183 protein-coding genes and 4 pseudogenes are annotated in these 197,045 nt (G+C 60.5%); 103 read left to right on the top strand and 84 right to left on the bottom strand.

All coding sequences use genetic code 11. The features are described from left to right. The first annotated feature begins 131 nt into the window (after positions 1-131). Together KGA96_RS15025 and KGA96_RS15020 are read left to right on the top strand one after the other, a co-directional pair. Complete coding sequence (locus KGA96_RS15025) at positions 132-1,478, top strand: hypothetical protein (RefSeq protein WP_223513423.1); 1,347 nt, start codon at positions 132-134, stop codon at positions 1,476-1,478. A 35-nt stretch (positions 1,479-1,513) separates the two neighbouring features. After that, positions 1,514-3,763: an Ig-like domain-containing protein gene (locus KGA96_RS15020; RefSeq protein ID WP_223513420.1), complete on the top strand. Its 2,250-nt coding sequence runs from the start codon at positions 1,514-1,516 to the stop codon at positions 3,761-3,763. A 760-nt stretch (positions 3,764-4,523) separates the two neighbouring features. On the opposite strand, the gene KGA96_RS15015 is transcribed toward KGA96_RS15020, so the two are convergent. Together KGA96_RS15015 and KGA96_RS15010 are read right to left on the bottom strand one after the other, a co-directional pair. Beyond that, entirely contained in the window at positions 4,524-5,930 is a 1,407-nt protein-coding gene (locus KGA96_RS15015; RefSeq protein ID WP_223513416.1) for an FAD/NAD(P)-binding protein, read from the bottom strand. Positions 5,931-5,944: 14 nt separating this feature from the next. Continuing rightward, entirely contained in the window at positions 5,945-6,508 is a 564-nt protein-coding gene (locus tag KGA96_RS15010) for a helix-turn-helix domain-containing protein (RefSeq protein WP_223513413.1), read from the bottom strand. A gap of 84 nt (positions 6,509-6,592) precedes the next feature. Between KGA96_RS15010 and KGA96_RS15005 the strand changes: the two genes are divergently transcribed. The 7 genes from KGA96_RS15005 to KGA96_RS14975 all read left to right on the top strand — a co-directional run bounded on the left by KGA96_RS15005 (position 6,593) and on the right by KGA96_RS14975 (position 13,873). Continuing rightward, positions 6,593-7,537 carry a DMT family transporter gene (locus KGA96_RS15005; protein WP_223513411.1) on the top strand — a complete coding sequence of 315 codons (945 nt, stop codon included), beginning with the start codon at positions 6,593-6,595 and terminating at the stop codon, positions 7,535-7,537. Positions 7,538-7,809: 272 nt separating this feature from the next. Next, positions 7,810-10,728 (top strand): monovalent cation/H+ antiporter subunit A, encoded by a 2,919-nt coding sequence (locus KGA96_RS15000; RefSeq protein ID WP_046043638.1) that lies wholly within the window; start codon positions 7,810-7,812, stop codon positions 10,726-10,728. Next, on the top strand, positions 10,728-11,072 hold the full coding sequence (locus KGA96_RS14995; RefSeq protein WP_007986256.1) for a Na+/H+ antiporter subunit C: 345 nt from the start codon (positions 10,728-10,730) through the stop codon (positions 11,070-11,072). The genes KGA96_RS15000 and KGA96_RS14995 overlap by 1 nt, the downstream gene beginning before the upstream one ends. Next, positions 11,069-12,754: a monovalent cation/H+ antiporter subunit D gene (locus tag KGA96_RS14990; protein ID WP_223513408.1), complete on the top strand. Its 1,686-nt coding sequence runs from the start codon at positions 11,069-11,071 to the stop codon at positions 12,752-12,754. The genes KGA96_RS14995 and KGA96_RS14990 overlap by 4 nt, the downstream gene beginning before the upstream one ends. Then, on the top strand, positions 12,751-13,239 hold the full coding sequence (locus tag KGA96_RS14985; RefSeq protein WP_046043634.1) for a Na+/H+ antiporter subunit E: 489 nt from the start codon (positions 12,751-12,753) through the stop codon (positions 13,237-13,239). Before KGA96_RS14990 ends, KGA96_RS14985 begins: the two co-directional genes overlap by 4 nt. Continuing rightward, positions 13,236-13,514, top strand: a complete 279-nt coding sequence (locus KGA96_RS14980) for a K+/H+ antiporter subunit F (protein ID WP_007986253.1) — start codon at positions 13,236-13,238, stop codon at positions 13,512-13,514. Before KGA96_RS14985 ends, KGA96_RS14980 begins: the two co-directional genes overlap by 4 nt. Further along, the gene (locus KGA96_RS14975) at positions 13,511-13,873 is read left to right on the top strand and encodes a Na+/H+ antiporter subunit G (RefSeq protein ID WP_046043633.1); all 363 of its coding nucleotides are present in this window, start codon (positions 13,511-13,513) and stop codon (positions 13,871-13,873) included. Before KGA96_RS14980 ends, KGA96_RS14975 begins: the two co-directional genes overlap by 4 nt. A gap of 33 nt (positions 13,874-13,906) precedes the next feature. Here KGA96_RS14975 and KGA96_RS14970 read toward each other — a convergent pair whose 3' ends face one another. From KGA96_RS14970 to KGA96_RS14955, 4 genes are all read right to left on the bottom strand, one after another. Beyond that, the gene (locus tag KGA96_RS14970) at positions 13,907-14,344 is read right to left on the bottom strand and encodes a DUF3995 domain-containing protein (RefSeq protein WP_046043631.1); all 438 of its coding nucleotides are present in this window, start codon (positions 14,342-14,344) and stop codon (positions 13,907-13,909) included. 101 nt (positions 14,345-14,445) lie between these two features. Next, complete coding sequence (locus tag KGA96_RS14965) at positions 14,446-15,459, bottom strand: ABC transporter substrate-binding protein (protein ID WP_046043629.1); 1,014 nt, start codon at positions 15,457-15,459, stop codon at positions 14,446-14,448. Positions 15,460-15,577: 118 nt separating this feature from the next. Next, positions 15,578-15,781 (bottom strand): hypothetical protein, encoded by a 204-nt coding sequence (locus KGA96_RS14960; protein ID WP_046043628.1) that lies wholly within the window; start codon positions 15,779-15,781, stop codon positions 15,578-15,580. Further along, positions 15,781-16,251: a hypothetical protein gene (locus KGA96_RS14955; protein ID WP_007986246.1), complete on the bottom strand. Its 471-nt coding sequence runs from the start codon at positions 16,249-16,251 to the stop codon at positions 15,781-15,783. The genes KGA96_RS14960 and KGA96_RS14955 overlap by 1 nt, the downstream gene beginning before the upstream one ends. Positions 16,252-16,664: 413 nt before the next feature. On the opposite strand from KGA96_RS14955, the gene KGA96_RS14950 reads away from it, so the two are divergent. The 3 genes from KGA96_RS14950 (at position 16,665) to KGA96_RS14940 (ending at position 17,668) form a co-directional block, all read left to right on the top strand. After that, positions 16,665-16,913: a hypothetical protein gene (locus KGA96_RS14950; protein WP_080925406.1), complete on the top strand. Its 249-nt coding sequence runs from the start codon at positions 16,665-16,667 to the stop codon at positions 16,911-16,913. 158 nt (positions 16,914-17,071) lie between these two features. Next, complete coding sequence (locus tag KGA96_RS14945) at positions 17,072-17,302, top strand: hypothetical protein (protein ID WP_008052572.1); 231 nt, start codon at positions 17,072-17,074, stop codon at positions 17,300-17,302. A 129-nt stretch (positions 17,303-17,431) separates the two neighbouring features. Then, positions 17,432-17,668, top strand: coding sequence for a DUF2789 domain-containing protein (locus KGA96_RS14940; protein WP_015094504.1), 237 nt, complete (start codon positions 17,432-17,434; stop codon positions 17,666-17,668). 5 nt (positions 17,669-17,673) lie between these two features. On the opposite strand, the gene KGA96_RS14935 is transcribed toward KGA96_RS14940, so the two are convergent. The 3 genes from KGA96_RS14935 to KGA96_RS14925 all read right to left on the bottom strand — a co-directional run bounded on the left by KGA96_RS14935 (position 17,674) and on the right by KGA96_RS14925 (position 20,254). Beyond that, complete coding sequence (locus tag KGA96_RS14935; RefSeq protein WP_046043627.1) at positions 17,674-17,877, bottom strand: hypothetical protein; 204 nt, start codon at positions 17,875-17,877, stop codon at positions 17,674-17,676. 129 nt (positions 17,878-18,006) lie between these two features. After that, positions 18,007-19,230: a methyl-accepting chemotaxis protein gene (locus KGA96_RS14930; RefSeq protein WP_404942376.1), complete on the bottom strand. Its 1,224-nt coding sequence runs from the start codon at positions 19,228-19,230 to the stop codon at positions 18,007-18,009. 619 nt (positions 19,231-19,849) lie between these two features. Further along, positions 19,850-20,254: a TraR/DksA family transcriptional regulator gene (locus tag KGA96_RS14925; RefSeq protein ID WP_007907888.1), complete on the bottom strand. Its 405-nt coding sequence runs from the start codon at positions 20,252-20,254 to the stop codon at positions 19,850-19,852. 370 nt (positions 20,255-20,624) lie between these two features. Between KGA96_RS14925 and KGA96_RS14920 the strand changes: the two genes are divergently transcribed. Continuing rightward, positions 20,625-21,230 carry a glutathione S-transferase gene (locus KGA96_RS14920; protein ID WP_046043626.1) on the top strand — a complete coding sequence of 202 codons (606 nt, stop codon included), beginning with the start codon at positions 20,625-20,627 and terminating at the stop codon, positions 21,228-21,230. 28 nt (positions 21,231-21,258) lie between these two features. Here KGA96_RS14920 and KGA96_RS14915 read toward each other — a convergent pair whose 3' ends face one another. Beyond that, positions 21,259-21,567, bottom strand: a complete 309-nt coding sequence (locus tag KGA96_RS14915) for a hypothetical protein (RefSeq protein ID WP_080925405.1) — start codon at positions 21,565-21,567, stop codon at positions 21,259-21,261. Between the two features lie 175 nt (positions 21,568-21,742). Here KGA96_RS14915 and KGA96_RS14910 point away from each other — a divergent pair, with 175 nt between their 5' ends. Beyond that, the gene (locus tag KGA96_RS14910) at positions 21,743-22,426 is read left to right on the top strand and encodes a response regulator transcription factor (RefSeq protein WP_046043625.1); all 684 of its coding nucleotides are present in this window, start codon (positions 21,743-21,745) and stop codon (positions 22,424-22,426) included. Beyond that, positions 22,404-23,807, top strand: coding sequence for a sensor histidine kinase (locus KGA96_RS14905; protein WP_046043624.1), 1,404 nt, complete (start codon positions 22,404-22,406; stop codon positions 23,805-23,807). Before KGA96_RS14910 ends, KGA96_RS14905 begins: the two co-directional genes overlap by 23 nt. Positions 23,808-23,871: 64 nt before the next feature. Here KGA96_RS14905 and KGA96_RS14900 read toward each other — a convergent pair whose 3' ends face one another. The 4 genes from KGA96_RS14900 to KGA96_RS14885 all read right to left on the bottom strand — a co-directional run bounded on the left by KGA96_RS14900 (position 23,872) and on the right by KGA96_RS14885 (position 27,182). Further along, positions 23,872-24,282 carry an SRPBCC family protein gene (locus KGA96_RS14900; RefSeq protein ID WP_046043622.1) on the bottom strand — a complete coding sequence of 137 codons (411 nt, stop codon included), beginning with the start codon at positions 24,280-24,282 and terminating at the stop codon, positions 23,872-23,874. Between the two features lie 29 nt (positions 24,283-24,311). Beyond that, a complete protein-coding gene (locus KGA96_RS14895) occupies positions 24,312-25,109 on the bottom strand; it encodes an SDR family NAD(P)-dependent oxidoreductase (RefSeq protein WP_046043620.1) in 798 nt (265 codons plus the stop codon). Positions 25,110-25,403: 294 nt separating this feature from the next. Further along, positions 25,404-26,000, bottom strand: a complete 597-nt coding sequence (locus KGA96_RS14890) for a DinB family protein (RefSeq protein WP_046043619.1) — start codon at positions 25,998-26,000, stop codon at positions 25,404-25,406. Positions 26,001-26,072: 72 nt separating this feature from the next. After that, positions 26,073-27,182 (bottom strand): NAD(P)/FAD-dependent oxidoreductase, encoded by a 1,110-nt coding sequence (locus tag KGA96_RS14885; protein ID WP_223513405.1) that lies wholly within the window; start codon positions 27,180-27,182, stop codon positions 26,073-26,075. Positions 27,183-27,300: 118 nt separating this feature from the next. Here KGA96_RS14885 and KGA96_RS14880 point away from each other — a divergent pair, with 118 nt between their 5' ends. Continuing rightward, the gene (locus KGA96_RS14880; RefSeq protein ID WP_046043617.1) at positions 27,301-27,621 is read left to right on the top strand and encodes a DUF2388 domain-containing protein; all 321 of its coding nucleotides are present in this window, start codon (positions 27,301-27,303) and stop codon (positions 27,619-27,621) included. A gap of 53 nt (positions 27,622-27,674) precedes the next feature. On the opposite strand, the gene KGA96_RS14875 is transcribed toward KGA96_RS14880, so the two are convergent. Together KGA96_RS14875 and KGA96_RS14870 are read right to left on the bottom strand one after the other, a co-directional pair. Then, positions 27,675-28,607 (bottom strand): pyridoxal-phosphate dependent enzyme, encoded by a 933-nt coding sequence (locus KGA96_RS14875; RefSeq protein WP_046043616.1) that lies wholly within the window; start codon positions 28,605-28,607, stop codon positions 27,675-27,677. 104 nt (positions 28,608-28,711) lie between these two features. Next, positions 28,712-29,503: an SDR family NAD(P)-dependent oxidoreductase gene (locus tag KGA96_RS14870; RefSeq protein ID WP_046043615.1), complete on the bottom strand. Its 792-nt coding sequence runs from the start codon at positions 29,501-29,503 to the stop codon at positions 28,712-28,714. Between the two features lie 124 nt (positions 29,504-29,627). Between KGA96_RS14870 and KGA96_RS14865 the strand changes: the two genes are divergently transcribed. Both KGA96_RS14865 and KGA96_RS14860 read left to right on the top strand, forming a co-directional pair. Beyond that, on the top strand, positions 29,628-30,572 hold the full coding sequence (locus KGA96_RS14865; RefSeq protein ID WP_046043614.1) for a GlxA family transcriptional regulator: 945 nt from the start codon (positions 29,628-29,630) through the stop codon (positions 30,570-30,572). A 72-nt stretch (positions 30,573-30,644) separates the two neighbouring features. Next, positions 30,645-31,304: a methyltransferase family protein gene (locus KGA96_RS14860; protein ID WP_046043613.1), complete on the top strand. Its 660-nt coding sequence runs from the start codon at positions 30,645-30,647 to the stop codon at positions 31,302-31,304. A 19-nt stretch (positions 31,305-31,323) separates the two neighbouring features. On the opposite strand, the gene KGA96_RS14855 is transcribed toward KGA96_RS14860, so the two are convergent. The 5 genes from KGA96_RS14855 to KGA96_RS14835 form a co-directional block, all read right to left on the bottom strand. Beyond that, positions 31,324-31,986 (bottom strand): HAD-IA family hydrolase, encoded by a 663-nt coding sequence (locus tag KGA96_RS14855; RefSeq protein WP_080925404.1) that lies wholly within the window; start codon positions 31,984-31,986, stop codon positions 31,324-31,326. Positions 31,987-32,046: 60 nt separating this feature from the next. Further along, on the bottom strand, positions 32,047-32,454 hold the full coding sequence (locus KGA96_RS14850) for a response regulator (protein ID WP_046043612.1): 408 nt from the start codon (positions 32,452-32,454) through the stop codon (positions 32,047-32,049). 263 nt (positions 32,455-32,717) lie between these two features. Beyond that, positions 32,718-33,002 carry a pentapeptide MXKDX repeat protein gene (locus KGA96_RS14845; RefSeq protein WP_223464466.1) on the bottom strand — a complete coding sequence of 95 codons (285 nt, stop codon included), beginning with the start codon at positions 33,000-33,002 and terminating at the stop codon, positions 32,718-32,720. A gap of 53 nt (positions 33,003-33,055) precedes the next feature. Next, complete coding sequence (locus KGA96_RS14840; protein ID WP_046043956.1) at positions 33,056-33,841, bottom strand: molybdopterin-dependent oxidoreductase; 786 nt, start codon at positions 33,839-33,841, stop codon at positions 33,056-33,058. Beyond that, positions 33,838-34,455 (bottom strand): cytochrome b/b6 domain-containing protein, encoded by a 618-nt coding sequence (locus KGA96_RS14835; protein ID WP_046043958.1) that lies wholly within the window; start codon positions 34,453-34,455, stop codon positions 33,838-33,840. The genes KGA96_RS14840 and KGA96_RS14835 overlap by 4 nt, the downstream gene beginning before the upstream one ends. A gap of 279 nt (positions 34,456-34,734) precedes the next feature. Between KGA96_RS14835 and KGA96_RS14830 the strand changes: the two genes are divergently transcribed. Beyond that, a complete protein-coding gene (locus KGA96_RS14830) occupies positions 34,735-35,676 on the top strand; it encodes a class I SAM-dependent methyltransferase (protein WP_046043960.1) in 942 nt (313 codons plus the stop codon). Positions 35,677-35,760: 84 nt separating this feature from the next. Here the strand turns inward: KGA96_RS14830 and KGA96_RS14825 are convergent, their stop codons facing one another. After that, on the bottom strand, positions 35,761-36,534 hold the full coding sequence (locus KGA96_RS14825; RefSeq protein ID WP_046043961.1) for a helix-turn-helix transcriptional regulator: 774 nt from the start codon (positions 36,532-36,534) through the stop codon (positions 35,761-35,763). Between the two features lie 110 nt (positions 36,535-36,644). Between KGA96_RS14825 and KGA96_RS14820 the strand changes: the two genes are divergently transcribed. Together KGA96_RS14820 and KGA96_RS14815 are read left to right on the top strand one after the other, a co-directional pair. Continuing rightward, complete coding sequence (locus KGA96_RS14820; protein WP_046043962.1) at positions 36,645-37,748, top strand: extracellular solute-binding protein; 1,104 nt, start codon at positions 36,645-36,647, stop codon at positions 37,746-37,748. A gap of 178 nt (positions 37,749-37,926) precedes the next feature. After that, entirely contained in the window at positions 37,927-39,057 is a 1,131-nt protein-coding gene (locus KGA96_RS14815; RefSeq protein ID WP_223464469.1) for a P1 family peptidase, read from the top strand. 240 nt (positions 39,058-39,297) lie between these two features. Here KGA96_RS14815 and KGA96_RS14810 read toward each other — a convergent pair whose 3' ends face one another. After that, positions 39,298-40,020 carry a GNAT family N-acetyltransferase gene (locus KGA96_RS14810; RefSeq protein WP_223464470.1) on the bottom strand — a complete coding sequence of 241 codons (723 nt, stop codon included), beginning with the start codon at positions 40,018-40,020 and terminating at the stop codon, positions 39,298-39,300. A gap of 266 nt (positions 40,021-40,286) precedes the next feature. Here KGA96_RS14810 and KGA96_RS14805 point away from each other — a divergent pair, with 266 nt between their 5' ends. Then, on the top strand, positions 40,287-43,679 hold the full coding sequence (locus KGA96_RS14805; protein WP_223513402.1) for an Ig-like domain-containing protein: 3,393 nt from the start codon (positions 40,287-40,289) through the stop codon (positions 43,677-43,679). 121 nt (positions 43,680-43,800) lie between these two features. Here the strand turns inward: KGA96_RS14805 and KGA96_RS14800 are convergent, their stop codons facing one another. From KGA96_RS14800 to KGA96_RS14790, 3 genes are all read right to left on the bottom strand, one after another. Then, on the bottom strand, positions 43,801-44,370 hold the full coding sequence (locus KGA96_RS14800) for a YceI family protein (protein WP_046044008.1): 570 nt from the start codon (positions 44,368-44,370) through the stop codon (positions 43,801-43,803). Positions 44,371-44,507: 137 nt separating this feature from the next. Beyond that, entirely contained in the window at positions 44,508-45,179 is a 672-nt protein-coding gene (locus KGA96_RS14795; protein WP_046044009.1) for a phosphoribosyltransferase, read from the bottom strand. 85 nt (positions 45,180-45,264) lie between these two features. Then, positions 45,265-46,623 (bottom strand): MATE family efflux transporter, encoded by a 1,359-nt coding sequence (locus KGA96_RS14790; protein ID WP_046044010.1) that lies wholly within the window; start codon positions 46,621-46,623, stop codon positions 45,265-45,267. A 440-nt stretch (positions 46,624-47,063) separates the two neighbouring features. On the opposite strand from KGA96_RS14790, the gene KGA96_RS14785 reads away from it, so the two are divergent. The 3 genes from KGA96_RS14785 to msrA all read left to right on the top strand — a co-directional run bounded on the left by KGA96_RS14785 (position 47,064) and on the right by msrA (position 48,713). Continuing rightward, positions 47,064-47,336 (top strand): hypothetical protein, encoded by a 273-nt coding sequence (locus tag KGA96_RS14785; protein ID WP_046044012.1) that lies wholly within the window; start codon positions 47,064-47,066, stop codon positions 47,334-47,336. Between the two features lie 185 nt (positions 47,337-47,521). After that, positions 47,522-47,857 carry a hypothetical protein gene (locus KGA96_RS14780; RefSeq protein ID WP_223464474.1) on the top strand — a complete coding sequence of 112 codons (336 nt, stop codon included), beginning with the start codon at positions 47,522-47,524 and terminating at the stop codon, positions 47,855-47,857. 349 nt (positions 47,858-48,206) lie between these two features. Beyond that, the gene (gene msrA, locus KGA96_RS14775; protein ID WP_223464476.1) at positions 48,207-48,713 is read left to right on the top strand and encodes a peptide-methionine (S)-S-oxide reductase MsrA; all 507 of its coding nucleotides are present in this window, start codon (positions 48,207-48,209) and stop codon (positions 48,711-48,713) included. 271 nt (positions 48,714-48,984) lie between these two features. Here msrA and KGA96_RS14770 read toward each other — a convergent pair whose 3' ends face one another. Further along, on the bottom strand, positions 48,985-49,197 hold the full coding sequence (locus KGA96_RS14770; RefSeq protein WP_008001113.1) for a DUF1059 domain-containing protein: 213 nt from the start codon (positions 49,195-49,197) through the stop codon (positions 48,985-48,987). Positions 49,198-49,766: 569 nt separating this feature from the next. Between KGA96_RS14770 and KGA96_RS14765 the strand changes: the two genes are divergently transcribed. Further along, the gene (locus KGA96_RS14765) at positions 49,767-53,087 is read left to right on the top strand and encodes an Ig-like domain-containing protein (RefSeq protein ID WP_223513398.1); all 3,321 of its coding nucleotides are present in this window, start codon (positions 49,767-49,769) and stop codon (positions 53,085-53,087) included. Between the two features lie 565 nt (positions 53,088-53,652). Here the strand turns inward: KGA96_RS14765 and KGA96_RS14760 are convergent. Both KGA96_RS14760 and KGA96_RS14755 read right to left on the bottom strand, forming a co-directional pair. Further along, on the bottom strand, positions 53,653-53,925 hold the full coding sequence (locus tag KGA96_RS14760; protein WP_046037973.1) for a hypothetical protein: 273 nt from the start codon (positions 53,923-53,925) through the stop codon (positions 53,653-53,655). Continuing rightward, positions 53,925-55,694 (bottom strand): S-type pyocin domain-containing protein, encoded by a 1,770-nt coding sequence (locus KGA96_RS14755; protein ID WP_223513397.1) that lies wholly within the window; start codon positions 55,692-55,694, stop codon positions 53,925-53,927. Before KGA96_RS14755 ends, KGA96_RS14760 begins: the two co-directional genes overlap by 1 nt. An 881-nt stretch (positions 55,695-56,575) precedes the next feature. On the opposite strand from KGA96_RS14755, the gene KGA96_RS14750 reads away from it, so the two are divergent. Together KGA96_RS14750 and KGA96_RS14745 are read left to right on the top strand one after the other, a co-directional pair. Further along, the gene (locus KGA96_RS14750) at positions 56,576-57,445 is read left to right on the top strand and encodes a GyrI-like domain-containing protein (RefSeq protein WP_046037971.1); all 870 of its coding nucleotides are present in this window, start codon (positions 56,576-56,578) and stop codon (positions 57,443-57,445) included. Positions 57,446-57,487: 42 nt separating this feature from the next. After that, positions 57,488-57,637: pseudogene (locus KGA96_RS14745) on the top strand (efflux RND transporter periplasmic adaptor subunit); the annotation flags it as partial. Between the two features lie 60 nt (positions 57,638-57,697). On the opposite strand, the gene KGA96_RS14740 reads toward KGA96_RS14745, so the two are convergent. From KGA96_RS14740 to KGA96_RS14725, 4 genes are read right to left on the bottom strand one after another with little or no spacing between them, the layout of a single operon-like run. Beyond that, positions 57,698-58,462 carry an ABC transporter ATP-binding protein gene (locus tag KGA96_RS14740; protein ID WP_223513395.1) on the bottom strand — a complete coding sequence of 255 codons (765 nt, stop codon included), beginning with the start codon at positions 58,460-58,462 and terminating at the stop codon, positions 57,698-57,700. Between the two features lie 16 nt (positions 58,463-58,478). Further along, positions 58,479-59,189, bottom strand: a complete 711-nt coding sequence (locus KGA96_RS14735; protein ID WP_223513393.1) for an ABC transporter permease — start codon at positions 59,187-59,189, stop codon at positions 58,479-58,481. Next, the gene (locus KGA96_RS14730) at positions 59,186-59,914 is read right to left on the bottom strand and encodes an ABC transporter permease (RefSeq protein WP_046037968.1); all 729 of its coding nucleotides are present in this window, start codon (positions 59,912-59,914) and stop codon (positions 59,186-59,188) included. The genes KGA96_RS14735 and KGA96_RS14730 overlap by 4 nt, the downstream gene beginning before the upstream one ends. A gap of 55 nt (positions 59,915-59,969) precedes the next feature. Continuing rightward, positions 59,970-60,752, bottom strand: a complete 783-nt coding sequence (locus KGA96_RS14725; protein WP_223513391.1) for a transporter substrate-binding domain-containing protein — start codon at positions 60,750-60,752, stop codon at positions 59,970-59,972. 474 nt (positions 60,753-61,226) lie between these two features. Here KGA96_RS14725 and KGA96_RS29655 point away from each other — a divergent pair, with 474 nt between their 5' ends. From KGA96_RS29655 to KGA96_RS14650, 16 genes and pseudogenes are all read left to right on the top strand, one after another. Further along, positions 61,227-61,361, top strand: a complete 135-nt coding sequence (locus tag KGA96_RS29655) for a hypothetical protein (protein WP_008017234.1) — start codon at positions 61,227-61,229, stop codon at positions 61,359-61,361. Positions 61,362-61,745: 384 nt separating this feature from the next. Then, positions 61,746-63,242, top strand: coding sequence for a methyl-accepting chemotaxis protein (locus KGA96_RS29745; protein ID WP_223464483.1), 1,497 nt, complete (start codon positions 61,746-61,748; stop codon positions 63,240-63,242). Between the two features lie 578 nt (positions 63,243-63,820). Beyond that, positions 63,821-64,027 (top strand): co-regulatory protein PtrA N-terminal domain-containing protein, encoded by a 207-nt coding sequence (locus tag KGA96_RS14715; protein WP_046037962.1) that lies wholly within the window; start codon positions 63,821-63,823, stop codon positions 64,025-64,027. 265 nt (positions 64,028-64,292) lie between these two features. Further along, positions 64,293-65,882: an ArnT family glycosyltransferase gene (locus KGA96_RS14710; RefSeq protein ID WP_046037961.1), complete on the top strand. Its 1,590-nt coding sequence runs from the start codon at positions 64,293-64,295 to the stop codon at positions 65,880-65,882. Between the two features lie 147 nt (positions 65,883-66,029). Further along, positions 66,030-66,434 (top strand): antitoxin Xre-like helix-turn-helix domain-containing protein, encoded by a 405-nt coding sequence (locus KGA96_RS14705; protein ID WP_223513389.1) that lies wholly within the window; start codon positions 66,030-66,032, stop codon positions 66,432-66,434. Further along, positions 66,428-67,120, top strand: a complete 693-nt coding sequence (locus KGA96_RS14700; RefSeq protein WP_223513387.1) for an RES family NAD+ phosphorylase — start codon at positions 66,428-66,430, stop codon at positions 67,118-67,120. Before KGA96_RS14705 ends, KGA96_RS14700 begins: the two co-directional genes overlap by 7 nt. Positions 67,121-67,294: 174 nt before the next feature. Further along, complete coding sequence (locus tag KGA96_RS14695; RefSeq protein ID WP_223513386.1) at positions 67,295-67,618, top strand: hypothetical protein; 324 nt, start codon at positions 67,295-67,297, stop codon at positions 67,616-67,618. 78 nt (positions 67,619-67,696) lie between these two features. Next, positions 67,697-68,730, top strand: a pseudogene (locus KGA96_RS14690) (winged helix-turn-helix domain-containing protein). 173 nt (positions 68,731-68,903) lie between these two features. Then, positions 68,904-70,277 (top strand): glutamine synthetase family protein, encoded by a 1,374-nt coding sequence (locus tag KGA96_RS14685; protein WP_223513384.1) that lies wholly within the window; start codon positions 68,904-68,906, stop codon positions 70,275-70,277. Between the two features lie 7 nt (positions 70,278-70,284). Next, positions 70,285-71,676, top strand: coding sequence for an aldehyde dehydrogenase family protein (locus tag KGA96_RS14680; protein ID WP_223513382.1), 1,392 nt, complete (start codon positions 70,285-70,287; stop codon positions 71,674-71,676). 3 nt (positions 71,677-71,679) lie between these two features. Further along, the gene (locus KGA96_RS14675) at positions 71,680-72,840 is read left to right on the top strand and encodes an iron-containing alcohol dehydrogenase (protein WP_046037953.1); all 1,161 of its coding nucleotides are present in this window, start codon (positions 71,680-71,682) and stop codon (positions 72,838-72,840) included. Between the two features lie 134 nt (positions 72,841-72,974). After that, a complete protein-coding gene (locus KGA96_RS14670; protein WP_223513380.1) occupies positions 72,975-74,528 on the top strand; it encodes an amino acid permease in 1,554 nt (517 codons plus the stop codon). Positions 74,529-74,778: 250 nt separating this feature from the next. Further along, positions 74,779-75,069, top strand: coding sequence for a hypothetical protein (locus KGA96_RS14665; RefSeq protein ID WP_046037951.1), 291 nt, complete (start codon positions 74,779-74,781; stop codon positions 75,067-75,069). Positions 75,070-75,150: 81 nt separating this feature from the next. Beyond that, positions 75,151-75,723 carry a chorismate mutase gene (locus tag KGA96_RS14660; protein WP_046037950.1) on the top strand — a complete coding sequence of 191 codons (573 nt, stop codon included), beginning with the start codon at positions 75,151-75,153 and terminating at the stop codon, positions 75,721-75,723. Positions 75,724-75,729: 6 nt separating this feature from the next. Beyond that, positions 75,730-76,464: an SGNH/GDSL hydrolase family protein gene (locus KGA96_RS14655; protein WP_223513377.1), complete on the top strand. Its 735-nt coding sequence runs from the start codon at positions 75,730-75,732 to the stop codon at positions 76,462-76,464. 2 nt (positions 76,465-76,466) lie between these two features. Then, positions 76,467-76,895 (top strand): nuclear transport factor 2 family protein, encoded by a 429-nt coding sequence (locus KGA96_RS14650; protein ID WP_046037947.1) that lies wholly within the window; start codon positions 76,467-76,469, stop codon positions 76,893-76,895. Between the two features lie 137 nt (positions 76,896-77,032). Here the strand turns inward: KGA96_RS14650 and KGA96_RS14645 are convergent, their stop codons facing one another. Genes KGA96_RS14645 through KGA96_RS14630 form a run of 4 tightly spaced genes read right to left on the bottom strand, consistent with a single transcriptional unit; the run spans position 77,033 to position 81,273 of the window. After that, a complete protein-coding gene (locus KGA96_RS14645; RefSeq protein WP_223513373.1) occupies positions 77,033-78,157 on the bottom strand; it encodes an agmatine/peptidylarginine deiminase in 1,125 nt (374 codons plus the stop codon). Positions 78,158-78,205: 48 nt separating this feature from the next. After that, positions 78,206-79,306, bottom strand: coding sequence for an extracellular solute-binding protein (locus tag KGA96_RS14640; protein ID WP_223513364.1), 1,101 nt, complete (start codon positions 79,304-79,306; stop codon positions 78,206-78,208). A 1-nt stretch (position 79,307) separates the two neighbouring features. After that, positions 79,308-80,216, bottom strand: a complete 909-nt coding sequence (aguB, locus tag KGA96_RS14635; protein WP_046037935.1) for an N-carbamoylputrescine amidase — start codon at positions 80,214-80,216, stop codon at positions 79,308-79,310. A gap of 4 nt (positions 80,217-80,220) precedes the next feature. Next, a complete protein-coding gene (locus KGA96_RS14630) occupies positions 80,221-81,273 on the bottom strand; it encodes an agmatine/peptidylarginine deiminase (RefSeq protein WP_223513360.1) in 1,053 nt (350 codons plus the stop codon). A gap of 134 nt (positions 81,274-81,407) precedes the next feature. Here KGA96_RS14630 and KGA96_RS14625 point away from each other — a divergent pair, with 134 nt between their 5' ends. Then, on the top strand, positions 81,408-82,283 hold the full coding sequence (locus KGA96_RS14625; protein ID WP_223513357.1) for a LysR substrate-binding domain-containing protein: 876 nt from the start codon (positions 81,408-81,410) through the stop codon (positions 82,281-82,283). Here KGA96_RS14625 and KGA96_RS14620 read toward each other — a convergent pair whose 3' ends face one another. The 4 genes from KGA96_RS14620 to KGA96_RS14605 all read right to left on the bottom strand — a co-directional run bounded on the left by KGA96_RS14620 (position 82,284) and on the right by KGA96_RS14605 (position 84,620). Then, positions 82,284-82,673, bottom strand: a complete 390-nt coding sequence (locus tag KGA96_RS14620; RefSeq protein ID WP_223513355.1) for a c-type cytochrome — start codon at positions 82,671-82,673, stop codon at positions 82,284-82,286. 206 nt (positions 82,674-82,879) lie between these two features. Beyond that, positions 82,880-83,281 (bottom strand): DUF1801 domain-containing protein, encoded by a 402-nt coding sequence (locus KGA96_RS14615; protein WP_223513353.1) that lies wholly within the window; start codon positions 83,279-83,281, stop codon positions 82,880-82,882. Positions 83,282-83,554: 273 nt separating this feature from the next. After that, positions 83,555-83,893 carry a hypothetical protein gene (locus tag KGA96_RS14610; RefSeq protein WP_223464504.1) on the bottom strand — a complete coding sequence of 113 codons (339 nt, stop codon included), beginning with the start codon at positions 83,891-83,893 and terminating at the stop codon, positions 83,555-83,557. A 67-nt stretch (positions 83,894-83,960) separates the two neighbouring features. Beyond that, a complete protein-coding gene (locus KGA96_RS14605) occupies positions 83,961-84,620 on the bottom strand; it encodes a hypothetical protein (protein WP_046037922.1) in 660 nt (219 codons plus the stop codon). Positions 84,621-84,850: 230 nt separating this feature from the next. Here KGA96_RS14605 and KGA96_RS14600 point away from each other — a divergent pair, with 230 nt between their 5' ends. Continuing rightward, positions 84,851-85,156, top strand: coding sequence for an NIPSNAP family protein (locus tag KGA96_RS14600; protein WP_046037921.1), 306 nt, complete (start codon positions 84,851-84,853; stop codon positions 85,154-85,156). A gap of 13 nt (positions 85,157-85,169) precedes the next feature. Here KGA96_RS14600 and KGA96_RS14595 read toward each other — a convergent pair whose 3' ends face one another. From KGA96_RS14595 to speB, 5 genes are all read right to left on the bottom strand, one after another. Continuing rightward, positions 85,170-85,628, bottom strand: a complete 459-nt coding sequence (locus KGA96_RS14595) for a GNAT family N-acetyltransferase (protein WP_046037920.1) — start codon at positions 85,626-85,628, stop codon at positions 85,170-85,172. A gap of 199 nt (positions 85,629-85,827) precedes the next feature. Further along, positions 85,828-87,516 (bottom strand): choline dehydrogenase, encoded by a 1,689-nt coding sequence (gene betA, locus KGA96_RS14590; RefSeq protein WP_046037980.1) that lies wholly within the window; start codon positions 87,514-87,516, stop codon positions 85,828-85,830. A 17-nt stretch (positions 87,517-87,533) separates the two neighbouring features. Continuing rightward, positions 87,534-89,108 (bottom strand): purine-cytosine permease family protein, encoded by a 1,575-nt coding sequence (locus tag KGA96_RS14585; RefSeq protein WP_223513351.1) that lies wholly within the window; start codon positions 89,106-89,108, stop codon positions 87,534-87,536. Between the two features lie 185 nt (positions 89,109-89,293). Further along, positions 89,294-90,805 (bottom strand): aldehyde dehydrogenase family protein, encoded by a 1,512-nt coding sequence (locus KGA96_RS14580; RefSeq protein WP_223464508.1) that lies wholly within the window; start codon positions 90,803-90,805, stop codon positions 89,294-89,296. 53 nt (positions 90,806-90,858) lie between these two features. Further along, positions 90,859-91,860: an agmatinase gene (gene speB, locus KGA96_RS14575; RefSeq protein ID WP_046037917.1), complete on the bottom strand. Its 1,002-nt coding sequence runs from the start codon at positions 91,858-91,860 to the stop codon at positions 90,859-90,861. A gap of 151 nt (positions 91,861-92,011) precedes the next feature. On the opposite strand from speB, the gene KGA96_RS14570 reads away from it, so the two are divergent. The 7 genes from KGA96_RS14570 to KGA96_RS14540 all read left to right on the top strand — a co-directional run bounded on the left by KGA96_RS14570 (position 92,012) and on the right by KGA96_RS14540 (position 99,194). After that, entirely contained in the window at positions 92,012-92,926 is a 915-nt protein-coding gene (locus KGA96_RS14570) for a LysR family transcriptional regulator (RefSeq protein ID WP_046037916.1), read from the top strand. 69 nt (positions 92,927-92,995) lie between these two features. Further along, positions 92,996-94,504: a sigma-54-dependent transcriptional regulator gene (locus KGA96_RS14565; protein WP_046037915.1), complete on the top strand. Its 1,509-nt coding sequence runs from the start codon at positions 92,996-92,998 to the stop codon at positions 94,502-94,504. A 372-nt stretch (positions 94,505-94,876) separates the two neighbouring features. After that, entirely contained in the window at positions 94,877-95,260 is a 384-nt protein-coding gene (gene gcvH / locus KGA96_RS14560) for a glycine cleavage system protein GcvH (RefSeq protein WP_223513349.1), read from the top strand. 41 nt (positions 95,261-95,301) lie between these two features. Continuing rightward, on the top strand, positions 95,302-96,558 hold the full coding sequence (gene glyA, locus KGA96_RS14555; RefSeq protein ID WP_046037911.1) for a serine hydroxymethyltransferase: 1,257 nt from the start codon (positions 95,302-95,304) through the stop codon (positions 96,556-96,558). A 141-nt stretch (positions 96,559-96,699) separates the two neighbouring features. Further along, entirely contained in the window at positions 96,700-97,689 is a 990-nt protein-coding gene (gene lipA, locus KGA96_RS14550) for a lipoyl synthase (RefSeq protein WP_223454025.1), read from the top strand. Positions 97,690-97,722: 33 nt separating this feature from the next. Then, positions 97,723-98,481 (top strand): M15 family metallopeptidase, encoded by a 759-nt coding sequence (locus tag KGA96_RS14545; RefSeq protein WP_223513347.1) that lies wholly within the window; start codon positions 97,723-97,725, stop codon positions 98,479-98,481. After that, the gene (locus KGA96_RS14540) at positions 98,478-99,194 is read left to right on the top strand and encodes a L,D-transpeptidase (RefSeq protein WP_223513345.1); all 717 of its coding nucleotides are present in this window, start codon (positions 98,478-98,480) and stop codon (positions 99,192-99,194) included. Before KGA96_RS14545 ends, KGA96_RS14540 begins: the two co-directional genes overlap by 4 nt. Positions 99,195-99,344: 150 nt before the next feature. On the opposite strand, the gene KGA96_RS14535 is transcribed toward KGA96_RS14540, so the two are convergent. From KGA96_RS14535 to KGA96_RS14505, 7 genes are all read right to left on the bottom strand, one after another. Continuing rightward, entirely contained in the window at positions 99,345-100,733 is a 1,389-nt protein-coding gene (locus KGA96_RS14535) for a purine-cytosine permease family protein (protein WP_223513329.1), read from the bottom strand. 45 nt (positions 100,734-100,778) lie between these two features. Next, a complete protein-coding gene (locus KGA96_RS14530) occupies positions 100,779-101,519 on the bottom strand; it encodes a TorF family putative porin (protein WP_223464518.1) in 741 nt (246 codons plus the stop codon). 108 nt (positions 101,520-101,627) lie between these two features. Beyond that, complete coding sequence (locus KGA96_RS14525) at positions 101,628-103,367, bottom strand: amidohydrolase (RefSeq protein ID WP_046037900.1); 1,740 nt, start codon at positions 103,365-103,367, stop codon at positions 101,628-101,630. An 18-nt stretch (positions 103,368-103,385) separates the two neighbouring features. Further along, a complete protein-coding gene (locus KGA96_RS14520) occupies positions 103,386-105,182 on the bottom strand; it encodes an amidohydrolase (RefSeq protein WP_223464568.1) in 1,797 nt (598 codons plus the stop codon). Positions 105,183-105,383: 201 nt separating this feature from the next. Beyond that, positions 105,384-106,406 (bottom strand): helix-turn-helix transcriptional regulator, encoded by a 1,023-nt coding sequence (locus KGA96_RS14515; RefSeq protein ID WP_223464569.1) that lies wholly within the window; start codon positions 106,404-106,406, stop codon positions 105,384-105,386. A gap of 87 nt (positions 106,407-106,493) precedes the next feature. Continuing rightward, entirely contained in the window at positions 106,494-107,336 is an 843-nt protein-coding gene (locus KGA96_RS14510; protein ID WP_223513325.1) for a nitrilase family protein, read from the bottom strand. Beyond that, a complete protein-coding gene (locus KGA96_RS14505; RefSeq protein ID WP_223513322.1) occupies positions 107,333-108,832 on the bottom strand; it encodes a purine-cytosine permease family protein in 1,500 nt (499 codons plus the stop codon). Before KGA96_RS14505 ends, KGA96_RS14510 begins: the two co-directional genes overlap by 4 nt. Positions 108,833-109,031: 199 nt before the next feature. Between KGA96_RS14505 and KGA96_RS14500 the strand changes: the two genes are divergently transcribed. Beyond that, a complete protein-coding gene (locus KGA96_RS14500) occupies positions 109,032-109,934 on the top strand; it encodes a LysR family transcriptional regulator (protein ID WP_223464520.1) in 903 nt (300 codons plus the stop codon). A 176-nt stretch (positions 109,935-110,110) separates the two neighbouring features. On the opposite strand, the gene KGA96_RS14495 is transcribed toward KGA96_RS14500, so the two are convergent. Both KGA96_RS14495 and KGA96_RS14490 read right to left on the bottom strand, forming a co-directional pair. Beyond that, entirely contained in the window at positions 110,111-110,644 is a 534-nt protein-coding gene (locus KGA96_RS14495; RefSeq protein WP_223513319.1) for a cysteine hydrolase family protein, read from the bottom strand. A 69-nt stretch (positions 110,645-110,713) separates the two neighbouring features. Then, positions 110,714-110,992: pseudogene (locus KGA96_RS14490) on the bottom strand (gamma-glutamyltransferase); the annotation flags it as partial. Between the two features lie 159 nt (positions 110,993-111,151). Here KGA96_RS14490 and KGA96_RS14485 point away from each other — a divergent pair. Continuing rightward, the gene (locus KGA96_RS14485) at positions 111,152-111,667 is read left to right on the top strand and encodes a methylated-DNA--[protein]-cysteine S-methyltransferase (protein WP_046037887.1); all 516 of its coding nucleotides are present in this window, start codon (positions 111,152-111,154) and stop codon (positions 111,665-111,667) included. Here the strand turns inward: KGA96_RS14485 and KGA96_RS14480 are convergent. Then, a complete protein-coding gene (locus KGA96_RS14480) occupies positions 111,664-112,269 on the bottom strand; it encodes an NUDIX domain-containing protein (RefSeq protein ID WP_046037885.1) in 606 nt (201 codons plus the stop codon). The two genes, KGA96_RS14485 and KGA96_RS14480, sit on opposite strands and share 4 nt — an antisense overlap. A gap of 169 nt (positions 112,270-112,438) precedes the next feature. Between KGA96_RS14480 and KGA96_RS14475 the strand changes: the two genes are divergently transcribed. Continuing rightward, entirely contained in the window at positions 112,439-112,864 is a 426-nt protein-coding gene (locus tag KGA96_RS14475) for a GNAT family N-acetyltransferase (protein WP_223513313.1), read from the top strand. Between the two features lie 129 nt (positions 112,865-112,993). On the opposite strand, the gene KGA96_RS14470 is transcribed toward KGA96_RS14475, so the two are convergent. Further along, a complete protein-coding gene (locus tag KGA96_RS14470) occupies positions 112,994-113,344 on the bottom strand; it encodes a hypothetical protein (RefSeq protein WP_223464528.1) in 351 nt (116 codons plus the stop codon). Positions 113,345-113,492: 148 nt separating this feature from the next. Between KGA96_RS14470 and KGA96_RS14465 the strand changes: the two genes are divergently transcribed. The 9 genes from KGA96_RS14465 to KGA96_RS14425 all read left to right on the top strand — a co-directional run bounded on the left by KGA96_RS14465 (position 113,493) and on the right by KGA96_RS14425 (position 118,506). Next, on the top strand, positions 113,493-113,741 hold the full coding sequence (locus KGA96_RS14465; protein WP_008015571.1) for a hypothetical protein: 249 nt from the start codon (positions 113,493-113,495) through the stop codon (positions 113,739-113,741). 20 nt (positions 113,742-113,761) lie between these two features. Next, a complete protein-coding gene (locus tag KGA96_RS14460; RefSeq protein WP_223513310.1) occupies positions 113,762-114,091 on the top strand; it encodes a DUF6388 family protein in 330 nt (109 codons plus the stop codon). 25 nt (positions 114,092-114,116) lie between these two features. Continuing rightward, positions 114,117-114,821: a YoaK family protein gene (locus tag KGA96_RS14455; protein ID WP_046037877.1), complete on the top strand. Its 705-nt coding sequence runs from the start codon at positions 114,117-114,119 to the stop codon at positions 114,819-114,821. Positions 114,822-115,033: 212 nt separating this feature from the next. Beyond that, positions 115,034-115,426, top strand: coding sequence for a sulfurtransferase complex subunit TusD (gene tusD / locus KGA96_RS14450; protein ID WP_223513307.1), 393 nt, complete (start codon positions 115,034-115,036; stop codon positions 115,424-115,426). A 1-nt stretch (position 115,427) separates the two neighbouring features. Then, positions 115,428-115,790 carry a sulfurtransferase complex subunit TusC gene (gene tusC, locus KGA96_RS14445; RefSeq protein ID WP_046037876.1) on the top strand — a complete coding sequence of 121 codons (363 nt, stop codon included), beginning with the start codon at positions 115,428-115,430 and terminating at the stop codon, positions 115,788-115,790. Continuing rightward, positions 115,790-116,083, top strand: coding sequence for a sulfurtransferase complex subunit TusB (tusB, locus tag KGA96_RS14440; RefSeq protein ID WP_046037875.1), 294 nt, complete (start codon positions 115,790-115,792; stop codon positions 116,081-116,083). Before tusC ends, tusB begins: the two co-directional genes overlap by 1 nt. Next, a complete protein-coding gene (locus KGA96_RS14435; RefSeq protein WP_046037873.1) occupies positions 116,080-116,415 on the top strand; it encodes a TusE/DsrC/DsvC family sulfur relay protein in 336 nt (111 codons plus the stop codon). The genes tusB and KGA96_RS14435 overlap by 4 nt, the downstream gene beginning before the upstream one ends. Beyond that, entirely contained in the window at positions 116,412-117,413 is a 1,002-nt protein-coding gene (locus KGA96_RS14430) for a glycosyl transferase family protein (RefSeq protein ID WP_046037871.1), read from the top strand. Before KGA96_RS14435 ends, KGA96_RS14430 begins: the two co-directional genes overlap by 4 nt. A gap of 91 nt (positions 117,414-117,504) precedes the next feature. After that, the gene (locus tag KGA96_RS14425) at positions 117,505-118,506 is read left to right on the top strand and encodes a glutathione S-transferase family protein (protein ID WP_223513304.1); all 1,002 of its coding nucleotides are present in this window, start codon (positions 117,505-117,507) and stop codon (positions 118,504-118,506) included. Positions 118,507-118,623: 117 nt separating this feature from the next. On the opposite strand, the gene cysG is transcribed toward KGA96_RS14425, so the two are convergent. From cysG to KGA96_RS14395, 6 genes are all read right to left on the bottom strand, one after another. Continuing rightward, complete coding sequence (cysG, locus tag KGA96_RS14420; RefSeq protein ID WP_046037869.1) at positions 118,624-120,018, bottom strand: siroheme synthase CysG; 1,395 nt, start codon at positions 120,016-120,018, stop codon at positions 118,624-118,626. Further along, entirely contained in the window at positions 120,019-121,299 is a 1,281-nt protein-coding gene (gene serS / locus KGA96_RS14415) for a serine--tRNA ligase (RefSeq protein ID WP_046037868.1), read from the bottom strand. A 16-nt stretch (positions 121,300-121,315) separates the two neighbouring features. Next, positions 121,316-121,690, bottom strand: a complete 375-nt coding sequence (gene crcB / locus KGA96_RS14410; protein ID WP_008049383.1) for a fluoride efflux transporter CrcB — start codon at positions 121,688-121,690, stop codon at positions 121,316-121,318. Then, entirely contained in the window at positions 121,690-123,012 is a 1,323-nt protein-coding gene (locus KGA96_RS14405; RefSeq protein WP_046037867.1) for a replication-associated recombination protein A, read from the bottom strand. Before KGA96_RS14405 ends, crcB begins: the two co-directional genes overlap by 1 nt. A 111-nt stretch (positions 123,013-123,123) precedes the next feature. Beyond that, complete coding sequence (lolA, locus tag KGA96_RS14400) at positions 123,124-123,747, bottom strand: outer membrane lipoprotein chaperone LolA (protein ID WP_008049385.1); 624 nt, start codon at positions 123,745-123,747, stop codon at positions 123,124-123,126. A 66-nt stretch (positions 123,748-123,813) separates the two neighbouring features. Next, complete coding sequence (locus KGA96_RS14395) at positions 123,814-126,225, bottom strand: DNA translocase FtsK (RefSeq protein WP_046037865.1); 2,412 nt, start codon at positions 126,223-126,225, stop codon at positions 123,814-123,816. Between the two features lie 306 nt (positions 126,226-126,531). On the opposite strand from KGA96_RS14395, the gene trxB reads away from it, so the two are divergent. From trxB to infA, 4 genes are all read left to right on the top strand, one after another. Continuing rightward, positions 126,532-127,491, top strand: a complete 960-nt coding sequence (trxB, locus tag KGA96_RS14390; RefSeq protein WP_223513301.1) for a thioredoxin-disulfide reductase — start codon at positions 126,532-126,534, stop codon at positions 127,489-127,491. A 62-nt stretch (positions 127,492-127,553) separates the two neighbouring features. Beyond that, on the top strand, positions 127,554-128,234 hold the full coding sequence (gene aat / locus KGA96_RS14385; RefSeq protein ID WP_223513299.1) for a leucyl/phenylalanyl-tRNA--protein transferase: 681 nt from the start codon (positions 127,554-127,556) through the stop codon (positions 128,232-128,234). A 57-nt stretch (positions 128,235-128,291) separates the two neighbouring features. Next, positions 128,292-128,999 carry an arginyltransferase gene (locus KGA96_RS14380; protein WP_046037862.1) on the top strand — a complete coding sequence of 236 codons (708 nt, stop codon included), beginning with the start codon at positions 128,292-128,294 and terminating at the stop codon, positions 128,997-128,999. A gap of 111 nt (positions 129,000-129,110) precedes the next feature. Next, the gene (gene infA / locus KGA96_RS14375) at positions 129,111-129,329 is read left to right on the top strand and encodes a translation initiation factor IF-1 (protein WP_002553999.1); all 219 of its coding nucleotides are present in this window, start codon (positions 129,111-129,113) and stop codon (positions 129,327-129,329) included. Between the two features lie 227 nt (positions 129,330-129,556). On the opposite strand, the gene clpA is transcribed toward infA, so the two are convergent. Next, a complete protein-coding gene (gene clpA / locus KGA96_RS14370) occupies positions 129,557-131,827 on the bottom strand; it encodes an ATP-dependent Clp protease ATP-binding subunit ClpA (RefSeq protein WP_056723817.1) in 2,271 nt (756 codons plus the stop codon). Between the two features lie 30 nt (positions 131,828-131,857). After that, entirely contained in the window at positions 131,858-132,220 is a 363-nt protein-coding gene (gene clpS, locus KGA96_RS14365) for an ATP-dependent Clp protease adapter ClpS (RefSeq protein WP_046032480.1), read from the bottom strand. A 224-nt stretch (positions 132,221-132,444) separates the two neighbouring features. Here clpS and cspD point away from each other — a divergent pair, with 224 nt between their 5' ends. Further along, complete coding sequence (gene cspD, locus KGA96_RS14360; RefSeq protein WP_223513297.1) at positions 132,445-132,711, top strand: cold shock domain-containing protein CspD; 267 nt, start codon at positions 132,445-132,447, stop codon at positions 132,709-132,711. A gap of 80 nt (positions 132,712-132,791) precedes the next feature. Here the strand turns inward: cspD and icd are convergent, their stop codons facing one another. Then, positions 132,792-134,048, bottom strand: a complete 1,257-nt coding sequence (icd, locus tag KGA96_RS14355) for an NADP-dependent isocitrate dehydrogenase (RefSeq protein WP_046037857.1) — start codon at positions 134,046-134,048, stop codon at positions 132,792-132,794. Here icd and KGA96_RS14350 point away from each other — a divergent pair. From KGA96_RS14350 to nuoN, 23 genes are all read left to right on the top strand, one after another. Next, positions 134,047-134,214 (top strand): hypothetical protein, encoded by a 168-nt coding sequence (locus KGA96_RS14350; protein ID WP_185754733.1) that lies wholly within the window; start codon positions 134,047-134,049, stop codon positions 134,212-134,214. The two genes, icd and KGA96_RS14350, sit on opposite strands and share 2 nt — an antisense overlap. A gap of 326 nt (positions 134,215-134,540) precedes the next feature. Further along, complete coding sequence (locus KGA96_RS14345; RefSeq protein WP_046037854.1) at positions 134,541-136,766, top strand: NADP-dependent isocitrate dehydrogenase; 2,226 nt, start codon at positions 134,541-134,543, stop codon at positions 136,764-136,766. 198 nt (positions 136,767-136,964) lie between these two features. Further along, positions 136,965-137,411, top strand: a complete 447-nt coding sequence (locus KGA96_RS14340) for an NUDIX hydrolase (RefSeq protein ID WP_046037853.1) — start codon at positions 136,965-136,967, stop codon at positions 137,409-137,411. A gap of 59 nt (positions 137,412-137,470) precedes the next feature. Beyond that, positions 137,471-138,604 (top strand): tRNA 2-thiouridine(34) synthase MnmA, encoded by a 1,134-nt coding sequence (gene mnmA / locus KGA96_RS14335; RefSeq protein ID WP_046037851.1) that lies wholly within the window; start codon positions 137,471-137,473, stop codon positions 138,602-138,604. Continuing rightward, positions 138,601-139,224 (top strand): high frequency lysogenization protein HflD, encoded by a 624-nt coding sequence (gene hflD / locus KGA96_RS14330; RefSeq protein WP_046037849.1) that lies wholly within the window; start codon positions 138,601-138,603, stop codon positions 139,222-139,224. The genes mnmA and hflD overlap by 4 nt, the downstream gene beginning before the upstream one ends. Before the next feature lie 124 nt (positions 139,225-139,348). Continuing rightward, the gene (gene purB / locus KGA96_RS14325) at positions 139,349-140,719 is read left to right on the top strand and encodes an adenylosuccinate lyase (RefSeq protein WP_046037847.1); all 1,371 of its coding nucleotides are present in this window, start codon (positions 139,349-139,351) and stop codon (positions 140,717-140,719) included. An 86-nt stretch (positions 140,720-140,805) separates the two neighbouring features. Further along, positions 140,806-141,975, top strand: a complete 1,170-nt coding sequence (locus tag KGA96_RS14320) for a cupin domain-containing protein (protein WP_223464545.1) — start codon at positions 140,806-140,808, stop codon at positions 141,973-141,975. After that, a complete protein-coding gene (locus KGA96_RS14315) occupies positions 141,968-142,393 on the top strand; it encodes a GNAT family N-acetyltransferase (protein WP_032829897.1) in 426 nt (141 codons plus the stop codon). The genes KGA96_RS14320 and KGA96_RS14315 overlap by 8 nt, the downstream gene beginning before the upstream one ends. A gap of 236 nt (positions 142,394-142,629) precedes the next feature. Then, positions 142,630-143,391 (top strand): secretin N-terminal domain-containing protein, encoded by a 762-nt coding sequence (locus KGA96_RS14310; protein WP_046037845.1) that lies wholly within the window; start codon positions 142,630-142,632, stop codon positions 143,389-143,391. A gap of 474 nt (positions 143,392-143,865) precedes the next feature. Beyond that, on the top strand, positions 143,866-145,191 hold the full coding sequence (gene aceA / locus KGA96_RS14305; protein WP_007970439.1) for an isocitrate lyase: 1,326 nt from the start codon (positions 143,866-143,868) through the stop codon (positions 145,189-145,191). Between the two features lie 641 nt (positions 145,192-145,832). After that, the gene (locus KGA96_RS14300; RefSeq protein WP_003223812.1) at positions 145,833-146,246 is read left to right on the top strand and encodes an NADH-quinone oxidoreductase subunit A; all 414 of its coding nucleotides are present in this window, start codon (positions 145,833-145,835) and stop codon (positions 146,244-146,246) included. A gap of 10 nt (positions 146,247-146,256) precedes the next feature. Then, positions 146,257-146,931 (top strand): NuoB/complex I 20 kDa subunit family protein, encoded by a 675-nt coding sequence (locus KGA96_RS14295; protein ID WP_046037844.1) that lies wholly within the window; start codon positions 146,257-146,259, stop codon positions 146,929-146,931. Positions 146,932-147,004: 73 nt separating this feature from the next. After that, positions 147,005-148,789, top strand: coding sequence for an NADH-quinone oxidoreductase subunit C/D (nuoC, locus tag KGA96_RS14290; protein WP_007981273.1), 1,785 nt, complete (start codon positions 147,005-147,007; stop codon positions 148,787-148,789). A gap of 2 nt (positions 148,790-148,791) precedes the next feature. Next, on the top strand, positions 148,792-149,289 hold the full coding sequence (nuoE, locus tag KGA96_RS14285) for an NADH-quinone oxidoreductase subunit NuoE (RefSeq protein WP_046037843.1): 498 nt from the start codon (positions 148,792-148,794) through the stop codon (positions 149,287-149,289). Then, positions 149,286-150,641, top strand: coding sequence for an NADH-quinone oxidoreductase subunit NuoF (gene nuoF / locus KGA96_RS14280; RefSeq protein ID WP_046037841.1), 1,356 nt, complete (start codon positions 149,286-149,288; stop codon positions 150,639-150,641). The genes nuoE and nuoF overlap by 4 nt, the downstream gene beginning before the upstream one ends. 137 nt (positions 150,642-150,778) lie before the next feature. Continuing rightward, on the top strand, positions 150,779-153,493 hold the full coding sequence (gene nuoG, locus KGA96_RS14275; protein WP_046037840.1) for an NADH-quinone oxidoreductase subunit NuoG: 2,715 nt from the start codon (positions 150,779-150,781) through the stop codon (positions 153,491-153,493). Next, positions 153,490-154,497: an NADH-quinone oxidoreductase subunit NuoH gene (gene nuoH, locus KGA96_RS14270; protein ID WP_046037838.1), complete on the top strand. Its 1,008-nt coding sequence runs from the start codon at positions 153,490-153,492 to the stop codon at positions 154,495-154,497. Before nuoG ends, nuoH begins: the two co-directional genes overlap by 4 nt. Positions 154,498-154,509: 12 nt before the next feature. Continuing rightward, positions 154,510-155,055 (top strand): NADH-quinone oxidoreductase subunit NuoI, encoded by a 546-nt coding sequence (gene nuoI, locus KGA96_RS14265; protein WP_185754732.1) that lies wholly within the window; start codon positions 154,510-154,512, stop codon positions 155,053-155,055. Between the two features lie 9 nt (positions 155,056-155,064). Then, complete coding sequence (gene nuoJ, locus KGA96_RS14260) at positions 155,065-155,568, top strand: NADH-quinone oxidoreductase subunit J (RefSeq protein WP_046037836.1); 504 nt, start codon at positions 155,065-155,067, stop codon at positions 155,566-155,568. A gap of 2 nt (positions 155,569-155,570) precedes the next feature. Then, positions 155,571-155,879 carry an NADH-quinone oxidoreductase subunit NuoK gene (gene nuoK, locus KGA96_RS14255; RefSeq protein ID WP_007946416.1) on the top strand — a complete coding sequence of 103 codons (309 nt, stop codon included), beginning with the start codon at positions 155,571-155,573 and terminating at the stop codon, positions 155,877-155,879. Continuing rightward, positions 155,876-157,729: an NADH-quinone oxidoreductase subunit L gene (gene nuoL, locus KGA96_RS14250; protein WP_046037835.1), complete on the top strand. Its 1,854-nt coding sequence runs from the start codon at positions 155,876-155,878 to the stop codon at positions 157,727-157,729. Before nuoK ends, nuoL begins: the two co-directional genes overlap by 4 nt. 39 nt (positions 157,730-157,768) lie before the next feature. After that, positions 157,769-159,301, top strand: coding sequence for an NADH-quinone oxidoreductase subunit M (nuoM, locus tag KGA96_RS14245; protein ID WP_046037834.1), 1,533 nt, complete (start codon positions 157,769-157,771; stop codon positions 159,299-159,301). A 7-nt stretch (positions 159,302-159,308) separates the two neighbouring features. Next, positions 159,309-160,772, top strand: coding sequence for an NADH-quinone oxidoreductase subunit NuoN (nuoN, locus tag KGA96_RS14240; protein ID WP_046037832.1), 1,464 nt, complete (start codon positions 159,309-159,311; stop codon positions 160,770-160,772). A gap of 183 nt (positions 160,773-160,955) precedes the next feature. Here nuoN and KGA96_RS29740 read toward each other — a convergent pair. Then, a pseudogene (locus tag KGA96_RS29740) lies at positions 160,956-161,136 on the bottom strand (carbohydrate ABC transporter substrate-binding protein); the annotation flags it as partial. Between the two features lie 255 nt (positions 161,137-161,391). On the opposite strand from KGA96_RS29740, the gene KGA96_RS14235 reads away from it, so the two are divergent. From KGA96_RS14235 to KGA96_RS14225, 3 genes are all read left to right on the top strand, one after another. Further along, positions 161,392-162,090, top strand: coding sequence for a glutamine amidotransferase (locus tag KGA96_RS14235; protein WP_046037831.1), 699 nt, complete (start codon positions 161,392-161,394; stop codon positions 162,088-162,090). A 35-nt stretch (positions 162,091-162,125) separates the two neighbouring features. After that, positions 162,126-163,037 (top strand): diiron oxygenase, encoded by a 912-nt coding sequence (locus tag KGA96_RS14230; protein ID WP_046037830.1) that lies wholly within the window; start codon positions 162,126-162,128, stop codon positions 163,035-163,037. 77 nt (positions 163,038-163,114) lie between these two features. Then, positions 163,115-164,149: a 2Fe-2S iron-sulfur cluster-binding protein gene (locus KGA96_RS14225; protein WP_223464546.1), complete on the top strand. Its 1,035-nt coding sequence runs from the start codon at positions 163,115-163,117 to the stop codon at positions 164,147-164,149. 113 nt (positions 164,150-164,262) lie between these two features. Here KGA96_RS14225 and ltrA read toward each other — a convergent pair whose 3' ends face one another. The 7 genes from ltrA to KGA96_RS14190 all read right to left on the bottom strand — a co-directional run bounded on the left by ltrA (position 164,263) and on the right by KGA96_RS14190 (position 172,113). Continuing rightward, entirely contained in the window at positions 164,263-165,546 is a 1,284-nt protein-coding gene (gene ltrA, locus KGA96_RS14220) for a group II intron reverse transcriptase/maturase (RefSeq protein WP_223464547.1), read from the bottom strand. 612 nt (positions 165,547-166,158) lie between these two features. Further along, entirely contained in the window at positions 166,159-167,901 is a 1,743-nt protein-coding gene (locus tag KGA96_RS14215; protein WP_046037829.1) for an ABC transporter substrate-binding protein, read from the bottom strand. A 47-nt stretch (positions 167,902-167,948) separates the two neighbouring features. Further along, positions 167,949-168,221: a DUF2160 domain-containing protein gene (locus KGA96_RS14210; RefSeq protein ID WP_032829366.1), complete on the bottom strand. Its 273-nt coding sequence runs from the start codon at positions 168,219-168,221 to the stop codon at positions 167,949-167,951. 10 nt (positions 168,222-168,231) lie between these two features. Then, on the bottom strand, positions 168,232-169,032 hold the full coding sequence (locus KGA96_RS14205; RefSeq protein ID WP_046037828.1) for a carbohydrate ABC transporter permease: 801 nt from the start codon (positions 169,030-169,032) through the stop codon (positions 168,232-168,234). A gap of 8 nt (positions 169,033-169,040) precedes the next feature. Next, the gene (locus KGA96_RS14200) at positions 169,041-169,907 is read right to left on the bottom strand and encodes a carbohydrate ABC transporter permease (protein ID WP_223464554.1); all 867 of its coding nucleotides are present in this window, start codon (positions 169,905-169,907) and stop codon (positions 169,041-169,043) included. Further along, a complete protein-coding gene (locus KGA96_RS14195; protein WP_223513294.1) occupies positions 169,904-171,019 on the bottom strand; it encodes an ABC transporter ATP-binding protein in 1,116 nt (371 codons plus the stop codon). The genes KGA96_RS14200 and KGA96_RS14195 overlap by 4 nt, the downstream gene beginning before the upstream one ends. Continuing rightward, positions 171,019-172,113, bottom strand: coding sequence for an ABC transporter ATP-binding protein (locus KGA96_RS14190; protein ID WP_223464564.1), 1,095 nt, complete (start codon positions 172,111-172,113; stop codon positions 171,019-171,021). The genes KGA96_RS14195 and KGA96_RS14190 overlap by 1 nt, the downstream gene beginning before the upstream one ends. 287 nt (positions 172,114-172,400) lie before the next feature. On the opposite strand from KGA96_RS14190, the gene KGA96_RS14185 reads away from it, so the two are divergent. Then, positions 172,401-174,233, top strand: coding sequence for a sigma-54-dependent Fis family transcriptional regulator (locus KGA96_RS14185; RefSeq protein WP_223513291.1), 1,833 nt, complete (start codon positions 172,401-172,403; stop codon positions 174,231-174,233). Positions 174,234-174,449: 216 nt separating this feature from the next. Here the strand turns inward: KGA96_RS14185 and cysS are convergent, their stop codons facing one another. Then, entirely contained in the window at positions 174,450-175,832 is a 1,383-nt protein-coding gene (gene cysS, locus KGA96_RS14180) for a cysteine--tRNA ligase (protein ID WP_223513288.1), read from the bottom strand. Positions 175,833-175,852: 20 nt separating this feature from the next. Beyond that, positions 175,853-177,550: a glutamine--tRNA ligase/YqeY domain fusion protein gene (locus KGA96_RS14175; protein WP_046037822.1), complete on the bottom strand. Its 1,698-nt coding sequence runs from the start codon at positions 177,548-177,550 to the stop codon at positions 175,853-175,855. Positions 177,551-177,816: 266 nt separating this feature from the next. Here KGA96_RS14175 and KGA96_RS14170 point away from each other — a divergent pair, with 266 nt between their 5' ends. Next, complete coding sequence (locus KGA96_RS14170) at positions 177,817-178,320, top strand: peptidylprolyl isomerase (RefSeq protein WP_046037821.1); 504 nt, start codon at positions 177,817-177,819, stop codon at positions 178,318-178,320. Further along, positions 178,317-179,069: a UDP-2,3-diacylglucosamine diphosphatase gene (gene lpxH / locus KGA96_RS14165; protein WP_046037819.1), complete on the top strand. Its 753-nt coding sequence runs from the start codon at positions 178,317-178,319 to the stop codon at positions 179,067-179,069. The genes KGA96_RS14170 and lpxH overlap by 4 nt, the downstream gene beginning before the upstream one ends. Before the next feature lie 123 nt (positions 179,070-179,192). Here the strand turns inward: lpxH and KGA96_RS14160 are convergent, their stop codons facing one another. The 7 genes from KGA96_RS14160 to KGA96_RS14130 form a co-directional block, all read right to left on the bottom strand. Beyond that, complete coding sequence (locus KGA96_RS14160; RefSeq protein WP_223513286.1) at positions 179,193-180,725, bottom strand: DHA2 family efflux MFS transporter permease subunit; 1,533 nt, start codon at positions 180,723-180,725, stop codon at positions 179,193-179,195. 64 nt (positions 180,726-180,789) lie between these two features. Beyond that, complete coding sequence (locus tag KGA96_RS14155; protein WP_046037817.1) at positions 180,790-181,992, bottom strand: efflux RND transporter periplasmic adaptor subunit; 1,203 nt, start codon at positions 181,990-181,992, stop codon at positions 180,790-180,792. Between the two features lie 15 nt (positions 181,993-182,007). Beyond that, complete coding sequence (locus tag KGA96_RS14150; protein WP_223513283.1) at positions 182,008-183,477, bottom strand: efflux transporter outer membrane subunit; 1,470 nt, start codon at positions 183,475-183,477, stop codon at positions 182,008-182,010. After that, positions 183,474-183,947: a MarR family winged helix-turn-helix transcriptional regulator gene (locus KGA96_RS14145; protein WP_046037815.1), complete on the bottom strand. Its 474-nt coding sequence runs from the start codon at positions 183,945-183,947 to the stop codon at positions 183,474-183,476. Before KGA96_RS14145 ends, KGA96_RS14150 begins: the two co-directional genes overlap by 4 nt. A gap of 994 nt (positions 183,948-184,941) precedes the next feature. Beyond that, entirely contained in the window at positions 184,942-188,613 is a 3,672-nt protein-coding gene (locus tag KGA96_RS14140) for a translocation/assembly module TamB domain-containing protein (protein ID WP_223513280.1), read from the bottom strand. Next, a complete protein-coding gene (locus KGA96_RS14135) occupies positions 188,610-190,337 on the bottom strand; it encodes an autotransporter assembly complex protein TamA (RefSeq protein ID WP_046037813.1) in 1,728 nt (575 codons plus the stop codon). Before KGA96_RS14135 ends, KGA96_RS14140 begins: the two co-directional genes overlap by 4 nt. Before the next feature lie 65 nt (positions 190,338-190,402). Next, a complete protein-coding gene (locus KGA96_RS14130; RefSeq protein WP_046037811.1) occupies positions 190,403-191,053 on the bottom strand; it encodes a GNAT family N-acetyltransferase in 651 nt (216 codons plus the stop codon). A 315-nt stretch (positions 191,054-191,368) separates the two neighbouring features. Between KGA96_RS14130 and xthA the strand changes: the two genes are divergently transcribed. After that, positions 191,369-192,181, top strand: a complete 813-nt coding sequence (xthA, locus tag KGA96_RS14125) for an exodeoxyribonuclease III (protein WP_046037809.1) — start codon at positions 191,369-191,371, stop codon at positions 192,179-192,181. Between the two features lie 197 nt (positions 192,182-192,378). Further along, the gene (locus KGA96_RS14120) at positions 192,379-193,719 is read left to right on the top strand and encodes a substrate-binding domain-containing protein (protein ID WP_223513277.1); all 1,341 of its coding nucleotides are present in this window, start codon (positions 192,379-192,381) and stop codon (positions 193,717-193,719) included. Positions 193,720-193,913: 194 nt separating this feature from the next. On the opposite strand, the gene KGA96_RS14115 is transcribed toward KGA96_RS14120, so the two are convergent. Beyond that, positions 193,914-195,143 carry an acyl-CoA dehydrogenase gene (locus KGA96_RS14115; protein WP_046037806.1) on the bottom strand — a complete coding sequence of 410 codons (1,230 nt, stop codon included), beginning with the start codon at positions 195,141-195,143 and terminating at the stop codon, positions 193,914-193,916. Between the two features lie 164 nt (positions 195,144-195,307). Here KGA96_RS14115 and KGA96_RS14110 point away from each other — a divergent pair, with 164 nt between their 5' ends. Both KGA96_RS14110 and KGA96_RS14105 read left to right on the top strand, forming a co-directional pair. Further along, complete coding sequence (locus KGA96_RS14110) at positions 195,308-196,237, top strand: LysR family transcriptional regulator (RefSeq protein WP_046037805.1); 930 nt, start codon at positions 195,308-195,310, stop codon at positions 196,235-196,237. Between the two features lie 207 nt (positions 196,238-196,444). Continuing rightward, positions 196,445-196,846: a MerR family transcriptional regulator gene (locus KGA96_RS14105; protein ID WP_085725920.1), complete on the top strand. Its 402-nt coding sequence runs from the start codon at positions 196,445-196,447 to the stop codon at positions 196,844-196,846. The last annotated feature ends 199 nt before the right edge of the window (positions 196,847-197,045 follow it).

The following is a 197,045-nucleotide window of genomic DNA, read 5'->3' as shown; positions in this document are numbered from 1 at the left end:
GCCAACGATTGCGCCAAGGCCTTTACTGCGGGCTTCTTACGGGCGTTTTCGCCGATTGGTATGGAAGTTGCCAAACACCCATGCCAACTGGCCCACCCCAAGGGGCAGGTACTTCGACAGAGGGAATACTCATGCACCCGTTACTGTGCAAAACCGCGACTGCCCTGGTTATGACCGCTCTAGCCCAAGGCATTGCCCAGGCAGCGCTGTTTGCCGTAGATCCCGGACCCTACCTGCCAGCCAATGGCAACTTCGCCTCCTGGTATCAAGACAGCCATGGCCGAACCCTTGACCTGTGTTTATCAAAGGCTGTCAGTTCCAGGGTTGCCAGCGCACCAGGCGCCCCGACTTACATGTGCTCGCTGATCCCTAATCCCGGCATTTTCGATGACACCCAACCGTTGGTCTTCCCGACCAATTTCCCCGACGAAGCGTTCTGGGCCACTGGCGAAACGACCATTGTCGATGCCGCCCGAGGCATTGACCTGACTTATGTCTCGGCGCTCGAAGCAGCCTTCAGTGGTGGGGATCCACTGGACGGTGACCAGATCAGCTTCGCCCGTATTCGTGTTCGCATCGACGTGCCCACCGCCGGCACTTACGTCATCACCCACCCCTACGGCGTCGAAGTGTTCAACGTCGACACTCCCGGCCGGCGGGCGATCAACATGACCCGGGACATCGGTATCGGTGCGCCAAAAACCTACAATGGCGCGCTCAAGGGCGAAGTCGGGCCGTTCCTGCGCAGCGTCAATGGACCCTACGCCGAGACCAACCCGAGCACTGGCCAGGCCGAACAGTTCGTTGGCGATCCGAACCTCACCGAAGCCGTCACCGGCAGCCCGTTCAACACCAACTACGTGCGCATCGAAGGCCCCAATGGTCTGGACTTGCGCACCAACCTCTTCGCCGTATCGGGCAAGTTGTCGAAGGTAGTCCGGCCGACCCCGGTAATCGCCGAGCGCAGCACCTACTCGCGACAAGCTGGCACCAGCGCCCCGGTGGCCCAGCAGGACGTGTTCGTGATGGCCCCGCCGCCACCGGCCACCGTGACCCTGGACAGCAACAATCCGGTGTTGAACTTCACCGAAGCGAACACCACCGGCCACTGGTATGCGCAGTCGCCGAACAATCCGACGCTGCCGAGCACCTTGCAGGTGACCGCCGACAACCACCTGGCCATCGCCAGCAGTACGCCGACAACCCTGCCCATGCCGCTGACCGACCTGGTGACGATCTCACGCGCCGAGTACAGCCTGAGCACCGGGCAAATCACCATCGTGGCCTCCACAAGTGATGAAACGTCGCCACCGGTGCTCACCGCTACCTCCGGCACCGGCATCGCCATCGGCGCCCTGAGTGGTGACGGCGCAGTGAAAAGCCTGGCCACCGGCATCTCGCCGATTCCGCCAGCCCAGGTTCGTGTGTCGTCCTCCAATGGCGGCAGCGATACCGAAGAAGTGGTCATCGTGCAATGAACGCCCACATGCCCAGATCCTCATCAGGAGGCATCATGAACAAACGGCCACGCCTGGCGCTCAACGCCCTGGGACTGACTCTATCGCTCACCGGCAGTGCTTTCGCGCAACTCGCCGCCGTCGATCCCGGCCCTTACACCTTTGCCACCGGGAAATTCCCGATCTGGTACCAGGACAAGAATCTGCTGTCGATGGAGCTGTGCCAGTCACGCGCCGCCAGTTCGCGGGTGGGAGCCAGCGTGCCACCGGCCTACATGTGCACCCTGCTGCCGACGCCGGGCATTTTCGACGACACCCTGCCGATGGTGTTCCCGGATAACTGGCCAGACGAAGCCTTCTGGTTCCTTGCCGAGACCAGCATCCCCAACAACACCGCCGGCTACGGTATGGACGCCTATGTCGCCGGGATCGAGGCTGCATTTGCCGGCGGCAACCCGCTCGATGGCGACCAGATCAGCTTCGCGCGGATTCGTCTGCGGGTGAACATTCCCATTGCCGGGACCTACACCATTACCCATCCCTATGGCGTGGAAACGGTCAACGTCACCACCCCCGGCCGCCGGGCGATCAACATCACCAGGGACGTCGGCATCGGTGCGCCGGGGGTTTTCAGCGGTGCGGTCAACGGTGCGATCGGGCCGTTCCTGCGCAGCGTCAACGGCCCCTACACCGAGGTGAACCCGGACACCGGCGCTGTCGAAACCTTCGTCGGCGACCCCAACCTCACCGAAGCCGTGACCGGCAGCCCCAACAACACCAACTTCGTGCGCATCCAGGGTCCGGCCGGGACCCTCCAGACCAACCTCTTCACCCTGTCCGGCAAGGTGCTCGACAACCGCGCGCAAACCGCGGTGGACATGACCCGTGCCACCTACCGCCGCATAGCCGGCACCGGCGGCAACAACACCCGGGTCGAAGTGTTTGCCAAAGCCGCCAACGGTTCGACCCTGTGCTTTCGCGAAAGCATCGCCCTGGTCCCCGGCCCGCCTGTGTCGCCTTGCCAGACCAACATGGTGAGCGACAACAACGGCGTGTTCTTCGCCCAGCATCTGCTGGCCAACGGAACGGTGCCGCCGGTCGTGGTAGTCACCGCCACCAACCCCGCCGGGACCACCCGCCCGACCGCGGTGTCGAGCAAGCTCTCGGACGTGGTGAAAATCCAGACCGCCCGTTACAGCTGGAGCAACCACAGCCTGCTGATCGAGGCCACCTCCACGGACGAAGTGGTGGTACCGGACATGGTCGCCCAAGGTTACGGGCGGCTGTCGAAAACCGGAATCCTGCAACGCCTGACGGTGGCTGACCTGACCCAACCCCCTGCAACCGTTACGGTCAAATCCGCCGCCGGCGGCAGTGACACCGAGCCCGTTGTCGTCGTGGGCACGGCGCCGGACACCGGTGCGAACCAGGCACCGATCTCCGTCGCCGATACCGGCGGCACCAGCTTCGGCGTGCCGATCACCCTCAACCTGCTGGCCAACGACAGGGACCCGGACGGCAATACGCCGCTAAGCATTACCGCGCTGACCCAACCGGCCACCGACCAGGGCTCCGTGGCATTGAGCGGCACTACGGCGGTGGTCTACACCCCTCCCGCTGTCGTCAACGCGCCACTGACCACGACCTTCACCTACAAGGCCCAGGACGTCAAAGGCCTGGCCTCGACGACAGCGGCAACCGTGACCATTACCGTGGCGCCTAACCGGCCTCCGGTGGCAGTCGCCGATGCCGTCACGACACTGGGTGTGGCGATTCCAATCAACGTGCTGGCCAACGACACCGACCCAGAAGGCAATGTGCCACTCGCGGTCGCCAGCTTCACTCAGCCACCGGCAAATCGCGGCACCGTCAGCAGTAACGGCACGGTGCTCACCTATACCCCACCGGCCACCTTCACCACGGCCTTCACCACAACCTTCACCTACATCGCCCGGGACAGTTTCGGCGCCCAGTCGACGTCGCCGGCCACGGTCACGGTGCAGGTCTCGCCACGGCCTGCAGCGGAAACCTTCGCAGTGACCACCGCAACGGTGAGCGCCCGCTCCAATAACCGCTTCACCTGGAACTTTGCCGGCACCTCATCGGTGACCACCGGCAACACCATCACCATCAAGGTCACCACGCCGACCGGGCTGGTCACCCTGGGCACCACCACCGTACCGGTGAACGGTCGCTGGCGGTTGACGGTGAACAACACCACCACGGTCGTTCCGTCGGCGAACCCGACCGCCACGATCACCTCGTCCCAAGGCTCCGTGCGGACGGTGCCGGTGATCGCCAACTAAGCCTGCGCCCCATTAGCCACGTTGGTTGATGGGGCAGGCTTGAACCCTATGGATAACTGCGGCCTCGGGTGGGGGCCGCGGTTTTTTTACCGAGTGCATTGATGGAAGCAACCCAGCGGTGGTCTGGCTACCATCACTGGAGCAGTGCCCAACCAAGCTCAATCCAATGGGCTGGGACAACTGCAAGTGAATGGTTGGCTCGTATGCCGCCATCGTCGGAACGCCGCCCGGACCAAGCTCGCTCCCACAGGTACTCAGTACATCTGAAAGATTTCGATCGGCTGGCAGGCCGCCATCGCGAGCAGGCTCGCTCCTACAGAAAACAAAGGCAGAGCGGCGTACACCAATGCTCTTCACCACTCATCAGGCCGAGCGTTAGCTCGCCTGCAGCTTTTGATCTTGATCCACCCGCCCCCTCGGAAGGCTGAGTGGAGGCGTTCATCCGGGGGTAGGCGCGCAGCGCCGTTCGGCGAAGCCGAACACATCGAGAGGAGGTCGAGCGAAGCCGACCGGAGGCGATGCCCCCGGATGAATGCCGGAGCGAAGGAACCCCGAGCCCAAGCGAGGGGCCGTACGTTCGGGGCGAGACCTTTTGGTTCCTTTTGGGGCGTCTGCCAAAAGGGACTCGCCGTAAGGGCGAAACCATAAGCCGCCGTTACTAAGGAAACGGATATGCACTCAGACCCACAACCTGATCGACGAGTCCCGTCAGTGGCACACTGGCAAGAGGCGCTGACTGCGCGGTGTGTTAAAGGGACGACTAGCCCACCAGCCGCTCGGCCAACGCCTTGGCCTGGCTCGCCACATCGGTGACGGCGGTACTTTCCCACCACATTCCGCGCAACGGCGGGCCCATGGCAAACAGGCGACTGGCGGGCTGGCCCTCGGCGTTCAGGACCGCGCCATCGACCTCTGCGGCGATGCCCAGAGCCAACGGCCCCGGTCGGACCAGGCCACGGGCGAGCAGTTGCCGGGGCAACGGCCGCGCGACCCGGCGCCAGTCGTATTCGATACCGCTAGAGTTGATCAGGGCTGCACCACTGACCACGCAGGTCTGCGCCTCGCCGCGCCGTCGAAGGCGAATACTCACCTCGCCATTCAGCGATGGCTCAAGGCCCTGGTAAGAGGCTGCGTGAATACGCAACCGCCCTTCTTTATACAAGCGCTCCACCAGTTCGGCGCTCAAGGGTGGCGAGCGGTGGTGATGGCTTTCCCACCACGGCCGCACATGCCGCACGAACTGCCGGCGCTGCACATCCGTCGCCTGATGCCACAAGCGGCCGATGTGTGCCCGCACCGTGTCCAGTGGCGCCTGCCAGTCGATGCCCTGGGCGATGGCGTCCCGGCAGTGCCGACGCAGTTCGCGCATTAACTGGCGGGGTGTGCGGATGCTCTGATCCTCGGCGAGAAAGTCCACCCAGGCCGGTGGCTGGCGACGCACATGGGGCAGCAGGCCATGACGGGAAAACACTTCGATCGGGCCACGATGCCCGGCCTGTTCCAGGGACACCACGGCGTCGACCATGGTCAGGCCCGAGCCGATGATCATGACTGTCGATTGCGGATCGAGCCGTTGCATGGCCGCCACGTCCCACGGATCGAGGGCCGCCGCATTCAAGCCGCTGGACCGGGTTTGTGGCGTGCGCGCGGCGGGAAACATCCCGGTGGCCAGTACTGCAAAAGCGCCCTGCACGCATCGGCTGTCGCTCAAGGTCAACCGCACGGCGTCGGCATCGGCTTGCAAATCGACCACTTCGGCCTGCACATGCTCGACCGTCGAACCGTTCAAGGCGCCCACCGCCTGCGCTTGTGCCAGGCGCTGCCGGGCGTACAGGCCGAAAATCCCCCGTGGCGGAAACAGCTCGCTGATCGGCACGTGTTGCTGATCCGACTCCGGCCAGCCGCCCGCCTCGATGTACTCGGTCAACCATTGGGTCAGGTCGTCGGCGTTGTCCGGGTCGACACTCATCCGCGCCGCATTGCCGTTAAGGGTATGGCCCAGTTCCACCGCGCTGTAGGCTTCGCCCCGGCCCAACTCGGCCCGGGGCTCGATCACCAGCACCCGGCGCCGGCCCGGCAAACGCATCAACTGCGCCGCCAGCATCGCGCCACTGAGGCCGCCGCCGACAATCAGGATGTCGGCGTCATTGATCAAGCTCTGGCCCATCGTGCACTCCCTGTTCAGATCACCACATTACGCACAAACTTCGCCGCCACCGCCCCGTCGTTGCGATAACAGTGCGGTTGGTTGCTGGCGAACATGAAGAATTCACCCGCCGCGATATTCTGCGCCTGGTCGCCGAGCATAACGGTCAGGCAACCTTCGAAGACATAAATCTGCTCGCTCCAGCCATCGGCATCCGGCTCCGACGGATACACCTCGCCCGGTTGCAGGCACCATTCCCACTGCTCGACTTCACGGCTGGCGTGGGCCTTGGAGAGCAACACCGCTCTGCTGCCGGGGATGGTGCCGGTCCAGGCCAGCTCGTTGATACGGCTGGTATCGCGGGCGTCGGGGGCCTGGATCAAATCACTGAAGGCGACGTCGAGGGCTTCGGCGACGCGATCGAGGGTGGTCAGGCTGACGTTCTTTTCCCCCGCCTCGATCGCCACCAGCATGCGACGGCTGACACCGGACTTTTCCGCCAGCGCCGTCTGGCTCAGGTCGGCGGCATGGCGCAAACGACGGACATTTTGACTGACGTGCTGGAGGACCGATGCCCGTTGGGTAGAATCTTTGTGCACTATATTGCTCACTGAGTGGGGTTGGGCAGTATACTGCGCAACATACGACGCATTGTGCGTCCCCCTCCAGTAGCGTGCAAGGTCATGACGTCGGCGAACTCCCCAAAGGCTTCCTCCCGTTTTACAAGGTTCAGCAAGGCCGAATGCGTGCTGGTGCTGATCACGATGGTCTGGGGCGGTACCTTCCTGCTGGTACAGCATGCGATGACTGTCAGCGGCCCGATGTTTTTCGTCGGCCTGCGCTTTGCCGCCGCCGCGAGCATCGTCGCCCTGTTTTCCTGGCGTCACCTGCGCGACCTGACCCTGTTCGAACTCAAGGCCGGGACGTTTATCGGCGTGGCGATCATGCTCGGCTACGGCTTGCAGACGGTCGGGTTGCAGAGCATTCCCAGCAGCCAATCGGCATTCATTACCGCGCTGTACGTCCCGTTTGTGCCGTTGCTGCAATGGCTGGTGCTGGGGCGGCGTCCGGGGTTGATGCCGAGCATCGGCATCATGCTGGCTTTTACCGGGTTGATGCTGCTGTCCGGGCCGTCCGGTGCGTCGTTCAATTTCAGCCCCGGTGAAATCGCCACCTTGATCAGCGCCGTGGCCATTGCGGCGGAGATCATCCTGATCAGCACCTATGCCGGCCAAGTCGATGTGCGCCGGGTGACGGTGGTGCAATTGGCGGTCACTTCAGCGCTGTCGTTCCTGATGGTGGTGCCGACCAACGAGGCGATTCCGGACTTCTCCTGGTTGCTGCTGTGCAGCGCGCTGGGACTTGGGGCAGCAAGTGCGGCGATTCAGGTGGCAATGAACTGGGCACAGAAAAGCGTGTCACCGACCCGCGCCACGCTGATCTATGCCGGCGAGCCGGTATGGGCCGGGATTGTCGGGCGCATTGCCGGGGAACGCTTGCCGGCCATTGCCCTGGTCGGGGCCGGGTTGATTGTAGTGGCAGTGATTGTCAGTGAATTGAAGACCAAGGGTAAGGCGGCTGAGCAGGAACTGGAGCAGGAGCAGGAGCAGGAGCAGGAAACACAGTGATAAACCGCAAACTCTGCATTGCCAGATAGACCGCCATCGCGAGCAAGCCCGCTCCCACAGGTTCAGAGTTGTTCACATAATTTGTGAACGACGCGGACACTGTGGGAGCGGGCTTGCTCGCGAAAGCGTCGGCACAGGCGAACCCCTCAACCAGAAACAATGTGAATCAGGGCATTTCCGTCTACCGTGTAGGATTCTGCGACAGCTTGGCGTTTGTTGATCCGGGAGCTGGCACGTATAATGCTTCACAAACTTCCGCAGATTAGAAGCCTATGTCCCTGATAGTTCTACTGCTTCTGCCTTTCATAGGCAGCTGTTTGGCGGCCGTGTTGCCGCACAATGCACGTAACGCCGAATCCCTGCTGGCTGGCCTGATCGCCCTGATTGGTACTCTTCAGGTCGCCTTCCTGTACCCGCAGATCGCCGATGGCGGCGTCATTCGCGAAGAGTTTTCATGGCTGCCCAGCCTGGGCCTGAACTTCGTCCTGCGCATGGACGGTTTCGCCTGGCTGTTCTCCATGCTGGTGCTGGGCATCGGCACCCTGGTTTCGCTGTACGCCCGCTACTACATGTCGCCGAACGATCCGGTGCCGCGATTCTTCGCGTTTTTCCTGGCCTTCATGGGCGCCATGCTCGGGCTGGTGATTTCCGGCAACCTGATCCAGATCGTGTTTTTCTGGGAGCTGACCAGCCTCTTCTCGTTCCTGTTGATCGGCTACTGGCACCATCGCGCCGATGCCCGGCGCGGTGCCTACATGGCGCTGATGGTGACCGGTGCAGGCGGTTTGTGCCTGCTGGCGGGGGTCATGCTGCTCGGCCATGTGGTCGGCAGCTATGACCTGGACAAGGTCCTGGCCGCCGGCAACCTGATTCGCGCCCATGCCCTCTACCCGATCCTGTTGCCCCTGATCCTGATCGGCGCCCTGAGCAAAAGTGCGCAGTTTCCCTTTCACTTCTGGCTGCCCCACGCCATGGCCGCGCCGACGCCCGTGTCGGCGTATTTGCACTCGGCGACCATGGTCAAGGCCGGGGTCTTCCTGCTCGCGCGGCTATGGCCGTCGCTGTCGGGCAGTGAAGAGTGGTTCTACATCGTCAGCGGCGCCGGCGCCTGCACCCTGTTGCTCGGGGCGTATTGCGCGATGTTCCAGAACGACCTCAAGGGATTGCTGGCCTACTCGACCATCAGCCACCTGGGCCTGATCACCCTGTTGCTCGGCTTGAACAGCCCCCTGGCCGCCGTCGCCGCAGTGTTCCACATCCTCAACCACGCGACGTTCAAGGCCTCGTTGTTCATGGCCGCCGGCATCATCGACCACGAAAGTGGCACCCGCGATATCCGCAAACTCAGCGGCCTATACAAGTTGATGCCGTTTACCGCCACCCTGGCCATGGTCGCCAGCGCCTCGATGGCCGGCGTGCCGTTGCTCAACGGTTTCCTGTCCAAAGAGATGTTCTTCGCCGAAACCGTGTTCATCAATGCCACGCGCTGGGTCGAACTGAGCTTGCCGATCGTGGCAACCATTGCCGGTACCTTCAGCGTCGCCTACTCCCTGCGTTTCACCGTGGATGTGTTCTTCGGTCCGCCCGCGACCGACCTGCCCCACACGCCCCACGAGCCACCGCGCTGGATGCGCGCACCGGTGGAATTGCTGGTATTCACTTGCCTGCTGGTGGGGATCTTCCCGGCCCAGATAGTCGGCCCGCTGCTCGCGGCGGCGGCGCAACCGGTGGTTGGCGGCACGCTGCCCGAGTACAGCCTGGCCATCTGGCACGGCCTGAACGCGCCGATGATCATGAGCCTGATCGCCTTGTCCTGCGGCTCCGTGCTTTATCTGCTGCTGCGCAATCAATTCAAGCGCGGGCGCTTCGACCGTCTGCCCGTCATCGGTCGCCTGGACGGCAAGCACCTGTTCGAATACGCGCTGGTCGCCATCATCCGCCTGGCCCGTCGCCTGGAGCCCAGGATTGGCACCCGGCGCCTGCAAATGCAGTTGTTCCTGGTGGTGTTCGCCGCCGTACTGGCCGGGTTGATCCCCATGCTGCACAGCAGCCTTCACTGGGGTGACCGGCCGAAAATTCCCGGGTCGATCGTGTTCGTCACCTTGTGGTTGCTGGCCATCGCCTGCGCCCTCGGCGCGGCCTATCAGGCCAAGTACCACCGGCTCGCGGCCCTGACCATGGTCAGCGTCTGCGGCCTGATGACCTGCGTCACCTTCGTCTGGTTTTCCGCGCCGGACCTGGCCCTGACCCAACTGGCGGTCGAAGTGGTGACCACGGTGCTGATCCTGCTTGGCCTGCGCTGGCTGCCACGGCGGATCGAAGAAGTCTCGCCGTTACCGGGCAGTCTGCGTCGAGCGCGGGTGCGGCGTATCCGCGACTTGCTGCTGTCGACCTCGGTCGGTGTCGGCATGGCGCTGCTGGCCTACGCCATGCTGACGCGCCAGACCCCCAACGACATTTCCTCGTTCTACCTGAGTCGCGCCTTGCCCGAAGGCGGTGGCAGCAACGTGGTCAACGTGATGCTGGTGGATTTCCGTGGTTTCGACACCCTCGGTGAAATCACCGTGCTGGTGGCCGTGGCCCTGACCGTGTATGCCCTGCTACGCCGTTTCCGCCCACCGAAAGAAAGCCTTCAACTACCGGCCCAGCAACGCCTGCTCGCCCCGGACGTGGTCACCGACCTGGTCAACCCGCGCCACGCCAGCGACACCGCCCTCGGCTTCATGATGGTGCCGGCGGTGCTGGTGCGCCTGCTGTTGCCGGTGGCGCTGGTGGTGTCGTTCTACCTGTTCATGCGCGGGCACAATCAACCGGGCGGCGGCTTTGTCGCCGGGCTGGTGATGTCGGTGGCGTTCATCCTGCAATACATGGTCGCCGGCACGCAGTGGGTCGAGGCGCAAATGAGCCTGCGGCCACTGCGCTGGATGGGTACGGGACTGATGATTGCCACGGCCACCGGGCTGGGGGCGATGCTGGTCGGCTATCCGTTCCTGACCACCCACACCTGGCATTTTTCGTTGCCGCTGCTGGGTGACATTCACCTGGCCAGCGCGCTGTTCTTCGACATCGGCGTGTACGGCGTGGTGGTCGGTTCGACCCTGTTGATCCTCACCGCCCTTGCCCACCAATCGGTGCGCGGCCACAAAACCGCCGCCCAGCCCAGATCCGTTGCCGCCAAAGGAGCCGTCTGATGGAAGAAGTCATCGCAATCGCCATCGGCGTACTGGCCGCGTCCGGCGTCTGGCTGATCCTGCGCCCACGGACGTTCCAGGTGGTCATGGGCCTGTGCCTGCTGTCCTACGGCGTCAATCTGTTCATCTTCAGCATGGGCAGCCTGTTCATCGGCAAGGAACCGATCATCAAAGACGGCGTGCCGCAGGATCTGTTGCACTACACCGACCCGCTGCCGCAGGCACTGGTACTCACGGCGATCGTCATCAGCTTCGCCATGACCGCGTTGTTCCTGGTGGTGCTGCTGGCCTCCCGGGGCCTGACCGGCACTGACCATGTGGATGGCCGGGAGCCCAAGGAATGATGGCGATGACTCACCTGATCGTCGCACCCATTCTGCTGCCGCTGCTGACCGCCGCGATCATGCTGATGCTCGGCGAGAAGCACCGGCCGCTCAAGGCGAAGATCAATCTGTTCTCCAGCCTGCTCGGGCTGGGCATTGCCCTGGCATTGTTGCAATGGACACAGACCACCGGCGTGCCCGGTTCCATCGGTGTGTACCTGCCGAGCAACTGGCAAGTGCCGTTCGGCCTGGTGCTGGTGGTCGATCGCCTGTCGGCGCTGATGCTGGTGCTGACCGGCATCATCGGCGTCAGTGCCCTGCTGTTTGCCATGGCACGCTGGGACAGCGCAGGCTCGAGTTTTCACGCGCTGTTCCAGATCCAGTTGATGGGCCTTTACGGCGCGTTCCTCACCGCTGACCTGTTCAACCTGTTCGTGTTCTTCGAGGTGTTGCTGGCCGCGTCCTACGGGTTGATGCTCCACGGCTCGGGCCGGGCGCGGGTGTCGTCGGGGCTGCATTACATCTCGATCAACCTGCTGGCCTCGTCGCTGTTCCTGATTGGCGCGGCGCTGATCTATGGGGTCACCGGCACGCTGAACATGGCCGACCTGGCGGTGAAAATCCCGCTGGTGTCCGAAGCTGATCGCGGCTTGCTTCACGCCGGCGCGGGGATCCTGGCCATCGCGTTCCTGGCCAAGGCCGGCATGTGGCCGCTGAACTTCTGGCTGGTGCCGGCCTATTCCTCGGCCAGCGCCCCGGTGGCGGCGATGTTCGCGATCATGACCAAGGTCGGCGTCTACACCTTGCTGCGCCTGTGGACGCTGCTGTTCTCCGCCAAGGCCGGGACTTCGGCTTTCTTTGGCGGCGACTGGCTGATCTACGGCGGCATGGCGACCATCGTCTGCGCCGCCATTGCGACCCTCGCCGCACAACGCCTGGAGCGCATGGCCAGCCTGAGCATCCTGGTGTCAGCGGGCATCCTGTTGTCGACCATCGGTTTCTCCCAGCCGAACCTGGTCGGCGCGGCGCTGTTCTATCTGTTCAGTTCCACCCTGGCGTTGAGCGCCCTGTTCCTGCTGGCCGAACTGATCGAGCGCTCGCGCTCGGCCAACGAAATCCTGCTCGAAGATGAAGCCGAACTGCTGCCCCGGCCACTGGAATCCCTGCACCCACCCAAAGGCACCAACCTCGACGACGACCAGAAAGCCGTGGTCGGCCAGGTGATTCCCTGGACCATGGCGTTTCTCGGCCTGAGCTTCATCGCCTGCGCCTTGTTGATCATCGGCATGCCGCCGCTCTCGGGCTTTATCGGAAAACTCGGTTTGATCGGTGCCCTGCTCAATCCCTTGGGCTTGGGCAACAGCGGCGATGCACCGATTTCCAACGCCGCGTGGGGCCTGCTAGTGCTGTTGATCGTGTCCGGGCTGGCATCGCTGATCGCGTTCTCGCGCCTGGGTATCCAGCGCTTCTGGACGCCAGCGGAACGGCCATCGCCCCTGCTGCGACGCTTGGAATGCGTACCGATCTTCGCCCTGCTGGGCTTGAGCATTGCGCTGACCTTCAAGGCCGATCCGCTGCTGCGCTACACCCAGGCCGCCGCCGATGCCTTGTACAACCCGCAGCAATACGTGATGGCAGTGCTCGACACGCGCGTCGTACCGAACCCATCGGCCGTAGCGGCCCCGCAGGAGGTGCAACCATGACGCGCCTGTTTCCGGCACCGCTGCTGTCGCTGGCCCTGTGGCTGCTGTGGCTCCTGCTGAACCTGTCTATCAGTCCCGGCAACCTGCTGCTGGGTGCTGCGCTGGGGTTCTGTGCGCCATTGATGATGCGCAGACTGCGTCCGTTGCCGGTGCGCATCCGTCGTCCCTGGGTAATCCTGCGCCTGGTCCTGCTGGTCGGGCGCGATGTGCTGGTGTCCAACCTCGCCGTGGCCTGGAGCGTGCTCAATGCCGGTCGCCGCCCGCCCCGCTCGCAATTCATCAAGGTGCCGCTGGACTTGCGTGACGCCAACGGCCTGGCTGCGCTGTCGATGATCACCACGGTGGTGCCCGGTACGGTCTGGTCGGAGCTGGCGCTGGACCGCAGCATTCTGCTGTTGCACGTCTTCGACCTGGACGACGAGGCGCTGTTCATCCAGCACTTCAAGACGACCTACGAACGTCCGTTGATGGAGATCTTCGAATGAGCCCGTTGCTGTCGAACGCGATCCTGCTGAGCCTGTTCTTCTTTTCCCTGGCGATGATCCTGACCCTGATCCGCCTGTTCAAGGGGCCATCGGCCCAGGACCGGGTTCTGGCGCTGGACTACCTGTACATCGTCGCGATGCTGATGATGCTGGCGTTGGGTATTCGCTATGCCAGTGACACCTACTTCGAGGCGGCGCTGCTGATCGCCCTGTTCGGTTTCGTCGGCTCCTTCGCCCTGGCGAAATTCCTGCTGCGTGGTGAGGTGATCGAATGAATACGCCATTGTCGTTGTGGGTGGAGATCCCGGTGGCGATCCTGCTGGTGCTCGGCAGCCTGTTTGCATTGATCGGCGCCACGGGCCTGCTGCGCATGAAGGACTACTTCCAGCGCATGCACCCACCGGCCCTGGCCTCGACGCTCGGGACCTGGTGCGTGGCGCTGGCTTCGATCATCTACTTTTCGACGCTCAAGTCCGCGCCGGTATTGCACGCCTGGCTGATTCCGATCCTGCTGGCGATTACCGTGCCGGTGACGACCTTGCTGCTGGCCCGGGCGGCCCTGTTTCGCAAACGCATGGCCGGGGATGATGTGCCGGCCGAAGTGAGCAGCCGGCGGACGGAGAGCGGTAGTTAGACCAAGGATTAGTATTGACTGGACCGGCCTGTCTCAGACCCAGGCCACCGCCAACAACCCTGCCCCCAGCACCACACACAACGGCGAGTAAACCCAGGTGTCGAGCCGGGCGAACTTCGAGCCTTTGACCTCTTTGAAAAAACCCACCAGGTCCGAATCGCCAATGGCCCGGGCAAACAGCAAAATCGCAATCGCGCTGATCACCCACTGCAACGACCAGTGATGCAAGGGTGGCAGGCACCAACCCACCCGCAAGCACACCAGCACGGCAATCAACAGCAATAGCCCGGCCACCACCAGCGTGATCCAGCCTCTTGGCTTGAACGCCGGCCTCAGTTGCGCAGTACCCTCCTGTGGTACCTGCGGGACCGCCGCCACCGCCGCCCACTCGCCACCCAACGCCCAATACACATGCACCAGACTGATCACGGCGAAGATCGTCACCAGCGACTGAGCCAACAACAGGGTCATGGTTCAGAGATCCTTGAAAGGGATATGAACAGAACAGGCTAGTCGGCTTTTCCTGAAGTGCGCGGCCGAGTGCAAGACCAATTACTCATACCGGCGCCAGCTCACATTCCGGCGGAGACTTTATCCGCCACGTCCTTGGACAGCCAGGCCCGCCAGACGTCCGGATGGGCCTTCATGAACGCCTCGGCCGCCTGGCGCGGCGGTGTATGTTTCTCGCTCATCTCGGCCAGCGCCTTGTTTAGCGGATCGATCGGAAACTCGACCTTGGCAAAGAACTCGGCTATCTGCGGATATTGCTTCTGGAAGGGAGTGGACACACCGATCGACAACTTGGAGGCCAGGGAACGGGTCGGCCGTGGATCGGGGTTGTCGGCGTCGGTCAAGGTCTTCCAGGCTTCGGCGTCGAACGGTGGCTCTTCGAGTTGAATCAGCTTGAAGCGGCCGAGCAACGGCGTGGGCGACCAGTAGTAAAACAGCACCGGCTTGCCACGATGAATTGACGAACTGATCTCGGCATCCAGTGCCGCGCCCGAACCGCTGCGGAAGTTCACGTAGCTGTCGTCCAGCCCATATGCCTTGAGCTTCTGCTTGTTGACCACTTCCGAGGTCCAGCCGATAGGGCTGTTGAGGAAACGTCCCTTGGTCGGGGCTTCCGGATCCTTGAACACGTCTTTGTATTTCGGCAGGTCGCTGACACTGCGCAGGTCCGGCGCCAGCGGCTTGATGCCCTTGGCCGGATCGCCCTTGATCACATACTCCGGCACCCACCAACCTTCGGTAGCACCCTTGACCGTGTCGCCGAGGCTGACGACCTTGCCTTCGGCTTCCGCCTTGACCCACACCGGGCTGCGACCGGCCCACTCTTCGCCGATGACCTGGATGTCATTGTTGGCCAGCGCGGTTTCCAGGGTGATGGTGGTGCCCGGCAAGGTGTCGGTCGACAGCCCGTAGCCCTTCTCGACAATGATGCGCAGGACATCGGTAATCAGGCTACCGCTTTCCCAGTTCAGGTCGGCGAAGTGGATCGGCGCCTGGGCGGCAGACACCGGGACAGGTGTCGCCAGCACACCGAAAGTGGCCAGGACAGCGGCCAGCAACCGTCGAAATCCGTTCATGCTTTTGCACCTCGTGCTGTTCTCAGCAATAGCAGGATGGCCTGGCAGTAGACCGCAAAGCCTCTGAATACTCAGTCCACTGACTGTAGTAGAGGTTGCTGCTTTCGAGGTGCGTGGATCAGTTTTCGCAAGTTTCCTGCAAACGCATCAGCTCTCGTCTGACCATGCTGGCGTATGGCGCCGGTTGCAGTTGGTAAAGCTGTGACGCCACCCAGTTCAGCCAGGTTCCCTGCAGAATGGTCTTCTGCCCGAACAGCCGCCGCGCTTCGTCTTGAGCGCTGGCCAGGTTCTGTTCGTGGAAGTCGGCGCGGGTCAGGGACATCACTCGCTGGCCTTGAAGGTCACCAGCTCGCCCTTGCGCCACTTGGCCGCCTTGGCGGTCACGGCCTTGAGGGTCTTGGTCAGGCCTTCCTGCAACTGTTGATGGGCAGCGAACACCATCACCACGCTGTGACCTTCCTTGAACACGATCCCCTGGCCGTCGGCCGTGGTCACGAAGGCGTAGTCGCCAATTCCGTAAACCGTCAGCTTGATGTCGCGGAACTTGATGTCCAGCTTGCCGCCTTCGCGACTGGGCAGCACGGACGCGCTGAAATGGTCGCCGACCTTGAGCTTGAGTCCGGGCTTGTCGTCCACCACCAGGGCTGATTCGGTGTCGATTTCGGCAATATAAATGCCTTCAGCGTTCTGTTCGGTGATGTAAACGAAACGTGACTGAAACTGCTTGACCAGCTTTGCGCGCAAATCACCCAGCACAAACAAAGCATGCATATCGAGATTACTTACTGCCAAGGAAACATCCCCACATCTGAATAATGGTGCCGTGCGCGAAAAATGAACGCACAGCCAAAAAAGCGGCAATGCCGAAGGTGTAGCCAAAGAACCCGGGTTGAAGCCCTGAATGAGCAGTGCACTCATTCATCACGAAGATTGAGAAGACTACTGGAACGTCACTCGCGTCGTCCTGACTGGTGTTCGTCACAGGCTGAAGGAAAACACCCTTCCTGCTGCCAGAAAATTATGGACTATCAACTTCGGGGAAAAATCTCATCAAGAAAAAAACTTTTCCTACATATCGTCCGCAAAAAATTGCTTTAGATAAACATCATTCACCCACCAGTGAGGGTGATTCTAGAGCAGCGATGCTCTTGGCGACTAGCCAAAACGACGTACATACGTCGGTAAAACAATGAAAAGGACTTCATATGTGCACGCTGACACACTTTGCCTATCCCCTGGTGCCTGACTCGAAACCAGCACCGACCCCGCACCCGACACGGTTCTGCCTTCATGAACCGGCTCCCGATGCCCCGCCCCGCCCGCGATTTCAGGTGGTAATGGCGGGGATCGCCTTCTTTCACATCAAGGATATTTCTACAGGCTGTGTAAGAGGTTTCCGAGCTAATCATAACGAAGCCTGTGCCCTCGCCCGGTTTCTTGAATCACACGGTTGACATCCCACCGCGCTCGCTTCTATCGACGTTTCGTCTGCCCGCCGACTTATCTCAGCCGTCGACGGGCAACTGCTGCCATACTGCCCGCCCAATAAAACGGATCCGCAAAAAAATCGGGTTGCGTTGACAACAATGTATTTCCAAGGGAAGTCTGCAACGTGACGGAATTTGATATCGGCGAGTTTTTTATCCGGGGTGAAGCCAGAGAAGTCGAGGGTGAATTCCAGGCCGTGATTGTCATGCGCGCCAAACCACCGCTCAAGACCGTGACCTATCACCAGGTCGAAAAGGATCGCTGGTTCAAAACCCCGGATGTCGCCGCCATTGCGGCCCAGGAATCGGCCCGGGAACTGAAGGCCGCGGTCGATGCGGGTGCATTGAACGCCTGATGGTCGGGTTGGCGGTCTATGCTCATTGTTGCACTTGAACATCGTGATCGAACCCTACCGGTGCGGCGCCCTCGAATCCACGGTGCGCCTCGTCCCTCGACCCGACTGATGACCTGCAAGGAGATGAAGATGGAATCACCGACCCACGACTTGAAAGGCCTGTTCGACCAACTCGGCCTGGACTCCAGCCAGAAAGCGATCGACGACTTCATTGCCGGCCATTTCCTGCCTGACGACAAGAAACTCATCGACGCCGAGTTCTGGTCACCGCAACAGGCCGGCTTCCTCAAGGAACAACTTCGCGAAGACGCCGACTGGGCGCGGGTGGTCGACGACCTGAACCTGCGCATGCACCAGACCCACTGACAACCTCAATGCAGGCTGCCGGGCGTTTCGGCGCTCAATTGCGCCAGCCAGGCGGCCTTGCACTCTTGCGCTTCGTCGCGACTGGAGAACGCCGTGCCCCGGCGTTCGCCATTGAGCAGCACGACCCAGCAAACCTTGCGTCCCATGGAGCGAAGATTGGCAGGTACCCCGCTGCCGATCATGACCGCGACATCAACTTTGCCTTGCATGCTGACCTCCCGAACTTCATTAGCAACCTAATTAGTAGGCATGTTAATTAGTTTTTCGGCGAGGAAACAGCAATACCCTGCACAGGTTAATTGCAGAATTTGCAACAATCACCTGGTAGCACGGCGTTTCTAGCGCGGCTTTTCCGGTTTGTAGCCCAGGCGCAAACCACCCCAATGCCGGCCCTTGAGCATGATCGGCACCGAAAGATCGTGCATCAACTCGCCGGTATCACGGGTATAGGTTTGCAGCAGCACGGCCTTCTGATGGCTGCCGCAGCGGATCCCGGTGCGGTCAGCGAACTTGCGTTTTGTCCGGTTCTGCAAGGCATCGACCTGCGCATCTCCCGTCAAAGGCTGGCTGAACACCTTGTTATGGGTCGGCACATAACCCTGTTGGGTGCAGGCGATGGCGAACACCAATCCTTCGTGACGCGGTAACAACGGCTCTTGAATCGCTGGCAAAACCTGATCGGTGTAGCGATCGAAACGCGTCTGGTACTTGGCGGGGCTGGTATTGGGGATGACCTGATAATTGCGGTCGAACAGATCGTCGAGACTGACTCGACCGGCATCGATATCCGCTTCGAAACGCGCTGCAATCTGGCTCGCGGCGTCCCGGGCCAGGTCATAGATGCGCTGGTGATAGTCATCCAGCCCCACTTCGGCAAGACGCTCGCTGATGGTTTCGGCTTGCCCTTCCATTTGCGCCGCAGCCTGGGCCAGGCGCTGAGTCTGCTGGTCGCTGACCACCAGATCGCTGCGCATCTGTTCGATGGCGTGAAACAGGCTGTCGAGTTGCTCACGGTTGATGTCTGCCCCTTGGGCGATTTCTCCGACCTGGGACTCGACGCTAGCCGCCAGTCGGGCAATGTTCTCCAGGTGCTGCCCCGTGCGTTCTACCTGGTCGACACCGGAGTCCAGGTCGCTGGACAGTTGGCGGATCTGCTCCACCACCTGCGCCGTGCGATGCTGGATGTCGGCCACCATTTCGCCCACCTCCCCCGTAGCGGTCGCCGTGCGTGCGGCGAGCCCGCGAACCTCGTCGGCCACCACGGCAAACCCGCGACCGTGCTCCCCCGCCCGCGCCGCTTCTATCGCTGCGTTCAACGCCAACAAATTTGTCTGGCTGGCGATGGATTGAATCACCAGGGTTACCCGCTGGATATCATCGCTGCGCAGGCTCAAGGCTTCGATCAGTTCACGGCTGTTGCTGGCGCGCTGGCTGAGCTGATGCATGCGCGCAATGGACTCGATCAATTCCGTACGCCCGACCACTCCGCTTTGATGGGCCTCGCTGGCGGCACTGAGCGCCTGGCGACTGAGCGTCGAGGTGGCCTGTTCCGTGGCGATCATGACCTCGGCATTGCTGACGATCTGTGCCGCCGCCTTGAGCTGCGATTGCAGTTTGTCCGCCAGTTGCCGAACCGAAAACGCCACACCGGCGGCTGACAGTGCGTTATGGCTGGTGGTGCAGGAAAGATCGCGAGTCAACTCGCCGATGGCATCGGGGTTGGCGGGGGCAGCAGCCTCAGGGGACGCGCGCGAGCGCAGGCGAGGCAGCCAGACAATCAATACGGCCAGGGGCAGGCCAAGGTAGAGCGGCCACTTGCCCAGCGTCATGCCACTTAACAACAGCATCAGGGCGATGCTTTGCAGCGTTGGCGTCAGCCAGCGGTTTTTCGGCAACAGCATGGGTGCGGGCACTGCCGCAACCAGAGACCCGTCTCTCGTCATCATCGTCACCCCGTAAAGCTTCTAATTGTTGTCTTCGCATTAAACGCCACCATAAAGCCATTATCCATGAGCCTTTAGTCGCGAACGTTGCAGCAGATCAATAGAAGAACCGGGAAATCGAAGACGGCAGAAAACAAAGATCGCAGCCTGCGCCAGCACCCTACTTCAATTGCGTAGGAGCTGGCGCAGGCTGCGATCTTTTCAAAGACAGCCCATATTGATGGACTGCCTCGCAGAATCAGGCCTGACGCTGGTGCTTGTCGATTTGCTCGTGACGTTCCTGAGCTTCGATGCAGTACTTGGTGGTCGGGCTGATCAGCAGGCGCTTGAGGCCAATCGCCTCGCCGCTGTCGTCGCACCAGCCGAAGCTGTCTTCCTTGATGCGTTCCAGCGCTTGTTCCAACTGAGGCAGCATGCGCTGGTCGCGATCGATCGCGTTCACCAGCCAGGTGCGCTCTTCTTCGACCGAAGCCGCGTCTGCCGGATCGGCCGGGGTGTCCAGGCTTTCGATGGCAATGCGGTTCTGTTCGATGCGCTCATGGGTTTCGACTTTCATGTTCTGCAACAGCTCGGAGAAAAAAGCGTGTTGCTCGGCATTCATGTAGTCATCCGCCGGCATGGCCAGCAACTTGTCCTTGGTCATTGATATCTCTATAAAAAAACGTGCATTAAGGCGAATAAGGGAGCGTTCCGGCAGACCTGGTCAGGCCATCGGAAAGGCGCCGTTTGTTCCAAGCGCCACCCGGCACTCAATTTACGAGGGGCGGCAGTCTACGGCCGACTTGAGGCCTCAGCAACTGAAAAGACTGCGAATTTGTCCGACAAAGCCCTGAAAATGCTCTAAGGCAGGCTTTGAGGCGGTAATCGGAGTGCGTTTATAGCAAGAAATTCAATCGAGCGGCTGTATATAGAAGACAAACGGCTGGCATCGGGCACTATTCACGGTCATTTGCAGGGCCGCGAACCTCAGCTAAGGTTGTCCCTCCCGAAATGGCCATATAAAGGAAAGGACCATGAAGCTGATCGGTATGTTGGACTCGCCCTATGTCAGGCGCACCGCCATTTCTGCCAAATGCCTGGGAATCGCGCTGGAACATCGATCGGTCTCGGTGTTTCGCCACTTTGAACAATTCCAGCAGATCAACCCGGTGGTCAAGGCGCCCACCCTGGTGCTCGACGACGGTGAGGTGTTGATGGACTCGACACTGATCATCGACTACCTGGAAACCCTGGCCGGCAACAGCCTGTTGCCCGTCGAGCCGAGTCAGCGCCTGCGCGCGTTGCGCCTGATCGGCCTGGCCCTGGCCGCCAGCGAAAAATCCGTGCAGCTTTACTACGAGCGCAACCTGCGGCCCGAGGAGATTCAATTCGAGCCTTGGGTGCAGCGGGTCGAAGGACAGCTGAGGGGAGCCTATTCGGCGCTGGAGCGGGAGCTGGAAAAACAGCCGCTGAAGACTGAGGGTTCGATTGATCAGGACGGCATCACGTTGGCAGTGGCCTGGAGCTTCACCAACCTGGTGGTGCCGGACCAGGTGAGTGCGGCGCAGTTTCCGCGAATCGCAGCGTTCACGAAGTATGCCGAGGGGCTTGAGGTGTTTGCCAGTACGCCGATTGACTGACAGAGTCATTTCGCCTGATCTGCATTGTTTATTTGCGTTTATAGCTTTTATTGCCACTGGGGGTCAGGCAATAAACGCCGCCTCTGGGCCCGGTACAAAACGAACCGGTGCCACAGGAACAACCCTGCGTGTCCTGGAACAACGTTTGCGGTCGCGCCTGGCTTTTACCGCCAAACATTGCCGAGCAACTTTTCTTCGAGCCACTGATGGAGCCGTCATTACACAGGAACAGATCGCCGTCGCATCGATCGATTCCACCTTTCTTCCCGGAACAGGGTGTATTGCCAGCCCAGGCAGGCGAACTGAAAACACTGAACAGCAACAGACAAATCGGCATCCAGCCACAGCGGATCGAGTTACGCACGATGCAGCACCCTATTGAAGTTATGGCCCAATGATATCAATGTTGCGAACTACGACCCCGGCTAGATGAAAGTTAATTTATTAAGTCGCGGGCAATTCTTGGCAAAATGCTCGCAACTTCGTAATGAACTGCTTATCAGGCCAGCCCTATGACCCGCATCTTGACCATCGAAGACGACGCCGTGACCGCCCGGGAGATTGTCGCCGAACTGAGTAGCCACGGCCTCGACGTCGACTGGGTCGACAATGGCCGCGAAGGGCTGGAGCGGGCGGTCAACGGCAACTATGACCTGATCACCCTCGACCGCATGTTGCCCGAACTCGATGGCCTGGCGATCGTCACCACCCTGCGGACCATGGGCGTGGCCACGCCGATCCTGATGATCAGCGCCCTGTCCGACGTCGATGAGCGCGTGCGCGGCCTGCGTGCCGGCGGCGACGACTACCTGACCAAACCCTTCGCCACCGATGAAATGGCCGCCCGGGTCGAAGTCCTGCTGCGCCGGCAGAACACCGTGACCGCCCAGGCCACCACGCTGCGGGTGGCGGATCTGGAGCTGAACCTGATCAGCCACGAAGCCAGCCGCGACGGTCAACTGCTGACGCTGTTGCCCACCGAATACAAACTGCTGGAATTCCTGATGCGCAATACCGGGCAAATCCTCTCGCGGATGATGATTTTCGAAGAGGTCTGGGGTTACCACTTCGACCCCGGCACCAACCTGATCGACGTACACATCGGCCGTCTGCGCAAGAAGATCGACCCACCTGGCAATGCCCCACTGATTCGGACCGTGCGAGGCTCGGGTTATGTCATTGCCGAACCCGTCTAAAGGCTGGCGCTCTTCCAGCAGCCGTCTGCTGGCGCTCTACAGTTCGCTGTTCGTGATCTGGAGCGGGATCCTCATGGGAGTCATGTACTACGAGGTTTCCGCTTACCTGGACAACCTGGCCAAGCATTCGCTGATGCAACGCCAGCACCTGTTTTCGCGCTTCTTTGGCGAGCAACTGGTGGACGCCCTCGCCGTCAGCATGACCTTCGACATCCGCGGCATCGACGCCTACGGCCTGTTCGATGCCCAACACCGTTACCTCAGCGGCGCCCTGCGCTACATTCCGGACGGTTTGCCGCTCGATGGCAAAATCTACATGCTGCGCGATTGCGACGCCTCCGACGACAGCGACGAGCAGACGCTGCCCGCCGACAGCTGCGACGCCGTGGCGACCCGCACCCTCGACGGCCGCTGGCTGGTGCTGGTGCGCGACAACGGATCATTGTTCGCCGTGACCCGAATCATTCTTCACGCCTTGTTCTGGGGGGTGACCCTGACCATCGTGCCGGGCATTGTCGGCTGGTATTTGCTGCGCCGCCGCCCGTTGCGGCGCATTCGCGGGATTCAGGCCAGTGCCGAAGCCATCGTCGCCGGCGACCTGAGCCGGCGCTTGCCACTGTCCAATCGGCGTGACGAACTGGACATGCTCGCCGCCATCGTCAACGCCATGCTCGAACGCATCGAGCGCTTGATGAACGAGGTCAAGGGTGTGTGCGACAACATCGCCCATGACCTTCGCACGCCCCTGACCCGCCTGCGCGCGCAGCTATACCGCATGCAACAGCAAGCCGGCGAAGGCTCGCCGCAGGCCATGCAACTGGACTTGGTGCTGGCCGAGGCCGATACGCTGATGGCGCGTTTCCGTGGCTTGCTGCGGATCTCCGAACTGGAAGACCGCCAGCGTCGCTCCGGCTTCGTGCAAGTCGACCCGGTGGCGTTGCTGCAAGAGTTGCATGAGTTCTACCTGCCACTGGCAGAAGACGACGGCTTGGTGTTCCAGCTGCACCTGCCCGCGTCATTGCCGTCCCTCAATGGCGACCGTGCGTTGATGTTCGAAGCGGTGGCGAACCTGCTCAGCAACTCGATCAAATTCACCCCGCCCGGCGGCGCGGTGATCTTGCGCGGGGTCAATGATGGCGGGCACACGCGTATCGAAGTGCTCGATTCCGGCCCGGGCATTCCCGAGGCGGAACGTGAAGCGGTGTTCCAGCGCTTCTATCGCGCCGAGGCGGGCAATCATAAAAGCGGCTTCGGGCTGGGGCTGTCCATCGTCGCGGCGATTGTCAGCCTGCACGGTTTTACCCTGGAAGTGGCCAGCAGCGAACTGGGTGGCGCGCGGCTGGTGCTGGACTGCCAGGAAGGCTTGATTACCCAGGCCTGACACAAAACCTGTGGCGAGGGGGGCTTGTCGGATCGCCACAGTTACCATTCACATGACAAATGCTTCAGCCCGGATAACGCGCCCGCAGCGCTTCAATTCCCCCCTGATACACACCCGCAAACAACGCTTCCACTTCCCCATCACTCACGCCAACCGGTTCAAACCGGCCCGACCAGGTCACCCGCGCACGCTCGCCAAGCGCTTCAACCTTGATCGTCGCCAAATAATCAGTCACCGGAAATGGCGAATGCACAAACGAGTAACTGTAGGTTTTCGCCGCGTTGTCGAACACTTGCAAACGCTCGACCACCACCGTGCCATCGCTGGTTTCCAGCCGGCGTACCCGCCCGCCTTCGCTCAGTTCGCTTTTGGGAATGAACGGAATCCAGTCCGGCAGCGAGTTGAATCCGCCAATCAATTGCCAGACCTGATCGGCCGAGGCCGGGACTTCGATCGTTGCTGATGCAGTTGCCATATCGGGTGCTCTCTCAAAATTTTTTGGGTTCAGATGGCCAGGCTGTCGACGACACCGCCGTCGACCCGCAAGGCAGCTCCGGTAGTGGCCGAGGATAACGGCGAAGCGATGTAGGCCACCAGATTGGCGACTTCCTCGACATCCGCCACGCGCTGGATGATCGACGTTGGCCGGGCCTTGCGCACGAACGCATCGGCTTCGTCCCGGGCGCTGCGTCCGGATTCGGCCGTGGCGTCCTTGAGCATGTCTTCCAGGCCATCGGTAAAGGTCGGGCCGGGCAGGATCGCATTGACCGTCACGCCGGTGCCGGCCAGGCGTTTGGCCAGGCCATGGGACACGGCCAGGTTGGCGCTTTTGGTCACGCCATAGTTGATCATGTCCGCCGGGGTCGCCACGCCGGACTCCGAAGACAGGAAGATCACCCGCCCCCAACCCTGCTTGACCATGTCCGGCGTGTAATGCCGGGACAGGCGCACGCCGGAGATCACGTTGACCTCGTAGAAGCGTGTCCACTCACTGTCCGGGGCGTCGAAGAAATCCACCGTGTTGAAGATCCCTAGGTTGTTCACCAGGATGTCTGCCCGTGGTTCGGCGGCGAACAGTTTTTCGGCGCCCTCAACGGTGCCAAGGTCTGCGGTCACGCCGCGCAACTGCGCACCGGGCACGCTTTGACGAATGCTCGCCATTGCCTGCTCGACCTTGGCCGTGTCGCGGCCGATCACCACCACCGTGGCGCCTGCCTCGGCCAGTGCCTTGCTGATGCCCAAGCCGATGCCGGCGGTGCTGCCGCTGACAATTGCGAGTTTTCCGCTCAAATCGATTTTCATGCTCAAGCTCCAATGAGGGGATAACGGAGTGCGCTCGGACGCCGCGCAAAAGGATCGGGAAGAGTGTAGCGGCCGCCCGGGTCAAGGGGCTGCTCACTCGTTTTGAAGGGATTGTTCAGCGGATGCCAGTGTTACTTCATGAAAGCTGCAGACCTTACTGCGGAGAGGAACTTGCGCCCTCGCCAGATGTATCCAAGTGTGGCCTACCTGTCAGCTCTCGAGATACAGGGTGCGATCCGGCGTTCCACCTTTCGATACAGTGCTGTTGGCCCCGTCGATAGCCTGAACCGGAGTTCAACGATATCGATTCGGCAAAACACTCGTCGCACTGGAAAACTGCACCGCACAGGGCGGCGCCACTATCGGGGCATTGATCGACTGCAGGAGCACCGGTTCGGACTCGCGCAGGTACACCGGCATGTCGGTCACCGGTGGCATGGCCGGAATCTCGAAGTACATCTGCACCACCCAGCCACGGTGATAGCTGGCGTGGTTGACCACGTGCATCAGCATCGCACCGGCGCTCATGGTGCCGCTTTCGCCCGAGACAAAGGTGAATTCCAGGAGCTTGTCCAGGGAGGCGTCGGTTTGCCGGGCACTCCAGTCGCAGTACCAGCGATCGATGGCTTTTTGCGCCATGCGCAGTTCGGACAGGTCGGCGTGCAGCAGGTCGTGTGAGGTCTTGAAGCCATGCCCCCGGCCTTCAAGGTGCGCTTGCCAGATGCAATCGACCACGTAGACATGATTGAGGGTGCCGATCATGTTTTTGAACACCGACACCCGTTCTTTTTTGACTTCGCCCGGAGGGAGCGCCGCGAGGCTGTCAAAGAGGCGCTGATTGGCCCAGCGTTTGTAATCGGCCAGCAGGCAGGCAGTGCGTACGGTGATCATCAGAGTTCTCCGATGGCGGTAAGCGCACTCCCTAGCATAGACCCGATGGCCGCACAGCAGCGCCAGCCCTGATCATCGGTCGTCCAGGCGTTGCACCACGAGTTCGGCGAGGGCCAGGCAACTGGTCAGCCCCGGTGATTCGATGCCGAACAGATTGACCAGCCCCGGTACGCCATGTTCGGCACGAGCGCTGATGAGAAAGTCGGCAGCCGGCTCAGTCGGCCCGCTGATTTTCGGGCGAATGCCGCTGTAGGCCGGTTGCAGGCTGTTGTCCGGCAAACCCGGCCAATAGCGGCGGATCGCCTGATAGAACCCCTCGGCCCGGTGGGGCTCGACGCGGTAATCGATGTGCTCGACCCATTCGACATCCGGCCCGAAGCGCGCCTGCCCGCCCAGGTCCAGCGTCATGTGCACACCCAGTCCCGCGCTCTCCGGGGCCGGATACACCAGGTGGCAAAACGGTGCCCGGACGCTGAGACTGAAATAACTGCCCTTGCACAGATACGCCCAAGGAATGAATTGCCCCGGCAGTCCGACGATGCTGCTCGCCACCTCGGGAGCGGACAACCCAGCGCAATTGATCAATTCGCGGCAGCACAATGTCATGGGTTGACTGCCGACCATGTGCAGCTCGAAACCCTGCTCGATGCAACGGGCCGATAGCAGCGGCGTGTGCAAGGCCAGCGTCGCGCCAAACCTTTGGGCATCACCCTGAAGCGCCAGCATCAACCCGTGGGAGTCGACAATGCCGGTAGACGGCGACCACAGCGCCGCGACGCAGGACAACGCCGGTTCTAGCTCCCGGGCCTGCGGGCCATCCAGCCATTGCAGGTCATCGACACCATTGACACGCCCCTGCTGCAACAGGCGCTGCAAAGCCGAGCACTGCTGCTCATCGGTGGCCACGATCAGCTTGCCCACACGCCGGTAGTCGACACCGTGCTCATCGCAGTAAGCGTAGAGACGCTGCTTGCCGTCCACGCACAACCGCGCCTTGAGGCTGCCGTCCGGGTAATAGATGCCGGCGTGAATCACTTCCGAGTTACGCGAACTGATGCCCGTGCCGATGCCCCCGCCGGCCTCGACCACCAGCACTTCCCGCCCGCTCATGGCCAGGGCCCTGGCCACCGCCAGCCCGACCACGCCAGCCCCGATCACCACGCTTTGAATATCGACGTTCAACGACCTTGCCTCCCTCTCACCCCGCTCCTCGCTAATGCCAGGGAACTCTCGGTGACCGCCACGCATCCTAAACTATGTGGTACTTCCCTTATGCTTCATGCTGTCGGAGGACACCGTCATGCGCCGCATATTTATCATTTCTTCCTTGGTACTTTGTTTGCCCTTCGGCTCGGCCTTTGCCAAAGTGGATGCCGAAGATGTCGCCACCTCAGCCGGGGTTTCCGCCTCGCTGTACTCAACGTTCAAAGACCACAAACTCATGATTCCCGCCCGGGATGACGCATCCAGTTTCGTCGCCAGTGGCGGTGCGATTCGTGGTGCTTACCTGGAGGCGGTGTTGAAAAAGATCCGTCAGGACAATCCCGCCCTCAACAACGCAAGCGACGAAGACCTGGCCCGCGCCATTCTCGTCCAGGAAGGCGTTGCCGCCGATCACTGAAGATCGTCATCGCCAGCGGTGGGGCTTGTGACACCGGGATAGCGTTTCCGGCCCTACCTGGCGTGCGTGCCGGTGGACAAACGTGACCATCCGGCCACGAGTTGCGCGTTGATACTCACCCCGCCGCACACCACGATCACCACGTCACGGGCGTCGGCAATCGCCGGGTGATCCAGGTAGGCAATCGCCAATGAAACACCGCACGCCGGTTCGACCAGCTGCCGCAAATCATTGGCGTAACGCACCACGCCCATGATCGCCTCATCATCACTGAGCACCACGCACTCATAGGGGAAATCGCTGATGTGTCTGACCGGCCAGGCGGCCACTTGCGCGGCGCCCAGGGACGTGGCGACGGTGTCGATTTTCGCCAGTTTGACCGGGTACCCGGCCGCCATCGCCGCGGCGAACGACGCCGCGCCTTCGGTTTCGCAGGCTACGATGCGGCAATCGGTGTGCCGATGACGAATCAGTCCGGTGAGCAGCCCCGCCAGCAAGCCACCGCCGCCCACCGATGTCACCAGCACATCTACTGGCGGGCAGTCTTCAAGGATTTCATCGACCATGGTGCTGTGCCCTTCCCACAACAGCGGGTGGTCGAAGGCCGGCACAAATTCACTGCGTGGGTCCTGGGCGAGTTCCCGTGCCCATTGATTGGCTTCGTCCCAGACCTTGCCGTGCACGATCACCTCGGCTCCGGTATTGCTGATCCGCGCCCGGGTACTTTGCGGGGTGGTGTGCGGCACCACGATGCATGCCTTGAGCCCCAGGCACGCAGCGGCCATGGCCGTGGCCAGTCCCGCGTTCCCGGCAGAGGGGCAGACCACCTTGCGCTTGCCCTGCTGCACCGCCCGGCTGCACAGCAAACCCATGCCGCGCAACTTGAACGAGCCGCTGGGTTGCAGGTTTTCCAGTTTCAGCCAGATTCGGCGGGTCGGGGTCGAGAGGCCAGGGTGCAGGATCAAAGGCGTTCGGATGTGAAGCATGTCGGTTCCTGTTACACGCCACCGGCTCGCCGAACAGGTCAACGAGCCAGCGGTGAACGGTCCTCTCATGCAAGTTTAGTTCACCCGGCCTCGGGGCGACCGTCTCAGCGATAACGCGGCGCCGCCACGCAATTGCCAAACAACCCGGACAACGTCTTGCGCTGGGCTTCGTAACGGTCCCACTGACTGCCATCGTGCAGCCCTGGAATGGTCACCACTTCGCCAGCCGCCAGGCCAACGAGCGCGGCATCGACCATGTCTTCGGCGGACATCACGATTTCCTTCGGCAGGTTTTCCACCGGGTTGCCGGCCTCGCTCCAGAAATCGGTGGCGGTCGCCCCCGGCAACACCGCCTGGATGCGTAGGCCTTTGTCTGCCAGTTCATGCTGCATCGACTGGCTCAGGCTCAAGACGAACGCCTTGGTCCCACCGTACACGCCGTTGAGGATTTGCGGAGCGATGGCGACGATGGAGGCGATGTTGATCACGGTGCCGGTACCCCGGGCGACGAAGCCCGGTACGGCGGCATAGGCCAGGCGCATCAACGCCGTCACGTTGAGGTTGATCATCGCTTCCATGTCATCCACGGGACTGGCGAGCAGCGGCATGACGGCACCGACCCCGGCGTTGTTGACCAACAGGGTGATGCTGGCGTCGTTATGCAGGATCTGTTCGACCCGCAGCGAATCCGCCTTGATCGTCAGGTCGGCGGCCACCACCTCCACGGTGCGCCCGGTTTCGTCGCTCAAACGGTTGGCCAGGGCATTGAGCTTGCCCTGGCTGCGGGCCACCAGAATCAGGTCGTAACCCTGTCGGGCCAGGCGGTCGGCATACACCGCGCCGATGCCCGAAGAAGCGCCGGTGATCAGTGCAGTGCCTTTGGATGAAAGCGCCATGGTGCAATTCCTCTACGGTGAGGCGAGAGATTCGCCGGGTGCTGACCGTTATAAAGGGACTTACGAATGTCTCAAATGACGTTTAAAGTACGTTTTTCGGACATAACCGTTTGAGGACAGGCCGATGATCAACGTGGCGTTCGTGGTTTTCGAGGGTTTCCAGTCCATGGCGCTGGCCGCCATGCCGGTATTCGAGTACGCCAATTTCAGTGCCGCCGAGGCGCTGTATGACGTGCGCGTGCTGTCCGAAAACGGTCACAACCTGCGCGCCTCCGGCGGCTTGAGCGTTGGCACCGAAGCATTTGACGGGCGCGTGTTCGACACGGTAATCGTGGTCGGTGGCGACTCCATCGTCGAACAGGCCCCCGAGGCCGTGCTGGATTACCTGCGGGCCAGCATCAACACTGCACGCCGTACGGCGTCGATCTGTTCCGGGGCGTTCGTCATGGCCCAGGCCGGCTTGCTCGACGGACGGCGGGCCACCACCCACTGGGCCTACGCCCGGGAACTGCAGGCGCGGTTTCCGGCGATCAAGGTCGAGGCCGATCGCATCTACGTGATCGATGGCTCGATCTGGACCTCCGCCGGCATGACGGCGGGTATCGACCTCGCCCTGGCCATGGTGGAAAAGGACCACGGCGCCGAGTTGGCACGGGCCGTGGCGCAGAAACTGGTGATGTACCACCGCCGCGCCGGCGGCCAGTCGCAGCACTCGGCGTTGCTGGAGCTGGAGCCGAAATCCGATCGTATTCAAACCGTGCTCGGCTACGCCCGGGAACACCTGGCCCAGCCCCTTTCGGTGGAGCAACTGGCACAGGTGGCCAACCTCAGCCCCCGGCAATTCAGCCGGGCGTTTCGCGCCGAAACCGGGCAATCGCCGGCCAAGGCCATCGAAAATCTGCGCCTGGAAGCGGCGCGACAGATGCTCGAACGCGGGCGCCTGACCCTCGACCAGATCGCCCTGGAAACCGGGTTCACTGACCGCCGACGCATGCGCGAAACCTTCCTGCGGGTGTTCGGGCAACCGCCGCAGGTGATTCGGCGCAATGCAAGAGCAGAGGTAGCTTGATCGCGCCCTCGCCCGACTTGGGAACCCTCGGTATCTACACTGAACCTGACGGAGGTTACTTTTGGAGGCACCATGAAAATCTCGGCCAAACTGGCGTTTTTCGCCGTCGTCAGCACCCTCGCCTACCTCGCCCTGGCGATCTGGGGGCTGGGTGGTTTCGCAGCCTACTTCAGCCACGGTTCACTGGTCGTCGTTGCCCTGGCCACCCTGATCATGGCTGTCGCTTCTCTGTTCACCGAGGTCAACCTGAGTTCGGGGGAACGCGAAGACCGGGCCAACCGCTGGGTCATCCCGGCCTTCGGCGTGATCGGGTTGCTGAGCGGGTTTCTGCCGGCCTATACCGACCGCATCGATTTCTGGACTTTTGGCGGTGAGGGCGTGCGCTGGTTCGGCGCGCTGTTGTTCATCGTCGGCGGCGCGCCGCGGTTGTGGCCGGTGTTTGTGCTGGGCAAGCGCTTCAGTGGGCTGGTGGCCATTCAGCCGGGGCATCGACTGGTCACTGATGGGATCTACCGCAACCTGCGCAACCCCAGTTATCTGGGGATGATGGTCATCGGCATGGGTTGGGCACTGGCTTTTCGTTCTGGTGTCGGGCTGATATTGGTAGCGCTGACGCTGATCCCGCTGATCGCGCGCATTCACTCGGAAGAAGCCTTGCTGAGGGCGCAGTTCGGCAGCGAATACGAGGCCTATTGCGCCCGCAGCTGGCGGCTGATCCCAGGACTTTACTGACAGAAACACTGATCCAACATTAGACGGCGTGCAGGCGCAGACCTTCGGCATCCACCAGAACTTGCACCGATTCATAACTTGCCAACGTCGCATGCGGCGTCTCAACAGGCTGCTCATGAGTCGCCGTGACAATCATCAAGTCCGCCCCCGCCGCCTCGGCCGCCAGAATCCCCACCGTGGCGTCTTCAAAAACCAGGCACTGCCCAGGCTCGACACCCAGGCGCCGGGCCGCGAGGCGGTAACCCGCGGGGTCCGGTTTGCCGGCAGTCACATCCTCTGCGGTGATCATGATGGCAGGTTCGGGAATCCCCGCTGCCGCCATCCGCCGCAATGCCAGTTCCCGCGGGGCGGAAGTGACGATGGCCCACTGACGGGCTGGCAAAGACCGCAAGAATTTCGACGCGCCAGCCACTTCCAATACCCCATCGACATCGACGATTTCCGCTTCGGTAATCCACGCGGCTTCGGCCTCGGCATCCACCCCGGGCAAGCCCAGACGCCTGATGGTGTCGATGGCGCGGGCACCGTGAATGGTCGGCAGGAAGGTCTCGACATCGACGCCATGGCGCACGGCCCAGGTGGTCCAGACCCGCTCGGCGGCAGCAATGGACGTCAGGACGGTGCCGTCCATGTCGAACAGAAAGGCACGGTAGGTCGAGTTGAATACAGAGTGATCGGACAAGGAAAAGAACCTCGCGGGTACCGGACGGATTTGCCCGGCAATGTAGCATCTGCGCGCAGTTCAGTTGAGTCGTTTGGACTTGAACGTCTGGCCCACGCAATCGAGCAGCCCGCCAATCATCCAGGGTTTCTTGATGAAGGAGACCGCGTGCCGCACGCCTGCGCTTTCAGGGGTTTCGAAACCGGACATGATCATGATCGGCTTGTCCGGCCAGCGATCGCCGAACTGGTTGGCCAGGTCCGCGCCGTTGAGCATGCCGGGCATGGTGATGTCTGTCAGCAGCATGTGCACCTGCGGCGCATGCTGTTCCAGATAGATCGCTGCCGCGTCCGCACTGATTTGCGGCTCGACGACAAAACCTTCCTCCTGAAGAATCTCACAGAGAAACTCCAGGATCATCGGGTCGTCCTCAACCACCAGAATCAACCCGCCAGGGAGATCTCCACCCGCCGTCGGTACTCGACTCATGACTGTGCCGCTCCCTGATTGCCTCAATGATTTCGCGGGTTCTGATCCGCCACCTAAAAGGTATGAGCAGCGGACTCGGCGGAAATTCATTTTTGATGCAGTCAGGCGACCGGTCTCAAGCGTCCTGATCAATCTTGCGCATCTGGCGGCACGTTATCCCTGAAGCCCTGCGGAAAAAACCTGTGGGAGCGAGCCTGTGTGGCGAGGGGGCTTGCCCCCTCGCCACACAGGCTCGCTCCCACAGGGGATTGCGGCGGTTGGACTTACTGCGACATTTCGCTTTTCTTCATCGCATCCTTGGACATGGCGTCTTTTTTCATGCCGTCCTTGCTCATGGAGTCCTTGGACATTGCATCCTTGGACATGGCGTCCTTGGACATCGAATCGGTCTTCTTCATCGCGTCTTTCTTCATCGCATCCTTGGACATGGCGTCCTTGGACATCGAATCCTTGCTCATGCTGTCGTTGCTCATAGTGTCGGCGGCAAAAACACTGGCAGCACCAACGGCCAGGCACATGGACAGAACAACGGTGGTCAACTTTTTCATGATGAATCTCCTTGGAGCATGGGTTTGCGGACGGTGAATGTCTCGGCCGTTCATCAGCTGCCACCGAACCAGTTGTAGCCCTGGTCTTCCCAGTAGCCGCCCGGATAGGTGTTGGTGACGAACATCGCCTGAATGTGTTTGGGGTTCTTGTAGCCAAGCTTGGTGGGCATGCGCAGCTTCATCGGGAAGCCGTATTCGCGCGGCAGCACCGCGCCGTCATACGTCAGCGTCAGCAGGGTCTGCGCATGCAGCGCGGTGGCCATGTCGATGCTGGTGTAGTAGTCGTCGGCGCATTTGAACCCGACGTACTTGGCATCGGTGTCGGCGCCGATGCGCTTGAGGAAATCGCTGAAGCGCACGCCGCCCCAACGCCCGATCGCGCTCCAGCCTTCTACGCAAATGTGCCGGGTGATCTGCTCGGTCTGGGCCATGGCGCGCAGCTCTTCAAGACGCCAGCTGCGTTTGTCGGCGACCAGCCCGGTGACTTCCAGGCGATAGCCCTCCTCCTCCACCGTCGGTGCCTCGTCGATGCCGTAGAAGGCATTGAAGGGAAACGGCCGGGTGATCATCGATTCGGGATAGGTCGGCGCCATCGCATTGGGGTTGAACAGCCAGCCCTGCACCCGGTCGTTGAAGCGCGACATGGACGACAGTGCGGTGTCGACGCTTTCGTTGTCGGTGATGTTGCAACCGGACAGCATTGCCACGCCGCCGAGGGTCAGGCCACGCAGCAGGAACGAGCGGCGCGAGCGGTCTTCGATCTGCGGGGCGAGGATCTTGCGGGCGTCGGTCAGGATCGACGCCTCGTCCAGCCCGGGTACCTGAATGCGCTTTTTCATACCTGCTCCTTGCGGCCGACGATCATGGCCAACAGCGTTTTCGGAACCAGTGCGACCATCACCAGATGCACCGCCACGAAGGCCACCAGCAGCGCCATGGCGAAGAAGTGCACGCGGCGTGCGCCCTCGTAGCCGAACAGCAACTCACGCAGCAGCGGGAACTGCACCGACTTCCACAACACCAGCCCGGAGAGCACCAGCAGCGTGATGTCGACCATCACGAACAGGTACGCCACCCGTTGCACCTGGTTGTAATGACTGAGGTCGGCGTGTCCGAGCTTTCCGCGTAGTGCGTCCCACAGGTCATGCAGCACGCCTTTGGGCGACACCGGGAAGAAACGCCGCTTCAGGCGTCCGCTGAACAGGTTGAAGGCCAGGTAGATCAGGCCGTTGATCGCCAGGAACCACATCGCCGCGAAATGCCATTGCAGCGCGCCACCCAGCCAGCCGCCGAGGGTGATCGACTTGGGAAACCTGAAATCGTAGATCGGCGAGGCGTTGTAGATGCGCCAGCCGCTGGTGACCATCACCAGCACCGCCAGGGCGTTGAGCCAATGGGTCAGGCGTAGCCAGCGTGGATGACTGGACTTGGGTGAAGCAGTGTTCTGCGACATGTCCGGCTCCCGGTTGTTGTTCGTTGGAGCCGATTATGGGAGCCGGAAGATCGCCAAATCCTCACGTAAAGTTAAATTAAACGTGATAACTGCTCATTCACTGCCGACCAAAACCCTGTAGGAGTGAGCCTGCTCGCGATGACGGGCCATCAGTCGACATCAATGTTGAATGACAGACTGCTATCGCGAGCAGGCTCGCTCCTACAGGGTTCTGTGGTGGTCCGCCGGTTGTGCAATTATGGTTAAATGCCGCCCCCCGCAAATTGCCGACCCAGACCAATGAACGCAGATGCCCTCTCCACCCTTCACGACCACCTGCTGACCGCCCTGGCGGTCGCCCCCGCCGAAACCCGCCGCCTGTTCCACGGCCGTGGCCGTTGCTGGCCGGGGCTGGAGCAAGTGACCGTGGACTGGTTGCAAGGCGTAGTGCTGGTGGCGCTGTTCAAGGAGCCGGAAGCGGCGCAACTGGAAGACCTGAAGCAGGTGCTGATGGCGATCACCCAGTCTGAGCAATGGGCCCAGTCCGGCGCCCATACCCTGTTGCTGCAACACCGCTACCTGCTGCAAAGCACCACAGAGTGGCTGCTCGGGGACGTCATCGAGGAAATGACCATCACCGAAGGCGGGTTGAAGTACCGGGTGGACCTGGGCCGCAAGCAGAACACCGGGCTATTCCTCGACATGCGCTACGGCCGCGATTGGGTGCGGGCCAATGCAGAGGGCAAACGGGTGCTGAACCTGTTCGCCTACACCTGCGGCTTCTCGGTGGCGGCCATCGAAGGCGGTGCGAGCCACGTGGTCAACCTCGACATGTCGAGCCCTGCCTTGAACCGTGGTCGCGACAACCACCGGCTCAACGGCCACGACATGAGCAAGGTCGGTTTCCTCGGCCACGACCTGTTCAAATCCTGGGGCAAGGTGATCGGCAAGGGCCCGTACGACCTGGTGATCATCGACCCGCCTTCGTTCCAGAAAGGCAGCTTCCTGCTGACCAAGGACTACCAGCGCGTGCTGCGCCGGTTACCGGAATTGCTCAGCCCTCAAGGTACCGTGCTGGCGTGCATGAACGACCCAGCCTTTGGTGCCGACTTCTTGATCGAGGGTGTGACCCGCGAGGCGCCAAGCCTGCGGTTCGAACAGCGGCTGGAAAATCCGCCGGAGTTCCCGGATGCGGATGTGGAATGTGGGTTGAAGGCGTTGGTGTTCAAGCTGCAGAGCTGAAAGATCGCAGCCTGCGCCAGCTCCTACGGACCTGTGCATACGCCTGTAGGAGCTGGCGAAGCCTGCGATTTTTTGACTTGGATCTCAACGCGGCCGCAACACCAGCGCAAACAACTCGCCATGCCCGTTCACGTTGAGCTTGTGATAGAGATTGCGCCGATGCACTTTCACCGTCTCCGGGGAGATGCCCATTTGCTGGGCGATGGCCTTGCTGGAGAAGCCCTGGAGAATCAGGCGCGCGGTTTCGATTTCCCGCAGGGTCAGGCGTGCGTCGAAGCGATCGAGCAAGGTTGCCAGGTCACCCGCCACAGCCTCGGCGACCGGCCCTTCCGGTGGCAGCAAATCCAGGTGTCGGCGCATCGCCGCCAGCACCCAGTCACGCACGCACAGCAGGCGGCCCTGCTCCTCGAGGCTGAAGCGAGTCGCACGCCCCAGGGACAGGCCGAGCACGGCGCCATCGACGTTGACCATGAACTGCAACTCATCCCCACCGACCACGGTGCTGAAGTAACTCAAGTAGTACTCGCTGTGCTGGAACTGATCGGGGGCCACCGATTCGAGGCTGTGCAAACCATCGGCAATGCCCGCGCAGGCGGCCTGGTAGAACGGATCGAGCAGGTACATGCCGGCGCGGTAGTCCGCAAGTTCTTCCTGTTCATCACTGTTGCCCTTGGCATCGAAGTCAATCAGCAGGCGCGGCACATGGCCCGGGCGCATCAGCGCCACCAGCGCGTTGTCCAGCGGCACCAGCAAGCGCAAGGTATCGACCAGCGCACGCCAGAAACCGTCCTGCCCCACCGCCGTGAAGACCCGCGCCAGCCCCTGGTGCACCGGCAACTCTTTCAACAACGCGTCCACGCACTACCCCTTTTGAGTAACCCATGATGGGAATGGGTGAAGGCCACCCCGGTCGATACGCTGCAAACTCCTGATTACCACCGGCCGCAACAGGCCAGGAGTGCCGCATCATGAGTCGTCACCGCTTGTATTTCAATCTGGGGTTTGGCGCCTGTCTGGCGGTTTCGCTGTCGGCTTTTGCGGTCGAAGCCCCGACGGTGCACGTGTACAACTGGTACGACTACATCGGCCCCACCACCTTGCAGGACTTCAAGCGTGACACCGGGATTGCGCCGGTCTACGACACCTTCGACAGCGCCGAAGTGCTGGAAGGCAAGTTGCTTACCAGCCGCAGCGGCTACGACGTGGTGGTGGCCAGCAACTTCAGTCTGCCCACGCTGATCAAGGCCGGCGCCCTCGCCCCCTTGCCCCGTGCGCAGATGCCTGACTTCAAGAACATGGACACTGATCTGCTGGCGAAACTCGCCAACAACGATCCCGGCAACCAGTACGCCGTGCCCTACCTGTGGGGCACCAACGGCATCGGCTACAACATCGACAAAGTCCGCGCAGCGCTGGGTGACAAGGCGCCGGTGGATTCCTGGGACCTGGTGTTCAAGGAAGAGAACCTGGCCAAACTCGGCCAATGCGGCGTGGCCATGCTCGACTCGCCGTCGGAGATGCTGCCGGTCGCCCTGCATTACCTCGGCCTGCCACCCAACAGCACCAACCCAGAGGACTACAAGAAGGCCGAAGCGCTGCTGCTCAAACTGCGCCCGCACATCGCCTACTTCAACTCGTCGAAGTTCATCAGCGACCTGTCCAACGGCAACATTTGCGTGGCGGTGGGCTGGTCCGGCGCGATGCTTGAAGCCAAGAGCACCGCCGAGCAGGCCGGCAACGGCGTGAAGATCGCCTACAGCTTGCCCAAGGAAGGCGCGCCGGTGTGGTTCGACACGCTGGTGCTGCTCAAGGATGCCCCACACCCGGAACAAGGCATGGCCTTCATCGACTACCTGATGCGCGCCGAAGTCATCGCCCCGGTCAGCGACCACCTCAACTACCCCAACGGCAACCGCAGCGCGACCACGCTGGTGGCCGAAGCGACCCGCAACAACCCGGCCGTCTATCCGCCGGCTGAAGCCATGGCGACCTTGTTCACTCTCCAGCCCTTGCCGCCGGCTACCGAACGCGTGCGCACGCGGATCTGGAGCAAGGTCAAGAACGGTCAATGAATCCAGCTCTGTTCTGTGGCGAGGGAGCTTGCTCCCGCTTGAGTGCGCAGCACTCACAAAATCGACGTGTTAACCGAGATCTTGGGGCTGCTGCGCAGCCCAGCGGGAGCAAGCTCCCTCGCCACAAGATCGAGTTGGCCTGCAAATTTTCTGGAATGAATTAACGATGAGAAAACCCATGAAACCACGCGCCCGTGACCTGAACATCCCGATTGGCCAACTGCAACCCGGCCCGCTCAATGCCATCACCGACGTCCCCGGCGTACGGGTCGGCCACAGCGATGTGCGAGGCCGCACCGCCAATGGCCGCGACATCCTCACCGGCGTCACCGTCATCGAACCGCGCGCCGGTTCCACCAGCCAGCAACCCTGCTTTGCCGGCGTGCATGTGCTCAACGGCAACGGCGATGCCACGGGGCTGGAGTGGATTCGCGAGGCCGGCTTGCTGACCAGCCCCATCGCCTTCACCAACACCCACAGCCTGGGCGTGGTGCGCGACGCGCTGATCGTGCTCGACCGCGAGCAGCAGCCGGATGACGGGCGCCTCTACTGGAACATGCCGGTGGTGCTGGAAACCTTCGACGGCTTGCTCAACGACATCAACGGCTTTCACGTGAAGCCTGAACACGTGGCCCAGGCCGTGCGTTCGGCGACGGGTGGTCCGGTGGCCGAAGGCAATATCGGCGGTGGCAGCGGCATGATCTGCCACGAATTCAAGGGCGGCATCGGCACTGCGTCGCGCCGTTTGAGCAGTGTCCAGGGTGGCTGGACGGTGGGGGCGATCGTCCAGGCCAACCACGGCATTCGCAATGAATTGCGCGTCGATGGCTACCCGGTCGGGCGCTACATGGAACAGGTCGATTCGCCGTTCCTCAAGGCCTCGTTACCCCATCCTGGCATGGGTTCGATCGTGGTCTGCCTGGCCACCGATGCGCCGCTACTGCCACACCAGTGCACCCGCCTGGCCCAGCGCGCCAGCCTCGGCCTGGCCCGCACCGGCGGCGGCAATGAAGACCACAGCGGCGACATCTTCATCGCCTTCGCCACCGGTAACGATCACGTGCCACCGGCTGCCTACGAGAGCAAGAAAGCGCCGACCACCGACAACCTGAGCATGGTCAACAACGACCACATCAGCGAGCTGTTCCTGGCCGCCACCGAAGCCGTGGAAGAAGCCATCATCAATGCCCTGCTTGCCGCCGAAACGGCCGAAGGCAACGGGCATGGGGTGCAGGGGCTGGATGCCGAAACCCTGCTCAAGGCGTTGCGCCGCGCCGGCTGGCCGGGGGATACGACTAGCGGTACTTGAGTAAAACACTAGGTCTTTTTAGGATGAACTTACGCAGCCGCTTGTTTGTGCAAGCCGCCGCGTAGGTGGTGAGTGAACTGAACCACTACCAAGCTCACCGCTTGTTTCACGCGCATCTTGAGCCTCACGGCTCCACTTCCTCCCCATCAAGAGCTTTGAGGCTCTTTTTTTTACCTCCGAAAACCATCTACCTATCAATACATCTCCAATGTGGGAGTTGTGATGTTTAGGAGAGTGCGATCAGACCAGGCGCAACCGAGGGCCGGCGGCTGGCACCGCATCGTCACCCAACCGCCCCCGCACAAACTCCTGAGCCTTGCGCGTCAACTGGTCCAGATGCCGGTCGCGCTGTTTTTCCGCGTCGGTCATGGCCCGTTTGCCATGCTTTTGCAGCAGGTAGGTATGAATCTGCCGCACTTCCAGCGAGCTGTAGATCGACGCCACATCCAGCAGCGCCATCAAGCCATCGGTGGCGTGGTCACGGGTGTTCATCAACACCTGGGTCGCGCGCACACCCAGCACCTGAAAGCCCATCGCCTCGAAATACGGCACCTTGGCCACCGCGCAGGTCAGTTCGGCATGGGGATAGCGGCCGACCACTTCCCGCAGCATCCGCCGGGCCACGCCCTGGCGCCGATACTCGGCCTGCACCGCCATGTACGCCACGCCGCACGCCTCGGGGTCGTCCTGCACCGGCAGGTACAGCACAAAGCCAGTCACCTTTTGCGGGTCGTCTTCGTCCGTGGCGACAATCAACTCCACGGCAATGCCTTTTTCACCGTTCAGCGCCTCCAGATACAGGTGCACCTCATAGCCGATCGCGTATTGATAGAGGTTGTACAGCAGGTTGCTGGGCGGGATCGCGACCATGCTGATGTCGGTCAGGTTGTCGACCACCATCTGCAGGATCTGGCTATTGATGTGCTCGGGGCACGGGTTCTTGAAGTGGCTGATCAGGGGCATTGCGGTGACAGGCTCCGGGAGGCAAGGGCCGCCTATCATAGCGCGCCTGGCAATTATCACAGCGGTCCGTGGTGTGAGTGGGGGGGAATGGGTGGGTGAAGGCCCCCAACTCTGAGGATTCCCACCCACTGTGCCACTACGACTAAAGTCCAATTAGCCAGCTTATTGATATCAAACAAGTTTTCGCCCCCTCCTCGATTGGCGCACCTCTTGCACCGAGCGAATGACGAACGTCAGCCACGCCGGCGCGCCCCGAGGGGAACAACATGAAAAAAATGCCAGACCTCAAATCGCACGGTTTTTTCAGCAAACCGGGCATCGCCGCTGTGATGCTGATCAACGTCAGCCTCGGCACCGTCAACGCTGCACCGCTTGACGATGTCAGCCCGCCGCCGCCAACAGATCCTTCGGCGTATAGCAACCCGCCGACCGACTTCAAGGCCGCGCTGGATGCCGTAAAGGCCATGCCGCCCGCCAACCAGGGCTCCGTCGCTTTGCCCAATGGCGTGTTTGGCACCCGCACTACGCCAACGACCGACAACGTGCTGCCGCCCAGCCTGCAGACATCCTTCAAAATCCCTACCAATGGCAAGCCCAGCCCGTTGTTCGGGGCCCAGCCGTACACTCAGCAATTGCTGCTGTTCGAAGAATTCGGCACGGAGAAACTCGACCCGACACTGCCGCCGCCCCCCCTGACCTTCCCGGTTCCGATCGTCGGCCCGGCGCCCACGCAGGACCCGAACAACATCGCCCGCAGTGGTCCTTCGGCCGCGGCGCTGGAAGCCTTCATGCGCCAGCCGGGGCTGTACCCGTTTCCGTCGCAGTATTCCAACGTGCTGGACCGCAACCCGTGGAAAGCGCAGATCGAAGCCTTCCTCAACCGCCATCCGGTCGGCTCGCCGGCCGAGGGGCGTCCACCAGGAAAAGGCTGGTCGCACCAGCGCTGGAACGAGTTCTACCCGCAGGTCGCCTTCAAGACCACTCAAGCGGGTGCCAAGCTCAACGGCGGCATGCGCGACCGCCGGCAAATGCACAACTACGCCGTCGGTGAGTTCGGACCAGGCGGTCTCTACAACCAGACCTCGGACGCTCCAGTCATTGCGGGCACCACCAAAGGCATCGACACCCGTTTCCATCCCAACTTTCCAATCCAGAACCACAAGGCGCTGTGGACCTTCGACGGCACCTTTCCGCCAAAACTGCTGATGGTGCGGTACGGCCAACCCGTGCTGATGCGCCACTACAACGCCCTGCCGATCGATCCGTCGGCCAACATGGGTTTTGGCCTGCACACCCTCAGCACCCACGAACACAACGGCCACTCCCCGGCCGAAAGCGACGGCTTTTCCAATGCGTTTTTCTTTCCGGGGCAGTACTACGACTATCGCTGGCCGATCCAGTTGGCCGGTTACGACACCATCAACACCAGCGCTCAGGATCCGCGTGCAGCGTTCCCTTGCGCCCCGGGCGAAACCCTGTTCGTCAACGATGCCACGCCGGGTCTCAAGACGTGCAACAACGGCAGCATCAAGATCCGTGGCGACTGGCGCGAAACCATGAGCACCCACTGGTTCCACGACCACATGCTCGATTTCACCGCGCAGAACGTCTACAAGGGCAACGCGGTGATGATGAATTACTACAGCGCCCTGGATCGTGGCAACGAAGCACTGGAAGACGGCGTCAACCTGCGCCTGCCCAGCGGTTCGGCGTTGCCCTGGGGCAACCGCGACTATGACGTCAACCTGATGCTGGCCGACAAGGCCTGGGACGCCAATGGCCAGTTGTGGTTCAACCCGTTCAACACCGATGGTTTTCTCGGCGATCAGCTGCTGGTCAACTGGCAGTACCAGCCGCGCCTGAACGTGCGGGCACGCAGCTATCGCTTCCGCATTCTCAATGGCTCGGTGTCGCGCTACTTCAGGATCGCACTGGTGCGTGAAGTCGTCGGCACCGGTGGTGAATACCCTGGCCCGGCAGGTTCCGGCCTGTCCTATACCCGCGTGCCGTTCCACTTGATCGCCAACGACGGCAACCTCATGGAACACGCCGTGCCGTTCGACGGCAGCATGGACCTGGACGCCGACGGCGACCTCCAGAACCACAACGCCATCCTGCCCACCATGGGCATCGCCGAGCGTTACGACATCATCGTCAACTTCGCGAAAAACGGGATCAGCACCGGCGACAAGCTGTACTTCGTCAACCTGATGGAGCACCAGACCGGCAAGGGGCCGGAGTCTGCACCGCTGAGCCTGGCCGATGTTCTGTCCGGCAAGTACAAGGCGGTGCTCAAGCTCGGTAGCAACGGGCTGCAATGGGACGCTGGCGACCCGGTGGTGGGCAAGTTCCTGCAGATGGTGGTCCAGCCTTACGCCGGCCAGGACGTGAGCATGAACCCCGCCGACTACGAACCCGCCAAGCCGGGCAAGGCGATGGGTAAAACCATGCTTCCGCTGACCCTCGACCGTGACGACCCGACAGTGCAGGCCAGACTGAAACTGGCGCGCCATCGCGAGTTCATCTTTGGCCGCTCCGACGGCACCGACGAAGCACCCTGGACGATCAAGACCGACGGCGGTTTAGGCTTCCAGATGGACCCTCGAGTCATCAGTGCCGCTCCACAACTGGCCAATGGCCCGACCCCTGCCGGGTTCTCCGGCGACGGCACCCTGGAAGTATGGAAAATCAAGAACGGCGGCAACGGCTGGAACCACCCGGTGCACGTGCACTTCGAAGAGGGGATCATCCTCCACCGCGACGGCAAGGCCCCACCGGAATGGGAAAAATGGGCACGCAAGGACGTCTATCGCATCGGCGCGGGCATCGACAGCTCAGTGGATGTGGAAATGGCGATCCGCTTCCGCGAGTTCGCCGGGACCTACATGGAGCACTGCCACAACACCCAGCATGAGGACACGTCCATGCTGCTGCGCTGGGATGTCGAGAACCCTGGTCAGTTCCAGTTGATGCCAACGCCCCTGCCCGGCTGGGACGGCGTCAACTACGTCAACTCCGCCGCGCTGCCAACCTTCCGCACTGGCGATACCCGTAACAATAACGACGGCGATAACCAAAAACCGATCGCCAACCCCGACAGCGCCATCAGCAATACTAGCCAACCGGTGATCATCAACGTCCTGGCCAACGACACCGACCCTGACGGTAACGTGCCACTTAAAGTGGTGGGGCTGGAGCAACCGGACTCCGGCAAGGGCACGGTCAGCACCGATGGTGTGCGCGTGACCTACACACCACCGGCCACGATCCCCGCGCCGTTCACCGCGACCTTTACCTATAAGGCCAGCGATGCCAAGGACGCGGAGTCGGAACCGGCGACGGTGTCCGTAGCGGTCTCGACAGCGGCCGTCGAAAGCCTGATCGTCACCAGCGCTACCGTCACCGCCCGCAGCAACAGCCGCTGGTATTGGGTCCTGTCCGGCACCACCTCCCGTGGCACGGGCAATACCATAACGGCGACTGCCACGACCACCACCGGTACGGTGAACCTTGGCACCGCCACCCTGACGACTACGGCTACAGGCGCACGCTGGAATATAGCGGTGACGACCGTCGGCAGTGGCCCGTCGCCTAGCCCGACGGCGACCATCAAATCAGCCTTCGGCAAAACCGTGACAGTGCCGATAAAAGCGAACTAGAGCGGATTGATCGACGCTCGGTCCATGCAATGTGGATCGGGCGTTTTTCTTTTGTGCGGCGTGCGGCGGGACCGAGGTTGGGTTAGTTGACTGTCGGTTCTATCGGCAAAGTGCCTGGCAGTCACCGCTGCGGCGCCACCATCCGGAAGCGGATATTGATCTCGTTGGACACCACACTGTCCGCCCACTCGCCCTCGCCGATCTTGAAGTCGTCACGCTTGAGCACCAGCTCGCCATCGAAGATGCCGATGGCGCTCTCCGATTTGAGCAGCACCGGCACACTCACCTCCCGAGTAAGCCCGCGCAGGGAAAGCTTGCCGGTGATGGTGTAGCGGTTATTGCCCAAGGCCTTGATGGACGTCGATTCGAAGGTCGCCACCGGATAAGTCGCGGTGTCGAACCAGGCCGGTTTTTGCAGCTCGGTATTGGCATCGCTGCTGCCGGCGTCGATGCTGATCAGGTCGATGGTCAGCGCGGCATGGGCGGCACCAGGGTTATCGGTGTCGAAGTCGAGCCTGGCCTTGAACTTGCCAAAAGTGCCGTAGGCTCTCGACCCCATCTGCTCATAGGTGAAACTCAAGGTGCTGGCCCTGGCGTTCACTTCCTTGTATTCCACGGCTTGCGCGAACGGCACCAGGCCGAACACCAACGTGCCAGCCAGAGCGACGCAACGCGCGGATCGAAGGTTCATGGCACTCTCCGGGAGGGCTCCCGTCTTGAGTTGGCGTGCCGCTCAAGTCGGGTGGCACCAGATGGACTTAAGCAAACAACCGGCGTTAATTCCACCTCGCGCGTTGATTTGCGACCACCTGCCGCTGGCCGCCAGCGCTACCCGCACTCCCCGCGTTGCCACGCCCGCTGCAACAGCTCGATCACCTCGGCATCCGAGGTCTGGGAAAAGTCCATGTACCAATGGCCAATCGAGGTGAACCACTCGGGCATCAGCGGGCAGATCAACTCATCCACCTCACTGCGCAGCGCCTCCACCGTTTCAATCGGCGCCACCGGCACCGCCACCACGATGCGCGATGGCGCCTGCACCCGTAGCGCCTGAATCGCCGCCCTCATCGATGCGCCGGTGGCAAGGCCGTCGTCGATCAGGATCACCACCTGATCCTTGAGCTGCGCCGCCGGCCGCGTGCCGCGGTAGACCTTCTCGCGGCGCAGCAGCTCGCGGCTTTCCTGTTCGACCACGGCGTCGAATGCTGCCTTGGCAATCGGATGCACCCGCAGCGCCTCTTCATTACGAATCTGGATACCACCGCTGGCAATCGCGCCCATGGCGTACTCCGGGTGGGACGGCACGCCGAGCTTGCGCACCAGCATCAGGTCCAGGCGAACCTTCAGCGCCGTGGCCACCTCATAAGCCACCGGCACACCGCCACGGGGCAAGGCCAGAACGATGACATCGGGGCGATTGGCGTAAGGCAGCAACGGCTCGATCAAACGCCGCCCGGCTGCCGGCCGGTCTTGCAGGATGGAATGGGACAAGGGGCTCATTTGAAACCTCCCCAGGCGATGGCGCCTGTCGGCTCACAGCCCCCAAATTGTCGACCTCATGCAGGCCGACATCAAGCGCAATGGCCTACACCAACCGCTCAATCTTCTGATGCTGCCACACCAGCTTGTAATACAGCGTCTGCAACACCAGCATCCCCAGATACGCCACCGGAAACGCCATCCACACCCCTTGCAGCCCGAACTTCGCATCCAGCAGATACGCCGCCGGCAACTGAATCCCCACCACGCACACTATGGAAATCGCCACCGGCACCATCACCGTGCCGCTGGCGCGCATGATGCCGCCGATGATCGCCTGGAAGCCAAACACCAACAGGCTCCAGAGCATGATGTGCAACAAGTGCTGGGCCATGTTAAGCGTCGCCTCTTCAGTGAGGAACGACGCCAGCAACCAGCTCGACAACAAGTACCCGAGCACCACCAGGCCACCGGTCAAACACACGTTGATCATCAGCCCGGTCCTCAGGATCGGCCCGATACGCTCGATGCGCCCCGCCCCGATCGCCTGCGCCCCAAGGATCGACGCAGTAATCGCAATCGACAACGCCGGGAACTGCACGTAATTGACGATCTGCGTCACCGCGCCATACGCCGCCGTCGCCTGGGAACCGTGCTGGTTCACCAGCGCCAGAATCACCAGCTCCGACAACGACAACACCACCATCTGCAACCCGGTGGGCAAACCGATGCGCAGCACCTTGCCGAGGATCGCCATGTCCAGCTTCATCGCCGCAAAGAACTCACGGTCCGGCGCCAGCGGATGGCCCTTGCCAATCAACCGCCACGCCAGCAACCCCATCGCCACCAGGTTGCCCACCAGCCCGGCTATCGCCGCACTCTGAATCCCCATCGGCGCAAAACCCAACCACCCGCGAATCAACGCCGGCGTCAGCGCCAGCCCGACACAGGTCGACACCACCAGCGCCAACAACGGCGACAAGGTATCGCTGACTCCGCGCAGCAACTGCGTGAACAACACAAACACCAACAGCGACGGCATGATCCACAACATCACATGGGCATACGCCACCGCATCGTCCAGCACATCCGCAGGCGTCCCCAACCCCATCAACGCCGACCGCGCAAACACACTCCCCACCACCGCCGCCACCAACCCGATCAACACCCCCAACAATAACGTCGCTCCGGCAATCGCCTTCACCAGATGCGTCTCCCGCGCCCCCCAAGCCTGCCCGATCAACACCCCCGCGCCTGCACCAAGGCCGATCACCAGGGCGATGAAGAAAAACACAATGGGGAACATCCCCGACACCGCCGCCAGCGCCTGGGTGCCGAGCATCTGGCCGATGTAGATGCTGTTGACCGTGCCGGACATGGATTGCAGGAAATTCGACAGGACCATCGGAGCGAGGAAAAACAGGTAGGTTTTCCAGAGGGGGCGTTGGGGATTCGGTGTTTGCATTCGGGAAGGTCCATCTCGACGGCGTGAGCGATGAGCAAGGATAGCGTGGGTGGCTGAATCCAAGGGGCCGTGAACATCTCAGGTCTGTGTTTATATTTCCAGCGGCCTGAGGTGAAAGGTCTGAAGTTTCATCATCACGGATCTTACGTCAGCCTCGGAATTCCTCACCTTGCCCATGACCTTGATGAAGCTTATAGTCCGCCCCGTCGCCCAAATGGCGACCAGGTTTGGCGACCTGTTCGATCGGATGCAAAAGCACTGTGCTTTTTTGCAGATGCTGTTGCACCTTCGCAAAGCTGTCTTTATGGCAGCTGTGCGTGGGAGACCTTCGGGTCTGCCGGTTTTCCGATCCCGGTTCGCCAACCTGCGTACAGCTGTCACCCATTCGTTTGGCGACGAGTGAGGGACAGTCAACCTTTGCACTGATCGGAGTTTCATCTATGGAAAGATACATGCCTCTTACCGGAATCGACCTGAAACCGGCTTCCCTGCTCATCGACACCCAAGCCCCACTCGACGTCTTGCAAGCCATGGCCGACTACCGTATCCGGACAGTCACGCAGGTGCTGGAAAACATCGCCTATCGCTCCGAACTCGGTTGCGACACGGTAGTGCTGGAGGACTTTTCCAAGTTGCTGGTCATTCCGTTGCGCGATGGCTGCGATTTGATGGATGTGATCGGCCGACGCTTGCGAGCACAAGCAGCGAAATAAACAAAAACGGGTGCCTAATCAGGCGCCCGCTTTGTTTGCGTTGCATGCAGCCGGTTTAGTCACTCACAACACATTCCCCAAGTGCCAAACGACCCTCAGACCCAATGATAGAATCCTGTTTTGAAAAAGGAGTTTCATCTGTGGAGGCTGGAAAAAAGAGTTGCCCCTATTGCGCGGAAGTCATCATGGCTGAAGCCATCTTATGCAAACACTGCCAATCTGACCTCAGGCAAAAAAAACGAATCCCACCTGGGTGGCCACTACCGTCAGAAAAGAGAATGGGCCTGAACAGCAAGATCGTCGTCGGAATCATTATCGCCATCACCTTGTACCTGGCTTTCGGCTTTTATGTCAGCAACACATCGGAAGACAAGGAAAGAACGCAGGCCCGTGAGGCCGCCGAACGATGCCACGAGGAAGTAAACAGCTACTCCGGCCCGGCAGTCGGGAAAAACGTTATCGCAGACGTTTGTCGAAAGCTGGAGGTCGAATTCCGCAAGAATTTGGGCCACCTGCCATAGGAAAAGCCGAATACGAAGCCCGCCATTGAGCGTAATGCTGTTCACTTAAGGACGAACACTGTATCTGTGGCGAGGGAGCTGGCTCCCGCTGGGGCGCGAAGCGGCCCTAAAATGGGACTGCTGCGCAGTCCAGCGGGAGCAAGCTCCCTCGCCACAGGTTACTTATTGCTCGCTCTATCTCTTAAATGAACGGTATTGCGCCATCGAGCGGGCTTTTTTTGCCCTTGGCATCAGGCAGCAATCGGCCAGGAGCGGTCATTCCAGTTCTGTTTGCGCGAAACCTTGGAATCGGCCAACACGCCCTCATAACAGTGGCTATACACAACGTTCCCGTGAGGAAGGACAGACCATGACCAGACAAACCGAAACTGCCATTCTCGCCGGCGGCTGCTTCTGGGGCATGCAGGATCTTCTGCGGCGCTATCCCGGTGTGCTGCACACGCGGGTCGGTTATACCGGCGGCGATGTGCCGAATGCCACCTATCGCAACCATGGCAACCACGCCGAAGCCATCGAGATCGTCTTCGACCCTGCCGTGATCAGCTACCGGCAGATCCTTGAGTTCTTCTTCCAGATACACGACCCCTGCACGCCCAACCGTCAGGGTAATGACCTGGGCCCCAGCTATCGTTCGGCGATCTACTACCTCAACGAACAGCAACGCGACATTGCCGAGGACACCGCTGCCGATGTCGATGCTTCACACCTGTGGCCAGGCCGAGTAGTCACCGAAATCGAACCGGCGGGGCCTTTTTGGGAAGCGGAACCAGAGCACCAGGATTACCTCGAACGTATACCGAATGGCTACACATGCCACTTCATTCGCCCGAACTGGAAGCTCCCCAAGCGCGCCTGAAAGTCGAGTGTGTGAGACGCAGAGGTGAGCGCTTCTGATCGATAGCAGTCTGTCGAATCAGCTTGAGCTTAGCTTGAATGAACACGCAGCCACATTAAACAAGCCCTCCAAAGCCCCCCCCAAGGAGCAGCCATCGGCAGCTCCTCGGGGATCTACTTCGTCATTCAAATTGTGCCAGGCATAAAAAACCACCTTCAGGCCTGCGGAACTCATCGAAATGAGCCTCGTAGGTGCTTATCGATGACAATCACTCCTCTGAAACCCCTGGGTGCTAAGCAGGACGCGGTGCTTCAACAGGCGGGGTTCCGTCGTGAAACATCGTCTTCAGTTGAGCTCGCAGTTCTGGTGAGTCGGTGTGTTTGTGAACACTGACCGCATGCTGCGCGGCGGCCTCGAGCAGTTCGTTTTCAGAGTCTGCGGACAGTGCGATTGAGCAGTGGGAATCGCTCGGAAACTCGCGGCAGTCGATGTATTTACGCGCCATGAATGTTTTCCTCCCTACGACGAAGGCAGGCCGTGGCCTGCGTGAACGATCGCTCGACGCGTCCCCCATACATCAAACACGACTGCATGCCACATCGAGTGTGCCGATCGTTAAAGTATAGGCCCACCGATGTCAGGGAAGTTGTGCCAGACATAGAAATCGGCCGCGCGGAAACAGGGAACAGATCACGACGGCTCGGTATTTACCTGAAATCGTGGTCTGTCCCTTTTTATGCTTTTTATGGGGCCGCTACCATCCCCGCAAACGGGGCACTACACCCACCCATCCGGGCGTTTACCACCTAACTTGAGGAATGTTCCCCACTCCCCCCCTGCCCCAATTTGAAACATCAAGAAACAATTCGCTAATTAAATTGAACTTTTTCTTCGCCCCAGGGTAATGGCTCATTAGTTGCACACCCCAAGTACCCGCAACAGCTGTCGTCCCGGACATCATGAAGACGGCGGGGCTTGCCAGATTCGGCATGACGCGAGGGGTGAAAAATGATACGCGCGACACTACCATGCAGCTCCATCGCCTTGCTGCGCAGGTCATGCCTGCCCTGTGCGATGCTCCTTACCGTGACTACCGCCAACGCCGTACCACTGGATGATTTCGGCCCGCCACCACCGACGGACCCCTCGGCGTATACCAATCCTGCGCCCGACCCCAAGGCTGCACTGGATTCCATACTGACCATGCCACCCGCCAACCAGGGCGCCATCGCCCTGCCCAATGGTGTGTACGGCACCCGCACCACGCCAACGACCGACAACGTGCTGCCGCCAGCCCTGCAGACATCATTCAAAATCCCCACCAATGGCAAGCCCAGCCCGTTGTTCGGGGCCCAGCCGTACACGCAGCAATTGCTGCTGTTCGAAGAATTCGGCACGGAGAAACTCGACCCGACACTGCCGGCACCGCCCCTGACCTTCCCGGTTCCGATCGTCGGCCCGGCGCCCACGCAGGACCCGAACAACATCGCCCGCAGCGGTCCTTCCGCCGCGGCGCTGGAAGCCTTCATGCGCCAGCCGGGGTTGTACCCGTTTCCGTCGCAGTACTCCAACGTGCTGGACCGTAACCCGTGGAAAGCGCAGATCGAAGCCTTCCTCAACCGTCACCCGGTCGGCTCGCCGGCCGAAGGTCGTCCGCCTGGAAAAGGCTGGTCGCACCAGCGCTGGAACGAGTTCTACCCACAGGTCGCCTTCAAAACCGTGCAAGCGGGCGCCAAGCTCAATGGCGGCATGCGCGACCGCCGGCAAATGCACAACTATGCTGTCGGTGAGTTCGGGCCTGGTGGGCTGTACTACCAGACCTCGGACATCCCGACCACGACCGGCACCACCAAAGGCATCGACACCCGTTTTCACCCCAACATGCCGATCCAGAATCACAAGGCGCTGTGGACCTTCGACGGCACCTTTCCAGTAAAACTGCTGATGGTGCGTTACGGCCAACCGGTGCTGATGCGTCACTACAACGCCCTGCCGATCGATCCGTCGGCCAACATGGGTTTTGGCCTGCACACCATTACAACCCACGAACACAACGGGCACTCTCCGGCCGAAAGCGACGGCTATGCCAACGCGTTTTTCTTTCCGGGGCAGTACTACGACTATCGCTGGCCGATGCAACTGGCCGGATACGACACCATCAACACCAACGCCCAGGATCCGCGCGCGGCGTTCCCCTGCGCCCCGGGCGAAACCCTGTATGTCAACGATGCCACTCCGGGCCTCAAGACGTGCAACAACGGCAGCATCAAGATCCGTGGCGACTGGCACGAAACCATGAGCACCCACTGGTTCCATGACCACATGTTCGATTTCACCGCGCAGAACGTCTACAAGGGCAACGCGGTGATGATGAATTACTACAGCGCTATGGACCGCGGTAACGAAGCCTTCGAAGACGGCGTCAACCTGCGCCTGCCCAGCGGTTCGGCGTTGCCTTGGGGTAACCGCGACTACGATGTGAACCTGCTGGTGGCCGACAAGGCCTGGGATCAGAACGGCCAACTGTGGTTCAACCCGTTCAACAGCGGTGGCTTCCTGGGCGATCAGATCCTGGTCAACTGGCAATACCAGCCGCGCCTGAATGTACGGGCGCGCAGCTATCGCTTCCGCATCCTCAATGGCTCGGTGTCGCGCTACTTGAGGATCGCGCTGGTGCGTGAAGTCGTCGGCACCGGCGGCGAATTCCCCGGCCCGACAGGTTCCGGCCTGTCTTATACCCGCGTACCGTTCCACTTGATCGCCAACGACGGCAACCTCATGGAACACACCGTGCCGTTCGACGGCAGCATGGACCTGGACGGTGACGGCGACCTGCAAAACCACAACGCCATCCTGCCGACCATGGGTATCGCAGAGCGTTACGACATCATCGTCAACTTCGCGAAAAACGGGATCAGCACCGGCGACAAGCTGTACTTCGTCAACCTGATGGAGCACCAAACCGGCAAGGGACCGGAGATTACACCGCTGAGCCTGGCCGATGTCCTGTCCGGCAAGTACAAAGCGGTGCTCAAGTCGGGCAGCAACGGTCTGCAATGGGACAACGGCGACCCGGCAGTGGGCAAGTTCCTGCAACTGGTGGTCAAGCCTTATGCCGGCCAGGACGTGAGCATGAACCCTGCCGACTACGAACCCGCCAAACCGGGTAAACCGGCCGGCAAGACCATGATCCCGTTGACCCTCAACCGCGACGATCCGGTGGTGCAGGCCAAGCTCAAAGTGGCGCGGCATCGCGAGTTCATCTTCGGCCGCTCCGACGGCACCGATGAAGAACCCTGGACCATCAAGACCGACGGCGGTTTCGGCTACCGCATGGACCCACGCCGGATCAGCGCCGCTCCGCAACTGGCCAATGGCCCGACCCCTGCCGGGTTCTCCGGCGACGGCACTCTTGAGGTGTGGAAAATCAAGACCGGCGGCACCGGCTGGACCCACCCAGTGCACGTGCATTTCGAAGAGGGGATCATCCTCCACCGCGACGGCAAGGCCCCACCGGAATGGGAAAAATGGGCACGCAAGGACGTCTATCGCATCGGCGAGGGCATCGACAGCTCAGTGGATGTGGAAATGGCGATCCACTTCCGTGAATTCGCCGGGACCTACATGGAGCACTGCCACAACACCCAGCACGAGGACACGTCCATGTTGTTGCGCTGGGATATCGAGCACCCCGGTCAGTTCCAGTTGATGCCAACGCCCCTGCCCGGCTGGGACGGCGTGACCTACGTCAACTCCGCCGCGCTGCCGACCTTCCGCACTGGCGATACCCGTGTCAACGATGGCGATAACAAAAACCCGATCGCCAACCCCGACAGCGCCATCAGCAACAACGGCCAACCGCTTATCATCAACGTGCTGGCTAACGACAGCGACCCTGACGGTAACGTGCCACTTAAAGTGGTGGGTCTGGCGCAACCGGACTCCGGCAAGGGCACGGTCAGCACCGATGGTCTGCGCGTGACCTACACACCACCGGCCACGGTCCCCGCGCCGTTCACCGCGACCTTTACCTATAAGGCCGCCGATGCCAAGGGTGCGGAGTCGCCACCGGCGACGGTGTCCGTAGCGGTCTCGACAGCGGCCGTCGAAAGCCTGATCGTCACCAGCGCTACCGTCACCGCCCGCATCAACAGCCGCTGGTATTGGGTCCTGTCCGGCACCACCTCCCGTGGCACGGGCAATACCATCACGGCGACTGCCACGGTTACAACCGGTACGGTGAACCTTGGCACCGCCACCCTGACGCCTACGGCTACAGGCGCACGCTGGAATATAGCGGTGACAACCGTCGGCAGCGGCCCGTCGCCCAGCCCGACGGCGACCATCAAATCAGCCTTCGGCAAAACCGTGACGGTGCCAATAGTGGTGAACTAGAGCGGTTTGATCGACGCCCGGTCCATGCAATGTGGGTCGGGCGTTTTTCTTTTGTACGGCGTGCGGTGGGACCGAGGTAGGGGTTGTTGACTGTCGGTTCTGTTCGCAAAGTACCTGATTGATCCCTGCCTTTGCATTGACTGTTACCCCGCCATCGCGGGAAAGCCCGCTCCCACAGGGGATCTGTGTCGAGCATAAATTATTTGCTCGCTGAAGATCCTTGTGGGAGCAACTGTCTTTACCATACCACTCGTCACCGCCATTCGGTGCCGTCCCCCAACATGGCATTCAGCCTAATCAGTAAGACCCGCATGCAGGCGATGAGCGCGACTTTCGCGCTCATCGCCTCGCTCCCGAAGGTCGCCACCGGATGATTCGAGGCCACGAAAAACCAATCAGGCGAAGATACTCAATATACCCGTAACAAAGAGAAGAGCCGCTGCGACAGCGGCTCAACCTGGGAAACCTTCGATGATTTAAACGACTGGACAAGGGAACCGGACGACTACGAAATAATGGCTACTGTCACCGTTCTCTGGCACCTGCGTTCAGGCACTTGGTGCTGTCAGTCAAAGGTATATTTGCCTTCTAGCATGAATGCCGGCTCTCTCCAGTTGGGCCCTCTCACAACTCCGCCCCCACTATATTTGATAAAACCGGCATCACACATTTTATGGACAAGGTTCAATAACCCTATGTTGTTCTCCACATGCGCCCAGTTAGCCCGATTATAAAGGCCATCAAGTTGAGGAAAGGAGATACCTAATTGATTTTTGGTTACAAATAGAATTACCTCTTCAGGTTTCTCGTTAAGTACGATGGCTGCAATGACACTCATTATTTTATTCCTCCAAGTTCCTTATACTCTCGTTCCCTTTGCTTTTCATCCGCTTCTAAAGCATCAGGTGTATAGAGCAATTCAAAAGCATCCTTGACTTTGTAGTCCTCCAGCGTCGCGGCGTGAGTGTTATTCCAAATAACACCGTCATCCGAGTTTACACCGTCAGCTACACCTAATGCTCTGAAACGTTCGAGTTCTCTGATTTCATGAGTATAGAAGCGTTTGTCTACCTCTGTGATTACCAATTCACCCAGCAGAATTTTTTTCAAGCGATCAATCATGATGGCATTGGCATCCGAAGACCTGAAACGTCCCGTATGTAATTTGACTAGATCAATACCCGCTTGGGTCACGGTAGCACTTGTCCAATCGAGATCGAGGATTGGGCCTCCGGCTTTGGCGGGATTGAAAAATCGACCGCTGTGTTTTCCCCTTGTGGTTGCTCCTTCATAAGGACTATTAAAAACAACGTAGATTGGCGGCAGACCGCTTTCAATCGGAAAGCAGTAAATGCAATCCCTGAAATCAGGCAATTCGAACGCGGGTAAGGTTTCAGGCTGCACAAGCAATGGCGACAGCGTAACGCCAGTGTAAGTCGGTACTTGCGCAGGTCGGGCGGGCGAAGTTGTCGAGCCGTTTCCCAAGTGAATAATGGGAAAACTGAGGATATTGGGCGGTGTATCGTTTGACGTGAAACTGTAGCTGCTGGTCGTTGGATCGAATGCCAATGCTCGCACTGGCACTTTTTCCGAGACACTCCCTCCAGCCGGGGTTGCAACAAGTGTGTATTGGTTAAGGTCGCCAACAATCCGATAAGGAAGGTCAATGGTTCCTTCGGTAGCAGCGATTTCATTCAGGTTTGACGGCAGCTTCGGCAAAAAAGTGCTACCGGGCAGTGTGAGAACTGTTTGAGGAAAGCGTTCGCCGTTAGCAAGAGCAGGTGAATAGAACAAGGCCCCGATCCCAACAGCAGTGGCCCGACTGAGAAGTGCTTCTCCCAACCCTGCCAACAGCTGAATGCCTTCATGGATCACTGCCCTGAAGGTCCAACCGTCGGCGACATGGATGGCAATGGCACCCGCCACAGTCCCTGCTTCTGCGCCATTACCAATGGGTAACCTGTAGGTGTAAGCAACTTCGCCCCTTGCCAAGGCGTGATGGATTTCAGCGTCTGCAGTTGCAGAAGCGTCCTCCAGAATGGGGATGGCTTCGACCAGGATTCGTTTAACGTAGGCGGCAGTTAGCGATAATAGGAACTCTTCATAAATGCTTAGTCGCACTGCCATATCTTCTTCGACATCCACATCCGTTGCAAATACCGCGGCACTCATTTTTCTGTCTAGCGACAATGCGTCTAAACCATTATATAGTATTGCCTCGTGCCAACTCCTATGGATTCTGGCCCTTTGCAGAAGCTCTACGATGATCGCTTTCTTTTTTAAGGCAGCTTCCAACGCATTGAGTTCCTGCCCATCAATGGCTGCGACTATGCGTTTTTCTAGATAATCTCGAACATTCGGTGCACCCCCCGAAAAACTACTCTTTATCTGATCGCGCACCGAAAGCCCTATCGCCACCAACTTTTGGTATGCGTCGCTGGTGTCTTTGACACCCTCAATACTATGGGGCGTAGTAACCGTCGGGACAGTCCCATCCCAAAACAAAATACTATCGAAGCTTGAAGGAAAAACCGGGCTTTCCTTAGTTTTAACTTGCCGAGACTCAGGCGATATTAAAGGTGAATAATGTGTAATTGGTTCTTGCATATAGCGCTCCATGCAACAATATGAATTCCATATAGCAGACAGCACAAAAGTTATGCCACAACAACGTAGCAATTTCAATACTTCAATATTTACTGCATACGTCGCGCGCGAAAGATGATATTAGACCCAAACAACCTCTGCGGCTTCCAGCAAAATCCTCACAGCAAAAGCGCCGAATTCAATCTTCTATATACGGACTACTAAAACAAAGGAACTGATTTATTTTTACGATACTCTTTAATCAATGGCGAATGTCGTGTTCGGGCGGTTGCGCAGGTGCTGGAGAGCATTGCCTACCGATCCGGGATCGGTTGCGGCACGGTGTGCTGTCGGTTTTTTCCAAACTGCTGGTCATTCCGTTGCACGATGGTTGTGACTTGATAGATGTGATTGGACGGCGGTTGCGGGCGCAGGCTGCGGAGTAAATGAAAACGGGCATCAAAGGTGACCGTTTAGCTACTTTACGATGCTATCCCCTCTAGCCGACACGCCTCAATTCGCTAGTTGCAATTTCAATAACTGGCTTATTGACGGGGTTCCAGCTCAAGAAATGGAGGCTAAATACATGCTGGCGGGAGGAAGCTCAGAGACGCTCTACGATGAAACCACCTATTTGAATGCATTGAGGAAGCGCGGTTCACCGCTCCTGAAGAACCTCGATTTAGGTTGACTGACTTCCTCAGGGCGTGAAGTTTTCGGTCGTACAGGATTTACAATCGCAGGCTCAGCTGAACTGCCCGGTAGCCTTCAAGCACGGTGCATCCAAGGCGGCCCCACGTCGAACAGGCAACTCAATCGCGACCTGAGCAAACACGGCTAGGCGCGGGCACGCCGATATAGTCGACTCTATTGCCTACCGTATTTCCCGGAGCCTCCATCCAGTGTCTGACTTGCTGAGCAACGCCGCCTACACAAAACGGTTCGACCTGGTACTAGCCTACATCGACGCCAATCTCGAAGGTGACTTGTCCGTGAAGACGTTGAGCCAAGTCGCGAACTTTTCGGCGTTTCACTTCCATCGACAATTCACCGCGTTCGTGGGCGTGCCTGTTTCACGTTATGTACAACTGATGCGACTACGGCGCGCGGCGCATTGCTTATCTTCCCTCGCGGATTACTCGGTGCTGGACGCCGCTTTCGGTGCGGGTTTCGAAAGCCCCGAATCATTTTCCAGGGCGTTCAGGCGGGCGTTCGGTATGACGCCGAGTGCATTCAGGAAGCAACCGAATTGGCAGGTCTGGAGTGCGGTGTTCACCATCCCTCATTTTTCCAGGAGCATCATCATGCAGATACGATTTGTGGAGTTTCGCGAAGTCAGGGTTGCAGCATTAGAGCATTGCGGAGCGCCCGGGCTCGTTAATGAGAGCGTGCGTAAATTTATCGAGTGGCGCATGCAGAGCGGCCAGTCGCCGGTGGCATCAAGTCGCAGCTTTGGTATTCCTTTCGGCAACCCCGATACGACCCCGGCCGAAGAGTTCCGGTTTGCAATCTGCGGCGAGATTCACGAGGCAGTAGCAGCGAATGAGTTCGGTGTAACCGAGAGGGTTATCCCTGGCGGGCGCTGCGTCGTGGTGCGTCACGTGGGCTCGACGGATCACATCGGCGAATCGATCTATCCGATCTATCGCGACTGGCTCCCCACCAGCGGCGAGGAGCTTCGAGACCAGCCGCTGTTCTTCGATTATCTAAGCATTTCCCCCGAGACACCGCAGGATCAATGGCAGACCGATATTTATGTGCCTTTGCAATAGCGGACAGGTCGCTGCTGGTTTGAAATGATCGTCGTTGAGTTCATGGTAGATATCCTGGTTCCAGAGTGGGTGTCTGCTCAGACAGCGTTCCTTGTTTTGAAGCGAAGCAGACCGATCTGTTGGCCGCGGCTCGTCAGCGGCTACGGCATCACAGAGGTGCCGGCAACACTGATTGCTCAGGTTGAACGTGGGCGTTTTGAGGGTTGAGCCAGCGTCTTCGAGCGACCCTGAGGTCGCTCAAAGGCGCTCTTGTTACTTCAGGTTGCCGCTGAGGAATTGCTGCAGGCGCTCGCTTTTGGGGTTGCCCAATACGTCCTCGGGCGTACCCTGCTCTTCGACCCGCCCCTGGTGCAGGAAAAGCACCTGGTTCGACACTTTTCGCGCAAAGCTCATTTCGTGGGTCACCATGATCATGGTGCGGCCTTCTTCGGCCAGTCCCTGGATCACCTTGAGCACTTCTCCCACCAGCTCCGGGTCCAGGGCCGAAGTCGGCTCGTCGAACAGCATGATCTCCGGTTCCATGCTCAGGGCACGGGCAATGGCGACCCGTTGCTGCTGACCACCCGAGAGAAACGCCGGGTATTGATCTGCAACCCGCGCCGGCAATCCGACCTTGTCCAGGTAGCGCCGGGCGCGATCCTCTGCGTCCTTCTTGCTGACGCCCAGCACCCGGCGTGGGGCCATGGTGATGTTGTCGAGCACGGTCATGTGGCTCCACAGGTTGAAGTGCTGGAACACCATCGCCAGGCGAGTACGGATGCGTTGCAGTTCATTGGCGTCGGCCACGCGCATGCCGTGGTGGTCATGGACCATTTGAATCGGCTGGTTGTCCAGGCTCATGGCGCCGTCGTTGGGCGTTTCCAGAAAGTTGATGCAACGCAGAAAGGTGCTCTTGCCCGAACCACTGGCGCCAATCAGGCTGATCACATCGCCGGTCTTGGCGTTTAGCGAAACGCCCTTGAGGACTTCATGATTGCCATAACTTTTGTGCAGGTTTTCAACGGTCAGTTTGTACATGAACAAGCTTCCTGAATTAGTGAGCCGGGCCGAGGAAAGACAGCCAGCGGCGTTCAGCCAGGCGGAACAGGCCGACCAGGGAGAAAGTGACTGCCAGGTAGATCAACGCGGCGATGCCGAACGACTGGAAAGTCAGGAAGGTCGCCGAATTGGCGTCCCGTGCGACTTTCAGGATGTCCGGGATGGTCGCGGTGAAGGCCACGGTGGTCGAGTGCAGCATCAGAATCACTTCGTTGCTGTAGTAAGGCAGCGAGCGACGCAGGGCGGACGGCATGATCACGTAGGTGTACAGCTTCCAGCCGGTCAGTCCGTAGGACTTGGCCGCTTCGACTTCACCGTGGTTCATGCTGCGAATGGCCCCGGCGAAGATCTCCGTGGTGTAGGCGCAGGTGTTCAGGGCGAAGGCCAGGATGGTGCAGTTCATCGCATCGCGAAAGAACGCATCCAGTACTGGCTGAGCACGCACCGCGGCCAGGCTGTAAATGCCGGTGTAACAAATCAGCAGCTGAATATAGAGAGGCGTACCGCGGAACAGGTAGGTGTAGAACTGCACCGGCCAGCGCACCCAGACATTGGTCGAGACCCGGGCAATCGACAGCGGGATCGACATCACGAAGCCGAAGAAGATCGAGGCACTGAGCAGCCAGAGGGTCATGGCCAGCCCGGTGATGTGATTGCCGTCCTGGAACAGGAAAGGTTTCCAGTATTCCTGCAGTAGCTCGATCATCGCACGGCCTCCCGGGTGCCTGCGGCGTAGAAGATTTCCATCCGGCGCAAGACGTAGTTCGAAACGGTGGTGATCACCAGATAGATCAAGGCGGCCAGAATCAGGAAGAAGAACAGCTGATAGGAGCTCTTGCCCGCGTCCTGGGCCACCTTGACCAGATCGGCCAGGCCAATGATCGACACCAGAGCGGTGGCCTTGAGGATCACCATCCAGTTATTACCGATGCCGGGCAGGGCAAAACGCATCATTTGCGGGAACACCACCAAGCGAAAGCGCTGAGCGCGGGTCAGGCCGTAGGCGGTAGCCGCTTCCATCTGCCCTCGCGGTACGGCAAGGATGGCGCCACGGAAGGTTTCGGTGAAATAAGCCCCGTAGATGAAGCCCAGGGTAATGACCCCGGCGCTAAAGGGGTTGATTTCGATGTATTCCCATTCCATGAAATCGGTAAACGAGGTCAGCCAGGTTTGCAGGCTGTAGAAGATCAACAGCATCAGCACCAGGTCCGGCACCCCACGGATCAGCGTGGTGTAGGCCTGTGCAGGTACACGCAGCAGTGCCGATTTCGAAAGCTTGGCGCTGGCGCCGATCAGGCCCAGGCCGACGCTCACCAGCAAGCACAGAAAGGATAATTTGACAGTCATCCAGGAGCCTTGCAGCAACAGCGGGCCGAAACCCTTAAGGCTAAAGCCTGACAGCCCAAGAATCTGCAATAGGTTTTCTAGCATTGAGCAGCCCTACGTCAATCAAAAAAGTGCCCATCCGCAAATGGGCGCAGGGTCATTATTTGCCGCTGTAGAGATTCAGATCGCCAAAGTGCTTCTGCTGGACGGCCGCATAGGTGCCATTGTCGTGCAGTGCCTGGATACCTTTGTTCAGCAAGGCCTGGAGCTCGGCGTTGCCTTTGGTCAGACCCACGGCGGTTTTGGCTGGCAGCAGGGGGCTTTCGACCGGCTCGCTGACCTGGAAGTCGGCGCCTGGTGGCGACTTCAGGAAGCCCAGTTCGGCTTGCAGCATGTCCTGGATCGAGGCATCGAGGCGTCCGGAGATCAGGTCAGCGTACACCTGGTCCTGGTTGGCATAGGCCTGGGTCTCTACCCCTGCCTTGTCCAGCACGGCCTTGGCGTAGGCTTCCTGGATGGTGCCTTGCTCGTAGCCGACTTTCTTGCCCTTGAGGGAGGCCGGATCGGTGCCGATGGCCACGCCTTTCTTGAATACCAGCGCGGTCGGGCCAGAGAACAGCTCGTTTGAGAAATCGATAACTTTCTCACGCGCTGGCGTGGCGGTCATGGAAGAGATCACGCCGTCGAACTTGTTGGCCTTGAGGCCGGGAATCATGCCGTCGAAGTCACTTTCGACCCATTTGCACTTGACCTTCAGCTCAGCGCAGATTGCGTTACCCAGATCGATATCGAAGCCCACCAGGCTGCCATCAGCGGCCTTGGATTCGAACGGCGCATAAGAGGGGTCGACGCCAAAGCGCAACTCCTTGTACTCCTTGGCCAGCACAGAACCGGCAGCTATGCACAAAGCCAATGCAGAAAGGGTGAGAAATGCTTTTTTCATTATTTTATTCCCAAGGACCATCGAAAGCGCTTGTGACGCAAGAGCACGTGTACTGCGTGGCGGAATGTCTTATGCACACGCAGATACTTGTACAGACAAGCATATGCAATCACCCGGCCAATTCGCGGATTGGGCGTTTGAAAAGGCGCGTACAGCGCTCTGGGATGGGCTTGGCAGGCAAGTGAGCGCAAGGAGGGAGGCAGCCGAACAGGCTGTTACCAAAGCAGGTTTTTACGCCCGGCTGGGGTATGCGGTAACAAAGTGTGAAATTAAGGGCGCCGACTTTCCTGGCTCAATCCTGCCGAAGTTGTAGGCAACATCCGAGAATCGCGTAAGGGGGTCTATCAACGGGGCCGAAAAAGAAAAGCCAATCGCTCACAACACCTTCCCCAAGTGCCCCCCCTGACCACAGTCGATTAGCTAAACTTCATGAGTAAACCACCTCGCGAAATCCTGTAAGTCAGGAGGTGAACAATGAGCAAGCAACCTCAACCCCAAAGCCGCTCCAACCCCCAGCCCAGATCCCGTCCGCTAGTGCCGAACCTGCCGAGCAAAACCGGCAACAAGTCCGGTGGCTTGCGCGGTAACTATCCGTCGAAGAAGTCGTAATGACCTCGGGAGTACGACAGGCTTTGCAACGGAGTCTGTCGTACTCCCCGTCACTTCGGCATTACTTGCCTCTATATCGGACATTGTTTTCCACGAGCGACGTCCTACCCGCCCGGAATGATGGCCAAGGGCTACGCTCCCCACGGCTTCTCAAATACACCTCGACCATGGCGGCAATCGATTTGCCTCAATGGCTCAAGCGATAAAGGACCTGTGGCGAGGGAGCTTGCTCCCGTTGGACTGCACAGCAGTCCCATTTTTTTGGGGCCGCTTCGCAGCCCAGCGGGAGCAAGCTCCCTCGCCACAGTGTCAGTGTCAGGCTTGTCTTTTGGTATTAGTCCTACCCCAGCTTCTTCCCGGTTCGAATACATGGAGTAAGCGTACATGCCCTTCCCCCCTCGTTTCCTCGACCACTACCGCAAAGCCGACCGCATCATGCTGGGCCTGATCTGGCTGATGTTCGCTTTCGCTATCGGCCTGGCGTTCTGGCACGACACCTTCAAGCAGGCGCTGTTGGTGGGCGGTGGCACCAGCGTGTTATTGACGCTGTTGTATCGCGCCATCGGCGGGTCGCGGTTGATGCGTTGTTTGCTGGGCGTGGGTTTGATGGTGATGGCGGCGTTGCATATCAATCAGGCCGAGGGGGTCATTGAGTCGCACTTCGGGATTTTTGCGTTGTTGGCGGTGTTGACGTTTTATCGGGACTGGCTGCCGATTCTGGTGGCGGCGGTGACGATTGCGCTGCATCACGTGGTGTTTCATGCGCTGCAGCATCAGGGTTTTCCGGTGTTTGTGATGGCCCATCACGGGGGTTGGACGATGGTGTTCGTTCACGCCTTTTATGTGGTGATGGAGACGGTCGCGCTGCTCTATCTGGCGGTGCACAGCCAGGCCGATGCGGTGGAGAGCCAGGACATGCTGGACAAGATGCTCGCCACCACGTCGCAGTTCACCGTCGGTACCGGCCAGGGTGACAAGGCGCGGGTACATGTGTCGCTGGCGCAGCGCTTCGATCAGTTCCTGGGGCAGATCACTGACTTGGTGGACGGTGTGGTACGTGACTCTCAGGGCTTGGGGCAGTTGGGCCAGGAGTTGGCCAAGGCCAGTAACACGCTGGAGAAAGGCGCGAAGCATCAGTTGACGGAAATCGCGCAGATGACCGGGTCGATGCAGCGCATGGGCGATGCGATGGAGCACATCGTGGTGCATGTCGAGCATGCCGTTGAACATGCCGGCCAAGCCAGTGTGCAGATCACCCGTGGGCAGGAAAGCGTGAACCGTGCGCGGCAGGAAATCACTCAACTGGCCTCGCGCCTGGAGGGCACCAACCAGACTGTGCAGGTGCTCGCGGGGCAGGCGCAGCAGATCAGTACGGTGCTGGAGGTGATCAGCAGCATTGCCGACCAGACCAACTTGCTGGCGCTCAACGCGGCGATTGAAGCGGCGCGTGCCGGCGAGCAAGGCCGGGGCTTTGCGGTGGTGGCCGATGAAGTGCGCAGCCTGGCGCAACGCACGGCGGTGTCCACCAAGGAAATCCGGACCATCATCGAGGCCTTGCAGCAAGGCAGCCGCAAAGCCGTGGAGGCCATGCAGGACAGTCGCGAAGGTGTGGAGCGCTGTGTCGAGGACAGTCAGTTGGCGGTGGCGATGTTGCAGGCCGTCGGCAGCGACATCTTGCACATCGATGAGCTCAATGGGCGGATTGTCACGACGACCCGCGAACAGTCCTCGGCGAGTTTCGAGATTGTCGGGCGCTTGCAGTCGGTGCAGAGCATTGCGCAGAACACGGCGGATGATGTGGAGACGCTGGCACTGAGCAGTCGGCGTTTGCCGCCGATTGCGACTCGGCTGGATGCGTTGGGGCGGACGTTTCACCAATGATGCAGCCCGGATTTTCCTCGAGGTTTTTTAAAAAAAGACGAAAAAATCCGCGGGCGTTTCATCTGCCTTCCGACTCGCCGCAAAGCCAGTCATGGTGCTGGCTGCGCTATCCAGACGGGCAAAAAATGACTGGCCAAGAGACTGCCGTTGGTCAGCGAATCTGATCAAAAAATGAACGAAAACGGGTTTCCCCGTTCAGAATACGCAACAGGTGACGCGGGCTCTGTTCCCCACCTGCCCCCAGAAGTGGAAGCTAAACCTCATAGGCACTCAGTGCGAATGAGGTTTTTTGTTACCTGCAAATTTAGCTAATCGAATGATTGGAAGTTCATTCGATTAGCTTGCTTTTATCCTGGCTGTGTAATGCCGCGGGTTAATTAATGTAAATGGCTGGACCTTGATGACAGCCAGCAACAGCAAACTTCAATCAAGTCGCACTGGGCGTCATGTTGATTGACTCTTTGAACAAAGAAGCACCGTGAAACCTGGTGTGCCTTCTTAGTCAGCCGCGGAATATCGGCTTTAGCAAATAGATTCCACTGTCAGCTTTTAATTAAATATCACTTGAGGATACCCAAATGAAATCCATGAAAGTTCTCTTCGTAGTTGCCGCTCTGACCGCCTCTTCTCTGGCGATGGCCACAGGTGGCGGTGATAAGACCTTCGCACGCATGGAGTCGGCCCGGAAAGTCTCGATGGAAGCCTTCCAGGTTGCACAAAAACAGCAGGCTGAACCCGCTGTAGCTGAAAGCAAAGCCAAGGCCGCCGATCGCGTCAAAGGCTGATCAGCTGGTATTGAGCAGTCGTCGACCAGCGCCTGTTGCCACGCAACTGGATGGGTTGGGGCGTACGTTTGATCGATAATGGGGCCGTGGTTTGCATGAACAATTTTTCATCATGCAGATCACGGCCTTACTTCACTTGATGCAGCAACCACGCTTCAATCCGAAGCAACGGTTTATTCGCAATCTACTGACAATCCCATCACATTTCGCCCGATAGCCTTGCTACTCCAGCGTCGCCACGGCGAGCGCAACATGCGAAACAGTGATGAAAAATTCTTTAGTTCGTTTTCTGAAAAGTGACCAGGGTGCGCTGATCCTTCTGCTTGGCGTATCGGCGTTTCTATTGCTGTTCGGGTTGGGCGCAAGGGAGCTTTGGGGCGCGGAAACGCGCTGGGCGAACATTGCGTTGCAGATGCTGCAAACCGGCGATTATTTCGACCCTTACCTCAAGGGCATGCCCTATTACGACAAGCCGCTGCCGTCCTATTGGCTGATCACGGCCACTGCCCATTTGATGGGCGGTCTCGGGCACTGGTCGCTGCGCTTGCCTTCGGTTCTGGCGGCCTGGCTGAGTGTCTGGCTGGTCTATCTGATCGGTGAACGGCTCTATAGCAAAGGCACCGGCCTGATTGCCGGGTGGTTTCTGGCGACGACGTTCTTTTTCGTGTTCTGGGCCCGGGTCGCCACGGCGGACGTGCTGACGGTTTGCGGTGTGTTGGCGGCAGTCTGGTGGTATTGGCGCGGCCCGGACGACACGCGCCTGAGTCGGTACTGCGTGTTTTTCCTGATGCTGGCGCTGACCTCACTGCTCAAGGGCTTGATTGGGTTCATCCTGCCGGGGCTGATGCTGTTGCCGCATCTGCTCAGTGAAGGACGCTGGAAAAACCATCTCAATCCACGCCTGTTTCTGGCGATGCTGGTGGGTGGCGTGGTCTACATGCTGCCGTTCATGTTGTCGCACCGTTATGGCACGCCGACTTTTGGGCCGAGCGGGCTGGGCCTGGTGTTTCAGGAGAACGTGGTTCGGTTTTTCAAGCCGTTCGACAACATCGGCCCGATCTATACCTACCTGCTGTATCTGCCGCTCTACACCCTGCCCTGGGCACCCTGCTGGATGCTCGGCCTGTGGGTGGCCGTGCGCGGCTGGAAGCACACCGAACCCAACGTTCGCTGGCTGATTTTGGGCCTGGGGTTGCTGTTCCTGTTCTTCACCGCCAGTGGCAGCCGGCGCAGCTACTACGTCTTGCCGCTGGTGCCGTTCGCGCAATTGCTGGCGGCCTGGTGGGTCACCCGGCGCATGGCGGCGCGTCAGGCTGCCGGTAAATCCGGCGGGCCCGGTTGGACCAAGGGTATTGCCGGGGCGGCCGGGTTCCTGTTCTTGGTCCTTGGTGTTGTCTATCCCTGGACCAACGGCGGTGCGGGCGGCGTCATGCAGTTCACCCAGGAGGTGCGCGCCGAAGCCATCAAGACGGCACCGTGGAGCGAATGGCGCATGGTGCTGGTGGATGTCGACAACAAGCTGCCGATGTACCTGCAAAACCAGGGCGCCCCGTTCTACTACGTGCTCCCGGATTCGGACATTCCACAAACCGGCGACAGCGCCGCATTGATGGCATGGCTGGAAAAGCAAAGTGGCGAGACCTGGAATCCACAGCGCACGATCATCGTGGAGCAGTACAAGGACATCAAACGACTGCCGCTGGATTATCTGTCGGCCGACCATCAATTGATCACCACCAAGCCCAACAACGGCGCACGGCTGTTTCATGCGCATGAGAATGGCAGTGCGGCGTTTGTTCCCGATGGGAAAACGGCGGTGACCAGGCAAGCGGTAACGCAGGCTTTGGATCAATGATGTATTGAAGTGAGCTATCAATAAAAACGGGCGTCTGCGGGGCGCCCGTTTTGTTTATATGCGCAAGCCCACTGGTCGCGGCAATATTGCTCTATAGATTCAATAAAACTACATTTGAATCTACAGACTCAGATAGAGCACACGAAAATGGCCGTCCCCATCCAAGCCCAATCCTTCACAAAAAACCAATGCGTCACCGGCCTGCGCGCCGCCGTGAGCATTCTGGAAAAGTGGAAAGCCACCAGCGACCAGGCCTGTCGCATCCTGCGTATTTCCCGCAGCACCTACACCCGCGCCCGGCAGCGTGACCCGGATTGGGCGGTGGCGCTGGATGCGGACCAGATGCAGCGCATCAGCTTCGTGCTGAACATGCATGCGACGTTGCGGCTGGTGTTCGATAACCCGAACAACGTGTACGGCTTTGCTTCGATGGCCAACGACAACGAGTTCTTCAACGGGCGTTCGCCGCTGGAGATCATGGCCCAGGGCGACATGATTTCGCTGTACGAAACCTTCCGCCGCATCGACATGCTGCGGGGTGCGCAATGGTGATGGCGAGCGAGCTGGCGGTGTTTGCCGGTCAGTCGTTGCAGGCTTATCGCCTGGTCAATTCGAAGTTTCCGCCCATTGCGTTGTTTGATGATGTGGCGGACGCAGATGAGTTCGAGGTGTTGTTCGAGATTCAGGCGCTGACCAATCCTCGGTTGAAGAATGAGCTGGGTCAGCTGGAGTTGATTGCGCGCAGCGAGATCCCGTTTGGCATTGCGGGTTGCTCCTACGCCATTGCGCCGTTTACCCACGTCAACCCGGCGGGTTCGCGTTTCAGTGACGGGCTTTTTGGGGTGTTGTACCTGGCGGATTCGATGGACGCGGCGCTGGCCGAGGTGCGACATCACCAGGCGCTGTATTGGTCGAAGGTGCCGAGCCTGAACTATGAGCGGTTTGTGTTTCGGGGGTTGGCCTGTGCTTTTGGCGATGGTGGGATGAAGGACGCCGCGGCCCTGCCAATGAGTGATCCGGTGTACGCGCCGGACGACTACAGCCATTCCCGTGTGCTGGGGCGGGCGGTGCGGGATGCCGGTTGTCCCGGGTTGCGTTATCACTCGGTGCGGATGCCGGGCAGTCATTGCTGGGCGCTGATGACGCCGAGGCCGGTTTCGTCGATTGTGCAGACGGCGCATTACGAGATGATCTGGAATGGGCAGATCACCAGTGTCAGCCAGATCAGCGAAGCCTGAACCTCATTGATCGGCGAATGAAACCCCTCGCCACAAAAAGCGGTGTTTGCACGTGTGGTGTTCGATCCATTGACCGCATCGATAGTCACCATCATTTCAATGAAGTTCTCTTAAAAAATCCCCGGCGTAACATCTGCTCCATACCAACCCATAAGCCCCCCGGAGCACACCATCATGAAACGCCAGACCCTCCTCAGCATCGCTTTCTCGGTTTTCGCAGTTAACGCTTTCGCCGCAACGTCTGCTCAACCTGTGGTCGCTGAAGGCGGCTCGGATCGTCTGATTGAAAGCCGTGTGGCCGAGGGTGGCTCCGATCGCCTGATCGAGAATCGCGTGGCCGAAGGTGGTTCCGATCGCCTGCTGGAAAAACGTGTTGCCGAAGGCGGTTCGGACAAGCTCCTGGAAAATCGCGTCGCCGAAGGCGGTTCCGACAAACTGCTGCAAAACCGCGTCACCGAAGGTGGCTCCGACCGTCTGATCGAAAGCCGCGCTGTCTGAATGCAGTGCTTGACCGCAGGACTCAACGAAAAGCCCGGCCTCAACAGCCGGGCTTTTTCGTGGTTCACGGTTTGATAACTGACCCTGCGCGGACAAGTCGTGTCCGTCGGACCGCAGGTCTTCGACTTGTTGCTGCTGTTCGTCAACAATCCCGATCGCGTCGTCAGCAAGGACGAATTGCTCAAGGCGGTGTGGGGCGACCGGATCGTTTCGGAATCGACGATCACAAGCCACATCAATGCCGTGCGCAAGGCCATCGGCGATACCGGTGAGGAGCAGCGCCTCGTACGCACCGTCGCCCGCAAAGGCTACCGCTTCGTTGGCCGGATCAACGGCAACATGGCCGAGGAAGCGCGACAGCCCGATAGCGATGAACGCCCGAGCGCTGCCCCGATACCAATCCCCTCCCCTGCGCTCGTCCTGCCGGAAAAACCCTCGATCACCGTCCTGCCCTTCCAGAACCTGAGCGGCGATCCGGAGCAGGAGTATTTCGCCGATGGCGTGGTGGAGGACATCATCGCCGCCCTGTCGCGTATCCGCTGGCTGTTCGTCATCGCTCGCAACTCAAGCTTCACCTACAAGGGCCAGACCGTGGACGCCCGGGGTGTCGGCCAGGCGTTGGGTGTGCGCTACGTGCTCGAAGGCAGCGTACGCAAGTGCGGCAACAGGCTGCGCATTACCGGGCAACTGATCGATGCGACGAGCGGGACGCACATCTGGGCGGTATCCTGAGGGCGCTGCACGGCGAAACAGACGCCGCCATCGAGAATTTGAACCATGCCGTTCGCTTGAGTCCGCTGGATCCGGAAATGTTCAGGATGCAGGTCGGGATGGCGCTCGCGCATTTCTTCGCCGGGCACTTCGATGCCGCTGCGGGCTGGGCGGAAAAGGCACTGGGAAACCTGCCCAGTCTGCTGATCGCGGCGGCGCTGGTGGCGGCCAGTCATGCGCTCGGCGGTCGAGTGGATAAAGCGGATTTGGCGATGCAACGCCTGCGAGAGCTGGATCCCTCTTTGCGCCTGTGCACCCTCAAGGACTGGCTGCCCATTCAACGGCCTGAGGATTTCGCGCGGTTCGTCGATGGACTGCGGTTGGCGGGGTTGCCGGAGTGATGGGGCGCTGAACACGACTTTCACCTGGCAAAACTTGCACTTTGCAAGGGTAGGCTAAGCTTTGATCAACTCGTTGCTCACGATGCTCGGTTCTGCAGGTTTTGGGTTTTTCTGGAGAGCGTCTGCAACAGCTATCCCAGACTGGCCCAAACCTTTCACGCAGGATTGCCGTGATGACAGAGCCCCTCCTCAGCTTTGATGCACTCAAGCACGCCGCGTCTGCCGGCGAAATCGATACCGTTCTGGTCTGCATGGTCGACATGCAGGGACGCCTGGTCGGCAAGCGCTTCCAGGTCGAGTTTTTCATCGACAGCGGCCATGAAGAAACCCACTGCTGCAACTACCTGCTGGCCGATGACATCGACATGGAGCCAGTGCCGGGTTACGCCGCGGCCAGTTGGAGCAAGGGTTATGGCGATTTCGTGCTCAAGCCCGACATGTCCACCCTGCGGCGCGTGCCCTGGCTTGAATGTACGGCGCTGGTGCTGTGCGACGTGCTCGATCATCACCATCGCCAGGACCTGCCCCACAGCCCACGGGCGATTCTGAAAAAACAGGTCGAGCGCCTGCGTGAGCGCGGCTATACCGGTATGTTTGCCTCGGAACTCGAGTTCTATCTGTTCGATGAGAGCTACGAGGCGATCCACAAGCGCAACTATCACAAACCGAAAACCGCCGGCCATTACATCGAGGACTACAACATCCTCCAGACCACCCGCGAAGAGCCGGTGCTGCGGGCGATCCGCAAGCACTTGCAGGCCTCGGGCATTCCCGTGGAAAACTCCAAGGGTGAATGGGGCCCAGGGCAGGAAGAGATCAACATCCGCTACGCCGACGCCATGACCATGGCCGACCACCACGTCATCATCAAGCATGCCTGCAAAGAGATCGCGCAGTTGCAGGGCAAGGCGATCACCTTCATGGCCAAGTGGCGCTACGACGCCGCCGGTTCCAGCAGTCACATCCATAATTCGCTGTGGGACAAGAACGCCAAGAAGCCGCTGTTCTACGACGCGAAAGCCGAGTTCGGCATGTCGAAACTGATGCGCGCCTGGGTCGCCGGGCAGCTCAAGTACGCCAACGACATCACCTGTTTTCTCGCGCCCTACATCAACTCCTACAAGCGTTTCCAGGCTGGCACTTTTGCGCCGACGCGGGCGGTCTGGAGCCGCGACAATCGCACCGCCGGCTTTCGCCTGTGTGCCGAAGGCAGCAAGGCCATCCGCATCGAATGCCGCATCGGCGGTGCCGATCTCAACCCCTATCTGGCCTTCGCCGCGCTGATCGCAGCAGGATTGAAGGGTATCGACGAGAAGCTCGTTCTTGCGCCGCCGTTCGAAGGCGACGCCTACCTCGATGAGCATTTGCCGGAAGTGTCCAAGACTCTGCGCGAGGCAAGCGCCGCCCTCAAGAGCTCAAGCATGTTGCGCGAGGCTTTTGGCGACGAGGTTGTCGACCATTACGTGCACACCGCCGAGTGGGAGCAGAAAGAGTACGACCGGCGAATCACCGACTGGGAATTGCAGCGCGGCTTCGAGCGCTACTGAGAACATCATGACTGAGAAGGTGCAACTGATCTCCCCGGTCGATGGCCGGGTGTACGTCGAACGCGATCTTGCCGATGCGGCGCAGGTCGAGCAGGCGCTGACGGCGGCTGCCAGCGCACAGGCGTCATGGCAACGCCGATCACTGAGCGAACGCGCGGCTTATTGCAGCGCCGCAGTGGACGCGATGCTGTCGATGCAGGCCGACATCGTGCCGGAACTGGCCTGGCAGATGGGCCGCCCGGTGCGTTACGGCGCCGGCGAACTGCGCGGTTTTGCCGAACGCGCCCGGCACATGATCGCTATCGCACCGCAGGCCCTGGCCGCTATAGAGCCGGAGCCCAAGGCGGGTTTTCGGCGTTTTATCAAACGCGAGCCGCTGGGCACGGTGCTGGTGGTCGCTCCGTGGAATTACCCCTATCTGACGGCGGTGAACACGATCATCCCGGCGCTGATGGCCGGCAACAGCGTAATCCTCAAACATGCATCGCAAACCCTGCTGGTGGGCGAGCGTTTCGCCGAGGCCATGCGTCGCGCAAAACTGCCCGAGGGGTTGTTCCAGAACCTGCTGCTCGACCATGTGTCGACCGGGGCGATCATCGCTTCCGGACGCGCGCAGCAAGTGAACTTCACCGGTTCCGTGGAGGCTGGCAAAGTCATGGAAAGCGCCGCCAGCGGACAATTTCTCGGCATGGGCCTGGAGCTCGGCGGAAAAGACCCGGCGTACGTTCGGGCAGACGCCAACCTTGAACACGCGGTGGAAAATCTGGTGGACGGCAGTTTCTTCAATTCCGGGCAGAGTTGCTGCGCCGTGGAACGCATCTACGTCGATCAGAAAATCTACCCGGTGTTTGTCGAGCGCTTCGCCGAACTGACCCGCCAGTATGTGCTGGGCAACCCGCTGGACGAAGCCACCACCCTCGGTCCGCTGGTGACACCGGGCGCCGCATTCTTCGTTCGTGGCCAGATCGCCGAAGCGTTGGCCCAGGGTGCGACGGCGCTGATCGATCCGCAGGCATTTCCCGCCGACGTGCCGGGCAGTGCCTACCTCGCGCCGCAGGTGCTGGTGGACGTGACCCATCAAATGTCGGTCATGCGCGACGAAAGCTTTGGCCCGGTGGTCGGCATCATGCCGGTGGCCAGCGATGAAGAAGCCATCGCCTTGATGAACGACAGTGAGTTCGGGCTCAGCGCGTCCATCTGGACCCAGGACCTCGCCGCGGCCGAACGCCTGGGCAACGAGATCGCCACCGGCACCGTGTTCATGAACCGCTGCGATTACCTGGACCCGGCACTGGCCTGGACCGGCGTGAAGAACAGCGGGCGCGGCATCACCCTGTCGCCACTGGGCTACGAGCACCTGACCCGGGCCAAATCCTTTCATCTGCGTCACAAGGTGTAGACCATGAACCTGACAGGAAACTGGAACTACCCCACGAGCGTTCGTTTCGGTGTCGGGCGCATCGCCGAACTGGCCGAGGTCTGTCGCAGCCAGGGTATCCAGCGACCCTTGCTGGTGACCGACAGCGGCCTGGCGCGCGCGCCGATCACCACGGCGGCACTCGACGCATTGCGCGCCGCCGGTCTTGGCGTGGCGCTGTTTTGTGACCTCAAGCCCAATCCGGTGGAGGCCAACCTGGCCGGCGGGCTCGACGCCTGGCGTGCCGGCCAGCACGATGGCGTGATCGCTTTCGGCGGCGGCAGTGGCCTGGACATGGGCAAGCTGATTGCCTTCATGAGCGGCCAGACCCGCCCGGTCTGGGACTTCGAAGACATCGGCGACTACTGGACCCGCGCCGACGAAAGCCGCATCGCCCCGGTCATTGCCGTGCCGACCACGGCGGGAACCGGTTCCGAAGTCGGCCGTGCGGCGGTGATCATCGACGAGCGCACCCACACCAAACGCATCATTTTCCACCCGAAAATGATGCCGCGCGTGGTGATCAGCGACCCGGCCCTCACCGTCGGCATGCCGGCGAAAATCACCGCTGGCACCGGCATGGACGCGTTGTCCCATTGCCTGGAAGCGTACTGCGCCCCCGGTTTCCACCCCCTGGCCGATGGCATTGCCGTGGAAGGCATGCGCCTGGTGGCCAACTCACTGGTGAAGGCGGTACACACGCCATCGGACCTCGAGGCCCGCGCGCAAATGCTCGCGGCAGCGGCGATGGGCGCCACGGCATTCCAGAAAGGCCTGGGCGGGATGCATGCGCTCTCCCATCCGGTGGGTGCGCTGTACGACACCCATCACGGCATGACCAATGCCACCTTCATGCCCTATGTCCTGCAGTTCAATCGCTCGGCCATCGAGGAGCGCATCACCCGCCTGGCGGCGTACCTGCGCCTGCCCTCCCCGGGGTTCGACAGTTTCCTGGCCTTCGTCCTCAAGCTACGCAAGGACATCGGTGTGCCCCATACCCTGTTTGAACTGGGCGTGGATGACCGGCAGGCCGACCTGATCGCCGACATGGCGATTGTCGACCCCTCTGCCGGCGGCAACCCGCTGCCATTGACCCGGGACGGCGTGGCAAAGATTTTCGACGCGGCGTTTCACGGCCGTCTGTAGAGCAGTCGCCTGGCCGGCACTGCGCATGGACAGGTGTGATCCGATAGCGACAGGAGCAGTACGACAAGGGGTTGAAAGCCAGCCCATCCGGCCAGCCGGATGGTTGCGTATGAACACCTGAAGGGGCACACATCATGAACCCAGCAAGCCAGCCGGGCACCGAAACGCACGACGATGACGTCAAGGTGCTGCACAGCATGGGCTATGCCCAGCAACTCTCACGACGAATGGGGGTTTTCTCCAACTTCGCCATTTCCTTTTCGATCATCTGCATCCTCTCGGGTGGCATCAACTCCCTGGCCCAGGGCACCTCGGGTGCGGGTGGGATATCCATCGGCATCGGCTGGCCGATCGGCTGCCTGATCTCCGGGGTATTCGCCATGGCCATGGCGCAGATTTCCTCGGCCTACCCCACCGCCGGCGGCCTGTATCACTGGGGCTCGATCCTCGGTAACCGCTTCACTGGCTGGCTGACCGCGTGGTTCAACCTGCTGGGGCTGGTCACGGTGCTGGGCGCGATCAACGTCGGCACCTATTACTTCTTTTTCGGTGCCTTCGGACCGGCGCTGGGCATGGAGGACACGACCACGGTCCGGGTGATTTTCCTGGCGATCCTCACCGGCCTGCAGGCCTTGTGTAACCACTTGGGCATCGGCCTGACCGCCAAGCTCACTGACTTCTCCGGCTACCTGATCTTCGCCACGGCGCTGGCACTGACCATCGTCTGCCTGATGTCGGCACCCAGCTACGAATTCGCGCGGCTGTGGACCTTCAGCAACTATTCCGGCGAGGTGGGCGGCAGCGTCTGGCCACAGGTCTCCAACGGCTGGGTGTTCATGCTCGGCCTGCTGTTGCCGATCTACACCATCACCGGCTATGACGCCTCTGCGCATACCTCCGAGGAAACCCGCAATGCGGCCATGTCGGTGCCGCGCGGCATGGTCATGTCGGTGGTCTGGTCGTTGCTGTTCGGCTGGCTGATGCTCAGCGCGTTCGTGCTGATGCTGCCGAACATGGACGAGGCGGCCAAGCAAGGCTGGAACGTGTTTTTCTGGGCCATGAACACCCAGGTCAACCCGACCTTGAAGCTGGTGCTCTACGTGGCGATTTTCATCTCGCAGATACTCTGCGGACTGGCCACCGTCACCTCGGTTTCACGGATGATCTTCGCCTTCTCCCGGGACGGTGGCCTGCCTTGCTCAAAAGCGTTGTCCTCGGTCTCATCGACCCATCGCAGCCCGGTCGCGGCGATCTGGACCGGTGCCACCCTCGCGGTGTTGTTCGACTGGGGATCGTCGGTGATCTCGATCGGGGCAACGCCGGTCTATACGATCGTGGTGTCCTGCACGGTGATCTTCCTGTTTTTCTCCTTCGCCATTCCCATCGTGCTCGGCCTGTTTACCTTCGGGACGTCGAAGTGGCCGACCATGGGGCCGTGGAACATGGGCCGCTTCTGGTACTCGGTGTTCGCCATTCTCTCGGTCCTGTCGATGATCATCATTTTCGTCATCGGCATCCAGCCACCGAACGATTGGGCGCTGTACATCACCATCGGCTTCCTGGTGCTGACGGCCATCGTCTGGTTCGGCTTTGAAGCCCGGCGCTTCCAAGGGCCGCCGGTGGGCGACATGATCGTCAAGCGCCAGGCTGAAATTGCTGCGGCGGAGGAGGCGTTGAACCGCAAATAGAGCGAGCAATGAGTAACCTGTGGCGAGGGAGCTTGTCGGATCGCCGCACCGTCCCGCTTGAGTGCGCAGCACTCACAAAAATCGGCGTTGTTGCGGACATTTTTGGGGCCGCTACGCAGCCCAGCGGGAGCAAGCTCCCTCGCCACAAGTACCGTGCAGTGCCAAGGGAACAAAATGGGGCTCGGTTCGCCGGGCTTTTTTTTATGGCGATGATTTATCCTGTGCCTCCGATTTCACCCCGGAGACACCTGTGCCCGCCCTCACCGCCCGCGAGGTTTACCAGCCGTTGCGCGATGCCGCCCAGGGCATTTGCACTTTCCAGCGAGTCGACAACGCCTGCGAGTCCGGCCATGTTCGGGTCGACATCGACGGCTGGCGACTCACACTGGAGGTCGACGCCGGCCACTTGCGCCGCTGCCTGCACGGCCAAAGCCCCGATGGCCGTGAATATGTGTTCGACAACGGGCAACGCTTCGGCACCGACCCGGTGAGTCTGCTCAGCACCTGGGAGCTGGCGCAGATTGAACGGTTGCTGGCCTGAATCCTTCGCAACCTGTCGTTCCCTGGCCGCACTTGTGATAAACAAGCCGGAGTGATTTTCGCGTCCAAGGAGGTTCTGCCCATGCCCCGTTCCCCTCGCCTGCCGCACTGGTTGGCCTGCACCCTGCTCGGCTTGTTCGCTGGCGGCGTGCAAGCGGACACGTCGCCCCCAGCGCCCGATGCCTTGCAACCCTTGCTGGCGACGATGAATGAGCGGTTGTACATCAGCGAGCTGGTGGCGCTGACCAAATGGGACAGCGGCAAACCGGTCCAGGACAACGCCCGGGAAGCGCAAGTCATCGCCAACGCGAGGAAGCAGGCGGCCCAGCACCAGATAGACCCCGACGATGTCGCCGACCTGATCGCCGCCCAGATCGAAGCCAGTAAACTGGTGCAATACGGCCGAATCGCACAATGGCAAGCGGCGCACAAGGCACCGGACACGCCACGGCCAGACCTCAACAAAGACATCCGGCCCAAGCTCGACACCCTGCAAAACCAGCTGCTCACGCAGTACGCCGCGTTCCTGCCCTACCGTAATGACCCGAACTGCCCGCAATGGCTGGCCACCGAACGCTCCGCGCTGATCAAGGATTACCTGCATGGCCAGGCGATGATTCGTGCAACCGGGGAGCTGTGTATTGCGGGGCGATAACGTCAAATGAGCCACACTGAAACCCTCGCCAAAATCCTGCTCGGCCCGGTGTTGCTGGCGCAAGGTCTCTACACCAGGCGCGTGACGCCCAAGTTGCCGGAGGCCGAAGGCGAACGTCAGGGCGATGCCGGCAGCGGCGACGTTCTGCGCTTGTTGATTGTCGGCGACAGCGCCGCTGCAGGCGTGGGTGCGGCGACTCAAGGTGAAGCCCTCAGCGGTCGGCTGGTGGAGCGCTTGGCCGATGATTACCAGGTGTCGTGGAAACTCTGGGCGCGCACGGGTCTGGATTCCCAAGGGTTGCTGGAGCTGCTCGAACAGCACGCCCCCGAGCCGTTCGATGTGGCGCTGTTGTCGATTGGCGTCAACGATGTCACCAGTTCACTCACCCTGGATCAGTGGCTCGCTCGGCAACAGCGTTTGATGGCGCTGTTGTGCGACAAGTTTGCGGTGAGGCAGATCGTGGTGTCGCCGCTTCCGCCGATGCATTTGTTCCCCGCGCTGCCGCAACCCTTGCGCTGGTTCCTGGGTTTCAGGGCGCGGCGTTTCAACGCACATCTGGCGGATCTGGCCGCACGCCTGGATCAATGTACGATGCTGACTACCCCACTGGCGCCCGAACCGGGCTTGATGGCCAGCGATGGTTTTCATCCGGGGCCGATGCTCTACCGCCAGTGGGCCGACGATGCCGCCAGGGTTATCGACCAACGCTTTCGCACCACAACAATAAAAAACAGGAGTTGAAGATGTCCGAGCTGAACCTGAACCACAACGTCGCAGCGGCCCTGAAGCAGTGGCACGGGATGATCGGCAACCGCGACTTGAGCGGCTTGCCCGAACTGCTCGATCCGCAGGCGGTGTTCCGTTCGCCGATGGCGCACACGCCGTATCCGGGGGCGCCGGTGGTGTCGATGATCCTCAACACGGTCATGAACGTGTTCGAGGATTTGGCCTATCACCGCGAGTTGGCGACGGCGGATGGCTTGAACGTGATTCTCGAATTCAGCGCCAGGGTCGGCGGGAAAGAGCTGAAGGGCATCGACATGATCCGCTTCAACGAACAGGGCAAGATTGTCGAGTTTGAAGTGATGGTGCGGCCGCTGAGTGGCTTGCAGGCGTTGGGTGAGGAAATGGGGCGGCGGTTGGGGGCTTATCTGAAGGCCAGCAAGGCCTGACTTATCCGACTCACCAAAAATCCCTGTGGGAGTGAGCCTGCTCGCGATGGCGGAGTGTCAGTCAATATGTTGTTCACTGACCCACCGCTATCGCGAGCAGGCTCGCTCCTACAGGTTTTGTGTACAGCCTGAAAACTTCACACCATCGGCTGGTGACTGGTCACGCAGTGAATCCCGCCACCGCCCGCGGAGATCGCGTCGATGTCGAGTTGCACCACCTTGCGCTGCGGGTAGAGCTCGGACAGCAGGTCGAAGGCTTTGGCATCGGCTTCTTCGTCGCCGAATTGCGCAGCGATGATCGCGCCGTTGATCACGAAGTAGTTGATGTAGCCGGCGGCGAAGTCCTGATTGTCTTTGCTGAACTGGCTGCTGCGCGGGTTGAGCGGCGGCGACACGGTATGCACCTGCAACTTGCGGCCATCGGCATCCGTGGCGTTTTCCAGGATGTCCAGGTGGGCGCGCGTGACCTTGTAGTCATAGGACTCGGGGTCGTTGTCGAGGTTGGCGATGACCACGCCGGGCTTGACGAAGCGCGCATAGAAGTCGACGTGGGCGTCGGTGATGTCCTTGCCCTTGATGCCCGGCAGCCAGATGATTTTGCGCAGACCCAGGCGTTCTTTCAGTTCTGCCTCGACGTCGGCCTTGCTCCAGTCGGGATTGCGATTGCGGTTGATCCAGCTGCTTTCGGTCATGATCCCGGTGCCGTGGCCGTCCACTTCGATGCCACCGCCCTCGCCCACCAGTTCGCTGCGCAGGTAATCGGCCTTGGCGTTTTCGGCGACCAGGGCGGCCAGTTGCGCATCGTCCTCATGCTGCTGTTTGTTGCCCCAGCCGTTGAAGTTGAAGTCCACGGCGCCGAGGTTGCCATTGCCGTCGACGACAAAATTGGCGCCGATGTCGCGCATCCAGATGTCGTCCAGTTCGGTGATCACGAAGGTGGTGTTGTGGCTGCCGCATTTGACTTCGGCCAGGCGCCGTTCGCTCTGGCGACAGAACACGGTGACCGGCTCGAATTCGGCAATGCTGCGGGCGATCCGGCCAAGGGCGTCTTGCACGTGGGGCGTGAAGTCCTCCCAGATCGCGGCCTGTGCGCCGAAGGCGATGAAAGCCCGTTGGTGTTTGTCTCCTTCATCGGGCATGTACCACTTGCCCTTGCCGGCCGCTCGCACCGGCAGGCCGGCAAAGCCCAATCCCATGGACACCACCGCGCCCAGCCCGGCGGCGACCGATACCTGCTTGATGAATGTTCGACGTGTCGGCATGTGTTTTCCTGAAATCGAGGTTTGGCCGGCCCTCGGGCCGGCCGGTAATCATTTGACTGTAGCGGTCTTGAACTTGGTCCAGGTGCGCATGCGTGCCCGCATGTCGGCCTGGGGAATGTCCTTGCCGGGAATCAGCCGTGCGTAGGTGGCTTCATCAAGATAGATGTCCGGATTGTTGCGCATCGCGGCATCGACATCCGGGCGAGCCTTGGCGTTGAAGGTCGGGTAGCCGGTGAAGTTGCTGATGGCCGCCATGTTCTGCGGGCGCATCACGAAATTGATGAATGCGTAGGCGTACTCCGGGTGCCGGGCGTCGACGGGAATGGCCATGGTGTCCATCCACACCGTGGTGCCTTCGAGGGGAATGCGGTAGTGGAAGGTGGTTTTCTTGCCGGCGCTGTCCGACGCGCGCTGCGCCTGGGTCATGTCGCCGCTGTAGCCCAGGGACACGCACAGGTTGCCGTTGACCAGGTCGGTCACCGGTTGCGACTGGAACTTGCGAATGTACGGCCGCAGCTTCATCAGCAAGTCACTGGCCGCCGCCAGGTCCGCCGGTTTGGCGCTGCGCGGGTCGCGGCCGAGGTAGTTGAGCACCACCGCCAGCACTTCGTCCGGCGAGTCGATCATCGAGATGCCGCAGTCGGCGAACTTCGCCGCCAGTTCCGGCTTGAACAGCATGTCCAGGCTATTGACTGGCGCGTCCGGCGCACGCTGGGCGATCTGCTCGGCGTTGTAGGTCAGGCCGATAGTGCCCCAGGTGTACGGGACCGTAGCCTGGCTCGAATGCTCATAGTGCGAGCGCAATTTCTGCAACCCCGGCTCGACGTCGCTCAGGGCGGTGATTCTGGACTGATCCAGCGGTTGCAGGCTGCCGGCGCGCATCAGGCGTTCGGCCACGGTGTCGCCGGGGAAGATCAGGTCGTAGCCGCTGCCACCGGCGAGCATTTTCGCCTCCAGGGTTTCACTGCCGTCCATGACGTCGTAGATCACCTTGATCCCGGTTTCGGCGGTGAACTTGCTCAGGGTGTCCTCGGCGAAATAATCGGCCCAGTTGTACAGCCGCAGGGTTTTCTCCTCGGCGTGCAGCGCAGGCACCGCACAGCCCAGCGCCAGCCCCATGGCCAGGCACAGCTTGTTGATCGTGTTCATGTCACACCCCTTGGGTTGCCCAGCGTGAGTGAATCTGACGACCGTCCTGGGTCAACAAGGCGCCGTACATGTCCGGACGGCGATCGCGGTAGATGCCCCAGGTCAGGCGGTCTTCGCGCATGGCCGCTAGGTCCAGGCTGTGGACCAGCACGCCGGTAGTGTCACGGTCGGCTTCGGCGAACAATTTGCCCTTGTGGTTGCAGATGAACGACGAGCCGTAGAAGTTCATTTGCAGGGTCGGGTCGGTGGTCGCCGCTTCCCGGCCGACACGGTTGGCCGCCACCACCGGCAGCAGGTTGGCGGCAGCGTGACCGCGCATGGTCATCTGCCAGTGATCCCGGGAATCGAGGGTGGCACAGCCCGGTTCGGAGCCGATGGCAGTCGGGAACAGCAGCACTTCGGCGCCCATCAAGGCCAGGCAGCGGGCGGTTTCCGGGAACCACTGGTCCCAGCAGATGCCCAGGCCGATGCGCCCGAACGCGGTGTCCCAAACCCGGAACCCACTGTCGCCGGGGCTGAAGTATTCCTTCTCCTGATAGCCGATGGCGTTGGGGATGTGGGTCTTGCGGTACACCCCCAGCAGGCGCCCGTCGGCGTCGGCCACGCTCAGTGAATTGAAGTAGGCGTTGCCGGCCTTCTCGTACCAGCTCAGCGGCAGCACCACGCCCAACTCTTTCGCCAATGCGGCGAAGCGCTGGAGCACGTGGCTGTCGCGATACTCCTCGGCCAGCGCCAGGTGTTTGTGGTGTTGCTCGATGCAGAAGTACGGCGTGGCGAACAGCTCCTGCAACAGGATCACTTGCGCGCCCTTGGCCGCAGCTTCGCGAACCAGTTGCTCGGCCTGGTCTAGGTTGTGTTTCAGGTCCCAGGTGCAGGGCATCTGGGTGGTAGCGATGGTCAGCAGTGTCATGGCATCAACCCCGCACCGGCCAGGCCGGCTGTTGCTGGGTGATGCAATGCACACCGCCGCCGCCATGGGCCAGATGGTTGATCCGCACCGGCACCACTTCGCGTCCGGGGAATGCCTGCGCCAGCACTTGGGCAGCGACCTTGTCGGCATCGATGCCGTAGGCCGGCATGATGATCGCGCCGTTGGCGATGTAGAAGTTGGTGTAGGAGGCGCAAAACACTTCGGCCTCGGTGTCCACTGCATCGGAAGCTTCATAGAGTTCGATCAGTTCGAACTTGCGGCCCTGGGCATCGGTGGCCAGTTCAAGAGCGCGACGGTTTTCCCGTGCGACTGCGGCGTACACAGAGCTTTGGTCATGGGTGGCGTCCACCAGCAACACGCCGGGACGGGCAAAGGCGCACACGCCGTCGACGTGGCCGTCGGTCATATCGCCGGTCACGTAGTCCGGATCGCCCGGCAGCCAGATGGTTTTCTTCACGCCCAGCAGGCGGGTGAAAATCTCTTCGATCTCGGCCTTGCTCACGCCCGGGTTGCGGTTGGGGTTGAGCAATACCGATTCAGTGGTGATCAGCGTGCCCTCGCCGTCCACGTGAATCGCGCCGCCCTCGTTGCTCAGTGCCGTGCCGAAACACTCCAGCCCCAGATGGTTGAGCGCACGGCGGGCCAGGCTTTCGTCCAGATCGTGGGCCGACTTGCCGCCCCACGCATTGAAGCGCCAGCTAACACCGGCCAGACCTTGCTGCGGGTGGCAGACGAAGCTCGGACCGGAGTCGCGGCACCAGCTGTCGTTGACCGCCAGTTCGATCAACTCGATGTTCGGCCCGCACAAGGCCTTGGCGCTGGCGACGGCGGAAGGATCGACCACCAGTTTCACCGGCTCGAAGCGGGCGATGGCGTTGGCCACCCGGGCGAAGTCTTCTTGAACCTGTGGCAGTGTCACCCGCCAGCCTGACTCCCACAGGGTCTTGTTGTGCGGCCAGACCATCCAGGTGGCGGCGTGGTTGACCCACTCGGCCGGCATCGTCCATCCGCTGTTTTGAATTACGTTCTGCTGCATGACAAGCACCTCTGAGTTAAGTCATTGTGTTCAATGAAAACGGCCTTGGCGGTCTTTGCATGCATGCTACGGCTGGTAAAACGGGCAAACAAACGATGGATTTTGCCGACAACTGATTAGAGGAACTTATCGATATGCTCAAACACTGGCCACCCCTGAGCACCCTGCGCGGCTTCGAAGCCGCCGCCCGGCTGGGCAGCTTTCACAAGGCCGCCGATGAGTTGCACCTCACCCAATCGGCGATCAGCCAGCAGATCCGCAGCCTTGAGGCCTACCTGGAACAGCCGCTGTTCCATCGCAGCGGGCGCAGCGTCAGCCTGACCGATGCCGGGCACGATCTGCTGAGCACCACCCAGGCGTTGTTACAGCAATTGGCGGTGGGCATTCGCCGGTTGGGGCAATATCAGAAACCCAATCAACTGGTGCTCAACACCACCCCGGCGTTTGCCCGGCACTGGTTGTTGCCGCGCCTGGGGGATTTCCGTCGCCAGCATCCGCAGGTCGATCTGTGGATTTTCAGCACCGATGAAGTGCCGGACATGGCCAGCCAGACCATCGACCTGGCGGTGCGCGACGACATCGGTTCCCAGGCCGAATGCAGTTTCAGGGTACTGCACGCCGACCGCCTCTACCCGGCCTGCCACCCGAGCCTGCTGGCAGTGCCCGTGGAACAGCGCACCACTTTGCATGGCGAACGGGAAATGGACTGGAGCCACTGGGCGGTGGAATCGGGCATTGATGTGGGGCAGATGGATCAGGGGCTGAATTTTTCCGATCCGGGTTTGCTGCTGGACGCGGCCTGCACCGGGCTGGGCATTGCGCTGGTGAGCCAGTTGCTGAGTCGGCAGGCGCGGGCCACCGGGCTGTTGCAGCCAATGGTGGAGCAAACCATCCGCGGCCCGAACTGGGCGCTGCTGACCCACCGTGACAGCGAGAACATTGCAATGGCGCGGGCCTTCACCCAGTGGCTGGTCGACAATCTGGCGGCCGAGCAGCAGCCCTCGGCCTGATCATTGCGCCGGGAAGGTTTGCAGGTAAGCCAGCAGGTCTTCGATTTTTTCCGGATCGCTGAGGCCCCAGAAAATCATGCGGGTGCCGGGGACGACTTTCTTCGGCGCTTCGAGGTAGGCGATCAGGGTTTCGCGGTCCCAGACCAGGTTGGCGGATTTCATCGCGTCGGAATACACGTAGTCCGTGGTGACGGCGGAGTGGCGACCGATCACGCCATTGAGTTGCGGGCCGAAGGATGCGCGGGCCGACTCGCCGATCTGATGGCAGCCGCTGCAGAGGCGCTTGTACACTTTCTCCCCGGCCTGGACATCGCCCGCAGCAAGGGTGGGCATGCTGAACAGGCCAGTGGTGAGCGCCAGAGCGAGGGTCAGGGCGGCGATTTTCTTCATGTTCCGTTTCCAGTCGGGTGTTGCCGGATGGCTATTGGAACACGGTGGTCGGGGATATCCCAAGTGGTCAAATGGACGCAATCCCTGTGGGAGCGGCGGTGCGGCGGTCCGACTTGCCCGCGAAAGCGATGTATCAGTCACCTTCTCTGCTGGAGGTGATGGCCTCTTCGCGGGCAAGCCCGCTCCCACAGGTTCTGTGTGGTGGCTTATTTTCCGGGCTTGGTCCGGGAGGTATTGAGCTCAATGGCCGCCTGAATCAACGCCGTCAGCGCCGCTTCATCGATCTGCTCACCCTCGCGGAGATCGATGGCACGCCGGGTATTGCCTTCAAGGCTTGCGTTGAACAGCTTCGACGGATCGTCCAGCGAAGCGCCCTTGGCGAAGGTCAGCTTCACCACTTGCTTGTAGGTCTCGCCGGTGCAAATGATGCCGGCACGGGACCACACCGGCACACCCCGCCACTTCCATTCTTCAATCACTTCGGGATCGGCCTGGTGGATGATCTTGCGGACGCGGGCCAGGGTTTCGCCGCGCCAGTCGGCCAGTTCCCGGATTCGCTCGTCGATCAGCGCCGAGGCTTCGTTTGAGTCAACCTTGTCCGTTTTCATCACCGTTTCGACCCTCATCATGATGGTTGTGACCGATGAGGGTAGACGGTGTTCGAAGGTTTTCAGGAATCGCTGACTGACGGCGCCTGGGGCACAGGGCGCTTGCTCCCGCGCCACAGTTAATCACTCGCAGCAGGATTTTTGGCATCCTGATGAACGTCCATCAAGCTGTCATCGAATCGTCATGAACCGGGCGTCATACTCAGGCAATCCAATGCGTGCTTTAACTTTCTGCTGCCCCTCCCGGCAGCTTTTTTTTGCCTGGAATTACCCTTACAAACACTCCTGCGCCGCACGTTCGAACGTCGACGGCACGAAGGTCGAGGCCAGTAGCTTGCGCTCGTACAGGAACACCTTGCCGCCGTTCGAGGCTTTATAGGTTTCAAGCACATTGTCCGCCGACACTTTGCTCGGGATGACGATGCGGTAGCTGCGCTGGGTCTGCGACACCGTTGGGTTGAGCGCATCGTGCTGCAACTTCGGCACCACGCAATGGGTGTACTCCTCCGGCGACTTGCTGGTGTGCAAGGTCATGGTCGGATTGTTCGGCGTGGCACAACCGGCCAGCAGCAGCGAGGCGAAGGCCAGGCTTGGGGCAAAAACAGTGCGCATGAATCAGGTCCTGAAAAGAAATCTACGATGGATCGGCTTGCCCGCCGCTCAATGGGCGTTGGGCTGATTAATTTGTTGTTGCGGTCAATCCGGCGGTTACCAGCGCCTTCAGCGACGCATCGAACTGTTTCAGCGCGGTCAGTTGCAGGTCGCGTTGCTGTTCGATTTGCGCGGCGATCTCGGGTGCGGCCTTGTCATGCACCCACACCGACGGCAGTTGTTTTTCCACCGCGCCTTCGGCCTTGCCGATGTACTGCAGGTTGGCGTCGTAGAACCGCGCGGCGAATCGCGCCTCGACCCGGTCGTTACGCTGGGTCAGCAACTGGTTGTGGGTATCGAGCATCACCACCACGTCCGGGTGGGCCTGTACCAGCGCATCGAGGTTGTCGTAGACCGTCACCGACAGAAAGGTGTGGTGCAGTGAACTCATCAGCCAATCGATGGCCAGGTCCGGATCGGAGCTGTTGACGAATGCCTGGCGAATCCGCGCATCGAGTGCGTTCTTCGCACCGTTGACGGCCACCGAGTGGTATTGCTTGAGGTATTGCAGGTTTTCCAGGGTGTTTTCGCTGTACAGCACCCCGAGCGTCTGCCCGTATTGCAACCCGACCTGGCCAGCGGTGATGGGCGGCAGATGGCAGCGTGCATCTTCGGCAAAGGCCGGAGCGGTGGATGCAACGCTGCCCAGCAACAGGGCAATCGCAGCCAGTCGGGTCAAGATTTTCATCGCGCAGGTTCCTTGAGCAGCGTGTTCAATGCAGGCAATTTTCCGCCTTTGCGCAAAAAACAGAACTTGCGATTCTTGATGGTGACTATTGACTGAACCAATAGTGTGGCGGCGCCAGCGCCTGCCTCTGGCGCAAACTTACCGATCAAAGTCGAACAAGCGGCTGTGCCGGGCGCCCACGGTTGATTACAGTGGCGACTGCCCTCAAAACCTGATCAAGGAACGAAACAATGGTGACCTGCTACCTGAAATACGTGCTCGATCCCTATCAGCTCGACGCTTTCGAGCACTACGGCAAGTTGTGGATTCCCCTGGTGGAAAAATTCGGCGGCCAGCACCACGGCTACTTTTTGCCATCGGAGGGCGCCAACAACATCGCTCTGGCGCTGTTCACCTTCCCCAGCCTGGCGGAGTACGAACATTACCGGCAGCAGTCGATGAACGATCCAGAGTGCATCGCCGCGTTCAAGTACGCCGAGGAAAAGAAATTCATCCTCAGCTACGAGCGTTCGTTCATGCGGCCGGTGCTTGGCTGACTGGATCGCTGAGTCAGTCTTTTTTCAGATCCAGGCAATAGGTGAAGTAACCGGGGTCGCGCACCCAGCCCAGGGATTCATACAGGCGTTGGGCGGTGAGGTTGTCGGTGGCGGTTTCCAGGGTCATGCCTTTGCCGCCGGCCAGCTTCGCAAAATCCCGGGCGGTGTTCATCAGCAGTGTGCCCACGCCTTTGCCCCGGGCGGCGGGCGTGGTGAACAGATCACCGAGCAGCCAGGTGCGATGGGCATCGATCGAGGAAAAGGTAGGGAACAGCTGGACGAAGCCGAGGTTTTCGCCGTCGGTGTCCTGGGCAAGAAATATCACCGATTCACCCCGGGCGAGTCGCTCGGCGATGAAGGCGCGCGATTGCGCAAGATTCGACGTCTGCTTGTAGAACATCCGGTAGGCGTCAAACAAGGGGGCGATCTGGTCGATGTGCGATGCGTCGGCGCGCAGGGCCTGAATAGCCATGAGGGTGCTCCATTGCGGTCTCAAGGAATTACAGACTAGCAATGGCCACGGAACAGCGACGCACTATTTTCCTGAAAGCACCGCCGTCCCCTGTAGGAGCGAGCCTGCTCGCGATGAGGCCATCAGATTCAACAGTGAAGTTGACTGACAGACCGCTATCGCGAGCAGGCTCGCTCCTACATTGGATCGCGGGTTGCGGTCAAACGCGCACGTTACGCCCCGGCAGCGAAGTACGCTGGCTGCTCTCCCAGCCTTCGACCAACCCAACCGGCACATCCGCTGACGGCAACATCTGTGCGCCACGCACCAGATCGGAGGCGCGCTCGGCGAGCATGATGGTCGGCGCATTGAGGTTGCCGTTCGGCTCGGTCGGGAACACCGACGAATCGATCACCCGCAGACCGGCGATGCCACGCACGCGCAACTCGGAATCGACCACCGCCATGTCGTCCTCGCCCATGCGGCACGAGCCGCACGGATGGTAGGTGCTTTCCAGGTTGTCGCGCACAAAGGCGTCAAGGTCTTCATCGCTGGTCACCTGCGCGCCCGGGGCGATTTCGCCGTCACGGAAGCGGTCCATGGCTTTCTGGCCGATGATCTCGCGGGTCAGGCGAATGCAGCGGCGGAAACCTTCGCGGTCCTCTTCCCGCTCCAGGTAGTTGAAGCGAATTTCCGGATGCTCGTACGGATCGGCCGAGCGAACCCGCACATAGCCGCGGCTTTTCGGTTTGTTCGGCCCGGTCAGCACCATGAAGCCGTGGCCCTTGATCGGCTTGTTGCCGTCGTAGCGCATCGCCGCCGGCAGGAAGTGGAACTGGATGTCCGGCCAGCGCAGGCCCTTCTCGGAGCGGATAAATCCACCGGCCTCGAAGTGGTTGGTGGCGCCCAGGCCGTCCTTGAACAGCAGCCAGCGCAGACCGATCATCAGCTTGCTCAGCGGGTCCATCTTGTTGTTGAGGGTCACCGGTTCCTTGCAACCGAACTGGATGTATACCTCGGCGTGATCCTGCAGGTTCTCCCCTACTCCCGGCAGGTCGTGGCGTACGCCGATCCCGGCCTTGCGCAGGACGTCCGCCGGGCCAATGCCCGAGCGTTGCAACAGGTGCGGCGAGCCGATCGGCCCGGACGAGATCAGCACTTCGCGGTTGCAAAACACCTGGTGGGTCTGACCACCGTGGTCATACATGACCCCCACCGCACGCTTGCCTTCGAGAATGATCTGACGGGTCATCGCATGGGTGACCACCGTCAGGTTCGGACGGCCCATGGCCGGGCGCAGATAGGCGTTGGCGGTGGAGCAGCGCACGCCGTTCTTCACGGTCATGTGCATGGCACCGAAACCTTCCTGCATGTAGCCGTTGCAGTCTTCGGTCTTGATGTAGCCCGCCTCCGCGCCGGCTTCGACCCAGGCACCGTACAGCGGGTTTTTCATGTGGTTGCCGTTGGTGGTGTGCAGCGGCCCGGTTTGCCCGCGATAGCTGTCACCGCCCGACTCGTAGCTCTCGGCACGCTTGAAGTACGGCAGGCAGTTGCGATAGCCCCAGCCTTCGGCACCCAGGGATTCCCACTCGTCAAAGTCCAGCGCGTGGCCACGGATGTACACCAGGCCGTTGATCGACGACGAGCCGCCCAGCACCTTGCCCCGTGGGCAGTGAATGCGTCGGCCGTTGAGGTGGGTCTCCGGCTCGGTCTCGTAGCGCCAGTTGTACTTCTTGGTGTTCATCGGGATCGAGAATGCGCTCGGCATCTGGATCACTACGCTCTTGTCACTGCCGCCGAATTCCAGGACCAGCACCGAGGTGGCCGGGTCTTCGCTCAGGCGGTTGGCCAACACACAACCTGCCGAGCCTGCGCCAATGATGATGTAGTCGTATTTTTGCGTAGCCATTTTTTGCGTGGTCATGACTATCTCCCGACCGTCGATTCAGTGAATACCGGCAGTGGCTGCTGCTTGTGGGTCAGCGTGTCGCCGGTGGTGTATTGCGGGGAGTTTTTCTCGATCTGCTGGATCACCGCTTCTTCGCGTTTCAGATCAATCGAGCGGCTCAGCCAGTAGTACGCCAGGCCCGATACGATCAGCCCGACCAGCCAGGCGATGTCGATGCTGCCCAGCGCCTTGGCGAGCGGGCCGACATACACTTCGCGCTGTTCAACGCCATCGAAGATGTAGAAGAACGGGATCATCGAGACAAAACCGATGGCATAAGCGGCGATACCGCGCAGTCCCCAGCTGCCATAAATGTTGCCGTGGGGCATGAAGAAGTGCGGGATGGCGTAGCGGCCCTTGCGCACGAAGAAGTAGTCGGTGAGGTTGACCGAGGTCCAGGGCACCAGGAAGTACAGCATCACCACCAGGTAGATCCCCAGCACCGACAGGCCTTTGCCGGAACTCTGGATGCTCAGGGCCACGCCCAGTTGCAGCAGGATCACGAAGCCGATGGCCAGAATGCGTGCCCTGCGTGTTGGTTCGATGTGCTTGATCGAGTCGACGCAGGTCAGCGTGGTCAGCTTGGCGCTGTAGATGTTCATCGCGATCACCGGCAGGAACGCCAGGATGGTGACCACCACCACCGCCGTGCCCACCAGCGGCGACACGGTGTTGCCGACTTGCCCGAGGGCCACCAGCACGTCAGTGGAGTGCAGGTGATCGGCCAGCCAGCCACCCACGGAAATCATCCACGCACCGGACAACGAAGCCCCGAGGAACACCACGGCGATCAGCTTGCCGCTGGAGGTATTTTTCGGCAGGTAGCGCGAGTAGTCCGACACGTAAGGGGCGTAGGCGATGTTGTAACTGGCCGCCGCCGCAAACTGCGCGATGAAACCGGTCCAGTTGAAACCCAGCGGCTCACGGGCCACTTCGCCTTCCGCGAGTGCCGGCAGCACCGCATCCGGCACCCAGCCCATCACCACCGCCAAGGTCACCAGGCCATACAGCGGCAACGACAGGTACAGCGCCCATTTGAAGCTGCGGTGCATCCAGTCATGGCCGAGAATCGCCAGCACCGCCGCCGGTATGGTCACCGCCACTGCGATCACTGCGGGGTTGAACCCGAACAGCGTGTGCAGCCCCTGCATCATCAGTACCAGGTTGACGATGTTGAAGCCGGCGAACACGAACAGCGTCGCCAGCAACACCAGGATTACCCCGCGATAACCGAACTGCGCACGGGACTGGATCATCTGCGGCAGGCCAAGGTGCGGGCCCTGGGAGCCGTGAAACGCCATGAACAGTGTGCCGAACATGATGCCCAGCGTGCCGGCCAGCGTGGTCCAGAGCGCGGTCAGGCCGACGCTTGGGCCAACGAAGCCGATGGTCATGGTGAAGAAGGTGAAATTGCCGAGGAACCAGAACGGGCCCTGACTGGCCAGCTTGTCAGTGCGCTCGTTCTCGGGGATGAAGTCAATCGAATGCCCCTCGACGACGGATTTTTCGTCGAGGCTGGACACGCTCGGGGCGGACTTGGCGTTAGTGTTCATGATGGACTCTTATTGTTGGAAGATCATGACGAGATAACCGCGTTCTTTCGGGTGAACGACTCCCCTGTGGCCCTGAAAATGGGACTGCTGCGCAGTCCAGCGGGAGCAAGCTCCCTCGCCACAGGTTCAGTGTTGCCCGTGCCTACCTGGCGTTGTTGCAGATGCCTTTTGATTGTGGGGGCGCGTCAGCCCGGCAGCGTGATCCACACCGCCTTGGTTTCGAGCAGGTAGTCGAGCTGCTCGGCGCCCAGGTCCTTGCCGAATCCGGACTGCTTGTAGCCACCGAACGGCATCGACGGATCGAGGGTGCCGTGGGCGTTGACGTAGACCGAGCCTGCTTTCAAGCGTGGAATCAGGCTGTGCACCTTGCCCAGGTCGTTGGAATACAGTGCCGCCGCCAGGCCGAAGGGCGAATCGTTGGCCAGGGCCAGCGCTTCTTCCTCGTCGTCGAACGGTGCGGTGACCAGCACCGGGCCGAAGATCTCTTCCTGGACAATGCGCATGTCGTTGCGGCAATTGGCGAAGATGGTCGGCTCGACGAAGAAGCCTGGGCCATCGACCGGTTGGCCGCCGTAGACCAGTTCGGCGCCTTCGGCCTTGCCGGTTTCGATGTACTCGGTCACGCGCTGCTTTTGCAGGGCCGAAACCAGCGGGCCGATGAAGCAATCAGGATCCAGGCCCGGGGCGATTTTCAGGGTGCGTGTGTAGGCAATCAGTTCGCGCAGGAACTCGTCGTAGACACTCCTATGAATATAGGCCCGTGTACCGGCGTCGCATACCTGCCCGGAGTTGAAAAACACGCCGTTGGCGACCGCTTGGGCGGCGGCCGGGATGTCGGCGTCGGCGCAGACGATGACCGGTGATTTGCCACCGAGTTCCAGGGTCAGGCGCTTCATGTCATTCAGCGCTGCGCGGCCGACAGTCTGGCCGACCGGGGTCGAACCGGTGAAGGTCAGTTTGTCGATGCCCGGGTGGGTGGCCATGGCCGCACCGACCACGCTGCCGCGCCCGGTGACGATGTTGATCACGCCGTCGGGAATACCTGCTTCCTGCACCAGTTCAGCAAAACGCAGGGCCGACAACGAAGTCAGTTCGGCAGGCTTGACCACCACGGTGCAACCGGTCGCCAGCGCCGCGCCGAGCTTCCAGGCCATGGTTTGCAGCGGGAAGTTCCACGGCACGATGGCGCCAACTACGCCCACCGCTTCCTTGCGGGTATAGGCCAGGTAATTGCCCGGCAGCGAAGGTTCGACGGTACGCCCGTGCAGTTTGGTAGCCCAGCCGGCGAAGTAACGCAGGGTATCCACGGTGCCCTGGATGTCCACGTCCTTGGCGAAGGCAACCGATTTGCCCATGTCGATGGATTCGATTTCCGCCAGTTCAGCAGCGTTCTGCTCGATCAGGTCGGCCAGGCGCTGCATCATGCGCTCGCGTTCGGCCGGTTTGGCCTGGCGCCAGGCGCCGCCGTCGAACTGCGCGCGGGCGGCTTGCACGGCGCGGTCCAGGTCATCGGTGGTGCCCATGGGAATGCGGGTGATCAGGCCTTCGGTCGAAGGTTCGATCACATCGGAAGTCTGGCCGTCGCTGGCTTCGACCCAGGCGCCGCCGATGAACATTTTCTGGACCTTGCTGAGGAAGGTCTGGGTGGCTTCGCTGACGCCGAATTTTTGCAGGTAACTTTTGACGATCGTGTCCATTTTTGTTCTCTCTGCCCGGCAGTCAGAGCCTGCCGGGTCACTGGTTTCGATGATCAGGCTGATGCGGCTTCGCTCTCGGCGGCTGCCCGCACCTTGCCACGCTCGTGGAAGATGAAACCGATGCTGTTGAGCAACAGTTGCGCGGCCAGGATCGAGGTCATGCCGGTCGGGTCGTAGACCGGTGCCACTTCCACCAGGTCCATGCCGACGATGTTGCCTTTGCTGCGCTTGGCCAGGGCCTGGATGATTTCCAGCACTTCGTAGTAGAGGAAGCCGCCGTGGCTCGGGGTGCCGGTGCCGGGGGCGATGGACGGGTCGAAACCGTCGATGTCGATGGTGATGTAGTAGTTGATGTCCTGCGGGATCAGCGCCAGCACACCCTCGACGCCAAGGCGACGCACGTCACGCACTGAGAGGATTTTCGAGCCGGCTTCATGGGCCGCTTCATAGTCGTCGCGGTTGGACGACGACACGTTGCGGATGCCCATCTGGGTCATGCCGACAATGTGGTTCATTTCCGAGGCGCGGCGCAGCGGGTTGCCGTGGCCGTAGCGAACACCGTGGCGTTCGTCGACGAAATCCAGGTGCGCATCGAAGTGAATGATGTGGATCGGGCCGCGGCCTTCGAAGGCCTTGATCACTGGCGCGTGCACTGAGTGGTCGCCGCCGAGCACCACCGGCATCACGCCGGCGTCGAGGATCTTGCGCACGGCGTATTCGGTGTTCTTGTTGCTGGTGACCATGTCGGTGTGGACGATGTCGGCATCACCGACGTCGACCATGCGCACGTCCGATGCGGTGAGGTACATCACGTCATCTTCGTGATCGTAGGCGCCAGCGTGGCCGAAGGAAAACAGCGTCGATGCTTCGCGAATCCCGCGTGGTCCGAAGCGTGCGCCGGAGCGCCACTGGGTGCCCATATCGTTGGGCACGCCGAGCACCGCGACGTCGGCATCCAGTGCATCCCAATCGGTGCACACCGGGGATTTGCCAAAGGTGCAATGACCTACGAATGGCAGGTTCAGGCGACCGGATTCATAACCGTTGTTCGACATTTCTAGCCTCTCCACTTCTTGTTATCGGCTTGGCGGACTGCAAGGCGACCGCCGTTGGAAAGACTATGGGCGCAGGTTTTCGTGGAAAAAATGCTAAACATCAGATACTCATATCGGTATTGCCGATGCATCCACAGGCCGGAGGTCCAAGATGATCCAGCTGCACGATGTCGACCTGAAACTGCTCAGGGTGTTTGCCACGATTGTCCGCTGCGGCGGCTTTTCCGCTGCGCAGGCGGCGCTCAATGCCGGGCAGTCGACCATCAGCGAACAGATGACCCACCTGGAAACCCGTCTCGGGGTCAAACTCTGCCAGCGCGGGCGCAGCGGCTTTCGCCTGACCGAACAAGGGGTGGCCATTCATGAAGCCACCCAGCGCCTGCTGTCGGCGGTGGAAAACTTCTGCATGGACGCCGACGTGCTCAAGCAGCACATCAGCGGCAAGCTCAACCTGGGGATCATCGACACCACGATCACCGACCCCGACTCACCGATTCCGCGCACCACCCAGCGCTTCGTTTCACGGGGCCATGACGTGCATCTGAACGTGTACGTCGGCACCCCGGCGGAACTCGAAGAACGGGTGCTCGACGGTCGCCTGCACCTGGCCATCGGGCACTTTCCGATCCATGTGCCGGGGTTGCTGCAATCACCGCTGTACCAGGAAGCCCTGGGTTTGTATTGCGGCCGGCGTCACCCCTTGTTCGGCAGCCACGCCGAAGGTGAGGAACTGCTCGAAGAAGTCGCTGCCGGGCGCATCGTCGTGCGCGGCTACATGCAGCAATACGACCTCGAACACCTGGGCGTGAGCAAGGCGGCCGCCACCGTGGACAACATCGAAGCCACCGCGATCCTGATCATTTCCGGCGCCTACCTGGGTTTTCTGCCTGAGCACTTCGCCGCCCAGTGGGTCAAGAGCGGCGAGATGCACCAGTTGGCCCCAGGGAGTCTGCGTTTGAAATCGCCATTCGACGTGATCACCCGACGCGGCGCGGCACCGCCACCGATCCTCCAGGCGTTCCTCGAGGACTTGGCCGCCAGCGCCCGTAAAACCGGCAAGCCGTGATGTGACACTCGCCAAATTCAAATTTTGCCGGGCATACTGATTTGAGTTCGCCAACCTTGCAGGCCCGTCATGCGCATCCACGTCACCTTCATCGACCGCGTCGGCATCACCCAGGAAGTGCTGGCCCTGCTCGGTGGACGCAGTTTCAACCTGGACGCCGTGGAGATGGTGCCGCCGAACGTCTACATCGATGCGCCGACCCTCGGCGCCGAGGTGCTGGAGGAGTTGCGCGAGGCGCTTTTCGGCGTGCACGGCGTGCAAGCGGTGACCATGGTCGACATCCTTCCGGGGCAACGCCGGCGCCTGCAACTGGACGCGTTGCTGGCAGCCAGTTCCGACCCGGTGCTGGCGGTGGATGACCGCGGTCATGTGCTGCTGGCCAACCCGGCGCTGATCGCCCTCTGCGGCCGCGAACCGGCCGGTGAATCCCTGACCGCGCTGTTCGACGATGCCGATTTGCAGCGCACCTTGATCGCTCAGCATTTCCGCCTGCCAATGCACGAGGTCAGCCTCGGCGGCCAGACCTTGCTGCTCGACGCGATGCCGATCACCGACGCCGGCGCCCTGCTCACCCTGTATCAACCGAACCGCATTGGCGAACGCCTCTCGGCGCTGCACCATGACCATGCCGAAGGTTTCGATGCGCTGCTCGGCGAATCGCCGCCGATCCGTGCGCTCAAGGCCCGCGCCCAACGGGTGGCGGCCCTCGATGCGCCGTTGCTGATCCAGGGTGAAACCGGCACCGGCAAGGAACTGGTGGCCCGCGCCTGCCATGCCATCAGCCCACGGCACGATGCGCCGTTTCTGGCCCTGAACTGCGCAGCACTGCCGGAGAGCCTCGCCGAAAGCGAACTGTTCGGCTACGCCCCCGGTGCCTTCACCGGCGCGCAACGGGGCGGTAAGCTCGGCCTGCTGGAACTGGCCGATCAGGGCACGGTGTTTCTCGATGAGGTGGGGGAAATGTCGCCCTACCTGCAAGCCAAGTTGCTGCGGTTTTTGAGCGATGGCTGCTTCCGCCGGGTCGGTGGCGACAAAGAGGTCCGGGTCAATGTGCGGGTGCTCAGCGCGACCCACCGCGACCTGGAAAAAATGGTCGCCGAAGGGCGTTTTCGCGAAGACCTGTTCTACCGCCTCAACGTGCTCAACCTGCAAGTGCCGCCGCTGCGCGAGCGTGGTCATGACATCCTGCTGATGGCCAATCACTTCATGCAACAGGCCTGCGCGCAGATCCAGCGACCGCCGTGTCGTTTGGCACCGAGCACCTTCAGCGCCCTGCTCGGCAACCGCTGGCCGGGCAACGTGCGGCAACTGCAAAACGTGATCTTTCGCGCGGCGGCGATCTGCGAAAACCCGCTGGTGGACATCGACGACCTTGACATCGCCCGCACGGCGGTAGAGCGGCAGAACGACGGCGAAGTCGGCAGCCTGGAAGAGGCGGTTGGCGACTTTGAGAAGAACCTGCTGGAACAGCTTTATCGCAGCTATCCGTCCAGCCGGTTGCTGGCGGCGCGGTTGCAGACGTCCCATAGCGCCATCGCGATTCGCTTGCGCAAGTATGGGATTCCCGCCAAGCCCTGAGTGATCTGTCGGAACACATTCCCCTGCTCGCGATAGCGGCCTGACAGTCAACATACGTTTCGACTGACACGCCCTCATCGCGAGCAGGCTCACTCCTACAGTGGACTGTGTTGCACCTGCACTTTTCGTCTGCAAATCGATACAGCGTAGCGAAATCAAGACAAAACCTTTCCCACCCGCAATTACGGCGTCTGCGCCCACTGCCCTGCTTGTCTGTATTGATTTCAATACGAATGGAATCTCTCGCACTTAATAAAATCACTTCAAGCCATTGATTTAAAACAAATAAAAAACATTGGCACCGCCCTTGCTATCACTCCTGCAACCCCGCTCGTCGTCCCGCCACGAGCCTTAAAACAATAAGGAGTTGATATGAGCCAATTGCGTTTTACCGTCGATCACGAATGGTTGCGCCTTGAGAGCAATGGCCTGGTCACCGTCGGCATCACCGCATTTGCCCAGCAGGCGTTGGGGGATGTGGTGTTCGTTCAGGTGCCTGAACTGGGCGCCTTCGATGCAGGCGCTGAAGTGTCGGTGCTGGAATCGGTGAAGGCCGCCAGCAGTATCGGCATGCCGCTGGACGGTGAAGTGGTCGAGATCAACACGACGCTGGAGAGCACCCCGGAACTGGTCAACGAAGACCCATTGGGTGAAGGCTGGTTCTTTCGCTTCAAACCGGTCGATGTAGAGGCGTTGAGCGATCTACTGGATCAAGACGCCTATGAACGCCTGACCGCAGAACACGCCGACGCTTGAAGCCCCCTGGGCACTTCCCGAATCCGAAAAAGGACCACACCATGTTCAGCAAGCACGACCAGATCAAAGGCTACGACGACGAACTGCTGTCGGCGATGAACGCCGAGGATGCGCGGCAGGAACACCATATCGAACTGATTGCCTCGGAAAACTACACCAGTCAGCGGGTGATGGAGGCACAAGGCAGCGGCCTGACCAACAAGTACGCCGAAGGCTATCCGGGCAAGCGTTACTACGGCGGCTGCGAGCACGTCGATGTGGTCGAGCAACTGGCCATCGATCGCGCCAAACAGCTGTTCGGCGCCGATTACGCCAACGTCCAGCCGCACTCCGGCAGCCAGGCCAACGCCGCGGTTTATCTGGCCCTGCTGCAAGCCGGCGACACCGTGCTGGGCATGAGCCTGGCCCACGGCGGTCACCTGACCCACGGCGCCAAGGTGAGTTTTTCCGGCAAGCTCTACAACGCGGTGCAGTATGGCATCGACACCAAGACCGGTCTGATCGATTACGACGAAGTCGAGCGCCTGGCGGTCGAGCACAAGCCGAAGATGATCATCGCCGGGTTCTCGGCCTATTCGAAGACCCTGGACTTCCCGCGTTTCCGTCAGATCGCGGACAAGGTCGGCGCGTATTTCTTCGTCGACATGGCCCACGTCGCCGGGCTGGTGGCGACCGGTCTGTACCCCAATCCCCTGCCCTACGCCGACGTGGTCACCACCACCACCCACAAGACCCTGCGCGGCCCGCGCGGCGGTTTGATTCTGGCCAAGGCCAATGCGGAACTGGAGAAGAAGCTCAACGCCGCGGTTTTCCCCGGCGGTCAGGGCGGCCCGCTGATGCACGTGATCGCCGCCAAGGCCGTGTGCTTCAAGGAAGCGCTGGAACCAGGCTTCAAGACTTATCAGGCACAAGTGATCCGCAACGCCCAGGCCATGGCGCAGGTGTTTATAGAGCGCGGTTATGACGTAGTGTCCGGCGGCACCGACAACCACCTGTTCCTGGTCAGCCTGATCCGCCAGGGCCTGACCGGCAAGGACGCCGACGCCGCCCTCGGTCGCGCCGGCATCACCGTGAACAAGAACGCAGTGCCCAACGATCCGCAATCGCCGTTCGTGACCTCAGGGCTGCGCATCGGTACGCCGGCGATCACCAGCCGTGGCTTCAAGGAAGCGCAAAGCATTGCCCTGGCCGGCTGGATCTGCGACATCCTCGATCACTTGGGCGATGCCGATATCGAGGCCAATGTCGCCCGGCAGGCGGCCGCCCTGTGCGCCGACTTCCCGGTCTACCGCGACTGAGCACACAACACAAAACCCCTGTAGGAGCGAGCCTGCTCGCGATAGCGTCGTATCAGTCAATATGAATAGCGACTGATCCACCGCTATCGCGAGCAGGCTCACTCCTACAGGTTCTGCTCCCTGCTGCACAAGGAAAGCATCATGAATGCCATTGTCGAATCGACCGGCAAGAGCCCGGCCAAAGTAGAAATCGGCACCAAACTGCGCGGAGCGGAAAAGGTCGCGCGGATTCCGGTGAAGATCATTCCCACGGATGAGTTCCCGCGCAAACCGGACTGGATTCGTGTGCGCATGCCGATCTCTCCCGAGGTCGACCGGATCAAGCAGCTGCTGCGCAAGCACAAACTGCACAGCGTCTGCGAAGAAGCTTCGTGCCCGAACCTCGGTGAGTGTTTTTCCGGCGGTACGGCGACTTTCATGATCATGGGCGACATCTGCACCCGTCGCTGTCCGTTCTGCGATGTCGGCCATGGCCGGCCCAAGCCGCTAGATGTCAATGAACCGATGAACCTGGCCGTGGCCATCGCCGAGCTGCGCTTGAAGTACGTGGTGATCACCTCGGTGGACCGCGACGATTTGCGCGACGGTGGCGCCCAACACTTTGTCGATTGCCTGCGGGAAATCCGCAAGCTGTCCCCCGGCATTCAACTGGAAACCCTGGTGCCGGATTATCGCGGACGCATGGACGTGGCCCTGGCGATCACCGCCAATGAGCCCCCGGATGTGTTCAACCACAACCTGGAAACCGTGCCGCGCCTGTACAAGGCAGCGCGGCCGGGGTCGGACTTCGAGTGGTCGCTGGACCTGCTGCAGAAATTCAAGCAAGCGGTGCCCCATGTGCCGACCAAATCCGGCTTGATGCTGGGCCTTGGCGAAACCGACGAGGAAGTCATCGAGGTCATGCAGCGCATGCGCGAGCACGACATCGACATGCTGACCCTCGGCCAATACCTGCAACCCTCGCGCAGTCACTTGCCGGTGCAGCGCTTCGTGCACCCGGACACCTTTGCCTGGTTCGCCGAGGAAGGCACGCGCATGGGCTTCAAGAACGTGGCGTCCGGGCCGCTGGTGCGTTCGTCCTATCACGCCGATCAACAACTTCATGGAGGTACGGACGGTTTCAAGCCATGATGGAATGACTGGTCATGCATGGAGCCGTTTCCGATGTCGCGTTCACCCTGTCTGTTGTTGCTGTGCCTGAGCCTTGCCACGCCGTGCATGGCCGACGAGTCGAAACCCGGGCACATGGTGTATGTGCGCAGCGTCGACCCGGGCATCGAGCAGGACATCCGCTACGCCAGCGCGCACAACTTCACCGGGCACCCGCTCGACGGCTACCAGGCGGCGGAATGTCTACTGTCGGAGGACGCTGCGAAGGCGTTAGCCCGAGTGCAACGCTCACTGAAAGCCGAAGGCTACGGCTTGAAAGTATTCGACTGCTATCGACCCAAGCGTGCGGTGGCGGACATGGGCCGCTTCGCCACCGAACCTGGCGACCCGCTGAAGACCGAGTTCTATCCACGGGTCGACAAGCAGGACTTCTGGCGCCTGGGTTATGTGGCCCGGGTGTCCAATCATTCCCGGGGCAACACAGTCGACCTGACGATGACCGGTCCCGACGCCCTGCCTGCCGACACCTGGACGCCTTCTGCCACGCCAGTGGATTGCACGGCACCTTATGGCAAGCGCTGGCACGACGGCGCCCTCGACATGGGTACCGGCTTTGACTGCTTCGATGAGCGGGCGCACACCGACTCGACGCTGATCAACGCCACGGCCAAAGCCAATCGCCAGCGCCTGACCAGTGCCATGGCCAAGGAAGGCTTTGTGGGTTATTCGGCTGAGTGGTGGCACTTCACGTACAGCGGGAATCTGCCGAAGCCGGACGTCATGGACTTCCCCATCACGCCGCTTGCACCATGAACATTCTGCTCAAGGCCCTGTTGGTGGCGTTGTTTCCGCTGGCCGCAATGGCCCAGGGACTCGACGGCAGCGACCAACTGATCGTGGTCACCAGTAAAAGCTGGGATGACATTCAGGGTACTGCACAGCGTTATGAGCGTCACGGGCAGGCCTTCCAAAAATTCGAAGCGCCCTTTGCTGTGGTGCTCGGCAAGAACGGCATGGGTTGGGGCAAGGGGCTGCTCGATATCGGGCAACCTGAAGGACCGGTCAAACAGGAAGGCGATGGCAAGGCACCGGCAGGAATGTTCAAGCTGGGCACGGCGTTTGGCTACGCGCCTGCGGCCGAAACCCGCCTGCCTTATCTACCGTTGACGCCGACCATCGAATGCGTGGATGACAGCCAATCGACTCGCTACAACGAACTGGTCGACGGAGCGGTCGTCGAAAAGGACTGGAACAGCTCCGAACGGATGCGCCGCTCGGATGAGCTGTACCGCCAAGGCATCGTCATCCAGCACAACATTCCGGCCTCTCCTGCTGCCGGTTCATGCATTTTCTTCCACATCTGGCGTGGCCCTAGTGCAGCAACCCGTGGCTGTACGGCCATGGAACCGGGGGATATCGCGCGGTTGTTCGATTGGCTGGACCCAAGTAAATCCCCGGTGCTGGTGCAATTGCCTGAAGCGCAGTACGAACGGTTGCGTGAGCGTTGGAAACTGCCGAAGCGCTAACTGGTAAACGCTGAACCTGGGGCGAGGGAGCTTGCTCCCGTTGGGGCGCGAAGCGGCCCTAAAAGATGGGCCTGCTGCGCAGTCCAGCGGGAGCAAGCTCCCTCGCCACAAAAGCCCCCTCGCCACAAGAACTCGGTGCTCTGACGGGTATTAACCCCGCTCAACCACCACCGCACTCATCGACGGCTTGACCAGCGCGTAATAGATCACCCCCGGCACCAACAACCCGACGATCCACGAAATGTCCACGCCGCCCAGTTGCGCAACCATCGGCCCAGAGTAGAAATGGGTGTCGACAAAAGGCAGCTGGATCAACACGCCGATCACATACACGCTGATCCCCAGCACGTTCCAGCGACCATAGCGCCCGTTCGGGTCGGACAACGCAGGAATGTCGTAACGCTCCTTGTTGATGAAGTAGTAATCCACCAGGTTGATCGCGCTCCACGGGGTGAAGAACGTCAGCAAAAACAGGATGAAGTACTTGAACGAGTTGAGGAACGAGTACTGCCCCAGCAATGCCAGCGCGGTGGACGCCGCGACGATCAGCAGCACAAACAGCATGCGCTGGCGGGCGGTGATTTCCAGGCGACGACGAAAGCCACTGATGATGGTGGCGATGCACATGAAACTGCCGTAGGCGTTGAGGGTGGACACCGTGACCTTGCCGAACACAATGCTCAGGTACAGCAAGGACGCGATCACACCGCTACTGCCCAGGCCGACAATCGTCGCCACTTCGTGCCCACGGAAATTGGCCCCGGCCAGTGCGGCGGCGAACACCCCCAGCACCATCGAAGTCTGAGCCCCCAGCACTGTGCCGAGGCCCACGGCGGTGAAGGTTTTCCACGATGAAGTCTTGCTCGGCAGGTAGCGTGAGTAGTCCGCCACGTAGGGGCCGAAGGCGATCTGCCAGGATGCCGAGAGCGAAACCGCCAGCAGGAAGGTGCTCCAGGCAAAATGACGATTGTCGAGCAGCAGGCCGATGTCGTTGAGGGTCATCAATCGGGTGAACAGGTAGGCGAAGGCGATGATGCCCAGCACGCTGGCCACCCGCCCGACCAGGTGAATCACCCGATACCCGAAGATCGTCAGGAACGCGATGCACGCCGCGAAAATCAGGATGCCGGTGCTGTCGCTGACACTGATCAACTGCGCGATCGCCTGCCCCGACAGCACCGCGCCGGTGGCGCTGAAACCCAGATACATCAGGCACACCAAAACAATCGGGATCGCCGCGCCATACACCCCGAACTGCACGCGACTGGAGATCATCTGCGGCAAGCCGAGCTTCGGCCCTTGCGCCGCGTGCAGCGCCACCACGGCACCGCCGAGCACTTGCCCGATCAGCAAGCCGATCAGCGACCAGAACACATCGCCGCCCAGCACCACGGCCAGGGCGCCGGTGACGATGGCGGTGATTTGCAGGTTGGCGCCGAGCCACAGGGTGAACTGGCTGTAGAGACTGCCGTGTCGCTCAGCCTCGGGAATGAAATCGATCGAGCGGGTCTCGACCAAGGGACTGCGTTGCGCACTCATGACGGTGTTTCCTTTGAGGAGCTGTTTTTATCGTCGGGGTTGAACTTAGAAGGTCTTGGTGGCACTTGCAACGACCGTGGCCGAGCACAGGTCGTCATAGCCATACCAGCCACTGCATTCACTCTTCGTCAGGTCGGTGTCGACATAGCTCAGGCCCCAGGTCACGCCAACAAAATCACGGGTCAACTTGGCCTCCCACTCGTAGTAGGCCTCGCGGTTGTCGCCGTTGGAGGACCAGAAAGCCGGGTCTTTCACGTCGTTGCGTCCCACGCGCAACTCCAGGCCGACTTCGGCCGGCAGCGTGAACTTGTAGCCGACGTAAGTGTAGAGCGTGTCCTGGTCTTCGCCGAAAACGTTCGGCGTGTCCTTGGAGTAATTGGCACCCAGCTTCACGCCGTACAGGTCGAGGACGGCGTAGATTTCGCTCAGGTTGAATTCGGAATTTTTCGGGTAGTCGTACTTGATGTAGCCCAGATCCAGGCTGATCGCGTCCGTCGCCTGCCAGTAGTAACCGGCGTAGTACTCACGCTCCTGCCGGGTGTCGAAGCCGCCGCCGAAATCCACGTTGGAGGTCCAGGCGCCGATGTACAGGCCGCTGCTGTGCAGCAGCGTTGCGCCGCCCTGTACCGCCGGATCGCCCAAGGTTTGCGAGATGCCCCGGGAACGGTAGTCGCTGACGACGCCCAGGGTCATATCCAGGCTGAAATCATCGTTGAGGGCCAGGGCCTGGCTGGTCAGGGGGGCCAGTGCGAGTGCTGCGAGGGTCAATGCTGAAAGTGCGTTCATACAGTTCTCTTGTTGTTATGGCGTACGGGGAATTTCAGGCATGGCGATGCCAGGCCCCTCGCGCTACGAGGGGCTGGCAGTTTTTTGCGGGTGCTGGGTGTTCGCAGGTCAGGACGCGGGGGCGTAGACCTGCTTGCCGGCGAAGAAGGTGTTCAGGACTTTGGTTTCGAACAGGTCGTCATCGCTGACCTTGAACACATCACGGTCGAGGATGATCAGGTCGGCCTGCTTGCCCGGTGCCAGCGAACCGATCTGCTGCTCCAGGCGCAGGGTTTTCGCCGCGTTGATGGTGTAGGCGTAGAACATGGTCTGGCGGTCGATGCTTTCCTTGGCATTGAGTACGCCCAACGGACCTTTGCGCGTGCTGGCCTGGGCAATGGCGTTGAACGGGTTGGCGCTCGACACCGGCCAGTCGCTGCCACCGGCAATCGTCGCGCCGGCGTTATGCAGGGACCGCGCGGGATACTGGTAACCGTAGGCAAAGGCGCTGATGTAAGGCTTGACCAGTTCGACGGTGTAGGACTCGCCGGTGGCCCACAGCAGTTGCATCGAAGCGATCACGCCCAGTTCTTTGAAGCGTGGAAACTCCTTGGGGTTGACCAGTTGCAGGTGCGCGATGCTGTGGGGCACCGGCGTCGGGCTGAGCTTGCGCGCATACGCCACGCCATTGAGCGCTTCACGCACCGCGCGGTCGCCGACGGCGTGCATGTGCACGATCCAGCCGCGTTTTTCCGCCGCCACCACCAGTTCGCCGAAGTGCGCCGGGTCGGTCAGCAACTGACCATTTTTATGGCTGTTCTTGAACGGCACGATGACCGCTGCGGTTTGCCCCGGGAATTCGAGAATGCCGTCGACAAACACCTTGATGCCGGGGAACGTCAGGTTAGGCACGCCCTCGAACTGCTTCATCACCGTGGCGATCACTTCCAGGTCGGCGGGTTTGCTCTTCGGATTGGTGACCATCAACGCCGCGACGTGGGCACTGAGCTCGCCGTTCTGCGCCAGCTCCTTGTACAGCGGCAGCACGCCGACACTTTCCGCGGTGGCATGGAAATCGAACAGCGAATCTTCACTGCCGCCGTTCGCCGCCGCGTCCATCCAGGCGGTGACGCCGAACTGATTGTTGATCTTCACCGCCTCGCGAGCGGCCTTGAGCATGGCCTCCGGGGTGGGCGCCGGAATACCGTTGCGCACCACGTCCCAGCGGGATTCGGCGAAGTAGCCGTTCGGCGTGAAGTCCGCTTCATGGCCGATGTAGCCGCGCTCTTTTTCCGGCAGGCTTTTGACCAGTGCCGCATCGATGTTCAAGCGTTTGAGCATCGCGTTGTTGGCCCAACCGGTGTGGCCGTCGATGCCGCTGAAGACAATCGGTTGATCCGCCCAGCGTCCCTGATTGAACACCTTGCCCAGTTCACGGCTTTTCTCCCAGTAGGCCGAACTGACCCCGGCCACGCTGATCACGTCGCCGGAGCGGGCACGTCCGGCCTTGTCTTCTTCGATCAACCATTGCTCCAGTTCCGGCAAGGGTTTGACCTCGTCCAGCAGGTTGGCCTTCATGCTGTCGAAAGCGCCCGTGACCGGGTGGCTGTGGGTGTCGATCATGCCCGGCATCAACACTTTGCCCGCCAGGTCGATGCGCTGGGTCTTGGCATCGGCCAGAGCGTTGATTTCGGCATCGCTGCCCACTTTCAGAATCTTGCCGTCTTGCACCGCAACAGCCTGCACCAGTGCCTGGCCGGGTTCGGCGGTAAAGACCTTGCCGTTGAACAACACCAGGTCGGCGGCGGCCATGGCCTGCACCGACGACAAGGCCAGCGCGGCGGCCAACAGGTTTGGAATCAATCGCATCGGAACGCTCTCTAGTTTTTATGGGGCGGATCGGGAAGTAACCGCTTGGGAAACCACGTGTGGCGCAAGCCCGAGGAACGGCGCCTTGGCCCACACGACCTTGCCGCCGACCAGCGTCAGCAGCACGTCATTGCGGCCCAGTTCCTCCTCGGGCACCTGCATGAAGTTCTTGTCGAGCACGATCAGGTCAGCGAACTTGCCGACTTCGACCGAGCCCAGCACCGCGTCCAGCTTCAGCTGTTCGGCGGAACTGAGGGTGATGCTGCGCAGCACTTCGGCTCGCGACAGCGCCGGATCGGCATTGAGTCGCCCGGCATACTTCGGCCCATAGCTGTGCGGATTGGTGGGGTCGCCGGATCGGGTGACACCGACTTTCAGCGCGAGGAATTCATCCAGCGGATCGACCGGCCAATCGCTGCCAAACGCCACTCGACCGCCGGCATGGGCGATGCTGCCCGAGGGTTCCATGCGCGCAAATCGCGCGGCGCCAAGGTGATCACTGGTGCCGTCGACCGTGGACGGTGCCTGCTGCGCCCACTGGAACGACATGGTGGCCGTGACGTCCAGTGCCTTGAAGCGCGAATAGTCGGCAGGGTCGACAGACTCGGCGTGAGCGATGGCCGGGCGGAAGTCTTGACCGGGCAGTTCCTTGCGCACGTAGGCGACGCTGTCCAGTGCATCGCGCACCGCGCGCTCGCCGGTGGCGTGCAGGTGCGGATCGAGACCGGCCTTGACCGCTTGCAGCAACAACGGATTGAGCACTTGCGACGGGAAGTACAGTTCGCCCAGGTTCTTGCCCGGCGTCCACTTCGGCGCTTTGTCGGTGCCGCTGTTGTGCAGGTACGGGGTCAACATGGCGCCGGTGTCCGCCGGGGCATTGATGATGCCGTCCATGAACAGCTTGACGTGGCGCATGTTCACGCCCGGCGCGGCATGCACTTCGCCCTGGTCGTAGGTACTGGCCAGGGCCTTGGCCTCGGCGATGGTTTTCACCGGGTCGGCGGCAGCGGCGGCCGGGTCCAGCTTGATCGCCAGCAAGGCCCGGGCGGTCAGTTCGCCGGACTTTTGCAGGCTGGTGAAGGCTTTGCCGTTTTCCGGACCGGACAGCGCATCGAAGAAACTGGTGATGCCTTGCTGGCGCATGGCGTCGAGGGCTGCACGGACCTGATTGAGTTTTTCCGCGTCGGTGGCAGGCGGCACCACGGCGGCCAACGATTCGGCGGCGCCGTCTTCACAGATGCCGTTCGGGTTGCCGGCGCTGTCGCGTCGGTATTTGCCATCTTCAGGGTCGGCGGTTTTCTTGTTGATGCCGGCCAGTTCCAGGCCGCGAGAGTTGGTCAGCACGGTGTGGAAGTCGGTGGAGCGCACCTGGATCGGACGCTTGGTCTTGAGTGCGTCCAGGGTCGATTTGTCGGCGTCGCCGTCGAGCCCGGTCATGCCCATGCGGTCCCAGCTACCGACTTCCAGCCACACGTCCGGACCCTTGTCCTTGTCGGCATCGAGGCAGGCCTGGATGCTCGCCTGAAACTGCGCGCGGGTCATGGTCTGGTATTTCAGGTCGCACAAGGTCATGGCGCGACCGCCATCCCCCGGGTGCATGTGCGCATCGACGAAGCCCGGCATCAGCATGCGCCCGGCCAGGTCGATCAGTTGTGTTTGCTTGCCGATGTAGCCGTCGACCCCGGCATCGCTGCCGACATAGACGATCTTGCCGCCCGAAATGGCAATGGCCTGCTGCACGGAATTCTTGCCATCGACGGTATAGACGTAGCCATTGCGCATGACCGTGTCAGCGGGTGTCGCCGCCAATGCCATGCCGGAAAATGCCGTCGTCGCCGCGACGGCGACAAAAAGCCTGGAAAGTCTCAAATGCCTCACCCCTGTTCTTATTGTTTTGAAGCGGCCCGAAGCGACTGCGCCAGCCCCTGATAGACAGGGCCTACCCTATAGGGCGCAGCGTTCGAATGGACCTCTGCAAATGAGGAGGGGTGAGGCAAATAATTGAAACGGCTGGGATTAATCCCGGCGCACGGACTCCGCCAACGCACCCGGCGAACGCAGGGCCGAACCCAGCTCCACCTTGCTTTTCACACCCAGCTGCAAGTAGCAATTGCGCAGGTAGGTACGCACGGTCGCGGGGCTCAGGGCGAGCATCTTGGCGATTTCCTTGTAGGAGTGGCCGGCGGCGAACAGCATCGCTGCCGTGCGCTCCCGTGGCGCCAGGCCGTCCCCGCCCGACGGTGCTTCGAGGGACAGGATGACGTGTCCGGCGTTGGGGCTCAGGGTCAGGGCGCAACGGCCCAGGCGGATCACGCAGGGTGCCTTCGACAGTTGCGCGATCACCTCGCCCGGCAGCATTGAACCGCTCCAGCCAGGTAATTCCCGTTGAATGGCGGCGCACAACCTGGCGCCCACATACAGCAGGCTGCCGTCCAAGCGCGCGACGCCAAAATCACTCGCGCCGTTTTCGCTATCGAAGCGGATCATGTCCTGCACCTGGAACCGCCACAGCTGGAACAGGTGATCGCAGAATGCCGAAAACAGCTCGGCTTCGTTCTCCTCGAACGCCTGTTCATCCAGACCACGGTAGAGGCAGACGAAAAACATCAAGCCGCTTTCGGGCAGCTCATAGGTGATGCTCATCAAGTGGTAGAGATCGTAGCGCCGGGCAAAATCGTTGACCGCCTCGCACGGGTCGTTGAAACCGTTGTCGCGCACCACCTCACCGGGACGATTGAGCGTGGCGTGGGAGAACTGATCGTTGGCCGCCACCGGATGCCATTCGGCGGCAAAGGATTCGGGGAGATTGATGCTGCCGTGCATCCAGCTCTGGGGGGGAACATCAGGGCCTGGTGTCGACATCTCGCCCCACCAGGCAGACGCGAAGGGCACCAGTTGACCGAATGCCTGCAGGCCATCGGCGATGAATCGCGACGCCCCGCTCTCCCGCGCCAGCCGGCCAAGGTGCAATACGCAATGATTGAACGCCTTGAGCGTGACCTTCGCTGCGTCACCGTCGACTCTATTTCCCTCCCCCATCATTACAATCCCGTTCACTGCATGGCCTTTGGTTTCGACGATGCCATAGGCCCGTGACGGGCGTCCAGCACGCAATGACATCAACGGTTACAAAGTGCTGTGCAGCCCGTACAACTGCGGCCTGCGGTCCTGATGCAGGTCGTTGCGCGCACTGATGCGCTTGTTGCGCGCCTCGGCGAGGTTCAGGGTGGCCAGCAACATCTGCTCGCCGCCCTGCTCCGCCGGCCCGGCCAACGGGTAACCATCGGCATCGACTATGACCGAACCCTGGACCCAGCCGACCCCACGCTCATGGCCATAGCGATCACAGGCGGCAATGAACATGCGATTAACCGAGGCATTGGCCTGCACCCGCAGCACTTCAGCCGGGCGCTCGGTTTGCGGCCGCGGGCCGTCGGGCCAGTTGACCGGTGCACACAGCAGATCGGCCCCCGCCAGCGCCGGAAGACGCACCCACTCGGGGAATTCCAGGTCGTAGCAGATCAGCATGCCGAGCCGCCCATGCAGCGTTTCGACCACCGGCGGTGGCGCATCGCCGGCTGTGAAGATGTCCTTCTCGGCATCCCACAGATGCGCCTTGCGGTACACCGCGCGCAGGCCATTGGCGTCGATCATCGCCGCGCTGTTGGCCAGTTCATCACCGGGCAGGCGCTCGCAGAATCCGCCGACGATCACCAGATTCAGCTCACGGGCCAGGGCCTGCCACAGTTGCAAGGTCGGACCGTCAACGGTTTCCGCCAGCGACAGCGCCTCAAAGCGGTCGGCAAACAGATAGCCACTCTGCACCAGCTCGGGCAGCACCACCACTTGCGCGCCCTGTAAGGCTGCCTGGCGAATCGCGCGCTCGGTGAGCGTGCGGTTGTAGGCCAGGTCGCCGATTTTCGGTGCCAGTTGGCAACAGGCGACCACGGTATTCTTTACGCTGCTCAACGCCCTGCCTCCGCAGATGAATGGGTCATGGCGACGATGTCGCTCTCGCTGAGCGCATCGATCACCCGGCGTTCGGCGGCCAGATCAATCGAGCGGCTGAGCAGGTAGTAGGTCAGCCCCGACACCACCAGGCCCACCAGCCAGGCGATGTCCACGCCTTCCAGCACTCGCGCCAGCGGGCCGACGAAGACCTCTTTGCCGGCGGCGGCATCGTAGATGTAGAAGAACGGCACCATGGCGGCGAAGCCGATCAGGTACGAGACGATGCCGCGAAATTGCCAGGCGCCGTAGATGCCGTTTGGCGTGAAGAAATGCGGGATCGCGTAGCGGCCCTTGCGCACGAAGAAGTAGTCCACCAGGTTGACGGCGGTCCACGGCACGAGGAAGTACAGCAACAACACCAGGAAGGTGTTCAGCAGCGCGATGCCGTCACCTTTGATCGACAGCACGCAGGTCAACAGAATGACGCTGATCACACTGATCGACAGTACTCGGGCACGGGGTGTCGGGGTGATTTTCCTGATCGAGTCGACGCCGGTCAGCAGCGTCAGCATGGCGCTGTACGTGTTGAGGGCGATGATCGGTAGGAAGCCCGCCACCGAGACGATCACCAGCAGATTGCCCAGCCCCGGCACCATCGAGGAGCCGACCTGATTCAACGCCACCAGCGCATCCGCCGCTTTCAGCTCCTGCGCCAGCCAGGCACCGAGGCCGATCATCCAACTGCCGGACAACGAGGCGCCGATGAACACCGCCGCGATCAGTTTCGCCCGGCTGGTGTTTTTCGGCAGGTAACGGGAATAGTCAGACACGTAGGGTGCATAGGAGATGTTGTAGCTCGCGCCGATGGCGAACAGCGTGGCGAAGGCCACCCAGTTGAAGCCCAGGTCGGTCGCCGGCGTGACGCCTTCCTGACCCGCACCAAACATCAGGGCGATGGTCACCAGTGCGTACAGCGGCAAGGTCGCCAGCAAGGCCCACTTGAAGGCCTTGTGCATCAGGTCGTGGCCGTAGATCGACAACAGCGCACCGATCAGCACCACGGCCACGGCGACGATGGTCGGGTTAATGCCGAACACATGCTCCAGGCCATTCATGATCAACGAGATGTTCACCACGTTGAAACCGACGAATACAAACATCGTCGCCATCAACGCCAGGATCACCCCGCGATAGCCGAACTGGGCGCGGGACTGGATCATCTGCGGCAGGCCCATTTCCGGGCCCTGGGAGCCGTGGAACGCCATGAAAATGGTGCCGAACATAATGCCCAGGGCACCGGCCAGCATGGTCCACAGCGCCGACAAGCCGAGGCTCGGGCCGACAAAACCGATGGAAATGGTGAAGAAGTGGAAATTGCCGAGGAACCAGAATGGCCCCTGACTGCTGAGTTTGGCGTGGCGTTCGTTTTCCGGGATGTAGTCGATGGAGTGACCTTCGATGGCCAACCCGCCGCTCGCCTCGGCGGCGTGCGCAGACACTGGGGAACCTGACATACGATTGTTCCTATGCTGTTGTTTGTTGTTTTTGTGGGTACAGCGCTCGCTACGACGTCCAGTTCAGGTAAAACTCCAGAAAAAGCTGACGATGACGCTGGTTTCACGGCAATGTAGGGCGTGAGTTCGGGCAATAAAATATCGCAGGCACACTGTTCACATAGATCAGTATCTATGTAAGCGAGAATCGGGAGCCCCCATGCTGGGAACTGTAACGGAGCTGGATCTGCGCCTGATCCGGGTATTTCTGACCGTCGTCGAAGCGGGCGGCATCTCGGCGGCGCAAACCGCCCTCAACACCACGCAACCCACTATCAGCGCGCAGTTGGCGACGCTGGAAGCGCGGGTCGGTTTCCGCTTGTGCGAACGCGGACGCGGCGGGTTTTCGGTAACGCCCAAAGGCACTCAGTTCATCGATGCGGCCCGACGTTTGCTGGCTGCAGCCGAAGGTTTTCGGGTCGAGGTGCAGCACATCAACCGCAAAGTCTCGGGCAGCATCAACATCGGCCTGCTGGGGCAAATCGATCCGGTGGCGAACAAGAAAATCGGCCAGGCCATTGCCCGATTGCGGGCGCGGCATGAGGGGTTGTACTTCCACTTCACCGAACTGTCGTCGTCGCTGCTGGAAGAAAAAATCATCAACGGCCATATCGACCTGGCCATCGGTTACTTCTGGCATCGCTTGCCCAGCATCGATTATTTCCCGTTGTTCCCGGAAACCCAGATTGCCTACTGCGCGCCCTCGCACCCGCTGTTCGGCAAGGTCGGCGCGCTGACCCGGGAAGATGTCAGCGGGTTCGACTGGGTCTGGCCGAGCCATCCCCTGCCGGAAATGCCGGCCCCCACGTCCATCGAACGCCTGACCGTGCTCACCGACAGCATGGACGGCGCAGCCCTGCTGATCCTGTCCGGCCAGCACCTGGGGTTTCTGCCACAGCACTACGCGACCCGCCATGAACAGCTGGGGCAGTTACACCCGCTGAACCCGGAGCTGTTGCGCTATGAGGTCAGCTTTCACGCGGCGGTGCGGCATTCGGCGCGGCAGCGGGATCTGGTGAGTGCGTTCCTCAATGAGCTGATCGAGATTTTCGGAGCGGTGTAGGTTCTGTGGGAGCAGGCTCGGTCCCCCAAGGTTGGGGGTGTACGCAAAATCTGCCAGCAACCGGATTACTGTGGGAGTGAGCCTGCTCGCGATAGCGGTGGGTCAGTCAACATCAATGTTGGCTGTAACGACGTCATCGCGAGCAGGCTCACTCCTACAGGGGGGATGTGGTGGTATTAGAAGTGGATGTCCTTGGCCGGTATCACATCGATCCGCGCCACGGAACCGGTCAGGTGCGCCAGGTCCTTGTTGTGCTCGGCGATGATGTCTTCGGCGGTCAGGTTGCCGTTGTCGACGGTGGAATGCGCGTCGCCTGCCAGCACCACGTCGTAGCCCAGTTTCAGGGCCTGGCGCACGGTGGCGTTGACGCAATAGTCGGTCTGCAGGCCGCAGATGACCAGCCGCTCGAAGTCCTCCTTCGGCAACAGTTTTTGCAGATTGGTCTGGTAGAACGAATCCCCGGTGGTCTTGCGCACGCGGTGGTCCTTGGGCGAGGTTTCCAGCGCTTCCGCCAGTTGCCAGCCGGCAGCGTCATGCGCCAGCGGGCTGCCCGCTTCTTCATGCTGGATCAGCACCACGGGCACTCCCGCCTTGCGCGCCCGGGCAGACAGGTCATTGATGGTGTTGATGACCCGTCCAATCTCGAAGCACTCGTACTCACCGGAACACAAAGCCTGTTGGACGTCGATGATTAACAACGCAGTGGTCATGATTTCCTTCCTTGAATTGTCGAGGGATCAGGGGACGAACATAAGCCCGTCCCCCTCCGGACACAACCCTCAATAACCCAACGACAACCCGGTGTTACGCCGTGGGTCGTTCGCCCCGTAGTAACGGTTCCTGCCTACCGGTTTGCCACCCAGGGATGGCGCGCCGACCAGGATCGCTGCCAGATGGTTGGCATCCTGGGGACCGGCGAACGTGTGGCCCCAGCTTTCGAGGATTTTCACCGTGTCCGGGCTGGTGGTGAAGGCTTCCAGGTTGGTTTCCTCCGGCAGCCACTGCTGGTGGAAACGCGGTGCATCCACCGTTTCCTGGATGTTCATGCCGTAGTCGATTTGGCAAAAGGTTCGTACTTCATGAGTCAGTCTCCTCTTGTTATTTCGTAGGAAAACGCTTCAAAAGCCATAGCCAAGTATGGTCGGGATTACGTATTGCGCCTCCCCGTCGAGGCAGTATCCTTAACGCCCGTTCAGCAATTTTGTGCGAGCCCTGGCATGACCTATACCTGCACCACCGTGGCTTCACCCGTGGGCCAGTTGAAGCTGGTCGCGAACGGTTCACGACTGGCGGCCATCCTCTGGGAAAACGACAAACCCGGCCGGGTGCGCCTGGGGCCGATGAGCGAAGCGCCGGACAACCCGATTCTGGTGCGCACGGCTGCGCAGTTGCGCGAGTATTTTTCCGGCACCCGCGATCGCTTCGAACTGGAACTGGATTTTGCCGGCACGCAATTCCAGAGGAAGGTCTGGGCGGCGCTGCTGACCATCCCGTTCGGCGAGACCCGCAGCTACAGCCAGATCGCCGAACAGATCGGCAACCCGGCGGCGGTCAGGGCGGTGGGTGCGGCGAATGGCAAGAACCCGATTTCGATCGTGGCGCCGTGTCATCGGGTGATTGGCGCGTCGGGCAAGCTCACCGGGTTTGCCGGGGGGCTTGAGGCGAAGGAATTGTTGCTCACACTTGAAGGTGGTGAGTGGTCAGGGGCGAGCCGTATGGATAACCTGTTTTAACGGAACACAGCTTTTGTGGCGAAGAGGTTTTTCATCGCCGCATACTGCAACAGCATGATGGTCTTGGCGTCGCAGATTTCGCCGCGGTAAAACGCTTCGAGCGCGTCCTCGAACGCCCACTCCAGCACTTCCAGTTCCTCGGTTTCCGCCTCCAGCCCACCACCGTCGCTGACTTTCGACTTCGCGTCGTATTCGGCAATGAAGAAGTGCAGTTTTTCCGTCACCGAACCGGGGCTCATGTACGCCTCGAACACCTTCTGCACATGGTGCACGCGGTAACCCGTCTCTTCCTCCGCTTCATCGCGGATGCGGTCTTCAGGCGCCGCGCCTTCCAGCAGCCCCGCCGCCACTTCGATCAACAGCCCGTCGTGACCGTTGACGAACACCGGCAGGCGAAATTGCCGGGTCAGTACCACGGTTTGCTTTTCGCGGTTGTACAGCAGAATCGCCGCGCCATTGCCACGGTCGTAGACCTCCCGGACCTGGCGTTGCCACTCGCCATTGTTACGTTGGTAATCGAAGGTGATTTTCTTGAGCAGGTACCAGTCGTGGGACAACACCTGAGACTCAAGGATGTTGACCCGCTCGGCGGTGTTCGACATGACAACGCGTCCTGTTATTTGTCTGAGGGTCCACATGTTAAGTGAAAACGCACAGCGCTTGCCCCCCCCTCAAGCAAGCTGCGCGTTGGCGACGGTTCAACTTTTCGGGGGATGGAACAATCGCTGCAACCGGGATAGGCTGCGGCTTCAATGCCATATGGATATAGCCATGAACCTGCGTATCGAACTGTCGCCAAACCCCACGGAAGAACAACGCCAGGCCATCCTCAAACCCTTGCGCGCCTACAACGGCTCGAAGGCCGAAGGTAACGTGCCTGAGCACATCGCCTTGCTGGTGCGCGACGACAACGACGAGATCCTCGGCGGCCTGCATGGCCGATTGTTTTACCAGTGGCTGTACATCGACTTGCTGGTGGTGCCGGAACAGGCTCGGGGGCAGGGCCTTGGTTCGAAACTGATGCAGATGGCCGAAGACCTGGCGCGGGAACGGCGCTGCGTCGGGCTGTGGCTCGACACCTTTGAATTCCAGGCGCCTGGGTTCTACAAGAAATGCGGATACAGCGAGATCGGGCACATTGCCGATTACCCGCCGGGACACAAGCACTTCTTCTTCCAGAAGCGCCTGAATTACTGATCAGTACAAAAACCACTGTAGGAGCGAGCCTGCTCGCGATGGCGGACTGTCATTCAACATTGATGTCGACTGACTTACCGCTATCGCGAGCAGGCTCGCTCCTACAGGGGTATGCAATAAACCTTCAAATCACAGGCAAGTCGCCAACGCCGCCAACCGGCGCTTGGCCACGAAATCGTCCTTCTGCGCGTAGTAGCTCAGCACCGTGCCCGAGGCATCGGTGGTCACGTCGACGAAGAACTCCGCCGAACGGGTGTAAACGGTCGTGCCGCCCTTCTCCCCCGGTTGCAGATAGGCAGCGGCATCGACACCGAACACGGCCTCGTCCTGCCAGGAAAACTGCACGCACTGGGCGACGTCTTTTGCCGGCTTTTCCGAGTTCAGGGTCTTGTACGGGGCCTTGGTGCGGGCGTCGTTCATCGCCGAGCCGGCGCATCCCGCCAGCAACGTCACGGCCAGCGCCACCATCAGAATTCGCATTGCATTCACTCATCAGGAAAAAGCGGACTTTATCACCCCGGCAGCCCGTATCGTTCTGCTTTACTGCATTTATACCGCGACAGCGCGCAACGATTCGCGCACCCTGTCGCGCCAATAACGCTGCATCGCACCCCTGACTGGAAACCTGATGACACCTAATGCCGAGTTCTACAAACCGAGCACTGAATATGCCGACAAGCTGATCAGCCAGATCGGTCAGACGCCTTCCTGGATTGCCAAGCGAATCGGCGTCACCGACAAGCGGATTCGCTACATCCTCGACGGTGAAAGGACCGTCAAAGGCGAAACCACGCCGATCCAGATGACCTACACCGAACAGTTTGCCCTCGAATGCCTGGCGGCAGCGGCCAAGGCCAGCAAGAAGCAATCTTCGTAATCCGTTCTCAAGGAGCGACCATGGCGGCAACCGAACTGCAGCATGAGCAAGCACTCAAGAGGTTTCTCGATGCGCGCCCCGAGTTGCGCGAAGAACTCGACCATCTCAACCCGCTGTTGGCTCAGGCCAAGGGTGAAACGGCGGCTCAGTATCGCGAGGAACGGCTGCACGAAGCGTTTGAAGCTGAAGCAGAACGCCAGCACTTGTTCGCCTGGGAACTGACGTTGCGGTTAACCACCACCACACCCCAGGACTACGAAGCGCAGCGCCTGGAAGTGCACCGGGAAGTGGCGGAAATGGCCGGCATGGACTGGCTGGAATATTGCGAGCTGAATGGGATAAAACCCTAAGCACTGTTCAGGGATACTTTCGCCGATGCTGCCCAACACCGCCAGGACCCACGCCAGCCCCGGTCACTTGCACACGCAGAAATGGCGCGGGCGCATAGGCCTGAGTCTGGTGGCCATGCTCTCAGTACTCGCCGGCATGACCGACGCCATCGGTTTCATGGCCAGCGGCGACTTCGTCTCGTTCATGAGCGGCAATACCACCCGGATGGCGGTCGCCATCAGTGCTGGCGACCTTGGGTTGACCCTGCGCCTGGTGATACTCGTCGCCACCTTCATCGTCGGCAACGCGCTGGGCATTATCGTCAGCCGCCTAGGCAGACGCCGGGCCCTGCCCTTGTTGCTGTGCATTACCGCCCTGCTGTGCGCCGCCGCAGCCTGGCCTTATGACGAGCAACTGCCGGCCCTGCTGGCGGCGATCATTGCAATGGGCATGCTCAACGCTGCGGTGGAAGAAGTGAACGGCCTGCCGGTTGGCCTGACTTACGTCACCGGCGCCCTGTCGCGTTTCGGCCGCGGGCTGGGCCGCTGGATGCTCGGCGAGCGCCGTAACGGCTGGCGTGTGCAACTGATCCCCTGGACCGGCATGTTCGCCGGTGCGGTACTCGGTGCCGTGCTGGAACACCATCTGGGGCTCAAGGCGTTGTTTGCCAGCGGCCTGCTGGCGGCCGGGCTTGGGGTGTTGTCGTTGAGGATCCCGCGGCGCTGGCAGTTGGGGTATATGCCGCGCTGAGTCTGGTGTTGGCTGTGAGGCCGTCATCGTCGGATCGCCGCCCGGACCAAGCCCGCTCCCACAGTGATCTGTGCAATGCCAAAGATTACGCTATGACCACAAAACCTGTGGGAGCGGGCTTGCCCGCGAAGAGGCCCGCACAGACAACATCACTTTAGCCGCCCCGCCGATAAAGCTTTATCATGGCCGCAGTTTCGCTGATCGAGTCCGTCATGAAGTTCGCTATCGCCGTGTTTTCCGCCGCCCATGCGCCCTCCTCGCGCCGCGCCTTGCTATTCGCCCAGGCCGCGCTGGCCGGCGGGCACGAGATTGTCCGGCTGTTTTTCTATCAGGACGGTGTCTACAACGCGTCCGCCAGTGTGGTCACGCCCCAGGATGAACTGGACTTGCCCAAGCAATGGCGGGCATTCGTCAGTGACCATCAGCTTGATGGCGTGGTGTGCATCGCCGCCGCCCTGCGTCGTGGCGTGTTGAATGAAGAAGAAGCCAAGCGCTATCAGCGCGAGGCGGTAGCCGTCGGTGCGCCGTGGGAATTGTCCGGCCTCGGCCAATTGCATGACGCGGCGCAGGATGCCGACCGTTTGATCTGTTTCGGAGGCGCATGACATGGCCAAATCCATATTGATCATCAGCCGCCAGTCACCATGGTCCGGCCCGGGCGCGCGGGAAGCGCTGGATATCGTGTTGGCCGGCGGCGCCTTCGATCTGCCGATCGGCCTGTTGTTTCTCGATGACGGCGTGTTTCAGCTTTCCGCCGGTCAGAACGCCAAGACCCTGCAACAGAAAGACCTGAGCGCCAACCTGCAAGCCCTGCCGATGTTCGGTGTCGAGGAACTGTTTGCCTGCGGCGACAGCATCGCCCAGCGCGGCCTGGACCCGAGCGGCCTGTCGCTGGAAGAAGCCCAGGTGTTGGCCGCCCACGAAATCACCGCCCTCATTGACCGCTACGATCAGGTGATCACCCTCTGATGTCGACTTTGCACGTGTTGTCTCATTCCCCGTTCGGCGACGAACGCCTGACCAGTTGCCTGCGCGTGATCGGCGCCAGCGACGGGTTGCTGTTGTCCGGTGATGCGGCCTATGCGCTGCAGCCAGGCACTGCGCCGTTCATAGCGTTCAGCGCACTTGGCCTGAAGCTGTTCGTCCTGGCCGAAGACGCCCAGGCCCGTGCGCTTGCGGTTCCAGACTGGGCCAAAGCCATCGATTACCCGGCCTTCGTCGAACTGTCGATTCACTACGACAAGGTCAACAGTTGGCTATGAATGCATTGACGGTCGGCGCCCGCGCCATCGAGCTGGACAAGGACGGTTTCCTGGTCGAACTGAGTGACTGGTCCGCCGATGTGGCCAGTGCCCTGGCGGCTGCCGAAGACATCGAGTTGACGCCCGAACACTGGGAAGTCCTCGAACTGCTGCGCAGTTTCTACGCCGAGTTCCAGCTGTCACCGGCCACCCGCCCGTTGATCAAGTACACCGCCCTGAAACTCGGCCCGGAAAAAGGCAACAGCCTGCACCTGAACCGACTGTTCAAAGGCACTCCCGCCAAACTCGCCGCGAAACTGGCGGGCCTGCCCAAACCGACGAATTGCTTATGACCGATTACCCAGCACTGACACTCGAAACGCCCGCCGAGCATCCGTTCGCCCAGTTCGTGCGGATCCTCGGCAAAGGCAAGCGCGGCGCCCGTGACCTGACCCGGGTCGAGGCCCGCGAGGCCATGGGCATGGTGTTCGATGAAAAGGTCGAAGAAACCCAACTCGGCGCATTCCTGATGTTGTTGCGGCACAAGGAAGAAAGCGCGGAAGAGATGGCGGGCTTCACCGAGGCCTTGCGTGAGCGTCTGAATCCTCCGGCGCTGGCGGTGGATCTGGATTGGCCGACCTATGCAGGCAAGAAACGCCATCTACCGTGGTATCTGCTGGCAGCCAAGTGCCTGGCGCAAAACGGCGTGCGGATTTTCATGCACGGTGGCGGCGCCCACACGGCCGGTCGCTTGTACAGCGAGCAACTGCTGGGTGAATTGAACATCCCGCTGTGCCGAAACTGGCAACAGGTGGGTTCGGCGCTGGATAACGGCGGCCTGGCCTTCATGCCATTGATGGACTGGGCGCCACAGCTGCAACGCATGATTGACCTGCGCAACACCCTGGGCCTGCGTTCGCCCATCCACTCGCTGGCGCGGATTCTCAATCCGCTGGGCGCCCGTTGCGGTCTGCAGAGCATTTTCCACCCGGGTTATCAGGCGGTGCATCGCGATGCCAGCGGCCTGCTGGGTGACACCGCCATCGTGATCAAGGGCGATGGCGGCGAAATCGAGATCAACCCGGACGCCGACAGCCACCTGTACGGCACCACCGGCGGCGTTAGTTGGGATGAGGAATGGCCGCAGTTGTCGGCGCAGCGTCACGTCAAACCTGCCTCGCTTGATCCTGAACATTTGAAAGCGGTCTGGCGTGGCGATGTGGTCGACAGCTACCCGCAAATGGCCCTGATCTCGACCATGGCCCTGGCCCTGCGTGGCCTGGGACAGAGCCGCGAACAGGCCTTCGAAACCGCTGAAAAATACTGGGCTGCGCGGGACAAATCGATTTAATCGATCATTTCCGCCAGATTTTTGCGCTTTTTGTTCGAACTCATCGGAATAGACTCAACTCCATCGATTATGGGTTTCGGGAGTCTTGAACATGGGTTTGTTAGTTGATGGCCGCTGGCAGGACAAGTGGTACGAAAGCAGCAAGGACGGCGCGTTCCAGCGTGAACAGGCGCAGCGTCGCAACTGGTTGACCGCTGACGGCAAGCCGGGACCGACCGGCGTCGGCGGTTTTGCGGCCGAGCCCGGGCGCTATCACCTGTACGTGTCCCTGGCCTGTCCGTGGGCTCATCGCACGCTGATCCTGCGCAAACTCAAAGGCCTCGAAAACCTGATCGACGTTTCGGTGGTCAGTTGGTTGATGCTGGAAAACGGCTGGACCTTCGACCAGAGCCTCGGTTCGACCGGCGACAAGCTCGATCACTTCGACTTCATGCACCAGCGCTACACCGCCGACACTGCCGACTACACCGGCCGCGTCACCGTACCGGTGCTGTGGGACAAACAGCAAAAGCGCATCGTCAACAATGAATCATCGGAAATCATCCGCATGTTCAATGGCGCCTTCGACGACCTGACCGGCAATGACCTGGACTTCTACCCGGCGCCGCTGCGCGGTGAGATCGATGCGCTGAACGAGCGGATTTACCCGGCGGTCAACAATGGCGTGTACCGCGCAGGGTTTGCCACCTCGCAACAGGCTTATGAAGAAGCCTTCGATGACGTGTTTGCCGAACTGGACCACCTGGAGCTGCTGTTGGGCGCCAACCGCTATCTGGCTGGCGAGTACCTGACCGAAGCGGACATCCGCCTGTTCACCACGCTGATTCGCTTCGATGCGGTGTACTACGGGCACTTCAAGTGCAACCTGCGGCGGATTGTCGATTATCCGAACCTGTCGAACTGGCTGCGGGAGATTTATCAGTGGCCGGGGGTTGCCGAGACAGTGGACTTCACCCACATCAAGAACCATTACTACGCCAGCCACCGCACCATCAACCCGACGGGTGTAGTGCCGAAAGGGCCGGCCCAGGACTTTACCGCGGCCCATGATCGGGAGCGGTTGAGCGGGAAAGGGGTTTGGCGCAGAGCTTGAGATTTGTACAGGTTTTGAAGGCCCCATCGCGAGCAGGCTCACTCCTACAGTGGACTTGTGTCGTTTACACATCCCCTGTAGGAGCGAGCCTGCTCGCGATTGAGGTCGACGCGGTACTCAGACGTCTGATTGAGCCCCTTCAAACCACGCCAGCTTCTCGCGCAGTTGCACCACTTCACCGACGATCACCAATGTCGGCGCATGCACTTCATGCTCCGCCACCAGCCGTGGCAGGTCCGCCAGGGTGCCGGTAAACACCCGCTGGTTGACCGTGGTGCCCTGCTGAATCAACGCCGCCGGGGTATCGGCGGCGCGACCATGCTTGATCAACTGCTCGCAGATGATCGGCAAGCCCACCAGCCCCATGTAGAACACCAGGGTTTGTGCCGGGGCCACCAGGTCGGCCCATGGCAAATCGCTGGAGCCGTCCTTGAGGTGGCCGGTGATGAAACGCACCGACTGCGCATAATCGCGGTGAGTCAGCGGAATCCCGGCATAGGCCGCGCAACCGCTGGCCGCCGTGATACCCGGCACGACCTGGAACGGGATGCCATGGGCCGCCAGTTCTTCGATCTCCTCACCACCACGACCGAAGATGAACGGATCACCGCCCTTCAATCGCACCACACGCTTGCCTTGCTTGGCCAGGTCCACCAATTGCTGGTTGATCTGATCCTGCGGCACTGCGTGATCGGCACGGCGCTTGCCAACGTAAATGCGCTCGGCGTCGCGACGGCACAGTTCGAGAATCGCCGGTGCGACCAAACGGTCGTACAGCACCACGTCGGCTTGCTGCATCAGACGCAATGCCTTGAATGTCAGCAGGTCCGGGTCACCCGGCCCTGCGCCCACCAGATAGACCTCACCGGTCGCCACTGGCGCTTCGCCATCGATTTTCGCCTGGAGCAACCGCTCGGCTTCACCGCCCTGCCCGGCCAGTTGCCGATCGGCAATCGGGCCCTGAAAAACATCTTCCCAGAACGCCCGACGCTGCTGCACATCCGGAAACAGGCCTTTGACCTGATGACGGAATCGCGCCGCCAGCCCGGCCAGGTGACCGTAGGTGGAAGGAATCCAGGTTTCGATCTTGGCGCGGATCAAACGCGCCAGCACCGGCGCATCGCCGCCGCTGGACACTGCAATGATCAACGGAGAACGGTCGACGATGGCCGGGAAGATCACGCTGCACAGGGCTGGCGCGTCCACCACGTTGACTGGTACGCAACGCCGATGGGCATCGGCGGAGACTTGTGCGTTCAGCGCTTCGTCGTCGGTGGCGGCAATGATCAGCCCGCAACCGTCCAGATCCGTCTCGGCGTAACCACGTAGCAGGCACTCGCCTCCGCTGCCGGCAACCAGTTCGCGCAGTTGCGCTTCGATTTCAGGTGCAACCACCCGCAGCAGCGCACCGGCATCGGCCAGCAGGCGGGATTTGCGCAAGGCAATCTCCCCCCCGCCGACGACCAACACACGACTGCCGCGAAGGTTGTGAAACAGCGGCAGATAGTTCATTTAGCCGATAACCTCAAGGCCACCCATGTACGGCTTGAGGACTTCAGGTACACGGATCGAACCGTCGGCCTGCTGATAGTTCTCAAGCACCGCCACCAGCGTACGACCGACCGCCAGGCCGGAGCCGTTCAGGGTGTGTACCAGTTCCGGCTTGCCGGTTTCCGGGTTGCGGAAACGCGCTTGCATGCGACGGGCCTGGAAGTCGCCGCAGTTGGAGCACGACGAGATTTCGCGGTACTTGTCCTGGCTCGGGATCCACACTTCCAGGTCGTAGGTCTTGACCGCGCTGAAGCCCATGTCGCCGGTGCACAGCGCCAGGGTGCGGTAAGGCAGTTCCAGCAGTTGCAGGACTTTCTCGGCGTTGGCGGTCAGGCCTTCCAGCGCTTCCATCGACTGCGACGGCTCGACGATCTGCACCATTTCAACCTTGTCGAACTGGTGCTGGCGGATCATGCCGCGGGTGTCGCGGCCCGACGCGCCAGCTTCACTGCGGAAGCATGGGGTATGGGCGACGAACTTGATCGGCAGCAGTTTCGAGTCGACGATTTCACCAGCGACGATGTTAGTCAGCGACACTTCGGCGGTCGGGATCAGGTACAGGTCGGCTTCGCCTTCGCGGGCGATCTTGAACAGGTCTTCTTCGAACTTCGGCAGTTGGCCGGTGCCTTGCAGCGCCGGGGCCTGGACCAGATAAGGCGTGTAGGCCTCTTCGTAGCCGTGCTCGGTAACGTGCAGGTTGATCATGAACTGCGCCAGGGCGCGGTGCAGACGGGCGATCGGGCCGCGCAGCAGGGCGAAACGGGCACCGGACAGTTTGGCGGCGGTTTCGAAGTCCAGCCAGCCGAACTTCTCGCCCAGGGCCACGTGGTCCTGAACCGGGAAATCGAAGGCCGTCGGGGTGCCCCAGCGGCGCACTTCGACGTTGCCGTCTTCGTCTTCGCCAACCGGTACCGATTCGTGCGGCAGGTTGGGGATACCCAGCAGGATCGAGTCCAGATCGGTCTGGATCGCGTCCAGTTCGACTTTACCGGCGCTCAATTCGCCCGCCATGCGCTCGACGTCCGCCATCAGCGGCGCGATGTCTTCGCCGCGCTGCTTGGCCTGACCGATGGATTTGGAGCGCGCATTACGTTCAGCCTGCAGTGCTTCGGTGCGGGTCTGGACGGTCTTGCGCTGTTCTTCCAGCGCTTCGATGCGCGCAACATCCAGGGTATAGCCACGGGATGCCAGGCGGTCCGCTACGTCCTGAAGGTTGCTACGTAACAGTTTGGAATCGAGCATGTCGGTTTCTCGTTTATCAAAGTTTGGTCAAGGACAGGCCGGCCCAGGTGGCAAGCAGCCCGCCGAATACGCTGAGCGCCGCATAGCCCAGGGCCAGCGGCACTTGCCCGCTTTCCAGCAGGCGCACCGTATCCAGTGAAAAGGATGAAAAAGTCGTCAGCCCCCCGAGGAAGCCAACCATCAACCCGGCACGCACCTCGATGGGCACCTCCGGGCGTATCAAAAACAGACCGTATAGAACGCCGATCAGCAAACAGCCCACGATATTAACGGCCAGCGTCGCGGTATAGAAGTGCCGCGGCCAATTCGCGTTGATCCAGTTGCCGGTGGCGAAGCGCAACAGAGTGCCGGCCATCCCGCCGACGGAAACCGCAACGATCAAGGGAAGCACTATTTTCTCCGCTGCCTTGGGCTTAAACGGTCGAGTTTTGCCAGGTGATTGAGTTTTTCGCCGATCTTCAATTCCAGGCCTCGGGGCACGGGTTGATAGAACGGGATCGGGTCGAGTGCTTCCGGGAAATAGTCTTCGCCAGCGGCATAGGCGTCCGGCTCATCGTGGGCATAACGATACTCATCGCCATAACCCAGCTGCTTCATAAGCTTGGTCGGCGCGTTGCGCAGGTGCAGCGGCACTTCCAGCGAACCGTGCTCGGCGGCGGCGCGCAATGCAGTCTTGAAGCCCATGTACACCGCGTTGCTTTTCGGCGCGCAGGCCAGATAGGTGATGGCCTGGGCCACCGCCAGCTCGCCTTCGGGGCTGCCGAGGCGCTCCTGCACCTCCCAGGCCGCCAGGCACAGGCTCAGGGCGCGCGGATCGGCATTGCCGATGTCTTCGCTGGCCATGCGCACCACGCGCCGGGCCAGGTACAAGGGGTCGCAACCGCCGTCGATCATCCGCGCAAACCAGTACAGCGCGCCGTCGGGATTGGAGCCGCGCACCGATTTATGCAGCGCGGAGATCTGGTCGTAGAACGCTTCGCCGCCCTTGTCGAACCGCCGGCGGGTATCGCCGAGCAGGCTTTGCAGGAGCTCGGTGCCGATCTCGCTGTTGTCTTCCGCCAGGTCCGAAGCGTTTTCCAGCAGGTTGAGCAGGCGCCGACCATCGCCATCGGCGGCCGACAGCAGCATCTGGAAGCCTTCGTCGCTGAGGGTCAGGTTGCGTTTGCCCAGGCCACGCTCTTCAGTCAGCGCGCGGTGCACCAGTTTGCGCAGGGCCGCTTCGTCGAGGCTTTTGAGCACATAGACCCGCGCCCGGGAGAGCAAGGCGTTGTTGAGCTCGAACGAGGGGTTTTCCGTGGTCGCACCGATGAAAATCAGCGTGCCGTCTTCGACATAGGGCAGGAACGCATCCTGCTGGGATTTGTTGAAGCGATGCACTTCGTCGACGAACAGGATGGTGCGGCGACCGTACTGCGCGGCCTGCTGCTTGGCGATTTCCACCGACTGGCGGATCTCCTTGACCCCGGCCAGCACCGCCGAGACCGTTTCGAAGTGCGCATCCGATACTTCCGCGAGCAACCGCGCCAGGGTGGTTTTGCCCACGCCCGGCGGCCCCCAGAAAATCATCGAATGCAGGGCACCCTGCTCCAGCGCTTCGCGCAGGGGCTTGCCGCGAGCGAGCACGTGTTCCTGGCCGACGTACTCGTCCAGATTGGCTGCACGCAGGCGGGCGGCCAAGGGCTGAGAGATCGGGGCGCTGCGAAACAGATCCATGACGTACGTTTAAAACCTCGGGTTATCACACAGTTTCAAGCCTGGCGAGCATCCTGTGGCGAGGGGGCTTGCCCCCTCGCCACAAAAGCCCGCGCCCACAGATCCGGCGTTTTACTCTTGAATCACATCCGCACCCTTGGGGATGTCGAACTTGAACTTCGACGCCGGGATCGGCTCGTTGGCCTTCACCCCGGTGAACAGGATATTGGTGCGCTGGCCAACGCTGTCGATCAGTTGCATATCGTTGACCAAGCCATTGCGGAACGACAGGCGCAGGCTGTCGAACAGGGTGTCCTTGGTTTTCGGCTTCAGGGTGAAGTCGATCACGCCGCCGGCTTCCTTGGCACTGATATCGAAGCTCTGGCTGATCTTGGACACGTCACCGGACAACAGCAAGGCCGGGGTCTGGGTCAGGCGCTGGTCGAGGTTCTTGATGGTGGCCTGTTCCAGGTCCGGGTCCCACAGGGTGACTTTCTTGCCATCGGAGATCATGGTCTGTTCGGCCGGCGCATCGGTGTGCCAGTAGAACAGGCCCGGACGCTGCAGCGACATCTCGCCAGCGGTTTCCTGCAACTGGGTGCCGGTGCCATCAAGGGTCAGTTGCGAGAAACGTGCAGTCAGGGTCTGGGATTTTTCCAGCAGTTGGGTCAGGCGTGCCACGTCCTTGTCATCGGCGTTAGCCTGGAGCGTGGTCAAGGCCAGTACCGGCAGCAACAGCATGCGGATCAGACGCATGGGAGTCCTCATAACATTCGTGGGAGTGCGGGCGGCGCCGAAGGCACCACCCTTTTCATACTCGGGTCAGTCGCGCACCGGGCCCGGGGCCAGGACTTCACGCGAACCGTTGGTGTTCATGGACGTCACGACCCCGGCCATTTCCATGGCTTCGATCATGCGCGCGGCGCGGTTGTAGCCGATCTTCAGCTTGCGCTGTACCGCGGAAATGGAGGCGCGACGGCTTTCCAGCACGAACTGCACGGCTTCGTCGTACAGCGCGTCGGCCTCGGGATCGTCACCGTCGCCACCACCGCTGCTGCCTTCGAAGCCACTGCCCGCCTCTTCGACGCCATTGAGGATGTCGTCGTTGTATTCCGGCGCGCCCCGCAGCTTCCAGGCTTCCACCACGCGGTGAACCTCTTCGTCGGACACGAAAGCACCGTGAACACGAATCGGCAGGCTGGTGCCCGGCGGCATGTAGAGCATGTCACCGTGACCCAGCAGTTGTTCGGCACCGCCCTGGTCGATGATGGTCCGCGAGTCGATCTTGCTCGATACCTGGAACGCCATGCGGGTCGGGATGTTGGCCTTGATCAAACCAGTGATCACATCCACCGACGGACGCTGGGTCGCCAGGATCAAGTGAATACCGGCCGCTCGAGCCTTTTGCGCGATACGGGCGATCAGTTCCTCAACCTTCTTGCCGACGATCATCATCATGTCGGCGAATTCGTCGACCACTACTACGATGGTCGGCAGCTTTTGCAGCAGCGGCGCTTCGTCGTGGATGCTTTCGCGCTTGTACAGCGGATCGCTCAACGGCTCGCCGGCGTCCTGGGCTTCCTTGACCTTGGCGTTGAAGCCAGACAGGTTTCGCACACCCATCTTGGCCATCAGCTTGTAGCGTCGCTCCATCTCGGCAACGCTCCAGCGCAGGGCGTTGGCGGCGTCCTTCATGTCGGTGACCACCGGGCACAGCAGGTGCGGAATGCCTTCGTAGATCGACAGCTCAAGCATTTTCGGGTCGATCATGATCAGCTTGGCGTCTTCCGGGCCAGACTTGAACAGGATCGACAGGATCATCGCGTTCACACCCACCGACTTACCGGAACCAGTCGTACCGGCCACCAGCAAGTGCGGCATTTTCGCAAGGTCAGTGATGACCGGCTTGCCGCCGATGTCGTGGCCCAGGGCCAGAGTGACCGGGGATTTGAAGTTGTCGTACTCGGGGGTCGACAACACCTCGGAGAAACGCACGATCTGCCGGTCTTCGTTGGGAATCTCGATACCGACCGTGGTCTTGCCCGGAATCACTTCCACCACGCGCACGCTGGTCACGGCCAGGGAGCGGGCAAGGTCTTTGGCCAGGTTGGAAATACGGCTGACCTTGACCCCGGCCGCCGGCTGGATCTCGTAACGGGTGATCACCGGGCCCGGGTGAATCGAATCCACCGTGACTTCGACGCCGAATTCCTTGAGCTTGATTTCCAGCAAGTGGCCAACCGCAGCCAGGGATTCAGGCGAATAATTGAGCTGTTTCTTTTCCGCCGGGTCGAGAATCGAAATAGGCGGCAACGTGCCTTCCACGGCGCTGTCGACGAACAGCGGCGCCTGCTTCTCTTTCTCGACGCGTTTGCTCGGCGCGGCGGGCTTTGGCGGCGCGGGTGCAATCACCGGCGGCACCTGCTTCTCACGCTCGGACATGTGCTTGCTCAGGGCTTGCTCGCGCTCGATCAGACGTTCCTTGACCTTGGCCTGCTCGCGCTTGTCGGTGACGGTCGGCGCGACCACTTCATCCATACGGTCGTCGACTTCACGCAACTGGGCAACCAGCTGTTTGCGCTCGGTACGGGCCGCCCACCAGCGATTGGCCGCGCCCTGGAACAGTTCGAACAGGTCGAGGGTGATCTTGCCGGTGATGTCCATCACCTTGAACCACGACAGGTCGCTAAACACGGTCAGGCCGAACAGGAACAAGGCAATGAACAACAGCGTACTGCCCTGGATATTCAGGGCGTTCCTGGCCAGTTCGCCGAGGCTTTCCCCCAACGCACCGCCCGCACCGGCCGGCAGACCGGTCGCGGCATGGAAATGGATATGGGCCAGAGCGGCGCCCGACAGCACCAGGAACACCAGGCCGATCAGGCGCCAGGAGAACAGCCAGCCGCTCCACTGCCACGGTTCGTGACGCTGGCGGAAGATCTGGTACGCCTTGACGGCCAGCAGCAACGGGAAGATGTAGGCGAAGTAACCCAGCACCATGAACAGGATATCGGCGCTGTAGGAGCCCGCTGGCCCGCCGAAGTTCTGCACGTCGTCGATCTTGCTGTTATGACTCCAGCCCGGATCGTCCTTGCCGTAAGTCAACAAGGCCATCATCAGGAACAGGCACAAGGCACCGATGGCGATCAGCGCACCTTCCTTGAGTCGGTAGTGCAAGTGCTGGCGCCAGAGCGGTACGACGGCTGGTTTAGGTGCTGCGGTGGATTTCTTCAAAACGCTTCTTTTCCTGCGCCTATGGCGCGTCCATCTGATGAATGTCTATAAAAACTGCGAAAAAACCGCCCAATCCAGGCAGGTAAAAAAGTTAACACGCGTTACCGGGACTACTTTTAACACTGCGCCCCGGTTTTTATAAACATGGCGCGCACTGAATATATGTAACACGCAGGGCATTGTACGGGTTTGTACGCACGACGCCATGCTTGAGACCCTTGGGTGTAGCATAGTCAAAAGCATATGACATGCTGTTCAATTTGAGCATGCATTCTCTTTTGTGACAAAGGCTTATGAGGTGTTTTTATGAGCGAAGCGAAGCATTCACGCCTGATTATCCTGGGCTCCGGCCCCGCCGGTTACAGCGCGGCCGTGTATGCAGCCCGCGCCAACCTCAAGCCCGTTGTCATTACCGGCATACAGGCAGGTGGCCAGCTCACCACCACCGTCGAAGTGGATAACTGGCCAGGGGACGTTGAAGGCCTGACCGGACCAGTGCTGATGGATCGCATGCAAAAACACGCCGAACGCTTTGCCACCGAGATCGTTTACGACCACATCCATACTGCCAAGTTGCAACAACGGCCGTTCGAGCTGATTGGCGATGGCGGAACCTACACCTGCGACGCACTGATCATTGCCACCGGCGCCAGCGCGCAATACCTGGGCCTGCCGTCGGAGGAAGCGTTTGCCGGCAAAGGGGTGTCGGCGTGCGCAACCTGTGATGGATTTTTCTATCGTAACCAGGTGGTTGCGGTGGTCGGCGGCGGTAACACAGCGGTCGAGGAAGCCTTGTACCTGTCGAATATCGCCAAGGAAGTGCACCTGATCCATCGGCGCGACAAGCTGCGCTCGGAGAAGATCCTCCAGGACAAACTCTTCGAAAAAGCCGCCAACGGCAATGTCCGCCTGCACTGGAACCAGAACCTGGACGAAGTGCTCGGCGATGCCAGCGGCGTGACCGGCGCCCGCCTGCGCGACAGCCACACCGGCGAATCGAAGGAGCTGCCGCTGGCCGGGGTGTTTATCGCCATCGGCCATAAACCCAACACCGACCTGTTCACAGGCCAACTGGAAATGCGCGACGGGTATCTGCTGGTCAAGGGTGGCAGCGAAGGCGATGCCACCGCTACGGCGATTGCAGGGGTGTTTGCCGCCGGCGACGTGGCCGACCATGTTTATCGCCAGGCCGTTACGTCTGCCGGGGCCGGTTGCATGGCGGCGCTGGACGCTGAAAAATACCTCGACGACATTCCTGCCGTTTAAAGGCAAACTTTATGGCGGGCCAACACCCGCCACTGCCCTCCCCTTCTGCAAGCCCGGATGCCATGCTGACTTGGTTACAACGCAATTCCTTGAATTTCCCACCGCTGGAAAAGGCCATGCGCGACCCCAACGGGCTTCTGGCTGCCGGTGGTGATCTGTCCGCCGATCGGCTGATCTCGGCTTATCGTCATGGCTGTTTTCCATGGTTTTCCGAAGGCCAGCCGATCCTCTGGTGGTCTCCGGACCCGCGCACGGTTCTGTTTCCCGACGAGTTGCACGTCTCGCGCAGCCTGAACAAACTACTGCGCCAGCAACGCTATCAGGTGACCTTTGACCAGGACTTTGCGGCGGTCATCCGCGCCTGCGCCGCACCCCGGGATTACGCTGATGGCACCTGGATCACCGAAGCCATGCAGAACGCCTACATCGAGTTGCACAGGCGTGGCCACGCGCACTCGGTGGAAGTGTGGGACGGGGACGAGCTCGTGGGTGGGCTCTACGGCCTGGCGATGGGCCAGCTGTTTTTCGGCGAGTCCATGTTCAGCCTCGCTGACAACGCCTCGAAATTCGGCTTTGCCACACTGGTCCGGCATCTGAAAGACTCGGGTTTTGTACTGATCGATTGCCAGATGCCCACCGATCACCTGCACAGTCTCGGAGCCCGGGCGATACCCCGCCGTGAATTTGCTGACTATCTTGCCCATCATCTGGACCTGCCCAATCGCGCTAGCTGGGTTTGCTGAGCGACATTTGCGCGCGTGGCTTACACTTATTCAAAAGCATTATCCCGAGGGTTGATCATGACCGAGTTGGCGCGTTTGAAGTTCTATGCCACTCAGCCGCACTCTTGCAGTTATCTGCCCGATGAGCAGGCCACAACCCTGTTCCTCGACCCTAGCCAGCCCATGGATGTGCATGTCTATGCAGACCTGTCGGAGATGGGGTTTCGTCGCAGTGGCGATCATCTCTACCGGCCGCATTGCCAGAATTGCAATGCCTGCGTTCCGGCGCGCATTCCCGTGGGGCAGTTCACGCCCAACCGACAACAGAAACGCATCTTCAAGCGCAACGTGGATTTGCAGGTGCGTCCGGCCAGGCCCGGCTTCAACGAAGAGTACTTCGATCTTTACCAGCGCTATATCGAACAGCGTCACGCCGACGGCGACATGTACCCGCCGAGTCGCGACCAGTTTTCGACATTCCTGGTGCGGGACCTGCCGTTTTCAAGATTTTATGAATTTCGCCTGAACGGCCAGCTACTGGCCGTCGCCGTGACCGATTTACTGCCGAACGGTCTTTCGGCGGTCTACACCTTCTACGAGCCGGCCGAAGAGCGCCGCAGCCTTGGGCGCTATGCGATCCTGTGGCAAATCGCCGAGGCCAGGCGGCTGGGGCTGGACGCGGTCTACCTCGGCTACTGGATCAAAAACTGCAAAAAAATGAACTACAAGACTCAATATCGCCCTATTGAGTTGCTGATTAATCAGCGCTGGGTGGTTCTAAACTAGAGCCGCCCCTAAACCCCTTGGCTTAAACCCCACTTTTCGGGCACAATGCACGCCGCTTTTGCCTGGCGCAGTTGCACCGGGCCATTCATTGGACACCGAGGGCTTTACTGCATGTCGAAAGAAGACAGCTTCGAAATGGAAGGCACTGTCGTCGACACCCTGCCCAACACCATGTTTCGTGTGGAGTTGGAAAATGGGCACGTCGTAACCGCGCACATCTCCGGCAAGATGCGCAAGAACTACATCCGTATTCTTACCGGCGACAAAGTGCGCGTAGAGCTGACTCCCTATGACTTGAGCAAAGGGCGCATCACTTACCGCGCCCGTTAATCAAGTCAATACAAGACGCCCGGCTCATGCCGGGCGTTTTTGTTTGTCTGCGTTTTGATGCCCCCCTCCTGTAGGAGTGAGCCTGCTCGCGATAGCGTCATGCCAGGCAACATTAACGTTACTGACACACCGCCATCGCGAGCAGGCTCGCTCCTACAGGGGATCGCGGTGATTTGATAGACAACAAAAAGGCGCCTCTCGGCGCCTTTTTGTTTTGCCTCTGAACGTCAGGCCATCTCGGCCGTGGTCTCGAACTCGAAGGTCAGCTCGCCGTCCTTGATGTCGATGTGCACTACACCGCCATGTTCGGCCAGTTCGCCAAAGAGAATCTCCTCCGCCAGCGGACGCTTGATCTTGTCCTGGATCAGGCGAGCCATTGGGCGAGCACCCATCGCCGCGTCGTAGCCACCTTCGGCCAGCCAGTTGCGGGCTGCATCGGTGACTTCCAGCAACACACGCTTGTCTTCCAGCTGCGCCTGAAGCTCGGTAAGGAACTTGTCCACCACGCTCTTGATGACCTCATGACTGAGGCGACCAAACTGGATGATGGTGTCCAGACGGTTGCGGAATTCCGGCGTGAAGCTCTTCTTGATCACTTCCATCGCATCGGACGAGTGATCCTGATAGGTGAAACCGATCGAAGCGCGGGCTGCGGTCTCGGCACCGGCGTTGGTCGTCATGATGACGATCACGTTACGGAAATCCGCCTTGCGCCCGTTGTTATCGGTCAACGTACCGTGGTCCATCACCTGCAGCAGCAGGTTGAAGACTTCCGGATGCGCCTTCTCGATCTCGTCGAGCAACAGCACGCAGTGAGGCTGCTTGGTGATGGCTTCGGTGAGCAAACCGCCCTGATCGAACCCGACATAGCCTGGAGGTGCACCGATCAGACGCGATACGGTGTGGCGCTCCATGTACTCGGACATGTCGAAACGAATCAGCTCGACACCCAGGGCCTTGGCCAACTGACGCGCCGCTTCGGTTTTACCGACACCGGTAGGCCCTGCGAACAGGAACGAACCGACAGGCTTGTCAGGGGACTTGAGGCCGGCACGGGACAGCTTGATCGCGGTTGCCAGCGAGTCAATCGCGGCATCCTGACCGAACACGGTCAACTTCAGGTCACGCTCGAGGTTACGCAGCAGCTCCTTGTCGGAACTGGTGACGTGTTTTGGCGGAATCCGCGCGATTTTCGCGACGATGTCCTCGACTTGCGGCACTTCGATGCGCTTCACACGCTTCTCGACCGGTTGCAGGCGCTGGTAGGCACCCGCTTCGTCGATGACGTCGATGGCCTTGTCCGGCATATGACGGTCATTGATGTAACGCGAGGCCAGTTCGGCAGCCGCGCGCAGGGCTTCATCACTGTATTCGATGTTGTGGTGGCTTTCGAAACGCCCCTTCAGGCCGCGCAGAATGCCGATGGTGTCTTCCACCGAAGGTTCCGACACATCGACCTTCTGGAAGCGCCGGGCCAAAGCACGGTCCTTCTCGAAGATGCCGCGGAATTCCTGGAAGGTGGTCGAACCGATGCAACGGATATCACCCGAGGACAGCAGCGGCTTGAGCAGGTTCGAGGCATCCATGACGCCACCGGACGCGGCACCCGCACCAATGATGGTGTGGATCTCGTCGATGAACAGGATCGCCTGCGGACGCTTTTTCAGCTCATTGAGCAACGCCTTGAAGCGCTTCTCGAAATCGCCACGGTATTTGGTACCGGCCAGCAAGGCACCCAGGTCGAGGGAGTAAACCACGCTGTTGGCCAGCAGGTCCGGCACCTGGTTGTCGACAATGCGCTTGGCCAGGCCTTCGGCAATCGCGGTTTTACCCACGCCCGCCTCGCCCACCAGCAGCGGATTGTTCTTGCGGCGACGCGCCAGGATCTGCGCGACGCGCTCGACTTCCAGCTCACGACCTACCAACGGATCGATACGACCCTGACGCGCCAGTTCGTTGAGATTGCTGGCATAAGCATCCAGGGGATTGCCTGAAGAAGAAGACTCACCGCCCTCGTCGTCCTGCATATCTTGCTCACCTTCAGAGTGATCGCCATGCCCCGGCACTTTGGAAATGCCATGGGCGATGTAGTTGACGACATCTATACGGGCAACGCTCTGCTGTTTCAGCAGGAACACCGCCTGACTCTCTTGCTCACTGAAGATCGCGACCAGCACGTTGGCGCCAGTCACTTCGCGTTTGCCCGAGCTCTGTACGTGAAACACAGCACGTTGCAGTACACGCTGGAAGCCCAGGGTTGGCTGGGTTTCGCGATCCTCGTCATGCACGGGGATCAATGGCGTGGTGGAGTCGATGAACTCCTGCAGGTCATGCTTGAGTTTGTCGAGGTTTGCGCCGCACGCACGCAGAACGGTGGCGGCAGCCTCATTGTCCAATAGGGCCAGCAAGAGGTGTTCGACGGTCATGAACTCATGACGCTTCGAACGAGCTTCCTTGAAGGCAAGATTGAGGGTGACTTCGAGCTCGCGGTTTAACATAGCTTCACCTCATACCCAAGTGGTCGGCGATTAACCGTCCTTCTCGATTTCACAGAGTAGCGGATGCTGGCTTTCCCTGGCGTACTGGTTGACCTGCATGGCCTTGGTCTCAGCGATGTCGCGGGTAAACACTCCACATACTGCCCGCCCTTCTGTATGGACGGCCAGCATGACCTTGGTCGCCAGCTCGCGATTCAGGTTAAAAAACACCTCGAGCACTTCGACGACGAAATCCATCGGTGTGTAGTCATCATTGAACAAAACCACCTTGTACATCGGCGGCGCCTGTAGTGCAGGCTTTGCCTCCTGAACAGCAATGCCTGCGGAATCGTCGTCGTGTGAATCAGGGCGATCCTGATTGAATGTTAGTCGAATCTGGCTGATTGCATGCATGGAAAGAAAGGTTCGTCAGTTGTTCAAATACAGTGGTGGGGGCGGCTATCAGCGATTTCAACTCCGACTACCGGGTCAGCTTGACTATCGGCAAAAGGGTGTTACAACCAATAGAGCCCACAGTGGGTAAAAAAGGTCCGCGGAGTCAATCTTATTTACAGATTCGACTGCGGATGTACGGAATGATACTCCAGTGATGGAGTCTGTTGCAGAGGGAGTTGGGTATGTCAGGCGGCAAGGTCAGCGGCAAGGTCAAATGGTTCAACAATGCCAAGGGTTACGGTTTCATCATTGAGGACGGCAAGACAGAAGATCTGTTTGCCCACTACTCCGCCATCCAGATGGAAGGTTATAAAACCCTGAAAGCCGGGCAAGCTGTCGTATTCGACATCATCCAGGGCCCCAAAGGCCTACACGCGATCAACATCGGCAACCCGGTGGACGCCTCGAAAGCGACGGCATCCGCCCCGCAACAGACCGTTACCGTGTAAGCCCACACCGTCATCCCGCCATAAAAAAACCGCCTGACTCAAATACTTGAATCAGGCGGTTTTTGTGTGCCTGCGTTTTCTTACATGTGCGAGATCAGCGCATCGCCGAAGCCGGAAGACGACACCAGCTTGGCGCCTTCCATCAGGCGCTCGAAGTCATAGGTCACGGTCTTGGCGGAAATCGCGCCGTTGGTGCCCTTGATGATCAGGTCGGCCGCTTCGGTCCAGCCCATGTGGCGCAGCATCATTTCAGCGGACAGGATCAGCGAACCGGGGTTGACCTGGTCCTTGCCGGCGTACTTCGGTGCAGTACCGTGGGTGGCTTCGAACATGGCCACCGTGTCGGACAGGTTGGCGCCCGGCGCGATACCGATACCGCCCACTTCCGCCGCCAGGGCGTCGGAGAGGTAGTCGCCGTTCAGGTTCAGGGTCGCGATCACATCGTACTCGGCCGGGCGCAGCAGGATCTGCTGGAGCATGGCGTCCGCGATGGCATCCTTGACGATGACGTTCTTGCCGGTTTTCGGGTTCTTGAACTGCATCCACGGACCGCCGTCGAGCAGGGTCGCGCCGAACTCTTCAGCCGCCACTTCGTAGGCCCATTCCTTGAAGGCACCTTCGGTGAACTTCATGATGTTGCCTTTGTGCACGATGGTCAGCGAATCACGATCGTTGTCGACCACATATTGCAGGGCCTTGCGCGCCAGACGCTTGGTGCCCTGCAGGGACACCGGCTTGATGCCGATACCGCAATTCTCGTCGAAACGGATCTTGGTGACGCCCATTTCTTCTTTCAGGAACTTGATGACCTTGGTGGCTTCCGGCGTGCCGGCCTTCCACTCGATGCCCGCGTAGATGTCTTCGGAGTTCTCGCGGAAGATGGTCATGTCGACATCGCCTGGCTTCTTGACCGGGCTAGGCACGCCTTCGAACCAGCGCACCGGGCGCAGGCAGACGTACAGGTCGAGTTGCTGGCGCAGGGCCACGTTCAGGGAACGGATGCCGCCACCGACCGGAGTGGTCAGCGGGCCCTTGATGGAAACCACGTAATCCTTGACCGCGTCCAGGGTTTCCTGAGGCAGCCAGGTGTCCTGATCGTAAACCTGAGTCGCTTTTTCCCCGGCGTACACTTCCATCCAGGAAATCTTGCGCTCGCCACCGTAAGCCTTCTTAACAGCAGCATCGACAACCTTGATCATGACCGGGCTGATGTCGACACCAATGCCGTCGCCTTCGATGAAGGGGATGATCGGGTTATTAGGAACATTGAGAGAATGGTCTGCATTGACGGTGATTTTGTCGCCGACGGCTGGAACCTGAATCTTCTTGTAACCCATGCTGAACTCCATTGATTGGATTGAACATCTGGCTTGGTTCGAGCGTAACCCAGTTGAATCGGCGCGCAAACCCTATGTTCCATCCATCTGCCGCAAAGCCTTGCAACTCGTGCGCTACAAGCCTGAAAGCAAAGGGAAAAGCGCCAAAACCAAGCACGACGAATGACTCTACGCCCGACTTGCCCCTGCGACCTTTAGACCAATGGACGACATTCGTTGCGTATGAACCATCGGCAGATTGCCAGCTACCTATGTATAATGCCGCCGCTGACCACAGGGTCACGACGGTTGAAGTGCTCTACGACGAGACTTTCCGCCTGGCAGGCCGACCTGTTATCGCAGTCCGGCCACTTGACGCCCTACTGATGCACCCAACATCACAGCAACGAAACCTCGATATTCGGCTCATGGATGACTTTGAACGAACGCGCTTACCCGGCGCCCTCGAGTTTCTGCGCACGCTTTAGCAAAGAAGAGAGAGTTAATCCGAATATGCCCACCCGCTCGAAGATCATCTATACCTTCACCGACGAAGCTCCTGCCCTCGCCACCTATTCACTGTTGCCTATCGTAGAGGCGTTCACCGCCTCGGCTGATATCGCCGTTGAAACCCGCGATATCTCTCTTGCAGGGCGCATCCTGGCCAGCTTCCCCGAGCAACTGGGTGACAAAGCCGTAGCCGACCACCTCGCCGAACTGGGCGCCCTGGCCGTTACGCCTGAAGCCAACATCATCAAATTGCCGAACATCAGCGCTTCGGTTCCGCAACTGCAAGCCGCGATCAAAGAGCTGCAAGCTCAAGGCTTCGCACTGCCGGACTACCCTGAGACTGTCACCAGCGACGCCGACAAAGAAGCCAAGGCGCGCTACGACAAGATCAAGGGCAGCGCCGTAAACCCGGTCCTGCGTGAAGGCAACTCCGACCGCCGCGCGCCGTTGTCGGTCAAGAACTACGCACGCAAGCACCCGCACAAAATGGGCGCCTGGGCCAAGGACTCCAAGTCCCACATCGCGCACATGAGCACTGGCGATTTCTACGGCAGCGAAAAAGCCGCCCTGATCGACGCCGCTGACGCCGTGAAAATCGAACTGATCGCTCAAGACGGCACCGCTACCGTCCTGAAAGAAAAGACCAGCGTACAAGCCGGTGAGATCCTCGATTGCGCGGTACTGAGCAAAAACGCCCTGCGCAGCTTCATCGCGGCCGAAATCGAAGACGCCAAGGCACAAGGCGTGCTGCTGTCGGTTCACCTGAAAGCCACCATGATGAAGGTCTCCGACCCGATCATGTTCGGCCAGATCGTTGCCGAGTTCTATAAAGACGCACTGGCCAAGCACGCTGACGTGCTGGCACAGATCGGCTTCAACCTGAACAACGGCATCGGCGACCTGTACGCTCGCATCAAGGCTTTGCCTGCCGAGCAGCAAGCGCAGATCGAAGCTGACATCCAGGCGGTCTACGCCGTTCGCCCTTCCCTGGCGATGGTCAACTCCGACAAAGGCATCACTAACCTGCACGTGCCGAGCGACGTGATCGTCGACGCCTCGATGCCGGCAATGATCCGCGACTCCGGCAAGATGTGGGGCACCGACGGCCAGCTGCACGACACCAAGGCTGTGATCCCGGATCGCTGCTACGCCACCATCTACCAGGCTGTGATTGAAGATTGCAAAGCCAACGGTGCGTTCGATCCGACCACCATGGGCAGCGTGCCGAACGTTGGCCTGATGGCGAAGAAAGCCGAAGAGTACGGCTCGCACGACAAGACTTTCCAGATCAAGGCTGACGGCGTTGTTCGCGTCACCGACAGCAAGGGCAACCTGCTGATGGAACAGGCTGTCGAGGCCGGCGACATCTTCCGCATGTGCCAGGCCAAAGACGCGCCGATCCAGGACTGGGTCAAACTGGCCGTCAACCGTGCTCGCGCAAGCGCTACTCCAGCGATTTTCTGGCTGGACCCGATGCGCGCCCACGACGGCGTAGTGATCGAGAAAGTTCAGGCTTACCTGAAAGATCACGACACTGCCGGCCTGGACATCCAGATCATGGCGCCGGTCGACGCGATGAAGTACACCCTGCAGCGCACCCGCGATGGCAAGGACACCATTTCGGTGACCGGCAACGTACTGCGCGACTACCTGACCGACCTGTTCCCGATCATGGAGCTGGGCACCAGCGCCAAGATGCTGTCGATCGTACCGCTGATGAACGGCGGTGGCCTGTTCGAAACCGGCGCCGGCGGTTCGGCTCCGAAGCACGTTCAGCAGTTGCTGGAAGAAAACTTCCTGCGCTGGGATTCGCTGGGTGAATTCCTGGCCCTGGCCGCGTCCCTGGAACACCTGGGCGTGACCTACAACAATCCAAAGGCGCTGGTTCTGGCCAAGACCCTGGACCAGGCCACCGGCCAGTTCCTGGACAACAACAAGTCGCCATCGCGCAAAGTCGGCAACATCGACAACCGCGGCAGCCACTTCTACCTGGCGCTGTACTGGGCTCAAGCCCTGGCTGCCCAGACCGAAGACGCTGCACTGCAAGCGCAGTTCGCGACCCTGGCCAAGACCCTGACCGAGAACGAGGCGACCATCGTTGCCGAACTCAACGCCGTTCAGGGCAAGCCGGTGGACATCGGCGGTTACTACCATGCCGACGCCGAGCTGATCAGCAAGGCCATGCGCCCAAGCGCAACCTTCAACGCGGCAGTTGCTGCGCTGGTTTAAGGTTGTAAGGGAACATCACAAACCCCGGCCCTGTGCCGGGGTTTGTGTTTTCAGAATTCACACAAATCCATTGTAGGAGTGAGCCTGCTCGCGATAGCGTCATGTCAGCCAATATTGATGTCACTGACATACCGCCATCGCGAGCAGGCTCACTCCTACATTGGACTGCGTTTCAACTTTGGAATTTGAGGACATCTCATGGACTGGAAACCCCACATCACCGTCGCCACCATCGTCGAAGACAACGGCCGTTTCCTGATGGTCGAAGAGCACAAGGCCGGCCGCAACGTGCTCAACCAGCCCGCCGGTCATCTGGACCCGAATGAAACCCTGACCGAAGCCGCCGTGCGCGAAACCCTCGAGGAAACCGGCTGGGACGTCGAACCGACCGGCGTTCTGGGCATTTACCTCTACACCGCCCCGAGCAACGGCGTGACCTACCAGCGGGTCTGCTTCATCGCCAAACCACTGAAACACCACCCGGATTATCAACTGGATGACGGCATCGTCGGCGCCAAGTGGTTGACCCGCGAGGAATTAATCGAGCAGCGCGACAACTGGCGCAGCGAGCTGATCATCCGCTGCATCGACGACTATCTGGCAGGCATTCACTTCGGCCTCGAATTGATCCGTCCTTCTCTTTAGCCATGCAGGCTCCAGCCTGATAGAATCGCGTCCTTTTTCAAGACACTCATTGAATCCCTATGCGTGATCCAGCCCCTTCTGACACACAAAAGAAGCGCGTCATTGTCGGCATGTCCGGCGGCGTGGACTCTTCCGTTTCCGCCCTCCTGCTGATCGAGCAGGGTTATGAGGTGGAAGGCCTGTTCATGAAGAACTGGGAAGAAGACGATGGAACGGAATACTGCACCGCCATGGATGACCTGGCGGACGCCCAGGCCGTGTGCGACAAGATTGGCATCAAGCTGCACACCGCCAACTTCGCCGCCGAGTACTGGGACAACGTGTTCGAGCATTTCCTGGCCGAATACAAGGCCGGACGTACGCCGAACCCGGACATCCTGTGCAACCGCGAAATCAAGTTCAAGGCGTTCCTCGACTACGCCATGGTGCTCGGCGCCGACCTGATCGCAACCGGCCACTACGTGCGTCGCCGCGACATCGATGGCCGCACCGAACTGCTCAAGGGCCTGGACCCGAACAAGGACCAGAGCTACTTCCTGCACGCTGTCGGCGGCGAACAGATCGCCAAGACCCTGTTCCCGGTCGGCGAGCTGGAAAAACCGCAAGTGCGCGCCATTGCCGAGAAATACGAACTGGCGACCGCGAAGAAAAAGGACTCCACCGGAATCTGCTTTATCGGCGAGCGCCGCTTCAGCGACTTCCTCAAGCAGTACCTGCCGGCGCAACCGGGCGAGATCAAGACCACCGAAGGTGAAATCATCGGCCGCCACCACGGCCTGATGTACCACACCATCGGTCAGCGCCAGGGCCTGGGCATTGGCGGCCTGAAAGACGCCAGCGATGAGCCGTGGTACGTGCTGATCAAGGACCTGGAACACAACGAGCTGATCGTTGGCCAGGGCAATGATCACCCGTGGCTGTTCTCCCGCGCCCTGATCGCCTCGGACATCTACTGGGTCAACCCGGTCGATCTGAGCCAGCCACGCAAGCTGACCGCCAAGGTTCGTTATCGCCAGAGCGACCAACCGTGCACCCTGGAAAAAACCGCCACCGGTTATCGCGCGACCTTCGATGACCCGCAACGCGCGGTCACTCCAGGCCAGTCCGTGGTGTTCTACGACGGTGAAATCTGCCTCGGCGGCGGCGTGATTGAAGTAGCCGAGCCGTGGACGAGCAAGGGCCAGGCCCTATGAACCCGATTCAGGAGCAATTGACAGCACTGGGCGGCGTGTTTCTCGCCGCGGTGCTGGTGGACAGGATCGCCAAGACCGGCCAGACCAACGAGGCCGGCCTGACCTGCATGCTCGGCAGCCTGCTGATTCGCGACCCCAAGGACACTTTGGAAGTCTATGGCGGCGACGACATCAACCTGCGTGAAGGTTACCGTGCGCTGATCGGCGCCCTCGAACGCGACCCAAGTGCCCTGCAGCGCGAGCCGTTGCGTTATGCCCTGGCCATGCTCGGCCTTGAGCGTCAGCTGGCCAAGCGCAACGACATGCTCGACGTGATTGGCAAACGCCTGCCGCAGATTCAGTCCCAGGTCGAACACTTCGGCCCGGCCCACGAAAACGTGATCGCCGCCTGCGGCGCGCTGTATCAGGACACCCTGAGCACCCTGCGCCAACGCATCCAGGTACACGGTGACATGCGCAACCTGCAACAACCGAGCAACGCTTCGAAAATCCGCGCCCTGCTGCTGGCCGGCATTCGTTCGGCGCGCCTTTGGCGGCAATTGGGCGGTCATCGCTGGCAGCTGGTGATCAGCCGCCGCAAATTGCTCAAAGAGCTTTACCCCTTGATGCGTAACGAATAACCCGCATCAACAGAACAGAACTCAGCAATACGCGTAATACGCCGGTCAGTTGGCGACGGACCGGCGGATTTTTTCATGTATGATACGCGCCCCATTTCGTTGCCCGACTGTCCGAGAACACCCCATGCAGCTTTCTTCGCTCACTGCGGTTTCCCCTGTTGACGGCCGCTACGCCGGCAAAACCCAGGCCCTGCGCCCAATTTTCAGCGAGTACGGCCTGATCCGTGCCCGCGTTCTGGTTGAAGTGCGCTGGCTCCAGCGTCTGGCCGCTCACCCTGCCATCAGTGAAGTGCCGGCGTTCTCCGCCGAAGCCAACGCTGTGCTCAACACCCTGGCGGAAAACTTTTCTCTGGAGCACGCCGAGCGCGTCAAAGAGATCGAGCGCACCACCAACCACGACGTCAAGGCCATCGAATACCTGCTCAAAGAGCAAGCGGCCAAGCTGCCGGAACTGGCCAAGGTCAGCGAGTTCATCCACTTTGCCTGCACCAGCGAGGACATCAACAACCTGTCCCACGCCCTGATGCTGCGCGAAGGCCGTGATGACGTGATGCTGCCGCTGATGCGCCAGACCGCCAACGCCATCCGCGAACTGGCGATCCGTTTCGCCGACGTGCCGATGCTGTCGCGCACCCACGGTCAACCGGCCTCGCCGACCACCCTGGGCAAAGAACTGGCGAACGTGGTTTACCGTCTTGAGCGCCAGATCACCCAAGTCGCTGCCGTTCCGCTGCTGGGCAAGATCAACGGCGCTGTCGGCAACTACAACGCTCACCTGTCGGCCTACCCTGAGATCGACTGGGAAGCCAACGCCCGCGCTTTCATCGAAGACGAACTGGGCCTGGGCTTCAACCCGTACACCACGCAGATCGAACCGCACGACTACATCGCCGAGCTGTTCGACGCGATCGCCCGCTTCAACACCATCCTGATCGACTTCGACCGCGACATCTGGGGCTATATCTCCCTGGGTTATTTCAAACAGCGCACCATCGCTGGCGAAATCGGTTCGTCGACCATGCCGCACAAGGTCAACCCAATCGACTTCGAAAACTCCGAAGGCAACCTGGGTATCGCCAACGCACTGTTCCAGCACCTGGCGAGCAAACTGCCAATCTCCCGCTGGCAGCGCGACCTGACCGACTCCACCGTACTGCGCAACCTCGGTGTCGGCTTCGCCCACAGCGTGATCGCGTACGAAGCCAGCCTCAAGGGCATCAGCAAGCTTGAGCTCAACGAGCAGAAGATTGCCGCTGACCTGGACGCGTGCTGGGAAGTATTGGCCGAGCCGATCCAGACCGTGATGCGTCGCTACAACATCGAAAACCCGTACGAAAAGCTGAAAGAACTGACCCGCGGCAAGGGCATCAGCCCGCAAGCGCTGCAGACTTTCATCGACGGCCTGGACATGCCAGCCGCCGCCAAGGCCGAGCTGAAATTGCTCACCCCGGCCAACTACATCGGCAACGCTGTAGAACAAGCCAAGCGCATCTGATCGACCGCTAGACCCTTTTAAGACGCCCGGCCGCGCCGGGCGTTTTTATTCCCGTCTGAAAAGTGCATTTTTTCAATAGGTTACACATGAATCCTGATATTCCTCTTCAACTTCTGGGCGGCATCACGGCACGGGAATTCCTGCGCGACTACTGGCAGAAAAAGCCGCTGTTGATCCGTCAGGCGATTCCTGATTTCGAAAGCCCGATCGACGCCGACGAACTGGCCGGCCTGGCGCTGGAAGAAGAAGTCGAATCGCGACTGATCATCGAGAATGGCGAGCGTCCGTGGGAACTGCGTCGCGGCCCGTTCGCCGAAGATGAATTCAGCAAGCTGCCTGAGCGTGACTGGACCCTGCTGGTGCAAGCCGTGGATCAGTTCGTCCCGGAAGTCAGCGAACTGCTGGAAAATTTCCGCTTTCTGCCGAGCTGGCGCATCGACGACGTGATGATCAGCTACGCCGCGCCGGGTGGCAGCGTTGGTCCGCACTTCGACAACTACGACGTGTTCCTGCTGCAAGGCCACGGCAAGCGCAACTGGAAGATCGGCCAGATGTGCAACACCGAGAGCCCGATGCTGGCCCACGCCGACCTGCGCATCCTCTCCGAATTCGAAGCCACCGATGAATGGGTGCTGGAACCGGGCGACATGCTCTACCTGCCACCGCGCCTGGCCCATTGCGGCGTTGCCGTTGATGAATGCATGACCTACTCGGTCGGCTTCCGCGCACCGAGCGCAGCTGAAGTGCTGACCCACTTCACTGACTTCCTCAGCCAGTTCCTGTCGGACGAAGAACGCTACACCGACGCCGACGCCTTGCCGACTGCCGATCCTCACCAGATCCAGCGCGACGCACTCGACCGCCTCAAAGGCCTGCTGGCCGAACACATGAGCGACGAGCGCCTGCTGCTGACCTGGTTCGGCCAGTTCATGACCGAGCCACGCTACCCGGAACTGGTGGTGGGCCCGGAGGAGGTTGAAGAAGAGGACTTCATGTCCGCCCTGGAGCAAGGCGCGATCCTGGTTCGCAACCCGAGCGCACGCCTGGCGTGGTCTGAAGTCGATGACGACCTGCTGCTGTTCGCCAGCGGCCAGAGCCGTTACCTGCCAGGCAAGCTGCGCGAACTGCTGAAGATGATCTGCGCCGCCGACTCGCTGCACACCGACAACCTTGGCGACTGGCTGAGCGACGAAGACGGTCGCGGCCTGCTGTGCGAACTGGTCAAGCAAGGAAGCCTGGGGTTTGCCGATGAATAAGATTCACGTACGTGTCGCAGACTGGCAGAAGGACAACGCCGAGATCCGGCGCATTCGTGAGACGGTGTTCGTCGCCGAGCAATCCGTTCCGCCAGAACTGGAATGGGACGCCGATGACATTGATGCAGTGCATTTCCTCGCTTACGAAGGCGACTTTCCGATCGGCACCGCCCGCCTGCTGCCCGATGGGCACGTCGGCCGGGTGTCGGTACTCAAGGACTGGCGCGGCCTGAAAGTCGGCGATGCACTGATGCAAGCGGTCATCGGTGAAGCCGAAGAGCGCGGACTCAAGCAGCAGATGCTCAGCGCCCAGGTACAAGCCACGGCGTTCTATGAGCGCCTGGGCTTTCACATGGTCAGTGAGGAGTTCCTGGAAGCCGGGATTCCGCATGTGGACATGGTTCGCCATTCCGCTTGAGACCCTGTGGCGAGGGGGCTTGCCCCCGCTGGGTCGCGAAGCGGCCCTAAATTATTGGGGCTGCTGCGCAGCCCAGCGGGAGCAAGCCCCCTCGCCACAAAAGCTGCATGTAAACACCACAAAACGCCCCGCTATCTTCGGATGCCGGGGCGTTTTGCTGCCTACGATTCAACTAGCGCCACTCCAGGCCGACAAACTGGCACTATCATCAATTCAAGTTGGCGGAGATAACGGATATGTCCCTACGCACCCTGCTCAGCACCCTGCTGGTGGCCTGCAGTTTTTCGGTCATGGCAGCCACCGAAATCGTGCCCCTGAACTACCGCACCAGCGCCGACCTGCTGCCGGTGGCGCAAGATTTCATCGGCAAGGACGGACAGGTCAGCACCTACGGCAATCAACTCATCGTCAACGCCGATCAGCGCAAGATCGACGAACTTAAAGCCCTTCTTTCGCAACTCGACACCGCACCCAAGCGCCTGCTGATCACCGTCGATACCAGCGACAACAACTTCCAGGGTGACCAGAGTTATTCGGTGAACGGCGCCAAGCCAAGCCAGACCCGCATCATCAACTACAGCACCGATAGCCGCGACGGCGGTATTCAGCAAGTGCAGGCCAGCGAAGGCGCACCGGCACTGATCCAGGTCGGCCAGAGCGTGCCGATTACCAGCAGCCAGACTGATACCTACGGCGGTTACAGCAGCGAGACCCAATACCGCAACGTCACCCAGGGTTTCTATGTCACGGCAAACGTCACCGGCGACATCGTTCACCTGTCGATCAGCACCAACCGTGACCGCATGAGCCAGGAACGTCCCGATGTAGTGAACGTACAAAGCACCGACACAACCGTCACCGGCCACCTCGGTGAGTGGATCCTGCTGGCCGGGGTCAACGGCCAGACCCAGGCCGACAAACAGGGCCAGACCCGCAGCTACTCGACCCAGAGCCGCAACGACATGACATTGCGGGTGAAAGTCGACACCTTGGACTAAAGCACCAAAAACTGACTGACGAGTCGTATTAGACCAAAGATGTAGTGCCTTAAAAAAAGCACTACAAAACGTTTGACGAGCCAAAAAAGCAAAGGCATGATGGCCTCGCTCCCGCTAATCAGAGGCCCTGGCAAGGGCCTTCGAGGCGATGTTCGCACCTACCCCCGCGAACCGCTTCGTGTCTGTACCGCCCACAAGGTGTGTTTGACGAGGTTGTCGACTGGAACGAAGTTGTCCCGAGGGACGGAAGCGTAATAGGTAACCCGGCACCACACTGATGTTCGCACCAAGGCCCACGACGCCCGAATGCGCCCGCAGTTCGCCTTTACCTGCTCACTTCCCCTCGAGCCGATCGTTCATCCCGTCGCCCTCCCCGCCAAATCCGACTTGACCGCTTAAGCTTCTGGTCAGCGAGCGCAGGAATTTTCCACCGCAGAACAACTTTTCATAAAGACGCGACGAGGTTTATCTCCCATGGCACTGACACGCGAACAGCAAATTGCAGCCCTCGAAAAAGACTGGGCTGAAAACCCGCGCTGGAAAGGCGTGACACGCACTTACTCCGCTGCTGACGTCGTCCGTCTGCGTGGCTCGGTTCAACCTGAGCACACCTTTGCAAAAATGGGCGCCGAGAAGCTGTGGAACCTGGTTACCCAGGGTGCCAAGCCAGCCTTCCGTCCTGAGAAAGATTTCGTCAACTGCATGGGCGCCCTGACCGGCGGCCAGGCTGTACAACAAGTCAAGGCCGGCATCCAGGCGATCTACCTGTCGGGCTGGCAAGTGGCTGCGGACAACAACTCCGCCGAATCGATGTACCCGGACCAGTCGCTGTACCCGGTGGACTCGGTTCCAACCGTGGTCAAGCGCATCAACAACTCGTTCCGTCGTGCCGACCAGATCCAGTGGAAAGCCGGCAAGAACCCGGGCGACGCTGGCTACATCGACTACTTCGCGCCGATCGTGGCTGACGCTGAAGCCGGTTTCGGCGGCGTACTGAACGCTTACGAGCTGATGAAGAGCATGATCGAAGCAGGCGCCGCCGGCGTTCACTTCGAAGACCAGCTGGCTTCCGTGAAGAAATGCGGCCACATGGGCGGCAAGGTACTGGTTCCTACCCAAGAAGCCGTACAGAAGCTGACCGCTGCTCGCCTGGCTGCTGACGTTGCCGGTACTCCGACCATCATCCTGGCCCGTACCGACGCTAACGCCGCTGACCTGCTGACGTCCGACTGCGACCCGTACGACCAGCCATTCGTGACTGGCGAACGTACCCAGGAAGGCTTCTACAAAGTGCGCGCCGGTCTGGACCAGGCCATCGCTCGCGGCCTGGCCTACGCTCCTTACGCCGACCTGATCTGGTGCGAAACCGCCAAGCCGGACCTGGACGAGGCTCGTCGCTTCGCTGAAGCGATCAAGAAGGAATACCCGGACCAACTGCTGTCGTACAACTGCTCGCCTTCCTTCAACTGGAAGAAAAACCTGGACGACGCGACCATCGCCAAGTTCCAGCGCGAACTGTCCGCCATGGGCTACAAGCACCAGTTCATCACCCTGGCCGGCATTCACAACATGTGGCACAGCATGTTCAACCTGGCGCACGACTACGCCCGCAACGACATGACTGCCTACGTGAAGCTGCAAGAGCAGGAATTCGCTGACGCCGCCAAGGGTTACACCTTCGTGGCTCACCAGCAGGAAGTGGGCACCGGCTACTTCGACGACATGACCACCGTGATCCAGGGTGGCTCGTCCTCGGTAACCGCGCTGACCGGTTCGACTGAAGAAGAACAGTTCCACTGATCTGCTTCGCCTGAGACATCAGCCGATGCGGGCCGAATAGAAAGCTAACCGCAGCGCTGCACATCTGACGCCCCGACTGGTTCGGGGCGTTTTTTTGCCTGGGATTCAACAAACACTGCAAAACCCCTTGTAGGAGCGAGCCTGCTCGCGATGAGGCCGACACATCCAGCAGAGATGTCACCTGACAGACCGCTATCGCGAGCAGGCTCGCTCCTACAGGGGATGGTGGTGATCCGGAAAAACATTGATCCAGAGCGCCATCTCTGTCAGAAAAATCCGCTAAAACACGCCCCGCCGCTACTTGCTGTAACGCCCATATAAGACAACTTCCCGAGTATCCGAAGGACAAGCAGTTTAAAAACCACGCCAAACAATACTGATTATCATTTAGCAACAACTATGTTCGTTACATTCCCTACAAAACATAATTGACGAAATGCCGGCTAATGCCCAAGGCGCAAGGCCTGCGGGGTTTTTGAAGCGCGCTATGTCCTTATTCCTATAATAAATTTCGCTATAGGAATTTTACTTGCCGGGTGTTTAGCCATAAAATCAGCGGGATTGATTGCTGCGACATATCGTCACTGCTTTTGTTTCTTTTCAAGCTCAGAGACCCTTGCTCTCTGTTAAGGATTACCAGCATGCCCGAAGCGACAGGACTCATGGCCCACAACTGGGGCTTTGCCATTTTCCTTCTAGGCGTCGTCGGCCTCTGTGCCTTCATGCTGGGCGTCTCCAGCCTCCTTGGGTCAAAAGCCTGGGGCCGCAGCAAAAACGAACCGTTCGAGTCCGGCATGCTACCTACAGGTGGCGCCCGCTTGCGGCTCTCAGCCAAATTCTATCTGGTCGCGATGCTCTTCGTGATCTTCGATATCGAAGCCCTCTTTCTCTTTGCATGGTCTGTGTCCGTCCGCGAAAGCGGCTGGACCGGATTCGTCGAAGCTCTCGTTTTCATAGCAATTCTGTTGGCAGGCCTTGTCTACCTATTCCGAGTGGGCGCCCTTGACTGGGCTCCGGAAGCTCGGCGCAAGCGGCAAGCGAAGCTGAAACAATGAGGCTTTGGCAATGCAATACAATCTCACCAGGATCGACCCCGATGCTCCTAACGAGCAGTATCCGATTGGCCAGCGGGAAACCGTTTCCGATCCGTTAGAAGATCAAGTCCACAAAAACATTTTCATGGGCAAGCTAGAAGACGTGCTTAACGGCACGATCAACTGGGGGCGCAAGAACTCCCTGTGGCCGTATAACTTCGGTCTTTCGTGCTGCTACGTGGAAATGACCACCGCCTTCACGGCGCCCCACGACATCGCGCGCTTTGGCGCCGAGGTTATCCGGGCATCGCCGCGGCAGGCGGATTTCATGGTTATCGCCGGTACCTGCTTCATCAAGATGGCGCCGATCATTCAGCGTCTCTACGAGCAAATGCTCGAGCCTAAATGGGTCATCTCCATGGGTTCGTGCGCCAACTCCGGTGGCATGTACGACATCTACTCCGTCGTTCAAGGGGTGGACAAGTTCCTGCCCGTGGACGTCTACGTGCCTGGCTGCCCGCCCCGTCCTGAAGCTTTCCTGCAAGGCTTGATGCTGTTGCAGGAGTCGATTGGACAGGAGCGTCGCCCGCTTTCCTGGGTCGTCGGCGATCAAGGCGTCTATCGCGCCGAGATGCCTTCCGAGAAGGAAAAGCGCCGCGAACAGCGAATCGCAGTCACCAACCTGCGCAGCCCCGACGAAGTCTGATCCAGATCTGCTTCTTAAAAAGAACGAGAACCTGGCTTCATTCTTTACGTTGACCGAAAGCGATAAAATAACCATGACTACAGGCAGTGCTCTGTACATCCCGCCTTACAAGGCAGACGACCAGGATGTGGTCGTCGAACTGAACAACCGTTTTGGCCCGGAGGCGTTCACCGCCCAGCCAACCCGCACCGGCATGCCGGTGCTTTGGGTTGCCCGTGCCAAACTCGTCGAAGTCCTGACTTTCCTGCGTAACCTGCCCAAGCCGTACGTCATGCTCTATGACCTGCACGGCGTGGACGAGCGTCTGCGTACCAAGCGTCAAGGGCTGCCGAACGGCGTCGACTTCTCCGTGTTCTATCACTTGATGTCGATCGAACGTAATAGTGACGTAATGATCAAGGTCGCCTTGTCCGAGAGCGACCTCAGCCTGCCGACCGTCACCAGCATCTGGCCGAACGCCAACTGGTACGAGCGTGAAGTCTGGGACATGTTCGGCATCGACTTCAAAGGCCACCCTCACCTGTCGCGCATCATGATGCCGCCGACCTGGGAAGGTCACCCGCTGCGCAAGGACTTCCCGGCCCGCGCCACCGAGTTCGACCCGTTCACCCTGAACCTGGCCAAGCAGCAGCTCGAGGAAGAGTCCGCGCGCTTCAAGCCGGAAGACTGGGGCATGAAGCGTTCCGGCCCGAACGAGGACTACATGTTCCTCAACCTCGGCCCGAACCACCCGTCCGCGCACGGTGCGTTCCGCATCATCCTGCAGCTGGACGGTGAAGAAATCGTCGACTGCGTACCGGACGTCGGTTACCACCACCGTGGTGCCGAGAAGATGGCCGAGCGTCAGTCCTGGCACAGCTTCATCCCGTACACCGACCGTATCGACTACCTCGGCGGCGTGATGAACAACCTGCCGTACGTGCTCTCGGTCGAGAAGCTGGCCGGCATCAAGGTGCCGGAGAAGGTCGACGTCATCCGCATCATGATGGCCGAGTTCTTCCGGATCACCAGCCACCTGCTGTTCCTGGGTACCTACATCCAGGACGTCGGCGCCATGACCCCGGTGTTCTTCACCTTCACCGACCGCCAGCGCGCCTACACGGTGATCGAAGCCATTACCGGTTTCCGTCTGCACCCGGCCTGGTACCGCATCGGTGGAGTCGCCCACGACCTGCCGCGGGGCTGGGAAAAACTGGTTAAAGACTTCGTCGAGTGGATGCCAAAGCGTCTGGACGAATACCAGAAAGCCGCACTGGACAACAGCATCCTGCGTGGCCGGACCATCGGCGTCGCCGACTACAACACCAAAGAGGCCCTGGAATGGGGCGTCACCGGTGCCGGCCTGCGTTCGACCGGTTGCGATTTCGACCTGCGTAAAGCGCGTCCGTACTCGGGCTACGAGAACTTCGAATTCGAAGTGCCGCTGGCCGCCAATGGCGATGCCTACGACCGCTGCATCGTGCGTGTCGAGGAGATGCGCCAGAGCATCAGGATCATCGACCAGTGCCTGCGCAACATGCCGGAAGGCCCGTACAAGGCGGATCACCCGCTGACCACGCCGCCTCCGAAAGAGCGCACGCTGCAGCACATCGAAACCTTGATCACGCACTTCCTGCAGGTTTCGTGGGGCCCGGTCATGCCGGCCAACGAATCCTTCCAGATGATCGAAGCGACCAAGGGCATCAACAGTTATTACCTGACGAGCGATGGCGGCACCATGAGCTACCGCACCCGGATTCGCACCCCAAGCTTCCCGCACCTGCAGCAGATCCCTTCGGTGATCAAAGGCAGCATGGTCGCGGACTTGATTGCGTACCTGGGTAGTATCGATTTCGTTATGGCCGACGTGGACCGCTAAGCATGAACAGCACGCTTATCCAGACAGACCGTTTCACCTTGAGTGAAACCGAGCGCTCGGCCATCGAGCACGAGTTGCATCACTACGAAGACCCGCGCGCGGCGTCGATCGAAGCCCTGAAGATCGTCCAGAAGGAACGTGGCTGGGTGCCGGACGGCGCTCTGTACGCCATCGGCGAGATCCTCGGCATCCCGGCCAGCGACGTTGAAGGCGTGGCGACTTTCTATAGCCAGATCTTCCGTCAGCCGGTCGGTCGTCACATCATTCGCGTCTGCGACAGCATGGTCTGCTACATCGGCGGCCACGAGTCCGTGGTCAGCGAAATCCAGAGCAAGCTGGGCATCGGCCTGGGTCAGACCACCGCCGACGGTCGTTTCACCCTGCTGCCGGTCTGCTGCCTCGGCAACTGCGACAAGGCGCCGGCGTTGATGATCGACGACGACACTTTCGGTGATGTGCAGCCAGCAGGCGTTGCCAATTTGCTCGAGGGCTACGTATGACCCTGACTTCTTTCGGTCCGGCCAACCTCATCAAGCGTTCGGCCGAGACTCACCCGCTGACCTGGCGCCTGCGTGACGACGGCGAAGCCGTATGGCTCGACGAGTACCAGGCCAAGAACGGTTACGCCGCTGCGCGCAAGGCCTTCGCCGACATGGCTCAGGACGACATCGTCCAGACCGTGAAAGACTCCGGCCTCAAGGGTCGCGGCGGTGCTGGCTTCCCCACTGGTGTTAAGTGGGGCCTGATGCCAAAGGACGAATCCATCAACATCCGCTACCTGCTGTGCAACGCGGATGAAATGGAGCCCAACACCTGGAAAGACCGCATGCTGATGGAGCAACTGCCCCATCTGCTGATCGAAGGCATGCTGATCAGTGCCCGCGCGCTGAAAACCTACCGTGGCTACATCTTCCTGCGTGGCGAGTACACCACCGCCGCCAAGCACTTGAACCGTGCCGTGGAAGAAGCCAAGGCAGCCGGCCTGCTGGGCAAGAACATCCTGGGCTCGGGTTTTGATTTCGAGCTGTTCGTCCACACCGGCGCCGGGCGTTACATCTGCGGTGAAGAAACCGCGCTGATCAACTCCCTCGAAGGCCGCCGCGCCAACCCGCGCTCCAAGCCGCCCTTCCCTGCCGCCGTTGGCGTATGGGGCAAGCCGACTTGCGTGAACAACGTCGAGACCCTGTGCAACGTGCCGGCGATCATCGCTGACGGCGTGGACTGGTACAAATCGTTGGCCCGCGAAGGCAGCGAAGACATGGGCACCAAGCTCATGGGCTTCTCCGGCAAGGTCAAGAACCCTGGCCTGTGGGAACTGCCGTTCGGCGTTACCGGTCGCGAGCTGTTCGAAGACTACGCCGGCGGCATGCGCGACGGTTACAAGCTCAAGTGCTGGCAGCCTGGCGGCGCCGGTACCGGCTTCCTGTTGCCGGAACACCTGGACGCACAAATGTACGCCGGCGGCATCGCCAAAGTGGGCACCCGCATGGGTACCGGCCTGGCCATGGCGGTGGACGACAGCGTCAACATGGTGTCCCTGCTGCGCAACATGGAGCAGTTCTTCGCTCGCGAGTCCTGTGGCTTCTGCACCCCGTGCCGCGATGGCTTGCCATGGAGCGTCAAGCTCCTGATGGCCATCGAGAACGGCGAAGGCCAGACAGGCGACATCGAGACCCTGCTGGGTCTGGTCGGCTTCCTCGGCCCTGGCAAGACCTTCTGTGCTCACGCACCGGGCGCCGTGGAGCCGTTGGGCAGCGCAATCAAATACTTCCGTCCAGAGTTCGAAGCCGGTATCGCGCCTGTCAGCGCCGCCGTCCCGCCTCTGGCAAGGCCGATCGTAGTCGGCGCGTAAACGCTTAAAAAAGGCGAAGGGTCCGTGCCCTTCGCTTTTCGTGTGATGACGCCGTAAGCGGCTGTGTTGATTCACGCGGATAACAAGATTCCATTAGCCACGCCCGCTGACACCGGGCCAACGAAGAACTTTGAACCATGGCCACTATCCACGTAGACGGCAAAGAGCTCGAAGTCGATGGGGCAGACAACCTGTTACAGGCATGTCTGTCGCTAGGCCTCGATATCCCTTATTTCTGCTGGCACCCTGCCCTTGGCAGCGTTGGCGCTTGCCGCCAGTGCGCGGTCAAGCAGTACACCGACGAGAACGACACCCGTGGTCGTATCGTCATGTCCTGCATGACCCCTGCCACCGACGGCACCTGGATCTCCATCGAAGATGAAGAATCCAAGGCCTTCCGCGCCAGTGTTGTTGAATGGTTGATGACCAACCACCCTCACGACTGCCCGGTCTGTGAAGAAGGCGGTCACTGCCACCTGCAAGACATGACGGTAATGACCGGCCACAACGAGCGCCGTTACCGCTTCACCAAGCGTACCCACCAGAACCAGCAACTGGGCCCGTTCATTTCCCACGAGATGAACCGCTGCATCGCTTGCTACCGCTGCGTGCGCTTCTATAAAGACTACGCTGGCGGCACCGACCTGGGTGTGTTCGGCGCCCACGACAACGTGTACTTCGGTCGCGTTGAAGACGGCACCCTGGAAAGCGAGTTCTCCGGCAACCTCACCGAGGTCTGCCCGACCGGTGTGTTCACCGACAAGACTCACTCCGAACGCTACAACCGCAAGTGGGACATGCAGTTCTCGCCGAGCATCTGCCATGGCTGCTCCAGCGGTTGCAATATCTCCCCGGGCGAGCGTTACGGCGAACTGCGTCGCATCGAAAACCGTTTCAACGGTTCGGTGAACCAGTACTTCCTGTGCGACCGTGGCCGTTTCGGCTACGGCTACGTCAACCGCGAAGACCGCCCGCGTCAGCCATTGCTGGCCAACGGCACCAAACTGAGCCTCGACGAAGCACTGGATAAAGCCGCCGACCTGCTGCGCGGCCGCAACATCGTCGGTATCGGTTCGCCACGTGCCAGCCTCGAAAGCAACTACGCGTTGCGCGAACTGGTGGGCGCCGAGCACTTCTACTCCGGTATCGAAGCTGCCGAGCTGGAGCGCATTCGCCTGGTCCTGCAAGTGCTTAAAGACAGCCCGCTGCCAGTGCCGAACATGCGTGACATCGAAGACCACGACGCCGTGTTCGTCCTCGGTGAAGACCTGACCCAGACTGCTGCGCGCATGGCCCTGTCCCTGCGTCAATCGGTCAAGGGCAAGGCCGAAGACATGGCCGACGCCATGCGCGTCCAGCCTTGGCTCGACGCCGCGGTGAAGAACATCGGTCAGCACGCGCTGAACCCGCTGTTCATCGCAAGCCTGGCTGAAACCAAGCTCGACGACATCGCCGAAGAGTGCGTTCACGCCGCTCCAGACGACCTGGCCCGCATCGGTTTCGCCGTGGCTCACGCCCTCGACGCCAGCGCACCAGCCGTTGAAGGCCTGGACGCTGAAGCCCTCGAACTGGCCAAGCGCATCGCCGATGCCCTGCTCGCCGCCAAGCGCCCACTGATCATCGCCGGTACTTCCCTGGGCTCCAAAGCCCTGATCGAAGCCGCCGCGAACATCGCCAAGGCTCTGAAGCTGCGCGAGAAGAACGGTTCCATCAGCCTGATCGTGCCAGAGGCCAACAGCCTCGGCCTGGCCATGCTCGGTGGCGAATCGGTCGACGCCGCGCTGCAAGCGGTGATCGACGGTAAGGCCGACGCCATCGTCGTGCTGGAAAACGATCTGTACACCCGTACCGACAAGGCCCGTGTCGATGCTGCCCTGACCGCCGCCAAAGTGCTGATCGTCGCCGACCATCAGAAGACTGCCACCAGCGATCGCGCGCAGCTGGTCCTGCCAGCCGCCAGCTTCGCTGAAGGCGACGGCACCCTGGTCAGCCAGGAAGGCCGCGCCCAGCGCTTCTTCCAGGTTTTCGATCCGAAGTACATGGACGCGAGCATCCTGGTTCACGAAGGCTGGCGCTGGCTGCATGCCCTGCGCGCAACCCTGTTGAACCAGCCGATTGACTGGACCCAACTGGACCACGCCACCGCCGCCGTCGCTTCCAGCACCTCGATCCTGAACCGCATCGTCGATGCCGCACCGTCCGCCGCGTTCCGCATCAAGGGCATGAAACTGGCCCGTGAACCGCTGCGTTACTCCGGTCGTACCGCCATGCGCGCCGACATCAGCGTGCACGAACCGCGTACCCCGCAGGACAAGGACACCGCGTTCGCCTTCTCGATGGAAGGTTACTCGGGCTCGGCCGAACCGCGTCAGCAAGTGCCATTCGCCTGGTCTCCGGGCTGGAACTCGCCGCAAGCCTGGAACAAGTTCCAGGACGAAGTCGGTGGTCACATCCGCGCTGGCGACCCGGGCACCCGCCTGATCGAAAGCGCCGGTGACTCGCTGAACTGGTTCGCCAGCGTTCCGCGCGCGTTCAACCCTGCTCCAGGTACCTGGCAGGTTGTGCCGTTCTTCCACCTGTTCGGCAGCGAAGAGAACTCTTCGAAAGCCGCTCCGGTTCAGGAACGCATTCCGGCTGCTTATGTTGCTCTGGCCAAGTCCGAAGCCGACCGCCTGGGTGTCAACGACGGCGCCATGCTGAGCTTGAACGTCGCTGGTCAGACCCTGCGTCTGCCGCTGCGCATCAATGAAGAGCTGGGCGCTGGTCTGGTGGCACTGCCTGCGGGCATCGCCGGCATTCCGCCAGCGATCGCAGGCTTTTCCGTTGACGGTCTGCAGGAGGCAGCTCAATGACCTTGTTCACTCCTGAAGTGATCGACATCATCATCGCGGTCCTCAAGGCCGTGGTGATTCTGCTCGCCGTAGTGGTTTGCGGCGCCCTGCTGAGCTGGGTCGAGCGTCGTCTGCTCGCCCTCTGGCAGGACCGTTACGGTCCGAACCGAGTCGGTCCGTTCGGCGCGTTCCAGATCGCCGCCGACATGATCAAGATGTTTTTCAAGGAAGACTGGACCCCGCCGTTCGCCGACAAAGTGATCTTCACTTTGGCGCCGGTCGTGGCCATGAGCGCCTTGCTGATTGCCTTTGCAATCATCCCGATCACCCCGACATGGGGTGTCGCGGACATCAACATCGGCATCCTGTTCTTCTTCGCCATGGCGGGTCTGTCGGTCTACGCGGTGCTGTTCGCCGGCTGGTCGAGCAACAACAAGTTCGCCCTGTTGGGCAGCTTGCGGGCCTCGGCACAAACCGTGTCGTACGAAGTGTTCATGGGCCTGTCGCTGATGGGCATCGTGATCCAGGTCGGCTCGTTCAACATGCGCGACATCGTTGAATATCAAGCGCAGAACCTGTGGTTCGTCATTCCGCAGATCTTCGGTTTCCTGACCTTCTTCATCGCTGGCGTCGCCGTGACTCACCGTCACCCGTTCGACCAGCCGGAAGCGGAGCAGGAACTGGCCGACGGTTACCACATTGAATACGCCGGCATGAAATGGGGCATGTTCTTCGTCGGCGAGTACATCGGCATCGTGTTGATTTCGGCGCTGCTGGTGACCTTGTTCTTCGGTGGCTGGCACGGTCCGTTTGGCATCCTGCCGCAGATCCCGTTCATCTGGTTCGCGTTGAAAACCGCGTTCTTCATCATGTTCTTCATCCTGCTGCGCGCCTCGATTCCGCGCCCACGGTATGACCAAGTGATGGATTTCAGCTGGAAGTTCTGCCTGCCGCTGACCCTCGTCAACATGCTGGTGACCGCTGCGATCGTGTTGCTCAACACGCCCGCCGTCGCGGCTCAGTGAGGATAGAGAATCATGAAGTACATTTTTGACATCGTGCATGGCTTCTACACCCAGCTTCGTAGCCTGGTGATGATCTTCAGCCACGCCTTCCGCAAGCGTGACACGCTGCAGTACCCGGAAGAACCGGTCTACCTGCCGCCGCGCTACCGTGGACGTATCGTCCTGACCCGCGACCCCGACGGCGAAGAGCGTTGTGTAGCGTGCAACCTGTGCGCCGTGGCGTGCCCGGTCGGTTGCATCTCGCTGCAGAAAGCTGAAACCGAAGACGGTCGCTGGTACCCGGACTTCTTCCGCATCAACTTCTCGCGCTGCATTTTCTGCGGCCTCTGCGAGGAAGCCTGCCCGACCACCGCGATCCAGCTGACGCCGGATTTCGAAATGGCCGAGTTCAAACGGCAGGACCTGGTTTACGAGAAAGAAGATCTGCTGATCTCCGGCCCCGGCAAAAACCCTGATTACAACTTCTATCGTGTTGCAGGTATGGCGATTGCCGGGAAGCCCAAAGGCTCCGCGCAGAATGAAGCCCAGCCGATCAACGTGAAGAGCTTGCTGCCTTAAGGAAGAAAGATGGAATTCGCTTTCTATTTCGCATCGGGTATCGCTGTGGTGTCCACGCTTCGCGTGATCACCAACACCAACCCTGTGCACGCCCTGCTCTACCTGATCATTTCGCTGATTGCCGTGGCCATGACGTTCTTCGCCCTCGGCGCACCGTTTGCCGGTGTTCTGGAAGTGATCGCCTACGCTGGCGCCATCATGGTGCTGTTCGTGTTCGTGGTGATGATGCTGAACCTGGGGCCCGCCTCGGCTCAGCAAGAGCGCGCCTGGCTCAAACCCGGCATTTGGGGCGGCCCGGTCCTCCTCGCCGCGCTGCTGCTGGTGGAACTGCTGTACGTGCTGTTCTCCCACCAGACCGGTGAAGCAATCGGCCACACCACCGTAGACGCCAAGGCCGTGGGCATCAGCCTGTTCGGTCCTTACCTGCTGGTGGTCGAACTTGCCTCGATGCTGCTGCTCGCTGCAGCCGTCACGGCGTTCCACTTGGGCCGCAACGAAGCCAAGGAGCAATGACGATGCCTGCTATCCCCATGGAGCATGGTCTGGCGGTTGCCGGCATCCTGTTCTGCCTCGGTCTGGTTGGCCTGATGGTCCGCCGCAACATTCTCTTCGTGCTGATGAGCCTGGAGGTCATGATGAATGCCTCCGCCCTGGCGTTCATCGTTGCCGGTAGCCGCTGGGCGCAGCCGGATGGACAAATCATGTTCATCCTGGTGATCAGCCTGGCAGCCGCCGAGGCCAGTATTGGCCTGGCGATCCTGCTGCAACTGTATCGCCGCTTCCACACGCTCGATATCGACGCTGCCAGTGAGATGCGCGGATGAACCTTCTCTATCTGACTTTCCTGTTCCCCCTGATCGGTTTTGTGCTGCTGGCGTTCTCCCGGGGACGCCTCTCGGAAAACCTTTCGGCGCTGATCGGCGTCGGCTCCATTGGCCTGTCGGCGATTGTCGCGGCCTATGTGATCTGGCAGTTCAACGTCGCCCCGCCGGAAGGCGGTCACTACACCCTGGTGTTGTGGCAATGGATGGCGGTGGAAGGCTTCACGCCGAACTTCGCCCTGTACCTGGATGGTCTGTCCGTGACCATGCTCGGTGTGGTCGTCGGCGTCGGCTTCCTGATCCACCTGTTCGCCTCCTGGTACATGCGCGGTGAAGACGGCTATTCGCGCTTCTTCGCCTACACCAACCTTTTTATCGCCAGCATGCTGTTCCTGGTCCTGGCCGATAACCTGCTGTTCGTGTACTTCGGTTGGGAAGGCGTGGGCCTGTGCTCGTACCTGTTGATCGGTTTCTACTACAGCAATCGCAACAACGGTAACGCCGCACTCAAGGCCTTCATCGTGACCCGTATCGGTGACGTGTTCATGGCCATCGGCTTGTTCATTCTGTTTGCCCAACTGGGCACGCTGAACGTCCAGGAACTGCTGGTGCTGGCGCCGCAAAAGTTCCAGTCCGGCGACTTCTGGATGGTCCTGGCCACCCTGATGCTGCTGGGCGGCGCTGTCGGTAAATCCGCGCAACTGCCGCTGCAAACCTGGCTGGCGGACGCGATGGCCGGTCCTACCCCGGTTTCGGCACTGATCCACGCCGCAACCATGGTGACCGCTGGCGTCTACCTGATTGCCCGTACCCACGGCCTGTTCACCCTGGCGCCGGAAATCCTGCATCTAGTAGGAGTCGTCGGTGGCGTGACCCTGGTCCTGGCTGGTTTTGCAGCCCTGGTCCAGACCGACATCAAGCGTATCCTCGCCTACTCGACCATGAGCCAGATCGGCTACATGTTCCTGGCCCTGGGCGTCGGTGCCTGGGATGGCGCGATCTTCCACCTGATGACCCACGCCTTCTTCAAGGCCCTGTTGTTCCTTGCGTCCGGCTCGGTGATCGTTGCCTGCCACCACGAGCAGAACATCTTCAAGATGGGCGGCCTGTGGAAGAAACTGCCACTGGCCTACGCCAGCTTCATCGTCGGCGGCGCGGCCCTGGCGGCCCTGCCTCTGGTAACCGCAGGCTTCTACTCCAAGGACGAAATCCTCTGGGAAGCGTTCGCCAGCGGCAACAACGGTCTGCTCTACGCAGGTCTGGTCGGCGCGTTCATGACTTCGCTGTACACCTTCCGCCTGATCTTCATCGCGTTCCACGGTGAAGCGAAGACCGAAGCCCACGCCGGTCACGGCATTGCCCACTGGCTGCCACTGTCGGTGCTGATCGTATTGTCCACCGCCATCGGCGCGATGATCGTTCCACCGCTGCACGGCGTGCTGCCGGAAAGCGTCGGCCATGCCGGCGGCGAAGCCAAGCACAGTCTGGAAATCGCCTCGGGCGCCATCGCCCTGGCCGGTATCCTGCTGGCTGCGCTGCTGTTCCTCGGCAAGCGTCGCTTCGTCACCGCCGTCGCCAACAGCGGCATCGGCCGTTTCCTCTCGGCCTGGTGGTTCGCCGCCTGGGGCTTCGACTGGATCTACGACAAACTGTTCGTCAAGCCGTACCTGGCGATCAGCCACATCCTGCGCAAAGACCCGCTCGACCAGACCATCGGTCTGATCCCGCGCATGGCCAAAGGCGGTCACACCGCCCTGAGCCGTACCGAGACCGGTCAACTGCGTTGGTACGCCGCCTCGATGGCTGCTGGTGCCGTGCTGGTCATTGGCGCCGTCGTGCTGGTAGCGGTCTGATATGAACCTTGCGAATTTGCGAAAGGAAACGAACCCGTCATGATTCTGCCTTGGCTAATCCTGATCCCCTTCATCGGCGGCCTGCTGTGCTGGATGGGTGAGCGCTTCGGCGCCACCCTCCCCCGCTGGATTGCGCTGATCACCATGTCCCTGCTGCTCTCCCTCGGCCTCTGGCTGTGGGCCAACGGTGACTATTCATTTGCTCCGGCGCCTGGCGCCGATCCGACCTGGGCGCTTGAGTTCAAGCACGTCTGGATCCAGCGCTTCGGCATCAACGTGCATCTGGCCCTCGACGGCCTGTCGCTGTTGATGATCCTGCTGACCGGCCTGCTGGGTGTGCTCTCGGTACTCTGCTCGTGGAAAGAGATCCAGCGTCACGTGGGCTTCTTCCACCTGAACCTGATGTGGATCCTGGGCGGTGTCGTCGGCGTGTTCCTGGCCCTCGACCTGTTCATGTTCTTCTTCTTCTGGGAAATGATGCTGGTGCCGATGTACTTCCTCATCGCGCTCTGGGGTCACAGTTCTTCGGACGGCAAGAAAACCCGGATCTACGCGGCGACCAAGTTCTTCATCTTCACTCAGGCTTCCGGCCTGATCATGCTGGTGGCGATCCTGGGCCTGGTATTGGTCAACTTCAACGACACCGGCGTGATTACCTTCAACTACGCCGACCTGTTGAAGACCAAGATGTCGATGACCACCGAGTACATCCTGATGCTCGGCTTCTTCATCGCCTTCGCGGTCAAGCTGCCGGTCGTACCGTTCCACTCCTGGTTGCCTGATGCTCACGCCCAGGCACCGACCGCAGGTTCCGTCGACCTCGCTGGTATCTTGCTGAAAACCGCTGCCTACGGCCTGCTGCGTTTCGCCCTGCCGCTGTTCCCGAATGCCTCGGCCGAGTTCGCGCCGTTTGCGATGACCCTGGGTCTGATCGGGATCTTCTACGGTGCGTTCCTGGCGTTCGCGCAAACCGACATCAAGCGTCTGATCGCCTTCTCGTCCGTTTCCCACATGGGCTTCGTACTGATCGGCATCTACTCCGGCAGCCAACTGGCGCTGCAGGGCGCGGTGATGCAGATGCTGGCCCACGGTCTGTCGGCGGCGGCACTCTTTATCCTCTCCGGTCAGTTGTACGAGCGTACCCACACCCGCGACATGCGTGAAATGGGTGGCCTGTGGTCGAAGATCGCTTACCTGCCAGCCTTAAGCCTGTTCTTCGCAGCAGCTTCCCTGGGCTTGCCGGCGACCGGTAACTTTGTCGGTGAGTTCCTGATTCTGATCGGCACCTTCGCCAGCGCTCCTTGGGTCACCGTGATCGCGACGTCCGGCCTGGTGTTCGGTTCGGTGTACTCGCTGATCATGGTCCACCGTGCCTTCTTCGGCCCGTCGAAATCGGACGCGGTGCTGCATGGCATGGACGGTCGCGAACTGATCATGGTGGTCGGTCTGGCTGCACTGCTGATTTACATCGGCGTGTACCCGCAGCCGTTCCTCGATACCTCTGCCGCTACGATGCATGGCGTGCAGCAGTGGCTCGGCACCGCCTTCACTCAACTCGCTTCGGCCCGGTAAGAGCGCTATGGAATTCACGACTCAACACTTTATCGCGCTAGCGCCGTTGTTGATCACCAGCGCCACGATCATCGTGGTGATGCTGGCGATCGCCTGGCGCCGCAACCACTCCCAGACCTTCCTGCTGTCGGTGGCGGGTCTGAACCTGGCACTGCTGTCGATCCTGCCTGCCCTGAAAGTCGCGCCCCTGGCCGTGACCCCATTGCTGCAGATCGACAGCTTCGCCTGCCTGTACATGGCGCTGATCCTGGTCGCCACCCTCGCCTGTGTAACCCTCGCCCACGCCTACCTCGGCGATGGCGGCACGGGTTACCCGGGCAACCGTGAAGAACTGTACCTGCTGATCCTGATGGCCGCCGCCGGTGGCCTGGTGCTGGTCAGCGCGCAGCACCTGGCCGGGTTGTTCGTCGGCCTGGAACTGCTCTCGGTACCGGTCTACGGTCTGGTGGCCTATGCCTTCTTCAACAAGCGTTCGCTGGAAGCCGGCATCAAGTACATGGTGCTGTCGGCGGCAGGTTCCGCGTTCCTGTTGTTCGGTATGGCCCTGCTCTACGCTGACGCCGGTTCCCTGAGCTTCGTCGGCATCGGCCAAGCGCTGGCGGCTACTGGTCTGCCAAGCTCGCTGGCTCAATTGGGCCTGGGCATGATGCTGATCGGCCTGGCGTTCAAGCTGTCGCTGGTACCCTTCCACCTCTGGACTCCAGACGTCTACGAAGGTGCTCCGGCACCGGTTGCAGCGTTCCTGGCTACCGCTTCCAAAGTGGCTGTGTTCGCGGTGATGGTGCGTCTGTTCCAGATCTCGCCAGCGGCGAGCAGCGGCGTGCTGAGCAACGTGCTGACCATCATCGCTATCGCGTCGATCCTGTTCGGTAACCTGCTGGCCCTGACCCAGAGCAACCTCAAGCGTCTGCTGGGTTACTCGTCCATCGCCCACTTCGGCTACCTGCTGATCGCCCTGGTGGCGAGCAAGGGTCTGGCCGTGGAAGCCATCGGCGTGTACCTGGTCACCTACGTGATCACCAGCCTCGGTGCTTTCGGCGTGATCACCCTGATGTCCTCGCCGTACAAAGGCCGTGACGCAGATGCCCTGTACGAATACCGCGGCCTGTTCTGGCGCCGTCCGTACCTGACCGCCGTCCTGACCGTGATGATGCTGTCCCTGGCCGGTATCCCGCTGACCGCGGGCTTCATCGGCAAGTTCTACATCATCGCCACCGGCGTCGAGTCCCATCAGTGGTGGCTGGTCGGCTCCCTGGTACTGGGCAGCGCCATCGGCGTGTTCTACTACCTGCGTGTGATGGTCACCCTGTTCCTGATCGAGCCAAACCTGCGTCGCGTCGACGCCCAGCTGCACTGGGAACAACGTGCAGGCGGCGTGATGCTGCTGGCGATTGCCGTACTGGCGTTCTTCCTCGGCCTGTATCCGCAACCGCTGCTGAACCTGGTTCAACAGTCGGGCCTGGCGGGTTGATCGCTTGAGCGACACTTGGTAGAAAACGGAAACGGCACCTTCGGGTGCCGTTTTTTGTGGCGAGCTGGCTCGCTCCCACAGTGGACCTTCTCCCTCCTCCGGCCGTTGCTGAACCTGGCTTTGTGATCCGCGCACTCGAACCCGTCGGCGCGGAACCAGTACAGGTTGGCGAACAGCCGGTCTGATCTCGCTGAAGACTTTGGCCAGCACCTTGGACTCGTACCCTGGGATGGCGATGGTTTTCTGCTCATCCCGCTAAACGGCTCAGCGGCCGTGATGAAACTTTTCAGCACTTCGAGTTGCTGGTCGGCTATCGGTGTGGACTATTTGAGTGACTGCCGATCCATTTCTTCGCTGTGACTTCTTAGGTATCAACCCAGGCCCTCAACGCCCTCAACGCGAATGCCAGTCACATCTACTTAACCTTAATTTCAATCTTCCATCGTCCCGGATACCGTTTTCCCTTAGAACCACACACGCATAGGGCATTTAACTCAATGCACGGAAGAACTAGAAATATATAAAAACATGAATAGATATTTCTTACATTTGCAATTCGACAACACCTTAGAGGCAAGCTTAATTTACCGATCAGACCAACAACACAAAACGGCCAATAATGAAAAACGCATTAGTCATTCAACACCTGCACTTTGAAGACCTGGGCACAATTGAGCAACTACTGCTTCAACGAAACTACAACACCCAAATAATTGATGCTACTTCCGATGCACTTCACAGTGTTGACTCGGTAAAACCCGACCTGATGATTATTCTTGGTGGACCGATAGGTGCCTTTGATGAGAAAAAATTCCCATTTATAGAAAGCGAAATTGCGCTCATCAACAAACGTTTGCAAAGCAACAAAAAGACCTTGGGGGTATGCCTCGGCGCCCAGCTTATAGCGAGGATATTGGGAGCTTCAGTTTATCCAATGGGGCAACTGGAAATTGGCTTTTCCCCCCTCCGATTGAATGAACACGCACTCCACTCATGCCTTGAACCCTTGAATGACATACCTGTCTTGCACTGGCATGGAGACAAGTTTGACATCCCCAAAGGCGCTGCGCATTTAGCCAGCAGCGAACTCTGCGCCAACCAGGCATTTAGTGTCGGCAACAACATATTGGCTCTTCAGTTTCACCTGGAAATTGACTCTGACCGTATCGAGCAATGGTTGGTAGGCCATGCAGCCGAACTTAATACTGCATCCATTGACCCTCGTGATCTGCGCCAACAAGCATCCTTGCATGGAAGTCGTTTAAAAACAATTTCCCAAAAAGTAATTTCGAACTGGCTTGACCTGCCTGAAAAATAATACCCCAGGACTGACACTCAAAAAGGTAACCTACCGTGAACACACAAGTAACTCATACTTACTCGGTTGCGCAGATGCTCGAAAAACTTTCCGTGCTATGGAGCACGCGGGCCGCGGTAAACAACAAACAACCTCCTTTCTCGGAACTGGCGTTCGACCCCGGTAAAAATGACTTCTGCGAGAGCCTGCTTCCGTTCAGAAATCATCCAGCATGGATCGAAGCCTCCCACGAAATTAAATCCACATGCCTGTCTTATGCATGGATAATCTACAATCTCAAAACAATTTACATCGAGTGCGACATCGTTACGCCTGCGTGCGAGGACATAATAAAAACTCCGCCAAGTGCTACCAGGAATCGCGCATTACTTCAGGAGTCCATTTCTGAAGCACTGCTTGATGAGGCGCTGCACACCAAAATGTCAGTTACCGCGTGCAACTACATTTATCACCATCGAGACCTCGCTTACCTGAATTTCACCGACTTCAATCTGATCAAGTGGAAGAACTGGGTTCTTTCATCCTGCTCTGCGGAATGGGAGCGCAGGCTTACTCGATTCGGGATCGCTTGCGCAAGTGAAACACTCATAACGGACTACCTAAAAACTTTGGCGGAAGATGGCTCCGTTCAAAGCATTTGCCACCAGGTCACCAAAACTCATGCGATGGATGAATGGAGCCATTCCAGTGTGTTCAGCTATGTAGCTGCAGATCTTATAACAACATTGTCAAACAGCGAAAAAGCGCATTTGAAAGCGGTCATAAAAAAAACCGTATCAATGTTTGCCAACAATGAAATGAACGCGTGGGAAATGGCATTTTCACATGCTCGTCTGCCTCGCTATTCAGACATCATCCAGGACACCGATTCGCTAGGCGAAGTCAAAGTTTATACTGACTCAGTCGATAATCTGTTGAGCAGAATAGGTCTCAACGAAATAAATTGACGGGACATCCAACTTCGTCTGAAAACCCAGAACCCATCAAAAAACGCAATCAACTCTTTATCATGTAGGGGGAAACCATGGAACGGTTTACGTTCTTGAGTTGCGAGAAAATATCCGATATCGCAACCAACACAAAGACCTACCTGCTACGCGTACCCGGCGCCATCACAAACGATGATTTTAAACCGGGGCGCTTTATTGTGATCAATCACCCCGACCAAAGTGGCACCTCACAGAAACGCAACTATTCGATCACAGCGCTGAAGGAAAACAACCTCATTGAAATAGCGGTAAAAAGTACCGGCAACAACGGCGTTTCGGACAACCTGCATTCCAACATAAATTCAGGATCACTACTTTGCTTGTCTAACGTTGGCGGAAATATCACATCAGATTGCATTTCGGCTTATCGCCATGTATTGATGTTGGCCGGAGGTATCGGCATCACTCTGCCGATTGCACTTATTCGTTGTTTGGCCAAACTCAAAAAAAACGGTGAGCCAACTCCAAAAGTAACGCTCCTGGTTAGTTCACCCACTATTGGCAGCATCCCTTTCCTTGCGGAACTCCTTGCTCTAAAGCTTGGATCAAACTGGTTTGATGTTCGTTTCTTTATTACCAAAGAGACAGTTAACACTCACTCGCATCACTTTTTTGGCGGACGCCTGAGTAAACGGGTCTTACTGGAATTACCCCCCGCAGACGCAGCAGTTATTTGTGGCAGCCATAACTTTGTCATTACCCAGCAGGCACTCGTCTCGGAGTTCAACTACAACATCCCTTTTTATATTGAGGCGTTTAGCAGTCCGGAACGCCCAGTACCGGAACCAGATCGCATCTCACAGACCACTGTATGCGCACGCTCAAATCAATTGGACTATCACTTCGAAATCAATGCTGAAACAACGCTGCTTGATGCATTGGAAGCCAACCAAGTGCCCATCCGCAGTCAGTGTCGATCGGGTATCTGCGGCAGTTGCAGAATCAAGGTAGTTTCCGGGTCATGTAAAAGAGCACCTGATTTTTCGCTCAGCACCGAGGAGCGGCAGTCGGGTTATGCTCTGGCCTGCTGCTCTTACGCCGAGGGTGATCGGCTCACAATTGAGGTCTAGTCCCTTACTTGGCAGGGCCGCGCAACAACGATAGTACTGACAATCGAGTAGGAGGCGGTTTCACAACCGCCGTCCTCTCACACCACCGTACGTACGGTTCCGTATACGGCGGTTCAGGCTATACGATTAAGCCGGTTTATCGTATCCAGTATTGAGACCAGCCCGAGTCGATCCCATAGCTTCTTCGGTAGCGTCTGATTCATATGTGACGCTCCCGAGTTCCACCATGGGCCTCGGCCATTGACCGCCGATTTCCACGCCCGCGCCTCGTCGATTCCCAAACGTATCAGGTTGCGCGCCCTCGTAGAGGGCCGCTTCCATTGACGCCATATGACGCAACGAAGTTTGTGACGCACCCAGCCATCAAGCTCCTCAAGTGGCCGCTTGCTCTGACTCAGCTTGAAGTAGCCAGCCCAACCACGCAGCACGGGAGTCATTTGCTCAACGATATATCTCATTGAGCGGCCCCGTATCCGACGCAAGAGTTCCCTGAGTCGGTCGCGCAGGCGGTGCAGGCTTATGCTCGCTACCCTCAGCTTCGGCTGTTTATGCCAGCTCATCCCATAACCCAAGTAATCACAGGCCCAAGGCCGTGCCACGCGGCTCTTTTCCCGATTCAGTGTCAGTTTCAGACGCTGAGTCAGGAAGCGCTCAACACTGGCCATGACCCGTTCGCCTGCACGATAACTGCGCACATAAATGTTCGCATCGTCGGCATAGCGCACGAAGCGATGGCCCCGCCGTTCCAGTTCGCGGTCGAGTTCGTTGAGCAGGATGTTCGACAGCAACGGCGAGAGCGGGCCGCCTTGCGGCGTCCCCTCCTGCCGTCGGCTGGCGATCCCGCCCGACATCACACCCGCTTCGAGGTACCGGCGGATCACTCTGAGCGCTCGCTTATCCACAACCTGACGCTCTATATGAGCCATCAACACGTCGTGGTTGACTCGATCAAAGAACTTCTCCAGATCGAGCTCCACGCACCAGCGGTAACCCGCCGCCACATGGGCGCGAGCTGTTTCGATGGCTTGGTGGGAGCTTCTGCCCGGACGAAAGCCGTAGCTGTAGTCCGAGAACAAGGGGTCGAAGATCGGCGTGAGCTGTTGCAGCAGAGCCTGTTGGATCAGGCGATCCACGACGCTGGGGATACCCAGCTGACGGGTTCCGCCTTTGGGTTTGGGGATGTCGATGGCGCGTACACCTTGAGATGGTACTCGCCGGCCAGCAACCGAGCCTTGAGGGTCGGCCAATACTGTTTCACGTAGCCGGCCAATTCGTCGACCGTCATGCCATCGGCACCCGGCGCACCCTTGTTGCTGACCACGCTTTGATACGCACGCTTGAGGTTGGCGGGTGCAAGCACCCGCTCCATCAGCATGTCCGGCTCCGCGTTCGTCCACGCCACAGACGCCGCCGATGTCTGCGCACTGACAACCGCAAGCCCAGGATTCTGTCCAGGACTTGGGGTTACAGTTCTCTTGTGGAGAAATTTCTGCATTTCGGTATTCAACGAGACTCTGGCGCCTACTGGCGGCATAACCTGTTCGGCCCTTGGTGACGGAGTTACTCGTCACTTACTACGGCTTCGGCTGACTTCTGCACGTTCATCCCGTCGCCTCTCGACGCTCGGTAGCACACTGGCAAACATGCAGATCTCCCAGGGTAATTCGCGCGACCTTCCTGCTTATGCCTGTCGGATTTACGTCGTAGCATTCCGTGCAAGTATTGGGCTTTAGTGAGCATTGCCACCTGACCCCGCTACGCCGCCTGATCCGCTTCCTGTTCGTCAGGCCAGCATTTTGCCTCGGGCTTCCTTCAGATTCGCAGTCACCCGCGACACCCTTGCCTCTGGCTAACACTTCCCCTTGCCGGGTGTGTAGAGGACTTTCACCTCCAAGTCACCAGCATGGCCACCACAGCCAAACTGATTGCGCTTACGCGCAACGCGCCATGCCTGGCGCACAACAAAAACGGCACCTTTCGGTGCCGTTAGCGTTTCACATTACAGACGATTATTTACGCGCCGCCTCCCAAGACTTCAGCAGTTCGTTATAGCTCACGGTCTCGCCCTTAGGCTTCTCGTTCGCCAGTTTCGGCTTCGGTGCGCCCGGCTGATCAAACCAGTATTGCGCGTCGCGTTCCGGGTTCATTTTCGGCGCGCAGGTGGCTTGCGCCTTCGAGCGTTCCAGACGGCTCATGATTGCGTCCTGATCCTTGGCCAGGCCGTCCAGTGCCTCTTGCGGGGTTTTCTCGCCGCTGGCGGCTTCGGCGATGTGGCTCCACCACAACTGCGCCAGGCGAGGATAATCCGGCACGTTGGTCCCGGTCGGGGTCCATTGCACGCGGGCCGGGCTGCGGTAGAACTCCACCAGGCCACCGAGTTTCGGCGCCAGGTCGGTCATGGCCTGCGAGTTGATGTCAGACTCGCGGATCGGGGTCAGGCCGACGATGGTTTTCTTCAACGACACGGTTTTCGAAGTCACGAACTGCGCATACAGCCAGGCCGCGAGTTTCTGTTTCTCAGGCGTGGATTTCATGAAGGTCCAGGAACCCACGTCCTGATAGCCCAGCTTCATGCCCTCTTCCCAGTACGGTCCGCGCGGCGACGGCGCCATGCGCCATTTCGGCGTGCCGTCGGCGTTCATCACCGCCAGCCCCGGTTTGGTCATGTCGGCGGTGAACGCGGTGTACCAGAAGATCTGCTGGGCGATGTTGCCCTGGGACGGTACGGGGCCGGATTCGGAGAAGGTCATGCCCGCCGCTTCCGGTGGCGCGTACTTCTTCATCCAGTCCACATACTTGGTGGTGGCGAACACCGCCGCCGGGCCGTTGGTGTCGCCGCCGCGGGTCACGCTGGAACCCACCGGATGGCAATCCTCGACGCGGATGCCCCACTCGTCCACCGGCAAACCGTTGGGCAGCCCCTTGTCGCCACCACCGGCCATGGAGAACCAGGCATCGGTGAAGCGCCAGCCCAGGGACGGGTCTTTCTTGCCGTAGTCCATGTGCCCGTAGACGCGCTTGCCGTCGATTTCCTTGACGTCTTCGCTGAAGAATTTGGCGATGTCTTCATAGGCCGACCAGTTCACCGGTACGCCCAACTCGTAGCCGTACTTTTCCTTGAACTTGGCCTTCAGGTCCGCACGCTCGAACCAGTCGGCGCGGAACCAGTACAGGTTGGCGAACTGCTGGTCGGGCAATTGATAGATCTTGCCGTCCGGCGCGGTGGTGAAGGAGATGCCGATGAAGTCCTTGATGTCGAGGGTTGGCGAAGTGAAGTTCTTGCCCTCGTTGGCCATCAGGTCGGTGATCGATTCGGTCTTGCCGTAGCGGAAGTGCGTACCGATCAGGTCCGAGTCGTTGACCCAGCCGTCATAGATGTTCTTGTCCGATTGCATCTGGGTCTGCAGCTTTTCCACCACGTCGCCTTCCTGCAGCAGGTCGTGGGTCAGCTTGATCCCGGTGATATCGGTGAAGGCCTTGGCCAGTACCTTGGATTCGTACTCGTGGGTGGCGATGGTTTCCGACACCACTTTGATGCTCATCCCGCGAAACGGCTCAGCCGCCTTGATGAACCACTTCAGCTCTTCGAGTTGCTGATCGGCCGTCAGGGTGGATGGCTTGAATTCACTGCCGATCCATTTCTTCGCCGCGTCTTCATAGGCATCGGCCCAGGCAGACGCGCTCAAACCGCTGAGTGCCAGCATGGCTGCCAATGAAATGCTATGTCGCAGCTTATTGTTTTTGTCGAACATAGAGACCTCCTGTTTAAGTTTCGGAGCAACATTGCCGAGCGATTCGACTAGCCCCAACGCATCACAGCCAACAGCCACACCAGGGACATCGCGAAGGCGACCCAGATGCTCCAGTCGGTGACGCCGATTACCAGCAAATGCAGGTAGGCGCTGCCGAGAAGACCGATGAACAAGCGATCGCCACGGGTGGTGGCAATCGGTAGAAAACCTCGCCGAAGCACGCTCGGCGAACGCAATTCCCAGGTGGTCATGCCCACCAGGATCAAGCCGATGACACCAAAAAATGCCGCCGTGGGGACGGTCCAACTCATCCATTCCATCATCAGTTCCTCATACCCGGCCCAGGGCAAAGCCCTTGGCCACGTGGTTGCGAACAAACCAGATCACCAGCATCCCCGGCAGGATGGTCAACACCCCCGCCGCCGCCAGCACGCCCCAGTCGATACCGGATGCCGAGACAGTGCGGGTCATCACCGCTGCGATCGGCTTGGCGTTCACCGAAGTGAGGGTTCGCGCCAGCAGCAGTTCGACCCAGGAAAACATGAAGCAGAAGAACGCCGTGACACCGATGCCGGAGCCGATCAGCGGGATGAAAATCTTCACGAAGAACTTGGGAAAGCTGTAGCCATCGATGTAGGCGGTTTCGTCGATTTCCTTGGGCACGCCGGACATGAAGCCTTCGAGAATCCACACCGCCAGCGGCACGTTGAACAGGCAGTGGGCCAGGGCCACGGCGATGTGGGTATCGAACAAGCCGATCGAGGAATACAACTGGAAGAACGGCAACAGGAACACCGCCGGTGGCGCCATGCGGTTGGTCAGCAGCCAGAAGAACAGGTGCTTGTCGCCGAGGAAGCGATAACGCGAAAACGCATAGGCCGCCGGCAGCGCCACGCTCAGGGAAATCACCGTGTTCAGGCTCACGTAGTACAGCGAGTTGAGGTAACCGGTGTACCAGCTCGGGTCGGTGAAGATCACCTTGTAGTTGTGGAAGGTGAAATCCTGGGGAAACAACGTCAGGCCGCCGAGGATTTCGCTGTTGCTCTTGAACGACATGTTCAGCAGCCAGTAGATCGGCACCAGCAGGAACAGGATGTAGAGCAGCAGTGGAACAAGCTTTCTCTTGCTCATGGCGGGCCTCAGCGGTTGGCGTCGGAGTGAGTCATGGCGGTGTAGAACAGCCAGGACACCAACAGGATGATCAGGAAGTACACCAGCGAAAATGCCGCCGCCGGCCCCAGGTCGAACTGCCCGATCGCCATTTGCGTCAGGGTCTGGCTCAAGAAAGTCGTGGAATTGCCCGGACCGCCGCCCGTGAGCACGAACGGCTCGGTGTAGATCATGAAGCTGTCCATGAAGCGCAGCATCACGGCGATCAGCAGCACACTCTTGAGCTTGGGCAACTGGATATGCCGGAACACCGCCCAGGCCGAAGCACGGTCGATCCGCGCCGCCTGGTAATACACATCCGGAATCGCCCGCAATCCGGAGAAGCACAGCAGCGCCACCAGCGAGGTCCAGTGCCAGACATCCATCACCAGCACGGTGACCCAGGCGTCCATGGTGTTCGCCGCATAGTTGTAGCTGATGCCCATGGCCTTGAGGCTCGCCCCCAGTAGACCGATGTCGGCGCGGCCGAAGATCTGCCAGATGGTGCCGACCACGTTCCACGGGATCAGCAACGGAATCGCCAGGATGATCAGCACCACCGACGACCAGCGGCCCTTGGTCGGCATGGTCAGGGCAATCGCAATCCCCAGGGGGATTTCGATCAGCAGCACGCAGGCCGAGTAGATGAACTGGCGCAGCAACGAGTCGTGCAGGCGTGGATCGAGCAGCACCTGCTTGTACCAGTCGGCGCCGACGAAGTAGCGGCTGGACTGGTCGAAGATGTCCTGCACGGAATAGTTGACCACGGTCATCATCGGGATCACCGCACTGAACGCCACCAGCAGGAACACCGGCATCACCAGCCACCAGGCCTTGTTGTTCTGCACCTTGTTCATGGCTGCGCCTCTTGGTTGGCATTGGCTTCGAGCAGGAATTCATCGGCGTAGACCATCAACCACTGCGCCGGAAAGCTGATGTAGGCCGTGCCTTGCGGCACCGGTTTGTCTTCCGCCAGGCGCACTTTCAGGGGCGCGCCATCGAGGTCGAGGCTCATGATCTTGTAGGTACCCAGGTCCTCGACGTGTACGACCTTTGCCCGCAGCGCGTCATCAAAGGCTTCGTCCCACACATGGACGAACTCCGGACGAATACCGACCTTCAGGGTTTTCCACTCCGATTCAGCAATACACTGCTGCATCGCCTCCGACAGCGGCAGGTGCGTCGAGGTGAAACCGACACCGCCCGGTTGCGGCTGCACCTCGATCAGGTTCATCCCGGGGCTGCCGATGAAGTAGCCGACAAAGGTGTGGCTCGGGCGCTCGAACAATTCCCTTGGCGTGCCGAACTGCACGATCTGCCCGCCGTACATCACCGCAATCTTGTCGGCGAAGGTCGAGGCCTCCAGCTGATCGTGGGTGACGTAGACCATGGTGATGTTGAACTGCTCGTGGATCTGCTTGAGCTTGCGCCGCAGTTTCCACTTCAGGTGCGGGTCGATCACGGTCAGCGGCTCGTCGAAGAGGATCGCCGACACGTCGTCGCGCACCAGCCCGCGGCCCATGGAGACTTTCTGTTTTTCGTCGGCGGTGAGGTTGCGCGCCTTTTTGCTCAGCAGGTTCTGCAGGTCAAGGACTTCGGCGATTTCCTGCACCTTGCTATGGACCCGGGCCTCGGCCATGCCCTGATTGCGCAGCGGGAAGGCCAGGTTATCGAACACCGTCATGGTGTCGTAGACCACCGGAAACTGGAAAACCTGGGCGATGTTGCGCTTTTCCGGGGTCAGATTGTTGACCGCTTTGCCGTCGAACAGCACATGGCCCTGGGACGGGCTGAGCAGCCCGGAAATGATGTTGAGCAAGGTTGATTTGCCGCAGCCCGAAGGACCGAGCAAGGCATAGGCGCCGCCCTGCTCCCAGATGTGGTCCATCTCGCGGATCGCGTAGTCCTCAGGTCCCACCGGGGTCTTGGTGTAGCTGTGAGCGAGGTTCTGCAAACGGATTTCGGCCATCAGGCAACCCTCGTGACACGCCGGCCAGGCGCCTGGACCAGCCGCCCCTGCGTATCGAACACAAACAGTTTATGGGTCGGGATGTAGATGCGGATCGGCGCATCGACGTCGTATTCGTGGACACCCGGCAAGTGCAGCACCAGCAGGAAGTGCTCGTTGCGCACGTGCAGGAAGGTTTCCGAGCCGCTGATTTCCGCGACTTCGACAGTCACCGCCAATTCGAGGTCATCGTCGTTGCTCGGCACCAGCGAGATATGGCTGGGTCGCACGCCGAAACGGAACTCGCCCTCGCCCACCGGGCGCAGATCGACGTTCAGCGGGAAGTGCACGAAGTTGGCGAAACTCACCTCGTTGCCGGCAATGCGTCCCGGCATCAGGTTGATCGGCGGCTCGGAGAACAGCTCCGCCGCCAGCACCGTTTGCGGCTGGTGATAGACCGAGGCGGACTGGCCGCTCTGGATCACCCTGCCTTCGTGAAGAATGGTGGTGGTGCCGCCCAGGGCCAGGGCCTCGTTGGGTTCGGTGGTGGCGTAGATCGCAATGGTATGGCGCGCCTTGAACAGCTCGCGCATTTCCTGGCGCAGTTCTTCGCGCAACTTGTAGTCGAGGTTGACCAGAGGCTCATCGAACAGGATCAGCTCGGCGTCCTTGACCAGCGCCCGGGCCATGGCCGTACGTTGTTGCTGACCGCCGGAAAGCTCCAGCGGATAGCGCTTGAGAAACTTGTCGATGCGCAGCATCTTCGCGGTTTCCAGCACCTTGCTCTGGATCACTTCGCTGGATACACCGGCCTGGCGCAGCGGCGAGGCGATGTTGTCGAACACCGTCATGGTCGGATAGTTGATGAACTGCTGATAGACCATCGACACATTGCGCAAGCGCACGGGGCGTTGGGTGACGTCGACGCCGTTCATCAGGACGCGGCCGCTGTCGGGCTTGTCCAGACCGGCCATCAGGCGCATCAGGCTGGTCTTGCCGGACAAGGTGCGCCCCAGCAAAACGTTGAAGGAACCGGGTTCAAAACTCAGGTTGGCATCGTCGATCCAGGTCTGGCCCTCGACGGTGCGGCTGACGTGTTCCAAGGTGAGTGACATGGCTCGGCCTTTTTATTATTGGAGTCAAGCGACCGGAGCTCTAAAGCGACATCCGTGCCAAAAATATCAAGCTGTTGATTCAGCTAGAAATTCCCGAACAAGACGGCAAAAACGCGTTCGTTGCTGAACACAAATGAACAATCGGAAATGAACAATTGAACAGTTCACCCATTGACAGTGAACAATAGTGAACAACACTCTACGGACTGTTCACGGCCCTCGTAGGATCTGCCGGGATCGGCACTACCCCATAACAACAATAAAAGCTTGTTCAGAGATCGACTGCCATGGCCGCACCCGCATCGCCGTTGCCCCACGACGCCATCATCCAGGACTCCTGGTCCCGTTGCCGCGCGTTCGGCCTCAGTCACCAGAGCACGCCGGCATTCGACCAACTGCCGGCCGCGGGCATCGCGCAACTGCTGGAGAGCCAGCATTCACTGGTGCAAACCACCCATCAGGAAGTGCTGCCCTATTACGAGAACATTCTGAGCAACTCCAATTGCCTGATCATGCTCGCCGACCACCAGGGCCAGGTGCTTACGTCGTGGGGCACCCAGCGCTTTATCGAACCGAAACTGGCCCGGGGTTTCAGCGCTGGCGCCAGCTGGATGGAGCGCTGCACCGGCACCAACGCCATCGGCACCGCCCTGGCCTGTGAACAAGCGGTGCACATCGAGCACGATGAACACTATCTCAAGGCCAACCGCTTCATGACCGGTTCCGCCGCGCCGATTTTCGATGCCGAACGCAAAGTCATCGCGGTGCTGGACGTGTCCAGCGACAGCTACCTGCCGCCCTCCCACACCCTGGGCATGGTCAAGATGATGAGCCAGACCGTGGAAAACCGGCTGATCCTCAACCTGTTCCATGGCCAGCATTTCCAGCTGACGTTCAACACCGGGCTGAACAACCTCGACAGCCAATGGGCAGGGTTACTGATTTTCGATGAGACCGGACAGGTGTTGTCGGCCAATCGCCGGGCCGACAATCTGCTGGGCATCAGCCTGTCGCGGGTCAATGTCGAAAGCCTGTTCAAGGTCTCGCTGCTGGAGTTGCTGAACCAGCCAGAAGGCCTGCCCTTCGCCCTGCAAACCTCGGGGCGCAACCGCTTTCAGTGTCTGTTGAAGCGGCCGAAACAGGCATTGATTCAACCCCGAGTGTTCACCGAGCCGGTTGTAGCTGCACCCGCGGCCATCAGCCTCAACTCCCTGCATTTCGGCGACAGTCGCGTGGAAAAGGCCGTGCGTCAGGCCGAGCGCTTGCTGGAAAAAGACATTCCCTTACTGATCCACGGTGAAACCGGGGTCGGCAAGGAAGTGTTCGTCAAGGCCCTGCACCAGGCCAGCTCACGCAGCAAACAAGCGTTCATCGCCGTCAACTGTGCAGCGATTCCCGCCGAACTGGTGGAATCCGAGTTGTTCGGTTATGAGAAAGGCGCGTTCACCGGCGCCAACCAGAAAGGCAGCATCGGGCTGATCCGCAAGGCCGACAAAGGCACGCTGTTCCTCGATGAAATCGGTGACATGCCGCTGCCGACCCAGGCGCGCCTGTTGCGGGTGTTGCAGGAGCGTTGCGTGCAGCCGGTGGGCAGCAGCGAATTGTTCCCTGTGGACCTGCGCATCATTTCCGCGACCAATCGCTCGTTGCGCGAACAGGTACAACTTGGGCGCTTTCGTGAGGACCTGTACTACCGCATCGGCGGCCTGACCCTGGAACTGCCGCCGTTAAGAGAACGCAGCGATAAAGAAGCGCTGTTCAAACGCCTGTGGGAACAGCATCGCGAACCCAGCCAATGGGCTGGGCTGAGCCGCGAGGTGTTGGAGCTGTTCGACCGTCACCCGTGGCCGGGGAATTTGCGCCAGGTCAGCAGTGTGATGCAGGTGGCATTGGCGATGGCCGAGGAACAGCCGATAAGGCCGGAACATTTGCCGGATGATTTTTTTGTCGACCTGGAAATGGAGCCGGTCGATACGCCGGAGCCGTTGGCCGTGGATCTGAATGATGCCGAGGATTTGAACCGGCAGTTGCAGGCGGCAGGGGGGAATATTTCGTATCTGGCGCGCAGGCTTGGGGTAAGCCGTAATACCCTCTACAAGCGATTGCGTCAGACTGAATGACGAGTGAATCGCACCGATAGCATTCGGCTTGAGACCATCGCGAGCCTCGCTCCTACAGGGGGATCTATGTTGCTCACAAAACTCAAACCTGGCGAAAATCCAATGTAGGAGCGAGCCTGCTCGCGATGGCGTCAGCTCACGCACCTCAAAAACAACAGCCATCCCATAAACAAAAACCCGCACTTGGCGGGTTTTGTTTTACAGCGGATCAAGCAATCAGTCAGCCAGACGCCAGGTCGTGCCGCCCTTGCCGTCTTCCAGCACCACGCCCATGGCGGTGAGCTGGTCGCGGATGCGGTCGGATTCGGCCCAGTCCTTGCCGGCACGTGCCGCCAGACGCGCTGCAATCAGCGCCTCGACTTCGGCTGCATCCACACGCCCTTCGGCGCCGGCCTGCAGGAAGTCATCAGCCTCAAGCTGCAACACACCCAACACGCTGGCCAGTTCTTTCAAACGGCCTGCCAGACCGGCCGCTGCGTTCAGATCGCTCTCGCGCAGGCGGTTGATCTCGCGGACCATCTCGAACAGCACCGCGCAGGCTTCCGGCGTGCCGAAGTCGTCGTTCATCACCTGGGTGAAACGCTCGACGAAGGCTTCGCCACCCGCAGGCGCCACGTTCGGCAGGCCTTTCAACGCATGGTAGAAACGCTCCAGGGCACCTTTGGCGTCCTTGAGGTTGTCTTCCGAGTAGTTGATGGCGCTACGGTAGTGGCTCGACACCAGCAGGTAACGCACGACTTCCGGGTGGTACTTGTCGAGCACGTCGCGAATGGTGAAGAAGTTGTTCAAGGACTTGGACATCTTCTCGCCATTGATACGGATCATGCCGCAATGCATCCACGCGTTGGCGTAGGTCTTGCCGGTGGCCGCTTCGCTCTGGGCGATTTCGTTTTCGTGGTGCGGGAACTCAAGGTCGCTGCCGCCGCCATGAATGTCGAAGGTCTCGCCCAGGCAGCAGGTGGACATCACCGAGCATTCGATGTGCCAGCCCGGACGCCCGGCGCCCCACGGCGATTCCCAGCTCGGCTCGCCCGGCTTGGCGGCTTTCCACAGTACGAAGTCCAGCGGGTCCTGCTTGGACTCGTCGACTTCGATGCGCGCGCCGATGCGCAGGTCTTCGATCTTCTTGCGCGACAGCTTGCCGTAGCCCATGAACTTGCCGACGCGGTAGTACACGTCACCATTGCCCGGGGCGTAGGCGTAGCCCTTGTCGATCAGGGTCTGGATCATCGCGTGCATGCCCGGGATGTGATCCGTGGCACGCGGCTCCATGTCCGGCTTCTTGATGTTCAGGCGCGCTTCATCTTCGTGCATCGCCGCGATCATGCGCTCGGTCAACGCTTCGAACGACTCGCCGTTCTCGCGGGCACGGTTGATGATCTTGTCGTCGATGTCGGTGATGTTGCGCACGTAGGTCAGGTCGTAGCCGCTGAAGCGCAACCAGCGCGTCACCAGGTCGAACGCGACCATGCTGCGGCCGTGGCCCAGGTGGCAGTAGTCGTACACGGTCATGCCGCACACGTACATGCGCACCTTGTTGCCATCGAGCGGCTTGAAGACTTCTTTGCTCTTGGTGAGCGTGTTGTAGATCGTAAGCACGTTAATTCCTTGACGCTAAATCACTGGCCCCACGAATCACGCAGGGTCACGGTACGATTGAATACCGGCTGACCTGGTTTCGAGTCCTTGAGATCGGCGACGAAGTAACCTTCGCGCTCGAACTGGAAACGGTCTTCCGGCTGTGCATTGCCCAACGAAGGCTCGGCACGACAACCGGTGAGTACCTGCAGCGAATCAGGGTTGATGTTGTCCAGGAAACTGGCGCTGTCTTCGGCCTTCTCAGGGTTGGCCGAACGGAACAGACGATCGTACAGACGCACTTCGCACTCGACGCTGGCGGCTGCCGGCACCCAGTGCACCACGCCTTTGACCTTGCGGCCTTCAGGGTTCTTGCCCAGGGTGTCCGGGTCGTACGAGCAGCGCAGTTCGACGATGTTGCCATCGGCGTCCTTGATCGCTTCGTCGGCGCGGATCACGTAGCTGCCACGCAGACGCACTTCACCGGCCGGTTCCAGGCGCTTGTAGCCCTTCGGCGGCTCTTCCATGAAGTCATCACGGTCGATGTAGATTTCCCGGGCGAACGGCAACGCGCGCATGCCCATGTCTTCTTTCGGGTGGCACGGTAGTTCGAGGTTCTCGACCTGGCCTTCCGGGTAGTTGGTGATCACGACTTTCAGCGGACGCAGCACGCACATGGCGCGCGGGGCGCTGTGGTCGAGGTCGTCACGAATGCTGAATTCGAGCATGCCGAAGTCGACCACGCCGTCGGAACGGTTGGTGCCGATCATTTCGCAGAAGTTGCGGATCGATTTCGGCGTGTAGCCACGGCGGCGGAAACCCGACAGCGTGGACATGCGCGGGTCGTCCCAGCCGTTGACGTGCTTTTCATCGACCAGTTGCTTGAGTTTGCGCTTGCTGGTGATCGTGTAGTTCAGGTTCAGGCGGCTGAACTCGTACTGGCGCGGGTTGGCCGGCACTGGCAAGTGCTCGAGGAACCACTCGTACAGCGGACGGTGGCTTTCGAACTCCAGGGTGCAGATCGAATGGGTGATGCCTTCGATGGCGTCCGACTGACCGTGGGTGAAGTCGTAATTCGGGTAGATGCACCACTTGTCACCGGTCTGGTGGTGGTGAGCGTGACGGATGCGATACATGATCGGGTCGCGCAGGTTCATGTTCGGCGAGGCCATGTCGATCTTGGCCCGCAGCACCCGTGCGCCGTCCTTGAACTCGCCGGCTTTCATGCGGGCGAACAGGTCCAGGTTCTCTTCGACGCTGCGGTCGCGGAACGGGCTGTTCTTGCCCGGCTCGGTCAGGCTGCCACGGTATTCCTTGGCTTGCTCAGGGGTCAGGTCGTCGACGTAGGCATTGCCGGATTTGATCAGTTCCACTGCCCAGTCATGCAACTGGTCGAAATACTGCGAGGCGTAGCGCACTTCACCGGACCATTCGAAGCCCAGCCATTTGACGTCGCTTTCGATCGCGTCGATGTATTCCTGGTCTTCCTTGGCCGGGTTGGTGTCGTCGAAACGCAGGTGCGTGACGCCGCCGAACTCCTGGGCCAGGCCGAAGTTCACGCAGATCGCTTTGGCGTGGCCGATGTGCAGGTAGCCGTTGGGTTCAGGCGGGAAACGGGTGACGATCTGCGTGTGCTTGCCCGAGTCCAGGTCTGCCTGGATGATCGGCCGCAGGAAGTTGACCGGCACGGCAGGGCCGGTCTTGGCATTCGAGGTAGGGTCGACAGTGGGCTTGCTCATAGGATCCTTGAACGTACAAGTGCGTGGCCGTAATGAAGGCCGGACAAAACAAAGCCGCTATCATAGCCGATGCCGTCAAGTACCTGACAGAGCGCACTCTGTAAACCGTCGCATTTAATAGGCCGTAAATGAAAAAACAGCCTCGAAATTCGCGTCTGGCACGCTAAACTGCGCACCTTGGCCAAAAAGGCTGAACCGGTGGCGGGACGCGATGCTCCAACACCACGAATTCCTTAGATATGCTTCATCTCAAAAGAGTACCGATCATGACCCAAGTCAAACTGACGACCAACCATGGCGACATCGTCCTCGAACTGAACGCCGACAAAGCCCCGATCACCGTGGCCAACTTCGTCGAGTACGTTAAAGCCGGTCACTACGAAAACACCGTTTTCCACCGTGTCATCGGTAACTTCATGATCCAGGGCGGCGGTTTCGAACCAGGCATGAAAGAAAAGAAAGACAAGCGCCCAAGCATCCAGAACGAAGCTGACAACGGTCTTTCCAACGACAAGTACACCGTCGCCATGGCCCGCACCATGGAGCCGCATTCGGCTTCCGCACAGTTCTTCATCAACGTGGCCGACAACAGCTTCCTGAACCACAGCGGCAAGAACGTTCAGGGCTGGGGCTACGCGGTATTCGGTAAAGTGACCGCAGGCACCGACGTTGTCGACAAGATCAAAGGCGTGGCCACCACCTCCAAGTCCGGCCACCAGGACGTACCAGCAGACGACGTGATCATCGAGAAAGCCGAGATCATTGAGTGATACTGCTGATTTCAGATTTACATCTGATCGATGCGCGCCCGGACATTACCCGGGCGTTTCTGGATTTGCTCGCCGGACGCGCCCGCTCGGCGAGTGCGTTGTACATTCTGGGCGACTTCTTCGAGGTGTGGATTGGCGACGACGCCATGACCCCCTTCCAGCGCTCTATCTGCCAGGCCCTGCGCGAGTTAAGCGACAGCGGCACGGCCATTTTTCTGATGCACGGCAATCGCGACTTCATGCTCGGCAAGGCGTTCTGCAAAGAAGCCGGCTGTACCCTGCTGAAGGATCCGAGTGTCGTGCAGCTCAACGGCGAGCCGGTGCTGCTGATGCACGGCGACAGCCTGTGCACCCGCGACGAAGCCTATATGAAGCTGCGTCGCTATCTGCGCAACCCGATCACCCTGTTCATCCTGCGGCATCTGCCGCTGCGCACCCGGCACAAGCTGGCGCGCAAACTGCGCAGTGAAAGCCGCGCGCAAACGCGGATGAAGGCCAATGACATTGTCGATGTTACGCCTGAGGAGATTCCGCGGATCATGCAGGCATTCGGCGTGAAGACCTTGATCCACGGGCACACCCACCGTCCCGCGATTCACAAGTTGCAGCTTGGCGAGCAAGCAGCCAGGCGCATTGTGTTGGGGGATTGGGACCGTCAAGGGTGGGCGTTGCAGGTGGATGAGCAAGGGTTTGCGCTGGCGCCGTTTGATTTCACTCCGCCACCGCAACTCGCTGCACCCGCGAACTAACTACCGAACACAAAACCCTGTAGGAGCGAGCCTGCTCGCGATAGCGGATTCAAATTCAACATTTCTGTTGACTGATCCACCGCTATCGCGAGCAGGCTCGCTCCTACAGGGGTACTGCGGTGCTTAGTGTCCCGCGGAAGCCGCAGGCCCAGCCTTCGCCGTAAACGGCGGCTTGGCCAGCCACACGATCAATATCAGCCCGATGAACATCCACCCCAGCAAGGTAAAGTAGTCCACCGTGGACATTATGTACGCCTGGCTGATCACCATCTGGTCCAGTTGCGTATAGGCCTTGGCCCCTGCCCCGCCCAGGTTGGTCAGTGCTTCGCGGGTCGCCGGATCGAAGGGGGTGATGCTTTCGGTCAGGTAGGCGTGATGCTGGTCCGCCCGACGAATCCAGATCCAGGTGGTCAATGACGCCGCGAAACTGCCGCCCAGGGTCCGCAAGAATGTCGCCAGTCCCGAACCGTCGGCGATCTGGCTCGGCGGCAGGTCCGAGAGCAGGATGGTCAGGGTCGGCATGAAGAACAGCGCCACGCCGATCCCCATGAACAGTTGCACCATGGCGATGTGCTGGAAGTCCACTTCATTGGTGAAGCCTGCGCGCATGAAACAGCTCAGGCCGATGGCCAGGAACGCCCCGCCCGCCAGCAGGCGCATGTCGAATTTCGGCGCGTATTTGCCGACAAACGGCGCCAACAGCACCGGCAGGATCCCCAGCGGGGCCACGGCAAAACCGGCCCAGGTCGCGGTGTAGCCCAGCCGCGTTTGCAGCCACTGCGGCAGGATCAGGTTGATCCCGAAGAACCCGGCATAGCCCAGGATCAGCACGATGGTGCCGTAGCGGAAGTTGCGATGGGCGAACAGGCGCAGGTTGACCACCGGGTGTTCGTCGGTCATTTCCCAGATCACGAAGAACGCCAGGGCCACCACCGAAATCACCGAGCCGATCACGATGAAGCTGGATTCGAACCAGTCGGCATCGTTGCCCTTGTCGAGCACGATCTGCAAAGCCCCGACGCCAATGATCAGCGCGATCAGACCGACGTAATCCATCGGCTGGCGGCTGGTGACCACCGGGCGCTTTTTCATCTGCTGGGTCACCACCCATGCCGCGAACAGACCGATCGGCACATTGATGAAGAAAATCCACGGCCAACTGTAGCTGTCGGTGATCCAGCCGCCGAGGATCGGCCCGGCAATCGGCGCGACCACCGTGACCATCGCCAACAGCGCCAGCGCCAGCCCCCGTTTCGCCGGGGGGTAAACCGCAATCAGCAGGGTCTGGGTCATCGGGTACAGCGGCCCGGCCACTACCCCTTGCAGCACCCGGAAGCCCACCAGTTCAGGCATCGAGGTGGAAACACCGCACAGGAACGAGGCCAGCACGAACAGCAGCGTCGCCCAGACAAACAGCTTCACCTCGCCGAAACGCCGACTGAGCCAGCCGGTCAGCGGCAAGGCGATGGCGTTGCTCACGGCGAACGAGGTGATGACCCAGGTGCCCTGCTCCGAACTCACGCCGAGGTTGCCGGAGATCGTCGGCAACGCCACGTTGGCAATGGTGGTGTCGAGCACTTGCATGAAGGTCGCCAGCGACAGGCCGATGGTGCTGAGCAGCAGGCTGGGTGGCGTGAAAGACGCGTTATTGCTCATCGCGAATCCTTTGAAACAGGTCTGGCGCTGCGCCGGTTGCCGGCGCAGCTGACGGATTGGCGAATCAGCGTTGCGCGGTCTTGCTGACCGCGGCGCTGTTGTCGTGGATCAACTGGGTGATCATCGCGTCGGCCTCGGTCAACTGACGGTCGTATACGTTGGTGCTGAACGAAGCCTTCTGCGGTGGCTGTTGCGCCAGCACCGGCCCGCTCTGGTCGTGCAGGTCCACATCGACCATGGTCGACAGGCCGACCCGCAGCGGATGTTTGGCCAGTTCTTCGGCGTTGACGTGGACTCGCACCGGCACGCGCTGCACGATCTTGATCCAGTTGCCGGTGGCGTTCTGCGCCGGCAGCAAGGCAAATGCGCTGCCGGTCCCGGCACCGAGGCTGTCGATGGTGCCGCTGTATTTCACGCTGCTGCCGTACAGGTCAGTCTCGATCTCCACCGGTTGGCCGATGCGCATGTCACGCAGCTGGGTTTCCTTGAAATTGGCGTCGATCCACAGCTGATCCAGCGGAATCACCGCCATCAACGCGGTACCCGGTTGTACGCGCTGACCAAGTTGTACAGAACGCTTGGCCACATAACCGGTCACCGGCGCAATCAGCGTGCTGCGCGAGTTGTTCAAGTACGCCTGACGCAATTGCGCGGCGGCGGCCATCACGTCCGGGTGCGATGAAACCACGGTGTCATCGACCAGCGCACTGGTGGTCTTGAGCTTTTGTTCGGCGTTGGCCAGGGCGTTTTGCGCCGAGGTCAGGTCGTCGCGGGCGTGGGACAGCTCTTCCTGGGAAATCGCCCCGCCGGCGGCGAGGTTCTTGCGGCGGCTGAAGTTGTCCTGGGCCTTTTGCACTTCGGCTTTCTGGGCGTTGACCTGGGCCTTCATGCCGTCCACATCGCTGTACAAGCCACGCACCTGACGCACGGTCCGCGCCAGATTGGCCTGGGCGTTTTGCAGTCCGATTTCGGCGTCGTTCGGGTCGAAGTTCACCAGCACCTGGCCTTCATGGACCAGATCGCCGTCATCGGCGCCGATGCTGACCACGGTGCCCGTGACCAGCGGGGTGATTTCCACCACGTTGCCGTTCACATAGGCATCGTCGGTGCTTTCGCTCCAGCGCCCATAGAACTCGTGATAGGCCCAGACGCCCGCGCCACCGAGCACGACGGCGGCAGCCAGGACCAGCAGCATGAACTTGCGCTTGCCCGAATTGGGGTTGCCCTGGGTGTTTTCAGGAGGTTGAGTTGTATCGGCAGTGGCCATGACAAGTACCTTGAATTAGTGGGTCAGCGTGGCTGGCGTGGCGTTGGCCGAGGCGATGGCCTCAGGCTGGTAACCGCCGCCCAGCGCCTGCATCAGTTGGATCGACAGGTCAATCTGCTCGGCATTCAGGTTGGCCAGCTGACGCTGGGCCTGGAGCAATTGCTGCTCGATGCTGAGCACGTCCAGGTAGTTGCCGATGCCGGAACCGTAACGCTGGACCACGGTGTTGTAGGAATCCTGGGCGATGTCGGTGGCGTGCTGCTGGGCAGCGATCTGCCGGCCGATATCACGCAACTGGTTGATGCTGTCACTGACATCCCCCAGCGCCTTCACCAGGCTTTTGTTGTACTGCGCCACGGCGAGGTCGTAATCGGCGTCGCGGGAATCGAGGTCGGCGCGCAAGCGGCCGCCGTCGAAGATCGGCACAGAGATCGTCGGTGCAATGTTGAAGAAGCGGCTGGCCGAACCAAACATCGCATCGCCCAACAAGGATTCGGCGCCGGCAGCGGCGCTGAGGTTCAGGTTGGGATAGAACCGGGTCTTGCCGGCGTCGATGCTTTTGCTCGCCGCTTCGACCCGCCAGCGCGCGGCCACCAGGTCCGGGCGACGCCCGAGCAGTTCGGCCGGCAGCACCGAAGGTAGCGCTACCGCACCCGGCTGAAGAATGTTCGGACGGGTAATTTCATTGCCGCGGTCCGGTCCTTTGCCGAGCAGAACGGCCAGGGCGATTTTCGCGCTGTTCAAGCGTTTTTCGGCGTCGATCAGGTTGGCCTGGGAAGTGGCTTCCAGGCTTTCGGTCTGCTGGAACTGGTACTGGCTGTCGATCCCGGCAGTCAGGCGTCGCTGACTCAGGTCGAACATTTGCCGGGTGCGCTTGAGGTCTTCGTTGGACAGGTCGTAGACAATATGCGCATGGCCGAGATCGCTATAGGCCCGGGCGACATCGGCGGCCAGGGTCAGTTGCGCTGCCTGCTGGTCGACTTCGGCGGCGCGGGCCTGGCCGAGGGCCGCTTCCCAGGCATCGCGCTGACCACCCCAGAGGTCGAAGTTGTAATTGAAACTGCTGCTGATGTTACGCACGGTGGCGTACGTGTCGCCCTGCCCGCGCGGGTCCTGGTCCCGGGCCAGGCGCGAGCGGCTGACACCGGCGCTGGCATCCAGGGTCGGCATCCGCTCGGCGTCGGCGGCGGAAGCGGCAGCGCTGGCCTGATGGGCACGGGCGTCGGCGATCTGCATGTCCGGGCTATCGCGCAGGGCCTCGCGGATCAGGCCGTCGAGTTGCGGATCGCCGAGGCTTTTCCACCAGTCGCTTTTCGGCCAGGCGGCGGGGGACAAAGTCACACCGCTGAGGGATTGCCCGGCCTTGAGGGTCTTCGCGTCGAGGCTGACACCTTCGGTTTTCAGGCCGCTGTAACTGGCGCAACCGGCGACGCTCATGGCCAATAGCACCAGGCTCAAGCCGGTACGCAAGGGGTTACTGCTCATTTGTCACCTACCCGCAGCAGGGTGATCGCGTCACCGGCTGCCACCAGAATTTTCTTCAGGATCAGCTCCAGGGTTTTCAGTTCTTCTGGAGTGATGGCACCGGCCAGTTCATTCATGGCTTCGGCGCCGATGTGCGGCAGGCGGTCGGCCAGCTTCTGACCTTCTTCGGTCAGTACCAACTGCACCTGACGGCGATCCGCCTCGGAGCGTTGGCGGGCAAGGAAACCCTTCTGTTCCAGACGGTCGAGCATGCGCGTCATCGAGCCGCTGTCCAGGGACAGGTGACGGCACAACTCGCCCGGCGAATCGACGCCGAACTGGGCAATGATGATCAACACCTTGAACTGCGCGGCGGTGATGCCGTGGGGTTCCATGTGGGTGTCGATGATCCGGTCCTTGAGCAGTGCGGCACGCCCTAGCAACAGGCCGAGATGGCAATTCTGGAAATCTTCTGGAGAGAAATGTTTCATCTGACCACCAATTAGCTGCCTAGGCAGTGAATGTATGTCGAGATGTTACTGCCTAGGCAGCGAATGTCAATGCAATAGTTAGGAGGCTTGGTAAATAGTTGACCAGTGGTGTCGGGTTTTGTGGTCATAGACGGATGTCACCGCTTTTCTGACCTTATTGTTGATGGTGTACATATCCATTGCTGCGGTAACGGCGGCCTATGGTTCCGCCCTTACGGCGGGTTACTTGGAAGAGCCCCAAGTAACCAAGGGCTCTTGCCCCTGACGTTCGGTGCCTCGCCAAGGCTCGGCATGCCCTCGCTCCGGTCCTGCTCCGTGGGCCCGCCGCCATCGGCCATCCATGGCCGGCGGCGGCTAACCCGGCATCCATGCCGGGTTGCCCACTGCGCAGAACCGGAACGAAGCCTCACGAGGGGGCAAGAAGTTCAAAAGCAAAAGCGAGGCGGCCTACCGGCCGGCCTTTTCGCGGGGTTCGTTCGCCTGTGAGAGTTGAGTCGGCTGGCAGGCCGTCATCGTCGGAACGCCGCCCGGACAAAGCTCGCTCCACAGAAGAACAAAGGCAGATCGGCGTACACTCACGCTTCTCACCACTCAACAGGCCGAGCGTTAGCTCGCCTGCAGCTCTTGATCTTGATCCACCCGCCCCCTCGGCAGGCTGAGTGGAGGCGTTCATCCGGGGGTGGGCGCGCAGCGCCGTTCGGCGCAGCCGAACACATCGAGAGGAGGTCGAGCGAAGCCGACCGGAGGCGATGCCCCCGGATGAATGCCGGAGCGAAGGAACCCCGAGCCCAGGCGAGGGGCCGGACGTTCGGGGCGAGCGTTTTTTGGGTTACTTTTTTTAGGCGCTTGTAAAAAAAGTGACTCGCCGTCAGGGCGAAACCATAAGCCGCCGTTACCGAAGAAACGGATATGTACTCAGTCAACAAAGCAAACGCCGGCTATCAGGCCGCCTGAGCAGGCAAACCGGATTGCCGAACCGCCGCTTGATTGAGAATTAGAAATCCCGCTTGTAGAAGATGTCCAGCGAACTGGCCACGCCGCCGGCGGCTTCGAGGTAGACCTTTTTGCTCAGCTTGTAGCGCAAGGCAATGGTGTTGGCCGGTTCGAACACGCCAACGCCATAGCGCAGGCTGAGCTTCTCGGAAATATTGCCGCTGGCCACCACGCTGGTGGCGTCGCCACTGCCCTGGGTGTCGAGCTGGAAGTCCTGGATGCCCAGGTTCTTGGCGATGCCGCTGGTCACCCCGGAACTGCCCATCAACCCCAGACCGAGGGCCGCCTGGGCGAGCATGTTGTTGTCTTCGCCATTGCTGCTCAGCGGACGCCCGAGCACCAGATAGGACAGGGCCTGCTCCTGGCTCATGGCCGGTTCGGAGAAGATCTGCGTGGTCGGCTGCTCGGCGCTGCCACTCAAACGGATGCCGGCAATGATGTCCTCGGTCTTGCGAATGGCCTCGATGTCCAGGTACGGCTGATCGATGGGCCCGGCAAACAGCAAACGCGCCCGACGCACCGAAAGCCGCTGGCCGTAGGCGCGATAGCGCCCGTCGTTGAGCCACAGCTCGCCACGGGTGTCCATGTTGTCGCCGATGTGCACATGCCCCTGCACATTCGCGGTCAGGCCAAATCCTGCAAAGCTCAGCTTGTCCTCGCCGACCACCACTTCGATGTCCATCTTCATTGCCAGCGGCGGTTTGCCCTCCTCGGTCTGCTGACCGACGATCACCGTGTCATCGGAGACCTTGACTGTCGACGGCGGCAACTCGCGAATAATGATGTCGCCCTTGGGCACCAGCACTTTACCGGCGATGGCCAACTCGTCGCCTTTCATCGAGATTTTCAGGTCCGGTGCGACTTCCAGTTTGGCGTATGGCTCGACGGTGACTGGCAACTGCGACCCCTTAAGCGCCAGATCCACCACCAGCGCCTGACCCCAGGCGACGTTGCCGTTCAGGCTGCCCTGCCCGGCCTTGCCACTGTTCCAGCCACCGTTCAATTGCACGCTTTCACCGACAATGAGCGCTTGCACGTGCAGGTTTTTCAGCTCCATCGGCAACTCAGGCCCGGAGATCTGACCGTCGCTGAGTTGCAAGCTGCCATTGACCTGCGGCGCCAGCAGTCCACCGGAAATCGTGCCGCTGCCATTCAAGCGCCCGGTCAGCTTCTCGACCATCGGCACGAACGGCCGTGCCACCGACAGGTCCAGCCCGCTCAAGCGGAACGAGCCGCTCAACGGTTTGTTCTTTGGCAACGGATTGAGCTGCGCTTGCACCATCAGCTCGCCGAGTTTGCCGCCGACGAAGTTGAGCTCGGTGTCGATGCGCTTGGGCGTGAGTTTGCTGGTGAGTTTCAGGGTCTGGTACGGGAAGTCCAGCCACTGGTCCTTTTCCTTGATGCGCAACGTGCCGCCGCCGGCATCGACGCTGACCTGGCCGTTCGGGCCACTGGCCGGCAGGTCCAGTTGCAGGTCGGCGTTGAGCCGGCCCTGCCAGGCGAAATCCTTCGGCAACCACTGCGCGAGGCTGTCGATCGGGAATTGCTTGAGGTGATAACGCAGCTTCGGCTCGGGCATCAGGCGCGAGTCTTCCCCGCACAGGCTGGCCTGGCCGGATGCCCAGCAATGGGCGCCAAAGTTGATTTTGCCGTCCGCCATACGTTCGAGCTTCGCCGGCCCTTGCAGCTTCCAGTCCTGGCCGCCGGCCTGGATATCACCGCTGGCCAGGCGTCCGCGCCAGTTGCCTTTATCCAGCGCACCATCCAGACCCAGCGCCAGTTTCAGCTTCGGCCCTTGCAGATCGAGGCTCAGCTTCTGGTTCTTGATATCGCCCTGGCCGCTGGCGGTCAGGGTTCCCAGTGAAGTGTCGCCGGCCTGGATGCCGCTGCCCTTGAGGTCGATTTTCGCCCGTTGCGCACTGTCTAGCGTCGCGTCGAGGTTCAGGCTTTGCAGGCGATTGTCCTGGAAAGCCAGTTGCGAGCCTTGCAGGTCAAGCTTGCCCTGGGGCGCCTTGAGCGTACCGGCGACATCCACGCGGCCATTGAGCTGGCCGTGCAGCTCCGGCCAGAGCTGGGCCAGGCGCGGCAGCTTGAGATCGATCTGGCCGGCGAGTTTCTGTTGCAGGCTGCCTTTGCCGCTGATGCTGTTATCGCCGAGGCGAACCTGCAGGGCGTTGAGGTTCCATTGCTCGCCACGGCCATCGGCCTTGGCCTGGATCACCGCCGGTTGACCGCGCAGTTTACCCTTGAGGTCCAGGTCGGCATTGAGGCTGAGAACTTCGTTCTTCATCTCGCCCGTGCTGCGCAACGGCCCGGCCAGTGTGCCCGGCAGCTGCGCGACCCAGTACGCCGGGTTGATCGCCGACAGGTCAAGCGCGGTGTCCCAGGCAATGCCGTCGGCGAATTGCAGGTTCAGGTGCCCTTCAGCCTTGCCCTGCCCGGCCTGGAGTTGAATCTGTTGCAGGTAGATCTTCGTCAGGTCGCCCGCGAACGGACTGGCAAGGGTGAAAGCGCCGGCCGGACCATCCGCCGCCGCAGCGAAATGACCGAGGTACTTGCCGTCGGTGTAAGAGACTTCGCCGGTGAACGTGCGAAGCGCTACCTGCGGTTCGTCGATGAGCGGATAGAGCCTGTGCCACGGAAAGTCCAGCCAGTCGATCTTCGCCTCGGCGCTCAGGCCCTTGCTCCAATCCACAAGCCCTGTGAGCTTGAGGCTTTGCTTGTCGCTGGCGGTCAGGTCCAGCGCGGCGATCTGCGCGCCCTTGGCGTCGACCTTGCCTTGCAGCACCACGGCGACTGGCCCTTGCTCGGCGGGCAGCGTGGCTTTGCCGAGCAGCGCGTAGCCGTTCTTCAAGTCGCCAGCGCCGGTGAGCTCCAGCTGATTGAGTTGCAGGGTGTCCGGCAGATCGGTACTGGGCTTGAAGCCATCGGCGGTGATCCGGACCTTGGCCGGCAGGTTTTCCGCCAGCGGTTGCAGTTCGCCGGTCAGTTGCCCGTTGAGGTAACCGCTGCTGTCGGCTTTCAGGTTCAAGGTCTTGAGCAGGTCGCCGTCGACTTTCAGCGCCAGCGCCAGGGGCTCAGGTGTCGACAACAGGGTCAGCTTGCCGGAAGCGCTGAGGGGCCAATTGCCGGCGGGTTGCAGCAGACCGGACAGGTTCAGGCTCAGGTCATCGCGCTGTATCGACACCGCGTCGATCTTCAAACCGGCCGAGGTCCAGTGCGCCGCCAGTTGCAAACCCTTGAGCTCCTCGCTGCCATTGAACAACAGGCTGCCGACCTTGATCTCCCCCAGTTCGAGGGCCAACGGTAACTTGAGCTCCGGGAGCGTGATCGGGCCGTTGTCTGGCTCTTCGGCAACCGGCGGGAACGTCAGGCTGACCTGATCGGCCTGCAATTGCTCGATGCACAAGGTCATGCGGGTCAGGCACAACGGCGACCAGGCGAAAATCACCTTGCTCAGTTCAACCCGGTTGCTGTCCTGTTGCCACAGCACCCGGTCGGCACTCCACTGCCCGCCCAGCCGGCCCTGAAAGTTTTCCAGGGTCAAGCCCGGCACGAAACCCAATGCCCAGCGGCTGCCCGTCGCCGTGCCCAGCACCGTGGCGAGCGTCAGGACAACCATTGCCACCAGCGCCGCCATCGTCAGCAGTGTTGCTTTCAAACCACGCTTCACAGCTCAGGCCCCATGGAAAAGTGCAGTCGAATGCCGCCATCGTCATCCAGCGCGTGGGCCAGGTCGAGGCGGATCGGCCCCACCGGCGATACCCAACGCACGCCGATACCGACCCCGGTCTTGAGGTCCGGCAATTCGAGTGTGTTGAAGGAGTTGCCCTGATCGACAAAGGTCGCGATCCGCCATTTTTCGGCGATGGAATACTGGTATTCCGCGCTGGCAGCGACCATGTAGCGGCCACCGATGCGGTCGCCGTCGGAGTTTTCCGGGGACAGGCTCTGATAGTCGTAGCCACGCACGCTCTGGTCACCACCGGCGAAGAAACGCAACGATGGCGGCACCGATTTGAAACCGTTGGTGGCACTGCCGCCGACCTGCAGCCGCCCGAGGAAGCGGTGATTATCGAACACCGTGGTCAGGCCTTTGACCAGCGCCGTGCCGTAGATCAGGTTGCTGTCGGAACCCAGGCCTTCCTTGGCCACTTTGGATTCGAATTGCAGGCGATAGCCGTTGTGCGGGTCGATGCGGTTGTCGCTTTTGAGGTACGAATAGCTCACGCCTGGCATCAGCAAGTTACTGAGTCCCGAGTCGTCGCCGAGCTGGTAATCCTCGCGCTGCCATTTGAGCGATACCACCCGTTGCCAGCCGCTGGGCAGTTTGCTGTGCCATTCGGGGCCCAGGGTCAGCAGCTTGCTGTGGGTGTCGGTGCCGGCAATGTCCTCATTCTGATAGCCACCGGCAAAACGCAGTTTGTCGGTCAATGGCGGGTCCAGCGGAATGTCGTAGAACAGCCCGACGTTTTGCCGAGGTGCCGAGACTTCGGTTTCCCAGCCATAACTGTGCCCTTGCGCGTTGACCCAGTGCCGGGTCCAGTTGGCCTTGGCGCGTGGACCGACGTCGGTGGAGAAACCCAGGCCCAGGCCCATGGTCCGCGGCTTGCGGGTTTCGAGCTTGACGTCCACCGGGATCGCATCGTCCCTGGACCCCGTGGGTGCCGCGTCCACGCGAACACCTTCGAAGTAGCCGCTCGATTGCAGGTTCTGATTGAGTTCGGCGATCAGTTCCGAGTCATACGGCGTGCCGGTCTTGAACGGCACCATGCGTTGCAGCAGCTCGTCATCGAACGGCGTATCGCCCTCGAAACTGACCTTGCCCAAGGTATAGCGCGGACCGCTTTCATAGATCAGTTCGATATCGGCGACACCGGCACGGGGGTCGACCGACAATTTTGAACGGGTGAAACGGCCACTGAAAAAGCCATAACGCGAAGCCTGATTCTGGATCAGCCGCTTGGCGTCCTCGTAATGCCCATGATTGAGCACGGCGCCAGGCTTGAGCGCATCGCTCTTGGGGACTCGAAAGGATTTGAGGGCGGCTGCCGGACCGTCAACACGCACCGTGACATTGCGCAAGTGCACCGGCTCGCCGGGGTCGACCTTCAGCACCAGGCGCGGCTTTTCGCCACCCTTCACCTCGCTGTCGATGTGCGGCTGGTAATAACCCAGGGCCTGGGCGGCCTTGCGCGCCTGTTCTTCGGCGCCACGGCTGAAGCGCAGCAACGCTTCTTCATCGCGATCGCCGAGGCTGCCGATATAGCCTTCAATATTGGCTTTCAGCTCATCATTGGACGGTTTGATCCGTACATCCAATTCACTTTGTGCCAACGCCGCACAGCTGGTCATCAGCATCAGTACGCCGCTGGTAATTCTTCCTGGAAACTTCATAGGCGCGGATGCTATCACGAGCTTGAGAGCGTGATAGAGCCTGACATGCCCGGAAAGTTCGCCGTTCAAGCCGTTGCAGTATGTAACACCTGGGGATTGGGGTGAAAAAACACGTGTTCGCGAATCGGTCCTACAGCAACTTCACCGATTTCCTCATAGCCCTGACGCTTATAGAACTCCAGGTAGCGAGGGTTCCCGGTATCGAGGATCACTCCCTGTGAATTTTCATCCACCGCGCACCAGTTGTGCACGGCTTGCAACAGTTGCTCGCCGAAATGTTTGCCCTGGAACTGCGGATGAACCCCCAGCAACGGCAGGACGTGCACCGATTCGTTCGGTACGCAGGCCTCCACGGCGGCGTGATAATCGAGGTAGCGACGGGTGCAGCGAAATCCCGTACTGAGCACCATGCGCAAGCGCCAAGCCCAACTTTCGGTGACGCCGAGACGACGTTGCGGCGGTGCGATCAGGGCGATGCCAATCAGGCGGTCGTTGACCAGCAGGCCGATGGCCGGCAGGTCCTGGAGAAAGTGCTGGGTCACCAGCTCGCGCACGGTGGCGCGAACCCGCTGTTCGTAGCCAAGGCGCTCGGCTTCGAACAGATAGCCGAAGGTCGGCTCGTGTCGATAAGCCTGGTACAGCAGCGAACGCGCTTCGCGGGCGTAGCCGCTGTCGAGCATATGGATATCGGCGATGACGGTTGAGGTTTCGGGCATGACGGTTGATCTCCCCGGCACAGCTCGGGTGGCTGCGCTCTTGTTGTTACGAGCCTGTCGGCGCTGACACAGTTCCTTACAGATCCGCAATGAGTGTAGGCAATGAAATCGCCTTCGCGAGCAGGCTCGCTCCCACAGGTGCCGTTGTGTGAGCAAATTCTGTGGACGATACAACCCACTGTGGGAGCAGGCTTGCTCGCGAAGGGGCCAGGACTGCCTACACAGATCTGACAGAACCCAGTAAATCCCCTCACCCCACACTGGCCCGATTCCCACATGTCAGCTAGCATCGCCCTTTTGCCAGGACTGCCGACCATGAAGATCGTCTCCTTCAACATCAACGGGCTGCGCGCCCGTCCCCATCAGCTGGCGGCGCTGATTGAAAAGCACCAGCCCGATGTGATCGGCTTGCAGGAAACCAAGGTCCACGACGATCAGTTCCCGCTGGCCGAGGTTCAGGCCCTGGGTTATCACGTGTACTTCCACGGGCAAAAAGGTCACTACGGCGTCGCCTTGCTCTCGCGCCAGGAGCCGCTGGCCCTGCATAAAGGTTTCGCCACCGACGAAGAAGACGCCCAGCGGCGCTTCATCTGGGGCACCTTCGCCGATGCCAACGGCGTGCCGGTGACCATCATGAACGGCTACTTCCCACAGGGTGAAAGCCGCGACCACCCGACCAAGTTCCCGGCCAAGGAACGTTTCTACGGCGACTTGCAGCAATTACTGGAAAGCCAGTTCAAGAACGACCAGCCGCTGGTGGTGATGGGCGATGTGAACATTTCCCCGGAAGACTGCGACATCGGCATCGGCCCGGACAACATGAAGCGCTGGCTGAAAACCGGAAAATGCAGCTTCTTGCCGGAAGAGCGCGAGTGGATGGCCCGCCTGAAGAACTGGGGCTTGGTGGACAGTTTCCGCCACCTGAATCCGGACGTGACCGACACCTTCAGCTGGTTCGACTACCGCAGCCGTGGCTTCGAAGACGAACCCAAGCGTGGCCTGCGTATCGACCTGATCCTCGCCTCCCAGGGCTTGCTGCCACGGGTGAAGGCTGCGGGGGTGGACTACGAACTGCGTGGCATGGAAAAACCATCGGACCATGCGCCGATCTGGCTTGAGTTGAGCTGATTTCTCCCGGCCACATCAATCCCCTGTAGGAGCGAGCTTGCTCCGGGCGGCGTTCCGACGATTGCGGTGTGACATTCAGCACCAATGTTGACTGACAGTCCGCCATCGCGAGCACGCTCTCTCCTACAAGTGTCATTTTTCGGAAACCTTACTGACTTAATCTCCCGACACCTCCTTTGGCTATGTAAGGTGCCGGCATGATGCTGCGCGTGTTGTTCCTGTTGATGCTGTGCACGGGCTTGCCGCAGGCGGCCTCGGCTGGCGACTTGCCGACACCCGAACACGGCCCGGTGCTGCGAATTCAGGGTTCCAACACCATCGGCGCCGCATTGGGACCGGCGCTGGTCGAGGGCCTGCTGAGTGAACAGGGCCTGCGCAGGATCCACCGCGAAACCCCGGACACCGCCAACGAACTGCGCATCGTCGGCGAAACCGTTCAGGGCCGTCGGGTCGTGGTAGAAGTAGCGGCCCATGGTTCCAGCACCGGTTTCACTGCGCTAAAAACCGCCAGCGCCGATCTTGCCGCCTCGTCGCGCCCGATCAAGGACAGCGAACTGGCCAGCCTGCAATCGCTCGGTGACCTGAAAAGCCCGAGCGCCGAACAGGTCATCGCCATCGACGGCCTGGCGATCATCCTTCACCCGGACAATCCGCTGAATCAACTCGACACCGTGCAACTGGCGCGCATCTTCAGTGGCGAGGTGAAGACCTGGGAAGACATCGGCGGTCGCGGCGGGCCGATTCATCTGTATGCGCGGGATGATCAGTCCGGGACCTACGACACTTTCAAGGAACTGGTCCTCAGCGGCCGTGGGAAAACCCTCGGCAGCGCGGCGAAACGCTTCGAGTCCAGCGAGCAACTGTCCGATGCGGTCAGCGCAGACCCGCAAGGCATCGGTTTTATCGGTTTGCCCTACGTGCGCCAGGCCAAGGTCGTGGCCATAGTCGACGGTCAATCGCAAGCCATGCTGCCGCTCAACAGCCTGATTGCCACTGAGGACTATCCGCTGTCCCGCCGGTTGTTCTTTTACCTGCCACCGACGGGGAAAAATCCCTGGGCCCAAGCGCTGGTGGCCTATGCCCAAAGCAGCAAAGGGCAAGCGATTGTCGCCGCCAACGGGTTTATCGCCCAGACCGTCCAGGCCATGGCCGTTACGCCGAATGCGCTGATGCCAGAGGGATACCAGTCCCTCAGCCGTCATGCCCAGCGGCTGTCGGTGAATTTTCGCTTCGAAGAAGGCAGTGCCAGCCTGGACAACAAGGCGCGGCAGGACCTGACGCGGGTGCTCGACTATATAAAGCAGCAAGACAAAATGTCCGGACAAGTGACGCTGGTGGGTTTTGGCGATGCCAAGAGCGACCCGGCGCGCGCCGATCTGTTGTCGAAGCTGAGGGCCATGGCGGTACGGCGGGAGTTGGTGAAGAACGGCGTGGTGTTTCGCGAGATACGCGGATTCGGTGCCGAGATGCCGGTGGCGGCCAATAGCGCCGATGAGGGAAGGATCAAGAATCGGCGGGTTGAGGTTTGGGTTTACTGATTTGAATACAGAACAATGTGGCGAGGGGGCTTGTCGGAACGCCGCACCGCCCCGTTCGGCTGCGAAGCAGTCGCGAATCATCCACCGCGTTGTATCAGAGCCAACACGGTGAATGGATTCAGGCCCGCTTCGCGGTCCAACGGGGGCAAGCCCCCTCGCCACAAATACTCACTGCCCACAAATTCTTTGCGGTCTTAGTGCCCGCTACGCATCATTTCCTTCGGCACATATTTGCCGATCTCAAACTTGCCGATCGCCGCACGGTGCACTTCGTCCGGGCCGTCGGCCAGGCGCAGGGTGCGCTGCATCGCATACATGTAGGCCAGCGGGAAATCGTTGGAAACCCCTGCCCCGCCATGGATCTGGATCGCCCGGTCGATCACCCGCAGCGCAACGTTCGGCGCCACGACCTTGATCTGCGCGATCTCGCTTTTCGCCACTTTGTTGCCGACGGTGTCCATCATGTACGCCGCTTTCAACGTCAGCAGGCGTGCCATGTCGATTTCCATCCGCGAGTCGGCGATCTTGTCGATGTTGCCACCCAGGCGTGCCAAAGGCTTGCCGAACGCCGTGCGGCTCACCGAGCGTTTGCACATCAGTTCCAGTGCGCGCTCGGCCATGCCGATCGAACGCATGCAGTGGTGAATCCGACCCGGGCCAAGGCGACCCTGTGCGATTTCGAAGCCGCGTCCTTCGCCCAACAGGACGTTTTCGTACGGCACCCGCACGTTTTCAAAGTGCACTTCGGCGTGGCCATGAGGTGCATCGTCGTATCCAAACACCGGCAGCGGACGCACGATCTTCACACCAGGCGCATCCACCGGCACCAGGATCATCGAGTGCTGGGCGTGACGTGGCGCGTCCGGATCGCTCAGCCCCATGAAAATCAGGATTTTGCAGCGCGGGTCGCAAGCACCCGACGTCCACCATTTCTTGCCGTTGATCACCCACTCGTCGCCATCGCGCACGGCACGGGCGGCCATGTTGGTGGCGTCGGAGGACGCAACGTCCGGTTCGGTCATGGCGAATGCCGAGCGGATCTCGCCGCGCAGCAAGGGTTCGAGCCAGCGTTGCTTCTGCTCTTCGTTGGCATAGCGCACCAGCACTTCCATGTTGCCGGTGTCCGGTGCCGAGCAGTTGAACGGCTCTGGTCCCAGCAGCGAACGGCCCATGATTTCCGCCAATGGCGCGTATTCGAGGTTGGTCAGGCCGGCACCGAGCTCGGACTCAGGTAGAAACAAATTCCACAGGCCCTCGGCCTTGGCCTTGAGTTTGAGTTCTTCCATGATCGCGGTCGGCTGCCAGCGATCGCCCTCGGCGACCTGGCGCTCGAACACGGCTTCGGCGGGATAGACGTAGGTGTCCATGAACGCTGTTACGCGCTCACGCAGTTCCTGAACCTTGGGCGAATAAGCGAAATCCATGAGCGAGATACCTTCTTGGGGGAGGTTGTTTAGGTCATGTATCGATGCTAGAACAGCGTTGATAATTTACCTAGCCTATTCTCGGCGTGTATAAACATTCATCACCGATATATGATCGGCTGATCGTCACGGTCAGCCCGCCCACACAATAAGAGAGCCGCGTAATGAATCTGAGCAAGGTCGATCTCAACCTTTTCATCGTCTTCGACGCGATCTACACCGAAGCCAACCTGACCCGCGCCGGGCAGATTGTGGGCATTACCCAGCCGGCGGTGTCGAACGCTCTGGCCCGGTTGCGCGAAACCTTCAACGACCCGTTGTTTGTGCGCACCGCCCAAGGCATGGTGCCCACGCCCATGGCCCAGAACATCATTGGCCCGGTGCGCAACGCGCTCTCGCTGCTGCGCGTGTCGGTGCAGGAAAGCCGCATTTTCAACCCGCAGCAAGCGGTCAAGACCTACCGCATCAGCATGACCGACCTCACCGAAGCGGTGATCCTGCCGCTGCTATTCCAGCGCCTGCGCCGCCTGGCGCCGGCGGTGATCATCGAAAGCTTCCTGTCCAAACGCCGTGAAACCACCAAGGAACTGGCGGCCGGTCGCCTCGACTTCGCGGTGGATGCGCCGCTCAACACCGACCCGCAGGTGCGTCACGTCAAGTTGATGGAGGACCGCTATGTGTGCGCCATGCGCAAGGGGCATCCGCTGGCGGGCAAGGAGAAACTCACGCTGGATGATTACCTGAGCCTGACCCACATCCATATTTCCAGCCGTCGCAGCGGCCTCGGCTATGTCGACCTGGCCCTGGGCAAGATGGGCATCCAGCGCAAGATCGCCCTGCGCTCCCAGCATTACCTGATGGCCTCGCAAGTGTTGCAGCAGACCGACATGGTCATGACCGTGCCGGAGCGCTTCGCCCGCCGTAACGACCTGCACGCCTTCTATCTGCCGGTCAACGATGTGCCGCCGGTGGAAACCCACCTCTACTGGCACGAAAGCACCGACCAGGACCCGGCGAACCGCTGGATGCGCGAGCAGATGATCGAGTTGTGCCAGCAGGTGACGGCGCAGGAGAAAAAGCTCGAGAAGGTGTAGGGCCTTATACCGAGTTATCGTTCATCGCGAGCAGGCTCGCTCCCACATTGAATTTACTGTGAACACGAAATCTGTGTACTACGAAGATCCCCTGTAGGAGCGAGCCTGCTCGCGATGGGGCCAGCAAGAACAGCAAAAATCGCTACCCCTTGACGTAAACGTCAACCTGCCATTAGCTTAGCGCCATGACCTTTTGCGAGCGCGCCCATGAGCAGCCAGACCTACAGCATTTCCGATCTCGCCCGCGAGCTCGACATCACCACCCGCGCCATTCGCTTTTATGAAGAGCAAGGCCTGCTCAGCCCCGAGCGTCGCGGTCAGGAACGCATCTACTCGCCCCGCGACAAGGTCAGCCTGAAGCTGATCCTGCGGGGCAAGCGCATCGGTTTCTCCCTGGCTGAATGCCGCGAGCTGATCGAGCTCTACGACCCGTCCAGCGGTAACACCAAACAGTTGCACAGCATGCTGGCGAAAATCAGCGAGCGTCGGGAGCAGCTTGAACAGCAAATGCTCGACATCGAACAGATGAAACTGGAACTGGATACCGCCGAGGAGCGCTGCGTGCAGGCGCTGGAGCAGACGCTCAAAAGCCAGGAATCGATTCAGTAAATCCACACTATCCACTGTGGGAGCGATCTGTGGCGAGGGGCTTGCCCCCGTTGGGCTGCGAAGCAGCCCCAAAATTTCCGATGTATCGAAGATCTTGTGAGTGCTGCGCACTCAAACGGGGGCAAGCCCCCTCGCCACAGCTCGCTCCCACAGGGTTCTCAGCGCATTCAGACAATAACAACAGGTCGAACCCCATGCC

The organism is Pseudomonas sp. GL-R-26, from assembly GCF_019947365.1.
GTDB lineage: Bacteria > Pseudomonadota > Gammaproteobacteria > Pseudomonadales > Pseudomonadaceae > Aquipseudomonas.
Note: the sequence above shows the minus strand (reverse complement) of the source record. Positions and strands in the feature narration are given on the sequence as shown.

Coding starts and splice junctions, on each gene's coding strand:
- KGA96_RS15000 (WP_046043638.1), top strand. CDS start 7,810: ATGTCCCTGATAGTTCTACTGCTTCTGCCTTTCATAGGCAGCTGTTTG.
- trxB (WP_223513301.1), top strand. CDS start 126,532: ATGAGCGAAGCGAAGCATTCACGCCTGATTATCCTGGGCTCCGGCCCC.
- KGA96_RS14530 (WP_223464518.1), bottom strand. CDS start 101,519: ATGAACGCACTTTCAGCATTGACCCTCGCAGCACTCGCACTGGCCCCC.
- aceA (WP_007970439.1), top strand. CDS start 143,866: ATGGCACTGACACGCGAACAGCAAATTGCAGCCCTCGAAAAAGACTGG.
- nuoE (WP_046037843.1), top strand. CDS start 148,792: ATGAACAGCACGCTTATCCAGACAGACCGTTTCACCTTGAGTGAAACC.
- betA (WP_046037980.1), bottom strand. CDS start 87,516: ATGGCTACGCAAAAATACGACTACATCATCATTGGCGCAGGCTCGGCA.
- mnmA (WP_046037851.1), top strand. CDS start 137,471: ATGCGTGATCCAGCCCCTTCTGACACACAAAAGAAGCGCGTCATTGTC.
- cspD (WP_223513297.1), top strand. CDS start 132,445: ATGTCAGGCGGCAAGGTCAGCGGCAAGGTCAAATGGTTCAACAATGCC.
- KGA96_RS14345 (WP_046037854.1), top strand. CDS start 134,541: ATGCCCACCCGCTCGAAGATCATCTATACCTTCACCGACGAAGCTCCT.
- KGA96_RS14295 (WP_046037844.1), top strand. CDS start 146,257: ATGCAATACAATCTCACCAGGATCGACCCCGATGCTCCTAACGAGCAG.
- KGA96_RS14685 (WP_223513384.1), top strand. CDS start 68,904: ATGACAGAGCCCCTCCTCAGCTTTGATGCACTCAAGCACGCCGCGTCT.
- KGA96_RS15005 (WP_223513411.1), top strand. CDS start 6,593: ATGACGTCGGCGAACTCCCCAAAGGCTTCCTCCCGTTTTACAAGGTTC.
- KGA96_RS14835 (WP_046043958.1), bottom strand. CDS start 34,455: ATGTCGCAGAACACTGCTTCACCCAAGTCCAGTCATCCACGCTGGCTA.
- icd (WP_046037857.1), bottom strand. CDS start 134,048: ATGGGTTACAAGAAGATTCAGGTTCCAGCCGTCGGCGACAAAATCACC.
- KGA96_RS14755 (WP_223513397.1), bottom strand. CDS start 55,694: ATGCAAGAACCAATTACACATTATTCACCTTTAATATCGCCTGAGTCT.
- KGA96_RS14215 (WP_046037829.1), bottom strand. CDS start 167,901: ATGTTCGACAAAAACAATAAGCTGCGACATAGCATTTCATTGGCAGCC.
- KGA96_RS14790 (WP_046044010.1), bottom strand. CDS start 46,623: ATGCAAACACCGAATCCCCAACGCCCCCTCTGGAAAACCTACCTGTTT.
- KGA96_RS14430 (WP_046037871.1), top strand. CDS start 116,412: ATGACCGATTACCCAGCACTGACACTCGAAACGCCCGCCGAGCATCCG.
- infA (WP_002553999.1), top strand. CDS start 129,111: ATGTCGAAAGAAGACAGCTTCGAAATGGAAGGCACTGTCGTCGACACC.
- speB (WP_046037917.1), bottom strand. CDS start 91,860: ATGTCGAACAACGGTTATGAATCCGGTCGCCTGAACCTGCCATTCGTA.
- KGA96_RS29745 (WP_223464483.1), top strand. CDS start 61,746: ATGCCCTTCCCCCCTCGTTTCCTCGACCACTACCGCAAAGCCGACCGC.
- KGA96_RS14380 (WP_046037862.1), top strand. CDS start 128,292: ATGACCGAGTTGGCGCGTTTGAAGTTCTATGCCACTCAGCCGCACTCT.
- KGA96_RS14655 (WP_223513377.1), top strand. CDS start 75,730: ATGAGCCACACTGAAACCCTCGCCAAAATCCTGCTCGGCCCGGTGTTG.
- KGA96_RS14150 (WP_223513283.1), bottom strand. CDS start 183,477: ATGAGCAGTAACCCCTTGCGTACCGGCTTGAGCCTGGTGCTATTGGCC.
- KGA96_RS14910 (WP_046043625.1), top strand. CDS start 21,743: ATGACCCGCATCTTGACCATCGAAGACGACGCCGTGACCGCCCGGGAG.
- KGA96_RS14615 (WP_223513353.1), bottom strand. CDS start 83,281: ATGAAAACGGACAAGGTTGACTCAAACGAAGCCTCGGCGCTGATCGAC.
- KGA96_RS14130 (WP_046037811.1), bottom strand. CDS start 191,053: ATGCCCGAAACCTCAACCGTCATCGCCGATATCCATATGCTCGACAGC.
- KGA96_RS14925 (WP_007907888.1), bottom strand. CDS start 20,254: ATGACCAAGGACAAGTTGCTGGCCATGCCGGCGGATGACTACATGAAT.
- KGA96_RS14515 (WP_223464569.1), bottom strand. CDS start 106,406: ATGGGGGAGGGAAATAGAGTCGACGGTGACGCAGCGAAGGTCACGCTC.
- KGA96_RS14630 (WP_223513360.1), bottom strand. CDS start 81,273: ATGCAGCAGAACGTAATTCAAAACAGCGGATGGACGATGCCGGCCGAG.
- KGA96_RS14920 (WP_046043626.1), top strand. CDS start 20,625: ATGAAGCTGATCGGTATGTTGGACTCGCCCTATGTCAGGCGCACCGCC.
- KGA96_RS14805 (WP_223513402.1), top strand. CDS start 40,287: ATGAAAAAAATGCCAGACCTCAAATCGCACGGTTTTTTCAGCAAACCG.
- KGA96_RS14795 (WP_046044009.1), bottom strand. CDS start 45,179: ATGAGCCCCTTGTCCCATTCCATCCTGCAAGACCGGCCGGCAGCCGGG.
- KGA96_RS14820 (WP_046043962.1), top strand. CDS start 36,645: ATGAGTCGTCACCGCTTGTATTTCAATCTGGGGTTTGGCGCCTGTCTG.
- KGA96_RS14915 (WP_080925405.1), bottom strand. CDS start 21,567: ATGCCGATTTGTCTGTTGCTGTTCAGTGTTTTCAGTTCGCCTGCCTGG.
- KGA96_RS14170 (WP_046037821.1), top strand. CDS start 177,817: ATGACCCAAGTCAAACTGACGACCAACCATGGCGACATCGTCCTCGAA.
- KGA96_RS14815 (WP_223464469.1), top strand. CDS start 37,927: ATGAAACCACGCGCCCGTGACCTGAACATCCCGATTGGCCAACTGCAA.
- KGA96_RS14700 (WP_223513387.1), top strand. CDS start 66,428: ATGGTGATGGCGAGCGAGCTGGCGGTGTTTGCCGGTCAGTCGTTGCAG.
- KGA96_RS14200 (WP_223464554.1), bottom strand. CDS start 169,907: ATGAACAAGGTGCAGAACAACAAGGCCTGGTGGCTGGTGATGCCGGTG.
- KGA96_RS14540 (WP_223513345.1), top strand. CDS start 98,478: ATGAACATTCTGCTCAAGGCCCTGTTGGTGGCGTTGTTTCCGCTGGCC.
- KGA96_RS14715 (WP_046037962.1), top strand. CDS start 63,821: ATGAAATCCATGAAAGTTCTCTTCGTAGTTGCCGCTCTGACCGCCTCT.
- KGA96_RS14135 (WP_046037813.1), bottom strand. CDS start 190,337: ATGAAGTTTCCAGGAAGAATTACCAGCGGCGTACTGATGCTGATGACC.
- KGA96_RS14940 (WP_015094504.1), top strand. CDS start 17,432: ATGGAATCACCGACCCACGACTTGAAAGGCCTGTTCGACCAACTCGGC.
- tusC (WP_046037876.1), top strand. CDS start 115,428: ATGGCCAAATCCATATTGATCATCAGCCGCCAGTCACCATGGTCCGGC.
- KGA96_RS14770 (WP_008001113.1), bottom strand. CDS start 49,197: ATGGCGCGTAAATACATCGACTGCCGCGAGTTTCCGAGCGATTCCCAC.
- KGA96_RS14740 (WP_223513395.1), bottom strand. CDS start 58,462: ATGTACAAACTGACCGTTGAAAACCTGCACAAAAGTTATGGCAATCAT.
- KGA96_RS14195 (WP_223513294.1), bottom strand. CDS start 171,019: ATGGCCGAAATCCGTTTGCAGAACCTCGCTCACAGCTACACCAAGACC.
- tusD (WP_223513307.1), top strand. CDS start 115,034: ATGAAGTTCGCTATCGCCGTGTTTTCCGCCGCCCATGCGCCCTCCTCG.
- msrA (WP_223464476.1), top strand. CDS start 48,207: ATGACCAGACAAACCGAAACTGCCATTCTCGCCGGCGGCTGCTTCTGG.
- KGA96_RS14900 (WP_046043622.1), bottom strand. CDS start 24,282: ATGGCAACTGCATCAGCAACGATCGAAGTCCCGGCCTCGGCCGATCAG.
- KGA96_RS14425 (WP_223513304.1), top strand. CDS start 117,505: ATGGGTTTGTTAGTTGATGGCCGCTGGCAGGACAAGTGGTACGAAAGC.
- KGA96_RS14840 (WP_046043956.1), bottom strand. CDS start 33,841: ATGAAAAAGCGCATTCAGGTACCCGGGCTGGACGAGGCGTCGATCCTG.
- KGA96_RS14970 (WP_046043631.1), bottom strand. CDS start 14,344: ATGACCCTGTTGTTGGCTCAGTCGCTGGTGACGATCTTCGCCGTGATC.
- nuoM (WP_046037834.1), top strand. CDS start 157,769: ATGATTCTGCCTTGGCTAATCCTGATCCCCTTCATCGGCGGCCTGCTG.
- KGA96_RS14845 (WP_223464466.1), bottom strand. CDS start 33,002: ATGAAAAAGTTGACCACCGTTGTTCTGTCCATGTGCCTGGCCGTTGGT.
- KGA96_RS14995 (WP_007986256.1), top strand. CDS start 10,728: ATGGAAGAAGTCATCGCAATCGCCATCGGCGTACTGGCCGCGTCCGGC.
- nuoI (WP_185754732.1), top strand. CDS start 154,510: ATGAAGTACATTTTTGACATCGTGCATGGCTTCTACACCCAGCTTCGT.
- KGA96_RS14155 (WP_046037817.1), bottom strand. CDS start 181,992: ATGGCCACTGCCGATACAACTCAACCTCCTGAAAACACCCAGGGCAAC.
- KGA96_RS14880 (WP_046043617.1), top strand. CDS start 27,301: ATGCGCCGCATATTTATCATTTCTTCCTTGGTACTTTGTTTGCCCTTC.
- KGA96_RS14620 (WP_223513355.1), bottom strand. CDS start 82,673: ATGAAGAAAATCGCCGCCCTGACCCTCGCTCTGGCGCTCACCACTGGC.
- KGA96_RS14645 (WP_223513373.1), bottom strand. CDS start 78,157: ATGCCGACACGTCGAACATTCATCAAGCAGGTATCGGTCGCCGCCGGG.
- KGA96_RS14520 (WP_223464568.1), bottom strand. CDS start 105,182: ATGGCATTGGCGGCGACACCCGCTGACACGGTCATGCGCAATGGCTAC.
- KGA96_RS14185 (WP_223513291.1), top strand. CDS start 172,401: ATGGCCGCACCCGCATCGCCGTTGCCCCACGACGCCATCATCCAGGAC.
- KGA96_RS14830 (WP_046043960.1), top strand. CDS start 34,735: ATGAACGCAGATGCCCTCTCCACCCTTCACGACCACCTGCTGACCGCC.
- KGA96_RS14760 (WP_046037973.1), bottom strand. CDS start 53,925: ATGAGTGTCATTGCAGCCATCGTACTTAACGAGAAACCTGAAGAGGTA.
- KGA96_RS14810 (WP_223464470.1), bottom strand. CDS start 40,020: ATGCCCCTGATCAGCCACTTCAAGAACCCGTGCCCCGAGCACATCAAT.
- KGA96_RS14595 (WP_046037920.1), bottom strand. CDS start 85,628: ATGGCTATTCAGGCCCTGCGCGCCGACGCATCGCACATCGACCAGATC.
- KGA96_RS14585 (WP_223513351.1), bottom strand. CDS start 89,108: ATGAACACTAACGCCAAGTCCGCCCCGAGCGTGTCCAGCCTCGACGAA.
- KGA96_RS14890 (WP_046043619.1), bottom strand. CDS start 26,000: ATGATCACCGTACGCACTGCCTGCCTGCTGGCCGATTACAAACGCTGG.
- KGA96_RS14480 (WP_046037885.1), bottom strand. CDS start 112,269: ATGTCGAACACCGCCGAGCGGGTCAACATCCTTGAGTCTCAGGTGTTG.
- KGA96_RS14905 (WP_046043624.1), top strand. CDS start 22,404: ATGTCATTGCCGAACCCGTCTAAAGGCTGGCGCTCTTCCAGCAGCCGT.
- KGA96_RS14660 (WP_046037950.1), top strand. CDS start 75,151: ATGCCCCGTTCCCCTCGCCTGCCGCACTGGTTGGCCTGCACCCTGCTC.
- KGA96_RS14695 (WP_223513386.1), top strand. CDS start 67,295: ATGAAACGCCAGACCCTCCTCAGCATCGCTTTCTCGGTTTTCGCAGTT.
- nuoF (WP_046037841.1), top strand. CDS start 149,286: ATGACCCTGACTTCTTTCGGTCCGGCCAACCTCATCAAGCGTTCGGCC.
- KGA96_RS14975 (WP_046043633.1), top strand. CDS start 13,511: ATGAATACGCCATTGTCGTTGTGGGTGGAGATCCCGGTGGCGATCCTG.
- KGA96_RS14875 (WP_046043616.1), bottom strand. CDS start 28,607: ATGCTTCACATCCGAACGCCTTTGATCCTGCACCCTGGCCTCTCGACC.
- nuoC (WP_007981273.1), top strand. CDS start 147,005: ATGACTACAGGCAGTGCTCTGTACATCCCGCCTTACAAGGCAGACGAC.
- cysG (WP_046037869.1), bottom strand. CDS start 120,018: ATGAACTATCTGCCGCTGTTTCACAACCTTCGCGGCAGTCGTGTGTTG.
- KGA96_RS14535 (WP_223513329.1), bottom strand. CDS start 100,733: ATGAGTGCGCAACGCAGTCCCTTGGTCGAGACCCGCTCGATCGATTTC.
- KGA96_RS14570 (WP_046037916.1), top strand. CDS start 92,012: ATGATCCAGCTGCACGATGTCGACCTGAAACTGCTCAGGGTGTTTGCC.
- nuoG (WP_046037840.1), top strand. CDS start 150,779: ATGGCCACTATCCACGTAGACGGCAAAGAGCTCGAAGTCGATGGGGCA.
- KGA96_RS14710 (WP_046037961.1), top strand. CDS start 64,293: ATGAAAAATTCTTTAGTTCGTTTTCTGAAAAGTGACCAGGGTGCGCTG.
- KGA96_RS14800 (WP_046044008.1), bottom strand. CDS start 44,370: ATGAACCTTCGATCCGCGCGTTGCGTCGCTCTGGCTGGCACGTTGGTG.
- KGA96_RS14465 (WP_008015571.1), top strand. CDS start 113,493: ATGACACCTAATGCCGAGTTCTACAAACCGAGCACTGAATATGCCGAC.
- KGA96_RS14730 (WP_046037968.1), bottom strand. CDS start 59,914: ATGCTAGAAAACCTATTGCAGATTCTTGGGCTGTCAGGCTTTAGCCTT.
- KGA96_RS14110 (WP_046037805.1), top strand. CDS start 195,308: ATGAATCTGAGCAAGGTCGATCTCAACCTTTTCATCGTCTTCGACGCG.
- nuoJ (WP_046037836.1), top strand. CDS start 155,065: ATGGAATTCGCTTTCTATTTCGCATCGGGTATCGCTGTGGTGTCCACG.
- KGA96_RS14495 (WP_223513319.1), bottom strand. CDS start 110,644: ATGACCACTGCGTTGTTAATCATCGACGTCCAACAGGCTTTGTGTTCC.
- KGA96_RS14705 (WP_223513389.1), top strand. CDS start 66,030: ATGGCCGTCCCCATCCAAGCCCAATCCTTCACAAAAAACCAATGCGTC.
- KGA96_RS14470 (WP_223464528.1), bottom strand. CDS start 113,344: ATGCGAATTCTGATGGTGGCGCTGGCCGTGACGTTGCTGGCGGGATGC.
- gcvH (WP_223513349.1), top strand. CDS start 94,877: ATGAGCCAATTGCGTTTTACCGTCGATCACGAATGGTTGCGCCTTGAG.
- KGA96_RS14610 (WP_223464504.1), bottom strand. CDS start 83,893: ATGCGCACTGTTTTTGCCCCAAGCCTGGCCTTCGCCTCGCTGCTGCTG.
- glyA (WP_046037911.1), top strand. CDS start 95,302: ATGTTCAGCAAGCACGACCAGATCAAAGGCTACGACGACGAACTGCTG.
- KGA96_RS14605 (WP_046037922.1), bottom strand. CDS start 84,620: ATGAAAATCTTGACCCGACTGGCTGCGATTGCCCTGTTGCTGGGCAGC.
- KGA96_RS14105 (WP_085725920.1), top strand. CDS start 196,445: ATGAGCAGCCAGACCTACAGCATTTCCGATCTCGCCCGCGAGCTCGAC.
- hflD (WP_046037849.1), top strand. CDS start 138,601: ATGAACCCGATTCAGGAGCAATTGACAGCACTGGGCGGCGTGTTTCTC.
- KGA96_RS14870 (WP_046043615.1), bottom strand. CDS start 29,503: ATGGCGCTTTCATCCAAAGGCACTGCACTGATCACCGGCGCTTCTTCG.
- KGA96_RS14765 (WP_223513398.1), top strand. CDS start 49,767: ATGCTCCTTACCGTGACTACCGCCAACGCCGTACCACTGGATGATTTC.
- KGA96_RS14860 (WP_046043613.1), top strand. CDS start 30,645: ATGAAAATCTCGGCCAAACTGGCGTTTTTCGCCGTCGTCAGCACCCTC.
- KGA96_RS14315 (WP_032829897.1), top strand. CDS start 141,968: ATGAATAAGATTCACGTACGTGTCGCAGACTGGCAGAAGGACAACGCC.
- lipA (WP_223454025.1), top strand. CDS start 96,700: ATGAATGCCATTGTCGAATCGACCGGCAAGAGCCCGGCCAAAGTAGAA.
- KGA96_RS14475 (WP_223513313.1), top strand. CDS start 112,439: ATGAACCTGCGTATCGAACTGTCGCCAAACCCCACGGAAGAACAACGC.
- KGA96_RS14675 (WP_046037953.1), top strand. CDS start 71,680: ATGAACCTGACAGGAAACTGGAACTACCCCACGAGCGTTCGTTTCGGT.
- KGA96_RS14625 (WP_223513357.1), top strand. CDS start 81,408: ATGCTCAAACACTGGCCACCCCTGAGCACCCTGCGCGGCTTCGAAGCC.
- serS (WP_046037868.1), bottom strand. CDS start 121,299: ATGCTCGATTCCAAACTGTTACGTAGCAACCTTCAGGACGTAGCGGAC.
- KGA96_RS14505 (WP_223513322.1), bottom strand. CDS start 108,832: ATGTCAGGTTCCCCAGTGTCTGCGCACGCCGCCGAGGCGAGCGGCGGG.
- KGA96_RS15025 (WP_223513423.1), top strand. CDS start 132: ATGCACCCGTTACTGTGCAAAACCGCGACTGCCCTGGTTATGACCGCT.
- KGA96_RS14435 (WP_046037873.1), top strand. CDS start 116,080: ATGAATGCATTGACGGTCGGCGCCCGCGCCATCGAGCTGGACAAGGAC.
- KGA96_RS14580 (WP_223464508.1), bottom strand. CDS start 90,805: ATGGACACGATCGTCAAAAGTTACCTGCAAAAATTCGGCGTCAGCGAA.
- nuoL (WP_046037835.1), top strand. CDS start 155,876: ATGAACCTTCTCTATCTGACTTTCCTGTTCCCCCTGATCGGTTTTGTG.
- clpS (WP_046032480.1), bottom strand. CDS start 132,220: ATGCATGCAATCAGCCAGATTCGACTAACATTCAATCAGGATCGCCCT.
- KGA96_RS14320 (WP_223464545.1), top strand. CDS start 140,806: ATGAATCCTGATATTCCTCTTCAACTTCTGGGCGGCATCACGGCACGG.
- KGA96_RS14600 (WP_046037921.1), top strand. CDS start 84,851: ATGGTGACCTGCTACCTGAAATACGTGCTCGATCCCTATCAGCTCGAC.
- KGA96_RS15015 (WP_223513416.1), bottom strand. CDS start 5,930: ATGGGCCAGAGCTTGATCAATGACGCCGACATCCTGATTGTCGGCGGC.
- tusB (WP_046037875.1), top strand. CDS start 115,790: ATGTCGACTTTGCACGTGTTGTCTCATTCCCCGTTCGGCGACGAACGC.
- aguB (WP_046037935.1), bottom strand. CDS start 80,216: ATGACACTGCTGACCATCGCTACCACCCAGATGCCCTGCACCTGGGAC.
- KGA96_RS14650 (WP_046037947.1), top strand. CDS start 76,467: ATGTCCGAGCTGAACCTGAACCACAACGTCGCAGCGGCCCTGAAGCAG.
- KGA96_RS14485 (WP_046037887.1), top strand. CDS start 111,152: ATGACCTATACCTGCACCACCGTGGCTTCACCCGTGGGCCAGTTGAAG.
- KGA96_RS14990 (WP_223513408.1), top strand. CDS start 11,069: ATGATGGCGATGACTCACCTGATCGTCGCACCCATTCTGCTGCCGCTG.
- lolA (WP_008049385.1), bottom strand. CDS start 123,747: ATGCGTCTGATCCGCATGCTGTTGCTGCCGGTACTGGCCTTGACCACG.
- KGA96_RS14235 (WP_046037831.1), top strand. CDS start 161,392: ATGAAAAACGCATTAGTCATTCAACACCTGCACTTTGAAGACCTGGGC.
- KGA96_RS14960 (WP_046043628.1), bottom strand. CDS start 15,781: ATGTCCCTGACCCGCGCCGACTTCCACGAACAGAACCTGGCCAGCGCT.
- KGA96_RS14175 (WP_046037822.1), bottom strand. CDS start 177,550: ATGAGCAAGCCCACTGTCGACCCTACCTCGAATGCCAAGACCGGCCCT.
- KGA96_RS14725 (WP_223513391.1), bottom strand. CDS start 60,752: ATGAAAAAAGCATTTCTCACCCTTTCTGCATTGGCTTTGTGCATAGCT.
- KGA96_RS14190 (WP_223464564.1), bottom strand. CDS start 172,113: ATGTCACTCACCTTGGAACACGTCAGCCGCACCGTCGAGGGCCAGACC.
- KGA96_RS14205 (WP_046037828.1), bottom strand. CDS start 169,032: ATGAGCAAGAGAAAGCTTGTTCCACTGCTGCTCTACATCCTGTTCCTG.
- KGA96_RS14965 (WP_046043629.1), bottom strand. CDS start 15,459: ATGAACGGATTTCGACGGTTGCTGGCCGCTGTCCTGGCCACTTTCGGT.
- KGA96_RS14565 (WP_046037915.1), top strand. CDS start 92,996: ATGCGCATCCACGTCACCTTCATCGACCGCGTCGGCATCACCCAGGAA.
- KGA96_RS14300 (WP_003223812.1), top strand. CDS start 145,833: ATGCCCGAAGCGACAGGACTCATGGCCCACAACTGGGGCTTTGCCATT.
- KGA96_RS14160 (WP_223513286.1), bottom strand. CDS start 180,725: ATGAGCAATAACGCGTCTTTCACGCCACCCAGCCTGCTGCTCAGCACC.
- KGA96_RS14210 (WP_032829366.1), bottom strand. CDS start 168,221: ATGGAATGGATGAGTTGGACCGTCCCCACGGCGGCATTTTTTGGTGTC.
- KGA96_RS14895 (WP_046043620.1), bottom strand. CDS start 25,109: ATGAAAATCGATTTGAGCGGAAAACTCGCAATTGTCAGCGGCAGCACC.
- KGA96_RS14780 (WP_223464474.1), top strand. CDS start 47,522: ATGGCTGAAGCCATCTTATGCAAACACTGCCAATCTGACCTCAGGCAA.
- KGA96_RS14950 (WP_080925406.1), top strand. CDS start 16,665: ATGTGCACGCTGACACACTTTGCCTATCCCCTGGTGCCTGACTCGAAA.
- KGA96_RS14545 (WP_223513347.1), top strand. CDS start 97,723: ATGTCGCGTTCACCCTGTCTGTTGTTGCTGTGCCTGAGCCTTGCCACG.
- KGA96_RS29655 (WP_008017234.1), top strand. CDS start 61,227: ATGAGCAAGCAACCTCAACCCCAAAGCCGCTCCAACCCCCAGCCCAGA.
- KGA96_RS14935 (WP_046043627.1), bottom strand. CDS start 17,877: ATGCAAGGCAAAGTTGATGTCGCGGTCATGATCGGCAGCGGGGTACCT.
- aat (WP_223513299.1), top strand. CDS start 127,554: ATGCTGACTTGGTTACAACGCAATTCCTTGAATTTCCCACCGCTGGAA.
- KGA96_RS14865 (WP_046043614.1), top strand. CDS start 29,628: ATGATCAACGTGGCGTTCGTGGTTTTCGAGGGTTTCCAGTCCATGGCG.
- KGA96_RS14525 (WP_046037900.1), bottom strand. CDS start 103,367: ATGCGATTGATTCCAAACCTGTTGGCCGCCGCGCTGGCCTTGTCGTCG.
- purB (WP_046037847.1), top strand. CDS start 139,349: ATGCAGCTTTCTTCGCTCACTGCGGTTTCCCCTGTTGACGGCCGCTAC.
- KGA96_RS14145 (WP_046037815.1), bottom strand. CDS start 183,947: ATGAAACATTTCTCTCCAGAAGATTTCCAGAATTGCCATCTCGGCCTG.
- KGA96_RS14930 (WP_404942376.1), bottom strand. CDS start 19,230: ATGATCGCCACGGAACAGGCCACCTCGACGCTCAGTCGCCAGGCGCTC.
- KGA96_RS14670 (WP_223513380.1), top strand. CDS start 72,975: ATGAACCCAGCAAGCCAGCCGGGCACCGAAACGCACGACGATGACGTC.
- KGA96_RS14225 (WP_223464546.1), top strand. CDS start 163,115: ATGGAACGGTTTACGTTCTTGAGTTGCGAGAAAATATCCGATATCGCA.
- nuoN (WP_046037832.1), top strand. CDS start 159,309: ATGGAATTCACGACTCAACACTTTATCGCGCTAGCGCCGTTGTTGATC.
- KGA96_RS14680 (WP_223513382.1), top strand. CDS start 70,285: ATGACTGAGAAGGTGCAACTGATCTCCCCGGTCGATGGCCGGGTGTAC.
- KGA96_RS14985 (WP_046043634.1), top strand. CDS start 12,751: ATGACGCGCCTGTTTCCGGCACCGCTGCTGTCGCTGGCCCTGTGGCTG.
- KGA96_RS14340 (WP_046037853.1), top strand. CDS start 136,965: ATGGACTGGAAACCCCACATCACCGTCGCCACCATCGTCGAAGACAAC.
- KGA96_RS14405 (WP_046037867.1), bottom strand. CDS start 123,012: ATGGATCTGTTTCGCAGCGCCCCGATCTCTCAGCCCTTGGCCGCCCGC.
- KGA96_RS14350 (WP_185754733.1), top strand. CDS start 134,047: ATGCTGAACTCCATTGATTGGATTGAACATCTGGCTTGGTTCGAGCGT.
- KGA96_RS14460 (WP_223513310.1), top strand. CDS start 113,762: ATGGCGGCAACCGAACTGCAGCATGAGCAAGCACTCAAGAGGTTTCTC.
- KGA96_RS14850 (WP_046043612.1), bottom strand. CDS start 32,454: ATGAGTCGAGTACCGACGGCGGGTGGAGATCTCCCTGGCGGGTTGATT.
- KGA96_RS14980 (WP_007986253.1), top strand. CDS start 13,236: ATGAGCCCGTTGCTGTCGAACGCGATCCTGCTGAGCCTGTTCTTCTTT.
- KGA96_RS15020 (WP_223513420.1), top strand. CDS start 1,514: ATGAACAAACGGCCACGCCTGGCGCTCAACGCCCTGGGACTGACTCTA.
- xthA (WP_046037809.1), top strand. CDS start 191,369: ATGAAGATCGTCTCCTTCAACATCAACGGGCTGCGCGCCCGTCCCCAT.
- nuoK (WP_007946416.1), top strand. CDS start 155,571: ATGCCTGCTATCCCCATGGAGCATGGTCTGGCGGTTGCCGGCATCCTG.
- KGA96_RS14310 (WP_046037845.1), top strand. CDS start 142,630: ATGTCCCTACGCACCCTGCTCAGCACCCTGCTGGTGGCCTGCAGTTTT.
- KGA96_RS14455 (WP_046037877.1), top strand. CDS start 114,117: ATGCTGCCCAACACCGCCAGGACCCACGCCAGCCCCGGTCACTTGCAC.
- KGA96_RS14735 (WP_223513393.1), bottom strand. CDS start 59,189: ATGATCGAGCTACTGCAGGAATACTGGAAACCTTTCCTGTTCCAGGAC.
- KGA96_RS14640 (WP_223513364.1), bottom strand. CDS start 79,306: ATGAACACGATCAACAAGCTGTGCCTGGCCATGGGGCTGGCGCTGGGC.
- nuoH (WP_046037838.1), top strand. CDS start 153,490: ATGACCTTGTTCACTCCTGAAGTGATCGACATCATCATCGCGGTCCTC.
- clpA (WP_056723817.1), bottom strand. CDS start 131,827: ATGTTAAACCGCGAGCTCGAAGTCACCCTCAATCTTGCCTTCAAGGAA.
- KGA96_RS14500 (WP_223464520.1), top strand. CDS start 109,032: ATGCTGGGAACTGTAACGGAGCTGGATCTGCGCCTGATCCGGGTATTT.
- KGA96_RS14115 (WP_046037806.1), bottom strand. CDS start 195,143: ATGGATTTCGCTTATTCGCCCAAGGTTCAGGAACTGCGTGAGCGCGTA.
- KGA96_RS14785 (WP_046044012.1), top strand. CDS start 47,064: ATGGAAAGATACATGCCTCTTACCGGAATCGACCTGAAACCGGCTTCC.
- KGA96_RS14120 (WP_223513277.1), top strand. CDS start 192,379: ATGATGCTGCGCGTGTTGTTCCTGTTGATGCTGTGCACGGGCTTGCCG.